This is a genomic window from Lentzea sp. NBC_00516 (assembly GCF_036346835.1).
Classification (GTDB): domain Bacteria; phylum Actinomycetota; class Actinomycetes; order Mycobacteriales; family Pseudonocardiaceae; genus Lentzea; species Lentzea sokolovensis.
The window spans coordinates 6,853,323-7,079,793 of the sequence record NZ_CP107840.1 but is presented as its reverse complement, the minus strand read 5'-3'; the positions used below and the strand labels follow the sequence as shown (position 1 = coordinate 7,079,793).

The following is a 226,471-nucleotide window of genomic DNA, read 5'->3' as shown; positions in this document are numbered from 1 at the left end:
CAGTCCCAGCCCATTGCCGACAACGCGACCCGTACGTGGTGCAGCACGGCACCACACGCGAGCAACGCCGTCTGGTCCGTGCGTGTCGTCACGAGCTCAAGGCACTCGTTGCCGTTTCGCCATCGCCACGGCGGAACGATGCCGAACGACGGTGCCCTGGCGGCGAGTTTCAGCACTTCCTCGACGGTTCCCGCGTCTGGCGTGCGCACGCTGGTCCTCATCCGGCCAGCCTGCCCACGCCGGGTTGCACGGAACCTGCGTCACGACTGCGCGGCCGCAACCACCGAGGTCACGGTCATCGCCGCACCGCGCGTGAAGTGCTCTTCGTACGCCTCCGGTCCCAACGCCTGCCGGCACAACGCCACGCATTGGTCGTGCGAAGCGGCGAAGTTCGCGGATCCGAACAGCGGCAACCCGACCGACTGCCACACCCGGTCCGCGCCGCCCAGCAGCAGCGCGGCGTGCGACGCGGACCCGGTGACCACCGAGATCAACGCCAGCAGCTCCACGGACACCGCGATGCCCAGCAGGTCGTTGAACTTCTCCTTGATGCGCAACGCGGTAATGGCCAGCTCACGGGCCCCGGCGACGTCACCGCGTCCCATCGAGACGAAAGCCAGGACGTACAACGCGAACGCGCGCGCCCACAGCTCACCGTTCTCCTCACACACGTCTCGTGCCTTGGCGCAGATCTCCGCCGCACGGTCGAGTTCACCGCCGAACGCCACGGTGATCGCCAACGCCACGCGCGCCATGACCACGTTGCTGTCCATGTGCCCGAGTTCGGCGTGCCGGCGGTCGGCCTCGGCCAGCAAAGTTGCGCCCAGCGGCAGGTCGTCGTCGAACACGGCCGCCGCGCCCTGCACATAGGTCGCGTAGACGTCGGCGTCCTCGTCGTCCAGCAACGCGGCCTCGGTGCGGCACTGCTCCAGCAACGCCGGCACCGCGGAGGTGTTGCCCTGCAACGTCGCCAGGTAGCCGGTGACCCACAACGCCTTGCACCGTGCCCGCGACGGCTGGGTCTCGAGCGACAAAGCCCAGTTCAGCCAGTGCCGTCCCTCGGCGAACCGCCCGCAGCCGACCCAGTAGAACCACAGCGTCGCCGCCAGCCGCAGCCCCGAGTCGGCCTCTCCCGGTGTCGTCAGGGAGTGCTCCAGCGCCGCTCGCAGGTTGCCGCGTTCCGCCGTCATCGCTCCGACGGTCGCGGCCTGCCGTGGTGTGAACCAGGCCCGTTCTCCTTGCAGGGCAATGCCTGCGTACCAGTCACGATGGCGCGTCTTCAGTCGCGGCTCTTCATCGCCCGCACGCAACCGCGTCTGCCCGAACTGGCGCATGGTCTCCAGCAACCGATAGCGCGCCACGCCCGCGTGTTCTTCGCGCTGCAGAACGGACTTGTCGACCAGTCCGTCGACCGCGTCGAACATGAAGTCCGCGGTCAGCGACTCGTCCGAGCAGATCGCCTCGGCCGCGGCCAGGTCGAAGCTGCCGGCGAAGACCGACGCCCGCGCCCACAGCAGCTGTTCGCGCGGTGAGCAGAGGTCGAAGCTCCACTCCATCGTCGCGAGCAGGGTCTGGTGCTGCGGCAACGCGGTGCGTCCACCGTCGGTCAGCACCCGGAACCTGTCGTCCAGCCGCTCCAGCAACTGCGCCGGAGTCAGCGCGCGCACCCGCAACGCCGCCATCTCGATCGCCAGCGGGATGCCGTCGAGACGTTTGCACAGGTCCGTGACGGCCTGCTCGTTCGCGCGCGTTATGACGAACGAGCCGGGGATCGCCGCATCGGCGCGTTGGGCGAACAACGTCGCCGCCGGATAGGGCACGGACAACGGCGCCACGGACATCACCTGCTCGCCATAGACCCGTAGCGCGCGGCGGGACGTGGCGATGACACGGAGATTCGGAGCCACTCGCAGCAGCGTGTCCACCAGGACCGCGCAGTGGTCCACGACGTGCTCGCAGTTGTCCAGCACCAGCAACGCGTCCTTGCGGGCCAGGAACTCCGTGAGCACGCTCAGCTGCCCGCGTCCCGTCTGGTCGACCACGCCCAGCGCCTCGGCGACGGTGTGGGGGACCAGGGCTCGGTCGCGCAACGCCGCCAGCTCCACCAGCCACACGCCGTCCGGTGGCTGCTCGGCGCGCGCCACGTGCACCGCGAGCCGCGTCTTGCCCACCCCGCCGACGCCGATCAGCGTGACCAGCCGGTGCTTCCTGATCAGGTCGGCGACGTGCTCGGTCTCCGGGCGGTCCACGAAGCTCGACCGGTCGGCCGGCAGGTTGCCACGCACCGGGACCGGCGTGCGTTCGGGCAGGTCGAGGCGCGGATCGGCGGTCAGCACCGCCTGCTCGAGGTCGCGCAGCCGCGGGCCGGGCTCGATCCCGAGCTCGTCGACCAGGGCACCGCGCGCCCGTTGGAACGCGGCCAGCGACTCGGCCTGCCGCCCGCACCGGTACAGCGCGATCATCAGCTGTTCCCACAGCCGTTCGCGGAACGGGTGCTGCTCCACCAGCGAGTTCACCAGCGGCGCCACCGCGGCGTGCTCGCCGAGCGACAGCGACGCCTCCATCAGGTCCTCGGTCGCGTCCATCCGCAGGTCGGTGAGCCGCGCGGACTCCTGCCGGGTCCACTCGCCCGGCCGGCAGTCCGCGAGCGGATCGCCGCTCCACAACGCCAGGGCTTCGCGCAGCATCTTCGCGGACTGCAGCGGTTCGTCGGCGTGCCGTGCTGCTGTGACGAGCGCCTCGAACCGTGCGGCATCAACGGTGTCCGCAGGTGCGTTCAGCACGTAGCCCGGCTCGCGGGTGGTGATCAACTCACCGAGCCCGGCGTCGCGAATCTGGCCGCGCAGACGGGCGAGCAGGCTGTGCAGGGTCTTCGTGGCGGTCGCCGGTGCCTCGTCCGACCAGAGCGCGTCCACGAGCGCACTCCTCGGCACCGTCTCTCCCGGATTCAGCGCCAGCCGTGCCACCAGGGTTCTCTGTCCCGCACTGCTGAGCTGGACTGCTCCGTTCGGACCGGTGAGTTCGAGCGGTCCGAGCAGCCGGATTATCACGTTTTTCGTCCTGTCGTCAGCCCCCGACAAAGGCTGGAACCGCGCAAAGATATCGCAATGGAATTCGACCCGAGAATCAACGCCCAGCGCGTCACCGCATACGCCGACCTGCGCGCCGTGCTGGCTGATCCGGTGACGTTCTCCTCCCGGAACATGACAGGTCCGCAGGTCGCGGCCGTGGCGGCGATGATGCCACCGGAGCAGCGGCGATTGCTAGAACTCATGTCCTCGCTCAACGCGGCCGACGGCACCAGGCACGCCCGAATTCGTGCGGCGGCGAATCAGAAATTCACTCCAACGGCCGTGCGCCAAATGGCTGACACAATTAGGGAGCGCGCAAGGACTCTGCTCGACGAACTGCCGGCGGAAGCCGATTTCGTCAGTCAGTTCGCCGCGCCGTTCGCGTTGGGCGTCGTCGGAGACGTGCTCGGTGTGCCGGAAGCGGACTTCCCGCTGTTCCGCGAGTTCGTGGCACCGGTGCTGGAACTGACCAGCGGCGAGGAGGTCAGCGAGCGCGTGCTCGGGTCGTACTTCGCAGGGATGAACGAGTTCTGCGCCTACTTCGCCCGCTCGAGCGCGTTCAGGGGCGGGCAGTTGTCCGAGCAGGAACGGCTGTCGCTGTGCCTCGCGGTCGTCGTGGCCGGAACCGACTCGACCACGAACATGCTGGCCAGCACGTTGCTGAGACTCGACGCCAAGGAACGACGGCTGGGCGGCGTGGTCGAGGAGGTCGTGCGCCTGGACACGCCGTTCATCGGTTTCTTCCGGACGGCGACGTGCCCGGTGACGATGGGCGGGGTGAAGATCGCCGAGGGCGACCACCTGTTCCTCGACTACGCGGCGGGCAACCGCGACCCGAAGGTGTTCACCGAGGACTTCGACCCGGGAAGGCCGTCAGTGCCGGGCCATCTCGGCTTCGGGCACGGACCGCACTACTGCCTCGGCGCCCAGCTCGCGAAGCTGGAGGGCCGGATCGTCGCCGAAGAGCTGCTCGACCGCTCGTCCGAGGTGGCCGAGCAGCCCGGCGACGTGCGCTACCGCAGGCACCTGATCAGTCACGGGCCCGCGGCGCTGCGATTCAGACCAGGGCAGCGTCGAGGGTGATGTTCTCGACGGCCGCGAGCGCCTTGGAGACCGGGCAGTTCGCCTTGGCGCCCTCGGCGGCCGTGACGAAGTCCTCCTGGGACAGGCCGGGCACGTTGGCGCGGACGGTCAGGTGGATGCCGGTGATGCCGACGCCCGCCTGGAAGCTCACCTCGGCCTTGGTGTCGATCGAGGTGGGCGGCGTGCCGGCGCCGGTCAGGCCGTGCGACAGCGCCATCGAGTAGCACGCGGAGTGCGCGGCGGCGATGAGCTCCTCGGGGCTGGTCTTGCCGCCCGCCTCCTCGGCGCGCGCCTTCCAGTCGATGTCGAAGCTGCCGCTGTTGGAGGTGGCGAGGCTGACGTTTCCCTTGCCCTCGACGAGGGAGCCTTCCCAGTGAGCGTTTGCCGTCTGCTTGATGGCCATGATCTCCAGGTCCTTTGTCGAACGGGCTCGATCAGGTTGATGCGAGCGGACTCCACCACCCTTTCACGGGCGGGCTCGGAGATCACCCCGAGAACCGCTCGACTCCGGCTGCGAGAGTCTGTCGTGTGAACGTCGTGCTGCCGCCGCGTGTCGTCGCCGGGGATCGGGTTCGTCTCGTGTCACCCGCGAGCTACCCGAGCGAGGAGGAGCTCGCGGAGTCCGTGCGGGCGCTGGAGAGCTGGGGGCTGGTCGTCGAGGTGGGCGAGCACGCGCTGGACCGGCACGGCTACCTGGCGGGCCGGGACTCCGATCGGCTGGCCGATCTCGACGACGCCTATCGCGATCCCGGAGTGCGGGCGGTCATCGCCACCCGAGGTGGCGCCGGCGCGTACCGCATCGCCGGGATCCACGGCTTCCTGGCCGGCGCTCGCTCGGCGGCCTCGACGCGGTCGTTGCTGATGGAGACCGAACCCGCCGTGCTGCGTCGCGACCAGGAGGCGCTCACAGCGGCCGTTCAGGTGGGCGGCGTGGCCACGGGCACCCTCGTCGGCGGGCATCTCGGCACCGTCGCCTGGTCGGTGGGCGCCGGTCTGCCCGATCTGGACGGCGCGATCCTGTTCATGGAGGCGCCACGGGCCGTCGGGCTGGGACACGTCGACCGGCAGCTGACGCAACTCGTTCGATCGGGCTCGCTGCGGGGACTGCGCGGGGTCGCGCTCGGCCGGTTCCCAGGATTCGAGGACTACGTCGACCGCGAATGGACCGTCCTCGACGTTCTGCGCGACCGGCTGGAGCCTCTGGGGGTGCCGGTGCTCGGCGGCATCGACGTCGGCCACGGCGACCACCCGTTGTCCATCGCGCTTGGACCAATGGCCGAGTTGGACGCCGACGCGGGCACGCTCACCGTCGGCCCCGCGGTCCGCTGAAACGAAAGAAGTCCGGCACCCAATGGGCACCGGACTTCTTTCGAGAGCGGATGACGAGACTCGAACTCGCGACCCTCACCTTGGCAAGGTGATGCGCTACCAACTGCGCTACATCCGCACTGCCTTACGGGAAAGAACTATACAACAGCCTCAGACAGCGTCTTGCGAGGGGGGTTCCAAACCGGCCAGCAGTTGATCTACCTCGTCCAACTGCTCCTTCGGCCAGCGCCACTCCCACAGCGCCCGCACCTTGGGCAGCACGTCGACCGGCAGCCACGCGGCGACCTCCTCGCGAAGGTCCCAGTCGTCGAACACGTGCTCGTAGAAGCTGATCAACGCCGCGTTCTCCAGGAACTGCTCCGGCTGGTGGAAGCACCAGTGGGCGAAGCCGTACGCGCGCCGGAGCACGTCGTCGGCCTGCTCGCGGTGCGCTTCCTGGGCCAGCTGGTACAGCTCGGAGAAGAAGACGTGGCAGGACCACTCCTCGGTCTCGGCGACAGCCCGAAGTTCCGGCACGAGGGCCGAGGCGCGTTCTCGCCAGTCCACCACGGGCGTGACGATAGTCGCTGGATCTTCTTCCGCCGACGGGCCGACGCCCACCTGTGACCGTCCTGTCACCGAATGCGTTGCGCTGATCAGCCCACGCCGAACGGATGGTCTTGTATATCGACCTGTTCTCATCGAGGAGCAGGTCTGGCCCCTTGTGGCATGTTGAAGCCTGTGATGGTCGACGAGAACGAGGTCGACCGGGACCTGCTCGCCAGAGTGCGCGAGGGAGATGACTCGGCCTACGGCGAACTGTTCTCCCGGCATGCGGACGCGATCCGCCGTTTCTCTCTCAGGCACGTCCGCGAGGCGGCTGAGGCGGACGACCTCACCGCTGAGGCGTTCTTCCGCATGCTGCAGGCGATTCGCCGCGGCAGCGGTCCCACGGACCATGTCCGCACTTACCTGCTGACCGTCGCACGCCGCGTCGCGTGGGAGTGGAGTGGTCGGCGCCGGGACGTGCCCGTCGAGGACGAGGAGCTGGGCCGGCGCGTCGAGCCGGTGAGCGACAACGCGAACAGCCGGGCCGAGCACAACCTCATCACCAGGGCTTTCTCCAGCCTGCCCGAACGCTGGCGGGTCGTGCTGTGGCGCGTCGAGGTGGAGGGCGAACGCCCCGCCACCGTGGCACCGCACTTCGGACTCTCGCCGAACGCCATGTCGGCGTTGGCCCGCCGTGCGCGCGAGGGGCTGCGTGCGGCGTACCTGCAGGCCCACCTCGCGGCTGACGACGGGCGTTCGTCGTGCGCGGCGATCCGGTCGAAGCTCGGCACCTACACCGCCGGCGGGGTCCAGGGCGTCGAGGAACGCCGGATCCGCGCCCACCTCGACACCTGTTCCGCCTGCACGCAGCTCTACACCGAACTGAACGAGGTCTGCGCGACGCTGCGCGCCAACTCGGCGTTGCTGATCGTGCCGACCACGCTCGGGCTCGCGTTCGCCGGGAAGGTCTTCCTCACGAAGGCGAAACTGGCCGTCGCGGCGGCGAGCGTGGCGACCATCGGCCTGTTCGGGACGATGGCCGCGGTGTTCAACGGCGGCCCCGGTGTCGCCGTGCTGCAGCCGGACCAGAACCCGGTCGTCGCGATGAACACCTCCGGCTCGACGAGCTCCGAGCACAGCCAGGGACTCGTGGTCGCCCAGCCGCCGCCCCAGGGACACCAGCAGAAGCCGCAGGAGAACGTGATCAACCCCGGCGGCGGGCAGCGGCAGGAGACCGTGCGCAGGACGACGTCCGTGCCGGTGCCGACCAGCGACCAGCGCCAGGACCCGCCGGTGGAACGGGCGGAGAAGATCGTGGAGTCGTCGGAGAAGTCGGAGGTCGTCACCTCGGTGCCGACCACGACGCGGGACATCACGTCGCTCGACACGCCGTCGTCGTCGTCCGAACCGAAGACGCCGCCTTCCGAGCCGTGCTCGACGCCGCAGACCACGGCCACGACGATCACGCTCTACCCGAAACCGGCACTCGAAAACTGACGGTGACGATCAAGCTCAGCCGAGTTCACCCACAAGGCTCTGCCTCCGCCAGGTACGGTTTGTCCAAGACCGACCGACTGTGGGAGACGGGTACATGACGCGGCTGGTGCGCGGTGCTGACGGGCGGATGTGGACTGTCCACAGCCGCATCGAGTGGCGCAACCCGGTGGAGTCCGACGACTTCGAACACGACGTCAGCGGTGGTGTGCTGCCCGGGATCATGATGGCCGGCATGCTCGCCGTCATGGTGGTCGTGCTGATCGCCTGGACGCCGGAGCAGGTCGTCGTCCCCGCCTGGCTGATCCTCGCGCTGATCTTCCTGTTCGCGTTCTTCCCGGTCCGCTGGGCGCTGCGCCGCCCGCACACGCTGGTCGCGGAGAGCAAGGCCACGGCCGACGAGCTGCCGCCCGAGCGGTGGATCGGCTCGGTCCGCGGCCCGATGGCGGTGCGCCAGGAGGCGTCCCGCGTCGCCCGCACGATCGAGATGCACTCGCTGCCGGACGTCGAAGGTCCGCTGCAACCCGTCGACTGATGCGACACTGGTCCGGTGCCCGAACTACCCGAGGTAGAAGCACTGGTCCACCACCTGCGTGAGAACGCGGTGGGCCGTGTGGTGCACCGCGTCGACGTGGCTTCGCTGCAGGTCCTCAAGACGTTCGACCCGCCGTGGACCGCGCTGCACGGCCAGGAGGTCGTGGCCGCGCACCGGCACGGCAAGCACCTCGACCTGGAAGTCGCGGACGGCCTGCACCTGGTCGTCCACCTCGCCCGCGCCGGCTGGCTGCGCTGGGCGGACACCATGTCCGCACCGCCGCCCAAACAGGGCCGCGGACCACTGGCGTTGCGCGTGCACCTCGGTCCGCCCGGCCAGGGGCCCGGGTTCGACCTGACGGAAGCGGGCACGAAGAAGGGCCTCGCGGCGTGGATCGTGCGTGACCCGAAGACCATCGCGAGCGTCGCCAGGCTGGGCCCCGACGCGCTGGGGATCACCCGCACGCAGCTGGAAGACCTGTTCGACAAGCGGACCGAGCGGCTCAAGACGTCATTGACGGACCAGACCCTGATCGCGGGCATCGGCAACGCCTACTCCGACGAGATCATGCACATGGCCCGGCTCTCGCCGTACGCGACGACGGGCAAGCTGAACTCCGAACAGCTCGACCACCTGCACGAGGCGATGCTCACCACGCTGACCGATGCGGTCGCACGGTCCGTCGGTCAGGACGCGGCACGCCTCAAGGGCGAGAAGCGGTCGGGGCTGAGGGTGCACGCGCGCACCGGGCTGCCATGTCCCGTGTGCGGCGACACGGTTCGTGAGGTGTCGTTCGCGGACAAGGCCTTCCAGTACTGCCCGACGTGCCAGACCGGCGGCAAGCCTCTGGCCGACCGCCGGTTGTCCCGCCTGCTCAAATGACGATCAGAACCTCCAGGGTGCGGGGGCCGTGGACGCCCTCCACCCGGCTGAGCTCGATGTCGCTGGTCGCCGACGGGCCGCTGATGAACGTCAGCGGCCGCGTGGACTCCAGACGCTGAAGGGCTTCCGGGACCGAGGCCGCGATCTGGTCCTGGCGAACCACGCACAGGTGGTAGTCCGGGAGCAGGGTGAGCGCGCGGCGCCCCTGGGCCTCGCTGCCGTCCAGCACGATCGTGCCGGTGTCCGCGATGGCCACCGCGCACCCGGTCAGCACGCCGTCCGCCTGGTCGAGCTCGTCGATCGACAACGGCTCGCGCAGCCACGTGACGCCGTCGATCAGCCATTCGTCCGGAACGCCTTGCGGCGCGACGATTCGCTTGCCCTTCAACGCTTCCAGTGCTTCGGGGACGTTCGTGACGGTGTGCACGATCGCGCGGTAGTCGGCGACCCGTTCGGCGAACAGCTCGACGCCGCCGGGGCCTTTCTGGTTGTAGCCGCGGACGACGGGCACGGCCGCCGGCACCTGTGCGTTGCGGATGCGCTGAAGGATCTCTTCTCGTGCACTAGCCACGGTTCTTCCTCCACCAGGCGCGGAACGACTCGGACGGCGGTGCGGGCACGTCGCGGGAGGACGTCCACTTCGAGCCCGGCCACGGCAGCGACGTGATCTTGCCGTCGCGCGCCAGGAATCGGGCGAGGGAACCGGCTTTCTGCGCCTTCTCGTAGCGCGAGGCCTCCCGGAACATCCACGCGGCGGCCGACATCGCGACGGACTCCGCCGTGCGGCCCTTGGCTTCCACGACCTCGGCGCGCAGGTGGGTCAGCACCGACGGGATGTCGATCCGCACCGGGCAGACCTCGAAGCACGCGCCGCACAGTGAAGAGGCGTAAGGAAGTGAGGCCGCCAGCGGGTCGTGCAGGTCGCCCATCAGCTGCGGCGTCAGGATCGCGCCGATCGGGCCGGGGTAGACCGAGCCGTAGGACTGGCCGCCGGTGCGTTCGTAGACCGGGCAGACGTTGAGGCACGCCGAGCAGCGGATGCACCGGAGTGCCTGGCGCCCAACGGAATCCGTCAAAGTCGCCGTGCGGCCGTTGTCGATCAGCACGAGGTGGAAGTTCTGCGGGCCGTCGCCGGGGGTCACGCCGGTCCAGACCGACGTGTACGGGTTCATCCGTTCCGCGGTGGACGAGCGGGGCAGCAGCTGCAGGAAGACCTCGAGGTCCTGCCACGACGGCACGAGCTTCTCGATGCCCATCACGGTGATCAGCGTGTCCGGCAGCGTCAGGCACATCCGGCCGTTGCCCTCGGATTCCAGCACCACGATCGACCCGGTGTCGGCGACGGCGAAGTTCGCGCCCGAGATGGCGACCTTGGTCGTGAGGAACTTCTGCCGCAGGTACACGCGCGCCGCCTCGGCGAGGTCCGCCGGTTCGTCGGAGACCTCGACCCCCATGCGGCGCTGGAAGATCTCGCGGATCTCCGAGCGGTTGCGGTGGATCGCGGGCACCAGGATGTGCGACGGCCGGTCCTCGCCCAGCTGCACGATCAGTTCGGCGAGGTCGGTCTCGATCGCGCGCACGCCACCGGCTTCGAGGGCCTCGTTGAGCCCGATCTCGGCCGTGGCCATGGACTTGACCTTGACGACCTCGGTCGCCTGCTCGGCCCGGCACAGGTCGAGCACGATCCGGTTGGCCTCTTCGGCGTCCCGGGCCCAGTGGACGACGCCTCCGCGCGCCGTGACCGACTCCTCGAGCTGCACGAGCAGGGTGTCGAGGCGCGCCAGGACGTCGTCCTTGATCTGCTCGCCGGCGACCCTGAGCATCTCCCAGTCGGTCATCTCGGCGACGGCGGCCGCCCTGCGTCCCCGGATCGTCCCGGTGGCCTTGCGCAGGTTCTGCCGCAACTGGGTGTCGTTCAACGCCTCTTTGGCGGCCTTGGGGAACGTCGGGCTGCCCAGCCACGTCACGGGGTTGCGCGCCACGGGTCCTCCTCCGTCGAAGCCAGGATCTCCGCCAGGTGCACCGGCCGGACGCCCGCGCGCAGTCGCGAGAGCCCACCGCCGATGTGCATGAGGCAGGAGTTGTCGCCGGCGCACAGCACCTCGGCGCCGGTGTCGAGCACGCACCGCATCTTGTCCGCGAGCATCGCCGTGGACGTCTCGGCGTTCTTGATCGCGAACGTGCCACCGAAGCCGCAGCACTGCGTCGAGTCCGGCAGTTCCACCAGATCGAGTGCCTTCACGGCCCTGAGCAGCGCCAACGGCTTGTCGCCGACCCCCAGCATGCGCAACGAGTGACACGTGGGGTGGTAGGTGACCCGGTGGGGGAACCAGGCGCCGACGTCCGTCACGCCGAGCACGTCGACGAGGAACTCCGCGAGCTCGAACGTGCGCGGCGGAGACTCACCGAGCGTGGGATGGACCTCGCGGACCATGCCCGCGCATGACCCGGATGGCGCAACCACGTAGTCGTAGCTGCCGAAGACGTCGGTGTACTTGCGCGCCAGCGGCTTCGACAGTTCCCGGTAGCCGGTGTTGAAGTGCATCTGGCCGCAGCACGTCTGATCGAGCGGGAACTCGACCGTGCAGTCGAGCCGCTCCAGCAAACGCACCACGGCACGGGCCGTCTCCGGGAAGAACGTGTCGGTCAGGCAGGTCGCGAACAGAGCCACTTTCACGGGCACACCCTCTCCCCAAATTCATCGGATGTCTACCCGGAACGGTGGACCGTACGGGGGTACGCCGGGCGCGCCTCTTGCTATAGGGGTGCCCCACAGCACAGCATGTGCACCGTGGGCGACCTGTTGACCGAGCGCGCTGTGCTCGGCGTCATCGCGACCCTGGCCGTTCTGGGCCTCTTCGTGATGCTGTGCCGCGCTCGACGAGTCAGCACCTCCGTCGAGGATGCTGTGATGGACATGCTCGACCGGATGTCCAAGGCGTCGAGCGATCTCCGCGCGGGCCTGACCCAGGAGGCCGCCGACAAGGCCACACCGCACCTGCGCGAGATGCTGCGGTGCGTCGCGGTCGCCATCACCGACGAAGAAGGCACCGTCCTCTCGTGGGACGGCGGCGCGAACGACCACTACGAGTACCTCCGCGACACGGTCGCCCGTGCCATCAACAACTGCCACAAGGAACACGTCGACCACCGCAAGCTCGGCTGCGAACTGCAGGGTCCGTGCTCCCTGCACAGCGTTGTCGTGGTGCCGCTGGTTGTCGAGGGAGACGTCGCCGGCACGTTGATCGTGGTCTCCGGCGTCGCGTCGAAGCGCCAGATCCGCATGGCGGAGGAGACCGCCCGCTTCGTCTCGACCCAGCTCGAACTCGAAGTCGTCCAGAAGCAGCGCCAGGCGCTGGCCCAGGCCGAGGTGAAGGCCCTGCGCGCCCAGATCTCGCCGCACTTCGTCTACAACGCGCTGAACACGATCTCGTCGCTGATCCGCACCGACCCCGCGCACGCCCGAGAGCTGCTGCAGGAGTTCGCGGAGTTCACGCGCTACTCGTTCCGCACCGACGGCTTGTTCACGACCCTCGCCGATGAGTTGACCAACATCCATCGCTACCTGACCATCGAGCAGGCCCGCTACGGCGCCCGGCTGAGCGTCCGGCTGCGCATCGCGCCCGAAGTCCTGCAGGTCGTCCTGCCGTTCCTGGTCCTGCAGCCCCTCGTCGAGAACGCGGTGCGGCACGGCCTGGCCAAGAAGCCCGGCGGCGGCATGCTCACCATCACCGCCGAGGACAACGGCAACGAGGCCCTGATCAGCGTCGAGGACGACGGCGTCGGCATGGACCCCGACCGGCTCGACGACATCAAGGACGCCCACCAGACCGGCGCGCACGTCGGCATCGGCAACATCAACGACCGCATGCGCACCGTGTTCGGCGCCGAGTACGCGCTGGTCGTGGAAACGGCCCCGAACGCGGGCACGAAGGTCATCCTGAAGGTGCCGAAGTTCGCCCGCAACGTGCTGCCGAACCTGAACATCGGGTCGCAGATGACCGACGAGCCGATGACGGCGGAGCAACCGGCGATCCGCGCCTGATCAGCGCCGCTTCCCCAGTCCGGGCAAGCCTGCTCGGACCACCACGGCGCGCGGTGGTTCCTGAGATACAGGGCCTGGTGAGAGCGCTGAGAGCCGCTTGGCCTCCCGGCGTTGCTCTGCCTGTCGTTCTCGATTCGCCAATTCCATCGGCGTACTCTGCCGAACCGCGCGGACCGCCCGGCCTTGAGCCTTTCGTCGCGCTCGTTTCCTGCGGTTGGTCTCAGCTTTGGGTCGACAGAGGCATGTGGGGCACCGCAGCTTGATCAATCTGGCTGCGGGAAACGGCTTCTCACAGCCCAGGCACCGCACGGGGCGGCACCCTCGGTGCCACTTGAGACCCAGTTCGATGACCTTGTCCGGCAGAGGCCTGCTGCAGGCCACGCATGGCGGCAACGGACCGGTCGAGTGTTGTGTGAGCTCTTGGCTTACGGCGGGTTCCGGCCATGTGCCTCCTGCCTCGATTTCGGCGAGGAGCCGTGTGGCGCGCTCGAACGCAGCGTTGCTGTCTGCGTCGCCGGTGAGATGACACAGGATGTCGCAGGTCGTGCGGAGCTTGCTCAACTGCTGGGGTGGCAGAGCACTGCTCCGACGCTGTTTGGTCAAATCGGAGTAGAGAGCCAGGACCATGCGGAGTGCGTCTGCTTTCCGATCCACCGAGGCCTCCTGCTACGTCCAGCCAGCTTGTACTTGCCTCGTTCTCGACCGAACGGTTCTCGTCGTTACGACCGGGTAAGTGGCTGGTCCGAACCCACGATCGGTGTCTTGATCAGCAAACTGAACTTGCACGGTCAATCATGCTCAACCCCGGCGTGAATCGTGCCGATTGTGGTGTTGACCAATGAACAGCCGGCCGTTTGACCGAACAGACGCCGCCCGCGAGCAAAGGCCATCACCCAGTGCACGAACACCAAGCACCCGAGCGCGTCCGCGTCTGCATCAAGTGCACCGCCAAGGGGTTCAGCAGCTGTAAATGCTGACATGCCCGCAGGTCAGCGAGCTGCGACCGCCAAAGTCGTGATCAGCACGACGGCGCACACGCTCCAGCTCACCCACATCCAGTAGATGTGCATGGGCGTCGGTCCTGCCGCGTTCTGCCGGCCCCGGTCGTCCCACCACTCCACATACCGCTCGAGCCAGCGGATCGGGTTGAACGTCACAGCCCGAACCTAGCATCTTGTGTCACAGGTCACGCGGGAGCAACCGACAGCGCAGTTGGGCTCCCGCGTGTCCGCGAAACGCACGTACTGTCGAGTACATGAGCGTCACGGAGAAGATCGCGGCCCGTCTCCCGAGGGTCATGGACCGGGGTGAGCGGCCTCCGGTGGTCGCCGCGGTGCGGTTGCACGGGGTCATCACACCGCAGTCCTCGCCGGTCGCGCGCAACACGATCAGCCTCCAGAACGTCGAGTCGGCCATCAACCGGGCGTTCGACAACGAGCGGCTCATCGCCGTGGCTCTGCTCATCAACTCTCCTGGTGGCGCGCCCACGCAGTCCGCGCTGATCGCCGAGCGCATCCGTGAGCTCGCGACCAAGAAGCACGTGCCGGTGCTCGCGTTCTGCGAGGACGTGGCGGCGTCCGGTGGCTACTGGCTGGCGTGCGCGGGTGACGAGATCTATGCGCACGGCACCTCTCTCGTGGGCTCCATCGGTGTCGTGAGTGCGGGATTCGGTCTCAACGGCCTGCTGGAGAAGGCCGGCGTTGAGCGCCGCGTCTACACGGCAGGGGAGAACAAGGTCCGGCTCGACCCGTTCCAGGCCGAGAAGCCCGAGGACGTCGAGTGGCTCAAGACGCTGCACTCCGATCTGCACGACCAGTTCAGGACGTGGGTCACCGAACGCCGCGGCGCCAAGCTCAGCGCCGACGCCGACCTCTTCAGCGGTGAGGTGTGGACCGGCAGCAAGGCCGTGGAACTCGGGCTGGTCGACGGCATCGGCACGATCAGGAGCGTCATCGCGAAGCGCTTCCCCGACGCCGAACTGACGATCGCGGAGCCGCGCAGGCCGTTGCTGGCCAAGCTCGGACTGACCGGCGCATCCACCCGATCGGGGGATCTCGTGGCGCAGGTGCTCGCGAGCGTCGAGGAACGTGCTCGCTGGTCCCGATTCGGGCTGTGAGCATCAGTTCGGTTTCACAGGGCGTGTCGAGGCCTACCCCGGCGTAGACATGACCGCACATTGATGGGCAAGATGCCCGACACAGTGAGTACCCAAGACAACGCCGGTCTCCTCGTCCTCGCAGTCGATGACGAGGCTCCTGGTCTGAGCGAGATCAAGTTCCTGCTCGAGAGCAGCCCTCACATCAGACGCGTCCTCACAGCGTTCGACGCCGCAGAGGCTCTGCGCATCCTGAGGGGTGACTACGAGCAGGAGGTCATGGCGAGGACCAAGGCCGGCCTGCCGCCGGTCGACGCGGTCTTCGCGGACATCAACATGCCCGGACTGTCCGGGATGGATCTCGCGCGGGTGCTCAGCGCGTTCCGGTATCCGCCCGCTCTCGTTTTCGTGACAGGCGTTGAGGAACGGGACGCGCTCGTCACGGCGTTCGACGTCGGCGCGCTCGACTTCATCAACAAGCCGATCAACGAGGAACGCGTCCTCAAGGCGATCTCCCGGGTCGCGGACCGGGTGGGACGCACAGCGGCACCGTCCGCCTCGTCGAGCACCTCGGCCCAGAACCCCGCCGAACCGACCGACGACGAGGTCATCCCCGTCGAGCTCGGCGGCACCATCAAGCTCGTGCCGCGCGCGTCCGTGCGGTACGTCGAGGCGCAGGGCGACTACGCCCGCCTGCACACCCAGGACGGCAGTCACCTCGTCCGCATCCCGCTCGCGCAGCTGGAAGAACGCTGGGCCAACGCGGGGTTCGTGCGCATCCACCGCTCGTACCTGGTGGCGTTGCCGCTGGTGAGCGAGCTGCGGATGACTGCGAATGGCTACGCGGTCGTCATCGGCACCGGTGAGGGTGCCAAGGAGCTCCCGGTCAGCCGCCGGCACACCAAGGAGCTCAAGGAGCGGATCGTGCGACCGCCGAAGAGCGGCTGGTGAGCAGGCACGACGCGGGAAAGCCGGAGCAGCCCGCCCGTGAGGCCTGGCTCGGCGAGCAGGGCAGCAGGCCGCGCCGCCGCAGGGTCGTGCTCGCGGACTCCACGAAGTCGCGCGGCAAGGCGTTGCGCACGATCATCGAACTGGAGGAGCAGACCAGCGTCGGCGAGAAGCTGGTCCGCGACCTCATCCGGCAGCAGCTGAAGTCCGCGTTCGGACTGGCCTTCGCGGTCCTGATCGGCATGTGCCTGCTGCCGGTCACGTTCTACCTGGTTCCGTCGATCGGGGACCTCAAGATCCTCGGCATCCCCATTCCCTGGCTCGTGCTCGGTCTCGCGCCCTTCCCGATCCTCTACGGCGTCGGCTGGGTCTTCCGCAGGCAGGCCGAACGGCACGAGCGGGACTTCGTGAACATGGTCGACCGCTGACGTGAACGCCACCATCTACAGCCTCAGCGCCATCGTCGCCGTCGCGGCCGTCACGTTCCTCCTCGGCTACGTCGGGTCGCGCAAGGCGAACACCACCCCGGACTTCCTGGTGGCGCGCCGTGCGATCCCCGCCACCCGCAACGCCGCCGCGATCTCCGGCGAGTACCTGTCCGCGGCGTCGTTCCTCGGCGTCGCGGGGCTCGTGCTCAAGGACGGCGTCGACGCCCTCTGGTACCCGGTCGGCTTCACCGCCGGCTACCTCGCGCTGCTGCTCTTCGTCGCCGCGCCGCTGAGGCGGTCCGGTGCCTACACGCTGCCGGACTTCGCCGAGGCGCGGCTGGGATCGGCGAACGTGCGGCACTTCAGCACGTTCTTCGTGGTGTGCATCGGCGTGCTGTACCTGGTGCCGCAACTGCAGTCGGCGGGTCTGACGCTGACCACGATCACCGGCCTGCCCCCGTGGTTCGGCGGCCTGATCGTCACGGCCATCGTGGTGGTCAACGTGCTCGGCGGCGGCATGCGCGCGATCACGCTCGTGCAGGCGTTCCAGTACTGGGGCAAGCTCTTCGCGATCGCCGCGCCCACGTTCGTGCTCTTCGTGGTGTTCCTGGCCTCTCCCGACCGCGGCACGCAGCCGATCAGCGACGACGGTGTGGTCCGGTTCCCGAAGGCCGAGTCGATCACCGTGGCCGAGCAGGTCGTGAAGGTCCGCGTCGACGAGCCGCTGACGTTGAAGGTGACCGGTCAGATCGACGGCAGGAACGCGGACGGGGCGGTCTTCTGGGGCCGCGGCGTCTACGAGCTGAGCCCCGGCACGAAGATGGAGTTCACCGCGGGCAGCCCGGTGCCGGTGGTGGAGGGCTCGCCGACCACCAACTACGACTGGACGCGGCCGCAGACCGGCGGCATCTCCGAGCTGATCAGGACGTACTCGCTGATCTTCGCGACGTTCCTCGGCACGATGGGCCTGCCGCACGTCCTGGTCCGCTTCTACACCAACCCGGACGGCAAGGCGGCCCGCCGCACGGCGCTGCACGTGCTCTACCTGCTGGGCCTGTTCTACATCTTCCCGACGGTGCTGGGCGTGCTGTCGCGGCTCTACCTGCCGCAGCTGCTGGTGAGCGGCAAGACCGACGCGGCGGTGCTGATGCTGCCGGAGACGATGCTGCCGAACCTGGGCGGTCAGATCGTCGGCGCGATCGTCGCGGCGGGCGCGTTCGCGGCGTTCCTGTCGACCTCGTCCGGGCTCGTGGTGTCGGTCGCCGGGGTGGTGTCGACGGACATCATGCCGGGCAAGGTTCGTGACTTCCGGTGGGCAACTGTGTTCACCGGACTCGTCGCAATCGGTCTTGCTCTGCTGTTGCCGCGCTCCGACGCGTCACTGACGGTGGCGATGTCCTTCGCTCTGGCGGCGTCGACTTTCTGCCCGCTTCTGGTCCTCGGCATCTGGTGGAGAGGACTCACCTGGGTGGGCGCCGTGTGCGGGCTCGTGGTCGGCGGTGGCATGGTCCTCACCGCTCAGGTCGTGAGCGTCGTGAGCTCCTACACGGGCCGCTGGGCGCCCGCGTTCATCACCCAACCTGCGCTGATCACAGTGCCCGTCGCGTTCACGATCATGATCATGGTCAGCAAGGCGACCCGCAGACGGGTCCCGGCGGACGTCAGTCAGATCCTGCTGCGGCTGCACGCCCCCGACCCGCTGGGCTTCATCCGCGATCGCGACATCGCCCGCTTCGGGACCGCCGAGGAGAAGGCCCGGCAGGCCGAGGACAAGCGCAGGGGAGCTGGTCGAACACGGTGAGTAGCCACCGTTTCGAATGGGTGAAAATTGGTCACTCGAATCGGTGAACGGTGAACAAGGTCACGCACAGTGCTGTTCGTCTACGCATACTGACCGTTCGTCGCATCACCCGACTGCTGGGCGCAACGGCACGAACGGGGTCTTACCTGAGTGACTCAAGTCTCCATACGGTTCCTGACCAAGAACAGACCGCACCTGGAGGCATTACGTGCACGTCACGTTGCTGACACCTACGACGAGTACCGCGAGGAGGGGACTGTGAGCAGCGTTGAACACACCCCGTCTGAGTCGTCCCCCGAAGCGCAAAAGTGGGTCGATGTCCAAGCGAGCGATGACTTCGCCGAGCTGAAGCATCGACTGCGCAAGTTCGTTTTCCCCGTCTCCGGCCTGTTCCTGGCGTGGTACCTGCTGTACGTGCTGCTCGCGGACTACGCGCACGACTTCATGTCCACCAAGGTGTTCGGCAACATCAACGTCGGGCTCATCTTCGGCTTGCTGCAGTTCGTGTCGACGTTCGTCATCACGACGCTGTACGTGCGGCACGCGAACAAGAACCTCGACCCGCTGGCGGAGAAGCTCCGCAACGAGATCGAGGGAGACGGCAAGTGAACGAGTCCAGCCCGATCCTCAACATCAGCATCTTCGGCGTCTTCGTCCTGATCACGCTGTTCGTGGTCATCCGGGCGAGCCGGAACAACAAGACCGCGGCCGACTACCTGGCCGCCGGTCGTGCGTTCACGGGCCCGCAGAACGGCATCGCGATCGCGGGTGACTACCTGTCGGCCGCGTCGTTCCTCGGCATCGCGGGCGCCATCGCGCTCAACGGCTACGACGGCTTCCTGTACTCGATCGGCTTCCTGGTGGCGTGGCTCGTCGCGCTGCTGCTGGTCGCCGAACTGCTGCGCAACACCGGCAAGTACACGATGGGCGACGTGCTGAGCTTCCGGATGCGCCAGCGTCCGGTGCGCGCCGCGGCCGCCACGTCGACCATGGCCGTCTCGTTCTTCTACCTGCTGGCCCAGATGGCCGGTGCCGGTGGTCTCGTCGCCCTGCTGCTCGGCATCACGGGCACGGGTGGCCAGGCGATCGTCATCGCCGTGGTCGGCGCCCTCATGATCGCCTACGTCCTCATCGGCGGCATGAAGGGCACCACCTGGGTGCAGATCATCAAGGCGGTCCTGCTGATCGTCGGCGCGGGCATCATGACCGTCTGGGTGCTCGGCAAGTACGGCTTCAACCTCTCGTCCCTGCTCGGTGCCGCCGTCGACGCCGCCCCGAAGGCGGGCGAGAAGCTGCTCGGCCCCGGCCTGCAGTACGGCGCGACCGGCACCAGCAAGCTGGACTTCCTGTCGCTGGCCCTCGCGCTGGTCCTCGGCACCGCGGGTCTGCCGCACATCCTGATGCGCTTCTACACCGTGCCCACGGCCAAGGAAGCCCGTCGTTCGGTCGTGTGGGCCATCTGGCTGATCGGCATCTTCTACCTGTTCACCCTGGTCCTGGGCTACGGCGCCGGTGCGCTCGTCGGTCCGGACAGGATCAACGCGGCCCCCGGCAAGGCCAACTCGGCCGCCCCGCTGCTCGCGCTGGAACTGGGCGGCCCGATCCTGCTGGGTCTGATCGCGGCCGTCGCCTTCGCGACGATCCTCGCGGTCGTGGCAGGCCTGACGATCACGGCGTCGGCGTCGTTCGCACACGACATCTACGCCAACATCATCAAGAAGGGCCGGGAGCAGAACGGCAACGGCAACGGTGACGACGAGGACAAGACCGACGAGGTGAAGGTCGCCCGCATCACGGCGATCGTCATCGGTCTCGTGTCCATCGGTGGCGGCATTGTCGCCAACGGCCAGAACATCGCGTTCCTCGTGGCGCTGGCCTTCGCGGTCGCCGCCTCGGCGAACCTGCCGACGATCCTCTACTCGCTGTTCTGGAAGAGGTTCAACACCTCGGGCGCGCTGTGGAGCATCTACGGCGGTCTGATCGTGACGATCACCCTGATCATCCTGTCGCCCGCCGTCTCCGGCAAGCCGACCTCGATGTTCAAGAACGCCGACTTCGACCTGTTCCCGCTGTCGAACCCCGGCATCGTCTCGATCCCCGTCGCGTTCCTGCTCGGCTACATCGGCACGATCCTGTCCAAGGAGAAGGCCGACTCGGTCAAGCAGGCCGAGATGGAGGTCCGCTCCCTCACCGGTGCGGGCGCCGAGAAGGCCATCGCGCACTAGTCACCGCTCTACGAGAACGGGCCGTCCCTCACGGGGGCGGCCCGTTCTTCGTGTGTGCAACCCTGCCGGTGCTGTTCGCGTATCCACTGCGAACGCGGCACAAGCTTGGGGGACCGAAGTGCGACGAGACGAGGAGTTCTCGGAGTTCTTCACGAGCAGATTCGACTGGGCCCGGCGCACGGCGTACGCGTTGTGCGGCGACTGGTCCGAAGCGGAAGAGCTCGCGCAGAACGCATTCGTGAAGGCGTACGCGAAGTGGCCTGGCATCAGGCGCGAAACGGCGGAGGGGTACGTCCGCACCATCGTGACGCGCTTGTTCCTCGACAGCAGGCGTCGTGGCCGCGACCGCGAACGCCCTGTCGCCGACCTGCCGGAACTCGGCGTCGGCGGTGGTTACACCGATCCGGACTCCCGGCTGAACGCGGCGCTGCAACAGGTGGCGCCGAAACAGCGGGCCGCGCTCGTGCTGCGTTTCGTGCACGACCTGTCCATCGAGCAGACAGCCGCTGAGCTGGGCTGTTCGGTGGGCAACGTCAAAAGTCAGACAGCCAGGGGTTTGGCGACGCTCCGCGAGGCGTACGGCGAACCGGTCAACTCGGAGTGTGCCTGATGAACATCGAAGACGAGCTGCGCGGAGCTCTCGACGTCTCCGCCCCGCCTCCTACGACGACTTTGGACCACGTGCTCAAGCGCGGCCGCCGCCGGGTGTTCGCGCAGCGCGCCGGTGCGATGCTGGGGGTGTTCGCGGTGGTCGCCGGCGTCGGCATCGGCGCCACGACGCTGAACCGGGCCGCCCCGGATCCCAGGCCCGCGGACCAGCCGAACACGGGCCCCGCCACCGTGGAGCACTCGCTGAGCTGGCCCAGAGTCGACACCCCGCCGCAGATTCCGTACCGGACGTGGTCGCCCGCATCGAGCGCGCCCCCACCCGCGGGCCGTTCCGTGGTCGACATCCCTCTTTGCGACATGAAGGCACCGAAGCAACCGCGGTCGGTCGACCTCGGCTCGCGGGAGTTCGACCCCGAGTCCGTTGCCGCGTGGCTCGACCAGGCGAGGAAGGTGTTGCCGGAGGTCATCATCGGCGCCGCGACGCCCAACCCGACGCACACCAGCTACGAGGCGGACGTGTCCGACTCCCATGGCACCGGCAGCGTGAGGATCACCCTTGCCAGGTTCACCGGTACCCCGCTGGAGAACGCGGACGACGCGCTGTGGGAGACCGGTGACTGCCGGCCCGCTCAGCGGCTCGTCTTCGACGGCTCGGTCGCGCAACTGCACGAAGTGCGGCCGTACGAGCCGTTCCAGACGCTGGTGCAGGTGTTGAGGCTGTACCACAAGGACAACACGTTGATTCAGCTCGAACTGCGCAACTTCGGCAGCCCCGACCTGACTCCGGACCCGAAGCGGCCGGGCAGCCTGCAACGCACCGGTGCCGGCCGCGCCACCCTGCCGTTGACCGAGGAGCAGTTCTCGAGGCTCGGGCCCGCCGTCGCGGCGGTGGCCTAGAGGGTGGACCCGTGCCGGAGGTTCACGTGAGTGCAACCTCCGGCATGGGAACATCTACGGCGTGACTGTTCCAAGCGTGGAGATCGCCGAAGTTCCGGCACAGCTGCCCGAGGGCGCCGTACTGCTGGACGTGCGCGAGCAGGACGAGTGGGACGCCGGCCACGCGCCCGGCGCGCTGCACGTCCCGATGAGCGAGATCGGTGCCCGTCTCGAAGAGGTGCCGAACGACGTGCAGCTCTACGTCGTGTGCCGCGCTGGTGGCCGTTCGGCCCGCGTGACCCAGTACCTCAACGAGAACGGCTGGGAGGCCGTCAACGTCGAGGGCGGCATGCAGCACTGGGAAGCCGCCGGTCGTCCGCTCGAGGGCGGCGCCGACGGCATGGCGCCCGAGGTCATCTGATCGTGCAGCCGCTGCAGCCGATGCGCGTGGACTGGGTGGCGACTCCGCCACCCGGCGCTTATCCGCAACCGCAGAACCGGTCGCAGCGGCTGTCCTACGGCGGTCCGCCGAACTACCCGGTCCCGCCGCGCTGGGGTTTCCCGCTGCTCGCGTGGCGCTGGCCCACGGCCGTGCCCGGCACGGTCGAGCAGGCCGACTCGGTCGACGGCGTGCGCCGGCTGGGCCGCACCGCGCAGAACTCGCTCTGGCTGCTCGGCTTCGTCGCCCTGTGGGGCGCGTGCTCCGAGATCTGGCGCTACGTGCTGGTCGCGATGAGCCGGTACGGCGCGTTGTCGCCGGGCGTGGTCACCACGTCGGACGCCCTGGTGGTGTCGTCCTCGGCGATCGCGATCACCGGCTGCGCGTTGTCGCTGATCCTCATGCTGCTGTGGGTGCGGCGTGCGCGGAACGTCGCCGCGTCGCTCGTGGGCTACGGGCCGTCGCGTTCGGATCGGGCCGCGTTGATCGGGCTGGTCGTGCCCGGCGTGAACCTCGTCGTGCCCGGTTCCGTGCTGGCCGAGCTCGAACACGCCGTGGCCCGCAGGCCGGCTGACGAACGACCCCGTCCGTCGAAGCTCCTGCGCTGGTGGTGGGGCCTTTGGGTCGGTTCGGGGCTGTTGTTCGTGATCGCGGTCCTGTGGTCGTTCCGGGACAGCACCCAGGCTCTCGCGGACGGCGTGCTGCTGCACGCGCTCGCCGATCTCGTGCTGGCCGGCGTCGCGGTGACGACGGCGCTGGTCGTCCGCCGGATCACCACGCTGCTGCTGCCGGTGGACGCCGCGTCCGTCCGGCTGATGCGGGTCGTCGAGGTCAAGGACGCGCCCGAACCGCCGCTGCGGTCGGTCCGCGCGTCCGGCTCTCCCCGCTGATCCCTGTTCAACCGACGTTCGCCCTGCTGGACCTGCCGGCGTACTCGCGGGCGTGCCAGGTTGGGTGAATGCGGACACTCATCGGGGCTCTGGTGATCGCAATGGCCACCCCTGGCGCCGCCCAGGCGCACCACCGGGACTTCGACCTCCAGGCACACCGCGGCGGCATCGGCCTGACCGTGGAGAGCACGCTCAAGGCGTTCGGCAAGGCGCTCGAACTCGGCGTGACGACCCTGGAACTCGACATCCAGATCACCAAGGACGGCCGTGAGGTCATCACCCACGACCGCAGGACGAACCCGGAGAAGTGCCTGGACACGAAACCGGCGTTCCCCGGCGACCCCGAGTTCCCCTACGCGGGCAAGTACGTGAAGGACCTGACGTTCGCGCAGGTGCGGACGTTGGACTGCGGCAGCACGAGGTGGTCGCAGTACCCCGACCAGGAACTCTCGCCGGGCGCCCGCATGCCCACCCTGGACGAGTTGTTCGACCTCGCGCGCAAGCACCGCGCGTGGGGCATCCGCTTCAACATCGAGACCAAGGTCGAGGCCGCCGCCCCGCACGAGACCGCGCCGCGCGAGCAGTTCGTGCAGCGCGCCGTCCGGGAGATCCGCCGCTCGGGCTTCCTGCCGAACGTGACCGTCCAGTCCTTCGACTGGGGCACGTTGATGCGGCTGCGCGAGGTCGAGCCCCGCATCCCGTTGGTGGCGCTGACCCAGCCGGAGATGCTGCGGCCGGGTTCGCCGTGGACGGGTGGCCTCGAACTCGCCGACTTCGGCGGCAGCGTCGCGAAGATGGCGAAGAGCTTCGGTGCGGCGGCGCTGTCGCCGGTGCACGGCAACCCGCAGGGCGGCAAGGTCGGCGACCCGGACTACGTGCCGTTCACGACCAAGGCGTTGGTCCAGGACGCGCATCGGCAGGGGCTCGAGGTGATCCCGTGGACGACCAACGACCCGGCCACCATGCACAAGCTGATCGACGACGGCGTGGACGGCATCATCACCGACTACCCGGACCGGCTGCGGAAGGTCATGCAGGAGCGGGGTTTCCCGTTGCCGCGCAAGTACCGCCGCTAGTGGCGCGACTCGGAACGTTGGCGAGGTAATCCACGCTCAGCAGGGCGCCTCGCGGCACCGCCCCCACGCCCCCATACGTCCAGTATGAGGACGTGGGGGCGGCACCACGATGCACCCGTCTGACCGCGAATTCCCCCGGCAACGTTCCGAGCCACACCACTAGTCAGCCGTGCGGGCGGCGCGGGAGCTGAGGCAGACCCAGCAACGACCTGACCTCTGTCGAGGTCAGTCCCATCCGCCGCACGATTCGCTCTGGGGCCCAACGCAGTTCGTGGTGCAGGGCCAGGACGACCGCGGTGATCTCCTGCTGGGCGGCGGAGATCTCCGCGGCCCGGTCCTCCTTCAGCCGGTCGGACTTCTCCGTCGCGGCGCGGACCAGTTCCTCGAAGTCCTTTCCGTGCTGCCGCAGGTAGTTCTCGTGGTAGCGCAGCTTCGCGGCGTCGTCGGCGATTCGGAAGAACTCCGATCGCGCCATGTCCCAGGCCATCCAGCGCTGCCACCGTCCCAGCCAGACCCGCGGCTGGCCGGGACCGTTCTTCTCCCACTGCTGCCACGCGAGCAGCCGCGCCTGGCTCACCTCCCAGTCGCGGTCCCTGGTCAGTTCCTGCAACGCCCGGTCCGCCGCCAGCGACTCGTCGCCCAGCGGCGTTCCGGTGAGGATCGCCTGTGCCGCATAGGCACGGCGCATCAGTTCCGCCTCGTCGCTCACCCCGCGCCCAGCGGCAGCGAGTGCAGGCCGCGGATCACGAACTCCGCGCGGCGGTCGGGTTCCTCGGCCAGAACCGCGCCGGGAAGCTTGCGGTGCAACGAGGACAGCGCCGCCTCCACCTCGATGCGGGCCAGCGGAGCGCCCAGGCAGTAGTGGATGCCCATGCCGAACCCGAGGTGCTGGTTCTTCTCGCGACCGATGTCGAGGACGTCCGGGTTCTCGAAGACCAGCGGGTCGCGGGCGGCCGCGCCGAGCAGGGCGGCGATCTTCTCACCGGGTTCGATGACGTGGCCGGCGATCTCCACGCGTTCGGTGGCCGTGCGTTCGAAGAGCTGCAACGGCGAGTCGTAGCGGATGAGCTCCTCTACGGCCGTGGGCATCAGTTCGGGGCTGAGCCGCTCCCACTGCGAGCGGTGCTGCATCAGGGCGTAGACGCCGTTGCCGATGACGTTGACCGTGGCCTCGTGGCCCGCCATCAGCAGGAGCACGGCGGTGGCGACGAGTTCGTCCTCGGTGAGCCTGGCGCCGTCCGTGTCGGTGACGGCGACCAGGTCGGAGACGAGATCGGCGCCAGGGGTCTTGCGGCGCAACGCGATCAGCTCACGCAGGTAGGCGACGAACTCGGTGGAGGCGCGTTCGGCCAGTGCCTGCTGGTCGGCGGGCAGGCCGTACTCGTACATCTTCACGATGGCGTTCGACCACGGCTGCAGCAGGTAGCGGTCCTGCTGCGGAACGCCGAGCAGCTCCGCGATCACCTCGACCGGCAGGGGCGCGGCGACGTGGGCGAGCAGGTCGGCCTGGCCCTGGTCCTTGATCTTCACGGCCAGTTCGTCGACGAGCCGGTCGGCCAGGTCCGCGACCCACGGGCGCAGCCGCTCGACGTGACCGCGGCCGAACGCGGCGGCGACCAGGCGGCGCAGGCGGGTGTGCGTGGGCGGCTCGTTCTCGAGCAGCGAGTTGCGGTGCAGGAGGTTGAAGGACATGAACTGCTCGACCGGCTTCACGTCCGACCAGATTCGCCCGAACGAGCGGTGCCGCAGCACGGCGGAACAGGCTGCGTGCGAGACCGCGACGGCGACGTCCATCTGCTCGTGGTGATGCACCTCACCGGCCTCGCGCAGGGCGGCGAAGGCCGGGTACGGGTCGGCGATGAACTCGGGATCACGCTGGTCGAACGTCACAAGGCGGGACGGTAAGTCGCGATCGGCGTTTCGTCCACGCCCATTTGATTGATGAGTCAAATTGTTGCGCAGGAACTAGTGCTGTGGCCGTCGGCCTTTGCCCCGCCTTCCGACGGGCAGACGGGTGCATCGTGGTGCCGGCCCCGCGTCCTCATATCGGGCATATGGGGGCGCGGGGCCGGTGCCGCGAGGCGCCCTGCTGAGCGCCGGAAGGCGCGGTGAAGGTCGGCGGCCACAGCACTATCGTTTGGTCTTGTGCAGCAGCCAGCGATCGTCGCGCACCGTGGCGCGTCCACTGACCGTCCCGAGCACACCATCGGTGCCTACGAGCTCGCGCTCAAAGAGGGCGCTGACGGCCTTGAGTGCGACATCCGCCTGTCGAAGGACGGCGAGCTCGTGTGTGTGCACGACCGCACGCTCGCCCGCACGTCGAACGGCCGTGGCACGGTCAGCGCGCTCTCGCTCGAAGAGCTGCGGAAGTTCGACTACGGCAGCTGGCACCGCCACGGCCAGCCGGCCGGGCTGCTGGTGCTGGACGAGCTGCTGGAGCTGGTCAAGGGCAAGAACGTGCAGCTCTTCGTCGAGACCAAGCACCCGGTCCGGTACCGCAACGAGGTCGAACGCAAGCTCGCCGAGGCGTTGAAGAAGCACGGGCTCGGCGCCCAGATCGTCATGATGTCGTTCTCGCCGACCGCCGTGAGGGCGTTCCGCGAGCAGGCGCCGGACGTCCGGACGGTGCTGCTGCTCGACCGGCTCGGCCGGTACCGCGATGGTGCGCTGCCGTCGTTCGCCGACTACACCGGGCCCGGCCTGCACCTGCTGCGCAACGACCCCGGCTACGTCGATCGGGCGAGGCGCGCCGGTCACGAGACCTACGTGTGGACGGTGGACAACGCCGAGGACGTCGCGCTGTGCCGTGACCTGGGGGTCCGCTACCTCGCGACCAATGCCCCGGCGAACACCCGCCGCCTGCTGACGGCTAATTTGGCGACCTAGACAAGCCTGAGCACGAGGAGGGCCAAGGTGGCCAAGCGGACCGCGGTCAAGGACGCACCGAAGGACGGGATCAACCCGAAGCAGCCCTGCCCGTGCGGGTCCGGCAAGCGCTACAAGGCCTGCCACGGCGCACCCGGCGGCGCGACGGACGTCATCGTGTCGCGGCCGTTCGAGGGCCTCGCCGCCGAGTGCGAGCTGATCGCGCTGCGCGAGTTCGTGCCGTCGGCGATCGTGAAACTGCCGGTCAAGGACGGCCGCGAGGTCACCCTCGCCACCGTGCTGCCGATGGCCGCCGCCGGCCTGATCCGCGGCGACGACGTGCCGTTCGTGGGCCTGCAGGTGCAGACGCGCTCCGGCGACATCAGTCGTGACCTGGGGCGTGCGCTGCAGTGGGCGCAGCAGGCGAAGACCGGTGACGTGCTGCCGGTCGTCGGTCCGGACAACGGGGACGACCCCGGCCGTCTGCAGGACCTGCTCGACCCGGACGCCGACATCACGCCGGTGCTGCACACCGACTTCATCTGGTGGATGCCCGAGGGCACCGAGCCGACGGGTGAGGTGGCGCTGTCCCTGGAGCGGGCGAACGCGGCGATCCTGCCGACCGAGCGCCTCGACGCTCCCGGCGTGAAGGCCGCCTACTGGGTCGACGCGGGCGACAAGGCGCACCTGCGCTGGGTCCGCCCGGAGCCCGAGGAGAAGTTGCTGCCCGCGATGGCCCGCCTGGCCGCCCGCGGTGAGCTCGACCTCGGTGAGGGCTCGCGCTACGCCGGTTCGTTCCGCGCGCACGGCCTGCTCGTGCCGGTCTGGGACCTCGACCGCGAGATGCACGCCCGCGAGTGGGCCGACCCGGCCGAGGCGCTGGGCAAGCGCTTGCTGGAGGCCCTGGCCATCGACGAGCCGCTGAGCGACGCCGAGCGCCGCGCCCGTGACGGCCTGCGTGGCCGCCAGATCACCCTGCGGTAGTTCACCAAGTTGTCCACATAGTTGTGCACAGGGAGCTGTGGATAAGTGCTGCTGCACATCATCACGACGGCCGGCTGGGCTGCTGCCCAGTCGGCCGGGTCGATCCCGCCCGCCGAGGGTGAGGAGTTCGTGCACTGCTCCGACCGGGGCGTCGTGCACGTGACGGCCGGCAAGTTCTTCCGCGGGCAGAGCGGGCTGCTGCTGCTCGTCGTCGACCCGAGGCTGCTGGGCGTGCCCGTCCGGTGGGAGGCGGTGGCGGACTCGCCGCTGTGGTTCCCGCACGTCTACGGGCCGATCCCGGTCGCCGCGGTGACCGAGGTGCACGAGTTCCCCAGCGAGCGGGACGGTTCGTTCGTTCTGCCGGAAGCCGTTGCCACTTTGTGATTTAGTTCGGCAACCGTTCGACGCGCCCGAGCGTGGATCTCTCGAAGCCAGTGTGCTGCTTTGGGGGAGGGGGTGTGCCGTGACGGCGGTGCTGCAGCTGGGGACAGCCGCCGAACGCGGCGGAGAAAGAGCGGAAGCCGTGGGGGACTTCGCGGAGTTCGTGCGCATGTCCATGCCCGGACTTCTGCGCTACGGCCACGCGCTGACGGGAAATCCGCACGACTCGGCCGACCTGGTGCAGGCCGTGCTGGAGAAGGTCGGTTCGCGCTGGGCCACCGTGCAGCGCAAGGGTGACGACCCGCTCGCGTACGTCCGCAGGGCGATGGCGAACACGCACATCAGCATCTGGCGCAGACGTCGCCGGGAAAGCCTCGTGGCCGACTTCCCCGACCGCGGAGCCGTGGCGCCCGAACTGAGCAGGCTCGAGAACGAACCGCTCTGGCAGGCACTGCGCGACCTGCCGCCACGGCAGCGTGCGGTGGTCGTGCTGCGCTACTACGAGAACCTCTCCGAGGCCGAGATCGCGAAGGCGCTCGGAATCTCGTGCGGCACGGTGAAGAGCCAGAGCAGCAAGGCCATGGCGAGCCTGCGAACACGCTTGGGGAAGGAGTGACCGGTGGACGAACTGGACGATCAGCTGCGCAAGCTCTTCAGCGATGATCGGCTCGACGTGCACTCCCCACCTGTCGCCGTCGAGACCGTGGTGCGCGGCGCCACCCGTCTTCGCCGCCGCCGTGCCGCCATCACCGGGGCGTTCGCCGTGGCGGTCCTGGTCGGTGCCGGTGCCGGGCTGGCCCAGCTGGGCAAGGGCAGATCGGACGACACGGTCAGCGCGTACCTGACCACGGCCACCCCGACCAGCTCGACGTCCACGCCCCAGACGTCGGTCAGCACGTTCACCTCGACGGTGGTCGTGACGACCAACCCGCCGCCGAACTCCAACGGCGCCAATCCCGACACCCCCAGCACCCCCGGCAGGAGCGACCAGAAGTCGGATCCTCCTCCGCCGCCGCCCACACCGGAGGCGCAGCCCGGCCGGTACGGATCGCTCTCGCTGGGAATGTCCGAGGGCGACGCGCTCGCGACCGGCTCGCTGGTCGAACCGAGCACCCCGGCCGATCCCGAGAACAGGTGCAGGGCGTACGCGACGAAGTCGGTGCCCGACAGCAACGCCGTGATCATCTCGCCGGCGCGGGGAATCGCGCGGATCACGCTGGCCAGCTTCGCCAAGACGCCCAAGAACGTCGGCGTCGGCTCGAAGGTCACCGACGTCAAGGCCGCTTATGCGAATGCCACGCAAAGCGGTTCGAACGTGGTGGTGTCAATGAACGCGACACCGGCGTGGTCGTACATCTTCGAGAGTGACGGCGCCACGGTGACCACTGTGTTCATGCGGCTGAATGCGAACGACTGCGCGGCCGTCTGACAATTCGATCTTGTTGAAGTCCCGCCGCTCATTGGGGGTGCGGCGGGGCTTCGGCGTACCCGTTTCCGGGTGACTTCGCTGTGATCTCTTCGTGACTCGGAACTGTGCAACCTCACTTCTCGGGTGGCGTCTTACTGGTTGTCCGAAAGGGCATGGGGGTTCGTTGCCAATGGGGGAAATCGAAATGAACAAGTCTGTCAAGCTTGCATTCTTCGTTGCCGTGGCCGTTTCCGGAATTGCCGCGTGCACGTCCACTTCCGTGCCGAAGCAGAACTCCGCGCCCGCCACCGAACTGCCGTCCGCCACGCCGCCCGCGGTGGTCACGGAGGTCGTGACCGCGACGGTGACCAACCCGCCCGCGCCCGAGGCCCTGGTCAAGGCCGACACCCGGCTGGGCTACGGCGCCGTCAAGCTGGGCATGACGCTCGAGGAGCTGAAAGCGGCCCGCCCGACCCAGCTGTCCTGGGACATCCCCGGTGACGGTGTCTGCATGAGCGACGACAAGGTCGCGATCTCCAAGAAGTACGGCGTCGTCCGGATCACGTTGCCCGCCGACGCGAAGACTTCCAGGGGAATCGGTGTCGGCTCAACCTTCGCCGAGGTCAAGGACGCGTATCAGGCCGCCTCTGAATGGCGCGCGGGATGGTCGGCGCAGATCGACGGAAACGCCTCCTACGCGTTCATCGGCAGCTCTCAGTCCGACCACTTCGCCGACGCCGACAAAGTCACGCTCATCCAGCTGTACGCGCGCGGCAACGACTGCGCGATGGCCCACCTCTGATTCTCGCGAAGCCACCGTGCCCGCCCCGCTGGGGGTGGGGCGGGCACGGTACCCGCACACAAAATTTCCTGGGGGGAAAATCAAAATGAATCGTTCCATCGTTCTCGTCGCAATCGCCGCCGCTCTCGGTCTGTCCGCGTGCACGTCCACGCCGACGCCCGCGCCGGACACCACCGCCACGTCCAGTTCCGCGCCGTCCAGCGCGACGCCGCCGACCACGGTGGTCACCACCGTCGTGACGCAGACGGTGACCAACCCGCCGCCGCCACCGGCCAAGCCGGTGATCGGTTCGTTCGGCTACGGCGGCCTGAAGCTCGGCATGACGCTCCAGCAGGCACAGGACGCCAAGCTCATCGGCCCCAACATCTCCGGCGAGCCGGACACGTTCTGCACGTTCCACGACATCATCGGCACGGGTGGACGGGCCTACGTCTCCAAGGCGAAGGGCGTCTCGTCGATCTTCTTCACCGCGGACATGTCGTCCGACGGCATCGGCTCCGGCGCGACGGAAGAGAAGCTGAAGGTCGAATACACCAACCTGAAGCCCTCCATCGGCAGCTCCTACACCGCCACCGCCGACGGCAACTCGAACGCCTACTTCCACTTCCTGGTGGGCAAGGGCATGGTCACCACGGCCGTGCTCAACATCAACGGCCAGGACTGCCACAGCTAGTCGAAAGATCTTCGGCCGGTGATGTCGAGATCCGCGTTTCGGCTCCGTCCCCGCGGTGGAAGTGACCAGGATAGGTCGCAACAGGACTGAGGGAGACATCCGAGATGGCGAAGTACCTGCTGCTCAAGCACTACCGCGGTGCGCCTGCCGCGGTGAACGACGTGCCGATGGACCAGTGGACGCAGGACGAGATCACCGCGCACGTGAAGTACATGAACGACTTCGCGGACCGGCTCAGGACCACCGGCGAGTTCGTCGACGAGCGGGCGCTCGCGCAGGAGGGCACCTGGGTCCGGTACGACGGCGAGGGCCGGCCGCCGGTCACCGACGGGCCGTTCGCGGAGACGAAGGACCTCATCGCGGGCTGGATGATCATCGACACCGACAGCTACGAGCGCGCGCTCGAACTCGCGGCGGAGCTGTCGGCGGCGCCGGGCAAGGACGGCAAGCCGATCCACGAGTGGCTGGAGATCCGCCCGTTCTACGGCCACGCGCCGACGATCACGGAGTGACAGGTGGACGAGGCACTGCTCAGGAGTCTCATGCCGGCGGTGCTCGGTGTCCTCGTCCGCCGCGGAGCCGACTTCGCGGCGGCCGAGGACGCCGTGCAGGACGCGCTGGTCGAGGCCGTCCGCGTGTGGCCGGAGGATCCGCCGCGGGATCCGTTGGGCTGGCTGGTCACGGCGGCCTGGCGCAAGTTCCTCGACGCGACGAGAGCGGCGACGGCGCGGCGTAGGCGTGAGGACGCGATCGACGCGGAACCGGAGCAGGGCCCGGCGTCGGGCACCGACGACACGTTGCAGCTCTACTTCCTGTGCGCGCACCCGTCGCTCACGCCGTCGTCGGCCGTCGCGCTCACGCTCAGGGCCGTCGGCGGACTGACCACTCGTCAGATCGCCCAGGCCTACCTGGTGCCGGAGGCCACGATGGCCCAGCGCATCAGCCGGGCCAAGAAGACGGTCGGCGACGTGCGGTTCGACCAGCGCGGCGACGTCGCCACCGCGCTGCGGGTGCTCTACCTCGTCTTCAACGAGGGCTACTCCGGTGACGTCGACCTGGCCGCCGAGGCCATCCGGCTCACCCGTCAGCTCGCGGCCGTGATCGACCACCCCGAGGTCGCGGGGCTGCTCGCGCTCATGCTCCTGCACCACGCCCGCCGCGCGTCCCGGACGGCGAGCAACGGCGGCCTGGTGCCGCTCGCCGCGCAGGACCGGGGCAGGTGGGACACGAAGCTGATCGCAGAGGGCGTCGAGATCCTGCAGGCCGCGCTCGAGCAGGACCGGCTGGGGGAGTTCCAGGCGCAGGCGGCGATCGCGGCGCTGCACGCGGACGCGCCCGTGGCCGAGGAGACCGACTGGGTGCAGATCGTCGAGTGGTACGACGAACTCCTCAAGCTGACCAACAGCCCCGTCGTCCGGCTCAACCGCGCGGTGGCGGTGGGCGAGGCCGACGGGCCGCGAGCCGGGCTGAAAGCGCTGGCGGAACTGGACGACTCACTGCCTCGCTACTCGGCTGTGGCGGCCTACCTCCACGAGCGCGACGGCAGTCCGCAGACGGCCGCGAAACTCTACGTCGAGGCGGCGGAGAAAGCGTCGAACCTCGCCGAGCGGGAATACCTCACCCGGCAGGCGGCGCGCCTCAACAACTGAAAGGGCCGCCTCACCCGAATAGGTGAGGCGGCCCTGTGATCAGGCACTCAAGCGTGCGAAGAAAAAATCAGAGCTTGCCGCCCGCGGCGGTCGGAGCGCCGGAGTCGGAACCCTCGTCGCCCACGCTCTCGCGGGTCAGGAACGTCTCGACGTAGAACATGTTGCCGTCCGCGCGGTCCATGATCGTGAGCAGCGTCTTCATCGAGGAGACCTCCTCGACCTGCTCCTTCAGGAACCACTGCATGAACTGCTCGCCGATGTAGTCGCCCTCCTCGCGGGCGGCCTTGGCGAGGCCCACGATCTGGTCGGTGACCTGCTGCTCCTGGCGCAGGGCCAGGTCGACGAGGTCACGCGGCGACTTGAACTCGCTGAACGGCGTCTCGATGCCGGGAATGGCGACCGCGATGTCGTTGTCCATGAGGAACTGCACGATCATCATCGCGTGGTTGCGCTCTTCGAGAGCCTGCTTGTAGAAGTGCGCCCCGAGGCGCGGCAGGTCCTCGTTGTCGAACCACACGGCGAGTGCGATGTACTGCTGCGAAGCGGAGAACTCGTTGCCGACCTGAGCCTGCAGGAGTTCGTGGAACTTCGACTTCTTGGACAGGATCTTCTTCACGTTCGAGGCCATGAGGAGTACGTTAACTCAAAACAGGCCTAACCGCATTCCAGGAAAAGCTAACCTTTGTTTGGAAAGGTAATCCAAACAAAGGTTAGGCATTCCTAACGATCACACCAATGGCGCGCGGTCGATCGGGCACGACATGCAGCGGGGGCCGCCGCGGCCGGAACCCAGTTCGGAACCGGCGATCCGCAGCACCTCGACGCCTGCCTCTTCAAGGCGCTCGTTCGTCTCGACGTTGCGCTCGTACGCCACGACGAGACCGGGAGCCACCGCGAGGGTGTTGTTGCCGTCGTCCCACTGCTCGCGCTCGGCGGTGACGATGTCCAGGCCCGTGTCGATCACCCGCAGCCGTTCGATGCCCATCGCCTCGGCCGCCGCCTCCAGGAATGGCACGGGGCCGTCCACCCGCACGCCACCGTTGCCGTCGGCGCGCAACGGGTAGGCCGTCAGCGTGTGGCGGATCGCCGGGTACATCACCACGGCATCGCGGTCGACCATCGTGCAGACGGTGTCGAGGTGCATGGTGGCGCGTTCCTGCTCGATCGGGACCGCCAGCACCGTGTGCGCGAGGCCGTCCGCGAGAGCGGAGCGGGCGAACGACTCCGCGCCCGCCGGGGTGGTGCGTTCGCCGACGCCGATGGCGATCACGCCCGGCGCGAGCAGCAGCACGTCGCCACCTTCCAGCGGTGCCGAGTGCGCGCCGTACGCGCGGCCCGTGCGGCGGAACCGCGGGTGGTAGGCGTAGATCAGGTCGGTCAGCGTCGTCTCGCGGTCGCGGGCGGGCAGCGCGAGCGACGTGATGGCCACGCGGTCGCCGACCCATACGGACGAGTCGCGGGTGAAGAGCAGGTTGGGCAGCGGGTCGACGGCGAAGTCGATCGGCAGGTGCATCTTGCGCACCAGCGACGCGCCCTCGGCGGCCGGCATCTCCTCGAACGTCATGCCGGTCATCAGGACCTGGGCGAGCTGCGGCGCGTCGAGCGAGGTGAGGTGGCTGCGCAGCGCGTCGGCCAGGTCGATGCCGAGGCGGCGCTCGTTGACGGCGCTGTGGATGCCCGCGATGCGCGCGCGGTTGTCCTCCAGGGCCTGCACCAGCACGTCGGCCAGCAGCAGGACCTCGACGCCCTTCGAGGTCAGCGTCGCGGCGAACGCGTCGTGCTCCTCCTGGGCCCTGCCGACCCACGGCACGCCGTCGAACAGCAGCTGGTCGTTGTTGCGCGGGGTGAGCCTCTTGAGCTCGTTGCCCGGCCGGTGCAGCAGCACCGTGCGCAATGGGCCGACCTCGCTGTCCACGCGGGGCGCGGCGTCCGGAAGTGCTTCGGTCTCAGCGATCGTGTGCGCAGTCACCGGACGAGCGTAACCCTGAACAGCACAAATCGCCGCTGGAGAGCCCGAAATCGCAACGAATGGCGGTAAATTATGGAATCTACCGTGGAATCGTTATGGCAACCAGCTCACTTTGCCGCGCAACATTGTGTAGCCGATGAACGCGACCACGTCGAGGATGGTGTGGGCGATGACCAACGGCCACAACCGCTTCGTGCGCTGCCAGTAGAAGCCGAAAACCAGGCCCATGACCACGTTGCCGACGAACCCGCCGAAGCCCTGGTAGAGGTGGTACGAGCCACGCAGCACGGCCGCCGCGAACAGCGCCGTGTACTGCCGCCAGCCCAGCTGCTCCAACCGCGTGATCAGGTACCCGACGACGAGCACCTCCTCCGCCCACGCGTTGCCGGCGGCGGCGAGGATCAGCGCCACGCTCATCCACCACTGGTTGTCCAAAGTGGACGGCTGGACGGCGAGGTTCAGCCCGAGCGCCCAGGCTGCGAAGTAGAGCCCCAGTCCGGGGATGCCGATGATCGCGGCGAGACCCAGCGCGCCCAGCGAGTCCGCGAGCTTGCGGGTGCCGTCGAGCCCGATGACGCGCAGCTTGATTCCCGTGCGCCACAACAGGTACAGCCCGATACCGCCCCACGCGGCGAGCTGCAGCACGCCGAGCAGCTGCGCCACCAGGTCCAGCAGGTCGGCGCGTGCCTGCGGGACGTTGATCGCGACGGACTGCTGGTTGAGCGGCGTCGGCTGCAGCAGGCTGTCGATCAGCCGCACGAGGCTGCGCAGGCCGGACAGCCCGAGCGTCATGCTGAAGACGATCAGCAGTTCGAGCTGGTAACCGCGCTTCTCTTCGGCGGGAATCAAGGTCACCAGCGAGACGCTACCTGCAGTCCTGGATCATCTCTGGGACAGGAACGGGCAGCCCATCAACCGCCGCAGTTCGGCGGCGAGTTCCTGTGGAGTGCTGACCGGCTTGGAGAACGCGATCCGCACGTCGTGGTCGTCGCACTCCGTCTCGACCCGCAGTCGCAGCCCGAACCGGTCGAGCCCGAGCGGCCGGACGTGACCGGTCCGCAGCTCCTCCGGCAGATGGCGGGCGAGCTGGTCCACGACGTCGCTGTGCGCGGCCTCCAGGTGTCGCAGCCAGTGGTCCTCGTTGCCGCAGAACGGGTCCGGCGCCGCGCTCGCGAACTGCTCCGGCCTGATCGACGACGTGCCCTCGGCGTCCGCGATCACCATCGACGCGGGTGTGAGCCGCAGCACCGAGGCGCCGTGGCCCGCGTCGAGCAGCCGGTGGTCGGGGCGGACGTCGGCGACCGCGAGGATCTCCTGGCGAGCCGCCTCGCCGTCGAGCGCCGTGACCCAGCCGGTGAGCCACAGCAGGCCGCGGACGGGTTCGCGCAACGGCACCGGCGCCTGGTCGGCGATCTCGAGCATCGCCGTCACCTCGGCCCGCGGGGTCTGCCACAACTGCCCGACCAGTGGGTGCTCGTCGGACAGCAACAGGATCGTGGAACCGCACGGGTGCACGTGGTGGAACAACGGGCTGGTGCGGGAACCGGACTGAGGAAGCAGTGCGGCGGAGCCGTGCCGGGCCGCGATCGTGCGGGCGCGCTCTGCGGCGTGCGGCGCCGGCGGGCGCTTGGTCTGGGTGTCGGTCACCGCTGCACCTCCTCGAAGGTTAGGCAAGCCTAACTTAGCTTGCCGCGTCATGGGAAGCGTCACCTGTACGGTGGACGCGTGGTCGTGCCCAACAAGCCGTCCACCGAGGTGACGGCGCTCGACGATCGGTGGACCCGGCACTGTGCCGACCGGGCGAGCCGCCGTGCACTGATGTGGACTGTGGTTGCCGGTGTGGCCTTCGCGCTCCAGTTCGTTCTGGTGCTCGTGTGGTCCTGGTCCTCACCGGTGGCATTGGTGTTGTTGTTCTTCGCCGCGGCCGTTCTCTGGACGGTCACGCGACGACGTCCGGTGCGTTTGCCGGAAGGGGAGCCGTGGATCTTCGCGCAGGCCCAGTGGGAGGGCGGCCGGTTGGTGGTGCTGGGATCACCACCGCTGTTGCTGACCCTGAGAGTGGGTCCGCTGCTGCGCGGACGGATCGCCCGGCACCGCCGCGTGTGGTTCGTGCCGCCGGACGCCGCGGGGAACACCGTTGTGACATTCAGGGGAGTTCCGCGGCTCATCACCGCCCGCGTGTTTCGATGATCATCTAGATGGCAATGTCAATGGACGTGCACGTGACCACGGCGTGGAGCGACACCTGCCTCGCGCGGGCAGACCGGCGCGCGATCGGCCACATCTTCTTCGCCCTCGCCGTGCTCGGCGTCGTGCTCGTGATCGGCTGGATCTGGCTCACCGTGCTGTCCGTACCGGTGGTGCTGGAACTGGCCGCGCCGGGGCTGCGGCACTTCCTCACCCGGCGCGGCACCCTCGAGCTGATCGAGAAGTTCCCGTGGCGTCCGGTGTCGGTGAACTTCGTGGCGGGACGGCGCATCGGCCGGCAGGCGTACCTGCGGGTCGAGGACTCCGAGAAGAACCTGCGACTGCCGGAGCTTCCCGAACGGGCGCGGGTGCTGGTGCGGCACACCGGCCGGGTCTGGATCGCCGGCCCGGACGAACGAGGACGCGTCGTCGTGATGACGCGCGGCCTCGCGTTCCTCACGCGTGGCCGGGTAATCGATCGCTAACGGCCCGTCGCGATGCCTTCGCTTTCGGCCCACTGGGTGAGGTCGTCCTTGCGCAGCGCGGCCGCCAGCAGTTCGGGGAACTTGTCCGGCGTGCAGGCGAACGCGGGCGCGCCCAAGGCGTGCAGCTTCGCGGCCAGTTCGTGGTCGTAGGCGGGCGTGCCGGAATCACTGAGCGCCAGCAGGTTCACGACCGTGACGCCGCTCGCGACCAGTTCGCGGACCCGGCGCTGCAACTCGGTCTCCGACCCGCCCTCGTAGAGGTCGCTGATGATCACGACCACCGTGTCGGTGGGCCTGCGGACCTGGGTCTGCGCGTAGGCGACCGCGCGGTTGATGTCCGTGCCGCCGCCGAGTTGGGCGCTGAACAGCAGGTCGACCGGGTCGCTGAGCTGGTCGGTCAGGTCGGCGACCTCGGTGTCGAAGACGACGAGCTTCGTCGTGATCGACCGGATGCTCGCGAGCGCCGAGCCCAGAACCGCCGCGTGCACCAGTGATTCCGCCATCGAACCGGACTGGTCGACGAGCAGGATCACGTCCCGCATCGCCGCGGTCCTGCTGCGCCGGCGGTGCCCGATCAGGTCCTCGACGATCACGGTCTTGTGCTGCGGCTGGTAGTTCTTGAGGTTCGCCTTGATCGTCGTCGCCCAGTCGACGTCTTGCAGCTGCGGCCTTCTGGTGCGCCGCGACCTGTCGACGGCTCCTCTGACGGCCTCGACGAGCCGATCCTGCAGCCGCTTCTCGATGTCCTCGACCACCTTGCGCACCACGGCTTTCGCGGTGTCACGGGTGCGGGCGGGGATGGCCCTGGAGAGCTGCAGCAGGGTGCTGACGAGGTTCACGTCCGGCTCGACCGACTGGAGCAGTTCAGGTTCGAGCAGCAGTTGCTTGAGACCCAGCTTCTCGACCGCGTCCCGTTGCATCACCTGCACGACGGAGGTGGGGAAGTACTTGCGGACGTCGCCGAGCCAGCGGTGCAGCTGCGGGGAGCTGGCGCCGAGGCCCGCGCCCCTGTCGCCGCCACCGCCGTAGAGACCAGTGAGCGCGCCATCACGCCGTTGGTCGTCCTCGCCCAGTTCGGACACGTCTTCCGCGCTGGGGCCCAGGAGCAACCGCCAGCGCCGTAGCCGCTCTTCGGTCATTTGAGCGCTGCCGCCACTTCTTCGGCCGCACGCACGACGTGAGGACCGACCACGTCCGCGTCGAGCTTTTCCAGCGCCACGACGCCAACGGACGCCCTGAGGCCGGGCACACCGCGCACAGGCGCCGCGACGCCGAAAGCGTTCGGCTGCAGCTCGCCCGCGGAGACGACCCAGATCTCGCTGGGCGTGGAGATCGCCCTGCCGGCCGCCCCGCGGTGCACCGGGTGGCGGGAACCCACCCGGTACGCCACGTGGAAAGCGGTCCACGACGGTTCGACGACGGCCACGGCCTGGGCCTCGGTGCCGTCCGCGACGGTGAGGTGCGCGGTGGCGCCGACCTTCTCGGCGAGCTCGCGCAGCGCCGGGTTGGCCGCCATGCGCAGCTGGGGGAGGACGTTGGAGGCGAGGCGCAGCACGCCGAGGCCGAGGCGGACCTTCGAGCCCTCCCTGCGCACGAGACCGCGCGCCTGCAGGGGCACGAGAAGCCGGTACACGGCCGCCCTGGACGCGCCGATGGCCGTGGCGAGCTCCGAGATCGACGGTGCCTCGGACTCCGCCTCAGCGACCGCCTGGAGCAGCGCCAGACCCCTTTCCAGGGTCAGCGAGCTCTCCTTCGTCGCTCCGACCATCACGCACTCCGAACTGTTCCCACCACCTCGGCGAGACCGACCACGGAGCCGCCCTCACCGGGAGCGGTGGCGGTCAGCTTGACCGTGTCGCCGTCCTCCAGGAAGGACCTCGTGGAGCCGTCGTCGAGCTTGAACGGTTCCTTGCCGCCCCAGCTCAGTTCGAGGAACGAGCCGCGCTCGTTCTTCTCCGGTCCGGAGACCGTGCCAGAGGCGAACAGATCACCTGGGCGCACCGTAGCCCCGTTGACCGTCATGTGCGCCAGCTGTTGCACAAATGACCACGACATCTCCCGGAACGGAGGCCGCGCGACGATGGTGTCGTTCAGCTCCACCGTGATGGTGATGTCGAGGCCCCACGGCTGGTCGCACGTCAGGTAGTCGTGCAGCTTGTTCGGCAGCGGCGGCGTCGGGACGCGTGCAACTGAGAACGCCTCCAGCGGCGTGATCCACGCGCCGATCGACGTGGCGAACGACTTGGCCAGGAACGGGCCGAGCGGTTGGTACTCCCAGGCCTGGATGTCGCGCGCCGACCAGTCGTTGACCAGCGCGACGCCGAAGACGTGCTCGGCGGCCCTGCTCGTGGACACCCTGGCCGCCTGCGGTCCGCCACAGACGAAGCCGACCTCGGCCTCGATGTCGAGACGCTCGGAGGGACCGAACTTCGGGCCCTCACTGCCGCGCTTCTGGCCGTTCGGGCGGACGATCTCCGTGCCCGAGACGTACACCGTGCCCGCGCGGCCGTGGTAGCCGATCGGGAGGTGCGTCCAGTTCGGCGTGAGCGCGTCGCCGTCGGGGCGGAACATCTTCCCGACGTTCTCGGCGTGGTGCCTGCTCGAGTAGAAGTCCACGTAGTCGCCGACGGTGAACGGCAGCTTCGCGGTCTCGATCCCGACGAGCTCCGCGCCCTTGGGGGCGGAGCTCGCCCGGACGATCTCCCTGAGCTTGGCGCGCAGCACGCTCCAGATCGGGCGTCCTGCCGCCAGCAGCGGGTCCAGCGAGTCGCCCTGGACGAACTCGCTGCACTTGCCCAGCGCGAGGCTCTTCAGGAGCAACGCGCGGTCGCCGACGCGGACGGCCACGCCCCCGTCGACGACGCCGTAGGGCAGGGTCTGCGGTCCGAACGGCTGGTCCTCGGAGAAGTTCGGGTCGCTGATCCAGCTCACAGAAGTCCAAGCCCCTCGAGGTCGGTGACGGGTTCGGAGAGCGAGCACGAGCCGTAGCTCGCGAACACGCCGCGCACGGCATGGGCCGCCTGGTCGCTGAGCGCCTTGGCCTCGGCGGTGAGCGCCTCGGCGTCGGTGCTCGCCAGCGCCTCGCGGACGTCGCGGCCGCTCAGGGAGCGCGCGGTGGCCACGAGGAGGTTCAGGAAGCCGTGGTGGGTGAAGCCCTGCTCGTCGGTGTGGCGGACGGCCTTGTGCAGGCCCGCCGTCGCCTTGAACGCGACGCCGCCACCGCTGACGACGGACAGGAAGTCGCCGACCTCTTCGACGCTGGGGAAGTTCTCCTGGGAGAGCCCACCGCAACGCAGCTTGGGCCAGCTGCCGTGCTCGATGACCCGGCGGACGCCGTCGAGCCATTCGGCACCGCCGCGGCGGGGTTCGACGACGCGGATGACGTCCTCGGGCACGAACTCGGACACGCGCTCGAGCCACACCTCGTCCACATCGGACGGTGCGGGCATCTCGACCATGCGCAGTGCCAGGAGCTCGCTTCGGCTCTCGACGATCGAGACGGCCTTCGGCACGCCGCCGAGGCCGGTGTCGATCACGAGGCTCAGAGCGATGGGTTTGGCCGGCTTGACCTTGATCAGTTCGGTGATCAGCTCGGCGAGACGGGAGGCAGGACAGAGGAAGAGGCCCATGACGCCAGCCCACTCGCCGACGCGTCCGTCGAGGTGACCGCGCACCGCGTCGGGCATCGACGCGTTCCCCGGAGGGAACAACGCGGCATCGTCCACAAGCCTCGCGAGCAGGGGCGGAGTACCGCGCGGACCGGGCGCACGGAGTTCGACAGCGCTTGACACGGCTGACACGCTAGCCGTGTACCGCCAACTGAACAAAGATGTCCGATAGTCGAACGCCTTGGAAGGACCCGGAGAGCACTCATGGCCTACTACCGCCAGGTGGGAGAGATCCCCCGAAAGCGCCACACCCAGTTCCGCAAACCGGACGGTGGCCTCTACGCGGAAGAGCTCATGGGGGTCGAGGGTTTCTCGGCCGATTCGGCACTGCTCTACCACCGGTACCTGCCGACGGCGATCGTCAACGCGGAGACGGTGAAGGACGAGCGCGGGGGTGCCGCGCCGAACCTGCCGCTGAAGCCGCGCCACTTCAAGACCACGGACCTGACCTGGGCTTCTGACGACGTGGACGCCGTCACCGGCCGCCGGAAGCTGTTCGGGAACCCGGACGTGACCATTGGTTTCGTCGTGGCGTCCGCGCCTTCTCCGTTGTACCGCAACGCTTTCGGTGACGAACTGCTGTACGTGCAGGGCGGTTCGGGTGTCATCGAGACGATCTACGGTTCCTTGACCGTCGGTGACGGCGACTACGTCGTGATCCCGACCTCGTGCACCTACCGGGTCGTGCCGTCGGCGCCGATGTCGTTGCTCGTGCTGGAGGCGACCGGGCACATCGGACCGCCCAAGCGGTACCTGTCGAAGGCCGGCCAGTTCCTGGAGCACTCGCCGTACTGCGAGCGGGACATCCGCGGGCCCTCCGAGCCGTTGCTCGTCGAGGGGACCGACGTCGACGTGCTCGTGCGGCATCGTGCGGGGCTCACGAAGTTCACCTACGCGAACCACCCGTTCGACGTCGTCGGCTGGGACGGGCACCTGTACCCGTGGGCGTTCAACATCCGCGACTTCGAGCCGATCACCGGCCGTGTGCACCAGCCGCCGCCCGTGCACCAGACGTTCGAGGGCCCGAACTTCGTCGTGTGCTCGTTCTGCCCGCGCAAGGTCGACTACCACCCGCTGGCCGTGCCGGTGCCGTACAACCACGCGAACGTCGACTCGGACGAGCTGATGTTCTACGTCGGCGGCAACTACGAGGCGCGCAAGGGCTCCGGCATCGGCATCGGCTCGATGTCGCTGCACCCGTCCGGTTGCACGCACGGCCCGCAGCCCGGAGCCGTCGAGGCCTCGCTGGGCCTGGACTACTTCGACGAGACCGCGGTCATGGTGGACACGTTCCGCCCCTTGGAGTTGGGCGAGGCCGCGGAGGCCTGTGAAGACCCTGCTTACGCGTGGACGTGGGCCCGTCGCGGTCCGGCCTGATTTTCTGTCGGGGGTCCTCGCTAGTTTGGTTCCGTGAGGACACGAGCCGTTCCGATGCGCTGGCAGGGCCTGGGCAAGGCCCTGCCGGTGCTGTGGGGCCTCTACACGGGCTCCGGCTCGATGCCGTACCGCGTGTGCGTCGACCTGGCCGCGGGCTCGGCCAAGTGCACCTGCCCGTCCCGCAAGTTCCCCTGCAAGCACGCCGTGAGCCTGCAGGAGCTCGACATCCCGGACGCACTTCCGCCCGACTGGGTGGAGGAGTGGACCCAGCGGCGTGCGGCTCGTGAGCTGGACTCCTCGCCCGAGGCCGTGGCCCGCCGTGCGCGTTCTCGCGAGAAGACGGCGGCGAACCGCGCGTCCGCGATGTCCTCGGGCATCGACGGCCTGCGCGACTGGCTCCTCGACGTGGCCTCGGCCGGCATCGCGTCCCTGCCCGGCCGCCCGGCCTCGTGGTGGCAGGCGTTCATCGCCCGCATGATCGACGCCCAGGTCCCCGGCGTGGCCGCCGCGGTCACCGAGATCCAGGAGATCGTCGCGCGCTCGGGCCCTCGCTGGACGGCCGACGTGGCGGACCGTCTGGGCGGCCTGCACCTGTTGTGCTTCGTGCAGCCGCGTACCCGCCTGGGCGTCACCGTGCCCGAGGAGACGGTGAAGGCCTCACCGGGAATCTCCGACCGCTGGGTCGCCCTGCTGCGCCTGGAAACCGACGACGGCAGGGTCCGCACCATCCGCCAGTGGTGCTGGGGCCGTCAGACGGGCCGCTGGGCGGTGGCAATCCGCCACTCCGCCGTCGGAGCCCCGGTGCCGTTGCTGCCTCACGGCCTGGAGTCCTCGGCCCTCGTCCACCCGTACCCGGCCTCGGACCGGGTGGCACTGGGCGAACTGGAAGGTTCCCGGGCGCCCGGCCCGGTTCCGGCACCCGAGTCGTGGCGCGCGTCGTTGGCGTCGCTGGAACCGATGCTGGTGGCCGACCCGTGGCAACGCCTGTTCCCGCTCGGCTGCGCGACCGTCCGCCTGCACGGCACCTCCCTGGTCGACACCTCCGGGCACGCGCTGCCGGTCCGTGACGACACGGGCCTGGACATGGCCCTGGCGCTGACCGGCGGCACCCCGTTCGACGCGTGGGGCCTCTGGGACGGCCACGCGCTCCGCCTGGGAGCGATCGTGCTGGACGGCGCCCTCGAGGTGGTGGCGTGAAGGCCGACTGGTCCAAGACCGTCCAGGACCTCCTCATCGGCACCACGAGAGGTGGTGGCGACCCGACGGCCCTGCTGTCCGACTGCGCCGCCCTGGGCGTGGCCGCGTTCGGCGCCACCCTCCCGCAGGAGGCCACCGCCGACCCGCTGCCGCTCGCCCCACCCGAGACCGCGGAACTTCCCAGGCCGGCCGCCAGAGCGGTCCTGGACGCGATCATGAGCGTCGACGACGAGGTGCTGCTCACCGAGTGGTGCGCCCTGGCCAAGGCCAACCACGTCGTGGCGGAGCACCGCATGCTTCCCGCCCTGCTCGCCCTCGGCACCGCCCGGCCCGGACTCCGTGCCGCGGTGGTCGAGGTCCTGGGCACGCGCGGCCGCTGGCTCGCCGGCACCCGTCCCGGCTGGTCCTGGGCGAGTGGCGCCGCACCGCTCGTGGACGAGGTCCCGCTCCAGGAGGTCCTCGATCTCCCCAGCGCCCAACGGGTTCGTGCCCTCCGCCGCAGGCGCAAGGCCGATCCGGCCGCGGTCGGCGCGTTCATCGCGGAGGAGTTCGCGGAGTCACGGCGCTCGGCCGATCGCCAGGTGCTGATCAGTGCCCTCGAAACCGGTCTGGGACCGGAGGACGAGCGGCTTCTCGAGGCGGCACTCGACGACAAGGCGGCCGCGGTCCACGACGAGGCTCTCCGCCTCCTCCGCAAGCTGGGGCGCACGCGTCTCGCCGCCCGCGCGGCGCACCGGCTGCGGCACGGTCTCCGCCTGACCGCCGACGGGCTCGACGTGCGGCCGGACGAGCTCTGGACCGGGCAGCCCGACGCGGCGGAGCTGCGCGACCTCATGCGCGATGGGTCGGAGAAGGGCGTTGCCGGTCGTATTCGGGCCGCGGCCGCGAGTGTTCCGCCGTCGTACTGGACGTCGACTCTCAAGGCCGACGACGCCAAAGCCGCCGGCATGCTCAGAAGGGGTCCGTGGGCCGCGCCACTGCTCAGGGGCGTCGCGGACCAGCTCGCCGCAGCCAACGACCCGCGTCCCTGGGCGGTCGCCGCCGCCGAGACGCTGACCGGCATGGAGCAGCTCGAAATGCTCGCGGCGCTGCCGGCCGAGGTCGCCGAGCAGGCGGTCGTCGCCGTGTCGAAGAACTGGCACTACGACCTCCTCGACCACGCCTGCGCCCAACTCCCGGCACCGTGGTCGCCCGAGACCACCCGCGCGCTCCTGCACCGGTACGCGGCACTGCCCGATCCGCGCTGGCGGGCGGGCCGTCCGCCGGCCGTGCTGCTGGCGCGGGGCGACGCGGACCTGCTCGGCGCGAGCTGGGAGGCTCTGACCCGTCGCTGGCCGGAGAACTCCCTGGAACTGGAGGTTCTCCGCCTCCGCATCCGACTGCGTGAATCGTTCGCACCAGCACCGCCTCAGGAGGCCCAGTGACCGCCGTGCTCAGGCCGACGGCCGAACAGCAGTACGCCGCCGAGCTGGAAGCCGTGGCGGCCCAGGACGACCGGCAGAGGCCGCCCAACTGGCGGCTGTCCCCGCAGGCCGTGGTCACCTACGTCCTGGGCGGCACGCTGCCCGACGGCACCGTGATCTCGCCGAAGTACGTGGGCGCGCGCAGGCTCGTCGAGGTCGCGGTGGGCACGCTGGTCACGGACAGGGCGTTGCTGCTCGTCGGTGTGCCGGGCACGGCGAAGTCGTGGCTGTCCGAGCACCTCGCGGCGGCGATCAGCGGCGACTCGACGCTGGTGGTCCAGGGCACGGCCGGCACGAGCGAGGACCAGGTCCGCTACGGCTGGAACTACGCCCGCCTGATCGCCGAGGGCCCGAGCGAGAACGCCCTCGTGCCGAGCCCGGTCATGCGCGGCATGCAGCTGGGCACGGTCGTCCGGGTCGAGGAGCTGACCCGCATGCCGTCCGAGGTGCAGGACTCGTTCATCACGGTGCTGAGCGAGAAGTCGCTGCCGGTGCCCGAGCTCAACACGCAGATCCAGGCCGTGCCGGGCTTCACGGTCATCGCCACGGCCAACGACCGCGACCGGGGCGTCAACCAGATGTCGTCGGCGCTCGCGCGGCGCTTCAACACCGTCGTGCTGCCGCCGCCCGCGACCGAGGACGCCGAGGTCGAGATCGTCCTCACCAGGTCCCAGCAGCTCGGCAAGGCGCTCCAGTTGCCCGCCGAACCTCCCGCGCTCGACGAGGTGCGCCGCGTCGTGCGGATCTTCCGCGAGCTGCGCAACGGCTCCACCGTGGACGGTCGCACGCAGCTGAAGAAGCCGAGCGGCAGCCTGTCCACGGCGGAGGCGATCTCGGTCATCGCGAACGGCATGGCGCTGGCCGGCCACTTCGGCGACGGCACGCTGGGCGCGGACGAGCTGGCCAGCGGCCTGATCGGGTCCGTGATCAAGGACAGGGTGTCGGACGCGACGGTCTGGCAGGAGTACCTGGAGACGGTGCTGAAGGAGCGCGCCGAATGGCGTGACCTCTACCGGGCCTGCCTGGACGCCAGCGGTGACTGAGCCTGACTCCGCGCCGGTCCTGCTGGGCATCCGGCACCACGGTCCCGGCTCGGCCAGGATGGTCAAGCGGGCGCTGGAGCAGACGCGTCCGGCGCTCATCCTGATCGAAGGGCCACCCGAGGCGGACGCGCTCCTCGAACACGTCCCCGCCCTCACCCCGCCGGTCGCGATCCTGCTGCACGACGAGACGGAACCCGAGAACGCCGCCTTCTGGCCGTTCGCGGAGTTCTCCCCGGAGTGGCAGGCCCTCCGCTACGCGGCCGAGAACGGCGTCCAGGCCCGTTTCTTCGACCTGCCGGCGGCGGCGTCGATCGGCGACGAGGGCCCGAGCGGCAACGTCGACCCCATCGGCCTGCTCGCCGAGGCCGCGGGTTTCGACGACCCGGAACGCTGGTGGGAGGACGTGGTCGAGCACAGCGCGTCGGACCCGATCGATCTCGCGGACGCCATCGCCGAGGCCATGGTCGCCGTGCGCAAGGAGCTCGAAGGCGAAGTAGGTGAACGCACTCTGCGCCGAGAAGCGTTCATGCGCCAGACGATCCGCAAGGCGCGCAAGGACACCGACGGCCCGATAGTCGTCGTCTGCGGCGCGTGGCACGTCCCGGCGCTGCTCACCAAACCGACCGTCGCCGCCGACACCGCCCTGCTCAAAGGCCTGCGCCGCCGCAAGATCTCCGGCACCTGGGTCCCGTGGAGCCACGGCCAGCTGGCCGCCGAGTCCGGCTACGGTGCCGGTGTCGACTCGCCCGGCTGGTACGCGCACCTCTGGCAGCACCAGTCCGACGTCGTCCCGCGCTGGTTCGCCAAAGCCGCGGCGGTGCTCCGCGCGGAAGACCTCCCGGCCTCCACGGCGAGCGCCGTGGAAGCAGTCCGTCTCGCGGAAACCCTTGCCGCACTGCGCGAACGCCCTTCGGCGGGCCTGAGTGAGGTGAACGAGGCGGCGCTGGCTGTTCTCTGCGGCGGCGACGAGATCCCGCTCCAGCTGGTCCACCGCAAACTCGTCGTCGGCGAACGCCTCGGCGAGGTGGGCGAGGCCGTCCCGCGCTCACCCCTGGCCGCGGATCTCCAACGCCTGCAACGCAGACTCCGCCTTCCCGCGGACGTCCAGCCCAAGCCGCTCAAGCTGGACCTCCGCAAGGACACCGACCGCGAACGCTCGAAACTCCTGCAACGCCTGGAAGTTCTCGGCGTCCCGTGGGGCAAACCGGACCGCTCCAACTCGCTCGGCACCTTCGCCGAGGTCTGGCAACTGCGCTGGGACCCGATCTTCGCGGTGTCCGTCGCCGTGGCCGCCCGCCACGGCACCACGGTCCACACGGCAGCGGAGAACGTCCTCACCCAGGCAGCCAAGGACGCCAAACGGGTCGCCGACGCCGCCGCGACCCTCACCAAGTCCGTGGGCTGCGAACTCCCGGCGGCCGTGACCGAGGCGCGCCAGGCCCTGGACCGCTGCGCCGCCATGGCCACTGACGCCCTCGAACTGCTCGCCGCCCTCCCGGACCTGGCCAGGACGGTCCGCTACGGATCGGTCCGGGGCACCGACCCGGAACTGCTGCGCGTGGCCCTGCACGGCCTGCTCACCCGAGGAGCCGTCGGCCTGCCGCTCGCCTGCCGCAACGTCGACGACGAGACGGCGGAGCACGCCCTCCAGGTCGTGGACGGTGCCCACGAGGCCACCCGCCTGGCGGCCGACGACGACCACCAGAAGACCTGGTGGCGAGCCCTGCACGCGCTGGTCAAGGCCGAGGCGCACGGCCTCCCGACGGGCAGGGCCACCCGCCTGCTCTGGGAAGCGGGGGAGCTGACCAGCGACGACGTGGCGGCCCGCCTGCACCGCAACGTCGCCAGCGCGTTCGTGGCCGGCTTCCTCCGCGGCTCGGCCACCCTCCTCGCCGCCGACCCACGCCTGTTCGGCCTCATCGACGACTGGCTCAGCGGCCTGCGCGGCGAGGCGTTCGACGACGCCCTCCCGTTGCTCCGCCGAGCCATCACCGACTTCACGCCCGCCGAGCGCCGCCTGCTCGGCGAACGCGTCGTGGCGGGCGAGACCCCTCAACCGGCCGCCGACGACGAGTGGGACCTGGAGATCGCCGAACGCCTGGCCGCGCACGTCCGCGGCCTGATGGCCGGAGTTTCACGATCGTCGGATTCGCCGATCCCAGAGCCGTGACCACACCGGACGAAGACCGCCTCACGAAGCCCGACGAAGCCGGCCTCACCCCACCTGACGAGAGTCGCCTCGAGGAGTCCCAGGAACTCATCGACGACGCCAAGAAGTTCGCCCGCGAGCTGCGCGAAGAGGTCCCGGACACCACGCCGGAGCCTCCTCGTGAGGAAGGCTCCCCGGCTAACTAGTGGCGCGACTCGGAACGTTGGCGAGGTAATCCACGCTCAGCAGGGCACCTCGCGGCGCCGCCCCCACGCCCCCGTACAACCCTTGGGTTCTAGTGGTCGTTGCAACACCTCAGTTGAGGGGTTGCGGTGGACTTCGAGGTCCGGGACCGGTCTGTCGTTCGGGTCGGTCGTCGTCTGACGCGTGAGCGTGAGGCCTACCTTGCGCTCGTGGGTCAAGGCGTGAGCAGTCGGGAAGCGTGCAGGATCGTCGGGGTGAATGTCCGGACCGGTAAACGCTGGCGGAACGGCACCAACCCGACAGCTGGCAGGAAAGCAGCGCCGCCGATCACGTCGGCGGCGTCTTCTGTTGTGCGGGGCCGGTTCCTCAACGAGGACGAACGCATCGTCATCGCCGACCGCCGCAGGGCCGGCGTCACCCTGCAACGGATCGCGGAGGAACTAGGCCGTCACCGGTCGACGATCAGCCGGGAACTGCGGCACAACGCGCACCCGGTGTCCGGGGACTACCGGCCACACGCCGCCCAGGCCCGTGCCCAAGCACGCCGGCCCCGCCCGAAGATCGGCAAGATCGCCGCGAACCCCGCGCTGCGCCAAGCCGTCCAGGACGGCCTGGACCTGCGCTGGAGCCCGGAACAGATCGTGGCACGCTTGCGCCGGGACTTCCCCGACCGGCCGGAGCTGCACGTGGTCCACGAGACGATCTACCAGGCCCTCTATGTCCAAGGACGCGGTGAGCTGCGCCGCGAACTCGCGTCGGCGTTGCGCACCGGCAGGGCGCTGCGCCGCCCGCACCGCCACGCCGGGCAGCGCAGCCCGCGCATGGCCACGCCGATGGTCATGATCAGCGAACGCCCGGCCGAGGCAGACGACCGCGCGATCCCAGGACACTGGGAAGGCGACCTGATCATCGGCAAGGACAAGAAGTCCGCCATCGGCACCCTGGTCGAACGCACCACCCGCTACGTCATGCTCGTGCACCTGCCCGACGGCCGCACCGCGGACGTCGTCCGCGACGCCCTCATCGACACCGTCGCGACCCTGCCCGCCCACCTCTGGCGGTCACTGACCTGGGACCAAGGCACCGAAATGTCAGGCCACGCGACGTTCACCGCCGCCACAGACATCCCCGTCTACTTCTGCGACCCGCACAGCCCCTGGCAGCGCGGCAGCAACGAGAACACCAACGGCCTGTTGCGCCAATACTTCCCCAAAGGCACCGACCTGTCAGGCCACAACCGCGAACACCTCAACGCCGTCGCAGTCCAACTCAACGGCCGCCCACGCGAAACGCTCGGCTGGGACACCCCAGCCGAACGCCTCACTACACTCCTGACCGAAGCCAGCTGATCACCTGTGTTGCAACAACCCCTGGAATCCGCCACCAGTACGAGGACGTAGGGGCGGCACCACGATGCACCCGTCTGACCGCGAATTCCCCCGGCAACGTTCCGAGCCACACCACTAGACCGACCAGGGCGGCGTGATCGTCTGCCCGTCCGCCAGCGTGCCCTGGATGCCCACCGACGTGGCCACCAGGACCCGCGCCGGCCCACCGGTCAGCGCCAGCTCGGTGTTCGGCGGCACCACGATGGCGTCGCCGACGCCGGCGGTCTGTCCCTGGATAGTCACCGACCCGGACAGCACGTAGAACACCTCCTCCTTCGACGCCCGATGTGGCGTCCCGTCGCCGCCCTCCGGCACGTCGACGGTCCACAGCGCGATCTCCGAACTGCCGCGCGACGGCACGGCCAGTGACCTGAACTCGAACCCGCCGAACTCGTGCAGCTCCGCGGAATCCCCCGTGACCAGCAAGACAACCTCCAAAGTAGTCAACCAAGTTGTCTAACCTTAGAATAAGGTCAACCAGGTTGTCTACCTAAACGGGGAAGCAAGATGGAACCGGTGCCGATGCTGCTGGCGATGACGTACCGCGCCATGGGCGACCAGTTCCACGACCGCCTCCGGCAGATCGGCCTCGAACCGCTCAGGCCCGCCCACGGTTACGTCTTCCGGTTCCTCAAGGAGAGGCGTGCGACGACCGTCGACATCGGACAGCACCTCGGCGTCACGAAGCAGGCGGCGGCGAAGATCGTCAGCGAGCTCGACGAGTGGGGTTACGTCCTGCGGGAGCCGCACCCGACGGACAAGCGCGCCCAGTACGTCACGCTCACCACGAAGGGCCGCGACTACCTGAAGCTCGCGGACAACCTGTGGTCGGACCTGGAGGGTGAGATGGCCGAGGCGATCGGCGAGGACACGGTCGCCACCATCAGGCAGGGCCTCGCCGCGTACCTGCGGCACGTCCACGGCGAGGACCGGCCAGGGTTGCGTCCGGTCTGGTGATCAGAAGACCTGCGTCAACGCGATCACGGCGAACACCGCGAAGATCGTCCCGGCCACCCGCTGGATCCAGTGCGTCGGCAGCCGACCGGCGAGCTTGCGTCCCACCAGGACGGCCAGCCCGGCCACGCAGACCAGCGCGAGCCAGGCGCCGAGCCCGACAGCCAGCGGAGCGCCGTACCGGGCGGTGATGCCGGCGGTCGCGAGCTGCGAGGCGTCGCCCCACTCGGCCGCGAACAGCACGCCGAACGACGTCAAAGCCGCCCGCCAGAACGGCACGGCGGCACTCGTCCCGGATTCGTCGGCGGACTCGGAGTCCTTCGAGAACCCCTCCTTGAGCAGCATGAACGCGCCCACGCCGAACAGCAGCGCCACGACTCCGGCGACCAGCCGGTCGGGGAGCAGGGTGATGGCCGAACCGAACGCGGCGGCGACCACGCTCTGCACGGCGAAGGCGGCGATCACGCCGATGAACACCGGCCACGCGCGATAACGCGTGGTCAGGACCAGGGTGGCGACCATGGTCTTGTCCGGGAGCTCGACGAGGAACACCACCGCGAAGGCGGTGATGAACGCGAGCAGTGATGTGGCCACGAAGGTCCTCCACGTCCGAATACGAACCCGGACGGAGGCGCAACAGACCCCGACCGGGCATGCTGCAACCCGGCCGGAGGTCTCGTTCGCCCGACACAAGCATCGGGTGTGGGACCGGATCCACTCGAAGGCGGATCAGTATGTCGATCACCACGCCACCGGCAACGTACTCCGGCGGGAACTACTCCCCTCTGGCGAAATCATCGTAACCGACGCATGTCACCCGAAAGGCGTGACTTCGCGCACGGGACCAAGGTCCCGAGCATGGACGGGACCGTCGTACCTGATGGCGGCCATGATCCAGACCTACGCTCGGAAACGTGGACGTACTCGAACTCGCGCGGTGGCAGTTCGGCATCACCACCGTCTACCACTTCCTGATGGTGCCGCTGACGATCGGCCTTTCCCTGCTGGTCGCGGGGATGCAGACCGCGTGGGTGCGCACGGGCAACGAGCGCTACTACAAGATGACGAAGTTCTGGGGGAAGCTCCTCCTGATCAACTTCGCCATGGGTGTCGTGACGGGCATCGTGCAGGAGTTCCAGTTCGGCATGGCCTGGAGCGCCTACTCGCGGTTCGTCGGTGACGTGTTCGGCGCTCCGCTCGCGATGGAGGGGATCGTCGCCTTCTTCGTCGAGTCGACGTTCCTCGGTCTGTGGATCTTCGGCTGGGACAAGCTGCCGAAGAAGGTCCACCTCGCCTGTGCCTGGGCGTTCAGTCTCGCCACGATGGTCAGCGCGTACTTCATCCTCGCCGCCAACTCGTGGATGCAGCACCCCGTCGGCATCGAGATGCACGACGGCCGCCCGCGCCTCACCTCGATCTGGGCCGTGCTGACGAACAACACGGTGCTCGCCGCCTTCCCGCACACCATCGCCGGCGCGTTCGCGGTGTCCGGTGCGTTCCTCGTCGGCATCGCCGCCTGGCACCTCCACCGCAAGTCGGAGGAGGAACGGGTCTGGCGCAGCTCGCTCAAGCTCGGCACGTGGGTCGGCGTGGTCGCGTTCGCGGCGCTGAGCATCAGCGGTGACCTGCAGGGCAAGCTGATGTTCGAGCAGCAGCCGATGAAGATGGCCGCCGCGGAAGCGTTGTGCCACACCGAACAGCCCGCGAGCTTCAGCATCTTCGCGGTCGGCGACGTCACCAGGCCCGACTGCGAGAACGTCAAGAGCATCACGGTGCCCGCACTGCTGAGCTTCTTGGCGCACAACGACTTCAGCAGCGAGGTCAAGGGCATCCAGGATCTTGTCCCGCTGTACCAGGAGAAGTACGGTACGAACTACCCCGTCGACGAGCGGCTCGGTGAGCTCAGCGGCAAGCCGATCGACTACGTGCCCGCGCTTCCCGTGACGTACTGGGGTTTCCGGTTGATGATCGGGTTCGGTGGCATCTCGGCCGGCCTCGGTGTCCTCATGCTCTGGTTGACCCGCAAGAACCGGACGCCCACCGGATGGTGGTTCCCGGTTCTCGGCCTCGCCGGCATCGCGACTCCCTTCCTGGCCAACAGCTTCGGCTGGATCTTCACCGAGATGGGGCGGCAGCCGTTCGTGGTCGTGCCGAACCCGAGTGGGGTGGACGGCGTCTGGATGTTCACCGCGCAGGCGGTCAGCGCCGCGACGCCCGGCGAGATCCTGACCTCGCTCATCGCGCTGACCACGGTCTACAGCGTGCTGGCGGTCGTGGAGTTCTACCTGATCCGCAAGTACGTCAGAGGCGGGATACCCGGCGTACTGCCCCAGAAGACCGACGACGGCGCCCTGGCGTTCGCGTACTAGGGGAGAGGCGACGTGGAAACGCTCTGGTTCGTACTGATCGCCGTGCTGTGGCTCGGCTACCTGTTCCTCGAAGGTTTCGACTTCGGCGTCGGCATGCTGCTGCCCGTTCTGGGCCGCGACAACGCCGAACGCCGGGTAATGATCAACACCATCGGGCCGGTCTGGGACGGCAACGAGGTGTGGCTCATCGTCGCGATCGGTGCCACGTTCGCGGCCTTCCCCGGCTGGTATGCGGCGCTGCTGAGCGCCGCGTACCTGCCACTAACGTTGTTCCTCATCGCGTTGATCGGGCGCGGAGTCGCGTTCGACTACCGCGGCAAGGTCGACAATCCCCGCTGGCGCAAGGCGTGGGACTTCACGATCGTCGCCGGCTCGTGGATCGCCACGCTCTGCGTCGGCCTGCTGATCTCGACGACGGTGCTGGGCCTGCCGATCGACGCGAACGGCGACCGCGTGGGCTCGGCCTTCGCGGCGATCCGGCTCGAGACAGTCGTTGGCGCGCTTGCCTTCGCGGGGTACGCGCTGGTGCACGGCGCCGTGTTCACGGCGTTGAAGACCGAGGGCGAGATCCGCGAACGGGCCCGTCGCGTCGCTTTGATGATCGCGCCCGTCGCACTTCTGCCGTTGGTGGCGTTGCTCGCGATCGTCGCCGGGCTCTGGGCCGGTGCGGTCGTGCTGGTGCTGGCCGCGGCGATGTGGCGGCTGCTCGCGAACCGCGACGGCCAGTCGTTCGCGTTGATGGGCCTGGCGATCGCGGCCACCGTCGCGATCCTGTTCGGCTCGCTCTACCCGAACGTCCTGCCGTCGACGCTGAACGACGCGTGGTCGCTCACGGTCGCCAACACCGCGTCGAGCCCCTACACGCTGCAGGTGATCACGTGGGTCGCCGGCTTCGGCACGCCCGCGGTGCTCGTCTACCAGGGCTGGACCTACTGGGTGTTCCGCAAGCGCATCGGCGTCAAGCACATCCCGGCAGCCCACTGATGAAACGAGGCCCGCTGGGAGCTCTGCCCCAGCTCTCCAGGAACGCCAGGCGCGCCCTCGTCGGGGTGGGCGCGCTGGCGTTCCTCAACGCCCTGGCGCTCGTCGCCCAGGCCGTCGCGCTGGCGTCGGTGATCACGACCCGCGAAGGCCTTCCGCTGCTGGCCGTGGCGATCCTGGCGCGGGCGGGTCTGTCGTGGGCGACGGAATCCGCCGCCGCCCGTGCCGCCGCAGGTGCGAAGGAAGAGCTGCGGACCCAGCTGCTGGCCAAGTCGTTCGAACGCGGTCCCGGCTGGATCGCCGACCGCGGCACGGCCGAGCTGTCGGTGCTCGCGACCAAGGGCCTCGACGCGCTCGACGCCTACTTCACCCGTTACCTTCCCGCGCTGGTCACGGCCGTGATCGTGCCGCCACTGGCCGGTGCGTGGATCCTCTTCACCGACTGGCCGTCGGCCGTGCTGATCGCGGTCACCGTGCCGCTGATCCCGGTCTTCGCCGCCCTGATCGGCTGGTACACCGAGAAGCGCGTCCGCAAGGCCGCTGACGTCACCGAGCTGCTTTCGGCTCAGCTCCTCGAACTGCTCCGCGCCCTCCCGGTCCTGACCGTCTTCGGCCGGGCCAAGCAGCAGGCCGGAGCGGTCCGGCAGATCGGTGAGCAGCATCGCAAGGCCACGATGGGCACGCTGAGGATCGCGTTCCTGTCCGCGCTGGTCCTGGAGATCGCCGCGTCGTTGTCCGTGGCGCTGATCGCTGTTGGCGTTGGCATCCGGCTCGTGCACGGCGACATGACGTTGATGACCGCGCTGGTCGTGCTGATCCTCGCGCCCGAGTGCTACCTGCCGTTGCGCGCCGCCGGTGCCGCCCACCACGCCAGCGAGGACGGGCTGGAAGCGGTCCGGCGGGTCGCCGAGGTCGTGGAACACGAGGACAAGGCGCGGCCCCGGCTGCCAGGTGGTTCGGTCCACGTCGACAACCTGCGCGTGCTGCGCCGGGACGGCTTCGCTCCGGACGGCATCAGCTTCGACGTCCGGCCTGGGGAGATTTATCGACTTGAAGGCGCGAGCGGTGCCGGAAAGTCGACAACGTTCCAGGTGCTGCTGGGCTTCCTGGAGCCGACGGACGGCACCGCGTTCGTCGCCGGCGACATCGCCTACGTGCCGCAGAAGCCCGCGTTCGCCGCCGCGACCCCGCGCGCCGAGCTGGAGCTCACGGTTCCCGGTGCCGAGGACATCGAGCAGATCGCCCACGAGGCAGTGGCCGCTCATCTGCTCGACCGCCAGATCACCGACCTCTCGACAGGCGAACGCCAACGCGTCGCAATCGCGCGCGCCCTGCTGAGGGTTCGCCACGGCGCGACGGTGCTGCTGCTCGACGAACCGACCGCGCACCTCGACCCGGTGACAAGTCGAAAAGTCGACAAAGCGATCAAGAGAGCCAGCGACACGGCCGCCGTCGTTCTCGCCTCGCACCGCGAGAAGGAGGCGACCGACGACGAGACGTTCGCCAGGGTCGTCACCGAAGAGACGCAGCAGGAACGCCCGAAGCGCCTGCCGATCCCGTGGAAGGGCGCGGGCCTGGGCATCCTCGCGGCCGCCGCGGGCATCGCCCTGACCGCCCTGGCGGCCTACCTGATCGCCCGTGCCGCCGAGATGCCGCCGATCCTGACACTGTCGGTGCTGGTCGTCGGCGTGCGGACGTTCGCGCTGAGCAAGGGCGTGCTCCGCTACATCGAGCGGTTGGTGACGCACGACGAGACGTTCCGTCTCGCGAACGATCTACGCGCCGAGCTGTGGTTGCGGCTCGTCCGGACGCAACGCCGCGACGGGCTGCAACGGCTCGTCGAGGACGTCGACACCGTCCGCGACCTGGTGCCGCGCGTGCTGGTGCCGCCGGTCGTGGCGATCGGTGCGGGCATCGCGACCACGGTCCTGTTCGCGTTCATCGACCCGGTCGCCGCGGTGACGCTGGGCGGCCTGCTGCTCGCGGCCGGACTCGCTGCGCCCGCCGTCGCCGTCTGGACCGAGCGACGGGCCAGCACGAAGCTCGCCAGGGGGCGCCGCAAGGTGGCCCGCGAGACGATCAACGCCCTCGTCGCCGCACCGGACCTCATCGCGCACGACGCCCACCACCGCCTGCTGGCCCAGCTGCACGCCGAGGACGTCGAGCTCGCGGGACAGACCCGCCGGCAGGCGTTCGGCACGGGCGCGGCCACGGCGATCGTCCTGCTCGCGACCGGTGCGGCGGCCCTGGTCTGCGCCACGACCGGCAACCCGGTGCTCGGTCTCGTCCCGCTCGCCCTCGCCGAACCGCTGGTCGCGCTGCCGCTGGCGGCCCAGCAGCGCAGGGCGTTGCGAGAAGCAAGTGCGCGCTTGCAGTTCGACGCTCCAGAACGCCCTGAGCAGCCACGCGGCAAGCGGATCCGGCTGGAGAACGTCGACGTCCGCTGGCCCGGCGCGATCGAGCCGACGCTGAAAGACCTCCACCTGAACATCGAGCCGGGCACGCACGTGGCGATCGTCGGGCCGTCCGGCAGCGGCAAGTCGACGCTGTTCGCGCTGCTCCTGGGCTTCCTGCAGCCCGAACGCGGCATCGTCGAGCTGCCCAGGGCGACCTGGTGCCCGCAGGAGCCGATGCTGGTCAGCACGACCGTGAGGGAGAACCTGCGCATGTCGGGACAGCACGACGACGAGGCCTTGAAGGAGGCGCTGCGCAAGGCGTGCCTGCCGGAGTGGGTGGATCGGCTCGACACGGTGATCAGACCCGATCAGGTGTCGGGCGGCGAGGCGCAACGGCTGGCTTTGGCGCGGGCGTTGCTGCACGACGCCGACGTGGTGCTGCTCGACGAACCCACCGCGCACCTCGACGAACCGACCGCGCGCAGGCTGTTGCGGCAGCTCAGGCAGGACGGCAGGACGGTTCTGCACATCACGCACCGCCCGGACGAGGCGGCGAGGGCGGACCTGGTGCTGGACCTCGGCACACCCGCATACCGTTGAGGACCATGGACCCCTCTCTGGCGCGGCGCGTGCTCGTCGCGTCCACCGAGATCACGTCGGCGGCGCTGGAAGACCCGGAGAACGTGCTGCGGCTCGTGGTGAAGGCGGCCGCGGAGATCGCGGACGCCGACCTCGGCCTGGCCATGCTCGCCACGGAGGACGACGACGGCACGCTGACCGTCGAGGCGTCCAGCGGTGAGCCGATCGTCGCGACCTTGAGTCCGCGCAGTGCCGCCGCCAAGGCCGCGCGCACCGGTGTCCCGTTGATGGCCGACGACGTCGCGAACGACCCGCGCACGGCTCCGTACGTGCCGCAGGCGTTGCGGAACTACGGGCCGTTCGCCGTGGCGCCGTTCGGCACCTCGGACCGCAAGATCGGCGCTCTGGCCGTGTACCGCCGTAGGGACAAGCCGCCGTTCACGCAGGAGACGGTGGACGTGCTGACGGCGTTCGCGGCCCAGGCAGGCCTCGCCGTCGTGCTGTCCGAGGGCTTCACCGCACGGCAGCGCGTCGCGGTCTACGAGGAGCGCGAACGGATCGCCCGCGACCTGCACGACGTGATCATCCAGCGGCTCTACGGCGCCGGCGTGCAGATCAGCCTGCTGCAACGGCGCCTGGGCAAGAAGCTCGACGCGGGTCAGCGCGCCCGCATCGAGGAGGCCGTCGACCTGGTCGACGAGACGATCGCCGAGGTCCGCGCGACCGTCCGCAAGCTGCGCAACACCGACCCGGCCGACTCCGCCGACCTGCACGACTCGATCAAGGCCGAGGTCCGCACGGCCGGGGAACTGCTCGGCTTCCCGCCGCGCCTGCACGTGGCCGGTGACCTGGCGAACGTGCCGCGCAAGCACGCCGACGACGCGCGGGCGGCGTTGCGTGAGGCGTTGTCGAACGTCGTGCGGCACTCAGGCGCGACGCACGTCCAGATCGACGTACGGCGCGATGAGAAGCACCTGCTGCTGCGCGTCGCCGACAACGGGTGCGGCATCCCGTCCGGCGTGACTCAGCGCGGGCTGCGACACCTCGCCGAACGGGCAAAAGCCGCAAATGGTGATTTTCGCGTGGTGAGTTCGCCGAACGGGACGACGCTCACCTGGTCCGTCCCCGTTTAGCCACCCACGCGGCGGCCTGCGTGCGGCGTTCCATGCCGAGTTTGGACAGAACGGACGTCACGTAGTTCTTGACGGTCTTCTCCGCGAGGAAGAGCCGTTCACCGATTTGGCGGTTCGTGAGGCCCTCACCGATGAGTTCGAGCACGCGCTGTTCCTGGTCGGTGAGGCCGACCGGGGCCGGATTGCGCATCCGTTCGAGTACCCGGCTTGTGGTCGCGGGGTCCAGAAGGGACCGTCCAGCCGCGACCTCGCGCACGGCCGTGACGACGTCCTGACCGCGAACCTGCTTGAGCAGATAGCCCGACGCACCGGCCATGATCGCGCCGACGAGCGCCTCCTCGTCGTCGAATGCGGTCAGCACGAGGCAACGAATGCCAAGGTCGCGCAAGGACCGGCACAGGTCGACGCCGCTGCCGTCCGGGAGCTGGACGTCGACGACGGCCACGTCCGGTGGCGTCGCCGCTGCTCTGGTCACCGCCTCGTCGACGGACCCGGCCTCGGCGATGACCGAGATGTCCGGCTCGTCGTCCAGCATCTCGCGCAGACCTCTGCGGACTACTTCGTGATCGTCAACCAACAAAACGCGCACTGGCACGAATCCACCGTACGTCGAATGGCTGTTCCTGAGTGTGACTCAAATTGGCACAGTTCTTGTCATGGCAGAAGGCTCGGTACGACCGGTCGAGGAAGCAGATCGCATAGTTGTCGCCCGATTGGTCCTCGAGCTATGGGGAGCGCACACCGCCGTCGCGCACGGCGAGGTGTTCTTCCCGGCGAGTCTGCCGGGCTTCCTCGTGGAGAAGCAGGGTCAGGTGCTGGGCCTGCTGACCTATGCGGTGGCGAACCACCAGCTGGAGATCGTCACGATCGACGCGCTTCGGCGAGGCCGCGGCGTCGGCACCGCGCTGGTCGACGCCGCGGTTCGCCAGGCACGCACGCTCGGCTGCAACCGGGTGCGCCTGACGACCACCAACGACAACCTCGACGCGGTCCGGTTCTACCAGCGCCGCGGGTTCAAGCTGGCGGCGTTGAGACCGGACGCGGTGCGTGAAGCGCGCAGGCTCAAGCCGGAGATCCCGGCTGTCGGTGAATTCGGCATCCCCATCACGGACGAGATAGACCTCGAACGATGGGTCGCGCCACGGCAGTAGTCCACAAGCATCCACAGCTTTGTCCACAGGGTTGTGCACAACCGGAACTCAGACGTGCAGAGGGTTGAACGCCTCGTCCCACGCGGCGGCGACCTGATGGGCGCAAGTGGACGGTGCGACGCCTCCCACCCCGGTGCCGAGTCCCGGCATCGCGATGGTGTGGACGGCGTCGCGCACCGGAGTGCCGTCCTCCAGGCGACCGCCGAGCCAGAGCATCAGCACGGCGCGCGCGGCCAGGTACGGGTGGACGGTGTCGACCGGCAGCCGCTCGCCGGGCAGGCGCATCGTCGGGGCGCTGATGAGCCATGCCGGTTCGGTCTCGCCGGTCGCCACGATCTGCGCCTCGCCCACCGGGAGCTCACCGCCGTGCAGCGCGAGAACGGCGCTGCGGACGTTGTTCTCGACCTGGGGAAACGCCGTGGCGTAGACCGCGTCGATGCCACCGCGCATCCAGCCCTGCGAGTTCGCCGGGCTGACGATGGCCTGCGCGTGGATGTCCAGAACGGACCCGCGGTGCACCCGCACCCCGGCGCGGCCGTCCGCGACGGCGAGCCAGGCGTTCGCCATCGGTTCGTCGACCGCGCACAACACGAGTTCTGGCGCTAGAGCGGGCACGCCCCAAGCATTCCAGTTCGAACGGTCCCGGCGGAACCCAGGATTGGCCCCCGACACAGGCGTGATTCGCGCCTCTACTGTGTGCGGGTGCCTCGCATTGCGTACTTCGGACCACAGGGGACCTTCACCGAGCAGGCCGCCATGCGGTTCGAGGGTGAACTCGTCCCCGTCGAGACCATCCCGCTCGCCTTCGCCGCGTTGCGCGACGGGTCGACCGACTTCGCGTGCGTGCCGATCGAGAACTCCGTCGAGGGCGCGGTGCCGGCGACGCTGGACGCGCTCGTGCGCGACGAACCGGTCGTCGCGGTGGCCGAGACGGTGCTGGACGTCCGGTTCAGCGTCCTGGTGCGTCCGGGCACCCCCGAGATCCGCACCATCGCGTCGCACCCGCACGCGCTGGCCCAGGTCCGCGAGTGGATCGCCGCCACGCTGCCGGGCGTCACCTCGATCGCCACCTCGTCGACCGCGTCCGCCGCTGCCGCCGTGGAGCGTGGCGAGTTCGACGCGGCCGTCTCCGCTCCTGTCGCCGTGAACCACTACAAGCTGGACGAGTACGCGACGGACATCCTGGACGTGCCGGACGCGCGCACGCGGTTCCTGCTGCTCCAGCGTCCGGGTCAGCTGCCTGAGCCGACCGGCGCAGACCGCACGAGCGTCGTCGTGACCACTCCGGACCGCGTGGGCGTGCTGTCCGAGCTGCTCACCGAGCTGGCGTTGCGTGGCATCAATCTCACCGGCCTCGAATCGCGCCCCCAAAAGGGCAAACTGGGGACGTACCGCTTCTACATCGACGTCGAGGGGCACATCGCGGAGCCGAGGATCGGTGACGCGCTGGCCGCGCTGCACCGACACTCGCGCGAGATCCGGTTCCTCGGGTCCTTCCCGAAGGCCGACCAGGGGCCCGTCGAGGCCCACAACGCCGAGTTCGCCGCAGCCGCCTCCTGGGTCGATGCTGTCAGAAAGGGCGAGCGCGGGTGAGGTTGCTGCTGGTCAGGCACGGTGAGACGGCGTCGAACATCGAGCGCAGGCTGGACACGGCCATGCCAGGCCCCCCGCTCACCGAACTGGGCCGCAAGCAGGCCCGCGAACTGGCCGACACCCTCGCCGCCGAGGAGATCGTCGCGGTCTACGCGAGCATCGGCCTGCGAGCCCAGCAGACCGCCGCGCCCACCGCCGAACGCCTCGGCCTGCCCGTCCAGATCCTGCAGGGCGTGGAGGAGATCCAGGTCGGCTCGCTGGAGGGCCGCAACGACACCGAGGCCTACAAGACGTACCTGGAAACGGTCATCAAGTGGGCCGAGGGCGCCCTTGACGTGGCGTTTCCCGGCGGCGGCGAGACCGGGCAGCAGGTGCTGGACAGGTTCCTGGGCGCGGTCGAGTCGATCCAGCAGGACGGCACCGTCATGGTCGTGACGCACGGTGGCGCCGGGCGGATGGGCGCGCTGGCGCTGGCGTCGAACGTGCCGGTGGAACTGGCCGAGAACCTGCTGCCGAACACCGGTGTCGTGGTGCTGGAGTCGGACGGCGACGGCTGGGTGTGCCGGTCGTGGGCGGGCGTCGAGGTTCAGTAGCCCAGGTCGAGCCACTCTCCGACGGCGAGCACGTGCGCGCGTTGCCCCGCGTGCTCGCGGAACTCACCCTCCGGGTCGGCGACCTCGACGTAGCCGGGCAGCTTCACCGGCTGTTCCTGCTCGTAGTGCATCGGCACGGCGTGCCGGGCTCCGAGGATCGTCGCCGCGGCGGCGGCTTGGAACGGGTCCATCGCGGCGAGCACCGGGCTCGGCGGCTGGAGGTGCGGCGCGTTCACCACCGCGCCGTTGGCCGGTAGAAATGCCGCGTCGAACGGGCTGAACCGGCGCGCCACCAGCCACCACCAGCCGTGGAACATCGTGTCGCCGCCGTGGAAGACGCGCTGCCCGTCCGCCTCCACCACCCAGTTGAGCTGGGGATCGCCCAGCCCGTCGACGGACGGGACGGCGGTGACGCGGAACGGTCCGATCTCGCGTTCGGACCAGGTGTCCACCACCTCGGCGGCCAGCCGGTGCTCGGCCAGTTCGTGCTCGCTCAGCAACGTCGTCACGTTGTCCACGTCGTCGCCGTGGCCAGGCGCCGGGCGAAGAACCGGTGCTCCCGGCGTCAGCACCCCGGCGAGCGCCGTCGCGTCGGTGTGGTCGCGGTGCAGGTGGGTGACCAGCGCGGCGGTGACCTTCCCGCCCGGCGGCATCAGCCCGATCCCCGGCCGCCAGCCGGTGAACAGCGGTGACAGGTCCTGCACGTAGTCGATCACCAGTCGCGCCCCGCCCGCCTCGGCCTCGATGCCGGCCCAGCCCAGTCGTCGAACTCGCATCTCGCACTCCTCGCGTCGGTGAGCTGAACTTAGAGTACGAGCGTTCGCCAAATCAATAGCGAACGTGCGTACGCTATTCTCGTCACATGTCCCCGCGACGCTCCGCAGCCGACGCGCTCCTCACCCGAGGCCGGATCCTGAGCCGCGCCGCCGAGATCGCCTCGGAGGAAGGGCTCGACGGCATCACCATCGGCCGCCTCGCCGAGGAGCTGGAGATGAGCAAGTCCGGGGTGCACAAGCACTTCGGCACCAAGGAGACCCTGCAGATCGACACCCTCGACAAGGCGTTCGTCGACTTCTGGCACCGCGTGGTCGAACCGGCCCTGCCCGAACCGCCCGGCCTGCGGCGGCTGCGCGTGGTGTGCGCGAACTCCGTGAACTACCTGGCTGAACCGCTGCTGCCCGGCGGCTGCCTGATGACCGCGGCGCTGAGCGAGTACGACGGCAGGCCCGGCGCGGTGCGGGACGCGGTGGCCGAGGTGTGGTCGCGCTGGCAGGGACAGCTGCGGGCGGACCTGGTCGCGGCGGTGCAGGGCGGCGAACTGGCCGGCGGGTTCGACGTCGACCAGGCGTTGTTCGAGATCCTGGCCGCGGGGCTCGCGCTGAACGCGGCGATGCAGCTCCAGCACGACCAGGCTGCGGTCGGCCGGGCGCGGCGGGCGATCGAGCGGGCACTCGACCAGTCCTGACTCAGACGAGGCGCGGGTCAGCCCCAGCCCAGCTCGTGCAGCTTGGCGTCGTCCACCCCGAAGTGGTGCGCGATCTCGTGCACGACCGTGATGATCACTTCTTCGATCACGTCGTCCTCGCTGTCGCAGATGTCGAGGATCGCTTCGCGGTAGATGAAGATGTGGTCGGGCAGGGCGCCGCCGTAGTCGGAGTTGCGCTCGGTCAGCGCGATGCCCTGGTAGAGCCCGAGCAGTGACGGCTCGTCGGGGTTGCGGTCCTCGACCAGCACCACGACGTTGTTCATCGCGTGCATGAAGTCGGGTGGGACCAGGTCCAGGGCCTCTTCGACCAGCTCGTCGAAGCGAGCTCGGGTCATCTCTACGGTCATCGGTTCTCAGTGCTCGAAGGGGGCGCGCTGGAGGACGGCTTGTCGGGCTTGCCGGAGTCCGAGGGCTTGCCGGACTCGCCGGAGGGCGGCTGGCCGGACTCGGAGTGCAGCGGGGCGCCGGTGGGTTCGGCCTGGGCCTTGACCGAGGTGGTCTGCGGCGGGTTCGCGGTGGTCAGCGGCGCGCCGTTGGGGTTGCGGACGGTGCCCTCCCACGCCACGAGCTTCTCGCCCTGGGGGACGGCGCCGATCTTGCAGTTGGCCTTGCGCGAGCCGACGGCCCAGCTCTCCTCGGCGCGCGTGTCCCAGGTGATCAGCAGGTTCTTGGCCTTCAGGTCGGCGCCGCCGGTGTACTCGGCGGCTATCGCGGCGCACTTCTCGGACATCACGGTGTCCTGCTGCTCGGGCGCCACGAACGCGCCTTCCGGGTGCTGCACGACGCCGACGATCTCGAACGCGTGCGGCTTGGCGCACTCGATCGGGTCACCGACCGTGTTGTTGTCGGCGAGCGCGACGCAGACGCCGGGGTCGTAGACGTTCGACTGGTCCTGGGTCTTCGCGCTGCCGAACGACGGCAGGGCGGCGCCGGAGGGGGCCGTGACCTGCAGACCGCACCTGAGCTGGCGGTAGCCGCTCGACCAGCGGCTCTCGTCCGGGTTCAGGGTGCTGACGCCGTACTTGCCCTTCGGGTCGAGCTTGCCGGCCATGTAGGTGGTCGACGCCTGCGCGCAGTTGTCCTGGGCGATCTTCTCCCAGGCCTCGCCGTTCGGGAACGGCGCTTCCTTCGGGTACGCGGCGGTGATGTCCGCCGTTCCGCTGACCTCGAACTTGTGCGCGGCCGTGCAGTCGACCTTCTGCGCGTCCGACAGGTCGGGCTTCTCCCAGTTGAGACATTCGCCCGCGACGGCCTGGTACGCGGCGTTGACCAGCTCGCGTTTGGTGCCGAGCGGGCCTCCTGCCAGCACAGACGTGAACGCGGACAACATCAACAAGCCGAACGCGCCCACGAAAGCGCCGACCATCACAAGCCGCGTGTCGCGGATGTGACCAGATCGACTCAACCAACCGGCGCTCGGAGACATCTCAACCATGATGCCCGTGCCGTGTGAGACGGCTGTGCGCCGGGTTGGGTCGAGTGTTGCTATTAGGACACTCGTCACCGAATTGGCCATGTTTCAGCTGTCTTGCTAGGTACCTTGCCCGCGGGAGTGGTGATGACTGACAACAACCTGCCAGGACCTGGCCAGCCGACGCCCCAGCCTGGGTCGCCGTCGGGACAGCCCGGCCAGCCGCAACAGCCCGGCCAGCCTCAGCAGGCAGGCCAGCAGCCGCCGCCGTACCAGCCGGCGGCTCCTCAGCCTGGCCAGAACCAGCCGGGACAGCCGCCTGCCAAGGGCAAGGTGCGCCAGCAGCAGCCCGGCATGACGAAGCCGCGCCAGGCGACGGTCGCCGAGCAACGCGCTCGTGCAGCCGCGCTGAAGGCGCAGCAAGAGCGGTTCGCCGCCGAGTCCGCCGCCTTCGAGAAGAAGCGGAAGACGCGCAAACGCCTGCTCATCGGCGGTGGCGTGACCGTGGGCGTGATCGCGCTGGTCGCGATCTGGTACGCGGCCGCCAGCCCCAAGAACGTCACGGCGCAGTGCACCGACTCGAACAACGTGATCGTCGACGACGACTACTGCGACCAGTCGTACTACAGCAGCCACGGCGGCTACAGCAGCGGCGGCTTCATCTACATCGGCGGCAGCTCGTACCGCTACAACTACGGCAGCTCCGGCAACGTCGGGCAGAAGGCCGTCGGCGGTAGCTACACGGTCCCGAAGGGTGCGAACGTCACCACGAAGTCGGGCACCTCGGTTCAGCGCGGCGGCTTCGGCGTCAGCAGCGGCTCGAAGAGCAGCGGAGGCTGAGCACAGTTGCGTCGTGAAACCTCGCAGCCGCGGCCGAACTGGCAGCGGACGGTCTCTGACCAGGGGTTGGTGTTCGGCCTGCCCGCGAAGTACGCGAACGGCGCCGACCGCCCGTACTGGGACGAGTCGGTGCACTACGTGTTCGAGATGAGCGACATCCTCTCGCTCGAAGCCGACGTCGAGCTGCTCCACTCCATGTGCCTCGACGCGGTGGACAACGTGGTGCTCACCGAGCGGTACCGCGACTTCGGCATCCCCGAGTGGGTGTGGCCGCACATCGCCGAGTCGTGGCGCCGCCGCGACCCGCACGTGTACGGCCGCTTCGACCTGCGCTACGACGGCTCCGGCCCCGCGAAGATGCTCGAGTACAACGCGGACACCCCCACGTCGCTGCTGGAAGCCGGCTACATCCAGTGGCAGTGGAAGGAAGACGTCTTCCCGGACGACGACCAGTGGAACTCGTTGCACGAGCGCCTGGTCGAGCGGTGGACGGAGATCGGCGCCAAGCTGCCCTCCGGCGAGCTGCACTTCACCTGGTCGGGCGCCGACCCGTCCGGCGAGGACCACCTCACGATCGCCTGCCTGCAGGAGACGGCCGCAGAAGCCGGCCTGAACACCGTGGGCCTCGCGATCGAGGAGGTCGGCTGGGACACGTTGCTCAACCGGTTCGTCGACCTCGAAGAGGCCCCGATGGGCACGGTCTTCAAGCTCTACCCGTGGGAGTGGGTGGTCGAGGAGCAGTTCGGCCGCCACGCCGTCGAGTCGCTGCCCGGCACGCTGTGGGTCGAGCCGCTGTGGAAGATGCTGCTCTCCAACAAGGCGCTGCTCGCGGTCCTGTGGGAGATGTACCCGGGCCACCCCAACCTGCTCCCCGCCTTCCTGAACGACCCCGGCATGCTCACCGAGTACGTGCGCAAGCCGCTGCTCGGCCGCGAGGGGTCGAACATCCAGATCGTCGCTCCCGGCTACGAAACGCAGACCGGCGGCGTGTACGGCAAAGAAGGCTTCGTCTACCAGCTGTTCGATCCGCTTCCGGAGTTCGACGGCTACCGCCCCGCGTTGGGTGCCTGGGTCGTCGGCGACACGTCGGCCGGCCTCGGCATCCGGGAAACGGTCGGTCTGGTGACCGACGATGGCGCGGCGTTCGTGCCGCATCGAATTGTTGAGTAAGACTCCGAAAGGGAACGGGAAATGGACTACACGCTCGCGTTGGACCCCGGCTTCGGCTCGGCCATCGGCCGGGGCATCGGCGCGATCGCGCTGTACGCCGTCGTCGGTCTGGTCCTCATGGTGTTCGGCTTCTACGCGATCGACTGGACGACGCCGGGCAAGCTCTCCGCCCTCGTCCGCAACGGGGCCCCGAACGCCGTCATCGTGACCGCCTCCGGCCTCGTCTCGATGGCGTTGATCATCGTCGTCGCCATCTACAGCTCGGCCGGCAAGCTCGACGAGGGCCTGCTGTCCTCCCTGATCTACGGCCTTCTCGGCATCATCGTGCAGGTGGCGGCCGTCCGGTTGCTGGAGTGGGTGACCCGCCTGGACATCGGCTCGCTGATCGAGTCGGACCGCTTCGCCCCGGCCTCCGTCGTCGTGGCCTCGGCACACGTTGCGCTCGGCCTCGTGGTGGCCGTCGCGATCGTCTAGTACTCGCTTCGACGAGGGACCCGGTGCTCAGGCGCCGGGTCCCTTCGCGTTGCCGGGGGCCGCCGCGCTGTCCTTCGTTGAACAGCGCGAACCGGATATCCGCGTGAAGTGCGAATCCTCCGGGGACTACCCTTCGCAGGGTGATTGACCTCAAGGTGTTGCGCGAGAACCCGGAGACAGTGCGCGCGTCGCAGCGTGCTCGTGGCGAGGACGAGGGCGTCGTCGACAGCCTGCTGTCCGCCGACGAGCGCCGGCGTTCCGCGATCTCCCGTGCGGACACCCTGCGCGCCGAGCAGCGAGTGCTCGGCAAGGAGGTCGGCAAGGCCAAGGGCGACGAGAAGACCGCCCTGCTGGTCAAGGCGAAGGACCTGGCCGCGGAGGTCAAGGCCGCCGAGGCCGAGCAGCACGCCACCAACGACGAGGTCCAGGAACTCCTGGGCAGGATCCCGAACCTCGTGCACCCGGACGCGCCGGTCGGCGGCGAGGACGACTTCGTGGTCGTCAAGACCGTCGGTGAGCCGCGCGTGTTCGACTTCGAGCCGCAGGACCACCTCGACCTGGGCACCAAGCTCGGCGCGATCGACATGGAACGCGGCGCGAAGGTCGGCGGCTCGCGGTTCTACTTCCTCAAGGGCGTCGGCGCGCAGCTCGAGATCGCGCTGCTCAACATGGCGGCGGCGCAGGCCACGGCCAACGGGTTCGAGCTCATGATCACGCCCACGCTGGTGCGGCCGGAGATCATGGCGGGCACCGGGTTCCTCGGCGCGCACTCGAGCGAGATCTACCACCTGCCGAACGACGACCTGTACCTCGTGGGCACGTCGGAGGTGCCGCTCGCCGGCTACCACGCCGACGAGATCCTCGACGGGGAACGCCGGTACGCGGGTTGGTCGTCGTGCTACCGCCGCGAGGCCGGGTCGTACGGCAAGGACACCCGCGGCATCATCCGCGTGCACCAGTTCAACAAGGTCGAGATGTTCTCCTACGTCAAGCCCGAGGACGCCGAGGCGGAGCACGCCCGGCTGCTCGGCTGGGAAGAGGAGATGCTCGCCAAGATCGAGGTGCCCTACCGCGTCATCGACACGGCGACGGGTGACCTCGGCACGTCGGCGCACCGCAAGTTCGACTGCGAGGCCTGGGTTCCGACGCAGCAGAAGTACCGCGAGCTGACCTCGACGTCGAACTGCACCACGTTCCAGGCGCGCCGCCTGAACATCCGCTACCGCGACGAGAACGGCAAGTCGCAGATCACGGCCACGCTCAACGGCACGCTGGCCACCACCCGGTGGATCGTGGCGATCCTCGAGAACCACCAGCAGGCCGACGGCTCCGTCGTCGTCCCCGAAGCGATGCGTCCGTTCATGGGCGGCCTGGAAGTTCTCAGGTAAAACTTTTCCAAAACCTGTATTTCGCCGGGCCTGACGGCGTCCTCCTTGCAGAACACCACATGGGGGTGTGGTGTCGGCAAGTAGGGGGTTAGTTGTCATGTCATTCGAAGCTGCGGTCGGCGAAGTCGACATCACGCCGGAGAACCCGCCCTATCCGAGCCTGTGGATGGGCGGGTACGGCTGGGGCCCGCGCGGCAACCACGGCGCGATCGCCCGCCGGTTGCGCGCCCAGTGCCTCGTGCTCTGGGACGGCGGCGTGCCGAAGATTCTGCTGCGTGCAGACCTCATCAGCATCCCGAGGGACGTCAACCAGGCGATCAGGGGGACCCTCGTAGCCGAGGGACTGGTCGCCGCGAACGACCTGATGCTGCTGGCGAGCCACACGCACTCGGGCCCGTTGTACGGCGACACCAAGCCGAGCCCGCAGGTGATGATGGGCCTGAGCCAGGCCGACGTCGACGCGGTCAACGGCACGACGTGGCTGATCACCGACGCACTGGTGCAGCTGGTCCGCGACACTCTGGACCTGGAGCGCACCGCCGTCACGCTGTCGTACGCCGAGGGCGAGGCCAAGATCGGCCACAACCGGGTGGCGGACAATTTCGCCGTGCTGGACACCGTGCCGGTGCTGCGCCTCGACAACACCGACGGCGACCTGTTCGCAATCGTGTTCGGAGCGGCGTGCCACCCGGTCTCGCGCGGCAACGACGAGGTGTTCGACGGCGAGTTCCCTGCCGTCGCCTCCGCGCTGATCGAGAACGAGCTGGGCGTGCCCGCGCTGTTCGTCCAGGGTGCGTGCGGCGACCAGGAGGCGAACGACCCGCACGTCCCGGAGACCACCGAACAGCTGGGCGCCGTCCTGGGCCAGGCGGTCCTCGACGTCCTCGGCGACGACGGGTTCGACACCGTCACGGGACCGGTCAACACGGCGATGACCGAGGTCAACCTGCCGTTCCACACCAACACCGCCAACCCGGACGTGCTGGCCGCGGTCCGCGCGAGGTACAAGCTCCGGCTCAAGGTGCTGCCGCAGACCGACCCGAACCGCCGGCACGCCGCCCTGATGGTGAAGCTGATCGACGGGGGCCAGCTGCCCACGTCGATGCCGATGCCGATCCAACGCTGGCGGTTCGGCGGCCTGAGCATCCTGGCTCTCGCGCACGAGCCGTTGTCCGCCTACGACGTGAAACTGCACGCGGCCTTCCCCGGAAACCTCTGGGTCATGGGATACGCCAACGAGTGCGAGGGCTACGTCGCGGACAACGACACGCTGCGCTCCGGCGGCAACCTGCACCTCGGCTACGAGGCCGGGTGGAACCAGGGCGACTCCACCGTCGCCGGGATCAACAGCTACTGCGTCTCGTACGCGTGGCCTGGTCCGCTGAAGTTCTCGGACACCGCGGTGCCCGCCGCCGGCACCACTGAACGGATCGTCATGGACGCGAGCTTGAGCTTGCTGAATTCGTAGCCGGTCAGGCCCTGTTCTGCCCGTGAAGTAGAGTGGCCTACCGGCCCCGTCGGGTGGAAGTGCCCTGGTGACGTGGGTTACACATCAACTCACGGGCAGGACAGGGATCAGTGGCGAACCGCATTCACGAGACCGCGATCATCGGCAAGGACGTCGAGATCGGCGACGACAACGTGATCGGGCCGTACACGGTCATCGCCGGGCCCGCCCGGATCGGTGACGGCAACTTCATCGGCCCGCACGTCAGCATCGGCGGCCCCGCCGAGTTCCTGAGCGCGCCGCACCTGGCCGGCTGGGACGGCGAGAACGACGGCCCCGGCGTGGTGATCGGCGACCGCAACCGCATCCGCGAGTTCGTCACGATCAACCAGGGCGCCAAGGAGCCGACCAGGGTCGGCAACGACAACTACGTGATGGGCCGCGCGCACATCGCGCACGACTGCGTCATCGACAACAGCGTCGTGATCACGAGCGCCGTGCAGATCGCCGGCCACTGCCACGTGTGGAGCGGCTCCAACATCGGCCTCGGCACCGTCGTGCACCAGGGCACGCAGATCGGCCCTGGCGCGATGATCGGGCTGGGCTCGGCCATCCGCAAGGAGGTCGGTGCGTTCACCATCACCCTGGGCAACCCGGCCCGCACCACCGGCGTCAACGTCATCGGCCTGTCGCGGCGCGGCTGCGACGAGGCCGCGATCGCCGCTCTCACCGGTTTCCTGACCGGCAAGGAGGCGGAGGTTCCCGCCGGCCTGCCGGAGGAGCTCGCCGCGCTGCTCAAGGCGTGGACCGAGCGTTCGAACGAGCACTGACCCACACCGTCCGAGAGAACGAGAGAACGATGTCCCTGAACGACCGTCTTCGTGGTGTCTTCGTGGACGCCCTCCAGCTCGACGACTCGGTTGACGTCGAGAACCTGAAGTACCGCGACATCGATGAGTGGGACTCGGTCGGCCACATGGCGCTCGTCGCCGCCATCGAGGACGAGTTCGACGTCGAGTTCGAGACCGAGCAGGTCATCGACATGAGCAGCTTCAAGGTCGCCGTCGACATGCTGAAGGGCCTCGGCGCTGGTGAGTGACTTCGCCGGCAAGGTAGCGGTCGTCACCGGCGGCACGCGTGGCATCGGCTTCGCGACCGCCGCGGCGCTGGCCGAGGCGGGCGCGACCGTCGTCATCACCGGCCGCGATCGCGAGACGACCGAGAAGCGTGCCGCCGAGCTGGGCGAACGCGTCCACGGCATGGCGCTCGACGTCGCCGACTCCGCCGCGATCAAGGACGTCTTCAAGGCGATCTCGAAGGAGCACGGGCGCATCGACGTGCTCGTGGCCAGCGCGGGCGTGCTGGAGGGCGGCCTCATCGGCATGCTCACCGACGACCACGTGAACAGGACGCTGACCACGAACGTCGCCGGCACGATCAACTCCGTGCAGGCGGCGGCGCGGGCCATGATGCGCAAGCGCACCGGCTCGATCGTGCTGATCGGCTCGATCGTTGGCGAGCGCGGCAACGCGGGTCAGATGGTCTACGCGGCGTCCAAGGCGGCGCTGGTCGCGGCCGCGAAGTCCGCGGCGAAGGAACTCGGCAGGCACGGGATCAGGGTCAACGCGGTCGCGCCCGGCGTGATCCAGACCGACCTGATCTCGGAGCAGTCCGACGAGGTGCTGGAGCGGGTGAAGGGCGACACCGCCCTCGGCCGGCTCGGCACCGCGGAAGAAGTGGCCAAGGTGATCCGATTCCTGAGCAGTGACGACGCCTCGTTCGTCACCGGTCAGGTGCTCGGGATCGACGGAGGTTTGGTGCTGTGACGCTGCTGCACGCTCAGGCCCGCCTGCGTGACGCCGCGACCGGTGAGCTGCTCGGCGGTGCCGAGCTCGCCGGACGCGTGTCCGAGGCGGCGAAGGAACTCGCCGATCTGCCGTCCGGGGTGCTGTTCCTCCGGGTCGGCCTGGACCTGACGAGCGTGCTGCGGTACCTGGGTGCGTTCGAGGCCGGCCGCGCCGTCGCGCTGCTCGACCCGGCGCAGGACCGCGAGGTGCTGGACGGGCTCGTGTCCCGCTTCCGCCCCGCGGCCGTGCTGGGCATCGACGACGAACCCGCACAGGGGTACTCGCAGGACTGGGTGCGCGAGGACGCGGACGGCGTCGCCCCGCACCCCGACCTGGCCGTGATGCTGCCGACCAGCGGCTCCACCGGTAACCCGAAGTTCGTGCGGCTGTCCCGCTCGGCGATCCTCGCGAACGCCGACGCGATCGCCGAGGTGCTCGGCATCGACGAGAACGAGGTCGCGCCGACCAGCCTGCCGCTGCACTACAGCTACGGCATGTCCGTGCTCAACAGCCACCTGCGCAAGGGCGCGACGGTGCTGCTGGAGGGCTCCGGCGTCGTGGCGCGGCCGTTCTGGGACGCGGTCACGCAGTACGGCGTGACGTCGCTCGCAGGTGTCCCGTACCACTACGAGATGCTGCGCCGGCTGCGGTTCGACCCGGCCAAGTACCCCACGCTGCGCACCCTGACGCAGGCGGGCGGCAAGCTCCGCACCGACCTGGTCACCGAGTTCAACGACAAGATGCGCGCCGCCGGCGGGCAGATGTTCGTGATGTACGGCCAGACGGAGGCCGCGCCCCGGATGGCCACCGTGCCGGCCGACCGGCTCACCGAGAAGCTCGGCTCCGCGGGTCCCGCCCTTCCCGGCGGCACGTTCGCGATCCGCGACGAGGCCGGGAACGAAATCACCGAGCCCGGTGTTGCCGGTGAGGTGGTGTACCGCGGGCCGAACGTGATGATGGGCTACGCCGAGTCCGAAGCCGAGCTCGCTCTCGGCGACGAGACCGGCGGCGTGCTCGTCACCGGCGACCTCGGTTACCTCGACGCCGACGGGTTCCTCTACATCACCGGCCGGCTCAAGCGAATCGGCAAGGTGTTCGGCAACCGGGTCAACCTGGACGACCTGGAGCAGATCGTGAAGGGCTTCGGCGCAGCCGCCGCCGTGCCCGCGGGCGACAAGGTCGTCGTCTTCCTCGACAGGGCCGAGAAGGACACCTGCAAGCAGGCCGCGAAGTTGCTGTCCGAGACGCTGCACCTGCACGTCACGGGCTTCGACGTGCGTCCGGCAGAGGGTTTCCCGCAACTGCCCAGCGGCAAGATCGACTACCGGTCACTGGAGGCACAGGTATGAGCGTCTTCGGACGCGGTCAGGCCGAGCGCGAGACCGCGCTGCTGGCCGAACTGACCGAGCTGACCGAGCACCACCGCGCGAACTCCGAGCAGTACGACCGGATCCTGTCGTCGCTCGGCATCTCCTCCGGCGAGAAGTTCGGGTCGTTGAACGACCTGCCGTGGCTGCCGGTGCGCATGTTCAAGACGCACGAGCTGAAGTCCATTCCGGACTCCGAGGTCTTCAAGGTGCTCACGTCGTCCGGCACGACCGGCGGTGGCGCGTCCCGGATCTACCTCGACAAGGACGCCGCCGCGGTGCAGACCCGCCAGCTCGGCGCGACGCTGCAGGAAGTGCTCGGCGGCAAGCGGCTGCCGATGCTGATGGTCGACACCATCGGCATCATCAAGAACCGCCGCTCGTTCTCCGCTCGCGGCGCCGGCGTGCTGGGCATGGCGACGTTCGGCCGCAGCCACGTCTACGCGCTGGACGAGAACGACCAGCCGGACGTCGAGGCGGTCAAGGAGTTCCTCGCCAAGCACGGCTCCGAGCCGTTCCTGATCTTCGGCTTCACCTTCATGGTGTGGCAGTACCTCTACGAGGTCGCGCGTGAGCACGAGCTCGACCTGTCGAACGGCATCCTCATCCACTCCGGTGGCTGGAAGAAGCTCATCGACATCGCGGTCGACAACGCGGAGTTCCGCAAGCGCTTCGCCGAGGACACGGGCCTGACCCAGATCTACAACTACTACGGGATGATCGAGCAGATCGGCACGGTCTTCCTGGAGGGCCGTTCCGGGAACTCGTTGTACTGCCCGGACTTCGCGGACGTCATCATCCGCAACCCGGAGACCTGGGAGGAGCAGCCCGTCGGCGTTCCCGGTGTCATCGAGGTCATCTCGACGCTGCCCCGCAGCTACCCGGGCCACGTGCTGCTGACCGAGGACCTCGGTGTGGTGCACGGCGTCGACGACGGCGACTGGCCCGGCAAGCGGTTCTCCGTGCTCGGCAGGCTCCCGCGGGCCGAGGCGCGCGGCTGTTCGGACACCTTCTCTGGAGCTGTGGCCTCATGAAGCGCCGTTTCCCGGCAGGATCTGACGTCTCCTCGGTCGACGAGCTCCTCGCGAGCATCTCCGGCGAGCCCACCGACGGCCGGCTGAAGGTCGGCGACGAGCGGATCGTCGACTTCCTGGTGAAGTTCGCGCGCAAGCTGCTCGCCCCGCAGATGGCCCGCCGCTACCCGGAACTCGCGTCGCTCGGGTTCTTCCTGCGCCGCAGCGAGATCAACAAGGTGCTGCGCCAGCTGGAGACCCCGCAAGGCGTGCTGCGCTTCGGCCGCGGCCTCGTCTTCCACATCCCGCCCGCCAACGTCGACACGATCTTCGTGTACTCGTGGGCGCTGTCCGCGTTGGCAGGCAACAGCAACGTCGTGCGCATCTCGCCGCGTTCGGCGGGTGCCGCGGAGGCCGTCGTCGAGGCGCTGAACGACGCGTTGAAGGACGCTCACCCGGCCGTCGCGCAGACCCAGGTCATGGTCACCTACGACCGCGACGACAAGGTGACCGCGGCGCTGTCCGCAGCGTGCGACCTGCGCGTCATCTGGGGCGGCGACCGCGCCGTCAACGAGGTGCGCAAGATGCCGCTCGCGCCGCACGCGCGCGACGTCACGTTCCCCGACCGCGCCTCGTTCGCCCTGATCTCCGTCGACGGCTGGGTTTCCGCCACGCCGGAGCAGAAGCGCGACGTGGCCGTCGGTTTCTACAACGACTCGTACTGGTTCGACCAGGCCGCCTGCTCGTCGCCGCGCGCCCTGTTCTGGGTCGGTGACGACGTCGCGGGCCAGCAGGCACGGACCGAGTTTCGGGCCGAGCTGACCAAGGTGCTCGAAGCCAAGAACCACGTCGTCGAGCCCGCGATGGCAGTGCAGAAGCGCGTCTCCGCCTACGGTGTCGCGGCGGACGGCCACGCGAAGTCGATCTCGTTCGACGGCAACGCGGTCGCCACCCTGGAGCTGACGGCGGCGGCGGACGTGCCGCGCGAGTGGCTGGGCGCGGGCACCTTCCCGTTCGCCACGCTGCCGACGCTGTCCGCGCTCGTGCCCATGGTGCAGCGCAAGGACCAGACGCTGTCGGTGTTCGGCTTCTCGCAGGAGGAGCTGGAAGCGCTGGCACACGAACTGGCCGGCCGCGGCATCGACCGCATCGTGCCGTTCGGCAACGCGCTGACGTTCTCCGACCACTGGGACGGCTTCAACCTGCCCGCGGAGTTCACCCGTCTGGTGACCGTCCAAAGCTGACAGTCCACAGAGGACGAAAGCCGCACTGGAGCCTGGTGCGGCTTTCGTCGTTTCCGGCTAGTTGTGGCAGTCCTGGCCCTTGAGCGAGACGAACGCCGCCACGACCTTCTTGGTGTCCGCGTTCACCCCGAAGACGAACTTGGCGTTCGGGTTGTTGTCCGCCTCGGCGACCCAGGTGTAGTTCGGGCCGGTCGGCTCGAGGTTGGTGTACTCGGCCTTGAGCTTGTCCTCGGTCGCGCCGATGCCCGCGCCGTCGGCAGTCATGTCCGCAGTGAAACTGATGCTCGCGACCCCCACTTTCGGCGACACCCAGAGGCGCTCCTTGGTTCCGGCGATCTCGTGGAGTGAGCAGCCGTCGCTGGGCTCGATGGCAGGTCCGATCAGCTTGGCGTCCAGTGCCTGCTTGAGCGTCATGCCGAGCTTCAGGTCGCCGTAGCCGAACGAGCCGATCACCGGCCTGGCCGGTGGCGCGGGCGGGTTGGTCACGGTCTGGGTGACGACCGTGGTGGCCACCTGGGCGGCCGGTGGCGTCGTGCTGGAAGACGTAGCAGTGCTGTCCGGCGCGGGCGTGGACGTGCACGCGGCCAGGCCGAGAGCAGCGGTGACGGTGACGAGAACGATGGAACGCTTCATTTTTGTTTCCCCCCAGGGATTGCTGACTCAGAGCAGGTACATGGAACAGTCGGCGTTGTACGTGTGCAGCTTGATGTGGACGACCTTGTCGGTGTCCGCGAACTGGTCGGTCTCGGAGCTGCCGATGAACGAGTAGCCGGCGTTCTCGGCGATGCTCGCCGACCAGCCCGCGCGGAACGCGGAGACGGTCGGGTAGGCCTTCTTCACCGCGGCGTAGGTCGAGCCGATGCCGATTCCCTTGGAGGTCTTGGCTTCCGCGGGCAGCGTGATGCGCACGACGCCGTACCGTTTGGAGATCGCGACCGCGTCGTCGCCCACGCAGGCGCCGTCACCCTCGCTGTCCCAGGTCAGGTCGGTCAGGCCGGTCGCCCTCGCGTCCTCCAGGGTCATGCCCAACTTGAGAGAGCCGTAGCCGAGGCGGGTGTCGGTGTTCACCACGTTCTTCGGCTGGTCGGTGATCGTGGTCGCGGCGGTGCCGGCGGGGCGTTCGGCGGCGGTGTTCGGCGCGGGTGCGGTGGTGCACGCGGCCAGGCCGAGTGCGGCGGCGATGATGACGAAGACGAGTGAGCGGCTCATTTCTTCCCCCCGGGAATGCTGTCGTGCCCGCCCCACCCCCAGCGGGGCGGACACGACGCTGCTGACAACACGAACTCTGCCGGGCGCGCCTGCAAATCATCTGCAAATCCTCTGCAGGGCTGCTGAGCTGCGAAAAGGCCGCACCGGAAGTCCGGTGCGGCCTGTGTTCGGAGCAGTCGTCAGATCAGGTGCAGGTTGGTGTTGGTGAAGCCGGTGGCGAAGATGACCTCGTTGTCCCACGGGTTGTTCGCGAAGCCGTGGTAGTTGTGCCAGGCCTTCACGCCGCCGTCCGGCAGCGCCGTGACGATCTCGGCCTTGCCATCACCGTCGAGGTCGGCGAAGTGCAGGCCCTCGTTGGTGAAACCGGAGCCGATGATGGCGTCGCTGTCCCAGGGGTTCGCCTTGAAGCCCCAGTAGTTGCGCCACGCCTTCACTCCGCCGTCGGGCAGGACGGTGACGATTTCGGCCTTGCCGTCGGCGTTCAGGTCGGCGAAGTGGAGCGAGTCGTTGGTGAAGCCGGAGGCGATGATCGCCTCGTTGTCCCACGGGCTGTTCGTGAAGCCGTGGTAGTTGTGCCACGCCTTGACCTGGCCGTCCGGCAGGACCGTGATGATCTCGGCCTTGCGATCTCCGTCGAGGTCGGCGAAGTGCAGCGACTGGTTGGTGAAGCCGGAGGCGATGACGGCGTCGGCGTCCCAGGGGTTCGGTCCGAAGGTGCCGTTGTTGCGCCACGCCTTCACGGCACCGTCGGGCAGGACGGTGATGATCTCCTTGTCACCGTCGCCGTCGAGGTCGGCGAAGTGGGCGTTCTCGTCGGTGAAACCGTTGGCGACGACGGCGTCGGCGTCCCACGGGTTCTGGGCGAAGCCGCGGCCGTTGCGCCACACCTTCACGTTGCCGTCCGCGGAGATGAACGCGATGTCGGTCTTGGCGTCACCCGAGAACGAGGACCCTGCCGACACGGACGGCCCACCGGTGTTGAAGCGGTAGAGGTTGTAGTTCTGCATCAACGAGATGTTCTTGCTCGCGTAGTTCGGGTCCGTCGCGTACCTCTTCGCGACCTCGCGGATGAACTGGTCGGGGTTGCTCTCCCGGTACGGCAGGGCGCTGTCGTAGATGCCGCTCGTGGTGATCAGCCGGCCGTAGTCGCGGAACGAGTCGGTCATCGAGCGGTAGACCCGGAAGTACGCGGTCTCGGGGTGACAGGTCGGCGTGCACTCCTCCGTCTGGTAGGCGTGGCAGCCGATCGCGATAGGGCCGGGGCTCGACGAGTTCACGCACTTGAAGCCGAAGTAGTTCTTGTCGTTGGCGGAGAGGCGGCTGCGGCCCCAGTCGGATTCGAGAATCGACTGCGCGGTGGTCACCGAGGCCGGGATCCGGAACTCGGCCTGCACGGCCTGGGCGGCGGGGCCGGCGACGTTGACGTAGTCGTCCTGGAGACCGGCGGCGACCACCGTGTTCAGGGCGCTGTCCCGGTTTTCTTGCTGTGACTCGGCTTCCGGCGGCGCGGCGTAGGCGGTGCCGGTCACCAGTCCTGCGAACGCCGTGGCGAGCAGGGTTGCGGTCAGCTTCTTCATGACTGTCCTTTCCAGACTCGCGTCGGTCAGATCAGGTGCAGGTTGGTGTTGGTGAAGCCGGTGGCGAAGATGACCTCGTTGTCCCACGGGTTGTTCGCGAAGCCGTGGTAGTTGTGCCACGCCTTGACCTGGCCGTCCGGCAGGACGGTGACGATCTCTGCCTTGCCGTCGCCGTCGAGGTCGGCGAAGTGCAGCGACTGGTTGGTGAAGCCGGTGGCGATGATGGCGTCGTTGTCCCAGGGGTTCGCCTTGAAGCCCCAGTAGTTGCGCCACGCCTTGACCTGACCGTCTCCGAGAACGGTGATGATCTCTGCCTTGCCGTCGGCGTTCAGGTCGGCGAAGTGCAGCGAGTCGTTGGTGAAGCCGGAGGCGATGATCGCCTCGTTGTCCCACGGGCTGTTCGTGAAGCCGTGGTAGTTGTGCCATGCCTTGACCTGGCCGTCGGGAAGGACCGTGATGATCTCGGCTTTGCGGTCTCCGTCGAGGTCGGCGAAGTGCAGCGACTGGTTGGTGAAGCCGGAGGCGATGACGGCGTCCGCGTCCCACGGGCTCGGGCCGAAGGTGCCGTTGTTGCGCCATGCCTTGACCTGGCCGTCGGGCAGGACGGTGATGATCTCCTTGTCACCGTCGCCGTCGAGGTCGGCGAAGTGGGCGTTCTCGTCGGTGAAGCCGTTGGCGACGACGGCGTCGGCGTTCCACGGGTTCTGGGCGAAGCCGCGGCCGTTGCGCCACACCTTCACGTTGCCGTCCGCGGAGATGAACCCGACGTCGGTCTTCGCGTCACCGGAGAAGGAGGAACCGGTCTGGCCCACCGAGTCCTCGACGATGTTGTTGTAGCGCTTCGCGGCGTAGGAGGCCGTGTAGGCGGCGCTCCAGGTGCGCTGCTCGGCGACCTGGCCGAAGTCCCACTCCTCCCAGACCACTGCCTTGGTCTGCGCGCCGTCGTCCCATCGGACGAAGATCGCGATGTGCTGCTGGTCGCTGTTGTGCTTCCACAGCACGTCGCCGGGCTTCAGTTCCGACTTGGCGATCGAGTGCATGAACGGCTGGAGCGAGTAGGTCGTGTAGCTGTTGTCCATGCCCCACGCCATCGACGTGAAGCCGGAGCAGTCCGCGCGGTAGCTGCCGTACTCGTTGGCGTACCAGGAGGTCTGGCTGTACGGGACCCGCGCTTTGAGCCATGTCTCGGCCCGTTTCATGACCTCCGATCTCGCGATCGGGTTGTTCGCCGCCATCTTCAAGCCGGGCTCGGGTTCCTCGCCCTGCTTGGCGTATCCGCCGTCGGTGACCAGCGTGCCGGGCTCCGGTGCCGCCTGGCCGGTGATCGGCCCCAGGAACGTCACCGCCGTCGCAACCAGAGCGAGCAGGGTCGCCATCCGTCGCAGTCGCATTTCGTTTGCCCCCCAGTAATTCGGGCTGTTCTGTTGACAGCACGAACTCTGCGGGGCGTGCCTGCAAGTCATCTGCAAGCTCGCTGCGACAGGATCTACAGGCGGCTTACAGGACCTTTACAGGTGTGTTGACCTGCTCAAACGAGGGTTGCGACGGTTTCGTCGGCGATGTGCCGGCCGATCTCCAGCGCGCTGGTCGCGGCGGGGGAGGGCGCGTTCAGCACGTGCACCTGGCGCGGTGCGGACTCGATCAGGAAGTCGTCGACGAGCGAGCCGTCCGGCAGCATCGCCTGGGCGCGGACACCCGCCTCGGCGCGCACGATGTCGGCCTCGCCGACGGCCGGCACCAGGCGGGCCAGGCTCGCCGCGAAACGCTTGCGGGAGAACGACCTGAGCACCTCGTCCAGGCCGGTCCGGCCGAACCGGGCGGCCAGCTTCCAGGTACCGGGGAAGCGCAGCACGTCGAACACGTCACGCGGGTTGACCTGGGCCCAGCGATAGCCCTCGCGGCGCAGCGCCAGGACCGCGTTCGGGCCCGCGTGCACGGAACCGTCCAGCATCCGGGTCAGGTGGACGCCCAGGAACGGCAGCGCGGGGTCCGGCACCGGGTAGATCAGGCCGCGCACCAGCTCACGCCGTTCGGGACGCAGCTCGTAGTACTCGCCGCGGAACGGGACGATCGTCGCCTTGGGACGCAGCCCGGCGAGCCTTGCCACGCGGTCGCTGTGCAGGCCCGCGCAGTTCACCAGCGCGTCGGCGCGGACAATGCCCTGCGGCGTGGCCACCGCGACACCGGTGTCCGTGGAACGGATGGCGAGCGCGGGGGAGTTCAGGCGGAGGTCGGCACCGGACAGCAGGCCGACGAGCACCCGGCAGACGGCCGGGAAGTCGATGATCGCCGTGGACTCGACGCGCAGGGCGGAGACGGCGGCCACCTCGGGCTCGTACTCGCGAGCCTCGGCGGGGGAGATCAGCCTGGCGGGAACGCCGTTCGCTTCAGCACGTTCGGCCAGGGCGTTGAGCCGGGGCAGTTCGTCGGTCGAAGTAGCCACGACCAGCTTGCCGCAGACGTCGACGGGGACGCCGTGCTCCTTGGCGAAGGCCACCATGGAAGCGTTGCCCGCCAACGACATGCGGGCCTTGAGAGAACCGGGCTTGTAGTACAGACCGGCGTGCACGACGTTGCTGTTGTGCCCGGTCTGGTGCGCCGCCCAGTGCGACTCCTTCTCCAGCACGGTCACGTCGTGGCCGCGCCGGAGAAGTTCGTGAGCGGCGGAGAGTCCGAGGATCCCTCCGCCGATCACGACGACGTGACTCACGTCAGGCCTTGTCCGAGATCTTCTTGAGGATGTCGAGGTTGGCTTCGCAGATCTTCGGCATGTCGAAGTTGTCGAAGACCCACTGACGACCGGCCTCACCGATCTTCTTGGCGACGCCCTCGTCCTCGATCAGCCGGTTGATCGACTCGGCCAGCGCGGAGTGGTCGCCCGGCTTGGTGAGCAGCGACTCCGTGCCGTTGGTGATCATGGCGTTCGGGAAGTAGTCGGCCCGCTCGGCCATGACCGTCGGGACGCCCGCCGCCATCGCCTCCAGCGACGCGATGCCGATGCCGAAGCCCTGCAGGTCGTGGACCTCCATGTCGGCGCCCGCGAGCAGACCGGGGATCTCCGCCTTCGGCAGCGTGCCGGTGCAGATCAGCGCGTGCTCGACGCCCAGCTGCTTGGCGATCTCCAGGAACTCCGTGTTGTACAGGCCGCCGATGACCAGGACCTTGGTGTCCGGGTGCTTCTTGAGCACCTCGGGCAGCGCCTTGACCAGGTTGATCCGGTCGCGGACCGGGATCACGTGGCCGAGCGACGCGATGACCGGGCCGTCCCCGATCTCCGGGAACCGCTCGCGCATCTTGGCGCGCTCGGTGACGTGGTCGAGGTCGTGGAAGCGGTCGAGCTCGACACCGACGGCCAGCTTCTCGATGCGCTCGTCCGGCGTCTTGTAGCGCTTCTTGATGTACTCGTAGAAGATCGTGTCGATCGCGATCAGCTTCGTCGGCTTGTTGTACGACGTGATCGGCTTGACGACGACCGCGTCCAGGATCCGGAAGACCGCGTGGATCGGCCTCATCGGGCTCTGCAGCCGCGTGTGCAGCGTCAGCACCGACGGCACGTTGCGCTTGCGCGCCCACAGACCGCTCTGCCAGGTCAGGTCGAAGAACTGGCCGTGCTGGTGGACGACGTCCGGCTTGAAGCCGTCCAGCAGCTTGAAGACCTTCTTGCGGTTGCCCCACTTCAACGCGAACGTGATGTCGAAGTTGAACGAGATGCGGGTCTCCGGCAGCGTCCAGGACGGCAGACGCACGATCTTGATGCCGTCGCGCTCCTCCACCGGCAGCGCACCGCCGTACGCGGCGGTGATGACCAGGACCTCGTGACCCTGCGCCGCGTAGTACCGCGCCAGCGTGTCCGACACGTAGGCACTGCCACCCATCCGGGGCGGGAAGAAGTTGTTGATGATCGCGATGCGCATCGCGTCAGGCCTTCCCGTTGGTGGCCGAGAGAGTCGCCTCGTGCACGACCTTGTGCGCCGGGAGGATCGCGTTGCGCTCAGCGGTCACCTCGTCCGAACCGGCACCCAGCTCGAGCAGGTTCAGGAAGTGGTTCAGCTGCGCGGCCAGCGGCTCGGCGCTCTGCAGGATCGTCGGCAGCTCGATGACGGTCTGCGACTGGTAGCCGACACCGTCCGCCGCCGGCGAGTCCGCCACGTGCTTGTAGATCGTGATGTCCCGGCGCAGCAGGTCGATCTCGATCAGGCGGTCGATCTCCAGCACCGAGATCTGCCGCACCTTGCGCTGGCTGATCCGCGACGCCGAGATCGTGGCGAGGGCACCGCTCTCGAACGACATGGTCGCGTCCGCGGAGTCCTCGGAACTGTTGTCCTGCGACTGCTTGTGGAAGAAGCCGAACGAGCCCTTCACCGCGGCCGGGGCGTTGCCCACGAAGCGGATCGCGAGGTCGACGTCGTGGATGAGCAGGTCGCCCGCGACACCGGTCTTGATCCGCGGCACGAACGGCGAGTGCCGCATCGCGTTGATCTGCACGACCTCGCCCACGAACTGCTTCGCGGTGAGGATCGCCGGGTTGAAGCGCTCGAGGAAGCCGCAGACGAGCGGCAGGCCGCGCTTCTCCGACTCGGCGACGAGCTCCTCCGACTGCGCGTACGTCGCGGCCAGCGGCTTCTCGATGAGCAGCGGCTTGCCGAGCTCCAGCGCCTGCTTGGCGATGGCGTAGTGCGCCTCGGTGGCGGCCGCGATGACGACGGCGTCGACGTCCTTCAGCCCGTCCAGCGAGCTGGTGTGCTCGATGCCGAAGCGGTCGGCGATGGCCTGACCGGTCTGGGCGTTCTGCTCCACGACGAACTTGAAGTCGACGCGGTCGGACTGCGACAGCACGCGGGCGTGCAGCGAGCCCATCGTGCCGGCGCCGACGAGGGCGACCTTGGGACGGGCGGTCACGCGCCGAACACCTCCCGGACGGACGAGACGATGGTCTCGAGCTCTGCGTCGGTCAGCTTCGGGTGCACCGGCAGCGAAAGCGCCTGCTCGGCGACCTTCTGCGCGACCGGCACGTCGGAGGCGATGACCTGAGGGTTGTCCCGGTAGCAGTCGTAGTCGAACACGAGCTTCGGGTAGTAGATGCCGTTGCCGATGCCCTTCTCGGTGAGCTTCGCCGCGAGCTCGTCGCGGGTCACCGGGGCGTCGTCGCCGACCAGGATCGTGTACTGGTGCCACACGTGCTCACGGCCAGGCAGCACGGCGGGGACGGTGAGACCCGTCACGCCGTCGAGGCCCTTGGACAGCGCCTCGGCGTTGTGCCGGCGCGCGTCGGTGAGCTGCTGCAGCTTCTCCAGCTGCGGGATGCCCAGCGCCGCGTGCAGGTCCGTGAGGCGGTAGTTGTGACCCGCCATCTCGTACTGGTAGCGGGCGCGCATGCCCTGGTTGCGCATGACGCGCAGCTTGTCCGCCAGCGCGTCGTCCGACGTCGTGATGACGCCGCCCTCGGCGGTGGTGATGTTCTTGGTGGCGTACAGCGAGAAGCAGCCGATGCCGAACGAACCGGCGGCCTTGCCCTCGAACGTCGCGCCGACGGCCTGCGCCGCGTCCTCGACGATCGTCAGGCCGTGCTGCTGCGCGAGCGGCACGAGACGGCCCATGTCGGCCATCTGGCCGTACAGGTGGACCGGCATGAGGACCTTGGTGCGGTCGGTGACCGCGCCGCTGACCTTCTCCGGGTCGAGGTTGAAGTCGACCGCGCTGATGTCGGCGAACCGGGCGGTGGCGCCGGCTTCGAGGATCGCGTTCAGCGTGGCCACGAAGGTGAACGGCGTGGTGATGACCTCATCACCAGGCTGCAGGTCGAGCGCCTGGATGGACGCGACCAGCGCGGTCGTGCCGTTGTTCACGGCGACCGCGTGAGGCACACCCGCAACGGAGGCGAAAGCATCCTCGAACCGCTTGACCATCGGTCCCTGTGCGATGACACCGGAGCGGAGCACTTCCAGCACGAGCGGCTCGGCGTCCTGGACGTCGACGACGGTAATCGGAATCATGCAGCAGACTTTCCACTTCCGGAGACGGTTGGATGCGTCCGGTACAGTTACCCCGGTGTTACTGCCAGGTGCAGACCAGGCGCGACCACAGGCTACCTGCCTGATGGAGTGATCCTTTTCAGGGTCCGTTGTGGATCCGCGTCGTAAGAAGTACGACCCCCCTCATGGACGCCCAGCCCGCCGTGCTCGGCCCGTCGCTGGGAAGCGAAGCAGGAAGCGGAGAACCGATGACCGTCGAGCCCGATGTGGCTGCCACCGACGCTGAACAGGCCGCCCCTCCGGCTCCGGCCAACACCCGCAAGACAGTGGTCATCGCCTGGGCGAAGCGCGTGCTCATCGTGGCCGTGCTCGCCGCCGCCGCCTTCTCGGTCTACTCCCAGTGGGACAAGGTCTACCCCGAGCTGGTCAAGCTGCCGTGGCTGTCGGTCGTGTTGTCGCTGGTCGCGGTGTTCGTAGGCATCTTCCTGGGCCCGCTGGTCTGGAAGATCGTGCTGTCCGACCTGGGCGCTCCCGTCCGGTTCGCCGACGCGTCGAAGTTCTACCTGGTCGGCCAGCTGGGCAAGTACGTTCCCGGCGCCGTCTGGGCCGTCCTGCTGTCGATGGAGCTCGCCCGTGAGGCGGGCGTCAACCGGGCGCGCAGCTTCACCGCGGGCCTGGTCGCGACCGGCATGGGCGTGCTCGCGTCGTTGATCGCAGGCCTCGCCGCGCTGCCCGTGATGCTGTCCGGCCGCCCTGAGGCGAACCAGCTGCTGTGGCTGTTCCTGCTGCTGCTGGTCGGCCTGCCGTTCCTGCACCCGCGGCTGCTGACGTGGTCGGTCAACCTGGTGCTGAAGGTCCTGCGCAAGGCACCGATCGAACGCCGTTTCACCGGCATCGAGATCCTCAAGGCGCTGGGCACGGCCGTCGCCATCTACCTCTGCTACGGCGTGCACCTGTGGCTGCTGGTCAACTCGCTCGGCTCGCCGCGCTGGGACACGCTGATCCTGTCCACCGGCGCCATGGCGCTGTCGATGACCGCGGGCCTGCTCGCGTTCTTCCTGCCGTCGGGCATCGGCGCCCGTGAGCTCGTCATCACCGGCACCATCGCGACCGTGCTGCCGCTGCCGCAGGCCATCGCGCTGGCCCTGGTCTCGCGCCTCATGTTCACCATCGCCGACCTGGCCGCGGCCGGTTCGGCCACGCTCGTGGCCTACGTGCAGAAGCGGCGCGGCGTTCCCGTGCCGGTTCCCGCCGAGGACTGAGCGAACAAGACGAGAAGCGCCGCACCTCACCAGGTGCGGCGCTTTTTTGTGTCTAGAACCAGCGCTCCAGGACCTGGGCCACGCCGTTCTGGTCGTTGGTGGCGGTGACCTCGTCGGCCACCTCCAGCAGCTCGTGGTGCGCGTTGGCCATGGCGACGCCGTGTCCGGCCCACCGCAGCATCGGGATGTCGTTCGGCATGTCCCCGAAGGCGATGACGTCCTCGGTCGCGACCTCCAGCCGTGCGCAGACATCGGCCAGGCCAGTGGCTTTGGTCACGTCCCGTTCGGACACCTCGATCAGGCCCGCGTTGGTCGAGTACGTGATGGCGAACTCGTCACCCAGCACGGCCGTCGCCGCGGACGCCATCTCGGCGCTGGTCATCTCCACGCGCCTGACCAGCAGTTTGATCGCCGGGTGCCCGAGCGTCTCCGCCCGTGAGGCGACCTCGTGACCCTCCGGCCAGGCGTGCCGGTACTCCTTCTCCGCGACGAACGTCTGGACGTCCGCGGCCCGTTCACCGACCCGTTCCGCGGCCACCGCACACCCCGGGATGGCCGTGTCGAGGGCGTGGACCAGGTCGATCAGCCGCACCGGGCTGATGCCGCGCTGCCAGATCACGCGGTCCTCGCTGATGTCGTAGAGCACGGCGCCGTTCGCGCAGACCGCGTAGCCGGTGACGCCCAGCGCGCCCGCGATGTGCGGCATCCACCTCGGCGGACGGCCGCTGACCAGCACGAACGGCGTACCGGCCGCGAGCACCCTGCCCACCACCCCGGCCGTGTACTCACTCACCTGCTCGTTCGTGCCGAGAATCGTTCCGTCGACGTCCGATGCCACCAGTGCCGGTTTCTCCACGACGTCCATCCTCGCTGATGGCGGATTCGCCGGTCGACGTAACTCGTTCGCTAATGTCAGCCGGTGCGAGTTGGTGTGGTGATCCTTCCCGAGTACCGCTGGTGGGTGGCGGAACCGAAGTGGCGTGCGGCCGAGGAGCTGGGCTTTTCCCACGCGTGGACGTACGACCACCTGGGGTGGCGCACGCTCGTCGACGGCCCGTGGTTCTCCGCGGTGCCCACGCTCACCGCCGCCGCGATGGTCACGTCGAAGATCCGGCTGGGCACGCTCGTCGCCTCACCCGTCTTCCGGCACCCGGTGCCGTTCGCGCGCGAGATCTTGACTCTTGACGATCTGTCGGACGGCCGCCTGAACGTCGGCATCGGCTCCGGCGGCACGGGCAGCTACGACTCCGACGCCATCGGCGCCCCCGAGCTCACGGCCCCGCAGCGCACGCAGCGGTTCGGCGAGTTCGTCGAGCTGCTCGACCTGCTGCTGACCAGGGACAAGACGACCTGGAAGGGCGAGTTCTTCACCGCGGACGAGGCCCGCGGGCACCCCGGCTGCGTACAGCGGCCGCGCGTCCCGTTCGTCATCGCCGCCGACGGGCCCAAGGCCATGGGCATCGCCGCCCGCTACGGCACCGGCTGGATCACCACCGGCTCGCGGCAGCTCGACAGCCCCGACTACGAGACCTGGTGGCGCGGCGTCGCGAAGGTGACCAAGCGGTTCAACGAGGAGCTCGCCTCGATCAACCGGGCCAAGGGCACCATCGACAGGTACCTGAACCTCGACTCGGCGCCGGTGTACTCGCTGACGAGCGTCGAGGCGTTCCAGGACGCCGCCGGGCGGGCCCGCGACCTCGGGTTCACCGATCTGATCGTGCACTGGCCGCGCAGCGAGGGCGTCTACTTCGGCCACGAGACCGTGCTGGAGCAGGTGGCCGGGGACGTCCTCCCCGGCCTCGTCGACTTCGAGTTCAGGGACTGACGGGAGCGCCCGGCTCCGGCACCAGCTTGTAGATCGTCGAGTCCTGGTTCGAGAAGACCTTCTGCACGAACGGCTTGCCGTCGAGGTTCTCCAGGCCGTCCACGCGGTCCTTGCCGCCGTGCACGTAGCCGACGTCGACGATGATGTAGCGGACGTTGAGGTGCTTCACCGCGTCACGCACGGTGGAGTCGTTCGCGTAGTCGTTGAACTCGGCCTGCAGCGTGTGCACCGCCGGCGACTCGGCCGAGCCGTCGTAGTGGCCGACGACAGGCTGCACGCCCGCGAGCGCGTACATCCAGACCGTGCCGTCCCTGCGGTCGTTGAGCACCCGCTCGCCCGGCTTGACCAGCTTGGCGAGTTCCTGGAACGCGAGCACCTCGGTCGGACTGACCACCATGTTGTGGCGGTCGGCGCCCGGCTGGTTGCCGTAGCCCTGCTTGACCTGGTTCGCGTTGAGGTTGAAGTACAGACCCTGGCTGAGCAGCGCGAACACCGCGATGACCAGGCCGCCCGCGACGTACGAACCGATGCCGGCGGGCACCTTCACGCGCGCCGCGCCGACCTTGGCGAAGTCGTACACCTGCGCCAGACCGTGCCCGGCCACGACGACGAGCGGCACGCACGCCAGCGCGATGAGGCGCCACTGGTCGTTCCACCACGGGCTGGTCAGCTTCGCGACCCACGGCTGCGAGTAGGACGCCGTCAGCACCCAGACGCCACCGAAGAACGCCGCCGAACCGAGCAGCCAGCGCAGCTCACCGAGACGCGAGGCGAAGACCAGGCCGACCCACAGCGCGAGCGCCAGCCAGTACTGCGGCAACGCGATGACGTGCTGGAACGTGAGCAGCGAGCCGACCGACTGGCTCACCGGGAACGTCGACGGCCAGTCCACGATCGCGATCTTGCCGCCGACCGCGAGCGCGCCGAGCAGGTGCGGCAGCGTCACGACGATCGCCACGACCGCCGGGACGATCAGCTTGAGCGCGTCCCGCCAGATCAGCCCGAGGTGGCCCCACCAGCGCTGGATGAACATCGGCAGCACGAACAGGATGCCGCCGAACAACGTGCTGGAGTGGATCGCGAGCAGGCCGACCGCGACACCGCCGAAGAAGATGCCGGTGTCCAGTGCCGCCCGCTTGAGGTACGCGTCCATCGCGATGGCCAGCACCGGCATGACCGCGATGCCGAGCGTGAACGTCAGCAGCGGGCCGCGCCACAGGTTGTCGTAGGTGGCGCTGGTGCAGGCGACGGTGACGAGCGCGGTGAACGCGGCGGTCATCGCGCGGCCGTTGAAGTGCCGGATCATCGCGACCAGGGTCAGCGCGAGGATGCCGGGGAACATGATCGTGCTGGCGTTCAGCACGGCCGGTACGGCGGCACCGGTCAGCTTGAACACGAGCGCGCCGACCAGGTGGTAGGCGTTCGGGTAGAAGACGCCGTCGGGGAGCTCGTACCAGTTGACCTTGCCGGTCGCGTAGAGGCTGCCCTCGCCGGTCTCGGCGATGTAGCGGATGCCGTTCGCGTGGTAGGCGGCGTCCCAGTCCTGCGGGATCGAGTTGAGGTCCCAGCGCATCGCGGCCATCAGCACGGCGAACCCGACGACGGCGGCGGCCAGCAGCGTCACGGCCACCGCGACGTGCGCGCTCCGGGCCCACGGCGACGGCGTGCGCTCGATCGGGCCGTTGCGGCGCACCACGAACCAGCGCGCGGCGGCGAACAGCAGTACCACGACCACCGTGGTGACCAGGAACGTCCAGACGTTGAACGGGATCCCGATCTTCCACAGCCACGGACCGGCCAGGCCCGCGATCAGGTACGTGAACACGGGCGCGCTGGCGGCGAGTGCCCACCCGCGCAGGCCCACGGCCGCGGCGGCGAGTCCGCCCGGCAACCACAGGACGGCGAGATACGTCCCGATCGTCGCCACGGTCAGCAACGTGCTCGCTTCGGTCGGCACAAGACCACCCATGGTTGCTCTGCAAGTGGATGTGCGGGATGCCCCCGCAAATGACACCGGCAAGGCTATCCCGAACGGGCTGATCGCCGTCCGACGGCCTGTCGCACGCGTTTTAGCTGATCAAGGCCTGTGCGGTTCGCGGAGGGGGTGTTGGGAACACGCCTGGGAGGGCCGGTACCCTCCACGTTCGTGAGCTTCGCTGGTTTTGACCTCATCGTCGTCGGTTCCGGTTTCTACGGGCTGACCGTTGCCGAGCGCACCGCCTCCCTGCTGAACAAGCGGGTGCTCGTTCTGGAACGTCGTTCCCACATCGGTGGCAACGCGTACTCGGAGGCTGAGCCCGAGACAGGAATCGAGGTGCACCGCTACGGCGCGCACCTCTTCCACACCTCGAACAAGAGGGTCTGGGAGTACTGCAACCAGTTCACCGAGTTCACCGGCTACCAGCACCGCGTGTTCGCGATGCACAACGGCACGGCGTACCAGTTCCCCATGGGCCTCGGGCTGATCACCCAGTTCGTCGGCCGCTACCTGTCCCCGGACGAGGCTCGCGCGTGGGTCGCGGAGCAGGCGTCCGAGATCGACAGCGCGAGCGTGAAGAACCTCGAGGAGAAGGCGATCTCGCTGGTCGGCCGTCCCCTGTACGAGGCCTTCATCCGCGACTACACCGCGAAGCAGTGGCAGACCGACCCGAAGGAGCTGCCGGCCGCGGTCATCAGCCGCCTCCCGGTCCGCTACAACTTCGACAACCGCTACTTCAACGACACCTACGAGGGCCTGCCGGTCGACGGCTACACCGCGTGGCTCGAGAAGATGGCGGAGCACGAGAACATCGAGGTCCGCCTCGACACGGACTTCTTCGACGTGAAGGACGAGATCCCGGCGGGCACGCCGATCGTCTACACCGGTCCGGTCGACCGCTACTTCGACTACTCCGAGGGCTGGCTCGGCTGGCGCACGCTCGACTTCGAGCAGGAGGTCGTCCAGACGGGCGACTACCAGGGCACGCCGGTCATGAACTACAACGACGCGGACGTCCCCTTCACCCGCATCCACGAGTTCCGCCACTTCCACCCGGAGCGGGACTACCCGAAGGACAAGACGGTCATCGTCCGCGAGTTCTCCCGCGCCGCGGAGAAGGACGACGAGCCGTACTACCCGATCAACACCGCGGAGGACCGCGAGAAGCTCGAGCGGTACCGCGTGCTGGCGAAGAAGGAAGCCGCCGAGAAGAACGTGCTGTTCGGCGGCCGTCTGGGCACCTACAAGTACCTCGACATGCACATGGCGATCGGCGCCGCTCTGAGCGCGTTCGACAACAAGATCGCGCCTCACCTGACCGAGGGATCCGCCATCAACGGCGATCTCGACTGATGTCGGTTTAGACGCATTTCGCCCGGCCGTACAACCTGTGCGGCCGGGCGTTCGTCATTGGACAATGAGTACTATGGGCGCTTGACGCGCCGCGCCACGACACTCTCTGTGGCGGTAGCCATCCATGAAGCTGACCCGAACCGCCCGAATTCGGTTCGCCGGAGGAAGCACGTGACCGAGCAGGCCAAAGCCGCAAGCGCTACCAAGATCAACCCGACCCAGGTCCTGCAGCGGGTGATCATGCCGCGGGACGAGGACCCGCTGGACGTGCGTCCGCTCTACCTCGACGAGCCGACCAACGTGCACAGCCACGTCTCGGGCCGCCGCGCGGTGACGGTTCAGACCTCGGCCAAGGTGTCGTTCGCTTCGTACTTCAACGCGTTCCCCGCCAGCTACTGGAAGCGCTGGACGATCGTCGAGGAAGTCGTGCTGCGCATGCGCGTGCGCGGCGCCGGTCGCATCGACGTCTACCGTTCGAAGCCCAACGGCGACATCATCCACCTCGACGGCCAGGTCATCCGCAGCCCGAAGGCGTGGTTCGACGTCGCGCTGACGGTGTCGCTCAAGCCGTTCGAGGACGGCGGCTGGATCTGGTTCGACGTCTTCACCGACGACACCACGATGGAGATCGACGACGCCGCGTGGACCACCGAGCAGCCGCTGCCGGCGCAGACCGTCGCCATCGGCATGACGACGATGCGCCCGGTCGACGCGGTCATCGCGCTGCGCGCCCTCGGTGAGGACCCGGCCGTCTTCGCGGTGCTGAAGAAGGTCTTCGTCGCCGACCAGGGTTCCGTCAAGGTGCGCGACACCCCCGGCTACGCCGAGGCCGTCAAGGCCCTCGGTGACAAGCTGGAGATCATCGAGCAGGACAACCTCGGTGGCTCCGGCGGCTTCACCCGCGGTCTGTACGAGGCGATCGAGCACACCGACGCCGACCAGATCATGCTGATGGACGACGACATCCGCCTGGAGCCGGACGCCGTCCTGCGCTCGAACGCGTTCGCGCGCGCCGCCGCCCAGCCGGTCATCGTCGGTTCGCACATGCTGAACCTCCAGGCCCGCTCCCGCCTGCACAGCATGGGCGAGGTCGTCGACCTGGGCACCTGCTACTGGCGGGCAGCACCCGGCGCGCTCACCGACCACGACTTCGGCACCGAGTCGCTGCGCGAGACCGAGGAACTGCACGCCCGCATCGACTCCACCTACAACGGCTGGTGGATGTGCCTGTTCCCGCGTGAGGTCGTCCAGCGCACCGGTTACCCGCTGCCGCTGTTCATCAAGTGGGACGACGCGGAGTACTCGCTGCGCGCCCTGGAGCGCGGCTACCCGACGGTCTCGCTGCCGGGCTCGGCCGTGTGGCACATGCCGTGGACGGACAAGAACGACGCCACCGACTGGCAGGCGTACTTCCACACCCGCAACCGGCTCGTCCTCGCCGCGCTGCACAGCCCGTACGACGTCCGCTCCACGCTGCTCAAGCAGGGCCTGAAGCTGTCGCTGCGGCACCTGCTGTCGATGGAGTACTCGACGGTCGCCATCCAGCAGAAGGCGATCGAGGACTTCCTGGCCGGCCCGTCGAAGCTGTTCGACTCGCTGCGCACGGCCCTGCCGGAGATCCGCGAGCTCCGCAAGCACTACTCGGACGCCCAGGTCCTCCCGTCCGCGCGCGAGTTCCCGGCGCCGACGTTCGACATGGTCCGCGCCGAGCAGATGCTGACGCCGCCCACGAACCCGGTCACCATCGCGTCCGAAGCGGCCAAGGCGCTCATGCACAACCTGCGTGAGCCCCAGGCGGCAACGGCGGAGCGCCCGCAGATCAACGTGCCGGCGTCCAACGCCCGCTGGTTCCTCCTCGGCAACCTGGACAGCGCCACCGTGTCCAGCGCCGACGGCAGCGGCGTCGCGTTCCGCAAGCGCGACCCCAAGGAGTTCCGCCAGCTGATGAAGCGCGCGGTCCGCAACTACCGCCGCCTGTCGTCCGAGTGGCCGCGCATGCAGAAGGTGTACCGCGACGCGCTGCCCGAGCTGACCTCGGTCGAGTCGTGGCGCAAGGTGTTCGAAGCCAACAGCTGATCTTCTGGTTGTGCGAGAAGGCCCCCGGACTTCCGGGGGCCTTTTTTGCTGCGCAACCTCACCCCGAGCTCAGACGTCCGGGATGCATGGGGGATATCAAGAGAGCAGATTTCTACGACGGACCTGCCCACGACTACCTGGGCTACTGGAAGGGCCGCGACTACGAGCACGCCGCGGAGCGCATCGCGATCGACCGGCTGCTGACCGGCCGGCGCTTCGCGAACGCGGTGGACGTGGGCGGGGGCTATGGCCGCATCACCGCGTTGCTGCCGAAGTACGCGGACCACGTGACGCTGGCCGAGCCGAGCAGCCGCCAGCTCGACATCGCGGCGAGGTTCCTCGACAAGGGGATCGAGCGGGTTCAGGCGCAGGCCGCGCGGCTGCCGTTCGCGACCGGCTCGATCGAGCTGGTGACGATGATCCGCGTCATGCACCACCTGCCCGACCCGGCGGCGGAACTGGCCGAGATCGCCAGGATCCTTGCCCCGAAGGGCACCGCCGTCATCGAGGTCGCCAACCTCGGGCACGCCCGCAACCGCCTGCGCCGGCTCGGCAGGGGCATCCCCACCGAGCCCGTGGACATCCGGTCACCGGAGAACCGGCACGACGACGAGATCCCGTTCGTCAACCACAACCTCGACACCGTGACCAGGCAGCTCTCCGTGGCCGGACTGCGGGTGGAACGTTCGCTCTCGGTGTCGAACCTGCGGTCGGGCGCGCTGAAGAGGGCCGTGCCGCACCGCGTGCTGCTCGGTCTGGAGAGGGCGGCCCAGCCGGTGCTGGCCAGGATGAGGTTCGGGCCGAGCATCTTCCTGCTGGTCGCCCACTGATCAGTCCTTGATCCCCGTCTCCGTCACGCCGCGCACCAGGAACCGTTGCAGCGCAACGAAAACCACCACCAACGGCGTGATGGAGACGGCGGCCGCCAGGAACAGCTGCGTGACGTCGATCGACTGCGAGGTCAGGAACGTGGACAGCGCCACCTGCACGGTCCACGAGTCCTGGTCCTGCGCGATCACCAGTGGCCAGAGGAACTGGTTCCAGCTGGTCACGAACGCGATCACGCCGAGCGCCGCGAAGAACCCCTTCGAGTTCGGCACGACGACCCGCCAGTAGGTGCCCCAGTGGCCGAGCCCGTCGATCCGCGCCGCCTCCTCGAGCTCGCGAGGGAAGTTCAGGAAGTACTGCCGGAACAGGAACGTGGTGAACCCGCTGAACAGCCCCGGGATCACCAGCCCGCGCAGGTCGGACACCCAGCCCAGCGTCGAGACGACCACGAACGTCGGCACGAACGTGACCGCGGCCGGGATCATCAGCGTCGCGATCACCAGGTACAGCACGACGTTCGAGTACCGGTACGGAATCCGCGCGAGCCCGTACCCCGCCAGTCCGCACAGCAGCAGCTGCCCGGCGGTCTGCAGCACCGCGACGACCAGCGAGTTGACCATGCTGCGCACCATCGGCACAGCCGGGTTGCTGAACAGCGAGGCGAAGTTCTCCCAGTGGATCTCGCTGGGCCAGAACGTCCACGTCGGCGCGGTGATCTCCTGCTCGGTCGCCAGACCGTTGCGCAGCACCAGGTAGAACGGGATCAAGAACAGCATCGCCGCCAGCGACAGCGCCACGTACCGGACGGCCTTCATCGGGTGATCACCTTGCCCTGCAACAACGTCACGCCCGCGATCAGCAAGGTCAGGATCACCGCGCCCGCGCTGCCGTGTCCGAAGTCCTGCCCGCCGGACCCGAGCGCCGTGTAGTAGAGGTAGATCAACGGCGGCCGCGCGAACGGCGGGTAGCCGCGGTCGGTGCCCAGCACGTTGTAGAACTCGTCGAACGCCTGGTACGCCGCGATGAGCAGCAACAACAGCACCGCGATCGACGTCGTGCGCAGCTGCGGCAGCGTGATGTACCGCAGGGTCTGCCAGCCGCGTGACGCGCCGTCGATCCACGCGGCCTCGTAGAGGTGCTGCGGAATCCGTTGCAGCCCCGCGATGAACAGGATCAGGTAGAACCCGAGCTGCAGCCACAGCCGCAACGTCACGAGCACCAGCCAGTACCAGGGCGGCGACGTCGACACCGTCCACGCGATCGGCTCGGCGCCGAACCACCCCAGCACCGTGTTCGCGAGGCCGAAGCGCACGCCGTTGAAGATCGACAGCTTCCACACCAGCGACGCCACGACGTACGAACAGGCCGTCGGCAGGAAGAACACCGACCGGAAGAACGCCTTCATGAAGCTGATCTGGTTCACCAGCAACGCCAGCGCCAGCGCGAGCACGAACGTCAGCGGCACGATGAACACCGCGAACACGCTGAACGTGCCGAGACTCCGCAGGAACGGCTCGTCGGTCAGCATGTCGGCGTAGTTGCGCAGCCCGACGAACGATGTGGGTGTCACCGTGTTGCGGGCGTCGAAGAACGACAGCAGCAGGCTCCACCCGATCGGCACGTACACGAACACGAGCAGTCCCAAAGCGAACGGTCCGACGAACAACCAGAACGCGCGTCCGTGCCTCATCCGTACAGGCGCTTCAGCTCGTCCCGTGTCTTGTCGGCGGCGGCCTTGAGCTCGGCGTCAGCCGGAGCGCCGTCCCGCACGACCCGCGACACGGCGTCGTTGAACGCGGTCCGCATGACCGAGGTCCAGTCCGGCGGGTTGGACGCCTTCGCGTTGTCCCGCACGAACTTCACCGCGTCAGCCGCCGCACCGGTGGTCAGCTTCGAGGCCTTCTCCGAGATGCTCCTGCGCGGCGGGATGTGGAAGCCGTAGCTGAGGTTGAAGTCCTCCTGGTAGTCGGTCCGCTCGATCCACAGCCACTTCACGAACTCCTTGGCCTCGTCGATCCGCTTCGACTTGGCGTTGATCATCGCGCCGAACGCGCCGACCGGCACGCTGGCCTTGCCGGAAGAGGAGAACTTCGGGAACGGCAGCACGCCGAAGTCGTCGCCCAGCGCCTTCTGGATCGCCGGCACGGTCCACAACCCGGTCCACTGCATGGCGACCAGACCCTGCGTGAACGCGTCCGGTTCCGCCCAGTCCTTCACCGCGCCGAGCAGCAGGCTGCCGCTGGAGTAGAGCTCGCGCAGCTTGCCGATCGCCTGCGCCGCAACGGGATCGTCGAACCCCACCTGGTGGTCGCGCACGTAGTCCAACCCGGCCGACCACAGCGCGGGCCCGCCGAGCACACCGCCGCCACCGTCGTTGCCGGCGAAGAGGCCCTTGACCCCGTCCTTCGTGAGGCGCCGGGAAGCGTCGATCAGCTCATCCACAGTGGACGGTGGCTGAACCCCGGCCTGCTGGAGGAAGCTCTTGCGGTAGAACAGCATCTGCATGTCCACGGCCTGCGGAACGCCGTAGAGCTTCCCGTCGACGGTGTGCGTCGCGAGAATCGAGTCGGTGAAGTCGCTCCTGGCGTCGCCGAAGACGTCGTCGAGCGGCACGAGCTGGCCCGCCCGGACCGAGCTGATCTGCGGGGTGGACTCGAAGACGTCCGGTCCGCCGTCGGACAGCAGGCTCGTCGCGAGCTTGGAGTCGTAGTCGCCGGGGTTCCACTGCACGTCGACCGGCGTCTTGGTGAACGCCTTGGCGTAGCGCTCCACCGCCTGCTGGACGCCGGGCTCGCCGTACGCGTGGTACCACTGCTTGAGGGCCTGGCCGTTGCCGTCCCTGCCGGTGTTCGAACCGCACGCCGCGAGCAGTGCGCTCGCGCCGGCCAGGGAGAGAAGTCTGCGTCGGGAGATCACTCATCCCGTCTTACTCCGATCACGTCGGGTGCGCGACCGGTTACTCGAAGTGCGCTACCACGACGTTGGAGAAGTTCACGACGTACTCGCGGCCGTCCGGAGCCGCGATCGGCTGCGTGTGGCCGTTGCGGACGATCTGCGTCAACCGGGGCGCGAGGTCGTCCCGCGTCTCGTCGGTGACCGTGAGGCTGATGGGGTTCGGATTGGCGGCGAGGAACAGCACGAGTCGGCTCATGCGTTCAGCAAACCGCGTTCCGGTGCCGTGCTGAGGGCGGTTCCGCTCGCAGCGATTCCGCCCTCAGCAGATCACGTCACTTGCGGAAGAAGCGCTCCCGCTGACCGAGGCGCACGAGCTTCAACCACTCGACGAACGCCTTCGGATCCTTCTTCACCGCGAGGAAGTACAGGCCGAAGCGGAACACCTCGAGCGCGCCCAGCTTGCGCATGCCCGGCTGCGACAGCAGGTACCCGCGGTTGCGGTAGGTGTAGTACCGCTTGATCTGGTTCTCCGGGTCCTGCGCGTGGAACCGGCCACCCAGCATCGGCTTGAACTCGTCCGAGCCGTCCGGGTGCACGTAGGCGACCTTGAGCGACGTGCCGAACGGCAGCCCGCTGCGCACCAGGCGGCGGTGGACCTCGACCTCGTCGCCGCGGAAGAACAGGCGGTAGTCCGGCACGCCGACGACGTCGAGCGTCGAGGCGCGGAACAGGGCGCCGTTGAACAGCGAGGCGATGCCCGGCAGGAAGTCGGTGCCGAGGTCGGCGGCCGAGCGCTTCCACGTGAGGCCGCGGCGCATCGGGAACGCGAGCTTGTCCGGATTCTCGATGTTCGTGACGACCGGCGAGATCTCGGCGAGGTTGCGGCGCTCGGCCTCTTCGAGCAGGACGGCCAGCACGTTCTCGTCGGCCGGGCGGCCGTCGTCGTCGGCCAGCCACACCCAGTCCGCGCCCAGCGAGAGCGCGTGCAGGATGCCGAGCGCGAAACCGCCCGCGCCGCCGAGGTTGCGGTGCGACGCGAGGTACGTAGTGGGCAGCGGGCACTGCTCGACCAGGTCGTTGACCGGCTGGTCGGGGCCGTTGTCGACCACGACGAGGTGGTCGGGGACGCGAGTCTGGGTGGCCAGCGCCTTCAGCGACTCGGCCAGCAGCTCCCTGCGGTGGCGGGTGACCACCACCGCGACGACGGAGCCCTTGGGCAGTGCCTCGAGGTTCACTGTCTATTCGCCGCCGTTTCCGCTGAGGACGGGAGTGGAGTAGCCGAGCCTGGCCAGCTGGTCGGTGCTCATCCGCTCGAACGGGTCGAAGCCCTTGTACTCGGTGAGCACCTCGCGGAGACCGCCGTGCATTTTGACACGGCCTTCGTCCATCCAGATCGCGCTGTCGCAGAAGTCCAGCAACGTCTCGTCGGAGTGGTTCGCGAACACCAGCAGACCGGAGCGGGCGACGAGGTCCTTGAGGCGGTCGCGGGCCTTCGCCATGAATGCCGCGTCGACCGCGCCGATGCCCTCGTCGAGCAGCAGGATCTCGGGGTCGATCGAGGTGACGACGCCGAGCGCGAGCCGCACGCGCATGCCGGTCGAGTAGGTGCGCAGCGGCATCTGCAGGTAGTCACCGAGCTCGGTGAACTCCGAGATGTCGTCGACGCGCTTTTCCATCTGCTTGCGGGTCATGCCGAGGAACAGGCCCCGGATCATGATGTTCTCGTAGCCGGAGATCTCCGGGTCCATGCCGACGCCGAGGTCGAAGACCGGCGCCACCTTGCCGACGATGCGCGACTGGCCGCGCGTCGGCTCGTAGATGCCCGCCAGCAGGCGCAGCAGCGTGGACTTGCCGGCGCCGTTGTGGCCGACCAGGCCGACGCGCGCGCCGTCCTTGAGCGACAACGAGATGTCGTGCAGCGCCTCGATGATCGGCACCCGGCCCTCGGAGCCGATCTTGCCGCCGACCTTGCCGAACGCCAGTTTCTTCAGCGACCTCGACTTGGCGTCGAAGATCGGGAAGTCGACCGATGCGTTCCAGACGTCGATGCTGACCATGGTTTTGCCGACCTCCTTTAGACCCAGTAGGAAACGCGGGCGCGGTAGTTGCGCAGGATGACCATCGCGAGCGCCCAGCCGGCCACGGTGAAGCCGCCGACGATCGCCCAGTGGTGCCAGTCGACCGCGTGACCGAGCAGCGGGGCGCGGACCACCTCGACGAAGTGGTACACGGGGTTGAGCTCGGCGATCAGGATGCGCCAGTCGTTGCTGCCACCGCCGCCGGTGACCTTCTGCAGCACGCCCGCGTCCCAGACGATCGGCGTCATGAAGAAGACCAGGTTGATGAAGCTGGTCACGACCGGCGGGATGTCGCGGAAGCGGGTGCTGATGACGCCGAACGCCAGCGCGACCCACACCGCGTTGAGCGCGAGCAGTGCGAAACCGGGGATCGCGAGCACGATGGTCCAGCTCAGACCCGGATGAACGGGACCGCCGTCACTGATCGTGTACTGGTGGTTGAGCGAGGTGAAGAAGATCGCCAGCACGATCGCGTAGACCGCGAGGTTGTGCAGCAGGAAGAGCACCTGGCGCCACACCATGCGCATCACGTGGACGGTGATCGGCGCGGGGAGGTGCTTGATGAGCCCCTCGTTCGCGATGAACACGTCGGTGCCCTCGGTGATGCAGCCGAGGATGAAGTTCCAGACGATGAAGCCGACCGTGACGTACGGGAGGAACGTCGGAACGTTCGTGTCGAACAGCACGGAGTACAGCAAGCCGAGCGCGAGGGCTGTCGTGCCCATCGAGATCGTGATCCACAACGGACCTATGACCGATCGGCGATAGCGCTGCTTGATGTCCTGCCAGCCGAGGTGGCCCCACAGCTCGCGGTGGTCCCACGCCTCACGCACATCGGCGAACGCGCGCTTGAAGCTGCGCGACTTGATGGCAGGCGGCGCCTCGGGGTGGTCGAGGGTACTGGTGGCTTGCACGAGGACTGAGCGTACCGGCGTCTCAGATCGGACCTGGACGCCGGTACGTCACGGAGTGGTCAACGAGCGGGGATCTTGGTCACCCGCATGGTCACCTGCTCGTTGTCGTAGGTGAACGCTTCGTAGCTGAACTCGATCCCGGTCTGCTCGACGTACTCGGTCCACGCCTGGTGCTCGTGTTCCATCCAGCCCGGGAAGTTGAAGTACTCGTCGAAGTGGACGACGCTGCCCTCGACCAGGCGTGGGCCGACCAGTTCCAGCACGGTCTTCGTGGAGGAGTAGAGGTCGCAGTCCACGTGCAGGAACGTGACGGGACCCTCGTTCTTCTCCAGGAACTCCGGCAGCACCTCGTCGAACCAGCCGACGACGAGCTCCGCGCCCGGCACCTCCGGCAGTCCGTCGACGTTGAACGCGCCGGCGGGGAAGCCGTTGCGCCAGTTCTCCGGCAGGCCCTCGAACGAGTCGAAGCCGAAGACGCCCTCGCCGCCGCGCGCGGTAGCGATGATCTTCAGCGTGGTGCCCTGGTAGACGCCGAACTCCAGCGCGAGCCCGCCTTCGGGGGCAAGCGTCAGCGCGTGCTCCAGCGTCTCGTGCGGGTGGCCGAACTGAGGGGCGTGCGGCATGTTGTCGCGCACGAACCTGGCGCTTTGCAGCGCCGCCTCCTGCTCGCCCGCGAACACGAGGTCGCGGCGAGTGCGGATCTCCAGCTGACGGGCCTGGTCGACGGCCCGGTCGCCCTGGTGCCGGATCTCGTCGCGCACCTGCTTGCCCAGATCGTCCACCTGGCGTTGCAGCTCGTCGACCTGCGCGCGGATGGGGGCCACGGCGTCCGTCACGATCTCGATCGCCTTCACACGCATCTTGTGGCGCAGTTGCTTCGCCGACAGGGCACGGCGCACCTGCTCGAGCACGATGGCTCCTCTCCAGGAAGTTCAGCGCATCGTAGAACCACCCCCTGGTGTCTCGGCTAGAGGTACTGGCCGGTGCCTTTGCCCGTGATGCCACCCTCGGCGCCCTCGCCACCGCTGCCGGCGGGCAGGGCACGGCCGCGCATCTGCTCCAGCTGGGCGCGGGCCGCCATCTGCTGGGCGAACAGCGCCGTCTGGATGCCGTGGAACAGGCCCTCCAGCCAGCCGACGAGCTGAGCCTGCGCGATCCGCAGCTCGGCGTCGGACGGGGTGCCGTCCTCGGTGAACGGCAGCGACAGCCGCTCCAGCTCCTCGCGCAGCTCCGGCGCCAGGCCGTCCTCGAGCTCCTCGATGGACCGCTTGTGGATCTCCTTGAGACGGTTGCGGCTGGCCTCGTCCAGAGGCGCCGCCCGGACCTCCTCCAGCAGCTGCTTGATCATCGTGCCGATCCGCATGACCTTGGCCGGCTGTTCGACGAGGTCGGCGAGGTCGCCGTCCTGTCCGCCGACGATTACGACGGGCTGCTCCTGGTTCATGGTCTCCATCCTCGCGTGATTCGCGTTTCGACCCTAAAGCGGGTGGGGCTGGTCGTTGCTGTGTTTGCTCGCATACGTACGGTGTGTGTCATGGCGTTCGACGTCGCACGGGTACGAGGGCTCTTCCCCGCGCTCGGCGACGGCTGGGTCCATCTCGACGCACCGGCCGGCATGCAGGTGCCCGAACAGGTCGCCACCGCCGTCTCCACCGCGCTGCGCGCCCCGGTCTCCGGACCCGGTGGCATCTTCCCGGCCTCCCAGCGGGCCCAGGGCATCGTGGACGCCGCCCGCAGGTCCGTCGCGGACCTCGTCGGTGCTGATCCCGCCGGTGTCGTGCTCGGCCCGTCTTCCGCTGTGCTGCTGCAACGCCTCGCCGACGCGATGACCGACGACTGGTTCATGGGCGACGAGGTCCTGGTTTCCCGTCTGGACCATCCCGCGAACATCGCTCCCTGGCTGCGGGCCACCCAGCGCACCGGCAGCGCGGTCAAATGGGCGGAGATCGACATTGAGACCTGCGAGCTGCCGAGCTGGCAGTTCGACGAGCTGGTCACCGACCGCACGAAGCTGATCGCCATCACGGCGGCGTCCGGCGTGGTCGGCACCCGCCCTGACCTCGCCAAGATCTCCGCGGTGGCTCGCGCGCACGGGTCGTTGATGGTGGTCGACGCCTCCGCCGCGGCGCCTTTCGTGCCGTTGGACATCGTTGGCATGGGCGCTGACGTCGTGGCTCTCTCCGCCGGCCAGTGGGGCGGTCCGCCGGTCGGCGCGCTCGTGTTCCGCGACCCGTCGGTGCTGGAACGGCTGCCGTCGGTCTCGGTCGACCCGATGGCGCGTGGCCCGGAACGGCTGGAGCTCGGCCCGCACGCGTACCCGATGCTCGCCGGTCTCGTTGCATCCGTCGAGTACCTCGCGGACCTCGACGACGCGGCGTCCGGCACGCGCCGTGAGCGGCTGCTCACGTCGTTGGGATCGGTGAAGGCGTACCAGGCCGGGCTGCTCGCTAATCTCATCAACGAACTGCGTTCGCTGCGACACGTGATGGTGATCGGCGACGCCATGCGGCGGGTGCCCGCGCTGGCGTTCTCGATCGCCGGGGTCAAGGCGGAGGACGGCGTCGAACACCTCGCTTCGCGGGGCGTCTGCGCGTTCGCCGATCCCGGCCAGTACGGGGTGTTCTCGGTGCTGGGTGTCGGCGAGATCGGCGGCGCCATCCGCATCGGCCTCGCGCACTACACGAACGCCGTCGAGATGGACGACCTGGTGCGGGCGGTGGCCGAACTGGGCTGAGAGCTTGGAGATCATTCTTGGACGACTCGCTCGCCCGCGAGCTCGCTGATCTCTCGGCCCTGCACCGCATCGGTTCGCTGAACACCGAGTACCTGCCGGTGCTGTCCGGCGACCTGCGCCCGGCCGCGCTCGTCGCGGTGATGGACGAGATCGTGCTCGGCGCCCGGACCGTCCTGGTCGAACTGGGCTGCGGCTCCTCCTCGGTCCTGCTGGCGCGTTTGTTGCAGCAGCGCGGTTTCGGGCACCTGTTGTCGATCGAGCACGACGAACGCATGGCTGCTTTCGTTGCCTCGCAACTACGACGTGAAGGTCTGGGCTCGGTCGCCCGCGTCGTGCACGCGCCGTTGTCGCGGCATCCGGCGGCGCTGCCGCGGCACGGCCAGTGGTACGCGCCGAAGCTGGTGCACGACGAAGTGCTCGGGTACGTCGAGCGGTTCGGGCTGGTGGACCTGCTCCTGGTCGACGGACCTGGATTCGGTGACTCGCGCTATCCGGCGCTGCCCGTGCTGCGCGCGGTGCTGGCGCCGGGAGCGACGGTGCTGGCCGACGACGTCGACCGGCCGGACGAACAGGCGGTGCTGGCGCGGTGGTCCGAGGAGTTCGGGCTGGAGTTCCGCACGGCTCCCCGGACCGCGCTGGCCATGGCTACCGTTCCCGCTTGAGCAGGACCTTCCCGAAGACGTCGCTGGCCTCCAGCAGCCGGTGCGCCTGTGCGGCGTCCGACATCGGCACGACCTGGCCGACGATCGGCTTGACCGCACCGCTCTCGATCAACGGCCACAGGTGCTCGCGGACCTGCGCCACGATCGCGCCCTTGCTGTCGACGCTGCGGCCGCGCAACCCGGTCGCCATCACCGACGCCCGCTTCGCGAGCAGCTTGCCGATCGGCAGCTCACCCTTCACGCCGCCCTGCATGCCGATGATCATCAACCGGCCGTCGGGGGCGAGGACGTCGATGTTGCGGGGGAGGTAGGAGGCGCCCATGTTGTCGAGGACGACGTCCGCGCTCTTCACCTCGGCCACGAAGTCCTGGGTCTTGTAGTTGACGGTGATGTCCGCGCCGAGCTCGGCGCACTTGCGCAGCCGTTCGTCGGATCCCGCGGTGACGGCGACGGTCGCGCCGAGCGCCTTGGCGACCTGGATGGCGTGCGTGCCGATGCCGCCCGCGCCGCCGTGCACCAGGAACGTCTCGCCGAGCTTGAGCCGGCCGTCCATCACGACGTTCGACCAGACCGTGCACGCGACCTCGGGCAGTGCGGCGGCCGTGACGACGTCGACGCCCTGGGGGACGGGCAGCAGCTGGGCCGCCGGGACGACGACCTTCTCCGCGTAGCCACCGCCGGCGAGCAGCGCGCACACCTCGTCGCCGACGTTCCAGCCGGTCACGCCCTCGCCGAGCTGGGAGATCGTGCCGGAGCACTCCAGCCCGATGATGTCCGACGCGCCCCGCGGCGGCGGGTACAGACCCTGCCGCTGCAACAGGTCCGCACGGTTGACCGCGCTCGCGGCGACGTCGATCAGCACCTCGCCCTCGCCGGGCACCGGGTCGGCGACCTCGGTCCACTCGAGCACGTCCGGGCCGCCGGGTTCGCGAACAGTGATGGCACGCATACAGTCGACCGTAATACCGTTCGACACGTCCGGCACCATCGGATCATGGACGCCTGGCCGCTACGACATCTGGTCCTCCGCACCCCGCGCCTGGAGCTGCGCCCGGACGACGACTCCGGGCTGTTCGAGCTCATCGACGTGGCGCTCGCGGGCGTGCACGACCCGGCCGAGATGCCGTTCAACGTGCCGTGGACCGACACGCTTCCCGAAGACCGCGGGCTCGGCCTGCTCCAGCACTTCTGGGGGCAGCGCGCGAAGTTCACCGCGAACGACTGGGTGATCAGCTTCATCGTCCGGCACGAGGGCAGGGCGATCGGCGTGCAGGACGTCGGCGCGCGCGACTTCGGTGTGCTGCGCGAGGTGGGCACCGGCTCGTGGCTCGGCAGGGAGTTCCAGGGCAACGGTTTCGGCACGGAGATGCGTGTCGCCGTGCTGCAGTTCGCGTTCGACCACCTGGGCGCGCACATCGCTCGTTCGGCGGCTTGGCAGGGAAACCACGCGTCCAACCGGGTGAGCGCCAAGCTCGGCTACGTGCACGACGGCACGATCGGTCTGGCACCGCGCGGAGAACGCCTTGAGCACGTGCGATTGCGTCTGGACGAGGCGAACTTCGTGCGACCGGAGTGGAAGGTCACCGTCGACGGGCTAGCGGAGTGTGTTCAGCTGATCACCAGCTGAACTCCCGCCGACCGACGGATTGTGTCGTGGGTCTCCCTTTTGTGAGGGTTCAGCCATCTCGAACGAAGGGGACCGTTCATGTCCGGCAGAACCAAGCTGGCGACTGTGCTTGCCATCTCGGCACTAGTCGCAGCCCCTACCGCCACGGCGTCCGCCGCCGCTGACCCGGCAGGCCCCGCACTCGCCAAGAAGCTCGCGAAGAAGGTCACCGTCGAGGGTGTCAACCGGCACCTGATCGCGTTCCAGCGCCTCGCCGACCGCAACGGCGGCAACCGCGCGGCCCTGACGCCCGGCTACGACGCCAGCGTCGACTACGTGGCGGGCAAGCTCCGCGACGAGGGCTTCATCGTCACGACGCCGAACTTCACCTTCGACATCCCGGTGACCGACGCCGAAACCGCCCGCGTCGACGGCGTGAACTACCAGGCTCTGATCCTGACCGCCTCGCCGCAGACCCCGGCCGGCGGCATCACCGGCCCGCTGCGCGTGGTCCCGGAGGACGCCACCCCCGGCTGCGAGGCCAGCGACTTCGCGGGCCAGGACTTCACCGGCTCGGTGGCCCTGATCCGCCGGGGCGCCTGCACGTTCGAGCAGAAGCACCTCAACGCGTTCGCCGCCGGCGCCATCGCCGTCCTGGTGTCGAACAACGTCGCGGGCCCGCTGTCGAACGTGACGCTGACCAACCCCGGCAAGATCCCGACCGCCGGCGTCTCCCAGGCCGACGGCACCACGCTCGCCGGCAAGGCGGGCTCCCAGGTCACCGTGGACTTCCGCTTCCACACCGAGAGCCGCACCCAGCGCAACGTCATCGCCGAGACCCGCACCGGCCGCAAGAACAACGTCGTCATGGCCGGCTCGCACCTCGACAGCGTCGAAGTGGGCCCCGGCATCAACGACAACGGCTCCGGCTCCGCGGCGCTTTTGGAGACCGCCCTGCAGCTCGGCTCCCGCCCGAAGGTCGACAACGCCATCCGGTTCGCCTGGTGGGGTGCTGAGGAGCGCGGCCTGATCGGCTCCGAGGAATGGGTCCGCCAGCAGACGTTCGAACAGCAGCTCGACATCGCGCTGTACCTGAACTTCGACATGGTCGGCTCCCCGAACACCGCGTACTTCATCTACGACGGCGACGACTCCGACGCCACGGGCGCGGGCCCCGGCCCGTACGGCTCGGCCCAGATCGAAAAGGCCTTCGCCGACTACTTCACCGCCAAGGGCGTCCCGACCGAAGGCACCGACTTCTCGGGCCGCTCCGACTACGGCGAGTTCATCGCGCAGGGCATCCCGGCCGGCGGCCTCTTCACCGGCGCCGAAGGCGTCAAGACCGCCGCGCAGGCAGCCAAGTGGGGCGGCACGGCAGGCGTCGCCTACGACCCGTGCTACCACTCGAAGTGCGACAACCTCGGCAACATCGACCGAGTCGCTCTCGGCCGCAACGCGGGCGCAATCGCGTTCGTGACCGCGGCCTACGGCGTCTCGACCGAGGACGTCAACGGCGTGCCGCCACGTGCGAAGCGCGCCGAAGCCCGCAAGTCCGCGGCGCTCATGAAGACCGCGTCGCACGACGACCACACGCACCTGGCCGTCTCGTAGTCCGCTCTTTGTTAGGTGACGGCGGCGGTGCCTTCGGGCGCCGCCGCCGTTTCGTTCAGCGGCTCAACTCGTCCCGCGCTGCGGCGAGAAACGCGACCTTGGGCCCCTTGAGGTGGTCCCACAGCGAGCCGCTGACGGGCTCCTGCCAGAGAACGTGATCGAGAGCCTTGACGTACGCACGCGCCAACTCGTGCAGCGACGAGGCGAACAGCACGTGGATCATCCGCTCGCACACCCACAGCTCGTCGACGACATCGAGGGCCGCAGTCTTCCAGGCAGCCGTGTCGTCCTGGTCCTCGGCCGCACGCTCGGCCTGCTGCCCGGCCCGGATGAACTGCCGTAACAGCTCCAGCTGCTCCACCCGCCGGGCATCGGAACGCTCAGCGGCCAGTTTTCTTTGTTCATTGCGTTCGACGCGACGCTGCACGGTCGTCTGCACCAGAAAGGACAGACCACCGCCGAACAGCACTCCGACCAGAGAAAGGATCGCGGGCCACACCTGTGTCTGCGTCTGCATGCCGCGACTAATACCAAACGATCACTTGCGGAAGCGGAGGGATTTGAACCCCCGGACGGTTGCCCGTCTCTGCTTTCAAATCTTCCGCTGGTTGTCCGGGCCTGTTCGGGCTAGTCCGCGGTTGTCGGTCGCCTGGGCAGGGGGCGCTGTCCCGTCCCAACCCGTCCCAGGCCATTGCTACAACCGTAGCTACACCTCGTCCTGAGGCTCGCCTGGTAGCTGTCCCGTCCCGCCGGTCCTTGGTTGGGCGGCTTTGGCATGTCCGGCGGCCGATGACGCGGAGCGTTGGCGGGCGTCGATCGCCGTGCCCTGCTCGGTCAGGTCTTGGATCGCGCGATCGTCCTGAGGCCTGGGTACTGGGAGCTCCTGGGTGTCGCCGTCGGCGGCGCGCTGCCGTGGATGGACGCTGGCCGCGCCGCACGGCCGACGGGCGGAGCGAAGCGGGAGCCCGGCGTGCCGGGATGGATGGGGAGTCGGTGCCAACGTGACAGGCCCCGCGCGCGCCGCCGACGGCGGCGCGTCTTGATCCCATAGAGCCAAGTCTCCCTTGGAGACAAGCGGGCAGCCCTGCAGAAGCTCACCGAGACGTTGGCATAGACCCCTCGCCATGGTCTTGGTACCTTAAAAGTAAGAGGACCAGGCCGTCACCCACGGCCTGGTCCTCTTATCGGTTGGCGCTAGCGATTAGCCCTGAGGTGGGTACGGGTCGTTCCCGTACGTCCACTCGGTCTCGATCGTGCCGTTCGCACGACGGACCTGGAGCTGGCTGGGCTGGTTGGCGGTCGCCACCGTCCTGCCCGCCTGAATCGCCGCGTCCTTCGTGTAGTGACGCGAGAGCACCGATCCGGCGTGCGTCACCTGCCAGTTCGAGCCGTCAGGGCTCACCACGTACAACTTCCGTGCCATGTCGATCACTTCTCCTTTCGCACGCCCTTGAAGGGCGTGCCGTCCGACTTCCCGTCCATGAACTGACCGTTCGGCCCGCGCTTGAGCCAGGTACCCGTCTGCGGGTTCTGGGTCTGCGAACGCTGGCGGACAGCACCCTTGCGGGACCCGTGTCCCGTGTTCTTGGCCATGACGACCCCTTCCTGGTGTTGCGCCTGAGCAACACCGATGCCGAACCATAACACACAGGTGTTGAGAGAGCGCAACACCGATGCGACACTGACATGGACCACCACCATCGGAGGAGCAATGCAGGACAGAGTCGACGTGGCGCGACTCCGGGCCGCCTTGGACGCAGAACGGAGAACCCGGGAAATATCTTGGCGCCAGCTGGCGCAGCAGGCCGGAATCAGCCCTTCCCTGCTGAGCAGAATGCAGAACGGCAGCAAGCCGGATATCGAGAGCTTCGCGGCGCTAGTTCAATGGCTAAAAGTGCCTGCGGAAAACTTCATGACAAATGCGGTCACTGAGTCAGGGAGGGGTAACGCCAAAGAAGGAGAAGCAGGATTTGAAGCAAAGTTCGCGCTTCTGCTTCGATCAGACGGCGAGTTCACTCCCGAAGATCAGACCCACTTGCAGTCGCTAGTCGAGTCAACCGCAAAGTATCTTAGAGAGAGACGATCGAGCAAGTAAGATGACGCTTCCCCATGGCTTTAAGGCCGACTCAATTAGGTTCGCCAACGAGGTGAGAGAAGAAATTGGGTTGGGACACCGAGACCTCCTGGACGTCCGCAAGCTGGCCGCACAGTGGGGAGTCGAGGTTGTCTCAATGGAGGACCTTCCATGTCCGGCGGAGTCACGTGCGCACTTCACGGAAAGTCGAGTGGGGAAGCTCTCAGGTTATTTGTTTCCAACCCCAGACGGGTTGGCGGTCGTCTACAATCCCGCTCATGATCGCTTCCGGACCAGGTCGACGGTAGCTCACGAAATTGCGCACGTAATTCTTGAGCACGAGTTCGACCTGCTCATTGGCGATGATGACGGGTGCAAGTTTGGCACTGGCACTCAGGAGGAAGAGGCGAACTGGTTCGCTGGCGAGCTTCTTCTTCCTCAGGGTGCGGCTCGCGCTGCCGTGTTCAGGGGCGACACCTACGAGTCGGTGAGCGCACAATTTGACATCAGCATTCAAATGGCGCGTTGGCGTATGAACATTTCCGGTGCCGTGCAGATTATGAAGCGCCGCAGTGGGGCCAGGCGGTGAGGCTCCGTTGCTACACCCGTTGCTACACCAGAGGGGGTGTGACCAGCCTCAACAGCCGGTCACACCCCCTCTGAACTGCGGAAGCGGAGGGATTTGAACCCCCGGACGGTTGCCCGTCTCCCGCTTTCAAGGCGGGTGCATTCGGCCGCTCTGCCACGCTTCCCCGACACCACCGGCGTCAGCGTCAAAGCCTAGCTGTTCGACTCCCGCAGGTGTGTCATGACCCGGTCGAACACCTTGGCCAGCACCTCGCCCTCCTCGGGCGTGATGAGGTCGACGATGTGCTCCCTGACCCCGCTCAGGTGCGTGGGGGCGGCCGCGACCAGCTGCGCCATGCCGGCGGCGGTGAGTTCGGCGAGTACGCCTCGTCCGTCCTCTGTGCACTCGCGGCGGGAGACGAGGCCGGCCTTCTCCATGCGCGCCACCTGGTGGGAGACGCGTGACTTCGAGGAGGCGACGTCTTCGGCGAGCTGCGTCATTCGCATGCGGCGATGAGGCTGTTCCGACAGACGAACCAGAATCTCGTAGTCCGCCAGTGACACTCCGTGGGTGTCCTGCAGCTCTCGGTGCAGGCGGTCCATGAGCATGGACGAACCGTTCACGTAGGTGCGCCACGCGCGCATCTCGCCCTCGTCGAGCCAGTGCGGCTCCTGCTCACTTGATGTCACGCGAACAAGGTTAGTCCTGAGCATGACGATCCAGTCATTGCTCTGGAAAACGTGGCCTTCGGAAGGCAGACTCCTCCGCCGTACACGCGCGTTAACCACGCCATCGAAAGGCTCCACGCATGAGTTCGTTCAGACGGCTTTCCGTTCTGGCGATCACCGCCGCCGCGGCCACTGTCATCAGCTCTACCGGGGCAGCCCAGGCCGATGCCCAGTCACTGCGCGGTCGGGGCACGGTTGACGTGCGCCTGATCGGAATCAACGACCTGCACGGCAACATCGAGCCGCCCACCGGGTCGTCCGGGCGCGTCATCCTGCCGGACGGTACGACCGTCGACGCCGGTGGCGCCGCCTTCAACGCCACGCACATCAAGAACCTCCAGAAGGAGGTCAAGAACTCCGTCATCGTCGGGCAGGGCGACCTGATCGGCGCGTCGCCGATCGTGTCCGCGCTGTTCCACGACGAGCCGACGATCGAGGTGCTCAACAAGGTCGGCATGGACGCGACCGCGGCGGGCAACCACGAGTTCGACGAGGGCTACAAGGAGCTTCTGCGCATGCAGCGCGGTGGCTGCCACCCCGTGGACGGCTGCCAGTTCAGCGAGAAGTACAAGGGCGCGAACTTCCCGATCCTCGGTGCGAACGTCACGGACGCGAAGCACGGGCTGCCGGCTCTGCCGCCGTTCTGGGTGGAGATCCGCGACGGGATTCCGATCGGCTTCATCGGCATGCCGCTCAAGGACGTGCCGATCCTGGTCGACCCGAACGGCATCAAGGAGCTCAAGTTCGGTGACGAGGTGAAGGCGGCCAACAAGTACGCCAACCTCCTCGACGCGATCGGCATCAAGTCGATCGTGCTGCTCGTGCACCAGGGCGACCAGGTCACCTCGACCGGTGGCGGGCCCAACGCGTGCAACGTGGCCGCGAACAACCCCGGCAGCGTCATCGCCACGCAGGTCAGCCCGAAGATCGACGCGGTCTTCTCCGGCCACAGCCACCAGCACTACAACTGCGTGGTCAAGGACCCGGCCGGCAACCCGCGGCCGTTCATCGAGGGCCTGGCCTTCGGTCGTGAGCTCAGCGTCGTCGACCTCAAGATCGACCGCCGGACGCGCGACGTGGTCCGCGGCGAGACCAAGGCCGACAACAAGATCGTCACCCGCACCGTGACGCCGGACCCGGCGATCCAGTCGATCATCGACCTGGCCAAGACGAAGTCGGCCCCCATCGCGAACCGGCAGGTCGGCACGATCGGCGCCGACATCCTGAAGCTGCAGAACGCCGCCGGTGAGTCGCCGCTCGGCAACCTGATCGCCGACTCGCAGCTGGAGCTCACCAAGGGCAACGGCGCGGTGCTCGCGCTGATGAACCCCGGTGGTGTGCGTTCGGACCTCACGTTCGCGGGCTCCCCCGCGGGTGAGGGCAACGGCGTGGTCACCTACGGCGAGACGTTCACCGTCCAGCCGTTCGGCAACATCTTGCAGACGGTCACGCTGACCGGCGCGAACATCCAGGCGGTGCTGGAGCAGCAGTTCACCGCGGCCAGGCAGTTCGTGCTTCAGCCGTCCGCGGGCCTGAAGTACAGCTGGTCGAAGGACGCGCCGTTCGGTTCGAAGGTCTCGAACGTGACGCTCAACGGCGTCCCGCTCGACCCGGCCGCGAGCTACCGCGTGACGATCAACAGCTTCCTGCAGGGCGGTGGTGACGGCTTCAGCGAGTTCACCAAGGGCACGAACATCACCGGTGGTGGCATCGACCTGGACGCGTTCTCCGCTTACCTCGCGGCGCACCCGAACCAGGCACCTCCGGCGCTCGACCGCATCACGCAGCTGCCGTAACCGCAGAACGCAGCTGAAGGCCATCCCGGCGACAGAAGTCGCCGGGATGGCCTTTTCGCATGCCTGACTGCTCCATTTGATCTAGGGTGAGGGCCGATGTCGTGGTTGCGTCGGCTCCTGCTGCTCGCCGGTCTGGTGACCGGCGCCTGGCTGCTGGGCGCCGCAGGGGAGGCGAGCGCCGACGTCCGGGTCGAGATCGACCAGCTCAGGGTCGAGGTGAAGCTCCCCGTCGTCGACATCGGTCTCAAGGTCGAGACCAGGCCGCAGCAGCAACCCGAAGCGCCCGTCCCGCCGAAGTCGGACCCGCGCGTCGAGCCTCCGGAACCTCCCGCGGCACCGCCGACGCCGGCGCGTCCGGTCGAGGCGCCCGTTCAGGTCGAGGCTCCCCAGCAGCAGCACGCGGCACCGCAGCCGCCGCCGTCGTCGGCGACACGCCCCACGAACCCCGTGCCCGTCCCACATCAGCCGCAACCGCAGGCCGAGCAGCCGATGCCCGGCACGCTCCCGCAGAGCGGTGCGGGTTCGGCCACGAGCACTCAGATCCCGGCGGGCACGCTGCCGCACGCGATGCGGCCACCCACCACCACAGCGTCTCTCGTCAGCACCGAACAGCAGGACGTGCCGCGCACAGTGCGCGCGGAGGAACCGACGTTCTCTCCCGACTGATCCCACGTGCCGCACCAGCACAGGGATCCGTCATCACATTTCAGGGAGAACAGTCATGCGCAAGAACCTCAACCGCACCATGTCCGCGGCTCTGCTGACCGGTGGCCTGATGGTCGCGTCCGCCGGATGGGCTCAGGCCATCCCCGTGCCGCTCAACATCGACGACGAGGTCCGCGTCGGCAACCTCGTGAGCGTCCCGGTCAAGGTCTGCGGCAACGCGATCAACGTCCTGGGCAACAGCGACGCCACCTGTGAGGAGAAGCCCGCCGCGCGCACCCAGGCCGACAAGGCCCTGGTCTCCGCGCCCGTCACGGTGTGCGGCAACTCGGTCGGCGTCGCCGGCGGCGGCACCGGCAGCTGCGGCGAGACCAAGCCGCAGGAGCCCAACGGCACCGTCGAGGCCCCCGTGACGGTCTGCGGCACCAGCGCGGCGGTGCTCGGCACCGCGAGCGGCGACTGCGGCAAGACCGAGACCCCCGAGCAGCCGGAGCAGCCCGAACAGCCGGAGCAGCCGGAGCAGCCCGAGCAGCCGGGCGAGAACCCCGAGAACCCGGGCAACGAGAACCCCGGCAACGGCAACCCCGGTGGCGGCAACAACAACGGCGGCAACAACGGCGGTAACAACGGCGACAACTCCGGCAGCGGCAACACGGGCGACGACTCCGGCGCCGGCACCCCGCAGACCGGCGACAAGGCCTCGCAGCGCGCCTCGGCGCTCATCCCGAACCTGTCGAAGACGGGCGCCGACCCGCTCGAGTTCCTGCTGGTGGGTCTCGGCCTGATGACCGCGGGCGTGATGGCCCGCCGCGGTGCGCGCCGAATCACCAAGGCCTGATCCTGATCAATATCTGATCGTTTTCCCCAATCGCCCGGCGAGAGATTCTCTCGCCGGGCGATTGCTGTCTGCAGTGTCGATCTCCGCAGGTCACCCGTCCGACTTCACCAATTCAGGTTTGGTGTGAGGTGTTGAGAAATGCGGCGATCAAGCGCATAGTCGATAACGAGCTGGCAACCGGTAGGTGAATGAACTCAGACCACCCGGAGGCCACGCCCAGAAGGGGTAGGTGGTGCTGTGCAGGTATCTCCTCGCTGTGGCGAAACGCGGTCTGTCGCATCCCCGCGAGCGGACTGGACGTGACCGGTCCGGTCGCGACTGTGTAGCGATGGACACGAGGTTTCGGGTGCCCAGGCGCCATCAGGCGTCGCTCGGTGCACTTCGACGCTGTTGAGCTCGGCTTCGGTGTCGTCTCATGGCGTCACCGGCTGAGCGCCACGCCAACCTTCGTGGGCCGTAGTCGTCACTTCCAAATGGGAAAGCCCAGGTGCGGTGCCCCGACGTCGGGTCCCGCACCTGGGCGTCTTTTGTGCTTTATCGTGTGCCGCCTACGGGTCCTTGGCATGGAGGCACGCGGTGCAGTTCAACGAAGGCGCGGAACTCGACCTCTCGCAGGTGTCGGACCAACGAGGCGTCGGCGGCCGAGTCGCCGGCGTCGGCGGTGGTCTGGGCGTGGTCGGCCTCATCATCTACTTCCTGATCCAGCAGTTCACCGGCATCCAGCTGCCGGCGGGCGGGCTCGAGGGCATGGACAACAACACCCAGGTCGAGTCCGGTCAGCTGCTCGAGAAGTGCAAGACCGGTGCTGACGCGAACCGCGACAGCGACTGCCGGGTCGTGGCGACGATCAACTCGATCCAGGGCTTCTGGACCGACCAGTTCGCTCGCTCGGGCAACACCTACCAGGTCACCAAGACCAACTTCTTCCGCAACAGCGTGAACACCCGCTGCGGCAACGCCACCTCCGCGGTCGGCCCGTTCTACTGCCCCGCGGACTCCCAGGTGTACATCGACCTGGACTTCTTCAACGAGCTGCGGACGAAGTTCGGCGCGACCGGCGGCCCGTTCGTCGAGGCCTACGTGCTCGCCCACGAGTACGGCCACCACGTGCAGAACCTGCTCGGCACCTCGGACCGGGTCGGCAGGGAGACCGGTCCCACCTCGGGTTCGGTGCGTCTCGAACTGCAGGCCGACTGCTACGCGGGCGCCTGGGGCAAGGCCGCGACGACGATTCCGTCGGCCAACGGTCAGCCCCTCATCTCGAACATCACCCAGGAGGACGTGAACGCCGCCCTCGACGCGGCGGCGCGCATCGGTGACGACTTCATCCAGAGCGAGCTCGGCGGCGGGCGGGTCGACACGACCAAGTTCAGCCACGGCAGCTCGGCGCAGCGGCAGAAGTGGTTCACGACCGGGCTGGAGACGGGCGACCCCGCCCGCTGCAACACGTTCGACACGAACAACCTGGGCTAGATGACACAGGTGGCGCACCGGATCGGTGCGCCACCTGTCGTCAGCTGCGTGCCACGGCCAGCAACCTGTGGTCGCCCACGCGGAAAGCGCTTCCGTCGACGTCGCCGAACAGCTCGACCGACGAGAACCCGGCGGCGTTCAGCATCCGGGTCAGCTCAGCGGCCGTGTAGACGTGCTGCTCGCAGGTCGACCGCTGCGTCCGCTCCCCGTCCGTGAACGTGAAGTCGATCAGCAGCCGCCCCGAGGCCACGTCGTAGTCGTTCACGGCGACGCAGTCCACGCCCCCGAACGACATGCGCAGCTCGCCCGGCAGCGAAGGCAGCAACGACTCGGCCGTGCAGCCGTAGTCGATGACGAGAACCGGTGCGGCGGCGGCCAGGTCGGCCAGGAGCCGCTGCGAACCAGCGTGCGACAGGTAGCCGAAGCTGTTGCCCAGGCACAGGGCCAGATCGGCGGTCACGCCGAACGAGCCGAGCGCCGCCAGGTCGCCCTGCCGCCAGTCGAGCTCGGGCGCCAGCGCACGGGCGTGCGAGATGGCCTCGGCGGAGATGTCGATGCCGGTGATCGTGTAGCCGCGGCGGGCCAGTTCGATGCTGTGCCTGCCGCTGCCGCACGGTGCGTCGAGCACCCGCGGACCCGCGCTGAAACCGGTGATGAAGTCGATCTCGGCCGAGGTGACGGAGGGTGGAACCGCACCACGCCAGAAGGTGTTGGCGAGATCGGTGAAGAACGAGGTGTACCACGTCAAGGTAGTGCTCCTGGTGATCGCGAGAAACAGAACGCGAGAGTCACCGGGTACTGCGAAGGCACCCGGTGTGTCCGGGGCTGCCCATGGCATCGACCTTGTCTCTGAGAAACGCTTGAAGGCACTACTGAAGCACGTCCAGCGTGGAAACCGGAAGTGCTTTACGGCTGGACGGACCGCGGCGTCGAGAAGCGGATCATGTTGCCGGACGGGTCGCGGAACGCGCAGTCGCGAACGCCGTAGAACTGGTCGACCGGTTCCTGCATCACCTCGGCGCCTGCCGCGCGCACCTGCTCGAACTTCGCGTCCACGTCGTCGACCACGAAGATGACGCCGTGCAGCGATCCCTTGGCCAGCAACGCGTGCAGCGCCTCGTGGTCGGTCGGCGGGACGGGCGGCCCGATCCGCGACAGGCCGATCTCGACGTCGGGCTGGCCCGCGGGCCCGACGGTGAGCCAGCGGTAGTCCTCGACGGACTCGTCGCTGCGCACGTCGAGCCCGATGACGTCGCGGTAGAACTTCAGCGCGGCGTCCTGATCGTGGACGAAGAGGAACGTGTGCGAAAGCTTCATGGGCGAAACCCTAGGCACGCCGCGAACGCGTCGCTTCTCGAAATCTGCTCGGTCTCGTCAGCCCCATCAAATGACATCCGGGCACCGCGGCCAGCGAATCATGGGCACGCGCCCGATAGGCAGACGGCGTTTCCCCGACCAGTTCGGTGAACCGCGCGGAGAACGAGCCGAGCGAGGTGCACCCGACCTCGACGCAGACCTCGGTCACCGACAGCGTTCCGAGCCGCAGCAACGCCTTGGCCCGCTCGATCCGCCGCGTCATCAGGTACCCGTACGGCGTCTCGCCGTAGGCCGCGCGGAACTGGCGGGCGAAGTGCGACGGTGACATCAGCGCGGCACGGGCCATCGCGGGCACGTCCAACGGCCGCGCGTACTCGCGGTCCATCAGGTCACGCGCCCGGCGCAGGTGCGCGAGGTCCTCCGGCGTCACGAACGACAGCATGCCACCGAAACGAGAGCAGACGAGTCCCCGCGACGCTCACGCTTTCCGAACGCCATCGGTTGCCCTCGCCAGAAGAAAATCTTGAATGCGTTTTCCCACCTCATCGACCCTTTCGAACGGCATGGTGCTGCGGTACTTTCCGCAGATCACTGGGGACTCGGGGGGACCGTTGTCCGATAGATCTGTCAGTCGTGCCGTGCTCGGAATCGGTGCTTTGGCCACCGTCGCGATGCTGGCGTTCAGCACGGCTGCCGTCGCGCAGGATGAGCCGACGAGCGCACTGCCGACGCCTACTGGGGCAACGACGTCACCCACCGAGACAACGACAACGGCACCACCGTCGTCCTCAGAACAGCCGCCACCGCCGCCGGTCCTGACCGCCGCGGCCACCGGCGGCATCGACGGTGTCCTGTACCTGGACAAGAACGGCAACAAGCTGCAGGACGCGGGGGAGACGGCTTCCGACGTCGAGCTCACGCTCTTCGCCAAGGGCATCGAGCACCGGACCACCACGGACGCCGAGGGCAGGTTCAGCTTCCGCGACCTCGCGCCCGGCAGGTACGACACGACCTACTGGCTGGAAGACGAGTGGACCGTGCACCGCGTCGGGACGGACGGTGACCTGATCACCGTCGAGCCGGGCAAGACGGCTCAGGTCGTGGCGCGCGGGGAACGACCGTACAAGGAGCAGTTCGAGGTGATCGCGACTCTCGACCGCGAGAGCTATCGCATGCCGGCGACCGCGACGGTCACTCTGACTTTGACCAACACCACCAACAGCAAGATCAGCAACATCCGGGCCAGGTGCAACCACGAGGGTTTCCCGAACGCTCTCGGCCGCGGCTCGGCCTGGAACGCGTTGGTGACGAACGGTGTCTCGCTCGGCCCCGGTGAGCGGCGGTCGATTCCGGTCGCCGAGGAGATCCCGGAGGCCGCCGGCAGGGCGGGCACCCTCGTGCTCGACTGCCAGTTCGCGCCGAACCCCGACTGGAACACCGACGGGGTGTGGGCGCGGACGAGGGCGAAGGTCAGCAGCAGCACCAACTACGCGATGGTGGTCGGCGAGGACAAGAACGCCGACGACCGCATCGACGGGAACGAGGCCGTCAGCGGTGTGAAGGTCGTTCTGCTGACCCCGAACACCGCCGGCAGGGTCTCGGAGGGCACGAGTGACGCGGACGGGAGGATCGAGTTCTTCAACGTCCAGCCCGGCGTCTACCAGGCCGTGGTGCTTGGCTCGTGGGGGTTCCGTGACGCCGGCCAGGAGCGGGTGGAGGTCACCGAGCAGGGTGGCTTCGGTTACGGATTCCTGAAGCAGGCGACCCCCGCGGACGTGCGCGCCTCCGTGAAGCTCGGGAAGCAGCGCTACGAGTCGCACGAGATCGTCACCATGGACCTGACGATCACGAACATCGGTGGCAAGACGGCCGAGCAGGTCAGGCTGGCCGGTCAGGTCACCGAGCTGAGCATTCCCGAGGAGCAGTGGGGCGACTTCCGGTGGTCGAACCGCGCCGGCATCCGGCTCGCCGCAGGGGAGTCCCGCACGTTCAGCGTCTCGGGAAGGATCAACGAAACGCAGGACGGCAAGCTGGTCGTCTTCGGTGATCTGTACTTCCTGGGCCAGGAGGAGCTCAACACCGAGTTCCGTGCCGAGGCCGAGGTGGTGGAGACGCGAGGCGAGATCGTCGGCGTGGTCTACACCGACAAGAACAGCAACGGGCTGCAAGATCCAGGTGAGGCCGCACCTGACGTCCTGGTGGAGGCCAGTGGCGGTGCGACGCACGGCTACTTCTCGACCACCACGAACGCGAACGGCGAGTTCACCTTCAAGGACGTCTCCTCCGGCCGGTACTGGGTCACCTTCTCGCTGGCCGACGACTGGCTCGTGCACGACGAGGTCAACCCCGAACCGGTCTGGGTGGAACCGGCGGCACCCGGCCGGCTGACCGTGCGCGCCGACCGTCCGTACAGCGAGTTGATCGAGGCCACGATGGTGCTGGACAAGGACACCTACATGGTCGGGGAGATCGCCAAGATCGCGATCACGCTGAAGAACATCTCCGCCCGTGAGCTCGCCGATGTCCAGGCGAACTGCAACCCGTTGCACCACAGCGGCCAGCTCGGTGGCGTCCGCGGGCCCATGCCCGAGGGCTGGGGCGACCTCCGCAAGGAGGCAGAGGGAGTGACGCTCGCGCCAGGAGAGACGAAGGCGATCATCGTCACTGAGCCCGTGCCCGCCTACGCACGCTTCAACCAGCGAGTGGACGTGGGCTGTTCGTTCGCGCCGAACGCCAAGTTCACCCACGACGGTCCGTGGGCGAGTGACTCGGCTGACGTTCTCGTCGGACTCGGCGCGGTCAGTGGAAGGCTCGCGCACGACCGCAACAAGAACGGGGTCGTCGATCCCGGTGAGGCTCTCGCAGGCGTCCGCGTCCTGCTGCTCACCGACAAGGAGTACGGCCTGCAGGTCGCCGACGTGGTCTCGGCCACCGACGGGACGGTGCGCTTCGACCGGATGCCGACCGGTGAGTTCTGGGCAGGGATCGACGGGCCGTGGAAGTTCGAGGGCGAAGCCGGCCACGTGGACGTCAGGCTCGACGAGGTCGTGCAACGAGACTTCTTCGTCGTGCCGGCCCCGCACGCCACGCCACCACCTGCCGAACAGCACTCCGGCGGGAGCAAGGCGCTCGCGAGGACCGGCGCCAGCGTGCTCGGACTCGGCGCGCTCGCCGTGCTCCTGGTGGCGTTCGGCTTCGGCGCTCGTGTCGCCGGCCGCCGCAGGATGTCCTGAGACATGAATCGTTCCCTGAAATGCCCCTGATCCGGTACTTTGCCCGAGTCTGCTGGACGCGTGCGGGGGCTATGACGTCTGCGGACCACAATCAACTGGGGTTTTGGGGGAGTTCATTGTCCGAGAGATCGGTCAGCCGTGCCCTGCTCAGATTCGGGGCCTTGGCCACCGCCGCCGTCCTGGCGCTAGGAGGCGCCACCACCGGCGCACTGGCGCAGGAGCCGGAAACGCCTACGTCCAGCATCGAGCCCACGCCGACGAGCGAGCCGAGCGCGCCTCCGAGCACCGAGGAGCCGACGCCGTCGAGTGAGCCCGCGCCGCCGTCCTCGACGCCGACGAGCGAGGCGCCCACCACGGAGTCGAGCACGCCGGCTCCGCCGGCACCACAGCCCGAGAACAAGGCTGAGAACAAGGCCGAACCTGAGCAGAAGGCCACGCAGACGCCCGCGGTGCAGTCCCAGGGTCCGCGTCCGGACCTCTCGGTCTCGGTGAGCTTCGGCAAGGCCGAGTACCTGCCCGGCGAGGACCTGGTCATCACGATCAAGATCCGCAACGTCGGCGACGCGGTGGCCAAGGACGTGCGTCTCAGCCTCGACCGGCAGGACCTGACGCTCAAGTCGGGCTACGAGGCTCTGCTCTCCCGGCCGACCATCGCGGCCGGCGCGGAGGAGGTCATCACGATCGTCGCGGAGGTCGGCTGGGACCGGGCGACGAACGTGTCGGCCACGCTTCGGGCCACTGTGGACGGTGTCGCGGACGCGACGCCCGGTGACAACTCGGCCACCGGCACCACGACGATCCGCAGGGACTACGGCTCGGCGTCCGGTGTGCTGTTCGTCGACAAGGACGGCGACGGCGCGCCTGACGCGGACGAGGCCCTGACGGGCTACAACGTCCTGGTCGAGGGTGGTGTCCCGAAGACGAGTCGCGGCAACGTCCCGGTGGACAGCCAGGGCCGGTTCTCCTACACCGACCTGCCGGTCGGCGACTACCGGATCGTGCAGCTCGTCGGCAGCCAGGGGAACAACCACGCCGTCAAGCCGGGTCTCAGCAATTTCGTGGTTCGCAAGGGCGAGGACACCAAGCTCGCCGTCGCCGCCGTGAAGCCGGTGTCGGACGCGCTCGAGGTGCAGGTCGCGTTCGACCGCGACTCCTACGCGAAGACCGATCCGGTCGGCATCAGCATCACCCTGAAGAACAAGTCCGACGTGGCGCTGACGGGCGTTGTCGCCGTCTGCAACCCGTACCTCAACGACGTTCCCGGCATGATCGAGGGCATCGGCAAGGCATGGGAGCAGTTCAACCCGGACGGTCCCGGTGTCACGGTGGGTGCCAGCAAGACCGAGGTGTTCCACGTCACCGACGAGGTGCCCGCGGACACCCGCGGTCAGGTCACGGTCGCCTGCAACTTCGGCAACGACGGCCGCAACTCGTTCGGCTACGTCGGCGGCTCGGACTGGGCCCGCGTCAACGGGTTCAACGGCACGGTCCGCGGCAACGTTGTGGACGCCTCGACCGGCAACCCGGTCGAGCACGGCCGGATCGTCGCGATCGACCCGGTCACCCGCCGTCCCGTCGGCGACTCCCAACTCGGCTACCAGGGCCAGTTCGAGACCTACGACATGCGGGTCGGCAGCACCGCGTTCGTCGTGCTCGGTCAGTGGAAGCCCAAGGACGGCAAGGAGTTCGTCTTCGACGTCCAGGCCGACCAGACGACCACCGCACCGGTGTTCGAGGTCGTTCCCGGCCCCGAGGTACCTGACCCGTCGAAGGTCGCGCCGGACATCGCGGTGACCGCGGCGTTCGACAGGGCCACCTACGAGGGCACCGAGCTGGCCAGGGTGACGGTCAAGGTCGAGAACAAGGGAACCGCCGCGGGATACGCCCGGTTCGTGGACGACATCCAGAAGCCGCAGGACCGACTCATGTACGACCTGCGCCAGTGGGGCGACTTCACCAGCTACGCGAAGCAGGTCGTTCTTCAGCCTGGCGAGAGCCGCGTCGTCGTGATCACGGGTGAGATTCCGTGGTACTCCTCGAACACCGTCAGCTTCTCGGCGAACATCGAGATCTACAACGACTCCGACCAGAGCAACAACAAGGTCCAGATCAAGGCCGGAGTCCAGAGGCTCACCGGCGACGTCGAGGTCCTGGCCTACGCCGACAAGGACGGCAACGGCAAGTACGACTCGGGTGAGGAGTTCGGGGACCTCGACCTCAGGCTGGCGGGCGTCCGAACCTCGTACTGGATGGAGAAGCGCACCGACGCGACCGGCCGGGCCCGGTTCGACGACGTGCAGATCGGCACCTACTACACGCACTCGGAGTTCCGCGACGGCTGGATCGCCGCTGGCCACGACAGCGCGACCGGGACGATCAGCGCGGACGCGACGACGGTGATCGAGCTCAGGGCCGTGCGTCCGCTCTCGGACAAGTTCACCGCGACGGCGAAGTTCGGCAAGGCCGTGTACGCGGCGGGTGAGGACTACTCGATCGACCTGACGCTCACGAACAACACCGGTGCGGTGCTCGAGGGCGTCGCGGCCATGTGCCACGACCCCGGTGCGGTAGGAGCAGGTCCCGGCTGGGGTGACGTCCGCGAGGACGGTCCCGGCATTCGGCTGGAAGATGGCGAGACGAGGATCATCCGGGTCACCGGCCCTCAGCCGGAGGGCACGGCGGACGCCGGTTTCCTGGGCGTCTCCTGCGACTTCGGCCCGCGCCCGCATCAGAGCGGATACCCGACCGCGGTCGCGTGGGCTCAGGTCCCCGGCAAGACCGCCGATGCGTTGGGCCGTCTCGTCCACGACGACGAGAACGACGGCAGCTTCGAAGGTGACGGCGTCGCCAAGACCGCTGTCGTGCTCGTCGACCGGATCAGCAAGAAGGTGACTGCTCGCACGATCTCGGGCGACGATGGCGGATTCGCGTTCACCGACGTGCCGGTCGGCGAGTACGAGCCGGTCGTGGTCGGGCCGTGGAAGGCCCAGGTGTACGCGAGCTGGTACTTCCGGGTCAGCGCGAGCTCGGCCGGCGACGTGCAGATCGTCGTGCTCGAGCCGGGCCCGAAGGTCGAGGACCCCGGTCAACCGTTGCCCGAGGACCAGAAGCCCGATACCACCACGCCTCCTGTCACGCCAGGTGCGTCCGGTGGTGCCGGTACGGCTGAGGTGCTGGCCAAGACCGGCGCGTCCGTGCTGGGCCTCGGCCTGCTCGGCGCGCTGCTCGTGGCCTTCGGATTCGGTGCCAGCGTGATCGGCCGCCGTCGCCGGATCGCATAACCGAAAGTCCACCAGCAGGCCCGGCACTCACGCTGAGTGCCGGGCCTGCTGTCATTAGCGCCACACTCTGTCGTCCCGAGTGGAGTGTTAGCGTCGCTAACCAGTGGGTATGGGGGTGGACATGACGGTCTGGGAAGCAGTCGCGGTGGTGATCGCGGGTGTGTTCGCAGGCGGCATCAACACCGTCGTCGGCAGCGGCACGCTCGTGACGTTCCCGGTGCTGCTCGCCGTCGGCTACCCGCCAGTGGTCGCGAACGTGTCCAACAGCCTCGGCCTCGTGCCCGGCTCGCTGTCCGGCGCGTGGGGCTACCGCGAGGAGCTCAAGGGGCAGGGGGACCGCATCAAGCGGTTGCTGCCCGCGTCGATCCTCGGCGGCATCATCGGCGCGATCCTGCTGGTCACGTTGCCCGCCAAGGCGTTCACCGCGATCGTGCCGGTGCTGATCGTGATCGCCCTGGTGCTCGTGGTCATCCAGCCGTGGCTCAACCGCAAGCTCTCGCACCGGCGCAGCGAGAACGACGGCGGCGTGTTGCTGTGGTTCGGCGTCTTCGCCGCGGGCATCTACGGCGGCTACTTCGGTGCCGCGCAGGGCGTGCTGGTCATGGGGATCATGGGCGTGCTCGTCAACGAGCACCTGCAGCGGATGAACGCGCTGAAGAACGTGCTGACCGCGTTCGTGAACCTCGTCGCGGGCGTCATGTTCATCTTCATCGCCGACGTGGCGTGGCTGGTCGTGCTGCTGCTCGCCGTCGGGTCCGTGGTCGGCGGCCAGATCGGCGCCAAGATCGGCCGCAAACTCCCACCCGCCGTGTTGCGCGGCGTCATCGTGGTGGTGGGAGTCGCGGCGATCGTTCAGCTGCTCATGAAGTGAACGCGCGGGCGGCGGCCAGGAAGGCGTCGTTCTCGTCCGGCTCGCCGATCGTCACGCGGGCGCCCTCTTCCACGAACGCGCGCACGACGATCTTGTGCTCCAGGCAGTGCGCGTTGAACGCGGCCGTGCGCTCGCCCAGCGGCAGCCACACGAAGTTCGCCTGCGTCTCCGGCACCTCGAAGCCCATCGCGAGCAGTTCGCCGCGCACTCGGCCCCGCTCCGCCACGATCGCGCGGCAGCGGACCATCAGCTCGTCCTCGGCGTCCAGCGAGGCCATCGCGGCCACCTGCGCCAACGCGTTCACGGAGAACGGCACGTAGACCTTGCGCAGCACGTCGGCGACGACCGGCGGCGCGACCGCGTAGCCGATCCGCAGGCCCGCGAGGCCGTACGCCTTGGAGAACGTCCGCAGCACCGCGACGTTGGTGTGGCCCGCGGCCCACTGCTGCTTCGCGAGCTCGACGCCGTCCGGGACGTGCGCGTCGTCGACGAACTCCTTGTAGGCCTCGTCGAGCACCACGAGCACGTCACGCGGCACCTTCGCGATGAACGCCTCGATCTCCTCGGTGCGCAGCGCGGTGCCCGTCGGGTTGTTCGGGTTGCAGACGAAGACCATCCGCGTGTTCGGCGTGATCGCCGCGAGCATCGCGTCCAGGTCGTGCGTGTGCTCCGAGTTCAACGGCACGCGGATCTGCCGTGCGCCCGCCACGTGCGTGACGATCGGGTAGGCCTCGAACGACCTCCACGCGAACAGCACCTCGTCACCGTCGGCACAGGTGGCCTGGACGAGCTGCTGGCACAGGGTCACCGAGCCGCAGCCGATCGCCAGGTGGTCGGCCGGCACGCCGAGTTTGTCGGCCAGCCGCCCGGTGAGTTCGACGGCGCCCGAGTCGGGGTACCTGTTGATGCTGGCGGCCGCCTCGGAGATCGCCTTGACGACGCTCGGCAGCGGTCCGGCGGACACCTCGTTGCTCGCGAGCTTGATGGCGCCGGGGATGCTCTTGCCGGGCACGTAGGACGGCAGGGACGCCAGGTCAGCGCGGGTTCGCACGGTCATGTCCCCGATCCTCGCATTGCTCCGTCCGATTGGTCACGTTGACTGGAGTTCACCCCGTCGTGGAAGGGTAGGACGATGACGAGTACCCGCATCGAGACGCTTTCCCTCACCGACGGCCGTGAGCTGCGGGTGACGATCGCCGAACCCGACTCCGCCGTGCGGGGCGGACTCGTGGTGCTGCACGAGGCACGTGGCATCACCGCGGGCGTGCGCACGCTCGTCAGCAGCCTCGCCGACGAGGGCTGGCTCGCGATCGCGCCGCACCTCTACAACGAGGACCGCGTGCACGGCGACGACATCAAGGACCAGGTCAGCAAGCTCTCCGGCGACCGGCTGCTCGCGGACACCGACGTCGCGTTCGTGTGGCTGGGCCAGCAGGGCGTGAGCGCTGACCGGATGGGCGTCGTCGGGTTCGACATCGGTGGCACCGTCGCCATGGTGGTAGCCGCCAGTCGCACGATCGGAGCCGCGGTCACGGTGCAGGCGCCCGGCATCCTCGAACCGCTCTCCGACGGCCTTCCCGCGCTGGTGGACGTGGCCGGCGACCTGACGTGCCCGTGGCTTGGAATCTTCAGCGACGCGGACTCGGAAGAAGTGAGCAAGCTTCGTGATGCTGTGATCAGCTCCGAAACCGCGTCCGATCTGGTCCGTTTCACCGTTTCCAGTGACGAAGCGTGGGTTCGTGCGTTGAACTGGTTCGACGCTCACATGAGGTAAGGGTCTTTACGGCGGATTGGAACCGAACCGTCGTCCGGGTACATCTAAGGAGTGCTTCGGACGGCTGACTGGGTGTAGCAGTGAGTAACGCCCAGTGCTGCGATGACGAGTTACATGCAGTGCAGGGGGTTATGACGGATGGCTGAAGGCACTGGGACAGGGACCACCGGGACGACTGGCGCGGACACCCCGCCGGTGACACCCGACGTCACGACGTCGGTCACCGCGCCGATCACGGCTGAACAGCTGGCCGCGGCGAAACCTGTTCTCCAGCAGGGTCTGCTGGTGGACAAGGCGGAGGCGAGCAACGCCGCGGCCAAGCTCGACGCGGCGGCGGACAGCGGCAAGCTGACGCTCGACGTCGACGCCGCGGACGCGTTGATCAAGGCCGTCGATGCGGCCCGGGACCAGGTGATGGACCTGTGGAAACGCGCGACCGATCAGCTCGCCACGCCGTTGCAGCTGGGGGAGAACCCGGTCGCGAAGGCGATCAGCGCGCGGTTCTCCGACCTGGCGGTCGGTGAGGACTCGGGTGCCGCGAAGGCGTTGCTGGACCTCTTCAAGGTCCTCGACGACATCAGCAACGCTCTGAGTCGCAACCGCGACACCATCCGCGATGCCGACGAAGAAGCCGAGAAGTCGATGAAGAACGCCGGGGGGTCCTGGTGAGTCACGGATCGCACGACAACAACAAGGGCAACGGCGACAAGGACAACAAGTCGTCGCACCACAACGATGACGATGACAAGTACGACCGCAGCGACCTGCACGAGCCGGTCGACTGGATGACGTACACGCACGAGCAGCTCTACAACATGGTGCACACGGGCGTGAACCTCGCCGGTGCGCAGGCCGCCGCCACGAACTGGCAGAAGATCGGCGAGGACATCGCCGGCGTGCGGACGAGCCTGCTCAAGGCCGTCGAGGACTCGTCCGTCGGCTGGGACAGCGAGTCCGCGCGGCTCGCGCGCGACGGCCTGACCGAGGTCACCAACTGGGTCGACGACACCGCGAACTACGCGACGAAGGTGTCGACCGCGATCACGACCGAGACCAGCAACGTCGAGGCCGCGCGTGCCGCGATGCCGCCGCCTCCCCAGGCGCCCGCGGCGCCGGTGCCCGCGGAGACGAAGCTGCCCACGCCGATCCTGAGCCCGCAGGACCGGCTCGTGATGGTCGACCAGGTCGACGGTTTCAGTGCGACGAGCCTGCAGAACCCCGCCCTGGTCGCCAAGAACCCCAGCGCGTTCGCGGGCTTCGAGACCGTCGGCGCCAGCCCCGTCGAGACCCTCGCGGCCAACGACGCCCAGCACCGCCTCGCGGCGGACGTGATGGCGGCGTTCCAGCGCAACTCGGCCGCGGTCGACCAGACCGTGCCCTCGCAGTTCACGCCTCCGGTGAACCCGATCAACCCGACGCCGACCGGTACGGATCTCACCAACCGCTCGCACACGGGGGCGGAGAGCACCACCGCGGGTGGCACCGGTGGTCCCGTCGCGACCGGCACGCAGAACCAGGGCCGCGGCACCACGAACGCGTCGCGCGGCGGAAGCGGCGGTGGCGGTGCGGGCGGCCGTGGTGGCGCCGGCGGGTTCGGTGGCTTCGGCGGCGGCATGGCCCGTCCGTTCGGCTCCAACTCCGGCAACCAGGGCTCCGGTGGCGGTAGCGCTGGTGGCGCCGCCGCGTCCGCGGGTGGTTCGGCCGGCGTGAGCGAGGGTTCGCGCGGCGGTGGCGCGGGTGGTGCCGCGGCTGCTGCCTCGGCGACGCCCGGCAACACGACCAAGGCGTTCCAGAACCCGCTCGCGATGGGCGGCGCGCCGATGGCCGGTGCCCCCGCGGCGGGCGGCGGCCAGAACGACTCGAAGGAACACAAGACGGCGAGCTACCTGGAAGAGGACGACAACGTCTTCGGCCTGGACCGCAAGGCGGCCCCGCCGGTGATCGGTCAGTGAGAGAACGCCAGTTCACGGTGAGCTCGCAGGAGTTCTTCCTGCTGTGGCAAGCCGTGCACGGCGAGGACCGCGTCGTGCCGCTCGGAACGCCCCACTTCGGGGCCACCCGAGCGGCGCGGCAGCGTCTCGTCGAAGAAAGCTCGCAGACGTTGCAGGCTCGTCGGTTGGGCACTGTGCAACGCCCGGACCCCGACCTCCGTGCGTTGGTCAGCGGCCTCGGCGAGTTCGACCGAGCGTTGGAAATCGCGTACTTCAAAGGCACCGAACTGGCTCGCGGCATCGCCTGCGCGGGCTGGGGAGGCTCCTTCGGCGCCCGCGTGAACGGCGAGGTGCACCTGTACCCGTTCCACCCGACGTCGCTGGCCTCGGCCACGGTGTCATCGTTGCCAGGCCTCGCGCCGGGCGTGGGACGTTCCGTGAACGTGCGCTGGGACGATTACGTCCGCGCAGGTCAGGCGGGTGAGCAGGAGGGCAAGGAAGCGTTCCTGGACGTCCTGCGCGGCGTCGGCATCCGCGAGCCCGAGGCGCACAACCTGATGCGCATCGTCACGTCCCGCATCGGCGGCGGCGAACTGGGCCTGACCGCCCGCAACCGCGACGGCGTGCCCCGCCCGACCGGCCGTTCGGTCTCGTGGCTCGACACGCGCGAGGGCCGCTACCTCCTGCGCAAGCAGGACGGCTGGCTGGTGCTGGCTCCCGCCGACGCCTCCCGCCTGACCAGCGCCGTCGACGAACTGATCGCGGCGGGATAGTTCCACACCGGTGGGCTACCGCAAGTCCGCCAATCACACATGGACGTTCGGTTGTGCCTCAGTTAGACATGGGGCATGACCGACACCGACGTCGAACTGCTGTGGCGCCCGGACCCCACAAGGGACAACGGGATGTCCGCTTTCCGGACGTGGCTCTCTGACCACGGCCATGATCTCCCCGACTACGAGTCGCTGTGGGAGTGGTCCGTCTCAGACCTCGAAGGGTTCTGGGGCGCCATAGCTTCGTACTTCGACGTCCGGTTCCACACTCCTCCGTCTCGCGTGCTGGGATCCACGGAGATGCCCGGCGCCGAGTGGTTCCCCGGCGCGACTTTGAACTACGCCGAGCACGCGCTGCGCCGCGGCGCCGACGACGAGCTGGCCGTGATCTTCCATCGCGAAGACGGCGTCACCTCGTCTTTGACGTTCCGGGTGCTTCGTTCCCGCGTCGCCGCTTTCCGGGCCGCATTGGCCTCTCTGGGAGTCTCCAAGGGCGACCGGGTGGTCGCGCTCGTCCCGAACGCCCCCGAAGCCCTCATCGCCTTCCTGGCGGCCGCCTCGCTCGGCGCCACGTGGTCGTCCTGCTCCCCGGACTTCGGCGCGCGTGCCGTCGCCGACCGCTTCACCCAGATCGAGCCCGCGGTGTTCGTCGCGGTCTCCGGCTACGTCTACAACGGACGGTCGTTCGACTGCCGCCCGGTGGTCGAGGAGATCCGCGCGCAACTGCCCGGCCTGCGCGCCACGGTCCTGATCGACTACCTGGACAACGGCGCCTCGCTGCCGGACACGCTGTCGTTCTCCGAGCTGGTGTCCTCGTACGAGGGCGCCGAGCTGGAGTTCACGCCGGTGCCGTTCGACCACCCGCTCTGGGTGCTCTACTCGTCCGGCACCACGGGCCTGCCCAAGGGCATCGTCCAGGGCCACGGCGGCATCGTCCTGGAACACCTCAAGATGCTCGGCCTGCACAGCGACCTCGGCCCCGGCGACCGCTTCTTCTGGTTCACCACCACGGGCTGGATGATGTGGAACTACCTGGTGGGCGCCCTCATGGTCGGCACCACCATCGTCCTGTACGACGGCAGCCCGGCGTTCCCGTCGCTGAACACGTTGTGGCACTTGGCAGAACAACACCGCGTCACCTACTTCGGCACCTCGGCCCCGTACGTCCAGTCGTGCCTGAAGGAAGGCCTCGACCCGTCGTCCCGCTACGACCTCACGGGCCTGCGCGTAGTCGGCTCGACCGGCGCACCCCTCACCCCGGAAGGCTTTCGCTGGATCGCCTCCGCCGTGGGCAAGGACGTCCAGATCGCCTCGGTCTCCGGCGGCACCGACGTCTGCACCGCCTTCGTGGCAGCCTCCCCGGACCGCCCGGTCTGGCTGGGCGAACTCTCCTGCCGCTCCCTGGGCGCAGCGGTCTACGCCTACGACGATGCGGGCGTCGCTCTGGACAACGCCGTCGGCGAGCTGGTGATCACCAAGCCGATGCCGTCCATGCCGGTGTTCTTCTGGGGCGACGAGGACGGCTCGAAGCTGCGCGACGCGTACTTCGACACATATCCGGGAATCTGGCGCCACGGCGACTGGATCCGCATCACCCCACGAGGCTCGGCGGTGATCTACGGCCGCTCCGACTCGACCCTGAACCGAGGCGGCGTCCGCATGGGCACCTCGGAGTTCTACCGCGTCGTAGAGTCCATCGACGGCATCGTCGACTCCCTGGTCATCGACACCTCCGGCGTAACAGAAGGCGAACTGCTCTGCTTCGTCGTCCTGGACGGCGTCACGCTGGCCGACGTGGAACCGTTGCTGCGCCGCGAATTGCGAGCATCCCTCTCACCCCGCCACGTCCCGAACCGTTTCGTCGCCGTGGCCGAGATCCCGAGGACCCTGAACGGCAAGAAGTGCGAGGTCCCGGTCAAGAAGATCCTCGCCGGCATGGACCCGGACCGAGCCGTCAGCCGAGGCGCACTCCGCAATCCCGAGTCCCTCCAACCGTTCCTGGAACTGGCCGCCGAATGATCTAGGTCACTTCGCTCGCGATGACCAGGCGTTTAACGCCCCTCTTCGACCCTCTGAACATGCTCTGACCAGCAGGTTCAGGGTTAGAAGGGGGGCGTTTTGCAACTCGGATGACGACCTGTGTAACCTATGTCCCGTGGCCGAGGATGGTCCCGGGAGGCTTCGCCTAGTCTGGTCTATGGCGCCGCACTGCTAATGCGGTTTGGGGTAACCCCCCATCCCGGGTTCAAATCCCGGAGCCTCCGCAAGGCCGAGCCTCTAGGGGATCGGTTATAATTGAATACACGCGCTCGTAGCTCAACGGATAGAGCATCTGACTACGGATCAGAAGGTTGCAGGTTCGAATCCTGCCGAGCGCACTGACTCAGGGCCCTGTGGAGAAGTTTCCACAGGGCCCTGATCGTTTTCGGGGTCAGCATGACTTCGAGGCTCCTTGCGTCGGAATCTGTGCGACAGCTCGCACAGGCTGCACGGATCAGCCCCGGTTGCTGACAACTGGGGCTGATCCCTATGGCGTGGGACGTAACGACATTTCGGTCAGCGCCGACCATGAAGGCATGCGTCGAACCGCCAGCGCTCTGGCCGTCGTGGCCACAGTCTCAGCCGCGTGTGCGTCGACCCCGCCTCCGCTCTCTGCACCGCCAAGCAGCACCGCGTCTTCTGCGGCGGCTACTGCCCCGCCGAGCACGACCTCGGGAGCATCGTCGAGATCGCCTCGCGGACTCCTTTTGAAGGGCATAGGGCAGACGGCTGGTTTCTCGGACCAGCAGACAGGCGCACAGCAAGCGGACTTCAGCGTGGACGCGATCGAAGTCGACCCGAAGTGCACAGGCGAGTTCGTCGAGAAACCTGAACATGGCCATCGCATCGTGCTCACGTTCACCGTGAAGACCACGCCGCAGTTCCGGGCTGACCAGGGATGGCTCATCACTGGTCACGACTTCGCGATCGTCGGCCCCGACGGCGTCACCGAGACCGCCCTCGTGACCGGGGCTGCTTTCATGTGCCACAACCAGCAGGAGTGGCTGCCGACGAGCCCGTTCGCGCCGGCCTCGACCTACCGCGGGAAGCTTCCACTCGACACCCGCAACACGAGCGGGACGATCACGTACCGGCCCCCGCTCTTCGGAATAGCTGGCAATGGCGGCTGGGAGTGGCAGATCCCGGCTCAGTAGTTCGCGGTCTAGTCACCGCCGCTGGCCGAGGTCGACTGCCGGGGAAGGACGTTCCGCGTCCTGCGCGTGGGGAGAAACCACTTGCTGAGCCATGATCATCGCCACGCTACGGGTGCCGACCGGGATCGTGGACAACGCCGCTGAGCGGACACTACGTTGGGATTCGCCGGTGCGAGGCTTCTCGCACCGGCGAATCCATGTCCGGACAGGCTGATCACGAAAGGCCGGGTTTGGTGAACACCACTGTCGAGCAACAGGTCCGCGAGTACTACGACCACGCTGGACCCGCCTACCACGCGCTCATGGGGCAGTTCTGGCACCACGGGGACCTGGAGGCCGAACGGGCCGGTCTGTCGCCCGAGGACGCGGCGAAGGCGTTGGCGCGCAAGCAGATCGACGCGGCGGGTCTGCGTCCTGGCGGGACCGGGCTGGACTTCGGCAGCGGTGTCGGGGGGACGGCGGTCTACATGGCGGAGATCTCCGGGGCGAACGTCGTCGGTGTCTCCAACAACGAGTGGCTCTCCGCGCGGGCTCGTGAGTACGCGGCCGAGCAGGGGATGAGTGAGCGGGCCGCGTTTCTGACTGTGGGGGACGAGGACTACAAGTCGCTGATCGCCTGGCCTGACGGGTCGCTGGACATGGTCAGCTTCTACGAGTCTGTGTGTCACCTGCCGGAGAAGGCCGCCTTCTTCGCCGCGGCTTTCCGCACCCTCAAGCCCGGCGCATGTCTGGTCGGGGTCGACTGGATTCGGCGGCCGTTCGGTGAGTACCGGACCGAGGAGCAGATCGCGCCGTTCATCGGGCCGGTGCAGGAGGTCATCTCCATTCCTGAGCTCGGCACGCTGGACGAGTACCGCGAGATGATGTCGGCGTCCGGGTTCGTCGTCGAGGCCGCCGAGGATCTCTACCCGGACGTCGAGTGCTGGGGCAGCACGCCGCCGGACGACGGTCAGGGCTGGGGCGAGTACACGGCCGGCGCGAACGACTCCGTGATCCACGACGGGAAGCGCGTGCTCGACGCCGCTCGTGCCGCCGGGGTCTTCTCGGTCGCGCGGTGGGTCGCGCGCAAACCTGGCTGACGACTGACAGGCTCGGCACGCAGGCGTGCCGGGCCTGCACGAGCGGCGACCGGTCGCCGCTCCACTTATGCCGTTCGGCGCGGGCAGCGGCTGTAGCGGGCGCGCGGTGCCTCGGATGGCCACACTCGAAGCATGGCGATTCTGGCGGGCAAGGCCGTGGTCATCACCGGCGCCGGGCAGGGTTTGGGACGGGCGTTCGCTACTCATGCAGCGGCTGAGGGAGCCGCGGTGGTGATCAACGACGTGAACGAGCTGCTCGCCAAACAGGTCGCCGACCTCATCACGCTCCAGGGCGGCAAGGCCGTCGTGAGCGCCGGCAACGTCTCGGATCCCGATCAGGCCGAGGCCGTGGTCGACACCTGCACGGCGGCGTTCGGCAGGATCGACGGGCTCGTCAACAACGCCGGCATCCGCTACCAGGCCGAGATCGGCCAGGACGACCCCCGCAGCATGCGCGAGCTCATCGAGACCAACGTGCTCGGCACCCTCTACTGCACCAACGCCGCGGTCAGGAGCATGCGCGGAGGGTCGATCGTCAACCTCGGCTCGGTCGCGATGGCCGGGCAGCCGACGGCGCTCACCTACAGCGCCTCCAAGGGGGCGGTGGCGAGCATCACGGCCGGGGCGGCGGCGGAACTCCACGAGCGCGGCATCAGAGTCAACGCCGTGTGCCCGGTCGCCTGGACGCGCATGGCCGCCACCGACACCAAAGCGAAGCCCAGCGGGCCGCCGGAGACGATCGCGCCGCTGGTCACGTACCTGCTGAGCGACCGCGCCGCGAAGGTCACCGGGCAGCTCATCCGGTTCGCCAACGGGCAGTTGCACGTCATGGTGCAGACGTCGCCGAAGGAACCTGTCCTCGAAAACGCCGCGTGGGACGTCGACGCGATCGCCGAGGCCTTCGAGCAGCGGCTCGAACCCGAGGACCCCGCCTGGGTCCGTTGGGGTGTCGGAAGGTGACGCACGCCTGATCACCAGGCAGAGTGGCGGCGTGGAGCAGCGGGAGATCATGCAGCGGGCGCTCGGCGTCCTGACGCTCACCTACGACGGCGCCGGATCCAACGACTACCTGCGCATGGCGCTCAAGTCGTTGCAGGAAGGCGTGTTCAGCTACGAGGTCAAGGTCGACGGCGAGCTGAACGAGGCCGGCCAGCAGGCCCTCAAGCAGGCCATGGACCAGGTGCTGTCGCAGTTCGGCTGGTTCACCGCGGGCCTGCTCTACGCCTTCCACGGGGTCGCGCAGGCCTACGAGAACGACTACGAGGAAGCCGACGTGCAGGAGGTCCTGCGTCAGCTCGCGATCAGGCTCGCCGACTGACCAGTTCCGCACGGACGCCGTCGGAGAACGGTGTCCACGCCTCGACCGCCCACGGCCCGAAGCGCAGGTCCGTCAACGCGACGCAGGCCGCGGAGATCTCCGGGTCGACCCACAGGAACGTGCCGGACTGACCGAAGTGGCCGAAAGTCCGCGCGGAAAAAGAAGTCCCGGTCCAGTGCGGCGACTTCGAGTCGCGGATTTCGAAACCGAGGCCCCAGTCGTTCGGCTTCTGCATGCCATAACCGGGCAGCACGCCGTTCAGGCCGGGGAACACGACTGAAGTCGCCTCGGACACCAACTCCCCGGACACCAACCGCGGCGACAGCAGCTCGGCGGCGAACAACGCCAGGTCAGCGGCGCAGGACTCCGCTCCGGCACCAGCAGAGCCGACCAAAGCGGAAGAATTCATCCCCAACGGCGCGAAAACAGCCTCGTGCAAATAGGTCGCGAACGGCATCTCGCACGCCGAACCCACAAAAGAAGCCAGCACGTCGAACCCGGCGTTCGAGTAGATCCGGCGGGTGCCGGGAGCGGCCTGCACCTCGGCCTTGTCGAACGCGTATCCAGCGGTGTGCGCGATCAGATGCCGCACGGTCGACCCCTCAGGACCCGCCGGCTGGTCCCACTCGACCGCGCCCTCCTCGACGGCCACCAGCACGGCGTACGAGGTCAGCAGCTTCGTCACGGAGGCGAGCGGGAACACGCGCTGTTGATCACCCAACGAGCTGACCACGCCTTCGGGGGCCACCACGGCCACCGCCACGTTCTCGACAGGCCACGACGCCGCCACTTCCACGCTCCGCATGGGACAGACGTTAACGTCAGGGTGTGACAGTCCGGGAACTGATCGTCCTGGGAACGGCCAGCCAGGTTCCCACGCGCCAGCGCAACCACAACGGCTATCTGCTCAGGTGGGACGGCGAGGGCTTCCTCTTCGACCCAGGCGATGGCAGCCAGAGGCAACTCCTGCGCTCAGGCGCCGCTGCGAGCGACATCACCCGGATCTGCATCACGCACTTCCACGGCGACCACTGCCTGGGCGTTCCCGGCATCGTCCAGAGGCTGTCCCTGGACCGAGTCCCGCACACCGTCCACGCGCATTACCCGCAGTCGGGCGCCCACTTCTTCGAACGCCTCCGCTACGCCAGCGCCTTCTACGACGCCGCGGACATCAAGGAGGTCCCGGTGGTCGACGACGGCGAGATCGCCAACGGGAGGTTCGGCACGCTGGAGGCCTACCGCCTCGACCACGGCATCGACAGCGTCGGCTACCGCCTGATCGAACCGGACGGCCACCGGATGCTCCCGGAGAAGCTGAAACAACACGGCATCCAGGGCCCGCAGGTGCGCACGCTCCAGACCCAGGGCGAACTCGACGGCATCAGGCTCGAGGACGTCAGCGAACCCCGCAAGGGCCAGCGGTTCGCGTTCGTCATGGACACCAGGCTCTGCGACAACGTCTTCGAACTCGCCGACAACGCCGACATGCTGGTGATCGAGTCGACCTACCTCGCCCGCGACACCAAGCTCGCCGGCGACCACGGCCACCTCACCGCCCAGCAGGCCGCCCGCGTCGCGCAGGACTGCCGGGTCCGCAAGCTGGTGCTGACCCACTTCTCGCAGCGCTACGAGGACCCCGCCGAGTTCCACGCCGAGGCGGCCGCGGAGTTCGACGGCGAGATCGTCATCGCGAAGGACCTGGACCGGGTGCCGGTGCCGAAGCGAGCCACTGGTCCCTGACGATCTCCTCCAACGCCGACGAACGCGGCTCCCAGCCCAGCGCGCGCAGCCGCGACGAGTCGGCCCGCAGTGATCGAATCTCACCGGCGTTCGCGGGCTTCCAGGTGACGTCCACGGCCCGTCCCGTCACGTCGGCAACGGCGTCCAGCACGTCTCGCACCGAAGCGGCGGTCGCCCCGACGTTGTAGACCGCCGACGTGCCCACGGAACAAGCCTCCAACGCCACGACGAAGGCAGCAGCAACGTCGCGTACGTGCACGAAGTCGCGCACGGCCCCACCGTCGCCGTAGACGTCCATTCCAGGCACGGTTCCGGCGGCGCACGCGACAGCCCGGGTGATCACCCGACTGGTGTCCGTGTCACCACCTCCAGCGACGTTGAACAAACGGAGAGTGGTCGCCCCGACCTGTCCTGACTGTGCAGCCCACGCCACGAGGTCCTCCGCGGCGGCCTTGGAGGCGGCGTACGGAGAGGAGGGTTCCCGGACCGATTCCTCGGTCAGGACGGCGTCCGACGGCCGGTACACCGTGCCAGTCGAAGCGAGCAGGAATCGTTGGCCCTTCAGGGCTTTGAGCAGATTCAGCGTCCCGCCCACGTTCGTCTCGTAGTAAGGGAGTGGATCAAGAAACGACTCCCGGACGCGAGCGATCGCGGCCAGGTGGATGACGGCGTCCACATCGGCCAACTCGAACGGCTCTGACAGGCGTTGACGGGACGAAACCGGTTCATGACCATGAACCCGCAGCTCACGCACCACGGCCCTGCCGACGTACCCAGTGGCACCGGTCACTAGAACTCGCACGAGTTGACCCTAAAGGTCGACGGAGACTGCGCCGATAACACACGAGTGAGTTACCCCCATCGCGCTGTGCACACGAGCATCGCCGGACTTCTGCACGATCACGCCGTGCACGAGTTCAAGCGGCAGGAGTTTTTGCGCAACGTGGCCGAGATCGTGGGAGCAGCACCCGCGCCCGGTCCCGCAGAGCTCACGGCGCCGTTGCCGTCGATCAACCCCAAGCGCAGCTTCCTCGCCCGCGTTGACCAGGTCCTTCGGGACGCGGCCCGCTCTCTGTGAGCACCCGCACCAACGACTGATCCACTTGCGTCGCGGCCTGAGCCGACAGGCCTGTCTCAAGATTCATCCGGCCGTTGCCGGACCGTGCTTCGACACACATACCGGGTGGCTCTACGCTACGCGTCACCCGGCGATCGCCGGTCACGTCCTCCGCTTCTCTTAAGCGAGTTTTCGGCGATGAATCATGTCCTCTCAGCGCTCAACGAGCGCCTCGGCAGGTTGTTCGGTGACCGGCTGGTAGTTCTGGCCGGCGGCACGCGTCTGGCGAAACGCGCACATGAGCTGCATACGCTCGGTGCCCGCCATACGCTCGTGCTCGATACCGACGATCATGCCCCGCTTCATGATTCCGTGATCGCCCGCTGGGTGTCGCTGGGCATCAAGGGCAGCCTGGTCGCCGTCGAGCAGCGCCGTCTCGGCAAGCTGCTCACCAAGCCGGGCAACGAGGTCAAGGCGATCCTGCGCGACTTCGACCCCGGCAGCGAAGCGGTCGTGATCAGCACGCCCTACAACGAGATCAGCTCGTTCCAGGGCCGTCCCGTGCTGAACGCGCGGGAGCCCGAGTGGGTCGCGCTGGAGAACAAGACCACCATCGACGCGCTGTGGGACGAGCTGTCCGCCCGCCGCGCGCCCGCGTTGGTGTTCGACCTCGACTTCGAACGTCTCTGGGGCGCCTCGGAGATCCTGGACCGCGGCGCCGGCGTCGTCTGGTCCGGTGACGGCCCCGCGATCAACGGCGGCGCGAACTTCGTGCGCCGCGTGCGGTCGTACGAGGAGGCCAAGGAAGCCTTCGACGTGCTCGCGCCCAAGTGCGACCAGGTCCGCGTGATGCCGTTCCTGGAAGGCATTCCGGTCAGCGTGCACGGCATCGTCTTCCCGGACGGCACCGCGGTGCTGCGCCCGATCGAGATGGTCGTGCCGCGCCGCCAGGGCCAGGCCAAGTTCCTCTACGCGGGCTGCGCGTCGTACTACGACCCGCCCGTGTGGATCCGCGACGAGATGCGCAACCTGGCCCGCCGCGTCGGCGAGCACCTGCGCGAGACCGTCGGCTACCGCGGCACGTTCACGCTGGACGGCATCGCGACCGAGGACGGCTTCCTGCCGACCGAGATCAACACCCGCTACGGCGGCGCGATGGTGTGCTTCGAGGACGCCGTCCCGACGCTGCCGCTCGCGCTGGTGCAGGTCGCCCTGGTCGCCGGCTGGAACCTCGGCATCTCCTCGATGGAGTTCGAGGAGCTCGTGCTGCAGGCCGCGGACAACCACCGCGCCGGTGCCGTGGGCGCCAACGTGCGGGCCGTGCAGCCGACCGAGGCCGACGAACGCCGCGTGATCTTCACCGGCTGGGCCTGCCGGCTCGCGCACCCCGAGGAGGCCGCGCACGCGACGCTGCGGCTGAGCCCGTCACCGATCGGCGGCCGCCTCGATCTCGATCTGCACCGCGAGAACATGCCCGTGGGCGCGCCCGTGGCGGCGCTGACGGTCGCGGCGTTCGCGTTGGCTGACCAGGAGTGGGGGACGGGCCTCGGTGCCCTGGAACCCGCCATCGCGGTCGAGGACGAGGCTCAGGTCGAGCAGGCCATCGAAGAGGCCGTCACCGCGTAGGAACGTTCACCAGGCGCCCTCGTCCCCGTACGCGGAGACGAGGGCGAACTGGTAGCCCATCAGGGCGGCGGCGACCTCGGGCGGCTGGTGCACCGGACGCACCAGCCCCTCGCCCAGCACCTTCGGCTGGTCCACACCCAGTAACTCGGGCGAGTCCTTCAGCAGCGCCACACCGATCTCGGCGGCGTCCGCGAGCATCTCCTCGCCCGGCAGGTCGATCATGTCCGTGATCAGCCCGTGCACGAACGCGGGCAGCTTCTCCGGCACCGCGCAGGCCAGCGCGACCAGGCACGCGACCCGTTCGGACGCGAGCGCCTCGAAGATCTTCGGTGCTCCCTGGGCGACGGCGTGCCGGGTCTGCGTCAGCCAGTCCGGGGCCGTGCGGGGCAGTTCGCGGCCGAGAGCGTTCCACCTGCGGTGCGTGCGGCGTCCGTCCTCGGTGAACCCCTTGCCCGCCAACGCCATGGCGGCCAGCAGGAAGATCACCCGGTCCCGCACGTCGCCCGCGACCTTGTAGGACGCTCCCAGTTCCACCAGGAACGGCACGGTGCAGAACGAGGCCTCGGACACCGTGTCGTCGGTCAGCAGCCGGTCAGCGAGCGATGAGAGCGCGTTCTGCCGCACGTCCTCGCTGGGGTCCATCAGGGAGCGCAGCAGACGGGGCACGCGACCGGCGCCACCCCGGCCGTCGTAGACCTCGGTCCAGGAAATCCTGTCGAGTCCGCGCAACGGGTCAGGCCGTTGCCAGGCGCGCGGCAGCTCCATAGGCGGGAAAGGTACGGGATGTCACGGAAAGGTCCTCGGCGCCTCGCCCGTACGATCTCGCCGTGTCCTTCTCGGTGGCCGACATCTTCTCGGGTGCGGGCGGCATGAGCTTCGGCTTCCACGCCCACCGCGACTTCCGGGTCGTGGGCGCCGCCGACGCGCAGATCGGCAAGCCGAGTTCGAAGTTGGGTTCGTTGCGCTGCAACGACACCTACCGCGCGAACATCGGCGTCGACCCGCTGGAGGTCAACCTCGCGAAGGTCTCGCCGGCGGCGTTGCGCGAGGTCTGGGGCCTCAAGCGCGGCGAACTGGACGTGCTGCTCGCGTGCCCGCCGTGTTCGGGCTTCAGCCGCATCACCTCGCAGAACCACCTGCGTGACGACCCGCGCAACTCCCTCGTCGGCCGCATCGCGGTGTACGCGGAGGAGCTGCGCCCGAAGGTCGTGCTGATGGAGAACGCCCGCGAACTCGTCAAGGGCAAACAGCGCCACCACTTCGACAGCCTCGCCGAGGAGCTCACCCGGCTCGGGTACTCGGTCTGGGGCGGCACGCACATGCTGTCGAAGTTCGGCCTGCCGCAGCTGCGCGAGCGGACGCTGATGGTGGCCGTGGACGCCGGCCTGCCGTTGCTGACGCTGGACGACCTGTGGGCCGGCCGGGTCATCCGCCCGTCCGCCGTCACGGTCCGGCGCGCGATCAGCAAGCTGCCGGTGGTCGCCGCCGGAGTGGCGGACCTGGAAGACCCCATTCACGTATCCCCGACCTTTTCCCAGGACCGCAGTCTCGAAAGAATGCGTGCAATTCCCGCGAACGGCGGATCGTGGGCCGATCTGCTCCGTTCACCGGAGACCGCAGAGTTGTTGAATCCTGCACAACGCAAGATCGTCGAACAGCAGAACTGGGGTTCGCACCCCGATGTCTACGGCCGGTTGTGGTGGGACGAACCCGCCCGCACCATCAAGCGGGAATGCGGCCACGTCGGCAACGGGCGTTATGCCCACCCCGTCCAGCACCGCCTCTGCACGGTCCGCGAGATGGCGCTCCTGCAAGGGTTTCCGCGCCAGTTCCGCTTCGACGTCTCGATTCTCGGGAACGCGTACCGGCACGTGGGAGACGCTGTTCCGCCGCTGATCGCCTACCAGTTGGCCGGGTTGACCCGCTGGATTCTCACCGGCCGCCGCCCGGAGCCCAAGGAGATGTGCCTGCGGGGCACTTCGCTGCGTCCCGGCGACATTCGTCCGGCAGAAGTTACCGAAATGGTGGCGTAGGTCTCTGAACCGACCTGGGTGATCATCCGTAGCGGGACGCCGCTATTGATAACTGTTCGGCAACGAATTTAACGTCACCTGACGGAATGAATGCATCGCAGGCCTATCCACTGTGGACACCGTGAGTATGTTTACGCTGCTCACTGACTGTATGACCTGGTCTCCTTACCTCACTCATACGTGTGTCACCCCATCGGCTAACGTCCCGCTCGCTTCCTGTCGGTTCAGTGTCGATGACGACGTGCCGACCGTCCCGACGGATGACTGACTTCCCGCCGCGTTCGGGTTAATTTCAGCGAGCAAGGAGACCCATGGCTTCCCGGTTCAGGATCGGCACCGCGCTGCTCGGCGCGACCGCCGCCCTCGCGTTCTCGGCCCTTCCCGCCCACGCCGAGGTGAAGATCACGCCGGACCGCGGTGGTTCGGAGCAGGGCCACAACGTGTACCTCAAGCCCGGCAAGGCGGGCGAGGAGCCGCAGAAGCAGGACACCTCGATCATCAAGCTCCGCATCGATGACGAGAAGGACCGCACCAACGTCTTCGCCTACTGCGTCGAGCTGCCGACCCCCCTCGTGGACGGTGACGTCCTCAAGGAGGTGCCGTGGGACAAGCACCCGAACCCGAACACCAAGTTCAAGGAGAACTCGGGCAAGGTCCTCTGGATCCTGAAGAGGTCCTACCCGAGCCAGTCGGTGAAGAACGTCAAGGACGCGTTCAAGATCGACAAGCTTGACAAGGAAGACATCATCGCGGCCACGCAGGCGGCGATCTGGCACTTCTCCGACGGCGCCGAGCTCGCCGACACCAAGCAGAACGACGCCGAGATGGTGGCGCTCTACAAGCGCTTCGTCGCGGACGCCACGCCGGAGGCCGAGCCGAAGCCGACGCTGGTCATCGACCCGGAGTCGCAGTCCGGCAAGCCCGGCCAGAAGATCGGCCCGTTCAAGGTCACGACCACGGCCTCCGAGGTCAAGCTGACCGCGAACCTCCCCGAGGGCGTCACCATCGTCGACGCCGACGGCAAGCCGCTCGCGGTGCAGAAGAAGGACGACAAGCTCGCCGTTCAGGGCACGGGCGACAAGGTCACCGAGTTCTTCGTGAACGTTCCGGAAGGCACGAAGGACGGCCAGGCGGAGTTCAAGCTCTCCGCCGAGGCCACGCTGTCCGAGGGTCGCCTGTTCGTCGCGAAGGACAAGGCTTCGGCCGGCAAGGACGGTGTCGCTCAGTCGCTCGTCGTCGCGCAGCCGCAGAAGGTCAAGGTCGAGAAGGACGCCAAGGCCGACTGGAAGGCCGGCGCCGTGCCTCCCACCACGACCACGACGACCGCCACCACGACGACCACCACCACGTCGCCCGAGACCACGACTCCGGCCACCTCCTCCACCCCGGCCAACCCGGCTCCGGGTGGCGGCGAGGACGACCTCGCGTCGACCGGTGCGTCGATCCTGTGGCCGCTGCTCGGCGGTCTGGTCCTCGTCGGCGCCGGTGTCGGTGCGCTGTTCGTGGTCCGTCGCAAGAAGGCCGGCGCCTGATCTAGGCAGCTAGCCTCACAGACGAACGCCCCCTGGTTCCGCGCCGGAGCAGGGGGCGTTTGCCATTTCTGGAGAAGGTGTTATCGGCGGCTGACGCCCGCCACGTAGATGTCCCCGTCGGCGATCGCGACGTCCCTGGCCGATGAGGCGCCCGAGAAGATCGCACGGGCCGGGTCGCGGAAGTTCTCCACGATCTCGACGCGTTGCACCGGCTTGGCCGTCGGGATGACGGACTCGGGCGACCAGAAACGACCGAACCGCACCAGGTAGGTGTTCACGTTCGGCTTGCCGTCCTCGGTCGCGTAGACCCGCCACGTGAACAGGTCGACCTCCTCGATCTCACGGGTGCGCAGTCCCCGTGCGACCTCCTTGGTCTCCCAGTTCCGGCCGTTCCAGGTGGACAGGTAGTTGCGCAGCGGCCCCTTGGCCTCGTCGCCCATGAACCACAACAGGAACGGCTTGCCCAGCGTCGTGCCCACCTGCTGGATGTAGTCGGGGGACTTCACGGCGTTCGGCAGGGTCAGCGGGGTCTCCGCGACCTTGAGGTGCGTCTCCTGGTCGGCGTCGTCGATCTGGGTGCCCAGATCCTTGCCGGACGCCGAGTAGAAGTGCCGGTTCTTCGGGTCGAACCACGTGTAGTAGATGTTGCGGTGGTACCGGTCGTGCAGATGTCCTTCCGTGCCACCACCCGCGAGCGTGTACACGATCCGCACGCGGCCGTTGTCCTCCAGCCGCAGCTGACCGATGTAGATCTCGTTCATGTTGTCCGCACGGGAGGTCGAACCGATCGCGAACCTGTCCCCGGTCAGCTCCGTGGAGGTCTTCCACGTCTTGCCGTTGTCCTTGGACACCACGTAGAGCATCGGCCGGGTGTCCGTGGGGGTGACCTTGTCGAGGTCGCGGGTCGTCTCGCGGTAGAAGACGTAGATCGTGCCGTCGCGCGTGACGAACGGCATCGGGTACGTGGCCGCGTTCTTCGAGATCAGCGTCTCTTCCCAGACACCGTCGACCGAGTTGGGCTGGGGCGAACGGGACATGCGCAACTCGATGTTGTGCATGCCGCGGAAGATGAGCAGGTGCCCGTCCTTGGCCTGGACCATGGTCGGGTAGTTGTGCGCGTCCGAGTCGCCGTCCGCGACCCGGTTGGGCGTGGACCACGTGGACTTGCGGTGGTCGTACGCCTGAACGTAGCTGTCCTCGTACTGGCCCGCCCACGAGATGAACGTCTTGCCGGCCTTCTTGTCGTAGACCCCACCGGCGACCGGACGCCGGTCACTGCGGGCCGCGACGTTCGTGGCCGTGGTCGTCACCGTGAACTTCGCTTTCCCCTGAACATCGGCCGTGGCGTTGGCCGAGGGGACCGCGACGAGCGGCAACAGCAGTACTGCGGACATAACTCCACGCAGGAGCCGTGTCATGCAACTTCCTCCTGGTTCTGACCGCGACGGCGGCCGACCAGGCGGCGGTAGCGACATCTTCGTTGTCACCCAGCCAACTTGTCCAGGTGGAGTTAGCGTGATCGCCGGCTATCAACACGCGGGCCCTACTCGGGTACTCTGCGGCAGGGACGAAGGAGCATCACATGAACTTCGACGAGATCAAGAACAAGGCCCTGGACCTGGCCGAGCAGAACCACGAGAAGGTCGACCAGGGCATTGACGCCGCGGCGGACTTCGTCGCAGGCAAGTTCGGCCACGAAGACCAGGTCGACTCGGTAGCCACGAAGATCAAGGACATCCTTCCAGGTGGATGAGTGAACTCCTTCAACGCCACTGACGCGGGGCGGGTCACCTCCACCGGAGAGACCCGCTCTCCTTCTGCCCGCAGGCCCGAGATGATCACCTGGCAGGGCATCCACGAGCCGCGGCTGGAACAGGTACGCCTGCTCCTCTCGAACGACCAGCGCCTGCGCGCGTCCGGTCGTCTGGTCGCCGCAGGCCCCGACGAGCAGTTCAACGCCTCCTTCGAGGTGTCAGTGGGCGAGAGCGGCCAGGTGAACCGCCTGCTGCTGCGCACCGCCACGGTTCTCGAGGAGCGCCAGTGCTCCCTTTCGCGCACCGAGGACGGAGCCTGGCTGGTCGACCACGGCCAGGGCAGCAAACGTGAGACGTTCAACGACGCGCTGGACGTCGACGTCCAGTTCGCCGTCCTGTTCAACGCCATCCCGATCCGCCGCCTCGGTCTGCACCGCGAGCCGGGCGAGCACGCGCTGCCCGTCGTGCGGGTGTCGCTGCCCGACCTGACCGTGAAGGCCGTGACCCAGACCTACAAGACGGTGTCCGTCGCGGACGACGTCTCCGTCGTGCGGTTCAAGAGCGGCGGATTCGAACAGAACATCAAGGTCGACCCCAACGGCCTGGTGGTCGAGTACCCGCTGATCTCGAAGCGGATTTAGAACCGCTCCAAGAAGTACTTCCTTCGTGGCGAGTCGCATCCAAACGATGGAGGAGCGGGGTTCTGGGGTTCTAGCTTCCGACCATGCCGAAACGATTTTCGAGCGTGGTCGGTCGCTCGTTCGGTGATGGCGTCCGTGCCGTCATCGAGGCAACCGGGATGCCCCAGCGGCGGATCGCCGAACTGCTTGATTTTGAACAGGCCAAGGTCTCTGACCTGGTCAACGGCAAGGGTGGGGTCACCGAGGTCGAGCTCGCGATGCTCCTCGGCCTCTGCCAGGCCGAGCCGGACGAGGCCCGCCGCCTGCTCGCGCTCTACGGAGAGACTTGCGAAAAGGGCACAACTCCTGTTCTGCGAATCCGGTGTGCCGGAACAGATCCGCAACCTGGCCGAGCAGGAACGCCTCGCCAACAAGATCTTCGTCTGGTCAGCTCGAACGGCGGGTGATCTTCCACAGCAGCCGTGAGTTCACCTTCTACGTGCACGAGCAGGCGCTTCGGCTGCCGGTCGGAGGTCCGGCGCTGATGAGGGAGCAGTTGCTGTACCTGCTCGCCATGTCGGCGCGTCCGTACATCACGCTCCGGATCGTGCCGACGAACATCGGTGCGCACGCCGGACTGGGTGGTTCGTTCGTTCAACTGAAGTACTACAAGTACGAGCCGGCGGTCTTCGCCGAGACCTTCAATCCGGGTCTCATCGTCGAGGACACGGGATCCCTGGCCGCCTACGAACTGGTGCTGAAGCAGCTGGACCGGCAAGCCCTGGACGAGGACCAATCGCGGAAGTTGGTCACCAGCCTCCTTCCCGGCTAGGCGCCGAAATTGTCAGACCTCCTTGAGATGATTGGGATGGGGACCCGTACCCCCCAGGGGGCCTCCATTCTGTATCGATTCCGGGGACGCGAAGGCGCCGACCGCCCCTCACCTGTGTCGGTGAAAGGCGGTCGGCATCAGTGGTCCAGGTCAAGGCTGGTCGCTAGACCATCTCGCCCAGCACCTCGGGGTCGATGACGATCGGCGCCGGACGGTAGGCCGGCGGCTCGACCCCCATCAGCGAACGCACCAGGAAGTCCCAGGACTTCGTGCGCACGTACGCGATCCGGTCGATGAACAGGTGCTCGGCCCCAGGCACGATCACGAGCTCGAACTCCTTGCCCGCGGCGATGAGCGCGTCCGCCATCCGAAGCGAGTGGTCCGGGTGCACGGTGTCGTCGAGCTCGCCGTGGATCAGCAGCAGCTTGCCTTCGAGCTGGTCCGCGATCTCGACGTTCGAGGCGCGAAGCCAAGCCGAAGGGTTGTCCGGGCCGTCGACGGTCTCGGCCCAGCCCAGTCCGATGTACCTGGCGTCGTGCGAACCCGACAGCGCGACACCGGCGCGATAGGTCTCGGGGCAGGCGAGCACTGCCCGTCCCGCAGCGAATCCGCCGCCTGAGTGGCCCATCACGCCCACTCGGGAGAGGTCCATCCACGGCCTCGACTCGGCCAGCTGGTGCAGTGCCGCCACGTGGTCCTCCAGGCTGCCCGCGGCGGCCAGGTTGCCGTACGAGACGTCGTGGAAGGCCTTCGAACGGCCCGGCGTGCCGCGACCGTCAAGAGCGATCACGACGAAACCGAGTGCTGCCAACGGTTCCGCGTCCAGGCCCATGCCGCCGGGGTCGAAGCACGGTTCGACACGGGTGACCTGCGGGCCGGGGTAGACGCTGTCCACCACCGCGTAGCTGGCGGACGGGTCGAAGTCGCGCGGCTTGTAGAGAACGCCGTAGATGTCGGTGGTGCCGTCGGCTGCCTTGACGTGGAAGCGTTCCGGGGGCGTCCAGCCTGTGGCGAGCAACCGGCTGATGTCGGCCTGCTCCAACGAGACCAGCACTTCGCCGCTCCACGAACGCACGACGGTCACCGGCGGCGTGTCCACAGTGGATGACGAGTCGACGAAGTACTCGCCGTTCGGGGACACCGTGACGACGTGGTCCAGCGAGTCGTCCGTGACGACTGCGAAGCCGGTGCCGTCCAAGGCGACGCGGCACACCGTGCGGCGGTACGGGTCCTCGGGCACTAGGCCCGACGCGGTGAAGTACACGACGCCGTCGGAGACGTGCAGGATCTCGCGGACCAGCCATTGGCCCGTGGTGACCTGGTTGAGCAACGCGCCGGTGTGCAGGTCGTAGCGGTAGAGGTGGCCCCAGCCGTCGCGCTGCGAGAACCACAGCACCTCGTCGGCCAGCACGCGGACGATGGGCATGCCGTAGATCAGCTGGTTGGGGCCTACGCGGTTGGAGCCCGTCTCGCTGACCACGACGGTGACCTCGCCCGACGAGGCGTCCATCCGGTTCAGGGTCAGGGTGTGCTGGTCGCGGGTGCGGGAGAGGAAGTAGACCGCCGTGCTGTCCTCGGACCACCACGCCCAGCCTGCCATGAGCGGGGAGAACTCCGGCATGAGCAGCGGTTCGCACTGGGCGTGCACCGCCTTGCCCGCGGCGATGTCGAACACGACCAGCTCGGCGAGGGGCATGTGTTCGTCGCCGGGGTAGGCGTAGTGCTGGGTGTGGGTGACGGGGGCGCCGCCGTCGGCCGGGCGCGATTCGACGAGGTGGGTCTTGCGGACGTCGCGCTGGTCGGTGCGGTGGGCGAGCACCTTGGACGAGTCGGGTGACCAGGCCAGAGCCGGTGGCATGTAGGGGAGGCCGAACTTGCGCATCAGCGTGCCGTAGCTCATGGCGTCCGGGCCGTATCCGTAGCCGTGGCCCGGAACGCCGTCCGAAGTCAGTGCCCACTCGCGCTCACCTGAGCGGGCCCACAGGTCGTGGCCGCGCCGCGAGACCGCGACCTTGCCGTCGGGGGAGGGGACCTCCAGCGGGTTGCCGGGTACGGCAACGAACGGCATCGGGTCGAAGTCAGGGGTGCGGGTGCCCGCCGCCGGGTCGACGACGACGAACTGGCGGTCGGCGCCGTCGCGGAGCTGGTACCAGAAGCGGCGGCCGTCTTCGATCCACTGTGGACGGACCTTGTCGCCGACGACCAGTTCGCCGGGGGCGGCGGGGCGGCGGAGGAGTTGTTCTGCGGCTTGGTAGTTGGCGGTGGTGCTCATGGTCTCTCTCCCCAGGTTCGGTGGTGTGGTCAGAGGCTGCGGGCGGTGATGTCGCCGTACGACGTGGTGGCGCGGATCGTCAGGTCCGGCGCGTCGGCGTTGCGCAGCGCGTTGTTGACGCGGCCGTACGAGGTGCCGGCGTCGAGTGCGGCGGAGAGTCCGGCGGCGACGCTGACGTTGATGTCGCCCTTCAGGGTGGTGATCTCGGCGGAACCGTTGAGGCGGCCGACCGTGACGTCACCGGCCTGCGTCACGAGGCGGACGTGCGCGGCCTCGTCGATCTTGATGTCGCTCTGTGCCGCCTCGAAGGCGATGTCACCGAGCCGGCCGACGCCGCGGAACTCGGCGCTGGCCGCCTTGGCCTCGACCCGCGAACCGGCGGGCAGCTGGACGGTGACCTCGACGGCTCCGGACGAGCCGAGGATCTTGTTGCCCGCCTCGGTCGTGATGCGCAGGACGCCGTCGGCGAAGTCGACCTTGATCTTCTCGGCGGCCTTCACGTCGCGGCTCTGCGCGGCGTTGGCCGGCAGGACCTCGACGGCGGTGTCGGCGCGGTCGGCGGCGATGAACTGAACGCGCCCGGCGGGGATGTCGAGGATGGCGGCGATGGGGGCGGGGGTGGCGAAGGTCTGCATCTCTGGCTCCTGTGGCTCGTTGTTTCTGATGAGCGAAAAGCTACGTTGCGTTTCCAGATTCAGGCAACGAGTTCGTTGCGATGGAAGCGCATCGACGCAGCTCAAAGCCGCAAGATCGTTGCAACGGGATGTAGATCTAATGCAACGACTGTTGCAATGAGATGAAGGTGAAAGCTATGGTCCTGGAATGCCAGGAGGTCGACTCACCCAGGAGGAACGCCGTCAGATCGCCATCGGCCTGTCCGACGGCCTCGCGTACGCGGAGATAGCGAGGAACCTCGACCGGCCCACCTCGACGATCACGCGCGAGGTGATGCGCAACGGAGGTCCGGCCGGGTACAAGGCCGACATCGCCCACCTCGCAACGGAACGCCGTGCGCAACGGCGCAAGCAGGCCGCACCTCGCCGACCAGCGGCCGAGCGCGCGGACGGCCGTGACCTGGAGGCGGTGCGGGAGTTCGAGGAGTTGTTCTCGGGCATCTTCGTGGGCCAGGGCCTGTCGAAGATGCCGGCGAGGGCCCTCGCGAGTCTCTACGCGACCGACTCCGGCAGCCTGACCGCGTCAGAACTGGTGGGGCACCTGCAGGTCAGTCCGGCTTCGGTCTCGAAGGCCATGTCCTACCTGGAAAGTCAGGGCCTGATCGGGCGCGAACGCGACGAGCGCCGCCGCGAGCGTTACGTCGTTGACGACGGCGACATCTGGTACCAGTCGATGATCGCCAGCGCCGCCGGCACGACGAAGCTCGCCGAGGCCGCGCGGCAGGGTTCCGGCGTCCTCGGCTCCGGCACCCCTGCCTCCACCCGGCTGGAGAACATCGCGCGGTTCCTCGACTTCGTCAGCGAGAGCATCGTCCGCGCGGCCGAGCAGGCGCGCGACATCCTGCACTCGAAGGACTAGACGCGGACCGCCACGGCCACACCCTGGCCGACGCCGACACAGGCCGCCGCGATGCCGATGCCGCCGCCACGCTGCCGCAGGTGGCGGCACAGGTCGACGATCACGCGCGGCATCGAGGCGCCGAGCGGGTGGCCGTAGGCGATCGCGCCGCCGTGGACGTTGACCTTCTCCTTGTCGATCTCGGGAAGGTGGTGCACCACCGACAGGGCCATCGCGGCGAACGCCTCGTTGATCTCCCACAGGTCGACCTGCTCGGCCTCGATGTGCAGGCGCTTCAACAGTTTCCGGATCGCGGACACGGGCGCGATGGTGAACCGGTGCGGCTCCTCGCCGGTGGTCGCCGACCCGAGCACCTCGCCCAGCGGCTCGACGCCCAGTTCGGACGCAATCGCCTCTGTGCCAAGCAATGCAGCCAAAGCGCCGTCGTTCAACGGTGATGCGTTGCCCGCCGTCACCGAACCGGTCTCCGAGAACGCGGGCTTGAGCTTCGCGAGCTTCTCGATGCTGGTGTCGGCGCGGACATTCTCGTCGCGCCGGATCGCCGTTCCGTCCGGCAACTGCACGGGGAACGCGAAACCCTCGTGCACACCGGCATCCCACGCCGCGGCGGCGCGACGGTGTGAGCGCAGGGCGAAGTTGTCCATCTGGTCGCGGGTGATCCCGAGTTCGTGGGCGACGTTCTCGGCCGCCAGGCCCAGCGGCACGGTGTAGTGCTTGGGCATCCGCGGGTTCACCAGCCGCCAGCCGAGTGCCGTCGAGACGGTCTCCAGGCGATCCGGGAAGGCCTTGTCCGGGCGGGCCGTCACGAACGGCGCCCGCGACATCCCCTCGACACCACCGGCGACGATCAGGTCGGCGTCTCCGGTGATCAACGCCCGCGCGCCCTGGATGATCGACTCGCCACCCGAGGCGCACAGCCGGTTCAGTGTCACGCCCGGCACGGAGACCGGCAGTCCCGCCAGCAACGAGGCCATGCGGGCGACGTTGCGGTTGTCCTCGCCGGCGCCGTTCGCGTCACCCAGCAGCACGTCGTCGATGCGCGCCAGGTCGAGCGACGGGTAGCGGCGCAGCAGGTCGACGATGGGCAGCGCCGCGAGGTCGTCCACCCGGATGCCGGACAGACCTCCCCGGTACTTCCCGAACGGCGTGCGGGCGGCGTCGATGATCAGTGCGCGTGCCATACGTCCATCTTGCGGCATTCACGGCTTGAGCAAAAAAGGAACGTAACCCGTCTCGGGGTGCACCTCTGAATCGGTGCTGAAGGCCTTCACCTCGATGGCGTGCGCTCCCGCGGTCATCGCCCCCGTGTTGAGTGAAATCCGCCACCGGCCCGCGGCGGCGGGACCGTCGGCCGTCGTCGGGACGGTGGCGACGTGGTTGCCGTCGAGCCTGATCTCGAACCCGGCGAGGCCCGCCACGGCCACGTCGAGGGCGTTGACCCGGACCTCCAGAACGACCCGGCCGCGGTTGAAGGCGGCGCCGTTCTCGATGGGCTGGCCGCTCGCGTCCAGGACCTCGGGGATCGGGTCGGCGAGCGTCGGCTTGGCCTCCACCAGGGGTGTGCCGGGCTGGCGTCGCGGCTCCTTCTTCGGGCCGGTCAGTTCGACGTCGGTGTGGGTGACCTGGATGCGTTCCTGCGTGACGAGCTGCACGTTCAGGTTGTCGGTGAAGGCCTCTTTGGGCAGATCGGCGACGGCCGGGTACTCGGCGCCGGGCTTCCAGGGCGTGCCCTCGATCGCAGGCCTGAGCGGTACCTGGACGCCGTTGACCTTGACGGCGGTGACCGGCTCGCTTTCGCGCGACGGAATGAGAGCGATGCGCAGCTGACCTGCGGTGACGTCCGCGATGGGGTTGGCGCTCGTGCTCGCGGGGCCGTCCACGCGGACCTGCGGCGTCGGGCCGGCGAGCGGCGCGTCGGCCTTGGCGGTGCGGTAGCCGATCAGGTCGACGCCGGCGCGGATCCGGTCGCCCGCCAGTGCCGCGACGCCGACCAGCGCGGTCGCCTCGCGCCACGGCGGCACGAACGGCGAGGTGGCGAGGACGTCGCCGTTGCGCATGACCTCGATGCCTCTGGGAGTCAGCACGACCTCCCAGCGCACGGTCACACCCGGCAGGGCAGCCGGCACGGGCTTGAGCGCGGTGCCGTTCGGGACGAGCTCGACGATCGAGTTGCCGGAGTTGTCGGTGGAGACCGTGGCTCGGACGGTGTTCGGGAGCACCGGTTCGCCCTGCACGCTGACCGGGCCCGGCACGAGGTCGAGCAGCAGCTTGCCGCCGGTGCTCGGAGCGTCGGTCTCGACCACGAGTCGGCTCTCGTCGTCGCTGCGGACGAACGGCGTGCGCGACCGCAGCGTCACCGCGCGGGTGCCGCAGCTGCTGCTGATCACGAGCCGGTCGTGGTCGTCCTCGTCGCCGCTGGTGGCGCGGGCGCAGTCGGTGCGCTTGGAGAGCCTCCAAAGCTGGAGGTCGGGTTCGTCGGAGGAGTCGAAGCGGTCGACGAACGTGTACGGGGCGTTGTCGGGGAGAGGGGTCGCTCTGGTCTGAGCGGGCTGCGATCGCTGGCCGAACGAGTCGACCGCGCGGACCTCGATCTGCTGCTCACGGCCGTTCTCCAGGCCGTTGAGCTGGGTGCCGGGACGGGTGATGAACCTGACCTTTTCGCCCCACCGCACTTCGTACGCCGGCGCGTCCCCGGTCCAGCTGAGCCGGATCTTGTGGTGGCCGGCAATCGCGACGACGTTCGTGGGAGCGCCGGGACGACCTTGTGGGCCCGGCACCAGCACCTGCTCGGCCACGTACGGCTTGAGCTTCGTCGGTGCCGGGGGAGCTACGGGCAGGCCCGAGTCGCTCCCGCCGGTGTCGCGCAGGACGATCACGCCCGCCACCAGCGCGAGGCCCACGACGACGAAGGCGACCCGCTTCATAGCGGTCACGCTAGGGCGTTCACCCCAGCTCGAACACGGTTTCCGCGATAACGGGTTCGCCACCGTCCGCCGGAAGGACGCTGAGCTTGAGCCGAGCGTGCGCCGAAGGGGTCAGCTTCGTGGTGTCGAGCCAGAACTCGTGCCTGCCCGGAACGCCAGGGCCCTGCTCGTTGGTGGGCATCGCGACGATCCGCCTGCCGTCGAGTTCGAGCTCGATGCCGCGGTGCCCGATGGCGTTGACCTCGGCCGTGATGAGGACGCGTCCCTTGCCGGGCAACGGTTGCGGGGGCTTGGTGCCGTCCTCGTGCATGACGTGCAGCCGTGGCTCGCCGGTCTTGATGCCGCCGGGCCGGTCCGCGAGCCGGGGGAGCGTGCCGGGGCGGCTCTCGGGTTTGCGGATGACGACGAGCTGGGCTTCCTGGGCGGCGACCTTTCCCGCGCTGAGCGGCAGTTCGGTGACCGTGACCTGGCCCGCGTCCGGCCTGACGAGCTTCGCGGCCACGACGTCCTGCGGCAGTTCGACGTCCTTGTCGAGCGAGATGACCTCGGTGGGCACGACGCGTTCCGGCACGCCCCCGACGCCGAACGCGTCCAGGAAACCGCCGCCGTCGATGCGGATCCGCGGGTGCACCAGCCGATCCCTGATCGCGACGGGCTCGTAGGCGACCACGACGCCGTCCCGCAACGCGACCACGGCCTCGGGCAGCACCCGCATCTCCCAGCGGTGCCGCACGCCCGCGACGAGCCCGGTCATCGGTGCGTCGCCCAGATCGATCTGCTTGCCGGTGCGGGGAAGATCGGGGTCGGCGACGATCCGCGTGCCCTGCGTCGTGATGTCGAGGCTGACCGCGCCCTTCGGCTGCGCGTCGGTCTCCTTCAGGTACTGCCACGGATCGGGCAGCAACGTCAGCCGCACGTGGCTCGACTCGACCGCGCCCGCGACGCTGATGATCGCCCGGCCGGTCGCGCCGTCACTCGCAGGCACTCCGAACCGGATCGGGGTGTTGCTCTGGAAGGCGGCCATCGGGCAGTCGACGTCGATGCGCTTGCTCTGCCCGAACTGCCTGAGCCCCAGGCACTCCGGTTCCGCCTCGACCCGCCACTTCCGCGGATCGAGCGCCTCCGGGCCGTCGAACCTGTCCGCCTGGCCGACGAGCTGGTCCTCCCACTTGCCGTTGTAGACGTCCTTGGGCGTCGCGGCGATCTTCAGCGGCTCACTGCGCCTGCCGGTCGCGCTGACCGCCCGGATCTCGACCTCGGTCTGGGTGTCGGAGTTCAGGTTCGGCAGCTCGACCTCGGGACCGGGCACGAGCTGTTCGTTGCCGTTCCAGCGCACCTCGTAGGCCGGCGCCGACCCGTTCCACGCGATCTGCAGCGCGTCCACGTCCAGCGCCTGAGCCCTGGCGTTGGACGGTTTCACCGGCTCCTGGAGCGCGACGACCTCGACGCCGTCAGCCGTTTCCTTCTTGAGGGTGTCCGGCGCGTCACCGGCCCGGAGCACCACGACGGCGGCCACGACGAGCGCGAGTCCACCGAGTCCGCCGGCGAGCGTCCGTCGATCCACTCGGCGACCCTACGACGTTTCCGCTTGCGCGGTGCTGCCGTTCAGCCCAACCACACGTCCGCCACGAGACCCAAGATTCCGCAGCGCCGCGAGTGCTCCCGGCTTGGTCAGATCGATCGTGATCCTGGTGCGCTGTGGCTGGTTGACCAGCACGTTCCGGCCGTCGTGCCCGGCCTCGATGGTCTTCGCCAGACCACCGGTGGACGCCAGCGAACCCCGTGCCGCGCCGAGCCGTCCCAACGCGTCGTCCACGGCCATCAGCAGCGCGTCCCGGTTCCCCTCGCACATGGCCCTGACGAGCTCCGGCCTGCTCCCCGCGACCCGTGTGCCGTCCCCGAAACTGCCCGCCGCAAGCGCCATGGCGAGAGGCCCGCCGTCCGCCCCGACCGCGGCCAGGATCGCCGCCATGATGTGCGGCAGGTGGCTGATCCGCGCCACCGCCTCGTCGTGCTCCTCCGGCGTCGTCGGCACCACGTGCGCGCCGAGGTCGAGCGCGAGCTGGATGACGTCGTTGAGGTGGTCGTCGGCCTCCTCGGGCGTGACGACCCACGCGGCGCCCTGGAAGAGGGTCTTGCTGCCGGCGCCCCACCCGCTCTTGCTGGTGCCGGCCATCGGGTGCCCGCCGACGAAGCGGACGTCCTTCGCGTACCGGTGCACGGCGTCGTGCACGGGCCCCTTGACGCTGGTCACGTCCGTGAGCCGGGTGCCGGCGGGGACCTTGCGGAGCAGGTCCGGCAGCGCGGGCATCGGCACGGCGAGGACGACGAGCGCCTCGGCGCTCCGGCTGAGGGCCTCGTCCACACTCACGATGTCGAAGCCCTCAGCGCGCGCGTTGTCCGCGTCCTCTTTGCTCGCCGTCGCACCCCACACCGTGCGCCCGGCAGCCTTGGCGGCCCGCAGCACGGACCCGCCGATCAGTCCTAGTCCGATCACGCACACGTCTCGCACGGCGCCCATCATTCCGTGCGAGGCGTACATGTAACTAGCGGAGGGCGTCCAGCGCGAACGCCGCGTACATCGCCACCCCGTGCTCCATGGCGGCCTCGTCGAACAGCACCCGGTTCGAGTGGTTCGGTGCGGCCTCCTCCAGGTCGACGCCCCGCGGGCAGGCCCCGAGGAACGCCAGCGCACCCGGAACCCGCTGCAGCACGTAGGAGAAGTCCTCCGCTCCCATCAGCGGATCCTGCATCGGCTCGCTCCACGAGGGACCCATCGCCGCGGCCGCCAGATCCACCACGTGCTGCCCGACGACGTCGTCGTTCACCGTCACCGGATAGCCCGGCACGATGCTGACCTCGGCGTGGCACCCGTAGGCGGCGGCCGTGTGCTTGATGGCCTGCTTGAGGTCCTTGTGCACGAGCGCGCGCGTCTCCTCCGACAACGTCCTGATCGTCCCGTCGAGGGTGGCGACCTCGGGGATGATGTTCGTCGTCGTGCCGGCGTGGATCTGCGCCACGGTCACCACGGCGGGCTGGTGAACGCTCACCCGCCGTCCGAGCATCGTCTGGATCGCCCCGACCATCGCGGCCGCGGCGGGCACCGGGTCCAGCGCGTTGTGCGGCATCGCGCCGTGACCGCCGCGACCCTTCACGTGCACGTGGAACGAGTCCGCGGACGCCATCATCGGCCCCGGCCGGCACGTCACCACGCCCGACTTCATCGTGGACGTGATGTGCAGCGCGAACGCCTTCTCCACGCCGTCGTCGAGCAGGCCCTCCTCGATCATGTGTCGGGCGCCGTGATGGCCTTCCTCGCCCGGCTGGAACATGAACAGAACGCGACCCTTGAGCGCGTCACGCCGGTCCGCCAGCAGCCGCGCGGAGGAGGCCAGCATCGCCACGTGCGTGTCGTGACCGCAGGCGTGCATGTTGCCGTCCACTTCGGACGCGAACGGCAGGCCGGTCGCCTCCTGGAGCGGCAGGCCGTCCATGTCGCCGCGCAGCAGCACCGTCGGCCCCGGGCGGTCGCCCTCGAGCACCGCCACGACCGAGGTCGACGACTCGCCCTTCGTGACCTTGACAGGCAACCCCTCCAGCGCGTGCAGAACGGCGGCCTGCGTCTTGGGGAGGTGAAGTCCCTGTTCAGGGTGCCGGTGGATCTGACGGCGCAGCGCCACCGTGCGGGGCTGGAGCGAACGAGCCCCTTCGAGCAATCCGGCGAGACGGGGGTCCGGCGTAGTTGTGCTCATCTTCCGATGGTGCCACCACCTCGGCTACCGGGAAGGTCGTCTGGGCCCTACGGTGTGCACATGACACAGCAGGAGCCGGTCAACGGCTTCGCGGTCGCGGTCGTCCGAGAGGACGGCCGCTGGCGGTGCAGCAGGATGGACAGCTCCGCGCTGTCGGAGCTGGACGCGGCGATCACGGAGCTGCGCCAACTGAGGTCGACAGGAGCTGTGTTCGGTCTCCTCGCCGTCGACGACGAGTTCTTCATCATCCTGCGTCCCGTGCCGGGTGGCGTGGCGCTGCTGCTGTCCGACGCGGCCGCCGCCCTCGACTACGACATCGCGGCCGACGTCCTCGATCTCCTCCGCGTCGACCCACCGGACGAAGAGGACAACGAACTCTGGCCGGAAGGCGACCTGGGCGTCCTGACCGACCTGGGCATGCCCTCGCACGAACTCCAGATCATCGTCGACGAGGTCGACCTCTACCCGGACGAGCAGCTCCAGATGATCGCCCAGCGCATCGGCTTCATCGACGAGCTCACGAAGCTGCTCGACACGATCCAGGCGTGATCACTGCCGAGGACATGGTCCGAGCCGCCCTGAAAGCGGCCTCGCACGCAGGCGCGGACGTCCCGATCGGCGCCGTCGTCTTCGCGCCGGACGGCTCCGTACTCGCGGAAGCCTGCAACGCGCGCGAAGCCTTGGGCGACCCGACCGCGCATGCCGAGATTTTGGCGCTACGGGCCGCTGCCGCGAAGTACGGCGACGGCTGGCGGCTCGACGGCTGCACGCTCGCCGTGACGCTGGAACCCTGCACGATGTGCGCGGGCGCCCTGGTGCTCGCCCGTGTTTCGCGTCTCGTCTTCGGCGCCTGGGAGCCCAAAACCGGGGCTGTGGCGTCGTTGTGGGACGTCGTGCGCGACCGCCGGCTCAACCACCGGCCCGAGGTGCAGGGCGGTGTGCTGGAACAGGAGTGCGCTGACCTGCTCGAACGCTTCTTCCGGACCCAGCGTTAAGCCAGTCGCGCGGGCTGTGTATTGTTCTTATCGGTGGCGTGTCCGAGCGGCCGAAGGAGCACGCCTCGAAAGCGTGTGAGGTGAAAGCCTCCGTGGGTTCAAATCCCACCGCCACCGCTGTTGAAGGGCCCCGGAGCAATCCGGGGCCCTTCTTGCATTCTCAGAACCGCATCGCGCCCAGGAACTGCTCCGCCAACCCGGCGTCCCCGGTCACCTCAAGACCTGTGACCCCACGCCGTTGGTACAGCGCCAGCAAGATGTCCATGACGGGTCCCCGCACCGCCACCGACCACTTCTCCTCGTCGTCCACCAGCCTCGGCTCGGCCCCGCTCAAGTCGACCGTCCACATCTGCGCGGTGTCCGTCGTCTCGAAGTACAGGACACCGGAACCGAGCAGTTCGGATGCGGCCGGCCGAAGGTCGAAGATGATCCAGGCGATCGTGGTCATCCACTCGTACAACGTGTCGTAGGCGACCCTCTCGTCCACCTCGAACGGCAGGCCGAGCGCGTCGAAGGCGTCCCAGCGGTGGATCACCGTCTCGTGCGCCATCCGCCTCGACCAGAAGTCCGGACCTGGCCGGCCGGGCCGCAGCACCGCGATCATCTCCAGGCGGTCGACGGGCATCGTGTCCGCGATCAGCGAAGCGCCCTCGACCAACCACGGGCCCAACTCCGCAGCGGTCTCGCCGGTGTATCCGGAGACCGAGTGCGCCTTGCTGAGTGACCTGTCGACCTCCGGAAACCGCTCCCCGACCATCTGCGCGATCCACCGGTGCGCGTAGCCGAGGTGGCGCAACAACTGGTTGAGCGTCCAGTTCGGTGTGGCCGGCACCGGGATCGAGAGATCGGCGCCCTCGATCCCCGTGACCAGCAGCGAAGTCTCGGAGACGATGGTGTCCAGGCGTTCCTGGTAGCTCAGTGACCCCATGGTCAAAAACGTACGCGCTCCAGGAGCGACGACAGCAGGGCCGCGTCCCCGAACACCTCCAGCCCCTCGACCGACCGCCGCCGATAGACAGCCAGCACGAGGTCGACGACGGGTCCGCGCAACGCCACCGAAGCCTTCGCGTGCCCCTCCTCGACCACCGGCGCGGGACCGGTGAGATCGATCACGAACTCCGCCTCGACGTCCGTGGCGTGCAGGTGCACGGTTCCGGAACCGACAAGAGGAGCGGTCTGCTCGGGCCACCGCTGGAACGCATAGGGCAGCGCGAGACCGGTCCACTCGCGCAGCGTGTCCTGAGCGAGTTCCGGGTCCAGCGAGAACGGCAGGCCGAGCGCGTTCAGGGCGTCCCACCTGTGGATCACGGTCTCGTGCGTCATCCGCCGCGACCACACGCGCGGACCGGGGAAGCCGCCCAGCGGCGCGATCATCTCGTCCGGGTCTACCTCCCTGAGCACCTCCGCGAGTGAGGCGGCGCCCTCCCGCAGCCACGGGATCAGCACGGACGGGGACTCACCCACATACGAGGACAGGAGTTGGGCGGCGTTGCGGGAGAAGTCGATCTCCGGCAGCCTGTCGCGGAGCATCGAGTCTGCCCAGCGGTGTGCGTGGCCGACGTGGCGGAGCAGTTGGTTGAGAGTCCAGTCCGGGGCCGACGGGACCTGAATGCCCAGGTCAGCGTCGTCCAGGGAGGCGACCAGCAGTTCGGTCTGGTTGATGATCTCGGCGCAGCGGCGCTCGTAGCTCGGAATCCCCACGTACCAAATGTAGGGACGCCGGCCGGTGCCTGGGAGGGGCCCACAGGCCGGCGTTCCGAAATGGAGCATACACCATGATCGAACACTTGTTCGAGTGATCATTGATGGGCCAACCGGTTAACCGTTAGTAACAACGGCTACCAAAGCTCACTCGATCGGGGAAAGATGCGTCGGTCCGCCGCATCCCCTGGAGGAAGTTTTGAGACCCACCCTGCCCGTCGTCGGGACAGCGGTGGCGGCACTCGTGCTCGCCGCCGTCCCCGCCGTCGCCGCACCCAGCACAGACGCGTTGATCTCTGAGGTCTACGGGGGCGGCGGCAACTCCGGCGCCACCCTCAAGCAGGACTTCGTCGAGCTCGCGAACAAGGGCACCACCCCGATCGTGCTCGACGGCTTCAGCGTCCAGTACATCTCGGCGACCCCCGGCGCGAGCACGCAGTGGGGCGTCACCCCGCTGGCCGGTTCGATCGCGCCCAGCAAGACGTTCCTCGTCGCGCAGGCCAAGGGCACCGGCGGCACCGTCGACCTGCCCGCCCCGGACGCCACCGGCACGATCGCCATGAGCGCCACCGGTGGCACCATCGCGCTGGTCAACGGCACCGCGGCGCTGACGTGCAAGACGGTCGCCGACTGCGCGGCCGACCCGCGGATCAAGGACCTCGTCGGCTTCGGCACGGCCGTGGTCCGCGAGGCCACCGCGACGAACGCGCTGAGCAACACCACCTCGGCGTCGCGCAAGACGGGTCTCCCCGACACGGACGACAACTCCGCGGACTTCACCGTCGGCGACCCCACCCCGACCAACTCCAAGGGTGAGATGACCCCGGGCGGCGGCGACCCGGATCCCGACCCGGAGGACCCCACTCCCGGCGACAAGCGCATCCGCGACATCCAGGGTGTCACGCGCATCTCGCCGCTCAACGGCCAGAAGGTCACCAACGTCCCCGGCGTCGTCACCGGCACGCGCGCCTCGGGTGACCGCGGCTTCTGGATCCAGGACACGGCACCGGACAACGACCCGCGCACCAGCGAGGGCGTCTTCGTCTACACGGCAGGCACTGCGCCGACCGTGGCCGTCGGCGACAGCGTGGTGGTCAGCGGCACGATCGCCGAGTACCGGCCGGGCGGTGAGACGGGCTCCAACCAGACCCTCACCGAGATCACCGCGCCCACCACGATCACGGTCTCCAAGGGCAACCCGATCCCGGCGCCGGTCGTCGTGAAGAACATCCCGACCGGCTACCTGCCCGCTCCGGGCGGCAGCATCGAACAGCTCCCGCTGGAGCCCGCGAAGTACGGCCTCGACTACTTCGAGTCGCTCGAGGGCACGCTCGTCCAGGTCGACGACGCCCGCGTCGTGGGCCCGAGCAACACGTTCGGCGAGGTCTGGGTGACGGTCAACCCCGACCAGAACAAGAACCTGCGCGGCGGCACGACCTACACGAGCTACGAGCAGGCCAACAGCGGTCGCTTGAAGATCAAGACCGCGGGCACGCTGCCCGCCTCGAACGTCGGTGACGTGTTCGCCGGCGCGACCGTCGGCGCCATCGAGTACACGAACTTCGGCGGCTACACGCTGGCGGCGCTGAACCTCGGCACCCACGCGTCGTCCAACCTGCAGCGCGAGATCACCGCGCAGCAGAAGGAGTCCGAGCTCTCGGTCGCGACCTACAACGTCGAGAACCTCGACCCGTCCGACCCGCAGGAGAAGTTCGACCGGCTCGCCGAGGGCGTCACGACGAACCTGCGCAGCCCGGACGTCGTTGTGCTGGAAGAGATCCAGGACAACAACGGCGCGACCAACGACGGTGTCGTCGCGGCGGACCAGACGCTGCAGAAGTTCTCCGACACGATCGTCGCCAAGGGTGGCCCCCGCTACCAGTGGCGGCAGATCGACCCGGAGAACCTCAAGGACGGCGGCGAGCCCGGCGGCAACATCCGTGTCGGCTTCTTCTTCAACCCGCAGCGAGTGTCCTTCGTGGACCGTCCCGGCGGCGACTTCAAGACGCCCGTCCAGGTCGTGAAGAAGAACGGCCGCGCGGCGCTTTCCGCGTCACCGGGCCGGATCGACCCGCTCAACGACGCGTGGGCCAGCAGCCGCAAGCCGCTCGCCGGCGAGTTCAAGTTCCGCGGCCGCACGGTCTTCGTCGTCGCGAACCACTTCAACTCCAAGGGCGGCGACGAGGCCATCCACGGCCGCAACCAGCCGCCGAACCGCTCGTCCGAGGTGCAGCGCGCCAAGCAGGCCGCGTCGCTGAAGACGTTCACGGAGCAGATCCGCGCGATCGACAAGGGCGCCAACGTGGTGCTTGCGGGCGACCTGAACGACTACCAGTTCTCGCCCGCCGTCAAGGCCCTCACCGGCGACGGCAACCTCAAGGCGCTGATCGACACGCTGCCCGCGAACGAGCGGTACAGCTACGTCTTCGAGGGCAACTCGCAGACGCTCGACCACCTCGTGATGAGCAAGAACATCACGCGCTTCAGCTACGACGTGGTCCACATCAACGCCGAGTTCGCCGACCAGGCGAGCGACCACGACCCGCAGATCGTCCGCGCCCGCCCGTCCACGGGTGACGCGAACGTCGACAGGATCGTGTTCGCGCTGGAAGACATTCTCGACTGCCTGAAGAAGTAACCGCGTCTACTGCTGCCGTCGCCGCGTCATCCACTCGATGCGGCGGCGGCAGCTGCCGTTGCGGCACCCACGCCGGCCTGGATCGCCTCGATCGCCCTGCGCACGGCGTCGCCCGCCCAGTTGCCGGTGGCGATGTCCTTGGCGCGCTTGTTCATGTCGCGCTTGTCGCCTTCGATGGCCTTGTGCACGGAATTCACCGCGTACAGCAGCGTGATCAACGACCCGGTGCGCGCATCCGCGCCCCGGTAGCCGTGCGCGACCTCGGTGACCGCTTTCCGCACGTCGTTCTGCGCGGCCTCTTTGGTGATCACGTAGCTCTTCGCCGGGAAGATCCCCATCACCTTCCGCGGCTCCACCCGCACGACGCCACGGCTCTCCAGCTGCGCGGCCACGTTGTCCCGCAACTGCTTCCGGACGCGCTCGACCGCGCGCTGCGGCTTCATCGGCTTGTCGAGCCGTGTCACCGACTCCTGCAGCACCGGGTCCTTCAGCGGTGTCGGATCGACGATCTGGAGCTTCTTGCCGTTGGGATCGAACGCGACGCGGCCCGAGTTCGCCAGCTCGATGAGCACGGCACCGGCGAGCGCGTTCTCCACCGACGACGAGTCGGCGCGCAGTTTTCCGTTCTGCTCGTTGATGAACAACAGCATCAGGTCTTCGTGCAGCATCAGCGCGAACCTCCAAACGAAGCGGCCGACATCGACGAGGCCACTATCCCCCACGACGTCGCTTTGGATGTCGTGTCCATGATCAGCGCCACGGCCTCAGCGGCCCAGTCGCCGTCGGCGATCTCTCCGGCCCGCGCGTTGACCTTGGTCCCGTCGATGATGCCTCGGAACACGTCGTTCACGGCGTTGACCGCGTACAGCAACGACATCAACGCGCGGATGTGCTCGTCCGGCGCCCGGCGTCTCCATGCGGCCTTGCAAATGACGTCCCGGAGGTCGGTGATCACCTGCGGGTCCTGGATCACGTAGCGCTCGGTGGGAAAGATCCCGAACATCCTGGTGTTCTCGAGCGTCAGCACACCCTGGTCCACGAGCTGCGCCATCACGTTGTCCCGCACGTGAGGGCGCAGCCTCTTCACCGCCCGCGTCGGTTCCATCGGCTCGTAGAGCCGGATCAGTGACTCCTGCAGGAGCTCGTTCTCCAGCGGTGTCGGGTCCACAACGGCGAGCTTCACGCCGTCGGCGTCGAACGCCACCCGCCCGGAGTTGACCAGTTCCAGCAGCACGGCGGCGGCCAGGGCGGTGTGGATGGACGCGGTGTCCGACAGCACACGGCCGGTCTCGTCGTCGAGGAACAGCAGCATCAGGTCTTCGGGCAGCATGCCCCCACAACGCGCGAAAGGCGCCGAACGTTGAAGTTCGGCGCCCTTCGGAACGAGAGCGGAGGATACGGGATTTGAACCCGTGAGGGGGTGAACCCAACACGATTTCCAGTCGTGCGCACTAGGCCGCTATGCGAATCCTCCGTCGAGAACCTTACCGGACGGGTGTTCCGGGGCCCAAAACGGGGGTCGCCGAAAAAAGTTCGGGGCCTGTGTCGATCTGGCGTCTGCCCGCTCGTCGTGATCCCGTAAGACCGGACCGAGGAGGGCATTCGTGAAGTACATGCTGTTGATCTACGCGGCCTCTGACCAGCAGGCGAGCTGCACCGTCCAGGACTGGATCGCCTACGAGAAGGAGATGAAGGACGCGGGCGTCCTCGTCTCCGGGCACTCGCTGGCCGACCTGGTCACGGCGACCACCGTCCAGGTCGGACAGGACGGGAAGCGCACCGTCACCGACGGGCCGTTCGCCGAGACCCGCGAGGTGCTGGGCGGTTACGACATCATCGACGTGCCGGACCTCGACGCCGCGCTGGAGTGGGCCGCGAAGTGTCCCGGCTCGCGCGACGGCGGGGCTGTGGTCGTCAGGCCGATCGCCGAGTTCGACTTCTGATCCGATGAACGTCGAGCAGGTGTTCCGGGAGGAGCGCGGCAGGCTGCTCGCCACCCTGGTCAAGCGGTTCGGTGACCTCGACCTGGCCGAGGAGGTCACCTCCGACGCGATCGAGGCGGCGCTGAAGCACTGGCCGGTGGACGGGGTGCCGGACCGGCCCGGCGCGTGGTTGCTCACGACCGCGCGCCGCAAGGCCGTCGACCGCCTGCGCCGCGACCAGGTCTACGCGGCACGGCTGGCGTTGCTGCAGGTGGAGGTCGACCGAGCGGATCCGCCCGCGAGCGACCCGATGCCGGACGAGCGGCTGGAGCTGTTCTTCACGTGCGCGCACCCCGCGTTGCCCGAGGAGGACAGGGGAGCACTGACGTTGCGCTGCCTGGCCGGCTTCACGACGCCGGAGGTCGCGCGGGCCTACCTGGTTCCCGTCCCGACCATGCAGCAACGGATCGTGCGCGCGAAGAAGAAGATCAAGGAGGCGCGCATCCCGTTCCGCGTGCCGGACCCGCACGAGTTGCCGGAACGCCTGCCGGGCGTGTTGCAGGCCGTCTACTCGATCTTCACCGAGGGGTACGCCGCCCAGCGCGCCGATCTCGCGGAGGAGGCCATCAGGCTGGCCAGGATCCTGCACGGGCTGCTGCCCGAACGCGAGGTCACGGGGCTACTGGCGTTGATGCTGCTGATCCACGCCCGCCGCGACACCCGTGCCGAACTGCTGGAGGACCAGGACCGCGCGCTCTGGGACCGCGACCTGATCGACGAGGGCAGTGCGCTCGCGGAACGGTCGCTGACCGGCGGACACGGCCCGTACGGGGTCCAGGCGGCGATCAACGCGCTGCACGACGAGGCGCCGGACTTCGCGAGCACCGACTGGCCGCAGATCGTCGCGCTCTACGACGTGCTCGGGAAGCTCAGCCCGTCCCCGGTGGTCGCGCTGAACAGGGCCGCCGCGATCGCCATGCGCGACGGGGCGGCGGCAGGGCTCGCGTTGCTCGACGAACTCGCCGGCGTGCCCAAGCTGCGCGACTACCACCCGTACCGGGCGGCGCGTGCGGACCTGCTGCACCGCCTGGGCCGTGACGACGAGGCCGCCCAGGCCTACCGCGAGGCCATCGCGCTCGCGGGCACCGAATCCGAACAGGACTTCCTGCGCCGCAGGCTGGCCGTCATCGAGGGGCGATCATGATCATGAAGTGGCTGGAGGCGGAACGGCTGAGCGTCGCCGACCTCCTCGACGACCTGACCGACGACGAGTGGCGGCGCGAGACCCTCTGCACCGGCTGGACCATGCAGGAGATGGCCGCGCACCTGACCACGTCGACGCGCACCGGCTGGCGGGACGTGCTCACCGGCGTGGTGAAGGCGCGCTTCGACTGGGAGCGCATGGAGGACGACAAGGCCCGCACGATCGCGGCGAAGTTCACTCGATCGGAGTTGATCGCGCAGATCCGTGAGACAGCCGGCTCATCGAAGCGTGCGCCCATGGCCGCGCCGATCGATCCGTTGGTCGACTTCCTCGTGCACGGTCAGGACATCGCGCGGCCGTTGGGACGCGTCCGGGAGATGCCGCTCGAGCCGGCCCAGGCCGCGTTGGAGCACGTGTTGAAAAGTCCGTTCTGGGGTGCGCGCAAGCGTTTCCGCGAGTCCGGGATTCCGGACCTGCCCGCCCCTGACCTGCTGATGCTTGCCACGGGACGCAAGTTGTCCACAGCTGGGGACAACCCGGTGGACAACTCGAACACACGTTCGATCTAGAGCCTGAGGGCCTGGGCGAGGAACTTGTCGAGGGTCCCGTCGCCCAGTTTCAGGTCCTTGTTGAGCTGCTTCACGAGCTCGGACGACTCGGTGAACCGCTCGCGCCTGCCGTCCAGTCCGTCGGCCGTGGCCTGCAACGCCCTGCCGTACAGCTCGGTCTGGGCGAGCCAGGGTTCGGAGTCGGTGGCGAAACCCTTGTCCACGCGGTCCCTGATCGTCTTCGGGGCGCCGGCGAGCACGTTCGCGCAGGAGCGCAGGTCGGCGATGGCGGCCTTCTTGTCGCCGGCCTTCCACCTGTCCTGGAACTCCCTGAGCTCGGCGGCGAGCCGCGGCGCCGTCCACGAGCTCATGTCGAAGAACGCGAGCAGCGCGACCCGCACCTGCTCGTCACCGCCCGCGAGGAGGTTCGCGTAACCGAGTTCGGCCGCGTCCTCGTCGTACATGGCGTCGTTCCAGGCGTAGTCGGCCATCTCGAACATCGCGACGCGGCTCGCGTAGGCCTGGCTCATCGGGTTGGACAGCAGACCTGCGACGCTGAGCCCCGGCTCGCGGCCCGAATACGAGCCGAGCAGCAGCCGTCCCTTCGCGTCCGGGAAGTCGGCGACGGGGTAGTTGTCCCAGATCAGGGTCTTGCGGCCCCACAGCTGCTCGGCGCGCCTCGAGTGGTCCCTGGTGATCGTCGTGGGGACGACGGCCGTGCCCGTCCACATGACCACGACGGACTTGTCGAGGTTGTCGCGGAAGACCTTCTTGTACGGGGTCTGGTTGATGTCGCCGTACTCGGTGAGGACGGTGATCAGCGGTCCGGCGCCCGGCAGCTGGTTCCGCACGGTCAGCGCGGTGTCGTTGAGCAGGTCGTTCTGCGCTCGGGCCGCGTTCTCCTGGCTGGGCGGGCCGTAGGTGTCGCGGTCCTCCTGGCAGTTCCACTTGCCGTAGTCGATGTCGTCCAGCAGCAGCGCGAACGACCTGATGCCCGCGCCGTGCAACTGGGTGAGCTTGGCCTGGACGGCGTCGCGGTCGGCGTCCTTCGAGTAGCAGATCGACAGGCCGGGAGCGAGCGAGTAGGTGAACTTCACGTGCCCGGCGGCGGCGCGTTTCGCCAGCTCGGCGATCTGCGCGAGACGATCTTCCGGGTACGGGTCGCGCCAGCGTTCGCGGTGGAACGGGTCGTCCTTCGGCGCGTAGACGTAGGAGTTGAACTTGACCGTGGCGGCGAAGTCGAGCTGGGCCTGCTGCTCGGCGTAGGTCCACTGCCGTCCGTAGAAGCCCTCGACGATCCCGCGCTGCGGCAGCGACGGCCGGTCGTCGATCTTCACTCCGGCGAGCTTGCCCTGCCGCACCAGCTGGCGAAGTGTCTGCGCGGCGTAGAACGCACCCGCGGAGTCCGCACTCGACACGCTGACCTCGGTCGACCCGACGGTGATGCGGTAGGCCTCCGCCGACATTCCCTTGTCGGTGTTGAACCGGATCTTCAGCGCGGCGCTGCCGGTGCCGCCCGCGAGCGCCTTCTCGACGACCTGCCTCGTGGTCGCCTCGACGTCGCCCTCGATGGTCACCGAGGCGGGGATCGGCACGTCCGCACTCACTCGTTCGAGTGTCTGCGGCGTCGGCCACACCGTCACGTCGGTCGCGCGGTTCGGCGCCGCGTCACCCTTGGAGCGGTGGATCACGACCCAGGCGATGGTGGCCGCGGCCACCACGATCACGGCCACCACGAGGCCCGTTCTGCGCATGTCGATCAGTGTGCAGGAGGGAGGTCGGGTAAGTGTGTGCCCAGTTGTCCACACTTGGGGACAACGCTGTGGGCAACTCGAACGTTTGTTCGATCAGGACCCTTCGCTACACTGATCGAGGACCTCGTGCGGCACACATCTCGCGAACCTCCCCAGGGCCGGAAGGCAGCAAGGATAAGCGGGCTCTGGTGGGTGCACGGGGTCCCCTTTTTGTGTCGGTGGCCACCGGTACTGTTCCGGGCGTGGCGCTCGCTCTGTATCGCAAGTACCGTCCGGCCACGTTCTCCGAGGTCGTTGGCCAGGAGCACGTGACCGATCCGCTGCGCGTCGCTTTGTCGGCAGGCCGGGTGAACCACGCGTACCTGTTCAGCGGCCCGCGCGGCTGCGGCAAGACGTCGTCGGCCCGCATCCTCGCCCGCTCGCTGAACTGCGTGAAGGGCCCGACGCCCGACCCGTGCGGCGAGTGCAACAGCTGCATCGGCCTCGCGCCGAACGGCACCGGCAGCGTCGACGTCGTGGAACTGGACGCGGCCTCGCACGGCGGTGTGGAAGACGCCCGCGACCTCCGCGACAAGGCCTTCTACGCCCCGGCCGAGTCCAAGTACCGCGTCTTCATCATCGACGAGGCGCACATGGTCACCACGCAGGGCTTCAACGCCCTGCTGAAGATCGTGGAAGAGCCGCCAGAGCACCTGATCTTCATCTTCGCGACGACCGAGCCGGACAAGGTCCTCCCGACCATCCGCTCGCGCACGCACCACTACCCGTTCCGCCTGATCCCGCCCGGCGTGATGCGCTCACTGCTGGAACGCAACTGCGCCGCGGAAGGCGTGGCCGTAGAACCCTCCGTCTTCCCGCTGGTGATCCGCGCGGGCGGCGGCTCGGCCCGAGACACGCAGTCCGTCATGGACCAGCTCCTCTCCGGCGCGGGCCCGGACGGCGTCAAGTACGAGCGGGCCATCTCACTCCTGGGCGTCACCGACTCGGCCCTGATCAACGACGTGGTCGACGGCCTCTCCGCAGGCGACGGCGCCGCCGTCTACGGCACCATCGACCGCCTCGTGGACGCGGGCCACGACCCCCGCCGCTTCGCCTCGGACCTCCTCGACCGCCTCCGCGACCTGGTCCTGCTCTGCGCAGTCCCCGACGCCGCCGAACGCAACCTGGTCAGCGCCCCGGACGACGAAGTGGCCACCATGTCGGCCCAGGCAGAACGAATCGGCCCGGCAGCCCTGACCCGCTACGCCGAGATCGTCCACGCCGGCCTCGTGGACATGCGCGGAGCCACCGCCCCCCGCCTCCTGCTGGAACTGCTCGTCTCCCGCATGCTCCTGCCGTCGGTGAGCCAGTCGGAAGCCGCCCTCCTGCAACGCCTGGAACAACTGGAACGCCGCCCCCCGGCAGCAATCGCAGCGCCCTCGGGCGAAGCCCCGCCTCAAGCAGGCGCCCCGGTCTTCACCCGCAGGTCCCAGCAACCGACGGAACCCGCCGAGCCCGAACAGCCAAGGCAACAGGAACCCCCTCGAGCGGCCCCGGTCCAGACTCAGCCCGCAGCCGTCGCCACCCCCACTCCGGCACCGGCCGCGGTAGCCGCGCCCACCCCGACCCCGACCCCGGTTCCTGCTGTGGCACAGCCCGCGCCCGCAGCCCCGGCAGCGGCCCCGGTCGCACCCCCGCAGCCCGCAGCCTCCACGGCCGGTGGCGCAATGGACGCGACGGCGGTCCGCCGAATCTGGTCAGAACTGCTCGCCGCGGTCCGCGCGACCAGCCGAAGCACCGAGGCAATGCTGACCAACGCAATGGTCAGCGAGGTGGACGGCAACGTCGTCACGATCACCCACACCTCAGCCCCGCTGGCCCGCCGCCTGGCCGAGTCCCGCAACACCGAGGCCATCGCCACGGCCCTGTCCTCAGTGCTCGGCGGCACCTGGCAGGTCCGCTGCACCCACGGCACCCCAGGCGCAACCGCACAACAATCAACCCCGGCCAAGGCGGCCCGCCCGGCCCCCACCCGCCCAAGCCAGGCGCAGAACCAACAGTCCCGCCCTCAACCAGAACCACAACAAAGCCAGGCCCCCCGCCCACCGGTGGACGACGTCCCACCCCCGCCGGAGCCCCCGGAGCCAGACGACCCGCTCCCGCCGGAACCGGACGACGAAGAAGCAATGCTGGCCGAGGCCGCCCGCCCGGTAGATCCAGGCACGGTGAACGAGGTCCAGGCCAAGGACCCGGAGTCGGTACTGCTCCAACTCCTGGCCGACGAACTGGGCGCCCGCCCGCTGAAGAAGGCCTAGCCACCACCCGCGAAGCCACGGCAAGCGTGCGCTCAGGGCACGCTTGCCGCCCGCGAAGCCGAAGGCGAGCAGTCCAAGCGTGAGACGCAAACGGCATGCTCGCGCAGGGGTCCCCTTCGGATTTGGATCCCCCGCAACCCAACCTAGCGACGAGGTCTGACACTCCCGCGAGGCCGAAGGCGAGCCGTCTTTACCGTGCGGTCTGGGTGGGGTGGTTTCGTCACGAGTCGTGCCATAGCTCTTGCTGCAGCTAGGAAGGGATGTCAAACGGACACGCTTTTCGTCCGTTTGACATCCCTTCCTAGCTGTGGCCCGCTCTTGGCTCGGCTCGTGACGAAACCACCCCACCAACGCGCCCATCTACTCAACGCAACTCCGCCCAAAGCAACAGGCGTGCCATCTACCTGCCGGTGGCGTAGACCCCGGTTTTTGATCAGATTGGCGGGGTCTGGGGCGGAGTCCCAGGAATCAGCCGCCACCGAACGCCCGCAACCCAACCACCTACGGACGACACAACAGGCACCCGCCAACGCAACAGGGGGACGACCCACCCAAAGAACGCGCCCCCGTACCCTGGACCAACAACCAAAAGCCCCACCGAGAGGACCAGCGGTGCAACCCGGTCAGTTCGACATGCAGGCCCTGCTCCAGCAGGCCCAGAACATGCAGCAGCAGATGGCAGAAGCCCAGCAGCAGCTGGCCGAAACGCAGGTCACCGGCAACGCGGGCAACGGTCTCGTCACCGCGACGGTCACCGGCGGCGGCGAGCTGGTGAACCTGACCATCGACCCCAAGGTCGTGGACCCGGAGGACGTCGAGACCCTCCAGGACCTGGTGATCACGGCGATCAAGAACGCCAACGCCAGCGCCCAGGCACTCGTGGAGCAGAAGCTCGGACCGCTCGCTCAGGGCGGTCTCGGCGGATTGCTCGGCTAAGAGATGTACGAGGGCCCGGTACAGGACCTGATCGACGAACTGGGCAGGCTCCCGGGCGTCGGCCCGAAGAGCGCGCAGCGCATCGCCTTCCACCTTCTCGCCACGGAGCCCGCTGACATCGAGCGGCTTCAGCAGGCGTTGCAGAAGGTCAAGGAGGGCGTGGTCTTCTGCGACGTCTGCGGCAACGTGTCGGCTGAGACGCGGTGCCGCATCTGCCGCGACCCGAAGCGGGATCTGGCGCTGGTCTGCGTGGTCGAGGAGCCCAAGGACGTCCAGGCGATCGAGCGCACCAGGGAGTTCAGGGGCCGCTACCACGTCCTGGGTGGCGCGCTCGATCCGCTCAGCGGCGTCGGTCCGGACCAGCTCCGGATCCGGCAGCTGCTCAACCGGATCGGCACGGCGACGGACGGTGTCGACATCTCCGAGGTCATCATCGCCACGGACCCGAACACCGAGGGCGAGGCCACGGCCACGTACCTGGTGCGGATGCTCAGGGACTTCCCGGGGCTCTCCGTCACGCGACTCGCGAGCGGGCTGCCGATGGGCGGCGACCTGGAGTTCGCGGACGAGCTGACGCTGGGGCGTGCGCTATCTGGTCGCCGGAGCATGTAGCAACGGCTCCACCGCGGCTGGGCGGCACTCGCCTGGTCGCGGTGGACGGCCCGTCGGGCGCGGGCAAGTCCACGTTCGCCAAAAACCTCGCGCAACAGCTGAACGCCCAGCTCATCAGCACCGACCACTTCGCCACGTGGGACGACCCCACGACGAAGTGGTGGCCACGGCTGCAGCAAGCACTGACAGACGTGCAAAACGGCCGAGAAGGCCGCTACCGGAAAACCGACTGGTCCCAAGGCTTTCCGTGCATCGGAGAAGGCGACGAGGTCGTCATCGCTCCACAAGGGACGATCATCCTGGAAGGCTTTTCCTCAGCCAGGAAAGCGAACACCCGCTTGAGCCTGGCCATCTTCGTGGACCACGGCACAGAACAAGCCCGGCTGGAACGCGCTGTGAAGCGCGACGGCGAGCACCAAAGACAGCACTTCATCCGTTGGCAGCAATACGAAAGAGGCTGGTTCGCGGTCGACGAGACCAGGGCCAGAGCTGACTACGTTGTCACGTCAAGCAACTGAGCCTGGACGATGGAAGCCTCCGGCGTTCCGATCGCGCTGAACACTTCCAGCGACGAAGACCAGTGCGACCGGGCGGAATCCGAGTCACCCAACACAAAGGACGCGTCGCCGGCCAGCTGCAGCGCGCGGCCGAACACCCAGCGGTGCCCGGAGTCCGAGCCGACCGACGCGGCCCGCAACGCGCACTCCAGGGCGCCGGCGGCATCCGAGGTGTCGAGGTGGGTGCGCCCGATCACGAGCAGCACCTCCATCTCGGCCAGGCGGAACTGCGATCGGCCCGCCTCGACCAACGCGGCTGTGGCCGTCGTCAGCGCTTCCTCGTAACGGCCGACCGCGCGGTACGACGAGGCCAGGCCGCGCCGTGCCGAGCAGATGCCCCACGAGTAGCCGGTCTCCACCCCGATGGCCAGCGCGGATGAGAACTGCTGCAACGCCTCCGAGTAACGACCGCCGCCTTCCAGGGCACGGCCGAGCAGGTTCTGCGCGTCGCAGACGCTCTTGACGTTCTCGAGGTCCTGCGCGATCTGCATGGCGGCGGCGGCTTCGACGGCGGCTTCCTCGTAGCGGCCGCGCATGATCAGCGTGATGGCCATGCCCTCGTGCATGGTGTGGCCGAAGTTGCGGGCGGCCGCACGTTCGTAAAGCTCACGTGCGCGCACGAAGTAGTCCTCGCCGAGGTCCGGCTTGCCGCGCCACGCCTGCACTTCGCCGAGCGCGCGCATCGAGTTCGCCTGCAGGATCCACGAGTCGAGGCGCTTGCCGTCCTCCAGCGCTTCCTCGAACGTCGACGCGGCGCGGTCGAGCTGGCCCAGCTGCATGTAGACGCCGCCGAGGTTGAACAGCGCGTTCGCGAGCACCTGGGGCGCGCGCACCCGGCGGGCGATCACCAGAGCGCGTTCGAGATGGTCGGCTGCGTGTTCGAGTTCGCCGAGGTCGATGTAGACGCTGCCGGCGTTGGACAGCACGGCGGCCTCGGCCTGGGGCAGGTCGATGTGCGCCTGCATGGCGATGGCCTGCTGGTAGTAGCCCAGGGCGTTCCGGTGCTGCCCGGTCACCCAGTACAGCGTGCCCAGCGAGGACAGCATCGCGAGCTGGCCGAGTTCGTCCCGCGGCGCACGAGCGCCCAACAAACCGGCCCGAGCCGTCTCGCGCCACTCGGCGGTGAGGCTCTGCGTGTAGAAGTAGCCGCGAAGTGCGTCCGCCAGCTGCCACGGCGAGTTCTCCGGATCCCGTTCCACGGCGTGCGCCACCAGCGCGACCAGGTTCGCCCGTTCGACGTCCAGCCAGGTCAGGGCTTCGGTAGAAGTGCTGAACGTCCGCGGCACCACGCTGGCCACCGGGGCGGGACGCGGGAAGCGGAACAGCGTCGACTTCATCGCGGACGTGGCGTTGTCGACCGAGCGCACCGCCCAGTCCAGCAGCCTCCGCAACGACAGACGCGAGTCCGCTCGGCCCTCCTCGAACGCCAAGCGCTCGGCCGCGTAGTCACGCAGCAGGTCGTGGAACTGGTAGCGGGACGGCGCGTGGTTCGAGATCAGGTTCGCGGTGGCCAGGCGGTCGAGCCGACGGCGAGCGTCCTGAGTGGTCAGTCCGCTCAAAGCGGCGGCCATCTCCGGCGTGAAGTCCGTACCGGGCACCAGGGACAGCAACCGGAACATCTGCGCGAGCTCGGGCTTCAACGCCGTGTAGGAGAGGTCGAACGCCGCGTGCACCGCGACCCGTTCGTCGCCCTCGACGGCCAGTGCGGCGAGCCGGTTGCCCGCCCGCAGCTCCTCCACGTAGTCCGCGATGGACAGCTCGGGACGCGACACGAGGTTCGCGGCCGCGATACGCAAAGCCAATGGCAGATGCGCGCAGAGGGCCGCCAGCTCCAAGGCCGCGTCCTCTTGGGACGCCACCTCGTCCGCGCCCAGAATGCCTGCGAGGAGTGACTTCGTCTCGTGCCAGTCGAGCACGTCGAGCCGCACGTTCGACGCCGCGTGCGAGACGGCCAGGCCGCGCAACGTGTCGCGCGACGTCACCAGCACCGCGCACCCCGGCGAACCCGGCAGCAGCGGACGGATCTGCTCGGCGGAAGAAGCGTTGTCCAGCAGCAGCAGAACGCGCTGACCGGTCAGCGTGGACCGGAACATCGCCTCCTGCTCGTCCTGGTCCAGCGGCACCTGGTCAGGCTCGGTCCCGAGCGCTCTCAAAAATCGCGGCAGCACGTCCACCGCGCTCAACGGCGGTCCGGGGGCGTATCCGCGCAGGTTGACGTACAGCTGGCCGTCCTGGAAGTCGGCGCGCATCCGGTGCGCCGCGTGCACGGCCAACGCCGTCTTGCCCACGCCAGGCGGCCCGGCCAGCGTGACGACCGGCACACCCTGCGCGGTCCGCAGCAGGGCCACGATCAGCGACACGGCCTCGTCGCGGCCGACGAAATCCGGGATGTCCGCGGGAAGCTGCGACGGCACGACCCGTTCCGGCTTCGTGGCGACGACCGGGGTGCCGGCGGGAACCCGGACCACCGCGTCGATCGACCCGGACAGCACCTGGCCGTGCACGCGCCGCAGCTCGTCGCCGGGATCGATGCCCAGCTCGTCGCCCAGCAACCGCGAAACGCGCTGGTAGGCGGCGAGGGCCTCGCTCTGCCGGCCGGAGCGGTACAGCGCCACCATCAGCTGTGCCCAGAACCGTTCGCGCAGAGGATGTTCGCTGGTCAGCCGGGACAGCTCCGCGACCAGTTCGCCGTGCCTGCCCAGTTCGAGATCGACCTCGACCCGGCGTTCCAGCACGTGCAGGCGGCGTTCGTCGAGCCGCGGCACCTCGTCGCGGTGCAGGATCTCGGACGGCACGTCGACCAGGGCCGGACCTCGCCAGAGCCCCAGCGCGGCGGCGAACGCGGCCGAGGCGGCCTGCAGGTTCCCGGCGGCGCGCTCCTGCTCACCCTGTTCGATCAGGGGTTCGAAGCGCATCAGGTCGATCGTCTTCTCGTCGACGTCGATCAGGTATCCGTCGGGCACGGTCCTGATCGGCACGGACGGTCCGAGCAGCTGTCTGAGACGCATCACATAGGTCTGAAGAGTCGCGCGTGCACGTGCGGGTGGATCTTCACCCCAGACGTTTCCGGCGAGTTCGTCCACCGAGACCGACGTGCCCGCCCGCAGCAACAGCGACACCAGCAACGCGCGCTGCCTACCGGCTCTGACCAGCAGTGGTTCGGTGTCGAGAAGGACCTGGAGGGGGCCGAGCACGCGGAACTCGACCAGCTTGCTCATGCGACCTCCTCCGCGTGTCGTTGTTGTTTCTACAGCCTAGGAGAGCGTCCGACGCATCTGCAGTGCTCACGTTGGGTCAGCGGCCGTGCGCCGGACGTATCAGAATGCCTGGTCTAGTGGCCGGATCGTGACCTGAGATGCCCCGGAGGGGGTATGTACAACGGTTATGGTCGGCGACCACACCGTGAGATGTGCGGATTGTCCAAGGGGTGTTTGATGGTCCACTCAGTAACGGCTCGCCGCCGTTGGGTTGCCGTGATCGGCTTTCTCAGCGTCAGTGCGCTGGCCCTGTCCGGTTGCGCGCAATCCCAGCGCGACTCAGGCGGCGGCGGCAAGGAAGGCGGGACGCTGACTTTCGGCGCCGCCGGTGCGCCGAAGCTCTTCGACCCGTTCTACGCGACCGACGGTGAGACCTTCCGGGTCTCCCGCCAGATGTTCGAGGGTCTGGTCGGCTTCAAGCCGGGTACCGCCGAGGTCGAGCCCGCGCTGGCTGAGAAGTACGAGCCGAGCGCAGATGGCAAGACGTGGACCTTCACCCTCAAGGAGGGCGTGAAGTTCCACGACGGTACGGACTTCAACGCCGAGGCCGTGTGCTTCAACTTCAACCGCTGGTACAACCAGAAGGGCGCCGGCACGTCTGACGCCGTCTCCCAGTACTGGCTGGACAACTTCGGCGGCTTCGCCAGCACGCCGGACAAGCCCTCGCTGTTCAAGGCCTGCACGGCCAAGGACGCCAAGACCGCCGTGGTCGAGCTGAACGAGGTCACCTCGCAGTTCCCGTCGGTCCTCGGGTTCACGTCGTTCTCCATCTCCAGCCCTGACGCGCTGAAGAAGTACGACGCGGACAACGTCCAGGCCGCCGGTGACGCGTTCACCTTCCCGGCCTACGCGAACGAGCACCCGACCGGCACGGGCCCGTTCAAGTTCGGCAAGTACGACAAGGCCAACAACACCGTGGAACTGGTGAAGAACGACACCTACCACGGCACCAAGGCCAAGCTGGACAAGATCGTCTTCAAGATCATCCCGGACGAGACCGCCCGCAAGCAGGCGCTCAAGGCCGGCGACATCGACGGCTACGACCTGCCGAACGCGGCGGACTGGGCCGGTCTGAAGACCGACGGCTTCAACGTCGCGATCCGTCCCGCGTTCAACGTGTTCTACCTGGGCATCAACCAGAAGAACAACCCGAAGCTCGCCGACCTGAAGGTCCGTCAGGCCCTGCAGTACGCGATCAACCGCGAGCAGCTGGTCAAGTCGCAGCTGCCCGAGGGCGCCAAGGTCGCGACGCAGTTCATGCCGGACACCGTCAACGGCTACAACAAGGACCTCAAGGCCGTCCCGTACGACGCCGCCAAGGCGAAGTCGCTGCTGGCCGAGGCCGGTGCCTCCGACCTGACGCTGAAGTTCTACTGGCCGTCCGAGGTCACGCGTCCGTACATGCCGTCCCCGAAGGACCTGTTCGGCGCGATCTCCGGTGACCTGCAGGCCGCCGGCATCAAGATCGACGTCGTCACCAAGCCGTGGAACGGTGGCTACCTGACCGACGTCGACGGCGGTCTCCCGGACCTGTTCCTCCTGGGCTGGACCGGCGACAACGGCACGGCGCACAACTGGGTCGGCACGTTCTTCGGCCGCACCGACAACCGCTTCAACACCGGTGTGTCGCCCTGGGGCGCCACCCTCGCGGCGGACCTGGCCAAGGCCAACTCCGAGCCGAACGAGGCCAACCGCACGAAGCTGTACGAAGAGATCAACAAGAAGATCATGGAGGAAGACCTCCCCGCGATCCCGATCTCGCACTCCCCGCCCGCTCTGGTGTTGAAGTCGGACATCAAGGGTCTTGTTCCCAGCCCGTTGACCGACGAGAAGTTCGGCCCAGTCTCCAAGGGCTGAGCCGGCTAGCTCCCACCACAAGAGAACAACGGGGTAGCTCAAGTGCTCCGCTACACCATTCGACGGCTGATTCAGCTGGTCGGCGTGGTGCTGGTGCTCTCGCTGCTGCTCTTCGCGTGGCTGCGCGTACTCCCAGGAGGGCCGGTTTCGGCCCTCCTGGGAGACCGTTCTACGCCGGAGAAGGCGGCGGAGCTCACCAAGCAGCTCGGCCTCGATCAGCCCATCGTCTTGCAGTACTTCAAATTCCTCGGTCGCGCGGCGACCGGTGACTTCGGCGTCTCCACCGGTGTTCAGCCCGGTGACTCGGCGCTCGACATCTTCATCCAGAGATTCCCCGCGACGCTCGAACTGAGCTTCTTCGCGATCGTCATCGCGATCGCGGTCGGCGTTCCGCTCGGCTACATCGCCGCGAAGCGCCGCGGCGGCTGGTTCGACAACCTCAGCGTCGTCGGTTCGCTCATCGGTGTCGCCGTTCCGGTGTTCTTCCTGGCCTACGTGCTCAAGGGCGTCGCATCGTCCTCGCTCGGGCTGCCGTCCAGCGGTCGTCAGGACGCCATCGACGCCACTCGCGTCACCGGCTTCTTCACCCTCGACGGCCTCATCACCGGCGAGATCGACGCGACCCTGAACGCGCTGGAACACCTGATCCTGCCGGCCATCGCGCTGGCGACGATCCCGTTCGCGGTGATCTTCCGGATCACCCGCGCTGCCGTCCTCGACGTGCTCGACGAGGACTTCGTGCGCACCGCCGAGTCCAAGGGCCTCACCGCATCGGTGATCCGCCGCCGGCACGTGCTGCGCAACGCGATGCTCCCGGTCGTCACGACGATCGGCCTGCAGACCGGTGCGCTGCTCTCCGGCGCGGTGCTCACCGAGAAGGTGTTCTCGTTCCCCGGTGTCGGCGAGGCGCTCGCCATCGGGTTCGAGCGGCGTGACTACCCGGTGCTGCTGTTGTTGATCATCATGGCCACGAGCGTCTACGTCGTGGTCAACCTGCTGGTCGACCTCTCGTACGCGCTCATCGACCCGCGCATCAGGACGAGGTGAGACCAGTGGCACTTGGAGTGACCAAGAAGGACAAGATCGACGGCCTCGCCGAGACCGCGGGTGTCTCGCTCGCGGCCAGCGCGTGGAAGCGGCTCAAGCGCAGCCCGGTGTTCCTGATCGGCGCGACGATCATCGGCATCTTCGTCGCGATCTCGATCCTGTCGCCGTGGCTCGCGCCGCACGACCCGGCCAGCCCCATGCTGATCGACCAGGTCATCAAGGCGCGCAACGAGATCCCGCCCGCGCAGCCGGGCCACCCGCTCGGTGGCGACCTGCAGGGCCGTGACTTCCTGTCGCGCCTGCTGATCGGCTCGCAGCAGACGTTGATCGTCGGTATCGGCGCGACGATCATCGGCCTGTCCGGCGGCCTGATCCTGGGCACGCTCGCGGGCGCCATCGGTGGCTGGGTCGACTCGCTCGTCATGCGCGTCGTCGACGTCATGCTCTCGCTGCCGTCGCTGCTGCTCGCGTTCTCGATCGCGGCGATGTTCGCGCGGCCGAGTCAGTTCACCGTGATCCTCGCGGTGGCGATCGTGCAGATCCCCGTGTTCGCCCGGTTGCTCAGAGGCTCGATGCTGGCGCAACGGCACAGCGACCACGTGCTGGCGGCGACCGCTCTGGGCGTGAAGAAGGGCGCGATCGTGTTCCGGCACATGCTGCCGAACTCGCTCGGCCCGGTGATCGTCCAGTCCACCCTGGTGCTCGCCACGGCGATCATCGAGGCGGCCGCGCTGTCGTTCCTCGGCCTCGGCAACCCGGACGACCGGACGCCGGAGTGGGGTCAGATGCTCGGTGACGTGCAGAAGGTGTTCGACACCCATCCGCACCTCGCCGCGTGGCCCGCGATCTGCATCATCATCGTCGCGCTCGGTTTCACGCTCATGGGCGAGACCCTGCGTGAAGCCCTCGACCCGAAGAACAGGCGGTGAGTCGTCGTGGCACTGCTCGAAGTACGTGACCTCTCCGTCGTGTTCCAGCGCAAGGGCGAAGAGCCGTTCCGCGCGGTCGACGGCGTCAGCTTCGACGTGGAGCCCGGCCAGACGGTCGGGCTCGTCGGCGAGTCGGGCTGCGGCAAGTCCGTGACATCGTTGGCGATCATGGGTCTGCTGCCCAAGCGCGGCGCCAAGGTCACCGGCAGCGTGACCTACGACGGCACGGATCTGCTGAAGCTGTCCGACCGGCAGATGCGCGACAAGCGCGGCAGCGAGCTCGGCATGGTCTTCCAGGACCCGCTGTCCTCGCTCAACCCCGTCGTCCCGATCGGCCTGCAGGTCACCGAGGTGCTCGAACGGCACCGCGGCATGCCTCGCAAGGAAGCCATGATCGAGGCGAAGAACCTGCTCGACAAGGTCGGCATCCCGGACCCGAACCGGCGGCTCAAGGAATACCCGCACCAGCTCTCCGGCGGTATGCGGCAGCGCGCTCTCATCGCGATCGCGCTCGCGTGCCGGCCGAAGCTGCTGATCGCGGACGAGCCGACGACGGCGCTGGACGTGACCATCCAGGCCCAGATCCTGTCGCTGATGAAGGAACTGGTGCAGGACCTCGGCACCGCGCTCGTGATGATCACCCACGACCTGGGTGTCGTCGCCGGCCTGTGCGACGAGGTGAACGTGCTGTACGGCGGCAAGGTGGTCGAGAAGGCCATGCGGCACAAGCTCTTCGCCGAGCCGCGCCACCCGTACACGCACGGCCTGCTGGCCTCGATCCCGCGACTCGACGCCGCTCGTCACTCGAAGCTGACGCCGATCAGGGGTTCCGTCGCGGACAACATCCCGTGGGCGAGCGCCTGCGCGTTCGCGCCGAGGTGCCCGAACGCGCTGGACGTGTGCCGCGCGGAGACGCCCCCGGAAGAGGACCAGCTGGGTCGCCTGCTCCGCTGCCACAACCCGGTGGTGCCGGGAACTCCCGCCGCCGAGGAGGTGCCAGTATGAGCGAGACCCTGGTTTCCGTCCAGGACATGAAGGTGCACTTCCCGATCAAGCGGGGCGTGTTCATGGACCGCACCGTCGGCTACGTCTACGCGGTCGACGGCGTCGACCTGGAGATCAAGCGCGGCGAGACCTACGGCCTCGTCGGCGAGTCCGGTTGCGGCAAGTCCACCCTCGGGCGAGCGATGCTGCGGCTCAACGAGCCGACCGCGGGCAAGATGATCTTCGACGGGCAGGACTTCTCCGCGCTCAAGGGTGAAGAGCTGCGCAAGATGCGGCGCCGGATCCAGATGGTGTTCCAGGACCCGCTGTCCTCTTTGGACCCGCGTCAGTCCGTGGAGTCGATCCTCATCGAAGGTCTGCGGGCGCACGGCCTGGACAAGGGCAAGGAGTCGACCAACAAGCGGCTCCGCGAGCTGCTCACGGCCGTCGGCCTGCCGACCACGGCGCTGCGCAAGTATCCGCACGAGTTCTCGGGCGGTCAGCGGCAGCGCATCGGCATCGCGCGGGCGCTGGCGCTGGAGCCGGACCTGATCGTCGCCGACGAGCCGGTGTCCGCGCTGGACGTGTCGGTGCAGGCGCAGGTCGTGAACCTCATGGAGGAGCTCCAGGAGCAGTTCGGCCTGACCTACCTGGTGATCGCGCACGACCTCGCCGTCGTGAAGCACATCTCCGACCGCGTGGGCGTGATGTACCTCGGCGGTCTGGTCGAGGAGGCCTCCTCGGAGGACCTCTACGCCGAGCCGCTGCACCCGTACACGCGGGCGCTGCTGTCGGCGATCCCGGTGCCCGACCCCGTGGTCGAGGACCGGCGTGAGCGGATCCTGCTCGCGGGCGACCTCCCGTCGCCGGCGAACCCGCCCAGCGGCTGCCGGTTCCACACCCGGTGCCCGTGGCGGCAGGAGACGAAGTGCGACACCGAACGTCCCGTGCTGCGTGAGCTCAGGCCGGGGCACAAGGTGGCGTGCCACTTCGCCGAGCAGATCCTGTCCGGCGAGATCCAGCCGCACGAGGTGAAGCCGATCCTGGTGGAGGAGGACGACGGTCTGTCGCCCGACGTTCCGCTCGTGGGACCGGCTTCGGTGACCGAAGCGCTGAACCCGTAGCAGTCGTTTTCCGGCCGGGGCCACCTCACTTCGAGGTGGCCCCGTTCGTTTCTCCAGGGCCGTCCGCTGTCCTCGGGGGATGGACAGTCGTGGCTCGATCCTTCTTCGCGCGGCGGAGATCGCGTCGGTCGACGGCCTTGAGGGCGTCACGATCGGGCGGCTCGCGGTCGAGCTCGGCATGAGCAAGAGCGGGGTCTTCTCGCACTTCGGCTCGAAGGAAGAACTGCAGATCTGCACCGTGCACACGGCGGCGGAGATCTTCGCGCACGAGGTCGTGATGCCGGGTGGTGCGCTGCTGGACCTCGCCGAACGCTGGCTCGACTACTCGAAGCGCCGCGTGTTCCCCGGCGGCTGCTTCTTCGTGGTGACCCGCTCGGAGTTCGCCGCCCGCCCCGGCCGCGTGCGCGACGCGTTGATGCTCTTCAACCTGCGCTGGATCTCACTGCTGGAACGGCTGTGCGGCGACGCCCAGATGGCGTTCGAGGTGGACGCCCTGCTGACGGCCGCGGACCGGTTCGCGGTGCTCTACGACGACGCTTCGGCGTACGAGAGAGTGCGGCTGGCGTTGCGCGCACGGATCGCCATGCCGACCGGGATGGAGATGAGCGTGGCCACGGCGAACGACAACAGCATCGCCAACCACGCCTCGTCGACGAGCTGACCACCGATGTACCCCACGGTGGCGGGGTAGAGGCTCCACAGCGCCGACCCGAGCGCCGCGACCGGCACGAACCGGCGCAGCGGCCACCTCAGCGCCCCCGTCAGCAGCGCCCCGACGATGCCGCCGGCGGGCAGGAACCGCGCCGCGATGAGGATCGTCTCGCCCTTCGTCGCGAGCTGGTCGGCCGTCCACACGACCATGGCCCGCGCCCTGGTGTTCTTGTTGACCTTGTCGAGGGCCCGCATCCCCATCCTGCGCCCTGCGGTAAAGTTGATCAAGTCACTGACCAGGCAACCGGCCGCGGCGACGAGCACCACCAGATACAGCGGCACCTCACCGGACGCGGCCAGGACACCGGCGCCGATGAGCACGGCCTCCGTCGGTGCCAAGGGCACGACGGCGACCAGGAACAGCACTACGAGGCTGGCTGCGGTGCTCATGATCGGTGAACGTACGTGACCCAGGTGAACAATCCCGACCTGGGTGTTTCTTCAGCGTGCCCACAGGTGCCGGGCCCGATCTAGGCTGAATCGTGCCGTTCACGCTCGCGCACCCGGCCGCGGTGCTCCCGTTGCGGCGGCTTCTCTGGTTTCCGGGACTGGTGGCGGGCGCGGTCGCGCCTGACCTGGGCTACTACCTGCCGGTCCTGCCGACGCACGGTGTGTTCGGCGGATCCGTTGCCGCGGTGGCGTTGCTGCTGGCAGGACGCCTGCTGCTGCCCTCGCTGATGGCGTTGGCGCCGGCGTTCGTGCGAGAACGGGTGTCGCGTCCGGGAGACCTCCGTCAGCCGTTCATGCGTGCGCTGTCCATTGTGGTGGGAGTGCTCACGCACCTGCTCTGGGACGCCTTCACGCAGACCGACGGGTGGTTCGTGCGGCGATGGGCCTGGCTGGACGTCTCCGTCGTCGGACCTCACCGGCTCTACAACGTGATCGGGTACGTGTCGTCGCTCGGCGGTGTGGCCGTGCTGGCCTGGATGACTGCCCGTGGCCCACGCGCGTCTGGTCCGAACGGTCCTGCCGGCTGTCCGAAAGGGCATGACTGGCCGTCACGTACCGGGAATTCCCGGTACAAGTTCTGGGCCCTCATCGGAGCTGTGGCGGCCGCGGGCGCCATCTGGTCGTTGTCCGATCCTGTCAGTCAGATCAGCCTCTACGACTGGGTTCGGCGCCTTCTGCTGGGTGTGATCCAGGGCATATCCGTCGCGACGGTCGCTCACGCCGTTCTGTGGCACTTCAACCAGTCACGTCGTGACTTCTGATGACCACTCGGTTCTGCCGGTAGACCTCCGATCTGTCATGCGTTCATCCGGCACTTCTGCCGTTGACCTGCTGGTTCGGCCGCCGTTAACGTCCGAACTCAATTGGAAAGCTTGTTTACCAATCCTTCGAACCGCCGCCCTTTGCCCAGGAGGAACGAAGTGATCAAAAAGCACACCAGAGCTGGTGTCGCCATAGCCCTGTTCGCGCTAGTGGTCCCTCAGATCGCAGCCTCAGGCACGGCTAACGCGGCTGATTCCCTGCTGTCCGCCAACAAACCCACCACCATCTCGTCGGCGGAGGCCGAGACCTTCGGCGGCGCCAACGCCGTCGACGGGAACTCGACCACCCGCTGGGCGAGCCTCGAAGGCGTCGACCCCCAGTGGATCGCCGTCGACCTCGGCGCCACGGCCACCATCTCCAAGGTCAAGATCAACTGGGAGGCCGCGTACGCCTCCGAGTACAAGATCCAGACCTCGGCCGATGGATCGACGTGGAGCACCAAGAAGACCCTCACCGGTCAGAACGGTGGCATCGACGAGACGAGCCTGACCGCGTCGGGCCGCCACGTGCGGATCTACGGCACGAAGCGCGGCACCGCCTACGGCTACTCGCTCTTCGAGCTGGAGGTCTGGGGCAGTTCCAACGGTGGTGACACCTCGGTGCCGACCGCGCCGTCCGGGCTCGCGAGCACCGGCACCACGTCGAACTCGGTCAGCCTGCAGTGGACGGCCGCGTCCGACAACATCGGCGTGACGAGCTACGACGTCCTGCGCAACGGCAGCGTCGTCGGCACGCCCACGGGCACCACGTTCACCGACACCGGGCTGGCGTCCGGCACGGCGTTCACCTACACCGTCAAGGCGCGCGACGCGGCCGGCAACCTCGGCCCGGCGAGCAACTCGGTGCAGGCGACCACGCTGCCGGCGGCGCCCGGCGACACCATCACGGTCGTCGCCGCCGGCGACATCGCGTCGCTGACGAACACCGAGCACTACGAGACGGCGAAGCTGATCGACCAGATCAAGCCGAACCACGTCCTCACGGTCGGCGACAACCAGTACGACAGCGGCACGATCGCGGAGTTCAAGGCCCACTACGACAAGTCGTGGGGCAAGTTCAAGAACATCACCCACCCCGCGACCGGCAACCACGAGTGGGAGGACAACCTCAACGGCTACAAGTCGTACTTCGGCGCCCAGGCCTTCCCGGCCGGAAAGCCGTACTACAGCTGGGAAGCCGGTGACTTCCACTTCGTGTCGTTCGACTCGCAGAAGCTCTACGACACCGGTGCGGACTCCACGCAGCTCAACTGGCTGAAGGCCGACCTGGCCGCGAACACCAAGGCCTGCGTCGTCGGCTACTGGCACCACCCGCGGTTCAACTCGGGCGAGTACGGCGACAAGTCCGTGATGGCCCCGCTGTGGAACGCGTTCGCGGACGCCAAGGCCGATCTGGTGCTCAGCGGTCACGACCACCACTACGAGCGGTTGAAGCCGTTGAGCAAGACCGGTTCGGTCGACGAGGCCAACGGTCTGCGCGCCGCGATCATCGGCATCGGCGGTGACTACCTGTACGACAAGGTCAAGCCGCGCACGGGTGTCGAGAAGTGGTTCGCGGACTCGCACGGCGTCGTGAAGTTCACCCTGTCCGGTCGCTCCTACTCGTGGGAGGTCATCGACACGGCCGGCAAGGTGCGCGACAAGGCCGGTCCTTACAACTGCCGTTAGCCGGAGGCCGTCGTGTACATCGCAACCGCAAGACAAGCTCCGGCTTCTGGTGGCACCGGCAGGATCGCGGGCAACGTGCTCGCGCTGGGCGCGGTGTCCCTGCTCACGGACGTCTCGTCCGAGATGGTCACCGCCATCCTGCCGCTGTACCTGGTGCTGGGACTGGGGTTCTCCCCGCTGCAGTTCGGTGTGCTCGACGGCATCTACACCGGTGTCACGGCACTGGTTCGCGTTGTGGGCGGTCACGCTGCGGACCGCTGGCAACGGCGCAAGTTCGTGGCCGGACTCGGGTACGGGATCTCGGCGCTGGGCAAGCTAGGCCTGCTCGCCGCCGGGACCTCGGCCACCGCGATGGGGCTCGTGCTGGCCGGGGACCGGACCGGCAAGGGCTTGCGCACCGCGCCGAGGGACGCGCTGATCACGTTGAGCAGCGAGCCTTCCGCGCTCGGACGCGCCTTCGGTGTCCACCGCGCGATGGACACCGTCGGCGCGTTCCTCGGCCCCCTGCTGGCGTTCTGTCTCTTGTGGACGCTGCCGGCCCGCTACGACGTCGTGTTCGTGGTGAGCTTCTGCTTTGCGGCAGTGGGTTTTCTGGTGCTGGTGCTGTTCGTGCGCGATCACCGGGACGTGCTGCCACGCGTCGCGGTGTCGCTGCGATCGGCGTTCGGATTGCTGCGGTCCAGGCCGTTCCGGCGGGTCTGCCTGGTCGCGTGCGGGCTCGGGTTCCTGACGCTGGGCGACGGGTTCGTCTACCTGTTGCTGCAGAAGAAGCTGAACGTCGAGGTCGCCTACATCGCGTTGCTGCCCCTCGGCACGGCCGGCGTGTACCTGCTCGCCGCCGTGCCGCTGGGCTCACTGGCCGATCGCGTGGGCCGGTGGAGGATCTTCCTCGTCGGGCATCTCGCGTTGCTCGGCGCGTACGTCCTGCTGGCAGGCGTCAGCGGGATTTCGCTGCTCATCGGCGTTCTGGTGCTGCACGGGCTGTTCTACGCGTGCACGGACGGCGTGCTGATGGCCGTGGCCGGGCCGATGATCCCCGACGAGCTGCGCACGTCCGGTCTGGCCCTGCTCCAGACCGGGCAGGTGCTGGCCCGTGCCACCTCTTCCGTGCTGTTCGGTGCTCTTTGGACGTGGTTCGCTTGGTGAGGATCCTGATCGTCATCGCTGCCGTGATCGCGCTGGGCGCGGGCGCCACCGCCTACGCCCTGCGCGCTCCGGACGCGGTTTCCGTTGCCGTGGAACAGGGGCCGGTCGAGTTGTCGTCCGGACGGCTGCTGTTCGTGGACGACGTGAGCGGCAAGGTGGCCTCGGTGCCGCTGGCCGACGCCTCCGGTCCGCGCAGGCTCAGCTCCTTGTCCTGCAAGCGTTTCTACACGGCGGCCGGGCAGGGGCTGTGCCTCGCGGACGCCTCCGGTCCGCTGCCGGGCGCTGCCGCGATCCTCGTCGACCGGGGACTGGCCGAACGCCGCCGCGTGGAGGTGGACGGCGTTCCGAACCGCGCCAAGCTGTCGGCGGACGGGCGGATGGCGTCGTGGACGACGTTCGTCACCGGCGACTCGTACTCGCAGGCCGGCACGTTCTCGACGCGCACGGCGATCCTCGACACCGGGACCGAGACGTACTCCAGCAACATCGAGGGCACCCGGATCGCCGGCGTGAAGACGGTCAACGACATGAACTTCTGGGGTGTGACCTTCGCCCCGGACGACCGCACGTACTACGCCACGATGAGCACCGCGGGGAAGACGTACCTGATCCAGGGGGACGCTTCCGACGAGTCGGCGAAGACGTTGCGGGAGAACGCCGAATGCCCGTCGCTCTCACCGGACGGCAAGCGGGTGGCGTTCAAGAAGCGCGTGCCCGGCGACGGCGCGCGACCGTGGCGCCAGCACGTGCTGGACCTGACCACGATGGTGGAGACACCGCTGGCCGAGACCCGTGGGATCGACGACCAGGTCGTGTGGCTCGACAACGACACCATCGCCTACGGCCTGCCGGGTGAGGGCATCTGGGCCGTGCAGGCGAACGGGGAGGGCGCGCCGCGGCAACTGGTGCCGCACGCGTCCTCCCCGTCGCTCGCTGTCGATTAGCGTCAGCCCAGAAAGATCTAACGCTGTGCGCGGTTGATCGCCGAGACGATCGCGCGGAACGACGCGGCGACCGTGGAGCTGTCGATGCCCACGCCCCACAGGACGCGGTCGCCCACGGCGCACTCGACGTAGGCGGCGGCGCGGGCGTCATCACCGGCGGACAGCGCGTGCTCGGCGTAGTCCAGCACCCGCACGTCGTAGCCCACCGAGGCGAGCGCGTCGACGAAGGCCGCGATCGGACCGTTGCCCGAGCCGGTGATCTCCTGCTCGTCGCCGTCGATCAGCAGCGTCGCGGTGATCTCCTCGCGGCCGCTGCCGTCGGACGACGCCTTGTGCTTCAGCAGGTACAGCGGCACCCGGCCGTGCAGGTACTCGTCCGCGAAGGCGTCCCACATCTCCTTCGGGTTGATCTCGCCGCCCTGCGTGTCGGTGACCTCCTGGATCACCTTCGAGAACTCGATCTGCAGGCGCCGCGGCAGGTCCAGGTGGTGCTCCTGCTTCATCAGGTACGCCACGCCGCCCTTGCCGGACTGCGAGTTGACCCGGATGACGGCCTCGTAGTTGCGGCCGACGTCCTTCGGGTCGATCGGCAGGTACGGGACCTCCCACAGGAAGTCGTCGACGTGCTGGCCCGCTTCCTTGGCGTCGGCCTCCAGGGCCTCGAAGCCCTTCTTGATCGCGTCCTGGTGGGAACCGGAGAACGCGGTGAAGACCAGGTCGCCGCCGTACGGGTGGCGCTCGGGCACCGGCAGCTGGTTGCAGTACTCGACAGTGCGCCGGACCTCGTCGATGTCGGAGAAGTCGATCTGCGGGTCGATGCCCTGGCTGAACATGTTCATGGCCAGCGTGACCAGGCAGACGTTGCCGGTGCGCTCACCGTTGCCGAACAGGCAGCCCTCGATGCGGTCCGCGCCGGCCAGGTATCCCAGCTCGGCGGCCGCGACACCGGTGCCGCGGTCGTTGTGCGGGTGCAGGCTCAGGATGATCGCCTCGCGGTTGTCGAGGTTCCGCGACATCCACTCGATCGAGTCGGCGTAGACGTTCGGCGTGGCCATCTCGACGGTCGCCGGCAGGTTGATGATCAGCGGCTTCTCCGGCGTGGGCTGGATGATCGCTTGAACGGCGTTGCAGACTTCCACGGCGTAGGACAGCTCCGTGCCCGTGTAGGACTCGGGGGAGTACTCGTAGCGGAAGTCGGTCTCCGGGTAGTCCTGCTCCTGCTGCTTGGCGAACTTCGCGGCGTCCGTGGCGATCTTCTTGATGCCGTCGCGGTCCGAGCGGAAGACCACGCGGCGCTGCAGGATCGACGTCGAGTTGTAGAAGTGCACGATCGCCTTGTTCGCGCCCCGCAGCGACTCGAACGTCCGCGCGATCAGCTCTTCGCGGCACTGGGTCAGCACCTGGATCGTGACGTCGTCCGGGACGGCGCCGTCCTCGATGATCTCCCGCACGAAGTCGAAGTCCGTCTGGGACGCCGCGGGGAAGCCGACCTCGATCTCCTTGAAGCCCATGCGGACCAGCAGGTCGAACATCTTGCGCTTGCGCGCGGGCGACATCGGGTCGATCAGGGCCTGGTTGCCGTCCCGCAGGTCCACCGCACACCACAGCGGGGCCTTCTCGATCTTCTTCGTCGGCCAGGTGCGGTCCGGTACGTCGATGACCTCCACCAGCTCGGCGAACGGGCGGTAGCGGTGGAACGGCATGGAGGAGCCCAGCTGGCGGTTCCAGGACTGCTGGGTGTCCGGGGCCGGGCGAGAAGGCTTGCGGATTCGGCTGGTACCTGAGGTGTAGGCGTCAGCCGACTCGAACGCGGTGGTGGTGAAGGCCTCGTCTGAGGTCATGGGAACTGTGCTCCTGCGGGTCGTTTACGGGAACGACCGGCGGCAACGCTGAGTCCCGCGACGGGGGGCCGGTCTGATCAGACCCCGTCACGGCAGCGAAGCAGGAGGGAACGCCACACGTCGGACAGAGTAGCCATAGATGGGGGCGGGATGGAACTTCACGACCGGATCGTGGGATGTCCGGCTTCGCTGGGCCGTTTGCACGCCGAGGAGGGGCCGTCAGGTTGCAATTTGCTGACGTAGGTCAGTTTGCAAGTTTTGGCAGCCCCGTACCTGGGAAAAGTTCATGTATGTCCAGATTACGTACCACCAGTGGCCGCGGCACGGCTTCCCGCGTGATCAGCGGCATCGGCTTGCTCTTCGCCTTCATCGAAGTGCTGTACATCCTGATGATCGTGTTGGGCGCGAACCAGGGCAACGCGTTCTTCAAGTTCATCCAGTCCCTCGCCGAGCCTCTCGCCCTGTTCTTCCCGGGGCTCTTCAACACCGGCAACTACAACCTCGACGTCTTCCTCAACTACGGTCTCGCCGCCGTGTTCTGGCTGGTCGTGACCGGATTGCTCGCACGTGCGGTGTCGCGCTACTGAGTAGTAGATTCCGGCGGTATGCGGACGCGTGTGGTCGGTATCGCCGCCGGAGTTGTCAGTTGGGTCGGCCTCGCGCTGGCGGTCGTGCTCGTCGTTCACGTCGTGCTCACCGTCGGCGGGGCCAACCCGGACAACCCCATCACCAGTACGGTCAAGTCCCTGGCCGAGCCGTTGGCGCTCGCGTTCAGGGACCTCTTCTCGCCCGAGGACGCGAAGTTGCGAGTGATCGTCAACTTCGGGCTGGCCGCCCTGTTCTGGCTGGCCGTTCGAGCGATCGTCATTAAACTCGTGAGGCGCCTGAACTAGGTTCGACGCATGGCGCGCGACGACTTCTGCAACAGCTGTGGCTCCCAGTACGCCGACACGGCCGCGTACCCGCGCAGGTGCGTCAGTTGTGGGCACATGGTGTGGGCCAATCCCTCGCCCGTTGTGGTGCTGCTCGTCCCGGTGAAGGACGGGCCACGGACCGGGCTGCTCACCGTGCGGCGGGCGATTCCGCCGATCGGTGAGCTGGCGTTCGTCAGCGGGTTCATGGATCGCGGTGAGTCCTGGCAGCAGAGTGCTGTGCGGGAGCTCGAGGAGGAAGCGGGCGTGCGCATTCCGCCCGACGACCTGCGGCCCTTGCACTTCGTGTCCACGCCGGACGGCGGGACGGTGCTGATGTTCGCCACCGCGCCCGCCATCAACGCCGAGGACATGCCGCCGTTCGTGCCCAACGACGAGGCTTCCGAACGGGCGGTCATCTTCGAGTGCGTGCCGTTGGCGTTCCCGCTGCACAACGACGTCGCGACCAAGTACTTCTCAACTGAACTCTGACTGACCCCAGGTACCGGTGAAGACCGTTTCGGACAGCGGCAGCCGTTTGCGTTCGCGCTGTTCGCGGGCCTGAAGGTCCTCCGGGAGGTCGGCGAGCGAACCGTGCCGTCCGAGCGCCATGGCGACCAACGGGCGGACGTCGCCGGGCATGCCGAACGCGGCGTGCGCGGCCGCTTTGTCGAAGCCGCCCATCATGTGCGCGATCAGGCCGAGGTCGACGGCCTGCAGCGCCATGTTCTCCATGGCCAGGCCCAGGCCGAACTCGACGTTCGGGATGTCGCCGCGGTCGTCGGTGGTGAGCACGCAGCCGATCAGCAGGACCGAGGCGCGGGGAGCCCAGGTCTTGTTGCCGCGCGTCAGGGTCTCGACGATCGCGTCGAACGTCGGGGTGCCCCGATGGCCTGCCACGAAGCGGGCCGGTTGGCTGTTGCCGTGCGACGGGGCCCAGCGGCCCGCCTCCAGCACCGTGCGGAGCTCGGTGTCGGAAACCGTTGCGTCAGCGGAGAAAGCGCGAGGGCTCCAGCGCTTCGAGATCAGCTCGTTCATCAGATCGCATACTGCCAAACGGCCAGGGAGTAGGCGCCGAACCACGCGCTGAGCAGCGTCGCCATGCCCAGAACCGTCAGGACCGTGGACGGACGGCGGCGCGCCAGGACCACAGCCAGGGGGAGCAGCAGGGTGAACGCGGGGAGCAGCAGGCGGGCCTTCGAGTTCATCAGGCCGTTCGAGCCGAGGTCCATGGCCAGCACGCCCAGTCCGTAGACGATCAGCGGCCACTCCAGGCGGCGCTGGAAGGCGTAGAAGACCAGGACGATCGCCAGCGCGAGCAGCCAGACCGTGCCGGTCTCGAGGATCGAGCGCGGGTTGCCCAGGTGGCCCCAGGCGAAGTCCCAGGTGGCCGCGCCGCCGTCGAACTTCGAGCCCCAGCCCCGTTGCTGCACGCCGAACCAGCCCATGAGGTCGCCGGTGCGGACGGCCACCCAGCCCAGGTAGCCGAGCATGCCGAGAGGAGCCACGAAACCGCCGACCCACGCCCGCCAGTCCTTCCGGTCGGCGACCACCGCGACCAGCGCGGCCAGGCCGACCGCCACGATCAGCGCCGCCGCGGTCGGGCGGACCAGCCCGGCCGCCGCGCAGCAGACGCCGGCGAGGATCCAGCGCTTCTTGACCACGCCCACCAGGGCCCAGACGGCGAACGCGCAGAACGTCGCCTCGGAGTAGGTCATCGACAGCACGACGGCCATCGGGGACGCGGCGAAGAGCGTCACGAGGATCAGGCCCGTGCGGTTCGAACCCTCGCGGACCACCCGGCCGAGGACGAACAGTCCGTAGGCGCAGAAGACGCCGCTGATCAGGCTGACCGCGAAGGCCGCGCCGATCACGTCCACGCCCGGCAGGCCGTCGACCCACCTGATCAACGCCGGATAGCCCGGGAAGAACGCGAGCGGGGTCTCGGCGGTGCGACGGCCGAACGCGTCGTACGGGGGTGACGGGACGCCGTTGTAGCCGCCGGCCGCGATGCCGAGGAACCAGTCGCCGTCCCACGACTTCAGGTTGTCGAGCGAGGTGTCGGCCTTGCCGGTGAGCTTGTTCTGGTACTCGACGACGAGCTGCAGCACGAACAGACCGACCTGGCGAATGATCAGGTAGATGAGCGCGGGAGCCGTCCAGAGCGCGGCCGGATGTCTGAGCGCATCGGCCGTCCGTGAGCGCGCACTGCTTTCATGCACGGCTGCTGGGGCCTCCACGACATCGGCACTCGACGACACCCGGACAGAGTAGTCACGCGCATCACGGCTCCAGAGTCTCACCAGGTGGTCCGGGTAGGCTGCCTTCGACGTGGGGTTTTAGTCGCGCGAAGGAGGTCAGGTCGGTGGCGCTCGTCGTCCAGAAGTACGGCGGTTCATCGGTTGGAAGCGCCGAGCGGATCAAACGCGTGGCCGAGCGCATCGTCGCGACCAAGAAGGCGGGGAACGACGTCGTTGTCGTCGTGTCCGCCATGGGCGACACGACTGATGAGCTGCTCGATCTCGCCCGCCAGGTCTCGCCGGTGCCGCCCGCGCGTGAACTCGACATGCTTCTCACCTCGGGTGAGCGCATCTCGATGTCACTGCTCGCGATGGCGATCAACTCACTCGGTGCCGAAGCCCGCTCGTACACGGGCTCGCAGGCCGGCGTGATCACGACTTCGGCGCACGGCAAAGCCCGGATCATCGACGTGACACCGAGCCGGATCCAGGACGCGATGTCCGAGGGGGCCATCGTGATCGTCGCGGGCTTCCAGGGCGTCTCCCAGGACTCGAAGGAGATCACCACGCTCGGCCGTGGCGGCAGCGACACCACAGCGGTGGCGCTCGCGGCCGCGACCAAGGCCGACGTGTGCGAGATCTACACCGACGTGGACGGCGTCTACACCGCCGACCCGCGCATCGTGCCGAACGCGAAGAAACTCGACACGATCACGTACGAGGAAATGCTCGAGATGGCCGCCTGTGGCGCCAAGGTGCTGATGCTCCGCTGCGTGGAGTACGCCCGGCGCTACAACGTGCCCGTGCACGTCCGCTCTTCGTTCAGCAACAAGACCGGAACCATCGTGTCCGGTTCAGTGGAGGACCTTCCCGTGGAACAGGCGATGATCACCGGCGTCGCGCACGACCGGTCCGAGGCCAAAATCACCGTGACGGCAGTTCCCGACCACCCCGGCATCGCGGCCAAGATCTTCCGCGTCGTCGCGCAGTCGGAGCTCGACATCGACATGGTCGTGCAGAACGTGTCGCAGGCCGCGTCCGGCCGGACCGACATCACGTTCACACTGGCCAAGGTCGACGGCCCGCGCGCGGTCGCGGCACTGGAGAAGTCCCGCGGCGAGATCGGGTTCGACCAGGTCCTCTACGACGAGCACGTCGGCAAGGTGTCGCTGATCGGCGCGGGCATGCGCTCGCACCCCGGCGTCACGGCGACGTTCTGCGAGGCGCTGGCCACGGCCGGCGTCAACATCGACATCATCTCCACCTCGGAGATCCGCATCTCGGTCATCTGCCGCGACACCCAGCTCGACGACGCCGTCCGTGCCCTGCACGACGCGTTCGACCTGGGCACCGACGAAGAGGCCGTCGTTTACGCAGGGACTGGACGATGACTGGGCCTGTACTCGCGCTGGTGGGCGCGACCGGTGCCGTCGGCACCGTGATGATCGACATCATGAACACCCGCTCCTCCGTGCCGTGGGGCGAGATCCGGTTGATCGCGTCCCCGCGCTCGGCGGGCAAGAAGATCAACGTGCGTGGCCAGGACCTCACGGTCATCGCGCTCTCGCCCGAGGCCTTCGACGGCGTCGACATCGCGATGTTCGACGTGCCGGACGAGGTCTCGGCGGAGTGGGCCCCGATCGCCGCCGAGCGCGGTGCCGTCGCGATCGACAACTCCGGCGCGTTCCGGATGGACGCCGACGTGCCGCTGGTCGTGCCCGAGGTGAACGCGGACAAGATCAACGATCGTCCGCGCGGCATCATCGCGAACCCGAACTGCACGACGCTGTCGATGATGGCGTCGCTCGGCGCACTGCACCGCGAGTTCGAGCTCAAGGAACTCGTCGTGGCCTCCTACCAGGCCGCTTCCGGTGCCGGTCAGTCCGGCATCGACCGCCTGTACGCCGAGATCGCGGCGCTGGCGGGCAAGGAAGCCGGCGTGTCCGCCGGTGATGTGGCCGAGGCGCTCGCCGCCGCCGGTCTGTCCGCCGAGGACTCGCCGTTCCCCGCTCCGCTGGTGCTGAACGTGGTGCCGTGGGCCGGTTCGCTCAAGGACGGCGGCTGGTCGTCCGAGGAGCTGAAGGTCCGCAACGAGGCCCGCAAGATCCTCGGCATCCCGGACCTGAAGGTCTCCGCGACCTGCGTCCGCGTCCCGGTCGTCACGACCCACTCGCTGTCCGTCCACGCGACGTTCGCCCGCGAGATCACGGTCGAGGCCGCGCACAAGATCTTCGAGTCGCAGCCGACGATCGTGCTCGTGGACGACCCGGCCGCGCAGAAGTTCCCGACGCCCGCGGACACCGTGGGCGAGGACCCGACGTACGTGGGCCGCGTGCGTCAGGCGCTGGACTTCCCGAACACGCTGGACTTCTTCGTGTGCGGTGACAATCTGCGCAAGGGTGCCGCGCTGAACACCTACGAGGTCGCGGAAGAGCTCGCGAAGCGCCTTTGACCGTCGCTCCTGTCGCCGTCGGGCCCGGTAGGGTCTGACGGCGATGGGGGAGATCGAGTGGATCAGGCCGCCCCGGCTCGCAGAGGTCGTGGCCGCCTATCAGGGTTTTGCTCTCGGCGCGGGTGTCCGAACAGGACTCGTCGGCCAGTTGGCGGCGTGTTCGGCGGAGGACCCGGCCGCCGCGCTGGCGCAGTGGGCCTCGGAGCCTGGCGATCAGCCCGACCTGGTGTCCTGGCAGAGCGCCCGTGACCTGGTCAAGAACCACTATCGCGGCAAGATCAGGTCGCAGGGGTCCGGCGCGTTGATCTGGGCGCTGCCCGCCGCCGTGCGACGGCTCGACGCCGATCGGATCCGTGAGCTGGTCGAGCTCACCCACGGCCCGGACTCCGCGGCCGCCGAGGTCGTGATCATGCTGGCCTCGCACCTCTTCACGCCGTCGAAGCTCGAACCGCCGGACGACGATGTCTTCACCGCCGCGGGTGCGCTCGCGCAGGCCGTTCGTGGTGAGGGCCGTGGTGTCGCGCGGGCCATCGCGGGTGCGCTGGAAGGCGGGCCCGAGCACGACGTCCGGCTCGTCGCCGAAGAGCTGTACCGGAGGTCGTGGTGAGGGCGTTGGCTCCCATGGAGCAGCTCCTGCACGAGTACGAAGACGACGTGAACGGCTTCGGGCACAACGCCGCGCACGGTGAGCTGCTCATTCCCGGCGAAGTCCTGATGAGCGACCGCGAGGTCCTCGACGTCTACACCGACGAGTCGCGGCTGCCGGCGGGCGTCGAGCAGTGGATCCGCCTGCCGTTGCACACGGTCCTGAGCAGGCTCGTGGCGAGCAAGCCGAAGCTGCACTTCAACCCTGGCCTGCCGTTCGAGGCCGAGTTCGACTTCGTGGAACTGGCCGACGCCGCCGCGCAGCACATGCGGATCTGCGGCTGCGGGGAACGGCCGGCCGCCACGCGGGAGGCCAGTCGCTGGGTCGACGCCGACGGCCGCCGGTTCTTCGTGGTGCCGCACAAGGACAGTTCGCGGTTGCGCGGCTGTCTGATCGGTGGCGCGATCGGGGACGCGCTCGGTGCCAACACCGAGAACCTGCCGATGGAGGTCGTCTACGAGCGCCACGGGCCGGACGGCATCACGGACCTGCCCGAGAAGCCGGACATCACCGACGACACCCAGATGACGCTGTTCACGTTCGAGGCGGTCATCCGATCGCACGTGCGGCAGCGGGTCACCGGCGAGCGCGAGATCACCGGCCTCACCCAGAACGCGTACCAGCGCTGGCTGCACACGCAGAAAACGCCGTGGGACAAGGCCCGCGGCATTCACTCCACTGTGGACGAACCGGACGGCTGGCTCATCTCGCACCAGGAGCTCTTCCGGATGCGGGCGCCAGGACTCACGTGCACGAGCGCGTTGCAGGAGTACGCCCGCACCGGCGAGCAGGCCACGATCACCAAGCCCGTCAACGACTCCAAGGGCTGCGGCGGTGTCATGCGGGTCGCGCCGGTGGCCCTTGCCGACGACGATCCGATGGTCGTGTTCGCGCTGGCGACGGCCAACGCGGCACTGACGCACGGCCACCCGAGCGGCTACCTGTCCGCAGGAGTGTTCGCCGTGCTGGTGCACCAACTGTTGCGCGGCAAGGATGTCGCGGACGCGCTGGACGTCGCCGTCGACTCGCTCGTCCGGCGCGAAGGCCACGAGGAGGTCGTCGCGGCCATCGAGCACGCCCTCGAACTCGCGGCCCTCGGCTCACCGAGCGTGGCGAGGGTCGAGGAACTGGGCCGTGGCGGCGTCGGCGACACGGCGCTCGCCATCGCGTTGTACTCGGTGCTGGTCACCGACGATCCGAACGACGCGTTGCTGCTCTCGGTCAACCACGGCGGCGACAACGACTCGACGGCGTCCATGTGCGGCAACCTCGCCGGCGCGTTGCACGGCGTCGAGAAGATCCGCCCGGACTGGGTCGAGCGCGTGCAGTTCCGCGAGGTCGTCGACCGGATGGTGGCGGACTGGGAACTGGAGACCAGCCAGGCCGCGCCAGTAGGACAGGAGTGGTTCGTCCGGTATCCGCCGTCCTAGGGCCTGTGTCGAAGTCTGGTCCGCGATAGCCGGGCCCGAGGCGGCCCCTGGCGGCACGGCCGGACGACCCACATACAACACCGGTATGCGGGCCGTCCGGCCGCACCACCAGGAACCACCTCAAGCGCGACTCTCATCGAACCAGACTTCGACACAGGCCCTAGGGTGGGTCATGCTCGTTCTCGCGGTGGACCTCGGCACGACGGCGACCAAGGTCGTGGCGGTGGACGCGCAGGCTCGCGTCGTCGCGTCGACCGAACGCGCCTATCCCATGCGCACCAGCGGTCTCGAAGCCACGCACGACCCGAGGCAGGTGCTCGACGCGGCACTCGACGCACTGCGCGAACTGGCTTCGGAGGACGTCCGAGCGATCGCGTTGACCGGCGCGATGCACTCGATCATGGGTCTGGACTCGGACCTGACACCGGTCACGGACGCCCTGAGCTGGGCAGACAACCGCGCGGTCGAGCAGACCGAACGCCTGCGGGGCACGGCAGAGGGACGTGAACTGCACCAGCAGACCGGTGCGCCGATCCACTCGTTCACGCCGCTGATGAAGCTCGCCTGGTTCCACGAGAACGGCGTCCGCGCCGCGAAGTGGTGCGAGATCAAGGACTTCGTGCACCTGCACCTGACCGGCGAACTGCTCAACGAGCACTCGTCCGGCTCCGGCACGGGCCTGATGAACATCCACACCCTGCAATGGCACGAGCCGTCGCTGGAGTTCGCCGGCGTCACCGCGGACCAGCTCCCGCCGCTGGTCGAGCCCACCCACTCGACGCCGCTGACGGCCGAGATCCCCGGCCTGCGCAAGGGCATCCCGGTGATCGTCGGCGGTGGCGACGGACCGTTGGGCAACCTCGGCGTCGGCGCGGCCACCCCGGGAGCCGGCGCGGTCTCGCTCGGCACGTCGGGCGCCCTCCGCGTGGCGCAGCAGGGACCCGGCGTCGACGAAGAAGGCCGCACGTTCAGCTACGCCATCGGCGAAGGCCTTTGGGTTCGTGGCGGCGCGATCAGCAACGGCGGCGTGGTCGCGCAGTGGGCCGCGGAGACGTTCAACATCCCGGTCGGTGAGCTTCTGCACCAGGCCGCCGACGTCGACTCGGACGGTCTCGTCGCGCTGCCGTACCTGCTGGGCGAACGTGCGCCGTGGTGGGACCCGACCGCGCACGCCGCGTTGCTCGGCCTCCGGCGCGAACACACCCCTGCGCAGATCACCAAGGCACTGGTCGAGGGTGTGTGCCAGCAGTTGGCGCTCGTGCTGGACGCCGTCCCGCAGGTCGACTCGCTGAGGATCACCGGCGGTGCGTTCCGCGCCCCGATCTGGGCTCAGACGCTGGCGAACACACTCGGCATGCCGTTGCACCTCACCGAGGACAGCGGCGGGTCGGCCGTGGGCGCTGCTTTGCTGGCGTGGCGGGCGCTGGGTGAGATCGAGTCGCTGACCGTCGACCTCGTGCAGCCGACGCAGACGATCACACCGGACGAGGCCGCCATCGAGAGGTACGCGAACGCACGGCCGTTCGTCGTGAAGGCCTACCGGGCGCTGGAAGACCTGTACGACGAATCACATCCTTAGCAAAGAAAACCTTTTGCCATCCGCGTGAGGATGGCGGTGTGGACCTCGCCCCCTTCAAGCACGTGCTGATGCTGCCCAGAGTCCGTCCGTTCACACTGCTGATGTTCTTCGCGAGGATGCCTCCGGCGGCAACAGGCGTGATCCTGACGCTGCACGTCGCGGTCACGCTGGACCGGGGCTACGGCGCTGCGGGCCTGGTCGGGGCGGCGGGCACGATCGGCATGGGGCTGGGCGCTCCGCTGATGGGCAGGCTGATCGACGCGCGCGGGCTGCGGTCGATGCTGGCGGTGAGCGTCACGGCCTCGGCGGCGTTCTGGCTGACGGCGCCGCTGATGGGCTACTGGACGTTGCTCGTGACGTCGTTCTGCGTCGGGCTGCTCGGTGTGCCGATGATGTCGATCGGACGGCAGGTCATCACCGCACTCGTGCCGGAGAGCCGGCGCCGCGTGGCGTTGTCGGTGGACTCGATCTCGGTCGAGCTGTCGTTCATGGGCGGGCCCGCGCTCGGCGTGTTCGTCGCGACGAAGTTCTCCACGAACGCCGCGCTGTTGTTCATCGGCGGCTCGATCCTGGTCGCCGGAGTGCTCCTGTACTGGGCGAACCCACCGATGATCCACGAGGACGAGGTCGTCGTCGACGGGCCGAAGCCCCGCGTGCTGGAGTGGATGCGCGGGCGGATCGTGGGCGTGCTGGTCGTGTGCGTCGGGGCGAAGTTGTGCCTGGTGGGCATGGAGGTCTCGGCGATCGCGTCGCTGGAGCACATCGGCAAGCAGAGCTGGCTCGGAGCGGTGTTCTTCGCGATGTGCGCGGCGTCGATCGTCGGCGGGCTGGTCTACGGTGGAGTGAAGCGAGTGCCCAGCGTGCTGGGGTTGCTGGTGCTCATGGCCGCGCTGGAGATTCCGGTCGGTTTGGGCGACGGCAACGTGCTGCTGCTGTGCCTGCTCCTCGTGCCGATGAACCTCATGTGCGCGCCATTGGTCGCGGCTTCCGGTGAGCACATCAGCAGGCTCGCGCCGCCCACCGCCCGTGGGCTGGCGCTCGGGCTGCAGGGGTCGGCGTTCACCGTCGGCAACGCGATCGGCGCACCGATCGTCGGTGTCGCGATCGACCGTGGGGGAGCGCTGGCAGGGTTCGCGATCGCCGGCGCGATGGGGTTGCTGGTCGCGGGCGTTGCCTGGCTGCTCGCCCGGCAGAGCAAACCGGTTGCCACCAGGGTGACGATGTCCTCGTGAACCTCGCCCCGTTCAAGTCGGTCCTGGCGCTGCCGGGGGTTCGTCCCCTGATGCTGCTGATGCTGTTCGCCAGGATCCCTCCGACGGCGGCGGGCGTCACGGTGACGCTGCACGTCGTCACCACGCTCGACAAGGGCTACGCGGCGGCCGGCACGGTGGGCTTCGCGACCATGATCGGCCTCGGCCTCGGGTCGCCGTTGATGGGCAAGCTGGTCGACAGCAAGGGCTTGCGGTTCGTGCTGGCGCTCAGTGTGCTCGAAGGCGCGTTCTGGCTGTCGGCACCGTTCATGGACTACTACGTGCTGCTCGTGCTGGCGTTCGCCAACGGGCTCGTGGCGGTGCCGGTGATGTCGATCGGACGGCAGGCGCTCACCGCGATCGTGCCCGAACCCCAGCGCAGGCCCGCGTTCTCGCTGGACTCGATCTCGGTCGAGCTGTCGTTCATGGTCGGGCCCGCGGCGGGCGTGCTGATCGCGACGAAGTTCTCGACCGGCACGGCGCTCGTCGTGATCGGCCTGGCGATCCTGACCGCGAGCGCTGTGCTGTTCGTCGTGAATCCCGTGCTGCTGCACGAGGACGACGTCCTCGAGGGCTCGCCTCCGAAGCTGCGGGAGTGGCTGCGCGGGCCGATGATCGCCGCGTTGATCATCCCGTTCGGCGCCACGATGGTGTTGTCGGGCATGGAGATCTCCGCGATCGCCTCGCTGGAGCGCACGGGTCAGCAGAGCTGGCTCGGGCTGATCTTCTTCGTGATGTGCGCGGCATCGGCCCTCGGCGGCCTCTTCTACGGCACCCTCAAACGGGTGCCGACCGGTGTCGTGTTGCTGGCGAGCATGGCGTTGCTGGAGATACCGGTCGGACTCGGCGACGGCAGCGTGTGGCTGCTGGCGCTCGCCTTGATCCCGATGAACCTCGCGTGCGCGCCGACGATCACGGCCTCGTCCGAGCAGATCGCGAAGAGCGCGCCACCCACGGCGCGCGGGCTGGCGCTCGGGCTGCAGGGCTCCGCGTTCACGTTCGGCGTCGCCGCGGGTCAGCCGCTCGCCGGGCTTGCCGTGGACCACAGCGGGCCCCCGCTCGGCTTCGTCGTCGCCGGAGTCGCCGGACTGGTGGTCGCCGGCGTCGGCTGGGTGTTGTCGCGGCAGCGTCAGGCGGTCTCGGTCACGTCCTGAGCGGAGTTGGCCAGCGCGAAGCCGGTCCGCAGCGCTCCCACGGCCTCGGACACGGCCTCGCGGAAGATCCCGCCGACGCCGAGCACGTTCGCGAAGCCGTGGAACAGGCCCTCGTGCCTGCGCAGCACCACCGGCACGCCCTCGGCGGCCAGTCGTTCCGCGAAGGCCTCGCCCTCGTCGCGCAACGGGTCGTAGCCCGCGGTCGCGATGTAGGTCGGGGGCAGCTTCGACAGGTCCTCGGCCAGCATGATCGACAGACGCGGGTCGTGGCGGTCCTTGCCGCCCTCGGTGTACTGGTCGAGGAACCAGTCCATCTTCTCGTCGGTCAGGAAGAACCCGTTGCCGAAGATCTCGCGTGACCGGCGACGCACCGACGCGTCCACACCGGGGTAGAAGAGCAGCAGGAACGCCAGGTCGATCTCGGCGGCGTGCGCGGTCACCGCAGCCAGGTTGCCGCCCGCGCTGTCCCCGCCGAGCGCGATCCGCTTCGGGTCGATGCCCAGGTCCTCGGCCTTGGCGATCGCGTAGCGCAGCACCTCGGCGGCGTCGTCGGCCGCGGCCGGGAACGGGGCCTCCGGGGCGAGCCGGTAGTCGGCCGCGAGCACGCGGACACCGGCCTCTTTGGCGAGGAAGCGGCACAGGTTGTCGTGGCTGTCGAGGCTTCCGGTCACCCAGCCGCCACCGTGGTAGAAGATCAACAGCGCCGAGCCGTCCGCGAGGCCGTCCGGCGTGTAGAGACGCCCGGCGAACTCCCCGATCGTGAGGTCGCGCGCACCCACCCCGGTGATCTTCGGGCCGGCCACGAGCTTCGAACTCAACTCCAGGTCCAGTCGGCTCTCGGATGCTGTCTTCGTGCGCCACTCCGTCCCGGACACCTGCTGGAGCCTGAGCAGCAACTGCGCCTCGGGGTGCAGGTCCTGGCCGTCCAGACGGATCGGACTGCCGGCGATGAGGCGGCGCACAGGGCCGGGGAGACCGAACGCGAAGCGCAGAGCACCGGCCATCACGGCCGCCTGGAAGTTCGACATGTGTTGCAGGTTACTCGCGAGTAGTGCTGGATCTCCAGGTATCTGGAGGTGGAAGGATCGTTGTCATGACGGTGACGGTGGTGGGCATCGGGGGCTCGATCAGGTCCGACTCGCAGTCCGAGCGGGCGCTGCGGGTGGCCCTGGAGGGCGCGCGCGAGCTTGGTGCGCAGACGATCCAATACAGCGGCCCTGACCTGGTGCTCCCGTTCTACGACCCGTCGGTGCCGGATCGCACGGACATCGCCATGAAGATGGTCGAGGACCTGCGCAGGTGCGACGGCGTGATCGTCGTGTCGCCGGGCTACCACGGCACCGTGTCCGGCCTGGTCAAGAACGCCCTCGACTACATCGAGGACCTCCGCGACGACGAACGCCCGTACCTCGACGGCCGCGCGGTCGGCACCATCACCGCCGCGTACGGCTGGCAGGCCGCGGTGAACACGCTGGCAGCGGTGCGCTCGATCGTGCACGCACTGCGCGGCTGGCCGACGCCACTCGGTGCCGCGATCAACTCCGCGCAGGTCAAGTTCGACGGCGACGGTGCCTGCTCGGACGCCGACGTCGACCGGAACCTGCGGGTGATCGGCCGCCAGGTCGCCGAGTTCGCGCTGAGGCAGGCGTCTCAGCTCGACGTGAACTGAGTCACCATCGGGCATTTAAGTCGTGCACGATGCGTTCTCCCTGAGTGAAAGGCTTTTAGTCACTGACTCAAGGGAGAGCGGAATGGAAGCGCTGTACACGGCTGAGGCGACTGCTTACGGCGAAGGCCGCAACGGCGAGGTTCGCTCGTCCGACGGTGTGATCGACGAGGTCCTGTCGGTCCCCAAGGAGATGGGCGGCCCCGGCGGCGAAGCGACCAACCCGGAGCAGCTGTTCGCGGCCGGTTACTCGGCATGCTTCAACTCCGCTATCGCAGCCGTCGCGCGCGCCGGGAAGATTCAGGTCGCTTCTTCTGAGGTAACCGCCAAGGTGGGGATCGGCTCCAACGGCGCCGGCGGCTTCCAGCTCGCCGTCGAGCTCGCGGTGAAGATCCCCGGACTCGACCAGGCGGTCGCGGAGAAGCTCGTCGAGCAGGCCCACCAGGTCTGCCCGTACTCCAACGCGACGCGCGGCAACATCGAGGTGGCGCTCACCGTCACCGTCTGAGGAGGCGCGTTTCACCATGGCCAAGAACCCGATCACCAGCCCACTGGCTGACGCCGACCGCGACGCGGTGGGCAAGATCCTGCAGGCGACACTCGTGGACCTCGTCGACCTGTCCCTGATCGGGAAGCAGGCGCACTGGAACGTGATCGGCAAGAACTTCCGCAGCGTCCACCTTCAGCTCGACGAACTGGTCGTACTGGCACGCAACGCCGCCGACCAGGTAGCCGAGCGGGCGGCCGCTCTCGGCGTCACGCCGAACGGCACGGCGAAGACCATCGCCGCGTCGTCCGGCGTGCCCGAGATCGCGTCCGGCTGGCTGAAGGAGGACCAGGTCGTCGAGTCGATCACGACTTCACTGGCGTCGCTGATCTCCCGCATGCGCACCCGCATCGACGAGACCGACAAGCCCGACCTCGTCACCCAGGACCTGCTGATCGGCATCACGCAGGAACTGGAGCAGGCGCACTGGATGTGGCAGGCCCAGTCGGCCTGACGGCTCAGCCGGCCCGACGGCTCAGCCTGCCTGACGGTCGCACGGCCGACGGTCGGTAGGTCGGCCGACGGTTGGTCGGCCTGACGGCTCAGAGCATCAGCAGACGGATGGCCCGTTCCTCGATGGAACGGGCCTCGTCCACTTTTCCGGCCAGGTCGTCGTAGTCGCCGCCGTTCGCGATCTCCGACCAGAGCGCGCCCGACGCCCGGAACTCCTGTGCACCAGGCAGTCCGGCTTCTTCGAGGAACTCGGCGTAGAGCGGCCGCGTAGCTGCGGGCGCGGTGAACTCGACCTCCAGGCAGTCGCGCAGCCGCTGCTTCACGAACCCGGGGTCGTCGGCCCAGCGCCGGCCCCAGCCCTTCTTCCCCTTGTCGCGCAACTGCTCCGCGAGCTTGCGCATGCCGGAGAAGCCGAAGTTCACGTCGAAGTTGTTGCCCAGCACCGGCCCGGTGAGGTGCTCGCACGTCATCTTGACGGCCGCGGCAACGTCCGGCTCGCCTGTCCGTTCGCCGATGCTGATCATCTCGTGCCTGCCCTGACCCCAGCTGGCCATGAACTCGCCGAGCGGCTGCACGTTGGTCCCGTGGTTGTGCACGGTGACCGTGTCGCCGTCTGTCCCCAGCACCCCGACCGGGTGCTTCTCCTTGCCCAGCAAGCAGATCACCGGCCCGTCAACATCGCGGAGCTGCTTCTCGGCCTTGCGCGCCGAGGTCGTGCTGGTGACGTCGTGCGCGATGTTGGCGTGCGCGAGCGCGGTCGGGATGAACGGCGCCGGGTGGTGCCGCGCAACGATCGTCATGGTCGGCGTGTGGCCCTTGTACTCGAACACGAAGTACATGAACCCGATGCCGCCGCCCAGCCCAGCGAGCATCGCCTCGGACCACTCGTCGTCGAGCATCTCCCGCAGCAGCCAGGAGTCGTGCATCTGACCCGTCGGCCGGGCGTCCTTGAGCACGTGCCTGCGGGCGGTGGTGTACGACTCGCCAGTGCGCTCCATCCGGGCGCGAACCAGGCGCTTGAACGACTTCTGCTCGGTCATGGCGTGCCTTTCGCGGACGCGCTGGAGCCGTTCCCCACGCCTTGCTCTGCTCGTCCGGGCTGCGTTCGTGCACACGACAGACACGACTGACCGGCGCCGGGAGGACAGGAGTCCCCTTTGCCTCCGCGACGCCGGCCAGCGTGGGTGACCGATCAGGAGGTGAGGCGCTCGGCAGCGCCATCACCATGCTACTTCGGGTACCGCTGCACGACGAGCGCTCCGCAGCCAACCCGGGACCGTCTCCCAGGCCCATCGCGAGCGATCTCCACGGCCAACGCTGGGACCGTTCTGCCCCGGAACCAACGCCGGGACCGCGCCGGGATCGTTCCACCCTGGAGCCGGCGCCGGGACCGCTCTGGTGCCGGGACCGTTCCGCTCCTGGAGCCAGCGCCGGGACCGTTGTGGCGCCGGGACCGCTCCGGTGTCAGCGCCGGGACCGTTCCGAGTCCGTCCCGGCCGTGTCGCAGTGGTCGTGTCGGCGTGGCCGAGCTGCCGTGCCACCGCTCCCCGCGCGATTCCTCATGACGCAACGCGCGATCCCCGGATTTGGTTCCCGCTCTGTCCACAGGTACCCGAGTCTCAGATAACCGCAGGTCAACGAATAGGCAGCCTGTGGACAACTCGCGATCATGAACTACTTCGCGGCCAGGTGCCGCCTTGCGAAGTCCACTTCGGCCGCCGTCTGACGGATCGTCTCCGCGACGACCAACGAGCCGTGGCCCGCGTCGTAGCGGTACATCTCGTAGGCGTGGTCGCGGGCCGCGAGCGCGTCGAGGTAGTTGTCGATCTGCCTGATCGGGCAGCGCGGGTCGTTCTCGCCCGCGAGGATCAGCACCGGCGCGGTGACCTGGTCGACGTAGGTGAGCGGCGAGCACTCCTTGTACAGCTCGGGCAGTTCCTCCGGGGAGCCGCCGAACAGTGCGCGGTCGAACGCCCGCAGCGGTTCCATCTCGTCCTCGTAGGCGGCGAAGTAGTCCGCCACCGGGACGCCCGCGACGCCGACGGTCCAGCGTTCCGGCTGGGTGCCGATGCCGAGCAGGGTCAGGTAGCCGCCCCACGAGGCGCCGTTGAGGACCGACTTCGACGGGTCGGTGAGGCCCGATTCGACCGCCCAGTCGTGCACGGCGGCGATGTCCTCGAGTTCGGTGATGCCCGGCCTGCCCTCGATGGCGTCACGCCACTTCGAGCCGTAGCCGCTGGAGCCGCGGTAGTTCACGTGCACGGTGGCGAACCCGGCGTCCAGCCACACCGCGCGGTAGGCGGAGAAGCGGTCCTCGTCGGAGGAGTGCGGGCCGCCGTGGATCAGGAAGACGGTCGGGAACGGGCCCTCGCCCTCGGGCTTCGAGACCATCGCGTGCACGTCGCCGACGAACACGTCCTCCAGCGGCGCGGACGTCGCGGGTTTGGCGCCGGCGGGCTCGACCAGCACGCGTTCGGTGCCGTCGGTGGCCAGCGCGCGGATGACCGTGGACCTCTCGGCGGACGACCAGGAGTACTCGATCGTGCCGTCCGGGCGCACGCCCGCCGAGCCGATCACGCCGGGGGCGGTGTCCAGAGTGGACAGTTCGCCGGTCGTGAGGTCGTAGCGGTGCGCGGTGTTGCGGGCGTGGTGGGTGTGCACGATCAGCAACGCGGACGCGTCCGGGTACCAGTCGGCGGAGACCTCACCCGGCAGGTCGAGGACGATCTCCTGCTCGGTGCCGGCGGCGACGTCCCAGATCAGCAGCTCTTCGCGACCGCGGCGCTCGTGCAGCACCAGCAGCCGCTGGTCGCCGCGCACCGGGCTGAACGAGATGGCGTCGAGGCCCTTGCCCTTGCCGTCCCACTTCTCGGCGATCGTCTCGCCGTTGTCCGCGTTGAGCGCGCGCAGGGCCATGTGCCGGTTGTCGCCGTGCTCGGAGTGCGCGATCACGACGATCGACTCGTCCTTGGACAGCGCGGTGACGCCGGCGTCGTTGACGTGCTGGTAGAGCACCTCGCTCTTGCCGTTGCGCGCCAACCACACCGTGGTGCCGTCGTCGGTCGACGCGGCCACCGCCGTGACGGTGCGGCCGATCTCCAGACCCGCCGGGTAGCCGGGGGTCACGTCGGCGACCGCGGGCTCCGCCTTGCTGCCGTCGGCCTTGAACGGCTCGCGCACCCAGACGCCGAACTCGTCGCCGTCGTGGTCGTCGAACCACCAGATCTCGGTGCCGTCCGGGTTCAGCGTGGCGTGCGACGTGCCGTTCGGGCGGTCGGTGACCTTGCGGTGCTCGTCCGTTTCGCGGTCCCAGGAGTAGATCTCCCACACGCCACTCGCGTTGGAGACGTACAGAGTGCGGTCCGGTGCGTCGTCGGCCCATCCGGGCAGGCTCATCCGGGGAGCGGTGAACCGCTCACGCCACCGGGTCTCGGCGGCCGCGTCCTCGAAGAGCTGTTCCGGAATCTCGGGAGAAGGGTGCGTGGTCACGGTTCAACACTAGAGTCAGCGGTCGGTTCTAGGGGGATTCCACCTGACAGAACCACCACAGTGGGGTGTGCTGCTGGTACGCCGCGCTGGAGTCCGCCGTCCTGCGGGCACCAGCATTCTTTGTCACAAGGCCACAGCCCGAGGAACCGCAGCTGATTAGTTGAATCGAGTCAGAGGTTCTAGGTGTGGGGTTGCGCGAGAGTTAACGTTGATGCATGTCCGAAACGATGGATCGCCTCGCCGGGGCCGCCACGTTGGAGGAAGTGCAACGTATCGTCCGCACCACGGCCAGGTCGTCGCTGGTCGCGCACGGTGCGACGCTGGTGCTGCTCGACGGCGACCTCTGCTACTACGCCGACGAGGACTCGATGAGCCCGCTGTGGAAGGGCCAGCGCTTCCCCGCCGTGAACTGCATCAGCGGCTGGGCGATGCTGAATCGTCAGACCGTGGCGATCAGGGACATCCGCTTCGACTCGAGGATTCCTCAGGAAGCGTATCGGCCGACCTTCGTGCGAAGCCTGCTGATGGCCCCGATCCTGCGCCCGGAACCGCTCGGCGCCATCGGCTGCTACTGGGCCGTCCCGCACACCGCGACCCCCGAAGAGACCGAAACGCTGGAGTCACTGGCCCTGGCCGCCGGCGAGGCGCTCGAACGCTTCCCGGAAGGCCTGCCCGCGCGGGGCTTCATCAACTGACGTCCTGGAAGTGCCGCAGCGCCAACGGCCGCTGCAGGTACTCGTCCTCATCGGGGAACGTCACCGGATCGGTGCGCCAGCCGGGACCGGCGTAGTTCTCCAGCGCCTGCTCGTCCCGCCACCGGCTCACGTACTGCACGCGCCGCGGGTCGTCGAGGTCGACGAGCACCTCGTGCCCCACCAGTCCGTCGTAGATCTCGGGAAACGTCCTGACGAGATCCCGCACCCGCGCGACGAACTCCTGCTCCCGGCCCGGCTTCACCAGAGCCTCCGACACCCGCGTCAGCATGGTGCCGAGCCTATTGCCGGCCGAGCTCCTCCTCGAAGATCCGGTCGACCTGCCGCGAAGCACGCGACAACGCCCGGACCGCGATGAAGACCACGATGAAACCGACGGCCACGACGGCCGTCACCCAAGCAGAAGTGAGCATGAAAACGATCCCCAGGGACTGCAGCACGACAATTGCTTTGGCCGCTATGACGATCCAGGACCTAGTAGAAGCATTGGCGGCGGAGGCGGAGTCCATCACTTACATCTCCCGACTTGTTCAACGGTGGCTGAACCACAGCCTTCGTCGTTTGGATCAAGACCCCCGTTACGCAACGTCAGTTGAACCGTCAACCTTCACTCGTAAGGGTTAACGCTACGTGGTCGTTCCGGAATATTTGAACCGGAACGATGGCGCAGTGTCATGCAACGACGGTGGCGTCTACGGCCGCTCGTGTCGAGACGCGTCACACGATCGGGTGGTCTATCGGGAAGGTTGATGACTTTTCGAGGTGACTGCGAAGGACCTTCGACCCTGTGTGCGAAGGGACCTTCCGATCGACTTGTCGACAAACAAAAGGCGAGACAAATTCACGACGAAAGAAAAGGCTCGATTCCAGTCCGGGATGGAATCGGGTTGGGATCGGGTGGGCAGACCGATGCCGCACGAGATGATCTGGGCGTGAACTGGTCCCGAGTCGACGCCTGGCTCCGCACTCACGCGCCCGAGTTGCGCTCCAAGTTCCTGTCGCCAGCCTCTGCGGGCGACGTGGCGGCTGCCGGTCGCTGGAGGTCCGCGAGGCGATGATGCGGATCCGGCGTGAGGTCGCGGTCGATCCGCGGGTGGGGGACGTCGACAGCCACGAGGCGCGAAAGCTGGCTGAACCCGCCGGGTCGCTCATCGGAGACCTGTGGCTGCCGCTCTTCGTCCCGATCGCGGTCAGCGCGTCCGGCAGCTACCTGTTCGTCGATTTGCGAGAAGGGCCGCTGCGCGGGTGCGTGATGGCGTTCGACAACGTCGAGGGCGCAGACGAAGAACCACTCTGGGAGAACCTCGCCGCGATGCTCGACGCGGTGGTGGAGTGGCTCGAGGGCGACTTCCGCTTTCTCCCGAATTAGCCCGGAATGCCGGCCGCGGCGGGGCGCCTCAAGGGCGCCCCACCGGCGGTGGTCATCCGTTGTTCAGCAGGGCGAGGATCTGGTTCAGCAGGGCGGCCAGTGCCTGAAGTCCGGTGGGCGAGCCGGGGAGGGGGATTCCGACGATCGCGCACAGCAGGTTGCCGAGCAGGTTGCCCGGACCCGGTTCCGCGGTGATGTTCAGGTGCACTCGGTCCAGGTGCACGACCAGGCCCAGCAGGTCGAGGTCCAGCGGTCCGAGCACCAGGTCGAGGATCTCGCAGGAGACCTGCGAGACGCCCACCGGGGCCGTGATCTCGCGCGACTCGGTCCCCACCAGCTGACCAGCGGAGTCAGTAAGGGTCAGGTCGACGATGCCGTTGGCGAGCGCGGTGGTGCCGTTCTCCGCGAACCCTGTCGGCGTGAACGTACCGACCACGGTGCCGACGCCGCCCGAGGCATCGGTGAACGTGCCGGTGACAGGCGTGCTCAACGCCGGGGCGGCCGGCGCGGGGGCGGCGGACGCGGTGCCCGCCCCGCCGAATAAGGCGAGCAGAACGGCGACGACCACGGTGACGACCGCGGAGCGGCCAAAGATGCTGAATCTCACGATGAGCTCCTTTCAAGTCACGAACTCGACTCTGCAGGAGTAGCCGAACCGCCTCGAAAGAAACGCTTGGAACGCAGGCAGGAACGTGAGCAATTTCAACTGATCGATATCCCGCTGACCCGTACCCAAATCAACGGGCAATCGTTTGTCGCTCTGTTTTGGGGAAGCTGAAAACAAAGATACCGTATATTACGAAGCTGCTGTGTTGTCTATGGGCGCGCTGGTCGTTGCTGTCTGCCGGCGGTTGGCCGGCGTGCATGCCTTGCCCGCCGCGCTCGGGCGCGGCCTTGAGCGTGGGCGGGCCTCAAAGGCCTGAAAACACAAATCAGCCCCTGTCCACGTCTACTGTGGACAGGGGCTGATTTGTTTTATTCAGTCGGGGTGACAGGATTTGAACCTGCGACCTCTTCGTCCCGAACGAAGCGCGCTACCAAGCTGCGCCACACCCCGGCTGGGAACATGTAGAACTCTACATCATGTCCGCGCCAGCTCCGAATCGGACCCCCTCATTTCGCCCCTGACCAGGCGCAACGGGTCGCGGAACCAAGGTCAGCAGGGAAGCTTCCGGTGGGCAGCAGAAGCGCACCGGCGCGTACGGCGAAGTGCCCATGCCGGCGGACACGTTCATCCACATGTGTGAGCCCCAGCGCGAAACTCCGCGGGCGCGGCCTCGGTCCAGTTCGCAGTTCGTCACCACTGCGCCGTAGAACGGGATGCGGAGCTGGCCGCCGTGTGTGTGGCCGGCCATCACGAAGTCGTAGCCGTCGGCGGCGAACGGGTCCAGCACGCGCGGTTCCGGGGAGTGCGTGACGCCCAGCCTCAAAGCGGCACTGGGATCCGGGGCGCCGGCGATGTCGGCGTAGCGGTCGCGCTTCAGGTGCGGGTCGTCGAGGCCTGCGCAGAAGATGGCCTGGCCGTTCACCATGATGGTCTTGCGCAGGTGGGTGAGGTCTTCCCAGCCGCGTTCGATCATGCCGGCTCGCAGGTCGCGCCACGGGAGCGTCACGCCGTGGATGCGCTTTGTCTTGGACGACGGCAGCAGGTAGCGGACCGGGTTCTTGAGCCTCGGCGCGTAGTAGTCGTTGCTGCCGAAGACGAACACGCCCGGCTTGTCGAGCAGCGGGCCGAGCGCGCGCAACGTGCCGGGGACGGCGTCCTTGTGCGCGAGGTTGTCGCCTGTGTTGACCACGAAGTCCGGGTTCAGGTCGGCCAGCGCGGCCACCCAGCGCTGCTTCGACACCTGGTTCGGCGTCATGTGCAGGTCTGAGATGTGCAGCACGCGGATCGGCTTGGCTCCGGGGGACAGGACCGGCACCGTGGCGGTGCGCAGGGTCCAGTGCCTTCTCTCGATTCCCGCCGCGTACGCGACGGTCGCGGCGCCGAGAGCGGTCGTGGCGAGGAGGGCGCGGCCCAGCTTGTTCACGCGTCAAGGGTACGGAAGGGCGTTAACTCGATCGGCGCGGCATCCGGGGGGCGGTACCGTTCTGCGCCATGGCGGACTTGAAGACGCGGCTGAAGAACGACCTGACTGTCGCGATGAAGGCACGGGAGACCGTCACGGCCGGTGCGTTGCGGATGGCGCTCACGGCCGTCACGAACGAGGAGGTCTCGGGCAAGCAGGCCCGCGAGCTCTCCGACGACGAGGTCGTGAAGGTCCTCTCGCGCGAGGCGAAGAAGCGCAAGGAGGCCGCTGAGGCCTTCGACGGTGCCGGGCGGGCCGAGAAGGCCGACCTGGAGCGCCAGGAGCTCGCCGTGCTGGAGATCTACCTTCCCAAGCAGCTCGACGACGCGGAGCTGCAGTCCATTGTGGACAAGGCGTTCGACGCTGTCGCCGCTCAGCTCGGTGAGGCGCCGGGGCAGAAGCAGATGGGCCAGGTCATGAAGGCCGTCAACGCCGAGGTCGCCGGGCGTGCCGACGGTGGCCGGGTGGCCGCCGCGGTGAAGGCCAAGCTCGTCGGCTAGAACGCAGTGCCGCAGCGGTGGACGACCGCTGCGGCACCCCAACTCAGAACGCCTTGTCGACCGCGTCCGCGAACTCGCCCATCGACCCGAACTCCAGGTCGTAGCTGTAGTCGCCGGACGGCTCCGGCGTCGCGCCCCAGCCCGGACGGTCGCTCCGCCGGTTGATCCACACGGACGGCAGCCCCTCCCGCTTGGCTGGAACGTGGTCGTGGAACAGGCTCTGCGCCACGTGCAGCAGCTCCGAGCGCTGCACGCCCAGCGAGTCCAGCTCGCGATCCAACGCCCGGAAGTGGTTCTCGGCGGGCTTGTACGCGCCGACGTCCTCCGCGGTGATGATCGCCGCGAAGTCTCCGCGCAGCTGCCGGTTGCTGCCCGCGAACCCGGCGCGGTGCACGTTCGACAGAATGATCAACTGGTAGCGGGAAGCCAGGCGCGCCAACGCGTCCGCGGAGTCGGGGAACGCGGGCCAGTCCGGCACCGAGTCACCCAGCCGGCGCGCCCACTCGTCGCTCACTTCACGTCCCAAAGAAACGCCGGTCTGCCGAAAAGCCGTGGCCAGCACGTCCGGGTACAGCGCGGACGGCGTCGCCACCTGGGCGGCCGCCTCCTGCTTGCCGTACGCGAGCAGCAGTTCCTCGTCGGACAGCGAGAGCCCTTGTTCGCGCGCCCACGGTGACAGCACCGCGGCGATGCCGGTCTCCCAGTCGATGAGCGTGCCGTAGCAGTCGAAGCTGAGCGCCTTGAACGCTGTCAGGTCCATGACCCAAACTGTAGTACAGTTCAACTGTAAGGCAACCCGTTAAACTGGCCGCATGTCAGCCCTCGACGGCCTCGAAGTGCGCCGCACCACCACGGCCCAGCAGCTGGCCGACGGCCTCTCCGAACGGATCATGGCCGGCGCTTTCGGCCCTGGTGACAGGCTCAGGGAGAGCGCGATCGCGGCCGAGCTCGGGGTCGCGCGCAACACCATCCGCGAGGCCGTCCGGATCCTGGAGCTGACCGGCCTGGTCCACTACGAGGTCAACCGCGGCGCCGTCGTCATCGCGCCCACGCCGGAGAAGATCGACGCGCTCTACACCGCCCGCGAACGGCTGGAGACCGCCGCGATCGCCCGCACCCCGCGCCCGGAGCAGCTCAAAGCGATCACCGACGCGTTCGAAGAGCTGCAAGAAGCCGCACGGACCGGTCACGGCATCGTCGACCGCGATCTCGCGTTCCACCAGAAGATCGTCGCGCTGCTCGACAGCACGAGGCTGGACGAGTTCTTCGCCTCGCTGACCAAGGAACTGCGCTTCTACCTCACGGTTCTCAGCAAGTCCGAGACGCCAGAGGAGGTCGTGGCGGAGCACGAGGCCATCCTCGACGCCATCCGTCTCGGCGACCGCGCCAGGGCGGTCGCCGAGATCCGTGCCCACGTCGACGTGAGCGTCCAGCGCCTCACAGCGATGCTCGCCTGAGCGCTACCGGGGTTCGGGTTCGGTCGGCAGCGTGATCGGTGGCGGCTCGTTCGGGTTGCCGGGGTTGGGCGGCGGCTGCGACGGCGGCTCCGTGGCCACCGGCGGCGGCACGTACCCCGAGCTCACCGACAGCGTGATCACCGTGCCGCGCAACGCGTTGCCGCGCGGCGACTGGCTGACGACCGTGCCCTTCGTCTTCTCGGAGTTCACCGACTGCTGGCTCACCTTGTAGCCGGCCTGCTCCAGGATCCGCACGGCGTCGTTGGACTGCCTGCCCACGACGTCGGGCACCTGGATCTCGCGGCCGCCCTTGAGGTAGCGCTGCTCCACCTGCGGCAGCTGGGCCACCGGCAGGGGCGCGTGCATCTTCGACATCGTCTCGAACCACGTCTTGGCCGGGATGGTGCCGCCGAAGATGTTGCCGTTGCCGCACAACCGGGGTGCGGCTCCCACGCAGATCGGGCGGGGCGAGTTGCCGTCGTTGAACGTCTGCACGGCGCCCGCGAAGTCCGGGGTCGCGCCGATGAACGCCGCCGACTTGTACTCCTCGGTGGTGCCCGTCTTGGCGATCATCGGCCGGGTCCACTTGGCGGCACGGGCGGCGGCCGCGGCGGTACCACTGCCGACGTCGTCCTTGCTCATGCCGACCGCGAGCCCGTTCGCGAGGCCTTCGGCGACGACCTGCTCGCACGGCGCCTCGTTGACCGGGATCGGCTTGCCGTTGCGGTCCAGCACCTTCGCGATCGGCGTGGGCGGGCACCACTTGCCGCCGCTCACGATGGTCGCCGCGACGTTCGCGAGCTCCAGAGTGGACACCGGCGCGGGCGAGAGCGTGAACGACGCGTTGCCGCCGTTCTGCTTGTAGAACTCGGTCTGCGAGACGCGGTTCTGCTTGTCCTTGGCCTTCGGGTCGGGCCTCGTGCCCTGCAGGTTCGTCGCCATCGTCTCGCGCATGCCCAGCCGCGAGGCCATGTCCACGACCGCGTCCATGCCGGTCTGCTCCTCGAGGATCACGAAGCCGGTGTTCGGCGAGGTCGCGAGAGCCTGCTGCAGCGTCATCGACGACGGGTAGCTCGAGTCGAAGTTCGACAGGCAGTACCAGCGCGTGCCGGGCTCACCGGTGCTCGGGCAGCGCTGGGCGCCACCCTTGAAGACCCGCGAGGTGTGCGAGGTCGGCGTCGGGATGACGTTCTCGATGCCGAGCCCCTTCTCCAGCGCCGCCGCGGCCGTGAAGACCTTGTAGACCGAGCCCGCGCCGAACTTGTTCTCCACGCCGCTGGGCAGGTCGTACGTCGTCTGGCGCAGGTCGGCCTTCAGGCCGTAGTCGCGGTTCGCGACCAGTGCCAGCACGTCGTGGCGCTCCTTGCCGGGCTTCACGATCGCCATCGTGTTCGCGATGCCGTCGGTGCCCTTGCCGACGCCCGCCTCGGCCGCCGCCTTCGCCTGCGAGGTGGCTGCTCTGTCCAAAGTGGTCTGAATGGTGTAGCCGCCGGTGCGCAGTTGTTCCTCGCTGAAACCCGCTCGCTGCAAGTAGTTCACGACGTACGAGCAGAAGAAACCGTTTTCCGGACCGGCGCCGACACAACCGTTCGGCGGGGTGCGAACCGGAGTCGCGAGACCCAGTCCTTCCTTCTTCGCCGCCTCACCCGCGTCGCGCGACAGCTTGTCGTTCTCGACCATCCTGTCGATCACTTTGTTGCGCCGGTCCAAAGCTTTGTCCGGATACGCTTCGGGGTCGAGCGCTGACGGACTGTTCACCATTCCCGCGAGCATCGCGGCTTGTGGAACCGTCAACTTGTCCGGCGTCGTGCTGAAGTAAGCCTGCGCCGCCGCCGCGATGCCGTAAATGGTCGAACCGAATGGAACGACGTTGAGGTACCGGGCGAGGATCTCCTCCTTGCCGAGCTTTCGCTCCAGCTGCAGCGAGATCCGGGCCTCGCGCATCTTGCGCGCGATGGTCTGCTCCTGGGCCTTGGCCTGCTCCAGCTTGTTGTTCCGCGCGACCACGTGGACCAGGTAGTTCTTGACGTACTGCTGGGTCAGCGTGGAGGCGCCCTGCGACACCGAGCCGCTGACCTGGTTCGTCAGTCCCGCGCGGATCGTGCCCTTCCAGTCCACGCCCTGGTGCTCGTAGAACCTGCGGTCCTCGACCGAGATCAGCGCCGCCTTCATGGTCGGCGAGATCTTCTCGGGAGGTGTCAGGACTCTGTACTGGTCGAACAGGTAGGCGATCGGTGCGCCGTCCTTGTCCGTGACCGTGGTGATCAACGGAGGATCCGTCGTCACCAGGTCTGCCGAGATGCTGTCCACAGTGTCGCTGGCTCTGTTCGAGACGAGGCCTGTCGCACCCACGACTGGGAACAGCATGCCGGCGAGGAGAACCCCAGCCAGCAGGCACAGGCCGAGCATCTTGAGCACGCCATTCCTGACTCGCACGCGGGTCAGCGTACGCCGTACACGAACGGGTGAAGGTGATCAGTAAGTGCCGTTACTCAGCATGAGTAGACATACGCAAGACAGGTAACAGTCGGGTGACCCAGGCTTGGACAGGGAACCGAACAGCACTACAGTCCGTCAACGTCCAAGGAATGCAGCCGTGGCTCGAACGCTACGGCATCCGTGGCAGGGGTGTGGCGGATTTCCACATTTGGACAGCACTGAGGAGTGGGGGATATGAACCAGGGGGATTGGCGTATCAACGCTTCGTGCCGTGACGAAGAGCCGGACCAGCTCTTCGTTCGAGGTGCGGAGCAGCGCAAGGCGAAGCTCGTGTGCCTGGGATGCCCGGTGCGCATGGAATGCCTGGCCGAAGCGCTGGACAACAAGATCGAATTCGGTGTCTGGGGAGGCATGACCGAGCGCGAACGCCGTGCTCTGCTGCGCCGTCGTCCGGACGTGGACTCGTGGTTCGAGTTGCTCGACAACGCACGTCAAGAGCACACCGAAGACACGAGGGTCAGCTAGGCGCTGAGCGCCTATTCGCCGGCGAGTCGACGACCTATCTCCCGAAGGCCGTCGAGGTCGTGCACGTCAGCAGGCAATGCGGGCACGCCGACCAGCGCGACGCCGGGGTGAGCACGCGTGAACCGGGCCAGCAGCCGCTTCTCACGATCGGCCACTGCCACCCGGTCCGCGTGCAGCCGGAGCACTGCCGCGGCGAGCGGCGCGTCACCGGAGCGGTCCAGGTCATCCGCTGCGGCGACCGCCTTCGCCGCGGGCAGGTCCGCCGCGAGCACGGGATGGGTCCTGTTCGCGACGAGCCCGCACAACGGCATGTTCTCCGCGCTGAGGCGTTCCACGAAATAGCTCGCTTCGCGCAATGCGTCCGGTTCGGCCGCCGCCACCACCACGAAACCGGTTCCGGGCGAGCGGAGCAGTTCGTACGTGCGCTGGGCACGTTCGCGGAATCCGCCGAACATGCTGTCGAACGCCTGAACAAAGGTTGACGCGTCCTGCAACAGCTGGCCGCCGACGATCGTCGACACAGCACGTGTGAAAAGGCTGAAACCGGTTCCGACGATCTTCATCAGCCCCCGGCCGCTCGCGCGCGCCGGAGCCGACAGCATCCTGATGAACTTGCCGTCGAGCACCGTCGACAGGCGCTGCGGCGCGTCCAGGAAGTCGAGCGCCGACCGGCTCGGCGGGGTGTCGACGATGATCAGGTCCCACTCGTCCTGCGCCACCAGCTGGCCCAGCTTCTCCATCGCCATGTACTCCTGCGTGCCGGAGAACGACGAGGAAATGGTCTGGTAGAAGGGGTTCGACAGGATCTGGTCGGCCCGGTCGCGGCCCGCGTGGGTCAGCACCATGTCGTCGAACGTGCGACGCATGTCGAGCATCATCGCGAACAGCTCGCCCTTGGGCTCGAAGCCGTCCACGACGACCTCGCGCGGATGGTTGTCCAGTTCCCGCAGGCCCAGCGACTGCGCGAGCCGCCGGGCGGGGTCGATCGTCAGCACGACCACGCGCCTGCCGCGTTCGGCCGCACGCAACCCCAGCGCAGCCGCGGTCGTCGTCTTGCCCACGCCGCCGGAGCCGCAGCAGACCAGGACGCGCGTCTCCAGGTCGTCCAGCAACGGGTCGAAGTCGAGTCTGGTGGTCATCGGACACCCGCCGCGACCAAGGCCTCGGCCAGTTCGTAGAGCGCGGCCACGTCCACCCCGTCCGTCAGGTCCGGCAGCTCCAGGGTCGGCAGGTCCGACTCGGACAGCAGTTCCTTGGCCTCCTGCTGCGACCGCACCCGGATGGCATGCTCCACCGTCTCGTCGACCAAACCTTCGAGCGTGAATTCGTCGAGGTCGAGCCCGGCGGTCTTGAGCCCCGCGCGCACCCGTGACTCGTCGAGCCTGCCCTCGGCCGCGACCGGCAGCGAACGGGCGGGCAGCCGGACCGGCTGGACCCGGTTCACCAGCACCGCGCCGGGTCGCAGGTCGGCACCGTCCAGTTCGGTGACGGCGTCCAGGGTCTCGCGCACCGGCATCTCCTCGAGCAACGCGACCAGGTGCACCGCGGTGTCGCCGGAGTGCAGCAGCCGCACGACGCCGTCGCTCTGCCCCTTGATCGGCCCGACCTTGGCGAGGTCGGCCATGGCCTTGGTGACGTCGAGGAACTTGACCACGCGCCCGGTCGGCGGCGCGTCCAGCACGACGGCGTCGTAGAGGTGGCGGCCGTCCGGCCCGGTGCGGTTCACGCACTCCTTGACCTTGCCGGTCAGCAGGACGTCGCGCAGGCCGGGGGCGAGCGTGGTCGCGAACTCGATCGCGCCCATCTTGCGCAGCGTCCGTCCCGCGAAGCCGAGGTTGTAGAACATCGCCAGGTACTCGAGCAGCGCGGCCTCGGCGTCGATCGCGAGGGCGTGCACCTCACCGCCGCCCGGCGCGGACGCGATCCGTTCCTCGGAGTAGGGCAGCGGGGCCCGGTCGAAGAGCTGGGCGATGCCCTGCCTGCCCTCGACCTCGATCAGCAGCACCCGGCGGCCACCGGTGGCGAGCGCGAGCGCCAGCGCGGCCGAGACCGTCGTCTTGCCCGTGCCGCCCTTCCCGGAGACCACGTGCAGACGGGCTCGGGTCAGCTCCTCGGTCCACGACGTCACATGTCCAGACTATGTGTGAAATCGGTCGAACGTGGATCGGTCGGTCAATCGACCATGGTGAGGAAGAGAACGGCGATGGCCGTAGCGGCGACCAACGCCCACGCCACGACCGACGGAAGCCACAGCGCGATGCTGGCCGTGATCACGGCCACGACCACGAGACCGATCAGCCCGGCCTGGAGGACCTCCGTGCGCCGACTGTGCTTGCGATCACGCACCTGCGCCATCGCGACGAGCACCATCACCAGCCCACCCACCGCGAACAGGCTGGTGGCGATGATCCGCCAGGTCTCCATGTGATCAAGGTAGCCCGAAGTGCGACAACCGAGCAGAGCGCGATCGGGTGGCAAGTTAGGCTCCGCGCATGACGAAGTGGGAGTACGCGACCGTGCCGTTGTTGATCCACGCCACGAAGCAGATCCTCGACCAGTGGGGCGACGACGGCTGGGAGCTGGTCACCGTGCTGACGAACCCGACGGGTGAGCAGCACGTCGCGTACCTGAAGCGAGTGAAGGCATGAGCAACTGGAGCAACCGCCTGAAGGAGCTCGGCATCGAGCTTCCCGGCGTTGCCGCCCCGCTCGCCGCCTACGTGCCTGCCACGCAGAGCGGCCCGTGGGTGTTCACGTCCGGCCAGCTGCCGTTCGTCGAGGGCAAGCTTCCCGCCACCGGCAAGGTCGGCGCCGAGGTCTCCCCGGAGGAGGCCAAGCAGTACGCCGCGACGTGCATCCTCAACGCTCTCGCGGCCGTCCACGCGCTCGTGGGGATTGACTCGATCAAGCGAGTCGTGAAAGTTGTCGGGTTCGTGGCCTCCGCCGAGGGCTTCACGGGACAGCCTGGTGTCATCAACGGCGCCTCCGAGCTGCTCGGCGAGATCTTCGGTGACGAGGGCAAGCACGCCCGGTCGGCCGTGGGGGTCGCAGAGCTGCCGATCGGCGCTCCAGTGGAGATCGAACTGATCGTCGAGGTGTGACATGTCGGACACGTGCCACGAACTGCTGCTCAGGCTGGCCGGACGCCTTCCGGACGACCTGCTGTGGCGGTACCGGGACTGGGCGGCTTCGGACGCGTACGCGGTGCTCGCGCGGTCGTTGCCGCGCACTCTGCTGCACGGACGCATCCCTCTGACTGATCACGAACTGCGCCTTTTGCAGGACGCGCTGGTGCCCTACGGGGCGGAACCCGGTGCTGTCAGTTCGGTCAAAGGGCTGGACGAACTGCCACCCACCGACTACACCTTCTCCCCGGAATCACCCGATCGGGTGCCGATGGGAGATTCCGCGACCGTCGTTCTCGGTGCCACGCTGCGAGGCCGGCACGGGGTCGGGGAAGTTCGCTCCTGCTGGCGCATCGGTCCCTCCGGGATCAACCGCGTCCTGCTGGTGGCGGCCACCACCGGCCACGCCCGGCTGACCGGTGAGTTGCAGCGTGTTCTGCGGGCGTTGGGCGAGCACGACCCGTGCGTTGAGGTCGTGCAGTCCGGTATGGACCTTCCGCCCTACCACCGGGCGGCGTTGGCGGCATCGGAGCTGGTGTGTGCCGGCGCCGAGTCCGAGGAGCACCTGGTGCTCAGCTAAGGAGAGTTGACGTGACGAACGACGGTGTCGGCCTGCCGGTCCGTCTCCACGATCTCCTGCTGTCGATGGCCGGGCGGGTCGACGACGCCGCCCTGTCGCAGGCCCGCGAGTTCCTCGCGGTCGGAGAACTGGATCGCTCGATCGAGCTGCTCCTGGGCACGCTGCTCGCCGGCGGCATCCCGGTGCTGCCGGACGAGCGCGCGGCCATCACGTGGATCATCCACGAGGTCCGCTCGGACGCGGCGCTGACCGACCGCCTGCCGGTGGTCGAGATGCTGCCGTTCATCAGGCACCGCTTCACCTCCGAGACCGACCCGGCCTCGGACATCGCGGGCGATCTGGCCCGTGCGGTGTCGGTGCTCCCGGACATCCGCTCGGTGCGGTGCGTCTGGCGTTCCTCGCCCACGGGTTCCACGCCCGGCCCGTTGCCACAGCGGGTCGTGCTGGTGGACATCGGTCCGCAGGGCTTCGCTCCCGCGACCGCCTACCGGGTCGACTCGGTGCTGCGCAAGGCCGGCGTCCGCGCCGCGGTCGAGGTGCTGACCACCGGTGTGCAGCTCAGCGACTACCACGCGTCCGCCGTGACGTCGTCGATGGCGGTGCCGCTCTCCGGTGCTCCCGCCCCGATGATGGCCGACCACGTCTCCCAGCAGCAGCAAGCCTGGTTCGACCAGCCAGTCGAGGAGCTTCCGGCTCCGGCGCCGGTGGCCGAGCCGACACCGGCGCCGGAGCAACTGGAAGAGACCGGCTCACGACGCACACGTTCCACGCCGACGGTGCTGGAGGGCTCGCAGCCCTTCCCGCCCAAGCCCGTGAAGCGCATCCCGAAGGCCTCCGTGGAGCCCGAGATCGAGGTGCTTCCCGAACCCGTCCCGATCAACCGGGCCGAGATCACGACCGAGCTCAAGCCCGACGAGTTAGCGGCGCTGCAGGCCGCTCTCGCCGAGCCCGCGGAGCCGTCCTCCGTGGACGCGAACCTCAGCGAGCGCGAGCGGGCACTGTTGCAGCAGCTGCACGAGGAGCTGGCGCAGCGGGAGCAGACCGGTGCGAAGGGGCCTGACAGCGGTCGCTGGCAGATCGACAGGTCCTCGTCGCGTCAGTCGGCGTTCGGGGCCACGAACAACGGCCACCAGCCTCAGTAGCCGGTCCGCAGGTACTCCAGCTGGGCCCGCACCGACCACTCGGCGGCGGGCCACAGCACCCTGTCCACGTCCGCGTAGACGACCTCGACGACCTGCCGCGGGGTCGGTGAACCGCCCAGCGCCTCCACTGCCTTGCGGACCTGTTCCAGGCGCTGCGTGCGGTGGGCGAGGTACATCCGGGCGGCCTCTCCGGCGTCCGCGAGTTCCGGGCCGTGGCCAGGTAGGACCGCGGTGTTCGCCGGCAGTTCGGCGAGCAGCTTGAGCGACTCGAAGTAGTCACCGAGTTTGCCGTCCGGGTGGGCCACGATCGTCGTGCCGCGGCCCAGGACCGTGTCGCCGGTCAGCACGGCCTCGCCGTCGATCACGAAGCACAGCGAGTCGCTGGTGTGGCCGGGCGTGCCCAGGACGCGGAGTTCCAGGCCGGCACTGGTGATCACGTCCCCGTCCGTGAGGCCTTCCGAGCCGTAGGTGAGCGACGGATCGAGCGCGCGCACCGGAGCCTTGACCAGCTCACCGAACGCACGGGCGCCCTCGGAATGGTCTGGGTGGCCGTGGGTCAGCAGGATCTCGGCGATCGGGCCGACCTCCGCGATGCGTTTCAGGTGCGCGTCGTCGAGCGGGCCGGGGTCGATGACGACGAACGACCGCGCGTCCGGTGCCTTGAGCAGCCACGTGTTGGTGCCGTCGAGCGTCATCGGCGACGGGTTGTCGGCCAGCAGCACGGCGGCGTGTTCGGTGACCTGGCGGAGTTCGCCGTACCGCGGGTGCGCGGCGCGGGCGCCGATCAGCGGGGAGCCGCTCACTGGAACACCACCCTGATCACGTCGCCGTCGCGGATCAGCTTGGGAATGATCTTCTCGACGCTGCGCTCCTCGGCCATGACCTTCTCCACGCTGCCGAGAGCGCCCACCTCGTCGAGGGTGCGCCAGGTCGGCGGCATGAGCATGCGACGGCCCTCCTGGGCGTCCTCGACGGCTGCCGCGGGCGTCTGCCAGGCCGCGTCGGAGGCCTCGGTCGTCTCGCCGTCGGCCTTCTGCCCGGACGGCAGGGCGGCGACGAAGAAACGGGTGTCGTAGCGGCGGGGCTCCTCGTACGGGGTGACCCAGTTCGCCCACGGCCGCAGGAGATCCGCGCGCAGAACCAGGTTCTCGGCGGCGAGGAACTGGGCGAGGGAGATCTCGCGATCAACGAGTTGCTGACGGGCCTTCGTGAACGCCGACGTGTCCGCGACGACCGAGGTGGCGTCGGGGCCCGCGAGCAGGACACCGGACTCCTCGAACATCTCGCGCACGGCGGCGCACACGAACGCACGGGCCGTGGCCGCGTCGACGCCGAAGATCTCGCCCCACCACTGCGGCGGCGGACCCGTCCACGCGACGGACGTGTCGGCGTCGCGCTGATCGACGCCACCGCCGGGGAACACGGTCATGCCGCCCGCGAACGCCATGCCCTTCACGCGGCGCAACAGGAAGGCTTCGAGGCCCTCGGCGCCGTCGCGGAGCAGGACCACGGTGACGGCGTCCCGTGCCTGCGCGGGCTGATCGGGTTGGGAGACCGGCGATGCGGGTACCAGGTTTCCCGGCAAGGTCATGTCGTCGGGCATCCTGCGAGCGTACGACCGTGCCGACCTGAGGATGGTGTGATGGCGACGAACGTCTCCGGCTGCCTGGTGAAGATCCTGCTGTTCCTGCTGGGCGCGGTGATGGGCACGGGCCTGACCGCGGTGGCGGGCGTGGTGATGTTCGTGCCGGACAGCACGACCGTGATCAGCGTCGACCCGACGTCGACCTCGCCCGGCGTGTACGTGAAGAAGGTCGAGCGGCTCGTCGGCAGCACCTCCTACGAGATCTGGCTCGGCCCGACACCGGACCGCGGCCACGTGGTGACGGTGCCCAGCGGCTGGGGCCACGACCCGAAGCGAGAGCAGTCCGGCGACGGCCTGCGCCTGAAGTTCGACAACGGGGGCGAGATCTTCGTCCCCAAGGCCAGTTACTCCTGAGGCAGGATGTGCGAGTGGACGAACAGCTGCGCGTAGGACTTGTCGGTGCGGGCCCGTGGGCCGAGATGATCCACGCCCCTGGCATCGCGAACCATCCGGGCACGACGCTGACCGGTGTGTGGGCGCGCCGCCAGGAAGCGGCCGCGTCGCTGGCCGCCTCCTTCGGCGCGGAACCGTTCGAGGACTACACCGCGATGCTGTCCACTGTGGACGCAATCGCGTTCTGCGTGCCGCCGGGCGTGCAGGGCCCGATGGCGATCGAGGCCGCGCGGGCGGGCAAGCACCTCGTGCTGGAGAAGCCGATCGCGGAGTCCGTCGAGGTGGCCGAGGAACTGGCTGCCGCGGTCGCCGAGGCCGGCGTGGCGTCCCTGGTCGTCCTGACCCGCCGCTACGCCCCGGAGACGAAGCAGATGCTGGCCCAGCTGCACCGCACCGGCGGCTGGACCGGTGCCGACAGCCGCTGGATCTCCGGCGCGCTGCTGGACGGCCCGTTCTCGAACTCCCCGTGGCGCCACGACAAGGGCGCTTTGGACGACGTGGGCCCGCACGCGTTCGACCTGCTGGACGCGGCACTGGGCGAGATCACCGACGTGCTGGCGGCGAACGTCACGGACACCGGTCTGTGGCAGCTGATCCTGCAACACGCGGGCGGCGCCACCAGCACCGTCTCGCTGTGCCTGTCCCTGCCGATGCAGCCACCGTTCGCGGACTTCACCGTCTTCGGCACCGAGGGCCACCGCACCCTGACGAACCGCGACACGCCTGCGCTGGAGTGCTTCACGAACCTGCTCGACGACTTCGTGGCGATGGCGGACAGCGGCACCACGACGCACGAGTGCGACGTGCGGCGCGGGCTGCACCTGCAGCGGATCATCGATCTGGCGCGCCGCAAGGCAGGCGCCTGACGGTCTGACCGGAGGCGTGCGCGGAGCTACGCGGACGCGGCGTCCGATCAAATCGCGCGCTGAGGGCAGGGCCCCGCCCTCCTCGGGGGCAGACCGGCCATACAGCCACCGTAGCTGCGAAAACGTGCTGTCAACCCGCCGCACTTGACACGGCCTCGCCGCCGTTAAGTTCGTCGTCAGATGGGCTCAGGTGGTCAGCCCCCTTGGGAGGGCGGGGCCCTGCCCTCCGACGCCGATACCGATCACGCCGCACGACCTCGTCGGCGAACACCACCGGCCCGGCCAGCGGCCCCGAACCGAGGTGCTTCGCGCAGATCAGGCACTCGTCCACAACCCAGCTCCCTCTTGTTACAACCAGGGCGTCCAAAATTGTCAGGGGTGCCCGCTAGCGTCCAGAGCATGGACCTCACCGCCACGACAGCCGAGCTCGCCGGTGCCGCCGCCGAGGTGGCGCGGTTGCTGCCGACCCGCGTGTTCGATCCGGTGCTGGCCGGGCTCCGCCTGAAGGCCGGCATGGACGTGGAGGTCGCGGGCAGCGACCAGGAACACGGTGTGCGCCTGAGCGTCAACGCCACCGTGCACACCGAGGGCGAGGTGCTCGTGCCGGCGAAGCCGCTGGCCGCGACCCTTCAGGCGCTCGACGACCCGCAGGTGAGGCTCAAGGTCGAGGGGCAGCGGCTGGCGATCCGCACGCCCACGTCGAGGTTCGCGATCCCGCTCCTCGACCTCGCCCACCACCCCGGTGTCCCGGCACTGCCGCCGCTGCGGGGCCACGTGGACGCCGCCACTCTCAGGACCATCGCGGCGGTCGCGGGGGCGGCGTCGAAAGACGACGCGCTGCCGATCTTCACCGGCATCCGGATCCAGTCGGACGCCCACCGGCTGCACTTCATGGCCACCGACCGCTACCGCATGGCCTACGCCACACTCCCGTGGGAACAACATGGTCAACTCGACCTGTTGGTACCTGCGAAGGCCATCGTCGAGGCGGCTCGGCAAGCGACGAACCAGGTAGCCCTGCACGCGAACGAGGACCGCATCGGCCTCGCCTGGGGCAACAACTCGATCTCCACCGCGCTGCTGGCCGCTCCGTTCCCGGACGACCGCGCGCGCCGACTTCTGGAGGCAGTCATCGACAGCACGGTGCTCGTGGACGCGGACGCGTTGGCCCGCGCCGTCCGCAGAGCCACGCCCTACGGCGGCCCGCACCAGGCCGTGACCATCCAGGTCGAGGACTCGGAGATCCGGGTCAAGGGCAGCGACCCGCAGCAGGGCGAGTCGGAGGAGTTCGTCAAGGCCACGGTCGAGGGCGACCGGCTGACCAAGACGTTCCAGTCCCGCTACCTCGCGGACGCGCTGAAGGCGTTCGCCGGCCGCCGGATCGAGCTGAAGATCCAGGACGGCCTGCGTTCGACGGTGCTGACGTCGCCGCCCGGCGAGGACGGCGTCGAACTCACCTACCTCGTGGTGCCGATGCGTTCGGTCGCCTAGAAAGCGAAGGGCCCGGAAGCTTTTGCTTCCGGGCCCTTCTGCGAACGAACTGGCTCAGCGGGCCGCAAGCTCCATTTCGGACCGGGCCGGCACCTCGGCGGGCACGCCGCGCTGCACGGTGCCGCGCAGCAGCCAGACGGCCAGCGCGATCAGCAGTCCGGCGATGCCCGACGCGACGAACGCCGGCCGCGTGCCGAAGTGCTCGATCAGCTGACCGGACAGGCCCTGGCCGATAGCGAGGCCGATGGTCACCGAGGTGATCACCCAGCCGAACGCCTCCGCGGCCATGCCGTTCGGCGTGACCTGCTCGATCGCCGCGGAGTGCGCGGTCGACTGCGGTGTGATCAGCGTGCCGACGAAGAACAGCGCGACGCCCAGGCCGATCAGCGTGGCCGGGATGGCCAGCAGGAACGCCAGCAGCGCGAAGCCGCCCAGCAGCACCGGCAGGCGCAGGTGCATCGGGCGCGGCCACGGGCGCATGCCGTAGAGCACGCCGAACACCACCGAGCTGATCGACCACAGCGACAGCATCAGGCCACCCATCGAGGGCTGACCCACGGCCTTCGCGAACGCCGGCACGGCCACCTCGACGAAGCCGATGGTCACACCGAAGCCCAGCGCGGCCAGCGCCACCGTGCGCATGCCGGGGTAGGCGAACGCGCCGAGCAACGGGCGCGGAGCCTGCACGACGGGACCCCAGGCGCGCACGACGGCGTTGAACGCGAACCACAGCGCGCCCACGACCATCAGCACGGCGCCGACGACGACACCGGTGCCCGCCCACGGCGCGGCCAGCAGCAGACCGGCGAGACCAGGTCCGAGGATGAAGAAGACCTCCATGCTGATCGCCTCGTAGGCGTAGCCCGCCATCCGAGTCGGGCCCGCCGGGACCATCCGCTCCCACAGCGCACGCGACGCCGAGCCCACCATCGGCTCGGTCGCGCCGACGCCAAGGGCGAGCGGGACCAGTACGAACACCGAGGCGCCCGCCTCGACGGCGAGCACGGAGACGGTCACGAAGAAGGCGAACAACCCGGTCACCCCGAGCAGCGGGCGGGTGGGACCGAAGCGGTCCATCAGCCGGCCCTGCACGACGGAACCGAGAGCCACACCCGTCAGCGCCGCCGCCGAGACCATGCCGGCGACCGCGAACGATCCCGTCGTGCGCTCGACGTAGAGCAGCAGCGAGAGCCCGACCATCGCGATGGGCAGGCGGGCGAGCAGAGACGCGACCACGGGGCCGCGCATGCCGGGGGTCGTCAGGGCAGCGCGGTAGTCGGAGAGACGGGCGGAGTGGGACATGTGTACCAGTATGCCAAAGTTGGTACGGATGTACCAGATCGGGTGCGCGGGGTCACGATGGTTGCGATTGGGTCACGGGAATGGGATGACCGGGTGAAACATGCAACGAATCGGCCACACACGAGGTCCTTGAGGGTGAAAGGGCTTGAGCAGTCGGGGTGGCGACATGCGAAAGTTGACTCGCCAACCGAACCAACCTCTGGCTTGAGGGTCGGGGCCTGCGCGCCAGAGGGATGGAAGGCACGGTTCGTCGGGGGATGGGCCGTGCAACACAAAGGACCGGTGCGCCACGTCGGGGGTGGCGCCCGGTCTTTTGTTTTTGGTCGCTGCTCCGCAGACTCCGCGCGAGTTCGCCGGGGAGCTGGTCATCCGCCCGCCGCTTCGCCCTGATTGGGCTTCGCCGAATCACGACGAAGAGGCGAACGGATGACCAGCGCGAACTCGCGGATGCCTGGCGCGCTGGACGGAGATCCGTAGCGAACTCGCGGATGCCTGTCGCGGTGGGCGGAGATCCGTGGCGCGCTCGCGATGCCTGTCGCGGTGGGCGGAGTTCGGTCGCGTGCTCATGGCCTGCAACGTGCGGAGTCCGGTCGCGTGCTCATGGCCTGAACGCCCGCGGAGCTTCGTCGCGTGTTTGTGGGTTGAACGCGCTCGGAGCCCCGTTGAGTGCCCGGGGCTCCGTTGCGGTAGTGCTTGCGTTCTGACTAGCGGGCGCGGCGCGCTAGGCGCTCCGGGTCCAGGATCAGCACGCTCTTGCCTTCGAGCCGCAGCCAGCCGCGGTGCGCGAAGTCGGCCAGGGCCTTGTTCACGGTCTCGCGGGACGCGCCGACGAACTGGGCGATCTCCTCCTGCGTCAGGTCGTGCGTGACGCGGAGCAGGCCGGCCTCCTGCGAGCCGAAGCGCTGCGCGAGCTGCAACAACGCCTTGGCGACGCGGCCGGGCACGTCCGTGAAGATCAGGTCCGCCAGCATGGAGTTCGTCCGGCGCAGCCTGCGGGCCAGGGCCCTCAGCAACTGCTCGGCGATCTCCGGCCGGTTGGTGATCCACTGTCGGAGCGCGGGGCGGTCCATGGACACCGCGCGCACCTCGGTCACCGTCGTCGCAGTCGACGTGCGGGGGCCAGGATCGAAAATGGACAGTTCGCCGAACATGTCGGAGGGCCCGAAGATCCCCAACAGATTCTCGCGGCCGTCCGGCGACTTGCGGCCGATCTTCACCTTGCCGGACTGGATGATGTACAGGCGATCGCCCGGCTCACCCTCCGCGAAGATCACGTGGCCACGCGGGAACTCCACCGTCTCAAGGGTCGTCGCCAGCGCCTCTGCGGCCGCCGGGTCCACCCCCTGGAAGATGCCCGCTCGCGCCAGGGTCTCGTCCACCTCGTCCCTCCTAATCGACGCGACGGCACGCCTACCACCATCTTTGGTGGAGTCAGCGCCGTGCCGCCGATCACTGCGTTGCAGTCTAAGGGCTACGTAGTGGATCGCCGCTCGGCTCGCCGTCTTACTAGGAACAACAAGACTGAAGCGATCCAGAGCCCAACGAGCCAGTTTACGCCATTCGGGTGGACGTCAGCACGGGGCCATCTAGCGGACGCGCTTGCGCGTGCCACCGCGGCCGCGGCGGCGCAGACGGAACATGTCAAGGGCGCGACCGATGCCGTGTCCGTAGAGCGCCTTGACCTCTTCAGGCCTGGCGGACTCCAGGAACTCCTCGACCTCGTTCTCCTGCACGGCGACGTGCCGGAGCTTCGCTTCGACGCGCTCCATGAAGAGCGCGAAGAACATGATCACGATCGGAACGACGATCACAAACCAGGCAGTCATGATGCTCCGAAGTCTGGCGCATGAGGGATTCGAGTGCGGATCTAGGGGGTGGGTCCGGCGTGTTGACTACTCTGGATCAGTGCCCGCAACCAAGAAACCGGAAACCAAACTCGGCCTGACCCGCAGGGCCCGCCGGATGGTGCGCGTGCTGGCCGAGGGATACCCCGACGCGCACTGCGAGCTGGACTTCACCACGCCGCTCGAGCTCGTCGTGGCGGTCATTCTGTCCGCGCAGTGCACCGACAAGAAGGTCAACGAGGTCACTCCCGCGCTCTTCCTGAAGTACCCGACGGCCGCCGACTACGCCGGCGCCGACCGGACGGAACTCGAAGAGATGCTCCGCCCCACCGGTTTCTTCCGGAACAAGGCAACGTCTCTTATGGGTCTCGGTGCCGCTCTTGTGGAGCAGCACGACGGTGTGGTTC

The 226,471-nt window shown here is 68.4% G+C and carries 228 protein-coding genes, 7 tRNA genes, 1 other RNA gene and 2 pseudogenes (2 of these 238 only partly in view); 142 read left to right on the top strand and 96 right to left on the bottom strand.

The features are described from left to right. Together OG205_RS32300 and OG205_RS32295 are read right to left on the bottom strand one after the other, a co-directional pair. A protein-coding gene (locus tag OG205_RS32300) for a hypothetical protein (RefSeq protein ID WP_330271721.1) crosses the window boundary here: on the bottom strand, positions 1-221 show its start. 409 nt of this gene lie to the left of the window's left edge; only the first 221 of its 630 coding nucleotides appear in the window; it begins with the start codon at positions 219-221; its stop codon lies beyond the left edge, outside the window. A gap of 39 nt (positions 222-260) precedes the next feature. Further along, entirely contained in the window at positions 261-2,966 is a 2,706-nt protein-coding gene (locus OG205_RS32295) for a BTAD domain-containing putative transcriptional regulator (RefSeq protein ID WP_442916843.1), read from the bottom strand. A 141-nt stretch (positions 2,967-3,107) separates the two neighbouring features. Between OG205_RS32295 and OG205_RS32290 the strand changes: the two genes are divergently transcribed. Next, complete coding sequence (locus OG205_RS32290; protein WP_330271719.1) at positions 3,108-4,154, top strand: cytochrome P450; 1,047 nt, start codon at positions 3,108-3,110, stop codon at positions 4,152-4,154. On the opposite strand, the gene OG205_RS32285 is transcribed toward OG205_RS32290, so the two are convergent. Beyond that, complete coding sequence (locus OG205_RS32285) at positions 4,129-4,557, bottom strand: OsmC family protein (protein WP_030480288.1); 429 nt, start codon at positions 4,555-4,557, stop codon at positions 4,129-4,131. The genes OG205_RS32290 and OG205_RS32285 overlap by 26 nt on opposite strands. Before the next feature lie 125 nt (positions 4,558-4,682). Here OG205_RS32285 and OG205_RS32280 point away from each other — a divergent pair, with 125 nt between their 5' ends. Beyond that, positions 4,683-5,483 carry a S66 peptidase family protein gene (locus tag OG205_RS32280; protein WP_330271718.1) on the top strand — a complete coding sequence of 267 codons (801 nt, stop codon included), beginning with the start codon at positions 4,683-4,685 and terminating at the stop codon, positions 5,481-5,483. A 45-nt stretch (positions 5,484-5,528) separates the two neighbouring features. Here the strand turns inward: OG205_RS32280 and OG205_RS32275 are convergent. Together OG205_RS32275 and OG205_RS32270 are read right to left on the bottom strand one after the other, a co-directional pair. Further along, positions 5,529-5,601, bottom strand: a tRNA-Gly gene (locus OG205_RS32275). Between the two features lie 32 nt (positions 5,602-5,633). Continuing rightward, positions 5,634-6,032, bottom strand: coding sequence for a DUF7674 family protein (locus OG205_RS32270; RefSeq protein ID WP_093596160.1), 399 nt, complete (start codon positions 6,030-6,032; stop codon positions 5,634-5,636). Between the two features lie 159 nt (positions 6,033-6,191). Here OG205_RS32270 and OG205_RS32265 point away from each other — a divergent pair, with 159 nt between their 5' ends. The 3 genes from OG205_RS32265 to OG205_RS32255 all read left to right on the top strand — a co-directional run bounded on the left by OG205_RS32265 (position 6,192) and on the right by OG205_RS32255 (position 8,922). Further along, positions 6,192-7,508 (top strand): sigma-70 family RNA polymerase sigma factor, encoded by a 1,317-nt coding sequence (locus OG205_RS32265; RefSeq protein ID WP_330271717.1) that lies wholly within the window; start codon positions 6,192-6,194, stop codon positions 7,506-7,508. 94 nt (positions 7,509-7,602) lie between these two features. Then, positions 7,603-8,040 carry a DUF983 domain-containing protein gene (locus OG205_RS32260; protein ID WP_266036465.1) on the top strand — a complete coding sequence of 146 codons (438 nt, stop codon included), beginning with the start codon at positions 7,603-7,605 and terminating at the stop codon, positions 8,038-8,040. Positions 8,041-8,055: 15 nt separating this feature from the next. Continuing rightward, a complete protein-coding gene (locus OG205_RS32255; RefSeq protein ID WP_319976288.1) occupies positions 8,056-8,922 on the top strand; it encodes an Fpg/Nei family DNA glycosylase in 867 nt (288 codons plus the stop codon). Here the strand turns inward: OG205_RS32255 and OG205_RS32250 are convergent. Genes OG205_RS32250 through OG205_RS32240 form a run of 3 tightly spaced genes read right to left on the bottom strand, consistent with a single transcriptional unit; the run spans position 8,915 to position 11,593 of the window. Further along, complete coding sequence (locus tag OG205_RS32250) at positions 8,915-9,493, bottom strand: LutC/YkgG family protein (RefSeq protein WP_330271716.1); 579 nt, start codon at positions 9,491-9,493, stop codon at positions 8,915-8,917. The genes OG205_RS32255 and OG205_RS32250 overlap by 8 nt on opposite strands. Beyond that, the gene (locus OG205_RS32245) at positions 9,486-10,904 is read right to left on the bottom strand and encodes a LutB/LldF family L-lactate oxidation iron-sulfur protein (RefSeq protein ID WP_330271715.1); all 1,419 of its coding nucleotides are present in this window, start codon (positions 10,902-10,904) and stop codon (positions 9,486-9,488) included. The genes OG205_RS32250 and OG205_RS32245 overlap by 8 nt, the downstream gene beginning before the upstream one ends. Next, the gene (locus OG205_RS32240; RefSeq protein ID WP_330278276.1) at positions 10,886-11,593 is read right to left on the bottom strand and encodes a (Fe-S)-binding protein; all 708 of its coding nucleotides are present in this window, start codon (positions 11,591-11,593) and stop codon (positions 10,886-10,888) included. Before OG205_RS32240 ends, OG205_RS32245 begins: the two co-directional genes overlap by 19 nt. Before the next feature lie 111 nt (positions 11,594-11,704). Between OG205_RS32240 and OG205_RS32235 the strand changes: the two genes are divergently transcribed. After that, positions 11,705-12,967 (top strand): sensor histidine kinase, encoded by a 1,263-nt coding sequence (locus tag OG205_RS32235; protein WP_319976284.1) that lies wholly within the window; start codon positions 11,705-11,707, stop codon positions 12,965-12,967. Between the two features lie 989 nt (positions 12,968-13,956). Here OG205_RS32235 and OG205_RS32230 read toward each other — a convergent pair. After that, positions 13,957-14,124, bottom strand: coding sequence for a hypothetical protein (locus tag OG205_RS32230; protein ID WP_166048541.1), 168 nt, complete (start codon positions 14,122-14,124; stop codon positions 13,957-13,959). Between the two features lie 98 nt (positions 14,125-14,222). On the opposite strand from OG205_RS32230, the gene OG205_RS32225 reads away from it, so the two are divergent. The 11 genes from OG205_RS32225 to OG205_RS32175 all read left to right on the top strand — a co-directional run bounded on the left by OG205_RS32225 (position 14,223) and on the right by OG205_RS32175 (position 24,354). Continuing rightward, complete coding sequence (locus OG205_RS32225) at positions 14,223-15,083, top strand: S49 family peptidase (protein ID WP_330271714.1); 861 nt, start codon at positions 14,223-14,225, stop codon at positions 15,081-15,083. A gap of 63 nt (positions 15,084-15,146) precedes the next feature. Next, entirely contained in the window at positions 15,147-16,013 is an 867-nt protein-coding gene (locus tag OG205_RS32220; protein WP_330271713.1) for a LytR/AlgR family response regulator transcription factor, read from the top strand. After that, entirely contained in the window at positions 16,010-16,438 is a 429-nt protein-coding gene (locus tag OG205_RS32215; protein ID WP_093594899.1) for a hypothetical protein, read from the top strand. The genes OG205_RS32220 and OG205_RS32215 overlap by 4 nt, the downstream gene beginning before the upstream one ends. Before the next feature lies 1 nt (position 16,439). Next, positions 16,440-18,239: a sodium/solute symporter gene (locus tag OG205_RS32210; RefSeq protein WP_330271712.1), complete on the top strand. Its 1,800-nt coding sequence runs from the start codon at positions 16,440-16,442 to the stop codon at positions 18,237-18,239. Between the two features lie 258 nt (positions 18,240-18,497). Next, the gene (locus OG205_RS32205; protein ID WP_330271711.1) at positions 18,498-18,848 is read left to right on the top strand and encodes a DUF485 domain-containing protein; all 351 of its coding nucleotides are present in this window, start codon (positions 18,498-18,500) and stop codon (positions 18,846-18,848) included. Continuing rightward, positions 18,845-20,464 carry a solute symporter family protein gene (locus OG205_RS32200; RefSeq protein WP_330271710.1) on the top strand — a complete coding sequence of 540 codons (1,620 nt, stop codon included), beginning with the start codon at positions 18,845-18,847 and terminating at the stop codon, positions 20,462-20,464. Before OG205_RS32205 ends, OG205_RS32200 begins: the two co-directional genes overlap by 4 nt. Positions 20,465-20,582: 118 nt before the next feature. Then, positions 20,583-21,074: a SigE family RNA polymerase sigma factor gene (locus OG205_RS32195; protein WP_330271709.1), complete on the top strand. Its 492-nt coding sequence runs from the start codon at positions 20,583-20,585 to the stop codon at positions 21,072-21,074. Further along, on the top strand, positions 21,074-21,970 hold the full coding sequence (locus OG205_RS32190) for a hypothetical protein (protein ID WP_330271708.1): 897 nt from the start codon (positions 21,074-21,076) through the stop codon (positions 21,968-21,970). The genes OG205_RS32195 and OG205_RS32190 overlap by 1 nt, the downstream gene beginning before the upstream one ends. Before the next feature lie 61 nt (positions 21,971-22,031). Beyond that, entirely contained in the window at positions 22,032-22,370 is a 339-nt protein-coding gene (locus OG205_RS32185) for a rhodanese-like domain-containing protein (protein ID WP_319976276.1), read from the top strand. 2 nt (positions 22,371-22,372) lie between these two features. Then, positions 22,373-23,278 carry a DUF4328 domain-containing protein gene (locus tag OG205_RS32180; RefSeq protein ID WP_330271707.1) on the top strand — a complete coding sequence of 302 codons (906 nt, stop codon included), beginning with the start codon at positions 22,373-22,375 and terminating at the stop codon, positions 23,276-23,278. 68 nt (positions 23,279-23,346) lie between these two features. Next, the gene (locus tag OG205_RS32175) at positions 23,347-24,354 is read left to right on the top strand and encodes a glycerophosphodiester phosphodiesterase (protein ID WP_330271706.1); all 1,008 of its coding nucleotides are present in this window, start codon (positions 23,347-23,349) and stop codon (positions 24,352-24,354) included. 163 nt (positions 24,355-24,517) lie between these two features. Here the strand turns inward: OG205_RS32175 and OG205_RS32170 are convergent, their stop codons facing one another. Continuing rightward, the gene (locus tag OG205_RS32170) at positions 24,518-25,063 is read right to left on the bottom strand and encodes a hypothetical protein (protein WP_330271705.1); all 546 of its coding nucleotides are present in this window, start codon (positions 25,061-25,063) and stop codon (positions 24,518-24,520) included. Then, on the bottom strand, positions 25,060-26,244 hold the full coding sequence (locus OG205_RS32165) for a cytochrome P450 (RefSeq protein ID WP_330271704.1): 1,185 nt from the start codon (positions 26,242-26,244) through the stop codon (positions 25,060-25,062). Before OG205_RS32165 ends, OG205_RS32170 begins: the two co-directional genes overlap by 4 nt. A 255-nt stretch (positions 26,245-26,499) precedes the next feature. Between OG205_RS32165 and OG205_RS32160 the strand changes: the two genes are divergently transcribed. From OG205_RS32160 to OG205_RS32120, 9 genes are all read left to right on the top strand, one after another. Then, positions 26,500-27,240, top strand: coding sequence for a glycerophosphodiester phosphodiesterase (locus tag OG205_RS32160; protein ID WP_330271703.1), 741 nt, complete (start codon positions 26,500-26,502; stop codon positions 27,238-27,240). Between the two features lie 27 nt (positions 27,241-27,267). After that, a complete protein-coding gene (locus tag OG205_RS32155; protein ID WP_330271702.1) occupies positions 27,268-28,203 on the top strand; it encodes a DUF5926 family protein in 936 nt (311 codons plus the stop codon). Positions 28,204-28,248: 45 nt separating this feature from the next. Beyond that, positions 28,249-28,587: a DUF952 domain-containing protein gene (locus tag OG205_RS32150; RefSeq protein WP_330271701.1), complete on the top strand. Its 339-nt coding sequence runs from the start codon at positions 28,249-28,251 to the stop codon at positions 28,585-28,587. 88 nt (positions 28,588-28,675) lie between these two features. Further along, positions 28,676-29,200, top strand: a complete 525-nt coding sequence (locus OG205_RS32145; protein WP_330278275.1) for a SigE family RNA polymerase sigma factor — start codon at positions 28,676-28,678, stop codon at positions 29,198-29,200. A gap of 3 nt (positions 29,201-29,203) precedes the next feature. Then, on the top strand, positions 29,204-30,013 hold the full coding sequence (locus OG205_RS32140; protein ID WP_330271700.1) for a hypothetical protein: 810 nt from the start codon (positions 29,204-29,206) through the stop codon (positions 30,011-30,013). A 220-nt stretch (positions 30,014-30,233) separates the two neighbouring features. Then, on the top strand, positions 30,234-30,794 hold the full coding sequence (locus OG205_RS32135; protein ID WP_330271699.1) for a hypothetical protein: 561 nt from the start codon (positions 30,234-30,236) through the stop codon (positions 30,792-30,794). Between the two features lie 85 nt (positions 30,795-30,879). Then, a complete protein-coding gene (locus OG205_RS32130; RefSeq protein WP_330271698.1) occupies positions 30,880-31,467 on the top strand; it encodes a hypothetical protein in 588 nt (195 codons plus the stop codon). 104 nt (positions 31,468-31,571) lie between these two features. Further along, positions 31,572-31,979 carry a YciI family protein gene (locus tag OG205_RS32125; protein ID WP_093594853.1) on the top strand — a complete coding sequence of 136 codons (408 nt, stop codon included), beginning with the start codon at positions 31,572-31,574 and terminating at the stop codon, positions 31,977-31,979. Positions 31,980-31,982: 3 nt separating this feature from the next. Next, positions 31,983-33,116, top strand: a complete 1,134-nt coding sequence (locus tag OG205_RS32120; protein ID WP_330271697.1) for an RNA polymerase sigma factor — start codon at positions 31,983-31,985, stop codon at positions 33,114-33,116. 67 nt (positions 33,117-33,183) lie between these two features. Here the strand turns inward: OG205_RS32120 and OG205_RS32115 are convergent, their stop codons facing one another. From OG205_RS32115 to OG205_RS32100, 4 genes are all read right to left on the bottom strand, one after another. After that, positions 33,184-33,744: a ferritin gene (locus tag OG205_RS32115; protein WP_330271696.1), complete on the bottom strand. Its 561-nt coding sequence runs from the start codon at positions 33,742-33,744 to the stop codon at positions 33,184-33,186. A 99-nt stretch (positions 33,745-33,843) separates the two neighbouring features. Then, the gene (locus OG205_RS32110; RefSeq protein ID WP_330278274.1) at positions 33,844-35,031 is read right to left on the bottom strand and encodes an arginine deiminase; all 1,188 of its coding nucleotides are present in this window, start codon (positions 35,029-35,031) and stop codon (positions 33,844-33,846) included. Positions 35,032-35,178: 147 nt separating this feature from the next. Further along, on the bottom strand, positions 35,179-35,877 hold the full coding sequence (locus tag OG205_RS32105) for a CPBP family intramembrane glutamic endopeptidase (protein WP_330278273.1): 699 nt from the start codon (positions 35,875-35,877) through the stop codon (positions 35,179-35,181). A 90-nt stretch (positions 35,878-35,967) separates the two neighbouring features. Beyond that, positions 35,968-36,783, bottom strand: coding sequence for a DUF2470 domain-containing protein (locus tag OG205_RS32100; protein ID WP_442916607.1), 816 nt, complete (start codon positions 36,781-36,783; stop codon positions 35,968-35,970). A 27-nt stretch (positions 36,784-36,810) separates the two neighbouring features. Here OG205_RS32100 and OG205_RS32095 point away from each other — a divergent pair, with 27 nt between their 5' ends. Beyond that, the gene (locus OG205_RS32095) at positions 36,811-37,275 is read left to right on the top strand and encodes a hypothetical protein (protein WP_330271694.1); all 465 of its coding nucleotides are present in this window, start codon (positions 36,811-36,813) and stop codon (positions 37,273-37,275) included. 8 nt (positions 37,276-37,283) lie between these two features. Beyond that, the gene (locus OG205_RS32090) at positions 37,284-37,757 is read left to right on the top strand and encodes a hypothetical protein (protein WP_330271693.1); all 474 of its coding nucleotides are present in this window, start codon (positions 37,284-37,286) and stop codon (positions 37,755-37,757) included. On the opposite strand, the gene OG205_RS32085 is transcribed toward OG205_RS32090, so the two are convergent. The 4 genes from OG205_RS32085 to OG205_RS32070 are packed head-to-tail and all read right to left on the bottom strand — an operon-like array spanning position 37,754 to position 41,548. Then, positions 37,754-38,896 (bottom strand): VWA domain-containing protein, encoded by a 1,143-nt coding sequence (locus tag OG205_RS32085; RefSeq protein WP_330271692.1) that lies wholly within the window; start codon positions 38,894-38,896, stop codon positions 37,754-37,756. The genes OG205_RS32090 and OG205_RS32085 overlap by 4 nt on opposite strands. Next, on the bottom strand, positions 38,893-39,525 hold the full coding sequence (locus OG205_RS32080) for an IclR family transcriptional regulator (RefSeq protein ID WP_093596136.1): 633 nt from the start codon (positions 39,523-39,525) through the stop codon (positions 38,893-38,895). The genes OG205_RS32085 and OG205_RS32080 overlap by 4 nt, the downstream gene beginning before the upstream one ends. Next, positions 39,525-40,688, bottom strand: a complete 1,164-nt coding sequence (locus OG205_RS32075; protein WP_330271691.1) for a fumarylacetoacetate hydrolase family protein — start codon at positions 40,686-40,688, stop codon at positions 39,525-39,527. Before OG205_RS32075 ends, OG205_RS32080 begins: the two co-directional genes overlap by 1 nt. After that, positions 40,685-41,548, bottom strand: a complete 864-nt coding sequence (locus OG205_RS32070; protein ID WP_330271690.1) for a hypothetical protein — start codon at positions 41,546-41,548, stop codon at positions 40,685-40,687. The genes OG205_RS32075 and OG205_RS32070 overlap by 4 nt, the downstream gene beginning before the upstream one ends. A gap of 81 nt (positions 41,549-41,629) precedes the next feature. On the opposite strand from OG205_RS32070, the gene OG205_RS32065 reads away from it, so the two are divergent. From OG205_RS32065 to OG205_RS32035, 7 genes are all read left to right on the top strand, one after another. Then, positions 41,630-42,802, top strand: a complete 1,173-nt coding sequence (locus OG205_RS32065; protein ID WP_330271689.1) for a homogentisate 1,2-dioxygenase — start codon at positions 41,630-41,632, stop codon at positions 42,800-42,802. Positions 42,803-42,835: 33 nt separating this feature from the next. Continuing rightward, positions 42,836-43,999, top strand: a complete 1,164-nt coding sequence (locus OG205_RS32060; protein WP_330271688.1) for an SWIM zinc finger family protein — start codon at positions 42,836-42,838, stop codon at positions 43,997-43,999. Further along, the gene (locus OG205_RS32055; RefSeq protein ID WP_330271687.1) at positions 43,996-45,423 is read left to right on the top strand and encodes a DUF5691 domain-containing protein; all 1,428 of its coding nucleotides are present in this window, start codon (positions 43,996-43,998) and stop codon (positions 45,421-45,423) included. Before OG205_RS32060 ends, OG205_RS32055 begins: the two co-directional genes overlap by 4 nt. Next, the gene (locus tag OG205_RS32050) at positions 45,420-46,505 is read left to right on the top strand and encodes an ATP-binding protein (protein ID WP_330271686.1); all 1,086 of its coding nucleotides are present in this window, start codon (positions 45,420-45,422) and stop codon (positions 46,503-46,505) included. Before OG205_RS32055 ends, OG205_RS32050 begins: the two co-directional genes overlap by 4 nt. Further along, the gene (locus OG205_RS32045; RefSeq protein ID WP_330271685.1) at positions 46,498-48,675 is read left to right on the top strand and encodes a DUF5682 family protein; all 2,178 of its coding nucleotides are present in this window, start codon (positions 46,498-46,500) and stop codon (positions 48,673-48,675) included. The genes OG205_RS32050 and OG205_RS32045 overlap by 8 nt, the downstream gene beginning before the upstream one ends. Continuing rightward, positions 48,672-48,860, top strand: coding sequence for a hypothetical protein (locus tag OG205_RS32040; protein ID WP_330271684.1), 189 nt, complete (start codon positions 48,672-48,674; stop codon positions 48,858-48,860). The genes OG205_RS32045 and OG205_RS32040 overlap by 4 nt, the downstream gene beginning before the upstream one ends. Before the next feature lie 219 nt (positions 48,861-49,079). Next, positions 49,080-50,207: an IS30 family transposase gene (locus OG205_RS32035; protein WP_442916606.1), complete on the top strand. Its 1,128-nt coding sequence runs from the start codon at positions 49,080-49,082 to the stop codon at positions 50,205-50,207. Between the two features lie 114 nt (positions 50,208-50,321). Here OG205_RS32035 and OG205_RS32030 read toward each other — a convergent pair whose 3' ends face one another. Next, on the bottom strand, positions 50,322-50,672 hold the full coding sequence (locus OG205_RS32030) for a cupin domain-containing protein (RefSeq protein WP_330271683.1): 351 nt from the start codon (positions 50,670-50,672) through the stop codon (positions 50,322-50,324). 81 nt (positions 50,673-50,753) lie between these two features. Between OG205_RS32030 and OG205_RS32025 the strand changes: the two genes are divergently transcribed. Next, positions 50,754-51,203: a MarR family winged helix-turn-helix transcriptional regulator gene (locus tag OG205_RS32025; protein WP_330271682.1), complete on the top strand. Its 450-nt coding sequence runs from the start codon at positions 50,754-50,756 to the stop codon at positions 51,201-51,203. Here the strand turns inward: OG205_RS32025 and OG205_RS32020 are convergent, their stop codons facing one another. After that, positions 51,204-51,782, bottom strand: a complete 579-nt coding sequence (locus OG205_RS32020) for a TMEM165/GDT1 family protein (RefSeq protein WP_330278272.1) — start codon at positions 51,780-51,782, stop codon at positions 51,204-51,206. Between the two features lie 332 nt (positions 51,783-52,114). Here OG205_RS32020 and OG205_RS32015 point away from each other — a divergent pair, with 332 nt between their 5' ends. From OG205_RS32015 to OG205_RS32000, 4 genes are read left to right on the top strand one after another with little or no spacing between them, the layout of a single operon-like run. After that, on the top strand, positions 52,115-53,569 hold the full coding sequence (locus tag OG205_RS32015; RefSeq protein WP_330271681.1) for a cytochrome ubiquinol oxidase subunit I: 1,455 nt from the start codon (positions 52,115-52,117) through the stop codon (positions 53,567-53,569). A 12-nt stretch (positions 53,570-53,581) separates the two neighbouring features. Then, positions 53,582-54,553, top strand: coding sequence for a cytochrome d ubiquinol oxidase subunit II (gene cydB / locus OG205_RS32010; RefSeq protein WP_330271680.1), 972 nt, complete (start codon positions 53,582-53,584; stop codon positions 54,551-54,553). Next, positions 54,553-57,546, top strand: coding sequence for a thiol reductant ABC exporter subunit CydD (cydD, locus tag OG205_RS32005; protein ID WP_330271679.1), 2,994 nt, complete (start codon positions 54,553-54,555; stop codon positions 57,544-57,546). The genes cydB and cydD overlap by 1 nt, the downstream gene beginning before the upstream one ends. Before the next feature lie 5 nt (positions 57,547-57,551). After that, positions 57,552-58,658, top strand: a complete 1,107-nt coding sequence (locus OG205_RS32000) for a GAF domain-containing sensor histidine kinase (RefSeq protein WP_330271678.1) — start codon at positions 57,552-57,554, stop codon at positions 58,656-58,658. On the opposite strand, the gene OG205_RS31995 is transcribed toward OG205_RS32000, so the two are convergent. After that, positions 58,636-59,253 (bottom strand): response regulator transcription factor, encoded by a 618-nt coding sequence (locus OG205_RS31995; RefSeq protein WP_330271677.1) that lies wholly within the window; start codon positions 59,251-59,253, stop codon positions 58,636-58,638. The genes OG205_RS32000 and OG205_RS31995 overlap by 23 nt on opposite strands. A 61-nt stretch (positions 59,254-59,314) precedes the next feature. Between OG205_RS31995 and OG205_RS31990 the strand changes: the two genes are divergently transcribed. After that, positions 59,315-59,809: a GNAT family N-acetyltransferase gene (locus tag OG205_RS31990; RefSeq protein ID WP_330271676.1), complete on the top strand. Its 495-nt coding sequence runs from the start codon at positions 59,315-59,317 to the stop codon at positions 59,807-59,809. 48 nt (positions 59,810-59,857) lie between these two features. On the opposite strand, the gene OG205_RS31985 is transcribed toward OG205_RS31990, so the two are convergent. Then, entirely contained in the window at positions 59,858-60,376 is a 519-nt protein-coding gene (locus OG205_RS31985) for a macro domain-containing protein (RefSeq protein WP_319976930.1), read from the bottom strand. 135 nt (positions 60,377-60,511) lie between these two features. On the opposite strand from OG205_RS31985, the gene pheA reads away from it, so the two are divergent. Together pheA and OG205_RS31975 are read left to right on the top strand one after the other, a co-directional pair. Then, positions 60,512-61,402 (top strand): prephenate dehydratase, encoded by an 891-nt coding sequence (gene pheA, locus OG205_RS31980; RefSeq protein WP_330271675.1) that lies wholly within the window; start codon positions 60,512-60,514, stop codon positions 61,400-61,402. After that, positions 61,399-61,995, top strand: coding sequence for a histidine phosphatase family protein (locus tag OG205_RS31975; RefSeq protein WP_330271674.1), 597 nt, complete (start codon positions 61,399-61,401; stop codon positions 61,993-61,995). The genes pheA and OG205_RS31975 overlap by 4 nt, the downstream gene beginning before the upstream one ends. On the opposite strand, the gene OG205_RS31970 is transcribed toward OG205_RS31975, so the two are convergent. Beyond that, positions 61,989-62,771: an MBL fold metallo-hydrolase gene (locus OG205_RS31970; RefSeq protein ID WP_330271673.1), complete on the bottom strand. Its 783-nt coding sequence runs from the start codon at positions 62,769-62,771 to the stop codon at positions 61,989-61,991. The two genes, OG205_RS31975 and OG205_RS31970, sit on opposite strands and share 7 nt — an antisense overlap. 86 nt (positions 62,772-62,857) lie before the next feature. Between OG205_RS31970 and OG205_RS31965 the strand changes: the two genes are divergently transcribed. Next, positions 62,858-63,460: a TetR/AcrR family transcriptional regulator gene (locus OG205_RS31965; protein ID WP_330271672.1), complete on the top strand. Its 603-nt coding sequence runs from the start codon at positions 62,858-62,860 to the stop codon at positions 63,458-63,460. 17 nt (positions 63,461-63,477) lie between these two features. On the opposite strand, the gene OG205_RS31960 is transcribed toward OG205_RS31965, so the two are convergent. Together OG205_RS31960 and OG205_RS31955 are read right to left on the bottom strand one after the other, a co-directional pair. Beyond that, positions 63,478-63,828 (bottom strand): metallopeptidase family protein, encoded by a 351-nt coding sequence (locus OG205_RS31960; protein ID WP_319976237.1) that lies wholly within the window; start codon positions 63,826-63,828, stop codon positions 63,478-63,480. After that, the gene (locus OG205_RS31955) at positions 63,825-64,847 is read right to left on the bottom strand and encodes a septum formation family protein (protein WP_330271671.1); all 1,023 of its coding nucleotides are present in this window, start codon (positions 64,845-64,847) and stop codon (positions 63,825-63,827) included. Before OG205_RS31955 ends, OG205_RS31960 begins: the two co-directional genes overlap by 4 nt. A 192-nt stretch (positions 64,848-65,039) precedes the next feature. Between OG205_RS31955 and OG205_RS31950 the strand changes: the two genes are divergently transcribed. The 11 genes from OG205_RS31950 to OG205_RS31900 all read left to right on the top strand — a co-directional run bounded on the left by OG205_RS31950 (position 65,040) and on the right by OG205_RS31900 (position 75,682). Further along, positions 65,040-65,732, top strand: coding sequence for a hypothetical protein (locus tag OG205_RS31950; RefSeq protein ID WP_330271670.1), 693 nt, complete (start codon positions 65,040-65,042; stop codon positions 65,730-65,732). 6 nt (positions 65,733-65,738) lie between these two features. Continuing rightward, positions 65,739-66,902, top strand: coding sequence for a glutathionylspermidine synthase family protein (locus OG205_RS31945; RefSeq protein WP_330271669.1), 1,164 nt, complete (start codon positions 65,739-65,741; stop codon positions 66,900-66,902). A 21-nt stretch (positions 66,903-66,923) separates the two neighbouring features. Beyond that, positions 66,924-67,376 (top strand): DUF350 domain-containing protein, encoded by a 453-nt coding sequence (locus OG205_RS31940; protein ID WP_330271668.1) that lies wholly within the window; start codon positions 66,924-66,926, stop codon positions 67,374-67,376. 140 nt (positions 67,377-67,516) lie between these two features. After that, entirely contained in the window at positions 67,517-68,764 is a 1,248-nt protein-coding gene (gene serS, locus OG205_RS31935) for a serine--tRNA ligase (RefSeq protein ID WP_330271667.1), read from the top strand. Positions 68,765-68,861: 97 nt separating this feature from the next. Beyond that, positions 68,862-70,232, top strand: a complete 1,371-nt coding sequence (locus tag OG205_RS31930; protein WP_330271666.1) for a hypothetical protein — start codon at positions 68,862-68,864, stop codon at positions 70,230-70,232. A 110-nt stretch (positions 70,233-70,342) separates the two neighbouring features. Beyond that, positions 70,343-71,041 (top strand): UDP-N-acetylglucosamine acyltransferase, encoded by a 699-nt coding sequence (locus OG205_RS31925; RefSeq protein ID WP_330271665.1) that lies wholly within the window; start codon positions 70,343-70,345, stop codon positions 71,039-71,041. A 29-nt stretch (positions 71,042-71,070) separates the two neighbouring features. After that, a complete protein-coding gene (locus OG205_RS31920; RefSeq protein WP_319976228.1) occupies positions 71,071-71,310 on the top strand; it encodes an acyl carrier protein in 240 nt (79 codons plus the stop codon). Then, positions 71,303-72,037 (top strand): SDR family NAD(P)-dependent oxidoreductase, encoded by a 735-nt coding sequence (locus tag OG205_RS31915; protein ID WP_330271664.1) that lies wholly within the window; start codon positions 71,303-71,305, stop codon positions 72,035-72,037. The genes OG205_RS31920 and OG205_RS31915 overlap by 8 nt, the downstream gene beginning before the upstream one ends. Next, positions 72,034-73,407, top strand: a complete 1,374-nt coding sequence (locus tag OG205_RS31910; RefSeq protein ID WP_330271663.1) for an AMP-binding protein — start codon at positions 72,034-72,036, stop codon at positions 73,405-73,407. Before OG205_RS31915 ends, OG205_RS31910 begins: the two co-directional genes overlap by 4 nt. Further along, positions 73,404-74,459, top strand: coding sequence for a LuxE/PaaK family acyltransferase (locus tag OG205_RS31905; protein WP_330271662.1), 1,056 nt, complete (start codon positions 73,404-73,406; stop codon positions 74,457-74,459). Before OG205_RS31910 ends, OG205_RS31905 begins: the two co-directional genes overlap by 4 nt. After that, positions 74,456-75,682: an acyl-CoA reductase gene (locus OG205_RS31900; protein WP_330271661.1), complete on the top strand. Its 1,227-nt coding sequence runs from the start codon at positions 74,456-74,458 to the stop codon at positions 75,680-75,682. Before OG205_RS31905 ends, OG205_RS31900 begins: the two co-directional genes overlap by 4 nt. Before the next feature lie 57 nt (positions 75,683-75,739). Here OG205_RS31900 and OG205_RS31895 read toward each other — a convergent pair whose 3' ends face one another. From OG205_RS31895 to OG205_RS31860, 8 genes are all read right to left on the bottom strand, one after another. Further along, a complete protein-coding gene (locus OG205_RS31895) occupies positions 75,740-76,315 on the bottom strand; it encodes a hypothetical protein (protein WP_330271660.1) in 576 nt (191 codons plus the stop codon). 27 nt (positions 76,316-76,342) lie between these two features. Beyond that, positions 76,343-76,891 (bottom strand): hypothetical protein, encoded by a 549-nt coding sequence (locus tag OG205_RS31890; RefSeq protein WP_330271659.1) that lies wholly within the window; start codon positions 76,889-76,891, stop codon positions 76,343-76,345. 179 nt (positions 76,892-77,070) lie between these two features. After that, positions 77,071-78,468 (bottom strand): glucosaminidase domain-containing protein, encoded by a 1,398-nt coding sequence (locus OG205_RS31885; protein WP_330271658.1) that lies wholly within the window; start codon positions 78,466-78,468, stop codon positions 77,071-77,073. Positions 78,469-78,494: 26 nt separating this feature from the next. Continuing rightward, positions 78,495-79,859: a C40 family peptidase gene (locus OG205_RS31880; protein WP_330271657.1), complete on the bottom strand. Its 1,365-nt coding sequence runs from the start codon at positions 79,857-79,859 to the stop codon at positions 78,495-78,497. A 137-nt stretch (positions 79,860-79,996) separates the two neighbouring features. After that, the gene (gene lhgO, locus OG205_RS31875; protein ID WP_330271656.1) at positions 79,997-81,178 is read right to left on the bottom strand and encodes an L-2-hydroxyglutarate oxidase; all 1,182 of its coding nucleotides are present in this window, start codon (positions 81,176-81,178) and stop codon (positions 79,997-79,999) included. Position 81,179: 1 nt separating this feature from the next. Then, the gene (locus OG205_RS31870) at positions 81,180-82,382 is read right to left on the bottom strand and encodes a glycosyltransferase family 4 protein (RefSeq protein ID WP_330271655.1); all 1,203 of its coding nucleotides are present in this window, start codon (positions 82,380-82,382) and stop codon (positions 81,180-81,182) included. A 4-nt stretch (positions 82,383-82,386) separates the two neighbouring features. Continuing rightward, positions 82,387-83,367: a Gfo/Idh/MocA family protein gene (locus OG205_RS31865; protein ID WP_330271654.1), complete on the bottom strand. Its 981-nt coding sequence runs from the start codon at positions 83,365-83,367 to the stop codon at positions 82,387-82,389. Continuing rightward, the gene (locus OG205_RS31860) at positions 83,364-84,461 is read right to left on the bottom strand and encodes a DegT/DnrJ/EryC1/StrS family aminotransferase (protein WP_330271653.1); all 1,098 of its coding nucleotides are present in this window, start codon (positions 84,459-84,461) and stop codon (positions 83,364-83,366) included. Before OG205_RS31860 ends, OG205_RS31865 begins: the two co-directional genes overlap by 4 nt. A gap of 164 nt (positions 84,462-84,625) precedes the next feature. Here OG205_RS31860 and OG205_RS31855 point away from each other — a divergent pair, with 164 nt between their 5' ends. Continuing rightward, entirely contained in the window at positions 84,626-85,702 is a 1,077-nt protein-coding gene (locus OG205_RS31855) for a lysylphosphatidylglycerol synthase domain-containing protein (protein ID WP_330271652.1), read from the top strand. A 52-nt stretch (positions 85,703-85,754) separates the two neighbouring features. Here the strand turns inward: OG205_RS31855 and OG205_RS31850 are convergent, their stop codons facing one another. Further along, positions 85,755-86,567, bottom strand: a complete 813-nt coding sequence (locus OG205_RS31850) for an HAD family hydrolase (RefSeq protein WP_330271651.1) — start codon at positions 86,565-86,567, stop codon at positions 85,755-85,757. Between the two features lie 54 nt (positions 86,568-86,621). Between OG205_RS31850 and OG205_RS31845 the strand changes: the two genes are divergently transcribed. After that, on the top strand, positions 86,622-87,527 hold the full coding sequence (locus OG205_RS31845) for an LLM class flavin-dependent oxidoreductase (protein WP_330271650.1): 906 nt from the start codon (positions 86,622-86,624) through the stop codon (positions 87,525-87,527). Here OG205_RS31845 and OG205_RS31840 read toward each other — a convergent pair. After that, complete coding sequence (locus tag OG205_RS31840; protein ID WP_330271649.1) at positions 87,517-89,484, bottom strand: DUF6541 family protein; 1,968 nt, start codon at positions 89,482-89,484, stop codon at positions 87,517-87,519. The genes OG205_RS31845 and OG205_RS31840 overlap by 11 nt on opposite strands. Before the next feature lie 189 nt (positions 89,485-89,673). Here OG205_RS31840 and glf point away from each other — a divergent pair, with 189 nt between their 5' ends. The 3 genes from glf to OG205_RS31825 all read left to right on the top strand — a co-directional run bounded on the left by glf (position 89,674) and on the right by OG205_RS31825 (position 93,764). Further along, positions 89,674-90,858, top strand: coding sequence for a UDP-galactopyranose mutase (gene glf, locus OG205_RS31835; protein WP_330271648.1), 1,185 nt, complete (start codon positions 89,674-89,676; stop codon positions 90,856-90,858). Positions 90,859-91,029: 171 nt separating this feature from the next. Beyond that, on the top strand, positions 91,030-92,934 hold the full coding sequence (locus tag OG205_RS31830; protein ID WP_330271647.1) for a glycosyltransferase: 1,905 nt from the start codon (positions 91,030-91,032) through the stop codon (positions 92,932-92,934). Between the two features lie 86 nt (positions 92,935-93,020). Beyond that, on the top strand, positions 93,021-93,764 hold the full coding sequence (locus OG205_RS31825) for a class I SAM-dependent methyltransferase (RefSeq protein ID WP_330271646.1): 744 nt from the start codon (positions 93,021-93,023) through the stop codon (positions 93,762-93,764). Here the strand turns inward: OG205_RS31825 and OG205_RS31820 are convergent, their stop codons facing one another. From OG205_RS31820 to OG205_RS31780, 9 genes are all read right to left on the bottom strand, one after another. Continuing rightward, positions 93,765-94,577, bottom strand: a complete 813-nt coding sequence (locus OG205_RS31820; RefSeq protein ID WP_330271645.1) for a carbohydrate ABC transporter permease — start codon at positions 94,575-94,577, stop codon at positions 93,765-93,767. Then, complete coding sequence (locus tag OG205_RS31815) at positions 94,574-95,452, bottom strand: carbohydrate ABC transporter permease (RefSeq protein WP_330271644.1); 879 nt, start codon at positions 95,450-95,452, stop codon at positions 94,574-94,576. The genes OG205_RS31820 and OG205_RS31815 overlap by 4 nt, the downstream gene beginning before the upstream one ends. Then, the gene (locus tag OG205_RS31810; protein WP_330271643.1) at positions 95,449-96,678 is read right to left on the bottom strand and encodes an ABC transporter substrate-binding protein; all 1,230 of its coding nucleotides are present in this window, start codon (positions 96,676-96,678) and stop codon (positions 95,449-95,451) included. The genes OG205_RS31815 and OG205_RS31810 overlap by 4 nt, the downstream gene beginning before the upstream one ends. Before the next feature lie 40 nt (positions 96,679-96,718). Then, complete coding sequence (locus tag OG205_RS31805) at positions 96,719-96,913, bottom strand: hypothetical protein (RefSeq protein WP_330271642.1); 195 nt, start codon at positions 96,911-96,913, stop codon at positions 96,719-96,721. 76 nt (positions 96,914-96,989) lie between these two features. Further along, entirely contained in the window at positions 96,990-97,892 is a 903-nt protein-coding gene (gene glfT1, locus OG205_RS31800) for a galactofuranosyltransferase GlfT1 (RefSeq protein WP_330271641.1), read from the bottom strand. Between the two features lie 3 nt (positions 97,893-97,895). Continuing rightward, on the bottom strand, positions 97,896-98,714 hold the full coding sequence (gene wzt / locus OG205_RS31795; RefSeq protein ID WP_093594700.1) for a galactan export ABC transporter ATP-binding subunit Wzt/RfbE: 819 nt from the start codon (positions 98,712-98,714) through the stop codon (positions 97,896-97,898). A gap of 17 nt (positions 98,715-98,731) precedes the next feature. Continuing rightward, complete coding sequence (gene wzm / locus OG205_RS31790; RefSeq protein WP_330271640.1) at positions 98,732-99,649, bottom strand: galactan export ABC transporter permease subunit Wzm/RfbD; 918 nt, start codon at positions 99,647-99,649, stop codon at positions 98,732-98,734. Between the two features lie 59 nt (positions 99,650-99,708). Beyond that, entirely contained in the window at positions 99,709-100,560 is an 852-nt protein-coding gene (locus tag OG205_RS31785) for a class I SAM-dependent methyltransferase (RefSeq protein WP_330271639.1), read from the bottom strand. Positions 100,561-100,616: 56 nt separating this feature from the next. Continuing rightward, entirely contained in the window at positions 100,617-101,093 is a 477-nt protein-coding gene (locus tag OG205_RS31780) for a bacterial proteasome activator family protein (protein WP_442916605.1), read from the bottom strand. Between the two features lie 90 nt (positions 101,094-101,183). Between OG205_RS31780 and OG205_RS31775 the strand changes: the two genes are divergently transcribed. Continuing rightward, positions 101,184-102,383, top strand: coding sequence for a cysteine desulfurase-like protein (locus OG205_RS31775; RefSeq protein WP_319976199.1), 1,200 nt, complete (start codon positions 101,184-101,186; stop codon positions 102,381-102,383). Positions 102,384-102,400: 17 nt separating this feature from the next. Next, on the top strand, positions 102,401-103,045 hold the full coding sequence (locus OG205_RS31770) for a class I SAM-dependent methyltransferase (RefSeq protein ID WP_330271638.1): 645 nt from the start codon (positions 102,401-102,403) through the stop codon (positions 103,043-103,045). Here the strand turns inward: OG205_RS31770 and OG205_RS31765 are convergent. Beyond that, the gene (locus OG205_RS31765; RefSeq protein ID WP_330271637.1) at positions 103,029-103,994 is read right to left on the bottom strand and encodes an NAD(P)H-quinone oxidoreductase; all 966 of its coding nucleotides are present in this window, start codon (positions 103,992-103,994) and stop codon (positions 103,029-103,031) included. The two genes, OG205_RS31770 and OG205_RS31765, sit on opposite strands and share 17 nt — an antisense overlap. A gap of 45 nt (positions 103,995-104,039) precedes the next feature. On the opposite strand from OG205_RS31765, the gene OG205_RS31760 reads away from it, so the two are divergent. Then, positions 104,040-104,672, top strand: coding sequence for a GNAT family N-acetyltransferase (locus tag OG205_RS31760; RefSeq protein WP_330271636.1), 633 nt, complete (start codon positions 104,040-104,042; stop codon positions 104,670-104,672). Positions 104,673-104,750: 78 nt separating this feature from the next. Then, the gene (locus OG205_RS31755) at positions 104,751-106,262 is read left to right on the top strand and encodes a M28 family metallopeptidase (protein WP_330271635.1); all 1,512 of its coding nucleotides are present in this window, start codon (positions 104,751-104,753) and stop codon (positions 106,260-106,262) included. A gap of 55 nt (positions 106,263-106,317) precedes the next feature. Here the strand turns inward: OG205_RS31755 and OG205_RS31750 are convergent, their stop codons facing one another. From OG205_RS31750 to OG205_RS31740, 3 genes are all read right to left on the bottom strand, one after another. Further along, positions 106,318-106,779: a hypothetical protein gene (locus OG205_RS31750; protein ID WP_330271634.1), complete on the bottom strand. Its 462-nt coding sequence runs from the start codon at positions 106,777-106,779 to the stop codon at positions 106,318-106,320. A gap of 684 nt (positions 106,780-107,463) precedes the next feature. Then, complete coding sequence (locus OG205_RS31745; RefSeq protein ID WP_330271633.1) at positions 107,464-107,685, bottom strand: DUF2188 domain-containing protein; 222 nt, start codon at positions 107,683-107,685, stop codon at positions 107,464-107,466. A 5-nt stretch (positions 107,686-107,690) separates the two neighbouring features. Further along, positions 107,691-107,855: a hypothetical protein gene (locus tag OG205_RS31740; protein ID WP_330271632.1), complete on the bottom strand. Its 165-nt coding sequence runs from the start codon at positions 107,853-107,855 to the stop codon at positions 107,691-107,693. Positions 107,856-107,892: 37 nt separating this feature from the next. Here OG205_RS31740 and OG205_RS31735 point away from each other — a divergent pair, with 37 nt between their 5' ends. Together OG205_RS31735 and OG205_RS31730 are read left to right on the top strand one after the other, a co-directional pair. Further along, on the top strand, positions 107,893-108,357 hold the full coding sequence (locus tag OG205_RS31735) for a helix-turn-helix domain-containing protein (protein ID WP_330271631.1): 465 nt from the start codon (positions 107,893-107,895) through the stop codon (positions 108,355-108,357). Between the two features lie 190 nt (positions 108,358-108,547). Next, on the top strand, positions 108,548-108,925 hold the full coding sequence (locus OG205_RS31730; protein WP_330271630.1) for an ImmA/IrrE family metallo-endopeptidase: 378 nt from the start codon (positions 108,548-108,550) through the stop codon (positions 108,923-108,925). A gap of 78 nt (positions 108,926-109,003) precedes the next feature. On the opposite strand, the gene OG205_RS31725 is transcribed toward OG205_RS31730, so the two are convergent. Then, positions 109,004-109,088, bottom strand: a tRNA-Ser gene (locus tag OG205_RS31725). Positions 109,089-109,116: 28 nt separating this feature from the next. Further along, positions 109,117-109,548, bottom strand: a complete 432-nt coding sequence (locus tag OG205_RS31720; protein ID WP_330278271.1) for a MarR family winged helix-turn-helix transcriptional regulator — start codon at positions 109,546-109,548, stop codon at positions 109,117-109,119. A 164-nt stretch (positions 109,549-109,712) separates the two neighbouring features. Here OG205_RS31720 and OG205_RS31715 point away from each other — a divergent pair, with 164 nt between their 5' ends. The 4 genes from OG205_RS31715 (at position 109,713) to ypfJ (ending at position 114,402) form a co-directional block, all read left to right on the top strand. Further along, a complete protein-coding gene (locus OG205_RS31715; protein ID WP_330271629.1) occupies positions 109,713-111,428 on the top strand; it encodes a bifunctional metallophosphatase/5'-nucleotidase in 1,716 nt (571 codons plus the stop codon). Positions 111,429-111,524: 96 nt separating this feature from the next. Continuing rightward, a complete protein-coding gene (locus OG205_RS31710) occupies positions 111,525-112,094 on the top strand; it encodes a hypothetical protein (protein WP_330271628.1) in 570 nt (189 codons plus the stop codon). Between the two features lie 55 nt (positions 112,095-112,149). Next, a complete protein-coding gene (locus tag OG205_RS31705; RefSeq protein ID WP_330271627.1) occupies positions 112,150-112,929 on the top strand; it encodes a hypothetical protein in 780 nt (259 codons plus the stop codon). A 576-nt stretch (positions 112,930-113,505) separates the two neighbouring features. Further along, positions 113,506-114,402, top strand: a complete 897-nt coding sequence (gene ypfJ, locus OG205_RS31700; RefSeq protein WP_330271626.1) for a KPN_02809 family neutral zinc metallopeptidase — start codon at positions 113,506-113,508, stop codon at positions 114,400-114,402. 40 nt (positions 114,403-114,442) lie between these two features. Here the strand turns inward: ypfJ and OG205_RS31695 are convergent, their stop codons facing one another. The 3 genes from OG205_RS31695 to OG205_RS31685 all read right to left on the bottom strand — a co-directional run bounded on the left by OG205_RS31695 (position 114,443) and on the right by OG205_RS31685 (position 116,161). After that, positions 114,443-115,150, bottom strand: a complete 708-nt coding sequence (locus OG205_RS31695) for a class I SAM-dependent methyltransferase (RefSeq protein WP_330271625.1) — start codon at positions 115,148-115,150, stop codon at positions 114,443-114,445. Between the two features lie 158 nt (positions 115,151-115,308). Then, positions 115,309-115,719: a VOC family protein gene (locus OG205_RS31690; protein WP_330271624.1), complete on the bottom strand. Its 411-nt coding sequence runs from the start codon at positions 115,717-115,719 to the stop codon at positions 115,309-115,311. Positions 115,720-115,729: 10 nt separating this feature from the next. Further along, on the bottom strand, positions 115,730-116,161 hold the full coding sequence (locus tag OG205_RS31685) for a helix-turn-helix transcriptional regulator (protein WP_330271623.1): 432 nt from the start codon (positions 116,159-116,161) through the stop codon (positions 115,730-115,732). A gap of 196 nt (positions 116,162-116,357) precedes the next feature. Between OG205_RS31685 and OG205_RS31680 the strand changes: the two genes are divergently transcribed. The 3 genes from OG205_RS31680 (at position 116,358) to OG205_RS31670 (ending at position 123,104) form a co-directional block, all read left to right on the top strand. Then, entirely contained in the window at positions 116,358-118,952 is a 2,595-nt protein-coding gene (locus tag OG205_RS31680; RefSeq protein WP_330271622.1) for an SdrD B-like domain-containing protein, read from the top strand. A 161-nt stretch (positions 118,953-119,113) separates the two neighbouring features. After that, positions 119,114-122,233, top strand: a complete 3,120-nt coding sequence (locus OG205_RS31675) for a hypothetical protein (protein ID WP_330271621.1) — start codon at positions 119,114-119,116, stop codon at positions 122,231-122,233. A gap of 121 nt (positions 122,234-122,354) precedes the next feature. Next, entirely contained in the window at positions 122,355-123,104 is a 750-nt protein-coding gene (locus tag OG205_RS31670; protein ID WP_330271620.1) for a sulfite exporter TauE/SafE family protein, read from the top strand. Here OG205_RS31670 and hisC read toward each other — a convergent pair. After that, complete coding sequence (gene hisC, locus OG205_RS31665; protein ID WP_330271619.1) at positions 123,094-124,161, bottom strand: histidinol-phosphate transaminase; 1,068 nt, start codon at positions 124,159-124,161, stop codon at positions 123,094-123,096. The genes OG205_RS31670 and hisC overlap by 11 nt on opposite strands. A 75-nt stretch (positions 124,162-124,236) precedes the next feature. Here hisC and OG205_RS31660 point away from each other — a divergent pair, with 75 nt between their 5' ends. From OG205_RS31660 to OG205_RS31610, 11 genes are all read left to right on the top strand, one after another. After that, positions 124,237-124,878, top strand: coding sequence for a dienelactone hydrolase family protein (locus tag OG205_RS31660; protein ID WP_330271618.1), 642 nt, complete (start codon positions 124,237-124,239; stop codon positions 124,876-124,878). Positions 124,879-125,016: 138 nt separating this feature from the next. Then, the gene (locus tag OG205_RS31655) at positions 125,017-125,547 is read left to right on the top strand and encodes a hypothetical protein (protein WP_319976168.1); all 531 of its coding nucleotides are present in this window, start codon (positions 125,017-125,019) and stop codon (positions 125,545-125,547) included. Continuing rightward, positions 125,544-126,830 (top strand): PPE domain-containing protein, encoded by a 1,287-nt coding sequence (locus OG205_RS31650; RefSeq protein WP_330271617.1) that lies wholly within the window; start codon positions 125,544-125,546, stop codon positions 126,828-126,830. Before OG205_RS31655 ends, OG205_RS31650 begins: the two co-directional genes overlap by 4 nt. Beyond that, positions 126,827-127,582: an ESX secretion-associated protein EspG gene (locus tag OG205_RS31645; RefSeq protein WP_330271616.1), complete on the top strand. Its 756-nt coding sequence runs from the start codon at positions 126,827-126,829 to the stop codon at positions 127,580-127,582. Before OG205_RS31650 ends, OG205_RS31645 begins: the two co-directional genes overlap by 4 nt. A 75-nt stretch (positions 127,583-127,657) precedes the next feature. Next, the gene (locus OG205_RS31640) at positions 127,658-129,601 is read left to right on the top strand and encodes an acetoacetate--CoA ligase (RefSeq protein ID WP_330271615.1); all 1,944 of its coding nucleotides are present in this window, start codon (positions 127,658-127,660) and stop codon (positions 129,599-129,601) included. Positions 129,602-129,756: 155 nt separating this feature from the next. Beyond that, a tRNA-Ser gene (locus OG205_RS31635) sits at positions 129,757-129,846 on the top strand. Positions 129,847-129,887: 41 nt separating this feature from the next. Beyond that, positions 129,888-129,960 (top strand) — tRNA-Arg (locus tag OG205_RS31630). 438 nt (positions 129,961-130,398) lie between these two features. Further along, a complete protein-coding gene (locus OG205_RS31625; protein ID WP_330271614.1) occupies positions 130,399-130,776 on the top strand; it encodes a hypothetical protein in 378 nt (125 codons plus the stop codon). Between the two features lie 233 nt (positions 130,777-131,009). Next, complete coding sequence (locus tag OG205_RS31620; RefSeq protein WP_330271613.1) at positions 131,010-131,855, top strand: SAM-dependent methyltransferase; 846 nt, start codon at positions 131,010-131,012, stop codon at positions 131,853-131,855. A gap of 132 nt (positions 131,856-131,987) precedes the next feature. Further along, on the top strand, positions 131,988-132,815 hold the full coding sequence (locus OG205_RS31615) for an SDR family NAD(P)-dependent oxidoreductase (RefSeq protein WP_330271612.1): 828 nt from the start codon (positions 131,988-131,990) through the stop codon (positions 132,813-132,815). After that, positions 132,802-133,173 (top strand): hypothetical protein, encoded by a 372-nt coding sequence (locus OG205_RS31610; RefSeq protein ID WP_330271611.1) that lies wholly within the window; start codon positions 132,802-132,804, stop codon positions 133,171-133,173. The genes OG205_RS31615 and OG205_RS31610 overlap by 14 nt, the downstream gene beginning before the upstream one ends. Here OG205_RS31610 and OG205_RS31605 read toward each other — a convergent pair. Continuing rightward, on the bottom strand, positions 133,157-133,978 hold the full coding sequence (locus OG205_RS31605; RefSeq protein WP_330271610.1) for a serine hydrolase domain-containing protein: 822 nt from the start codon (positions 133,976-133,978) through the stop codon (positions 133,157-133,159). The genes OG205_RS31610 and OG205_RS31605 overlap by 17 nt on opposite strands. A 23-nt stretch (positions 133,979-134,001) precedes the next feature. Between OG205_RS31605 and OG205_RS31600 the strand changes: the two genes are divergently transcribed. Further along, positions 134,002-134,913 carry a ribonuclease Z gene (locus OG205_RS31600; RefSeq protein ID WP_330271609.1) on the top strand — a complete coding sequence of 304 codons (912 nt, stop codon included), beginning with the start codon at positions 134,002-134,004 and terminating at the stop codon, positions 134,911-134,913. On the opposite strand, the gene OG205_RS31595 is transcribed toward OG205_RS31600, so the two are convergent. Further along, the gene (locus OG205_RS31595) at positions 134,858-135,715 is read right to left on the bottom strand and encodes an NAD-dependent epimerase/dehydratase family protein (RefSeq protein ID WP_330271608.1); all 858 of its coding nucleotides are present in this window, start codon (positions 135,713-135,715) and stop codon (positions 134,858-134,860) included. The two genes, OG205_RS31600 and OG205_RS31595, sit on opposite strands and share 56 nt — an antisense overlap. Before the next feature lie 66 nt (positions 135,716-135,781). Here OG205_RS31595 and OG205_RS31590 point away from each other — a divergent pair, with 66 nt between their 5' ends. Continuing rightward, positions 135,782-135,991, top strand: a complete 210-nt coding sequence (locus OG205_RS31590; protein ID WP_319976158.1) for a hypothetical protein — start codon at positions 135,782-135,784, stop codon at positions 135,989-135,991. A 192-nt stretch (positions 135,992-136,183) separates the two neighbouring features. Here OG205_RS31590 and OG205_RS31585 read toward each other — a convergent pair whose 3' ends face one another. After that, positions 136,184-136,324: a hypothetical protein gene (locus OG205_RS31585; RefSeq protein WP_330271607.1), complete on the bottom strand. Its 141-nt coding sequence runs from the start codon at positions 136,322-136,324 to the stop codon at positions 136,184-136,186. Between the two features lie 18 nt (positions 136,325-136,342). Between OG205_RS31585 and OG205_RS31580 the strand changes: the two genes are divergently transcribed. Next, entirely contained in the window at positions 136,343-137,596 is a 1,254-nt protein-coding gene (locus OG205_RS31580) for a hypothetical protein (RefSeq protein ID WP_330271606.1), read from the top strand. A gap of 6 nt (positions 137,597-137,602) precedes the next feature. Here the strand turns inward: OG205_RS31580 and OG205_RS31575 are convergent, their stop codons facing one another. Next, positions 137,603-138,361 (bottom strand): hypothetical protein, encoded by a 759-nt coding sequence (locus OG205_RS31575; RefSeq protein WP_330271605.1) that lies wholly within the window; start codon positions 138,359-138,361, stop codon positions 137,603-137,605. A 62-nt stretch (positions 138,362-138,423) separates the two neighbouring features. Here OG205_RS31575 and OG205_RS31570 point away from each other — a divergent pair, with 62 nt between their 5' ends. Continuing rightward, on the top strand, positions 138,424-139,629 hold the full coding sequence (locus OG205_RS31570; RefSeq protein WP_330271604.1) for a DNA cytosine methyltransferase: 1,206 nt from the start codon (positions 138,424-138,426) through the stop codon (positions 139,627-139,629). Positions 139,630-139,940: 311 nt separating this feature from the next. Further along, positions 139,941-141,161, top strand: a complete 1,221-nt coding sequence (locus tag OG205_RS31565; protein WP_330271603.1) for a thioester domain-containing protein — start codon at positions 139,941-139,943, stop codon at positions 141,159-141,161. An 80-nt stretch (positions 141,162-141,241) separates the two neighbouring features. Here OG205_RS31565 and OG205_RS31560 read toward each other — a convergent pair whose 3' ends face one another. Further along, positions 141,242-142,555 (bottom strand): BNR-4 repeat-containing protein, encoded by a 1,314-nt coding sequence (locus tag OG205_RS31560; RefSeq protein WP_330271602.1) that lies wholly within the window; start codon positions 142,553-142,555, stop codon positions 141,242-141,244. Positions 142,556-142,743: 188 nt separating this feature from the next. Here OG205_RS31560 and OG205_RS31555 point away from each other — a divergent pair, with 188 nt between their 5' ends. The 4 genes from OG205_RS31555 (at position 142,744) to OG205_RS31540 (ending at position 144,367) form a co-directional block, all read left to right on the top strand. Further along, entirely contained in the window at positions 142,744-142,914 is a 171-nt protein-coding gene (locus tag OG205_RS31555) for an antitoxin (protein ID WP_330271601.1), read from the top strand. Then, positions 142,915-143,556: a putative glycolipid-binding domain-containing protein gene (locus OG205_RS31550; RefSeq protein WP_330271600.1), complete on the top strand. Its 642-nt coding sequence runs from the start codon at positions 142,915-142,917 to the stop codon at positions 143,554-143,556. It abuts the gene before it with no gap. 104 nt (positions 143,557-143,660) lie between these two features. Then, complete coding sequence (locus OG205_RS31545) at positions 143,661-144,002, top strand: helix-turn-helix domain-containing protein (protein WP_330271599.1); 342 nt, start codon at positions 143,661-143,663, stop codon at positions 144,000-144,002. Next, on the top strand, positions 143,999-144,367 hold the full coding sequence (locus tag OG205_RS31540) for a DUF5753 domain-containing protein (protein WP_330271598.1): 369 nt from the start codon (positions 143,999-144,001) through the stop codon (positions 144,365-144,367). Before OG205_RS31545 ends, OG205_RS31540 begins: the two co-directional genes overlap by 4 nt. 163 nt (positions 144,368-144,530) lie before the next feature. Here the strand turns inward: OG205_RS31540 and OG205_RS31535 are convergent, their stop codons facing one another. Continuing rightward, positions 144,531-146,639: a S9 family peptidase gene (locus OG205_RS31535; protein ID WP_330271597.1), complete on the bottom strand. Its 2,109-nt coding sequence runs from the start codon at positions 146,637-146,639 to the stop codon at positions 144,531-144,533. 29 nt (positions 146,640-146,668) lie between these two features. Further along, positions 146,669-147,274 carry a DUF4097 family beta strand repeat-containing protein gene (locus OG205_RS31530; protein ID WP_330271596.1) on the bottom strand — a complete coding sequence of 202 codons (606 nt, stop codon included), beginning with the start codon at positions 147,272-147,274 and terminating at the stop codon, positions 146,669-146,671. A gap of 187 nt (positions 147,275-147,461) precedes the next feature. Between OG205_RS31530 and OG205_RS31525 the strand changes: the two genes are divergently transcribed. Then, the gene (locus tag OG205_RS31525) at positions 147,462-148,172 is read left to right on the top strand and encodes a helix-turn-helix domain-containing protein (RefSeq protein ID WP_330271595.1); all 711 of its coding nucleotides are present in this window, start codon (positions 147,462-147,464) and stop codon (positions 148,170-148,172) included. Here OG205_RS31525 and OG205_RS31520 read toward each other — a convergent pair. Genes OG205_RS31520 through OG205_RS31500 form a run of 5 tightly spaced genes read right to left on the bottom strand, consistent with a single transcriptional unit; the run spans position 148,169 to position 154,848 of the window. Next, positions 148,169-149,353, bottom strand: coding sequence for a thiolase family protein (locus OG205_RS31520; RefSeq protein WP_330271594.1), 1,185 nt, complete (start codon positions 149,351-149,353; stop codon positions 148,169-148,171). The genes OG205_RS31525 and OG205_RS31520 overlap by 4 nt on opposite strands. 18 nt (positions 149,354-149,371) lie before the next feature. Further along, positions 149,372-151,096, bottom strand: coding sequence for a hypothetical protein (locus tag OG205_RS31515; protein WP_330271593.1), 1,725 nt, complete (start codon positions 151,094-151,096; stop codon positions 149,372-149,374). 19 nt (positions 151,097-151,115) lie between these two features. Next, a complete protein-coding gene (locus OG205_RS31510) occupies positions 151,116-152,660 on the bottom strand; it encodes a hypothetical protein (protein WP_330271592.1) in 1,545 nt (514 codons plus the stop codon). Between the two features lie 9 nt (positions 152,661-152,669). Then, the gene (locus tag OG205_RS31505) at positions 152,670-153,638 is read right to left on the bottom strand and encodes a prephenate dehydrogenase (protein ID WP_330271591.1); all 969 of its coding nucleotides are present in this window, start codon (positions 153,636-153,638) and stop codon (positions 152,670-152,672) included. Between the two features lie 4 nt (positions 153,639-153,642). After that, positions 153,643-154,848 (bottom strand): M20 metallopeptidase family protein, encoded by a 1,206-nt coding sequence (locus tag OG205_RS31500; protein WP_330271590.1) that lies wholly within the window; start codon positions 154,846-154,848, stop codon positions 153,643-153,645. 60 nt (positions 154,849-154,908) lie between these two features. On the opposite strand from OG205_RS31500, the gene OG205_RS31495 reads away from it, so the two are divergent. The 3 genes from OG205_RS31495 (at position 154,909) to OG205_RS31485 (ending at position 155,960) form a co-directional block, all read left to right on the top strand. Next, positions 154,909-155,397 carry a tRNA adenosine deaminase-associated protein gene (locus OG205_RS31495; protein ID WP_319976138.1) on the top strand — a complete coding sequence of 163 codons (489 nt, stop codon included), beginning with the start codon at positions 154,909-154,911 and terminating at the stop codon, positions 155,395-155,397. Positions 155,398-155,411: 14 nt separating this feature from the next. Next, positions 155,412-155,843 (top strand): nucleoside deaminase, encoded by a 432-nt coding sequence (locus OG205_RS31490; RefSeq protein ID WP_330278270.1) that lies wholly within the window; start codon positions 155,412-155,414, stop codon positions 155,841-155,843. Between the two features lie 32 nt (positions 155,844-155,875). Continuing rightward, a tRNA-Ser gene (locus OG205_RS31485) sits at positions 155,876-155,960 on the top strand. A gap of 43 nt (positions 155,961-156,003) precedes the next feature. Here OG205_RS31485 and OG205_RS31480 read toward each other — a convergent pair. Together OG205_RS31480 and OG205_RS31475 are read right to left on the bottom strand one after the other, a co-directional pair. Then, entirely contained in the window at positions 156,004-156,771 is a 768-nt protein-coding gene (locus tag OG205_RS31480; RefSeq protein WP_330271589.1) for a maleylpyruvate isomerase family mycothiol-dependent enzyme, read from the bottom strand. Between the two features lie 2 nt (positions 156,772-156,773). Continuing rightward, the gene (locus OG205_RS31475; protein ID WP_330271588.1) at positions 156,774-157,544 is read right to left on the bottom strand and encodes a maleylpyruvate isomerase family mycothiol-dependent enzyme; all 771 of its coding nucleotides are present in this window, start codon (positions 157,542-157,544) and stop codon (positions 156,774-156,776) included. Between the two features lie 199 nt (positions 157,545-157,743). Here OG205_RS31475 and OG205_RS31470 point away from each other — a divergent pair, with 199 nt between their 5' ends. After that, a complete protein-coding gene (locus OG205_RS31470) occupies positions 157,744-160,182 on the top strand; it encodes an endonuclease/exonuclease/phosphatase family protein (protein WP_330271587.1) in 2,439 nt (812 codons plus the stop codon). A 26-nt stretch (positions 160,183-160,208) separates the two neighbouring features. Here OG205_RS31470 and OG205_RS31465 read toward each other — a convergent pair whose 3' ends face one another. The 3 genes from OG205_RS31465 to OG205_RS31455 form a co-directional block, all read right to left on the bottom strand. Next, positions 160,209-160,850 (bottom strand): GOLPH3/VPS74 family protein, encoded by a 642-nt coding sequence (locus tag OG205_RS31465; RefSeq protein ID WP_330271586.1) that lies wholly within the window; start codon positions 160,848-160,850, stop codon positions 160,209-160,211. Then, on the bottom strand, positions 160,850-161,512 hold the full coding sequence (locus tag OG205_RS31460; RefSeq protein ID WP_330271585.1) for a GOLPH3/VPS74 family protein: 663 nt from the start codon (positions 161,510-161,512) through the stop codon (positions 160,850-160,852). Before OG205_RS31460 ends, OG205_RS31465 begins: the two co-directional genes overlap by 1 nt. Positions 161,513-161,571: 59 nt before the next feature. Beyond that, a tRNA-Ser gene (locus OG205_RS31455) sits at positions 161,572-161,656 on the bottom strand. Positions 161,657-161,786: 130 nt separating this feature from the next. Here OG205_RS31455 and OG205_RS31450 point away from each other — a divergent pair. The 3 genes from OG205_RS31450 to OG205_RS31440 are packed head-to-tail and all read left to right on the top strand — an operon-like array spanning position 161,787 to position 163,877. Continuing rightward, positions 161,787-162,125 (top strand): YciI family protein, encoded by a 339-nt coding sequence (locus tag OG205_RS31450; RefSeq protein WP_319976132.1) that lies wholly within the window; start codon positions 161,787-161,789, stop codon positions 162,123-162,125. Between the two features lie 4 nt (positions 162,126-162,129). Continuing rightward, positions 162,130-163,308, top strand: a complete 1,179-nt coding sequence (locus OG205_RS31445; protein ID WP_330271584.1) for an RNA polymerase sigma factor — start codon at positions 162,130-162,132, stop codon at positions 163,306-163,308. Continuing rightward, positions 163,305-163,877, top strand: a complete 573-nt coding sequence (locus OG205_RS31440) for a maleylpyruvate isomerase family mycothiol-dependent enzyme (protein WP_330271583.1) — start codon at positions 163,305-163,307, stop codon at positions 163,875-163,877. Before OG205_RS31445 ends, OG205_RS31440 begins: the two co-directional genes overlap by 4 nt. On the opposite strand, the gene OG205_RS31435 is transcribed toward OG205_RS31440, so the two are convergent. Then, positions 163,874-165,610, bottom strand: a complete 1,737-nt coding sequence (locus tag OG205_RS31435; protein WP_330271582.1) for a beta-N-acetylhexosaminidase family protein — start codon at positions 165,608-165,610, stop codon at positions 163,874-163,876. The genes OG205_RS31440 and OG205_RS31435 overlap by 4 nt on opposite strands. Before the next feature lie 115 nt (positions 165,611-165,725). Here OG205_RS31435 and ffs point away from each other — a divergent pair. The 5 genes from ffs to OG205_RS31410 all read left to right on the top strand — a co-directional run bounded on the left by ffs (position 165,726) and on the right by OG205_RS31410 (position 169,970). Further along, an RNA gene (gene ffs / locus OG205_RS31430) (signal recognition particle sRNA small type) lies at positions 165,726-165,822 on the top strand. 30 nt (positions 165,823-165,852) lie between these two features. Then, positions 165,853-167,904 (top strand): DNA polymerase III subunit gamma and tau, encoded by a 2,052-nt coding sequence (locus OG205_RS31425; RefSeq protein ID WP_330271581.1) that lies wholly within the window; start codon positions 165,853-165,855, stop codon positions 167,902-167,904. A 633-nt stretch (positions 167,905-168,537) separates the two neighbouring features. Then, positions 168,538-168,840 (top strand): YbaB/EbfC family nucleoid-associated protein, encoded by a 303-nt coding sequence (locus tag OG205_RS31420; protein WP_319976127.1) that lies wholly within the window; start codon positions 168,538-168,540, stop codon positions 168,838-168,840. Positions 168,841-168,843: 3 nt separating this feature from the next. Then, complete coding sequence (gene recR, locus OG205_RS31415) at positions 168,844-169,452, top strand: recombination mediator RecR (RefSeq protein ID WP_330271580.1); 609 nt, start codon at positions 168,844-168,846, stop codon at positions 169,450-169,452. A gap of 41 nt (positions 169,453-169,493) precedes the next feature. Continuing rightward, complete coding sequence (locus tag OG205_RS31410; RefSeq protein ID WP_330271579.1) at positions 169,494-169,970, top strand: uridine kinase family protein; 477 nt, start codon at positions 169,494-169,496, stop codon at positions 169,968-169,970. Here OG205_RS31410 and OG205_RS31405 read toward each other — a convergent pair. Further along, complete coding sequence (locus tag OG205_RS31405; RefSeq protein WP_330271578.1) at positions 169,946-173,227, bottom strand: AfsR/SARP family transcriptional regulator; 3,282 nt, start codon at positions 173,225-173,227, stop codon at positions 169,946-169,948. The genes OG205_RS31410 and OG205_RS31405 overlap by 25 nt on opposite strands. Before the next feature lie 216 nt (positions 173,228-173,443). Between OG205_RS31405 and OG205_RS31400 the strand changes: the two genes are divergently transcribed. From OG205_RS31400 to OG205_RS31375, 6 genes are all read left to right on the top strand, one after another. Then, complete coding sequence (locus OG205_RS31400) at positions 173,444-175,123, top strand: ABC transporter substrate-binding protein (protein WP_330271577.1); 1,680 nt, start codon at positions 173,444-173,446, stop codon at positions 175,121-175,123. Between the two features lie 42 nt (positions 175,124-175,165). Continuing rightward, positions 175,166-176,170, top strand: a complete 1,005-nt coding sequence (locus OG205_RS31395; RefSeq protein ID WP_330271576.1) for an ABC transporter permease — start codon at positions 175,166-175,168, stop codon at positions 176,168-176,170. Positions 176,171-176,175: 5 nt separating this feature from the next. Further along, a complete protein-coding gene (locus tag OG205_RS31390) occupies positions 176,176-177,099 on the top strand; it encodes an ABC transporter permease (RefSeq protein ID WP_330271575.1) in 924 nt (307 codons plus the stop codon). 6 nt (positions 177,100-177,105) lie between these two features. Next, entirely contained in the window at positions 177,106-178,104 is a 999-nt protein-coding gene (locus OG205_RS31385; RefSeq protein ID WP_330271574.1) for an ABC transporter ATP-binding protein, read from the top strand. Beyond that, entirely contained in the window at positions 178,101-179,207 is a 1,107-nt protein-coding gene (locus tag OG205_RS31380) for an ABC transporter ATP-binding protein (protein WP_330271573.1), read from the top strand. Before OG205_RS31385 ends, OG205_RS31380 begins: the two co-directional genes overlap by 4 nt. A gap of 79 nt (positions 179,208-179,286) precedes the next feature. After that, a complete protein-coding gene (locus OG205_RS31375) occupies positions 179,287-179,868 on the top strand; it encodes a TetR/AcrR family transcriptional regulator (protein ID WP_330271572.1) in 582 nt (193 codons plus the stop codon). Positions 179,869-179,888: 20 nt separating this feature from the next. Here OG205_RS31375 and OG205_RS31370 read toward each other — a convergent pair. Then, positions 179,889-180,308: pseudogene (locus OG205_RS31370) on the bottom strand (DedA family protein); the annotation flags it as partial. A 92-nt stretch (positions 180,309-180,400) separates the two neighbouring features. Here OG205_RS31370 and OG205_RS31365 point away from each other — a divergent pair. From OG205_RS31365 to OG205_RS31350, 4 genes and pseudogenes are all read left to right on the top strand, one after another. Beyond that, complete coding sequence (locus tag OG205_RS31365; protein WP_330271571.1) at positions 180,401-181,129, top strand: DUF4184 family protein; 729 nt, start codon at positions 180,401-180,403, stop codon at positions 181,127-181,129. A 159-nt stretch (positions 181,130-181,288) separates the two neighbouring features. After that, positions 181,289-182,857 (top strand): discoidin domain-containing protein, encoded by a 1,569-nt coding sequence (locus OG205_RS31360; protein ID WP_330271570.1) that lies wholly within the window; start codon positions 181,289-181,291, stop codon positions 182,855-182,857. 12 nt (positions 182,858-182,869) lie between these two features. Beyond that, positions 182,870-184,074: pseudogene (locus tag OG205_RS31355) on the top strand (MFS transporter); the annotation flags it as partial. After that, the gene (locus OG205_RS31350) at positions 184,063-184,947 is read left to right on the top strand and encodes a hypothetical protein (RefSeq protein WP_442916842.1); all 885 of its coding nucleotides are present in this window, start codon (positions 184,063-184,065) and stop codon (positions 184,945-184,947) included. The pseudogene OG205_RS31355 and the gene OG205_RS31350, both read left to right, overlap by 12 nt. Before the next feature lie 17 nt (positions 184,948-184,964). Here OG205_RS31350 and leuA read toward each other — a convergent pair whose 3' ends face one another. After that, on the bottom strand, positions 184,965-186,788 hold the full coding sequence (leuA, locus tag OG205_RS31345) for a 2-isopropylmalate synthase (protein WP_330271568.1): 1,824 nt from the start codon (positions 186,786-186,788) through the stop codon (positions 184,965-184,967). A 290-nt stretch (positions 186,789-187,078) separates the two neighbouring features. On the opposite strand from leuA, the gene OG205_RS31340 reads away from it, so the two are divergent. Genes OG205_RS31340 through OG205_RS31330 form a run of 3 tightly spaced genes read left to right on the top strand, consistent with a single transcriptional unit; the run spans position 187,079 to position 188,191 of the window. Beyond that, positions 187,079-187,375, top strand: a complete 297-nt coding sequence (locus OG205_RS31340; protein WP_330271567.1) for a hypothetical protein — start codon at positions 187,079-187,081, stop codon at positions 187,373-187,375. An 18-nt stretch (positions 187,376-187,393) separates the two neighbouring features. Next, positions 187,394-187,681 carry a hypothetical protein gene (locus OG205_RS31335; protein WP_330271566.1) on the top strand — a complete coding sequence of 96 codons (288 nt, stop codon included), beginning with the start codon at positions 187,394-187,396 and terminating at the stop codon, positions 187,679-187,681. A gap of 9 nt (positions 187,682-187,690) precedes the next feature. Then, the gene (locus tag OG205_RS31330; RefSeq protein WP_330271565.1) at positions 187,691-188,191 is read left to right on the top strand and encodes an NUDIX domain-containing protein; all 501 of its coding nucleotides are present in this window, start codon (positions 187,691-187,693) and stop codon (positions 188,189-188,191) included. On the opposite strand, the gene OG205_RS31325 is transcribed toward OG205_RS31330, so the two are convergent. After that, entirely contained in the window at positions 188,177-188,737 is a 561-nt protein-coding gene (locus OG205_RS31325; protein ID WP_330271564.1) for a nitroreductase family protein, read from the bottom strand. The genes OG205_RS31330 and OG205_RS31325 overlap by 15 nt on opposite strands. Beyond that, the gene (locus OG205_RS31320; RefSeq protein ID WP_330271563.1) at positions 188,737-189,960 is read right to left on the bottom strand and encodes a hypothetical protein; all 1,224 of its coding nucleotides are present in this window, start codon (positions 189,958-189,960) and stop codon (positions 188,737-188,739) included. Before OG205_RS31320 ends, OG205_RS31325 begins: the two co-directional genes overlap by 1 nt. A 104-nt stretch (positions 189,961-190,064) precedes the next feature. On the opposite strand from OG205_RS31320, the gene OG205_RS31315 reads away from it, so the two are divergent. From OG205_RS31315 to OG205_RS31285, 7 genes are all read left to right on the top strand, one after another. Beyond that, positions 190,065-191,330 (top strand): aspartate kinase, encoded by a 1,266-nt coding sequence (locus OG205_RS31315; RefSeq protein ID WP_189156409.1) that lies wholly within the window; start codon positions 190,065-190,067, stop codon positions 191,328-191,330. Further along, positions 191,327-192,391, top strand: coding sequence for an aspartate-semialdehyde dehydrogenase (locus OG205_RS31310; protein ID WP_330271562.1), 1,065 nt, complete (start codon positions 191,327-191,329; stop codon positions 192,389-192,391). Before OG205_RS31315 ends, OG205_RS31310 begins: the two co-directional genes overlap by 4 nt. A 43-nt stretch (positions 192,392-192,434) precedes the next feature. Further along, positions 192,435-192,998: a hypothetical protein gene (locus OG205_RS31305; protein WP_330271561.1), complete on the top strand. Its 564-nt coding sequence runs from the start codon at positions 192,435-192,437 to the stop codon at positions 192,996-192,998. Positions 192,999-193,012: 14 nt separating this feature from the next. After that, positions 193,013-194,467, top strand: coding sequence for an ADP-ribosylglycohydrolase family protein (locus OG205_RS31300; protein ID WP_330278269.1), 1,455 nt, complete (start codon positions 193,013-193,015; stop codon positions 194,465-194,467). A 172-nt stretch (positions 194,468-194,639) separates the two neighbouring features. Beyond that, on the top strand, positions 194,640-196,046 hold the full coding sequence (locus OG205_RS31295; RefSeq protein WP_330271560.1) for a gluconokinase: 1,407 nt from the start codon (positions 194,640-194,642) through the stop codon (positions 196,044-196,046). 38 nt (positions 196,047-196,084) lie between these two features. Next, positions 196,085-197,278, top strand: a complete 1,194-nt coding sequence (locus OG205_RS31290) for an MFS transporter (RefSeq protein WP_330271559.1) — start codon at positions 196,085-196,087, stop codon at positions 197,276-197,278. Next, a complete protein-coding gene (locus tag OG205_RS31285) occupies positions 197,275-198,450 on the top strand; it encodes an MFS transporter (protein ID WP_330271558.1) in 1,176 nt (391 codons plus the stop codon). Before OG205_RS31290 ends, OG205_RS31285 begins: the two co-directional genes overlap by 4 nt. Here the strand turns inward: OG205_RS31285 and OG205_RS31280 are convergent. Beyond that, positions 198,426-199,478: an alpha/beta hydrolase gene (locus OG205_RS31280; protein WP_330271557.1), complete on the bottom strand. Its 1,053-nt coding sequence runs from the start codon at positions 199,476-199,478 to the stop codon at positions 198,426-198,428. The two genes, OG205_RS31285 and OG205_RS31280, sit on opposite strands and share 25 nt — an antisense overlap. Positions 199,479-199,543: 65 nt before the next feature. Here OG205_RS31280 and OG205_RS31275 point away from each other — a divergent pair, with 65 nt between their 5' ends. The 3 genes from OG205_RS31275 to OG205_RS31265 all read left to right on the top strand — a co-directional run bounded on the left by OG205_RS31275 (position 199,544) and on the right by OG205_RS31265 (position 201,117). After that, positions 199,544-200,119, top strand: coding sequence for an NADPH-dependent FMN reductase (locus tag OG205_RS31275; protein WP_330271556.1), 576 nt, complete (start codon positions 199,544-199,546; stop codon positions 200,117-200,119). An 82-nt stretch (positions 200,120-200,201) separates the two neighbouring features. Continuing rightward, on the top strand, positions 200,202-200,624 hold the full coding sequence (locus tag OG205_RS31270; protein WP_191302418.1) for an organic hydroperoxide resistance protein: 423 nt from the start codon (positions 200,202-200,204) through the stop codon (positions 200,622-200,624). Between the two features lie 16 nt (positions 200,625-200,640). Continuing rightward, the gene (locus OG205_RS31265) at positions 200,641-201,117 is read left to right on the top strand and encodes a Dps family protein (protein WP_093594463.1); all 477 of its coding nucleotides are present in this window, start codon (positions 200,641-200,643) and stop codon (positions 201,115-201,117) included. An 88-nt stretch (positions 201,118-201,205) separates the two neighbouring features. Here the strand turns inward: OG205_RS31265 and OG205_RS31260 are convergent, their stop codons facing one another. Beyond that, complete coding sequence (locus OG205_RS31260; RefSeq protein ID WP_330271555.1) at positions 201,206-202,156, bottom strand: BtrH N-terminal domain-containing protein; 951 nt, start codon at positions 202,154-202,156, stop codon at positions 201,206-201,208. Positions 202,157-202,790: 634 nt separating this feature from the next. Next, positions 202,791-204,605 carry a S9 family peptidase gene (locus OG205_RS31255; RefSeq protein ID WP_330271554.1) on the bottom strand — a complete coding sequence of 605 codons (1,815 nt, stop codon included), beginning with the start codon at positions 204,603-204,605 and terminating at the stop codon, positions 202,791-202,793. 215 nt (positions 204,606-204,820) lie between these two features. Between OG205_RS31255 and OG205_RS31250 the strand changes: the two genes are divergently transcribed. Beyond that, the gene (locus OG205_RS31250; protein WP_330271553.1) at positions 204,821-205,300 is read left to right on the top strand and encodes a GAF domain-containing protein; all 480 of its coding nucleotides are present in this window, start codon (positions 204,821-204,823) and stop codon (positions 205,298-205,300) included. Here OG205_RS31250 and OG205_RS31245 read toward each other — a convergent pair. Continuing rightward, complete coding sequence (locus OG205_RS31245; RefSeq protein WP_330271552.1) at positions 205,293-205,589, bottom strand: antibiotic biosynthesis monooxygenase family protein; 297 nt, start codon at positions 205,587-205,589, stop codon at positions 205,293-205,295. The genes OG205_RS31250 and OG205_RS31245 overlap by 8 nt on opposite strands. A 10-nt stretch (positions 205,590-205,599) precedes the next feature. Further along, a complete protein-coding gene (locus OG205_RS31240) occupies positions 205,600-205,731 on the bottom strand; it encodes a hypothetical protein (protein WP_330271551.1) in 132 nt (43 codons plus the stop codon). A 641-nt stretch (positions 205,732-206,372) separates the two neighbouring features. Between OG205_RS31240 and OG205_RS31235 the strand changes: the two genes are divergently transcribed. Next, complete coding sequence (locus OG205_RS31235) at positions 206,373-206,687, top strand: hypothetical protein (protein ID WP_330271550.1); 315 nt, start codon at positions 206,373-206,375, stop codon at positions 206,685-206,687. Positions 206,688-206,739: 52 nt separating this feature from the next. On the opposite strand, the gene OG205_RS31230 is transcribed toward OG205_RS31235, so the two are convergent. The 3 genes from OG205_RS31230 to OG205_RS31220 all read right to left on the bottom strand — a co-directional run bounded on the left by OG205_RS31230 (position 206,740) and on the right by OG205_RS31220 (position 208,717). Continuing rightward, a complete protein-coding gene (locus OG205_RS31230) occupies positions 206,740-207,294 on the bottom strand; it encodes a hypothetical protein (protein ID WP_330271549.1) in 555 nt (184 codons plus the stop codon). A gap of 376 nt (positions 207,295-207,670) precedes the next feature. Then, positions 207,671-207,744 (bottom strand) — tRNA-Pro (locus tag OG205_RS31225). Between the two features lie 19 nt (positions 207,745-207,763). Continuing rightward, a complete protein-coding gene (locus tag OG205_RS31220; RefSeq protein WP_330271548.1) occupies positions 207,764-208,717 on the bottom strand; it encodes a metallophosphoesterase in 954 nt (317 codons plus the stop codon). 68 nt (positions 208,718-208,785) lie between these two features. On the opposite strand from OG205_RS31220, the gene OG205_RS31215 reads away from it, so the two are divergent. Continuing rightward, the gene (locus tag OG205_RS31215) at positions 208,786-209,256 is read left to right on the top strand and encodes a GatB/YqeY domain-containing protein (RefSeq protein WP_330271547.1); all 471 of its coding nucleotides are present in this window, start codon (positions 208,786-208,788) and stop codon (positions 209,254-209,256) included. A gap of 43 nt (positions 209,257-209,299) precedes the next feature. Here OG205_RS31215 and OG205_RS31210 read toward each other — a convergent pair whose 3' ends face one another. Next, positions 209,300-210,016: a haloacid dehalogenase type II gene (locus OG205_RS31210; protein WP_330271546.1), complete on the bottom strand. Its 717-nt coding sequence runs from the start codon at positions 210,014-210,016 to the stop codon at positions 209,300-209,302. Positions 210,017-210,068: 52 nt separating this feature from the next. On the opposite strand from OG205_RS31210, the gene OG205_RS31205 reads away from it, so the two are divergent. Further along, a complete protein-coding gene (locus tag OG205_RS31205) occupies positions 210,069-210,713 on the top strand; it encodes a GntR family transcriptional regulator (protein WP_330271545.1) in 645 nt (214 codons plus the stop codon). A gap of 3 nt (positions 210,714-210,716) precedes the next feature. On the opposite strand, the gene OG205_RS31200 is transcribed toward OG205_RS31205, so the two are convergent. Then, on the bottom strand, positions 210,717-213,149 hold the full coding sequence (locus OG205_RS31200; RefSeq protein ID WP_330271544.1) for a transglycosylase domain-containing protein: 2,433 nt from the start codon (positions 213,147-213,149) through the stop codon (positions 210,717-210,719). A gap of 237 nt (positions 213,150-213,386) precedes the next feature. On the opposite strand from OG205_RS31200, the gene OG205_RS31195 reads away from it, so the two are divergent. Further along, a complete protein-coding gene (locus OG205_RS31195; RefSeq protein ID WP_319976070.1) occupies positions 213,387-213,677 on the top strand; it encodes a WhiB family transcriptional regulator in 291 nt (96 codons plus the stop codon). 11 nt (positions 213,678-213,688) lie between these two features. On the opposite strand, the gene OG205_RS31190 is transcribed toward OG205_RS31195, so the two are convergent. The 3 genes from OG205_RS31190 to OG205_RS31180 are packed head-to-tail and all read right to left on the bottom strand — an operon-like array spanning position 213,689 to position 216,101. After that, entirely contained in the window at positions 213,689-214,816 is a 1,128-nt protein-coding gene (locus OG205_RS31190; protein ID WP_330271543.1) for an ArsA family ATPase, read from the bottom strand. Then, complete coding sequence (locus OG205_RS31185; protein ID WP_330271542.1) at positions 214,813-215,805, bottom strand: ArsA-related P-loop ATPase; 993 nt, start codon at positions 215,803-215,805, stop codon at positions 214,813-214,815. Before OG205_RS31185 ends, OG205_RS31190 begins: the two co-directional genes overlap by 4 nt. A 44-nt stretch (positions 215,806-215,849) precedes the next feature. Further along, the gene (locus OG205_RS31180; RefSeq protein WP_330271541.1) at positions 215,850-216,101 is read right to left on the bottom strand and encodes a hypothetical protein; all 252 of its coding nucleotides are present in this window, start codon (positions 216,099-216,101) and stop codon (positions 215,850-215,852) included. Positions 216,102-216,169: 68 nt separating this feature from the next. Between OG205_RS31180 and OG205_RS31175 the strand changes: the two genes are divergently transcribed. Genes OG205_RS31175 through OG205_RS31160 form a run of 4 tightly spaced genes read left to right on the top strand, consistent with a single transcriptional unit; the run spans position 216,170 to position 218,523 of the window. Next, on the top strand, positions 216,170-216,325 hold the full coding sequence (locus OG205_RS31175) for a DUF4177 domain-containing protein (RefSeq protein WP_090069797.1): 156 nt from the start codon (positions 216,170-216,172) through the stop codon (positions 216,323-216,325). Then, positions 216,322-216,777 carry a RidA family protein gene (locus OG205_RS31170; RefSeq protein ID WP_330271540.1) on the top strand — a complete coding sequence of 152 codons (456 nt, stop codon included), beginning with the start codon at positions 216,322-216,324 and terminating at the stop codon, positions 216,775-216,777. The genes OG205_RS31175 and OG205_RS31170 overlap by 4 nt, the downstream gene beginning before the upstream one ends. A 1-nt stretch (position 216,778) precedes the next feature. Further along, the gene (locus OG205_RS31165) at positions 216,779-217,381 is read left to right on the top strand and encodes a hypothetical protein (RefSeq protein WP_330271539.1); all 603 of its coding nucleotides are present in this window, start codon (positions 216,779-216,781) and stop codon (positions 217,379-217,381) included. 11 nt (positions 217,382-217,392) lie between these two features. Next, positions 217,393-218,523 (top strand): hypothetical protein, encoded by a 1,131-nt coding sequence (locus OG205_RS31160; protein WP_330271538.1) that lies wholly within the window; start codon positions 217,393-217,395, stop codon positions 218,521-218,523. Here the strand turns inward: OG205_RS31160 and OG205_RS31155 are convergent. Together OG205_RS31155 and OG205_RS31150 are read right to left on the bottom strand one after the other, a co-directional pair. Then, positions 218,517-219,326, bottom strand: coding sequence for an MBL fold metallo-hydrolase (locus OG205_RS31155; protein ID WP_330271537.1), 810 nt, complete (start codon positions 219,324-219,326; stop codon positions 218,517-218,519). The two genes, OG205_RS31160 and OG205_RS31155, sit on opposite strands and share 7 nt — an antisense overlap. Next, positions 219,323-220,114 (bottom strand): NUDIX hydrolase, encoded by a 792-nt coding sequence (locus OG205_RS31150; RefSeq protein WP_442916841.1) that lies wholly within the window; start codon positions 220,112-220,114, stop codon positions 219,323-219,325. Before OG205_RS31150 ends, OG205_RS31155 begins: the two co-directional genes overlap by 4 nt. Positions 220,115-220,165: 51 nt before the next feature. Between OG205_RS31150 and OG205_RS31145 the strand changes: the two genes are divergently transcribed. From OG205_RS31145 to dnaN, 3 genes are all read left to right on the top strand, one after another. Beyond that, positions 220,166-220,522 (top strand): hypothetical protein, encoded by a 357-nt coding sequence (locus OG205_RS31145; RefSeq protein ID WP_319976061.1) that lies wholly within the window; start codon positions 220,166-220,168, stop codon positions 220,520-220,522. Positions 220,523-220,536: 14 nt separating this feature from the next. Continuing rightward, positions 220,537-221,427: a Gfo/Idh/MocA family protein gene (locus tag OG205_RS31140; RefSeq protein WP_330271535.1), complete on the top strand. Its 891-nt coding sequence runs from the start codon at positions 220,537-220,539 to the stop codon at positions 221,425-221,427. A 399-nt stretch (positions 221,428-221,826) separates the two neighbouring features. Then, complete coding sequence (gene dnaN, locus OG205_RS31135) at positions 221,827-222,918, top strand: DNA polymerase III subunit beta (protein ID WP_330271534.1); 1,092 nt, start codon at positions 221,827-221,829, stop codon at positions 222,916-222,918. 54 nt (positions 222,919-222,972) lie between these two features. Here the strand turns inward: dnaN and OG205_RS31130 are convergent, their stop codons facing one another. The 3 genes from OG205_RS31130 to OG205_RS31120 all read right to left on the bottom strand — a co-directional run bounded on the left by OG205_RS31130 (position 222,973) and on the right by OG205_RS31120 (position 226,046). Then, a complete protein-coding gene (locus tag OG205_RS31130; protein ID WP_330271533.1) occupies positions 222,973-224,220 on the bottom strand; it encodes an MFS transporter in 1,248 nt (415 codons plus the stop codon). Positions 224,221-224,924: 704 nt separating this feature from the next. Next, positions 224,925-225,599: a Crp/Fnr family transcriptional regulator gene (locus OG205_RS31125; protein WP_030477589.1), complete on the bottom strand. Its 675-nt coding sequence runs from the start codon at positions 225,597-225,599 to the stop codon at positions 224,925-224,927. A 207-nt stretch (positions 225,600-225,806) separates the two neighbouring features. Next, positions 225,807-226,046, bottom strand: coding sequence for a hypothetical protein (locus OG205_RS31120; RefSeq protein ID WP_093594399.1), 240 nt, complete (start codon positions 226,044-226,046; stop codon positions 225,807-225,809). A gap of 136 nt (positions 226,047-226,182) precedes the next feature. On the opposite strand from OG205_RS31120, the gene nth reads away from it, so the two are divergent. Continuing rightward, positions 226,183-226,471, top strand: the beginning of a protein-coding gene (gene nth, locus OG205_RS31115; protein ID WP_330278268.1) for an endonuclease III. Its footprint extends 419 nt past the window's final position; 289 of the gene's 708 nt are visible here — the first part of the coding sequence; its start codon is at positions 226,183-226,185; its stop codon lies off the right edge, out of view.

Bases quoted from the DNA above. Each gene is read 5' to 3' on its own strand.
- OG205_RS31750 (WP_330271634.1), bottom strand. From the start codon at position 106,779: ATGCAGACGCAGACACAGGTGTGGCCCGCGATCCTTTCTCTGGTCGGA.
- OG205_RS31880 (WP_330271657.1), bottom strand. From the start codon at position 79,859: ATGCGACTGCGACGGATGGCGACCCTGCTCGCTCTGGTTGCGACGGCG.
- OG205_RS32285 (WP_030480288.1), bottom strand. From the start codon at position 4,557: ATGGCCATCAAGCAGACGGCAAACGCTCACTGGGAAGGCTCCCTCGTC.
- OG205_RS31210 (WP_330271546.1), bottom strand. From the start codon at position 210,016: ATGGACCTGACAGCGTTCAAGGCGCTCAGCTTCGACTGCTACGGCACG.
- OG205_RS31420 (WP_319976127.1), top strand. From the start codon at position 168,538: ATGCAGGCCCTGCTCCAGCAGGCCCAGAACATGCAGCAGCAGATGGCA.
- OG205_RS31535 (WP_330271597.1), bottom strand. From the start codon at position 146,639: ATGAGCACCACCGCCAACTACCAAGCCGCAGAACAACTCCTCCGCCGC.
- OG205_RS31960 (WP_319976237.1), bottom strand. From the start codon at position 63,828: ATGACCGTAGAGATGACCCGAGCTCGCTTCGACGAGCTGGTCGAAGAG.
- OG205_RS31755 (WP_330271635.1), top strand. From the start codon at position 104,751: ATGTCCGGCAGAACCAAGCTGGCGACTGTGCTTGCCATCTCGGCACTA.
- OG205_RS31250 (WP_330271553.1), top strand. From the start codon at position 204,821: ATGTCCGAAACGATGGATCGCCTCGCCGGGGCCGCCACGTTGGAGGAA.
- OG205_RS31520 (WP_330271594.1), bottom strand. From the start codon at position 149,353: ATGGCACGCGCACTGATCATCGACGCCGCCCGCACGCCGTTCGGGAAG.
- OG205_RS32235 (WP_319976284.1), top strand. From the start codon at position 11,705: ATGTGCACCGTGGGCGACCTGTTGACCGAGCGCGCTGTGCTCGGCGTC.
- OG205_RS31505 (WP_330271591.1), bottom strand. From the start codon at position 153,638: ATGTACGCCTCGCACGGAATGATGGGCGCCGTGCGAGACGTGTGCGTG.
- OG205_RS31850 (WP_330271651.1), bottom strand. From the start codon at position 86,567: ATGGACGTCGTGGAGAAACCGGCACTGGTGGCATCGGACGTCGACGGA.
- OG205_RS31165 (WP_330271539.1), top strand. From the start codon at position 216,779: ATGTCGGACACGTGCCACGAACTGCTGCTCAGGCTGGCCGGACGCCTT.
- OG205_RS31555 (WP_330271601.1), top strand. From the start codon at position 142,744: ATGAACTTCGACGAGATCAAGAACAAGGCCCTGGACCTGGCCGAGCAG.
- hisC (WP_330271619.1), bottom strand. From the start codon at position 124,161: ATGACCGTGCGAACCCGCGCTGACCTGGCGTCCCTGCCGTCCTACGTG.
- OG205_RS31515 (WP_330271593.1), bottom strand. From the start codon at position 151,096: ATGAAGCGGGTCGCCTTCGTCGTCGTGGGCCTCGCGCTGGTGGCGGGC.
- OG205_RS31950 (WP_330271670.1), top strand. From the start codon at position 65,040: ATGACTGACAACAACCTGCCAGGACCTGGCCAGCCGACGCCCCAGCCT.
- OG205_RS31760 (WP_330271636.1), top strand. From the start codon at position 104,040: ATGGACGCCTGGCCGCTACGACATCTGGTCCTCCGCACCCCGCGCCTG.
- OG205_RS31145 (WP_319976061.1), top strand. From the start codon at position 220,166: ATGGCGACGAACGTCTCCGGCTGCCTGGTGAAGATCCTGCTGTTCCTG.
- OG205_RS31330 (WP_330271565.1), top strand. From the start codon at position 187,691: ATGGCGCGCGACGACTTCTGCAACAGCTGTGGCTCCCAGTACGCCGAC.
- OG205_RS31825 (WP_330271646.1), top strand. From the start codon at position 93,021: ATGGGGGATATCAAGAGAGCAGATTTCTACGACGGACCTGCCCACGAC.
- OG205_RS32080 (WP_093596136.1), bottom strand. From the start codon at position 39,525: ATGGTCGGAGCGACGAAGGAGAGCTCGCTGACCCTGGAAAGGGGTCTG.
- OG205_RS31605 (WP_330271610.1), bottom strand. From the start codon at position 133,978: ATGCGGAGCGTGGAAGTGGCGGCGTCGTGGCCTGTCGAGAACGTGGCG.
- OG205_RS31120 (WP_093594399.1), bottom strand. From the start codon at position 226,046: ATGACTGCCTGGTTTGTGATCGTCGTTCCGATCGTGATCATGTTCTTC.
- OG205_RS31275 (WP_330271556.1), top strand. From the start codon at position 199,544: ATGACGGTGACGGTGGTGGGCATCGGGGGCTCGATCAGGTCCGACTCG.
- OG205_RS31325 (WP_330271564.1), bottom strand. From the start codon at position 188,737: ATGAACGAGCTGATCTCGAAGCGCTGGAGCCCTCGCGCTTTCTCCGCT.
- cydD (WP_330271679.1), top strand. From the start codon at position 54,553: ATGAAACGAGGCCCGCTGGGAGCTCTGCCCCAGCTCTCCAGGAACGCC.
- OG205_RS31705 (WP_330271627.1), top strand. From the start codon at position 112,150: ATGCGCAAGAACCTCAACCGCACCATGTCCGCGGCTCTGCTGACCGGT.
- OG205_RS31215 (WP_330271547.1), top strand. From the start codon at position 208,786: ATGGCGGACTTGAAGACGCGGCTGAAGAACGACCTGACTGTCGCGATG.
- OG205_RS31740 (WP_330271632.1), bottom strand. From the start codon at position 107,855: ATGGCCAAGAACACGGGACACGGGTCCCGCAAGGGTGCTGTCCGCCAG.
- OG205_RS31340 (WP_330271567.1), top strand. From the start codon at position 187,079: ATGTCCAGATTACGTACCACCAGTGGCCGCGGCACGGCTTCCCGCGTG.
- OG205_RS31265 (WP_093594463.1), top strand. From the start codon at position 200,641: ATGGCCAAGAACCCGATCACCAGCCCACTGGCTGACGCCGACCGCGAC.
- OG205_RS31400 (WP_330271577.1), top strand. From the start codon at position 173,444: ATGGTCCACTCAGTAACGGCTCGCCGCCGTTGGGTTGCCGTGATCGGC.
- OG205_RS31195 (WP_319976070.1), top strand. From the start codon at position 213,387: ATGAACCAGGGGGATTGGCGTATCAACGCTTCGTGCCGTGACGAAGAG.
- OG205_RS31655 (WP_319976168.1), top strand. From the start codon at position 125,017: ATGGCTGAAGGCACTGGGACAGGGACCACCGGGACGACTGGCGCGGAC.
- OG205_RS31855 (WP_330271652.1), top strand. From the start codon at position 84,626: ATGGACGCCCAGCCCGCCGTGCTCGGCCCGTCGCTGGGAAGCGAAGCA.
- OG205_RS31500 (WP_330271590.1), bottom strand. From the start codon at position 154,848: ATGAGCACAACTACGCCGGACCCCCGTCTCGCCGGATTGCTCGAAGGG.
- OG205_RS31440 (WP_330271583.1), top strand. From the start codon at position 163,305: ATGATCATGAAGTGGCTGGAGGCGGAACGGCTGAGCGTCGCCGACCTC.
- OG205_RS31525 (WP_330271595.1), top strand. From the start codon at position 147,462: ATGCCAGGAGGTCGACTCACCCAGGAGGAACGCCGTCAGATCGCCATC.
- OG205_RS31640 (WP_330271615.1), top strand. From the start codon at position 127,658: ATGACCGACACCGACGTCGAACTGCTGTGGCGCCCGGACCCCACAAGG.
- OG205_RS31660 (WP_330271618.1), top strand. From the start codon at position 124,237: ATGACGAGTACCCGCATCGAGACGCTTTCCCTCACCGACGGCCGTGAG.
- OG205_RS31270 (WP_191302418.1), top strand. From the start codon at position 200,202: ATGGAAGCGCTGTACACGGCTGAGGCGACTGCTTACGGCGAAGGCCGC.
- OG205_RS31560 (WP_330271602.1), bottom strand. From the start codon at position 142,555: ATGTCCGCAGTACTGCTGTTGCCGCTCGTCGCGGTCCCCTCGGCCAAC.
- OG205_RS31585 (WP_330271607.1), bottom strand. From the start codon at position 136,324: ATGATCGTCGGTATCGAGCACGAGCGTATGGCGGGCACCGAGCGTATG.
- OG205_RS31375 (WP_330271572.1), top strand. From the start codon at position 179,287: ATGGACAGTCGTGGCTCGATCCTTCTTCGCGCGGCGGAGATCGCGTCG.
- OG205_RS31495 (WP_319976138.1), top strand. From the start codon at position 154,909: ATGACACAGCAGGAGCCGGTCAACGGCTTCGCGGTCGCGGTCGTCCGA.
- OG205_RS31405 (WP_330271578.1), bottom strand. From the start codon at position 173,227: ATGAGCAAGCTGGTCGAGTTCCGCGTGCTCGGCCCCCTCCAGGTCCTT.
- OG205_RS32065 (WP_330271689.1), top strand. From the start codon at position 41,630: ATGGCCTACTACCGCCAGGTGGGAGAGATCCCCCGAAAGCGCCACACC.
- OG205_RS31240 (WP_330271551.1), bottom strand. From the start codon at position 205,731: ATGCTCACTTCTGCTTGGGTGACGGCCGTCGTGGCCGTCGGTTTCATC.
- OG205_RS31575 (WP_330271605.1), bottom strand. From the start codon at position 138,361: ATGGAGCTGCCGCGCGCCTGGCAACGGCCTGACCCGTTGCGCGGACTC.
- OG205_RS31175 (WP_090069797.1), top strand. From the start codon at position 216,170: ATGACGAAGTGGGAGTACGCGACCGTGCCGTTGTTGATCCACGCCACG.
- OG205_RS31745 (WP_330271633.1), bottom strand. From the start codon at position 107,685: ATGGCACGGAAGTTGTACGTGGTGAGCCCTGACGGCTCGAACTGGCAG.
- OG205_RS31690 (WP_330271624.1), bottom strand. From the start codon at position 115,719: ATGAAGCTTTCGCACACGTTCCTCTTCGTCCACGATCAGGACGCCGCG.
- OG205_RS31490 (WP_330278270.1), top strand. From the start codon at position 155,412: ATGGTCCGAGCCGCCCTGAAAGCGGCCTCGCACGCAGGCGCGGACGTC.
- recR (WP_330271580.1), top strand. From the start codon at position 168,844: ATGTACGAGGGCCCGGTACAGGACCTGATCGACGAACTGGGCAGGCTC.
- OG205_RS31435 (WP_330271582.1), bottom strand. From the start codon at position 165,610: ATGCGCAGAACGGGCCTCGTGGTGGCCGTGATCGTGGTGGCCGCGGCC.
- OG205_RS31170 (WP_330271540.1), top strand. From the start codon at position 216,322: ATGAGCAACTGGAGCAACCGCCTGAAGGAGCTCGGCATCGAGCTTCCC.
- OG205_RS31765 (WP_330271637.1), bottom strand. From the start codon at position 103,994: ATGCGTGCCATCACTGTTCGCGAACCCGGCGGCCCGGACGTGCTCGAG.
- OG205_RS32265 (WP_330271717.1), top strand. From the start codon at position 6,192: ATGTTGAAGCCTGTGATGGTCGACGAGAACGAGGTCGACCGGGACCTG.
- OG205_RS31150 (WP_442916841.1), bottom strand. From the start codon at position 220,114: ATGACCTTGCCGGGAAACCTGGTACCCGCATCGCCGGTCTCCCAACCC.
- OG205_RS31860 (WP_330271653.1), bottom strand. From the start codon at position 84,461: ATGATTCCGATTACCGTCGTCGACGTCCAGGACGCCGAGCCGCTCGTG.
- OG205_RS31895 (WP_330271660.1), bottom strand. From the start codon at position 76,315: ATGAAGCGTTCCATCGTTCTCGTCACCGTCACCGCTGCTCTCGGCCTG.
- OG205_RS31260 (WP_330271555.1), bottom strand. From the start codon at position 202,156: ATGACCGAGCAGAAGTCGTTCAAGCGCCTGGTTCGCGCCCGGATGGAG.
- OG205_RS31205 (WP_330271545.1), top strand. From the start codon at position 210,069: ATGTCAGCCCTCGACGGCCTCGAAGTGCGCCGCACCACCACGGCCCAG.
- OG205_RS31870 (WP_330271655.1), bottom strand. From the start codon at position 82,382: ATGCGCATCGCGATCATCAACAACTTCTTCCCGCCCCGGATGGGTGGC.
- OG205_RS32190 (WP_330271708.1), top strand. From the start codon at position 21,074: ATGAACATCGAAGACGAGCTGCGCGGAGCTCTCGACGTCTCCGCCCCG.
- OG205_RS31280 (WP_330271557.1), bottom strand. From the start codon at position 199,478: ATGTCGAACTTCCAGGCGGCCGTGATGGCCGGTGCTCTGCGCTTCGCG.
- OG205_RS32085 (WP_330271692.1), bottom strand. From the start codon at position 38,896: ATGACCGAAGAGCGGCTACGGCGCTGGCGGTTGCTCCTGGGCCCCAGC.
- OG205_RS32130 (WP_330271698.1), top strand. From the start codon at position 30,880: ATGAATCGTTCCATCGTTCTCGTCGCAATCGCCGCCGCTCTCGGTCTG.
- OG205_RS32105 (WP_330278273.1), bottom strand. From the start codon at position 35,877: ATGACGCTCGGGCTGTCCGGCCTGCGCAGCCTCGTGCGGCTGATCGAC.
- OG205_RS32220 (WP_330271713.1), top strand. From the start codon at position 15,147: ATGGGCAAGATGCCCGACACAGTGAGTACCCAAGACAACGCCGGTCTC.
- OG205_RS31900 (WP_330271661.1), top strand. From the start codon at position 74,456: ATGAAGCGCCGTTTCCCGGCAGGATCTGACGTCTCCTCGGTCGACGAG.
- OG205_RS31130 (WP_330271533.1), bottom strand. From the start codon at position 224,220: ATGTCCCACTCCGCCCGTCTCTCCGACTACCGCGCTGCCCTGACGACC.
- OG205_RS32000 (WP_330271678.1), top strand. From the start codon at position 57,552: ATGGACCCCTCTCTGGCGCGGCGCGTGCTCGTCGCGTCCACCGAGATC.
- OG205_RS31685 (WP_330271623.1), bottom strand. From the start codon at position 116,161: ATGCTGTCGTTCGTGACGCCGGAGGACCTCGCGCACCTGCGCCGGGCG.
- OG205_RS31465 (WP_330271586.1), bottom strand. From the start codon at position 160,850: ATGCTGCACGAAGACCTGATGCTGTTGTTCATCAACGAGCAGAACGGA.
- OG205_RS31720 (WP_330278271.1), bottom strand. From the start codon at position 109,548: ATGCGCGCGTGGCGCACCTACGTGAACGGTTCGTCCATGCTCATGGAC.
- dnaN (WP_330271534.1), top strand. From the start codon at position 221,827: ATGGACCTCACCGCCACGACAGCCGAGCTCGCCGGTGCCGCCGCCGAG.
- OG205_RS31890 (WP_330271659.1), bottom strand. From the start codon at position 76,891: ATGAGCCGCTCACTCGTCTTCGTCATCATCGCCGCCGCACTCGGCCTG.
- OG205_RS31565 (WP_330271603.1), top strand. From the start codon at position 139,941: ATGGCTTCCCGGTTCAGGATCGGCACCGCGCTGCTCGGCGCGACCGCC.
- OG205_RS32115 (WP_330271696.1), bottom strand. From the start codon at position 33,744: ATGGCCTCGAACGTGAAGAAGATCCTGTCCAAGAAGTCGAAGTTCCAC.
- OG205_RS31775 (WP_319976199.1), top strand. From the start codon at position 101,184: ATGGCGTTCGACGTCGCACGGGTACGAGGGCTCTTCCCCGCGCTCGGC.
- OG205_RS31180 (WP_330271541.1), bottom strand. From the start codon at position 216,101: ATGGAGACCTGGCGGATCATCGCCACCAGCCTGTTCGCGGTGGGTGGG.
- OG205_RS31990 (WP_330271676.1), top strand. From the start codon at position 59,315: ATGGCAGAAGGCTCGGTACGACCGGTCGAGGAAGCAGATCGCATAGTT.
- OG205_RS32090 (WP_330271693.1), top strand. From the start codon at position 37,284: ATGGCAATGTCAATGGACGTGCACGTGACCACGGCGTGGAGCGACACC.
- OG205_RS31300 (WP_330278269.1), top strand. From the start codon at position 193,013: ATGGAGCAGCTCCTGCACGAGTACGAAGACGACGTGAACGGCTTCGGG.
- OG205_RS31710 (WP_330271628.1), top strand. From the start codon at position 111,525: ATGTCGTGGTTGCGTCGGCTCCTGCTGCTCGCCGGTCTGGTGACCGGC.
- OG205_RS32025 (WP_330271682.1), top strand. From the start codon at position 50,754: ATGGAACCGGTGCCGATGCTGCTGGCGATGACGTACCGCGCCATGGGC.
- OG205_RS31295 (WP_330271560.1), top strand. From the start codon at position 194,640: ATGCTCGTTCTCGCGGTGGACCTCGGCACGACGGCGACCAAGGTCGTG.
- OG205_RS32290 (WP_330271719.1), top strand. From the start codon at position 3,108: ATGGAATTCGACCCGAGAATCAACGCCCAGCGCGTCACCGCATACGCC.
- OG205_RS31970 (WP_330271673.1), bottom strand. From the start codon at position 62,771: ATGCGAGTTCGACGACTGGGCTGGGCCGGCATCGAGGCCGAGGCGGGC.
- OG205_RS31480 (WP_330271589.1), bottom strand. From the start codon at position 156,771: ATGGGGTCACTGAGCTACCAGGAACGCCTGGACACCATCGTCTCCGAG.
- OG205_RS32100 (WP_442916607.1), bottom strand. From the start codon at position 36,783: ATGACGCGGCAAGCTAAGTTAGGCTTGCCTAACCTTCGAGGAGGTGCA.
- OG205_RS31245 (WP_330271552.1), bottom strand. From the start codon at position 205,589: ATGCTGACGCGGGTGTCGGAGGCTCTGGTGAAGCCGGGCCGGGAGCAG.
- OG205_RS31235 (WP_330271550.1), top strand. From the start codon at position 206,373: ATGATGCGGATCCGGCGTGAGGTCGCGGTCGATCCGCGGGTGGGGGAC.
- OG205_RS31670 (WP_330271620.1), top strand. From the start codon at position 122,355: ATGACGGTCTGGGAAGCAGTCGCGGTGGTGATCGCGGGTGTGTTCGCA.
- OG205_RS31965 (WP_330271672.1), top strand. From the start codon at position 62,858: ATGTCCCCGCGACGCTCCGCAGCCGACGCGCTCCTCACCCGAGGCCGG.
- OG205_RS31885 (WP_330271658.1), bottom strand. From the start codon at position 78,468: ATGAAGAAGCTGACCGCAACCCTGCTCGCCACGGCGTTCGCAGGACTG.
- OG205_RS31920 (WP_319976228.1), top strand. From the start codon at position 71,071: ATGTCCCTGAACGACCGTCTTCGTGGTGTCTTCGTGGACGCCCTCCAG.
- OG205_RS31445 (WP_330271584.1), top strand. From the start codon at position 162,130: ATGAACGTCGAGCAGGTGTTCCGGGAGGAGCGCGGCAGGCTGCTCGCC.
- OG205_RS32260 (WP_266036465.1), top strand. From the start codon at position 7,603: ATGACGCGGCTGGTGCGCGGTGCTGACGGGCGGATGTGGACTGTCCAC.
- OG205_RS31985 (WP_319976930.1), bottom strand. From the start codon at position 60,376: ATGGCGAACGCCTGGCTCGCCGTCGCGGACGGCCGCGCCGGGGTGCGG.
- OG205_RS31190 (WP_330271543.1), bottom strand. From the start codon at position 214,816: ATGACCACCAGACTCGACTTCGACCCGTTGCTGGACGACCTGGAGACG.
- OG205_RS31460 (WP_330271585.1), bottom strand. From the start codon at position 161,512: ATGCTGCCCGAAGACCTGATGCTGCTGTTCCTCGACGACGAGACCGGC.
- OG205_RS31820 (WP_330271645.1), bottom strand. From the start codon at position 94,577: ATGAAGGCCGTCCGGTACGTGGCGCTGTCGCTGGCGGCGATGCTGTTC.
- OG205_RS31780 (WP_442916605.1), bottom strand. From the start codon at position 101,093: ATGAACCAGGAGCAGCCCGTCGTAATCGTCGGCGGACAGGACGGCGAC.
- OG205_RS31905 (WP_330271662.1), top strand. From the start codon at position 73,404: ATGAGCGTCTTCGGACGCGGTCAGGCCGAGCGCGAGACCGCGCTGCTG.
- wzt (WP_093594700.1), bottom strand. From the start codon at position 98,714: ATGGTCAGCATCGACGTCTGGAACGCATCGGTCGACTTCCCGATCTTC.
- OG205_RS31940 (WP_330271668.1), top strand. From the start codon at position 66,924: ATGGACTACACGCTCGCGTTGGACCCCGGCTTCGGCTCGGCCATCGGC.
- OG205_RS31615 (WP_330271612.1), top strand. From the start codon at position 131,988: ATGGCGATTCTGGCGGGCAAGGCCGTGGTCATCACCGGCGCCGGGCAG.
- OG205_RS31930 (WP_330271666.1), top strand. From the start codon at position 68,862: ATGTCATTCGAAGCTGCGGTCGGCGAAGTCGACATCACGCCGGAGAAC.
- OG205_RS32225 (WP_330271714.1), top strand. From the start codon at position 14,223: ATGAGCGTCACGGAGAAGATCGCGGCCCGTCTCCCGAGGGTCATGGAC.
- OG205_RS32125 (WP_093594853.1), top strand. From the start codon at position 31,572: ATGGCGAAGTACCTGCTGCTCAAGCACTACCGCGGTGCGCCTGCCGCG.
- OG205_RS31310 (WP_330271562.1), top strand. From the start codon at position 191,327: ATGACTGGGCCTGTACTCGCGCTGGTGGGCGCGACCGGTGCCGTCGGC.
- OG205_RS31305 (WP_330271561.1), top strand. From the start codon at position 192,435: ATGGGGGAGATCGAGTGGATCAGGCCGCCCCGGCTCGCAGAGGTCGTG.
- OG205_RS31530 (WP_330271596.1), bottom strand. From the start codon at position 147,274: ATGCAGACCTTCGCCACCCCCGCCCCCATCGCCGCCATCCTCGACATC.
- leuA (WP_330271568.1), bottom strand. From the start codon at position 186,788: ATGACCTCAGACGAGGCCTTCACCACCACCGCGTTCGAGTCGGCTGAC.
- OG205_RS31805 (WP_330271642.1), bottom strand. From the start codon at position 96,913: ATGAGCCGACTCGTGCTGTTCCTCGCCGCCAATCCGAACCCCATCAGC.
- OG205_RS31380 (WP_330271573.1), top strand. From the start codon at position 178,101: ATGAGCGAGACCCTGGTTTCCGTCCAGGACATGAAGGTGCACTTCCCG.
- OG205_RS31735 (WP_330271631.1), top strand. From the start codon at position 107,893: ATGCCGAACCATAACACACAGGTGTTGAGAGAGCGCAACACCGATGCG.
- OG205_RS31335 (WP_330271566.1), top strand. From the start codon at position 187,394: ATGCGGACGCGTGTGGTCGGTATCGCCGCCGGAGTTGTCAGTTGGGTC.
- OG205_RS32175 (WP_330271706.1), top strand. From the start codon at position 23,347: ATGCGGACACTCATCGGGGCTCTGGTGATCGCAATGGCCACCCCTGGC.
- OG205_RS31815 (WP_330271644.1), bottom strand. From the start codon at position 95,452: ATGAGGCACGGACGCGCGTTCTGGTTGTTCGTCGGACCGTTCGCTTTG.
- OG205_RS31715 (WP_330271629.1), top strand. From the start codon at position 109,713: ATGAGTTCGTTCAGACGGCTTTCCGTTCTGGCGATCACCGCCGCCGCG.
- OG205_RS31955 (WP_330271671.1), bottom strand. From the start codon at position 64,847: ATGGTCGGCGCTTTCGTGGGCGCGTTCGGCTTGTTGATGTTGTCCGCG.